193 protein-coding genes, 3 tRNA genes and 1 pseudogene (2 of these 197 cut by a window edge) are annotated in these 229,167 nt (G+C 72.5%); 90 read left to right on the forward strand and 107 right to left on the reverse strand.

Annotated elements, in window-relative coordinates; translation table 11 throughout:
- From ACSU6M_RS14085 to ACSU6M_RS14105, 5 genes are all read right to left on the reverse strand, one after another.
- Nucleotides 1-837 carry the 5' portion of a nucleoside triphosphate pyrophosphohydrolase gene (locus tag ACSU6M_RS14085; protein WP_437070050.1) on the reverse strand. It extends 195 nt beyond the left edge of the window, so 837 of the gene's 1,032 nt are visible here — the first part of the coding sequence; it begins with the start codon at nt 835-837; its stop codon lies off the left edge, out of view.
- Between the two features lie 183 nt (nt 838-1,020).
- On the reverse strand, nt 1,021-1,668 hold the full coding sequence (locus ACSU6M_RS14090; RefSeq protein ID WP_437070051.1) for a SurA N-terminal domain-containing protein: 648 nt from the start codon (nt 1,666-1,668) through the stop codon (nt 1,021-1,023).
- Nucleotides 1,669-1,827: 159 nt separating this feature from the next.
- The gene (locus tag ACSU6M_RS14095; RefSeq protein WP_437075130.1) at nt 1,828-3,312 is read right to left on the reverse strand and encodes a protein kinase domain-containing protein; all 1,485 of its coding nucleotides are present in this window, start codon (nt 3,310-3,312) and stop codon (nt 1,828-1,830) included.
- Between the two features lie 38 nt (nt 3,313-3,350).
- On the reverse strand, nt 3,351-4,031 hold the full coding sequence (locus tag ACSU6M_RS14100; RefSeq protein ID WP_437070052.1) for a hypothetical protein: 681 nt from the start codon (nt 4,029-4,031) through the stop codon (nt 3,351-3,353).
- A gap of 293 nt (nt 4,032-4,324) precedes the next feature.
- A complete protein-coding gene (locus ACSU6M_RS14105; protein WP_437075132.1) occupies nt 4,325-6,604 on the reverse strand; it encodes an N-6 DNA methylase in 2,280 nt (759 codons plus the stop codon).
- Between the two features lie 233 nt (nt 6,605-6,837).
- Here ACSU6M_RS14105 and ACSU6M_RS14110 point away from each other — a divergent pair, with 233 nt between their 5' ends.
- Together ACSU6M_RS14110 and ACSU6M_RS14115 are read left to right on the forward strand one after the other, a co-directional pair.
- Nucleotides 6,838-7,533, forward strand: a complete 696-nt coding sequence (locus ACSU6M_RS14110; RefSeq protein WP_437070053.1) for a hypothetical protein — start codon at nt 6,838-6,840, stop codon at nt 7,531-7,533.
- Nucleotides 7,534-7,630: 97 nt separating this feature from the next.
- On the forward strand, nt 7,631-8,353 hold the full coding sequence (locus ACSU6M_RS14115; RefSeq protein WP_437070054.1) for a hypothetical protein: 723 nt from the start codon (nt 7,631-7,633) through the stop codon (nt 8,351-8,353).
- 125 nt (nt 8,354-8,478) lie between these two features.
- On the opposite strand, the gene ACSU6M_RS14120 is transcribed toward ACSU6M_RS14115, so the two are convergent.
- Nucleotides 8,479-9,222, reverse strand: coding sequence for an N-acetyltransferase (locus tag ACSU6M_RS14120; protein ID WP_437075133.1), 744 nt, complete (start codon nt 9,220-9,222; stop codon nt 8,479-8,481).
- A 122-nt stretch (nt 9,223-9,344) separates the two neighbouring features.
- The gene (locus ACSU6M_RS14125; protein ID WP_437070055.1) at nt 9,345-10,157 is read right to left on the reverse strand and encodes an HNH endonuclease family protein; all 813 of its coding nucleotides are present in this window, start codon (nt 10,155-10,157) and stop codon (nt 9,345-9,347) included.
- Nucleotides 10,158-10,232: 75 nt separating this feature from the next.
- On the opposite strand from ACSU6M_RS14125, the gene ACSU6M_RS14130 reads away from it, so the two are divergent.
- On the forward strand, nt 10,233-10,418 hold the full coding sequence (locus tag ACSU6M_RS14130; RefSeq protein ID WP_437070056.1) for an antitoxin: 186 nt from the start codon (nt 10,233-10,235) through the stop codon (nt 10,416-10,418).
- A 90-nt stretch (nt 10,419-10,508) separates the two neighbouring features.
- Here the strand turns inward: ACSU6M_RS14130 and mfd are convergent, their stop codons facing one another.
- The 3 genes from mfd to ACSU6M_RS14145 form a co-directional block, all read right to left on the reverse strand.
- Nucleotides 10,509-14,042 (reverse strand): transcription-repair coupling factor, encoded by a 3,534-nt coding sequence (mfd, locus tag ACSU6M_RS14135; protein ID WP_437070057.1) that lies wholly within the window; start codon nt 14,040-14,042, stop codon nt 10,509-10,511.
- Between the two features lie 242 nt (nt 14,043-14,284).
- On the reverse strand, nt 14,285-16,864 hold the full coding sequence (locus ACSU6M_RS14140; RefSeq protein WP_437070058.1) for an ABC transporter permease: 2,580 nt from the start codon (nt 16,862-16,864) through the stop codon (nt 14,285-14,287).
- Nucleotides 16,861-17,649: an ABC transporter ATP-binding protein gene (locus ACSU6M_RS14145; RefSeq protein ID WP_437070059.1), complete on the reverse strand. Its 789-nt coding sequence runs from the start codon at nt 17,647-17,649 to the stop codon at nt 16,861-16,863. The genes ACSU6M_RS14140 and ACSU6M_RS14145 overlap by 4 nt, the downstream gene beginning before the upstream one ends.
- A 432-nt stretch (nt 17,650-18,081) precedes the next feature.
- On the opposite strand from ACSU6M_RS14145, the gene ACSU6M_RS14150 reads away from it, so the two are divergent.
- From ACSU6M_RS14150 to ACSU6M_RS14160, 3 genes are all read left to right on the forward strand, one after another.
- The gene (locus ACSU6M_RS14150) at nt 18,082-19,602 is read left to right on the forward strand and encodes an MFS transporter (protein WP_437070060.1); all 1,521 of its coding nucleotides are present in this window, start codon (nt 18,082-18,084) and stop codon (nt 19,600-19,602) included.
- 298 nt (nt 19,603-19,900) lie between these two features.
- Nucleotides 19,901-20,359: a DUF485 domain-containing protein gene (locus ACSU6M_RS14155; protein WP_437070061.1), complete on the forward strand. Its 459-nt coding sequence runs from the start codon at nt 19,901-19,903 to the stop codon at nt 20,357-20,359.
- Complete coding sequence (locus ACSU6M_RS14160) at nt 20,356-21,963, forward strand: cation acetate symporter (protein ID WP_437070062.1); 1,608 nt, start codon at nt 20,356-20,358, stop codon at nt 21,961-21,963. The genes ACSU6M_RS14155 and ACSU6M_RS14160 overlap by 4 nt, the downstream gene beginning before the upstream one ends.
- An 80-nt stretch (nt 21,964-22,043) precedes the next feature.
- Here ACSU6M_RS14160 and ACSU6M_RS14165 read toward each other — a convergent pair whose 3' ends face one another.
- The 3 genes from ACSU6M_RS14165 to ACSU6M_RS14175 all read right to left on the reverse strand — a co-directional run bounded on the left by ACSU6M_RS14165 (nt 22,044) and on the right by ACSU6M_RS14175 (nt 26,819).
- A complete protein-coding gene (locus tag ACSU6M_RS14165; RefSeq protein WP_437070063.1) occupies nt 22,044-22,934 on the reverse strand; it encodes a cellulose-binding protein in 891 nt (296 codons plus the stop codon).
- A gap of 209 nt (nt 22,935-23,143) precedes the next feature.
- Nucleotides 23,144-25,831: an SUKH-4 family immunity protein gene (locus ACSU6M_RS14170; protein ID WP_437070064.1), complete on the reverse strand. Its 2,688-nt coding sequence runs from the start codon at nt 25,829-25,831 to the stop codon at nt 23,144-23,146.
- 7 nt (nt 25,832-25,838) lie between these two features.
- The gene (locus tag ACSU6M_RS14175; RefSeq protein WP_437070065.1) at nt 25,839-26,819 is read right to left on the reverse strand and encodes an SMI1/KNR4 family protein; all 981 of its coding nucleotides are present in this window, start codon (nt 26,817-26,819) and stop codon (nt 25,839-25,841) included.
- Nucleotides 26,820-27,127: 308 nt separating this feature from the next.
- Between ACSU6M_RS14175 and ACSU6M_RS14180 the strand changes: the two genes are divergently transcribed.
- Nucleotides 27,128-27,646, forward strand: a complete 519-nt coding sequence (locus tag ACSU6M_RS14180) for a YwqJ-related putative deaminase (protein ID WP_437070066.1) — start codon at nt 27,128-27,130, stop codon at nt 27,644-27,646.
- Nucleotides 27,647-27,668: 22 nt separating this feature from the next.
- Nucleotides 27,669-28,163, forward strand: coding sequence for an SUKH-3 domain-containing protein (locus ACSU6M_RS14185; RefSeq protein WP_437070067.1), 495 nt, complete (start codon nt 27,669-27,671; stop codon nt 28,161-28,163).
- Between the two features lie 16 nt (nt 28,164-28,179).
- Here ACSU6M_RS14185 and ACSU6M_RS14190 read toward each other — a convergent pair whose 3' ends face one another.
- On the reverse strand, nt 28,180-29,451 hold the full coding sequence (locus tag ACSU6M_RS14190) for a sensor histidine kinase (protein ID WP_437070068.1): 1,272 nt from the start codon (nt 29,449-29,451) through the stop codon (nt 28,180-28,182).
- A 166-nt stretch (nt 29,452-29,617) separates the two neighbouring features.
- Here ACSU6M_RS14190 and ACSU6M_RS14195 point away from each other — a divergent pair, with 166 nt between their 5' ends.
- From ACSU6M_RS14195 to ACSU6M_RS14230, 8 genes are all read left to right on the forward strand, one after another.
- Entirely contained in the window at nt 29,618-30,484 is an 867-nt protein-coding gene (locus tag ACSU6M_RS14195; protein WP_437070069.1) for a helix-turn-helix domain-containing protein, read from the forward strand.
- A gap of 29 nt (nt 30,485-30,513) precedes the next feature.
- Nucleotides 30,514-30,585, forward strand: a tRNA-Gln gene (locus tag ACSU6M_RS14200).
- 127 nt (nt 30,586-30,712) lie between these two features.
- Nucleotides 30,713-32,158 (forward strand): bifunctional UDP-N-acetylglucosamine diphosphorylase/glucosamine-1-phosphate N-acetyltransferase GlmU, encoded by a 1,446-nt coding sequence (gene glmU / locus ACSU6M_RS14205; RefSeq protein ID WP_437070070.1) that lies wholly within the window; start codon nt 30,713-30,715, stop codon nt 32,156-32,158.
- 133 nt (nt 32,159-32,291) lie between these two features.
- Entirely contained in the window at nt 32,292-33,272 is a 981-nt protein-coding gene (locus ACSU6M_RS14210; RefSeq protein WP_437070071.1) for a ribose-phosphate diphosphokinase, read from the forward strand.
- 219 nt (nt 33,273-33,491) lie between these two features.
- Nucleotides 33,492-34,088 carry a 50S ribosomal protein L25/general stress protein Ctc gene (locus ACSU6M_RS14215; protein WP_437070072.1) on the forward strand — a complete coding sequence of 199 codons (597 nt, stop codon included), beginning with the start codon at nt 33,492-33,494 and terminating at the stop codon, nt 34,086-34,088.
- An 85-nt stretch (nt 34,089-34,173) separates the two neighbouring features.
- Nucleotides 34,174-34,776: an aminoacyl-tRNA hydrolase gene (gene pth, locus ACSU6M_RS14220; protein WP_437070073.1), complete on the forward strand. Its 603-nt coding sequence runs from the start codon at nt 34,174-34,176 to the stop codon at nt 34,774-34,776.
- An 87-nt stretch (nt 34,777-34,863) separates the two neighbouring features.
- Complete coding sequence (locus ACSU6M_RS14225; protein WP_437070074.1) at nt 34,864-35,322, forward strand: hypothetical protein; 459 nt, start codon at nt 34,864-34,866, stop codon at nt 35,320-35,322.
- Between the two features lie 135 nt (nt 35,323-35,457).
- The gene (locus ACSU6M_RS14230) at nt 35,458-36,150 is read left to right on the forward strand and encodes an LPXTG cell wall anchor domain-containing protein (protein ID WP_437070075.1); all 693 of its coding nucleotides are present in this window, start codon (nt 35,458-35,460) and stop codon (nt 36,148-36,150) included.
- A 61-nt stretch (nt 36,151-36,211) separates the two neighbouring features.
- Here the strand turns inward: ACSU6M_RS14230 and ppc are convergent, their stop codons facing one another.
- A complete protein-coding gene (ppc, locus tag ACSU6M_RS14235; protein ID WP_437070076.1) occupies nt 36,212-38,941 on the reverse strand; it encodes a phosphoenolpyruvate carboxylase in 2,730 nt (909 codons plus the stop codon).
- Between the two features lie 297 nt (nt 38,942-39,238).
- Between ppc and ACSU6M_RS14240 the strand changes: the two genes are divergently transcribed.
- Together ACSU6M_RS14240 and ACSU6M_RS14245 are read left to right on the forward strand one after the other, a co-directional pair.
- A complete protein-coding gene (locus tag ACSU6M_RS14240; protein WP_437070077.1) occupies nt 39,239-40,246 on the forward strand; it encodes an acyl-CoA desaturase in 1,008 nt (335 codons plus the stop codon).
- A complete protein-coding gene (locus ACSU6M_RS14245; RefSeq protein WP_437070078.1) occupies nt 40,243-40,917 on the forward strand; it encodes a TetR/AcrR family transcriptional regulator in 675 nt (224 codons plus the stop codon). The genes ACSU6M_RS14240 and ACSU6M_RS14245 overlap by 4 nt, the downstream gene beginning before the upstream one ends.
- A 191-nt stretch (nt 40,918-41,108) precedes the next feature.
- On the opposite strand, the pseudogene ACSU6M_RS14250 reads toward ACSU6M_RS14245, so the two are convergent.
- Both ACSU6M_RS14250 and ACSU6M_RS14255 read right to left on the reverse strand, forming a co-directional pair.
- A pseudogene (locus ACSU6M_RS14250) lies at nt 41,109-41,336 on the reverse strand (glyoxalase); the annotation flags it as partial.
- Nucleotides 41,336-42,136 carry a trans-aconitate 2-methyltransferase gene (locus ACSU6M_RS14255; RefSeq protein ID WP_437070079.1) on the reverse strand — a complete coding sequence of 267 codons (801 nt, stop codon included), beginning with the start codon at nt 42,134-42,136 and terminating at the stop codon, nt 41,336-41,338. The pseudogene ACSU6M_RS14250 and the gene ACSU6M_RS14255, both read right to left, overlap by 1 nt.
- 88 nt (nt 42,137-42,224) lie before the next feature.
- On the opposite strand from ACSU6M_RS14255, the gene tamR reads away from it, so the two are divergent.
- On the forward strand, nt 42,225-42,722 hold the full coding sequence (gene tamR, locus ACSU6M_RS14260) for a MarR family transcriptional regulator TamR (RefSeq protein ID WP_019753616.1): 498 nt from the start codon (nt 42,225-42,227) through the stop codon (nt 42,720-42,722).
- On the opposite strand, the gene ACSU6M_RS14265 is transcribed toward tamR, so the two are convergent.
- A complete protein-coding gene (locus tag ACSU6M_RS14265; protein WP_437070080.1) occupies nt 42,681-43,481 on the reverse strand; it encodes a LuxR C-terminal-related transcriptional regulator in 801 nt (266 codons plus the stop codon). The two genes, tamR and ACSU6M_RS14265, sit on opposite strands and share 42 nt — an antisense overlap.
- Before the next feature lie 260 nt (nt 43,482-43,741).
- On the opposite strand from ACSU6M_RS14265, the gene ACSU6M_RS14270 reads away from it, so the two are divergent.
- Complete coding sequence (locus ACSU6M_RS14270; protein ID WP_437070081.1) at nt 43,742-44,197, forward strand: GNAT family N-acetyltransferase; 456 nt, start codon at nt 43,742-43,744, stop codon at nt 44,195-44,197.
- A gap of 24 nt (nt 44,198-44,221) precedes the next feature.
- On the opposite strand, the gene galK is transcribed toward ACSU6M_RS14270, so the two are convergent.
- From galK to galT, 3 genes are read right to left on the reverse strand one after another with little or no spacing between them, the layout of a single operon-like run.
- Complete coding sequence (gene galK, locus ACSU6M_RS14275) at nt 44,222-45,373, reverse strand: galactokinase (RefSeq protein ID WP_437070082.1); 1,152 nt, start codon at nt 45,371-45,373, stop codon at nt 44,222-44,224.
- Nucleotides 45,374-46,336: a UDP-glucose 4-epimerase GalE gene (gene galE / locus ACSU6M_RS14280; RefSeq protein WP_437070083.1), complete on the reverse strand. Its 963-nt coding sequence runs from the start codon at nt 46,334-46,336 to the stop codon at nt 45,374-45,376.
- A complete protein-coding gene (gene galT / locus ACSU6M_RS14285) occupies nt 46,333-47,394 on the reverse strand; it encodes a galactose-1-phosphate uridylyltransferase (protein WP_437070084.1) in 1,062 nt (353 codons plus the stop codon). Before galT ends, galE begins: the two co-directional genes overlap by 4 nt.
- Nucleotides 47,395-47,527: 133 nt before the next feature.
- Between galT and ACSU6M_RS14290 the strand changes: the two genes are divergently transcribed.
- The gene (locus ACSU6M_RS14290) at nt 47,528-49,216 is read left to right on the forward strand and encodes a sodium:solute symporter family protein (RefSeq protein WP_437070085.1); all 1,689 of its coding nucleotides are present in this window, start codon (nt 47,528-47,530) and stop codon (nt 49,214-49,216) included.
- A 20-nt stretch (nt 49,217-49,236) separates the two neighbouring features.
- The gene (locus ACSU6M_RS14295) at nt 49,237-49,605 is read left to right on the forward strand and encodes a hypothetical protein (protein WP_437070086.1); all 369 of its coding nucleotides are present in this window, start codon (nt 49,237-49,239) and stop codon (nt 49,603-49,605) included.
- A 64-nt stretch (nt 49,606-49,669) separates the two neighbouring features.
- Here the strand turns inward: ACSU6M_RS14295 and ACSU6M_RS14300 are convergent, their stop codons facing one another.
- From ACSU6M_RS14300 to ACSU6M_RS14320, 5 genes are all read right to left on the reverse strand, one after another.
- Nucleotides 49,670-50,083 (reverse strand): hypothetical protein, encoded by a 414-nt coding sequence (locus ACSU6M_RS14300; RefSeq protein ID WP_437070087.1) that lies wholly within the window; start codon nt 50,081-50,083, stop codon nt 49,670-49,672.
- Nucleotides 50,084-50,202: 119 nt separating this feature from the next.
- Nucleotides 50,203-50,898 carry a helix-turn-helix transcriptional regulator gene (locus ACSU6M_RS14305; RefSeq protein WP_437070088.1) on the reverse strand — a complete coding sequence of 232 codons (696 nt, stop codon included), beginning with the start codon at nt 50,896-50,898 and terminating at the stop codon, nt 50,203-50,205.
- Nucleotides 50,899-51,098: 200 nt separating this feature from the next.
- On the reverse strand, nt 51,099-52,970 hold the full coding sequence (locus ACSU6M_RS14310; protein ID WP_437070089.1) for an outer membrane protein assembly factor BamB family protein: 1,872 nt from the start codon (nt 52,968-52,970) through the stop codon (nt 51,099-51,101).
- A gap of 82 nt (nt 52,971-53,052) precedes the next feature.
- On the reverse strand, nt 53,053-54,873 hold the full coding sequence (locus tag ACSU6M_RS14315) for an outer membrane protein assembly factor BamB family protein (RefSeq protein ID WP_437070090.1): 1,821 nt from the start codon (nt 54,871-54,873) through the stop codon (nt 53,053-53,055).
- 234 nt (nt 54,874-55,107) lie between these two features.
- Entirely contained in the window at nt 55,108-56,913 is a 1,806-nt protein-coding gene (locus ACSU6M_RS14320) for an ABC-F family ATP-binding cassette domain-containing protein (RefSeq protein ID WP_437070091.1), read from the reverse strand.
- Nucleotides 56,914-57,069: 156 nt separating this feature from the next.
- Between ACSU6M_RS14320 and ACSU6M_RS14325 the strand changes: the two genes are divergently transcribed.
- Nucleotides 57,070-57,666, forward strand: coding sequence for a Uma2 family endonuclease (locus ACSU6M_RS14325; RefSeq protein ID WP_437070092.1), 597 nt, complete (start codon nt 57,070-57,072; stop codon nt 57,664-57,666).
- A 5-nt stretch (nt 57,667-57,671) separates the two neighbouring features.
- Here the strand turns inward: ACSU6M_RS14325 and ACSU6M_RS14330 are convergent, their stop codons facing one another.
- From ACSU6M_RS14330 to rsmI, 5 genes are all read right to left on the reverse strand, one after another.
- Nucleotides 57,672-58,565 (reverse strand): 4-(cytidine 5'-diphospho)-2-C-methyl-D-erythritol kinase, encoded by an 894-nt coding sequence (locus ACSU6M_RS14330; RefSeq protein WP_437070093.1) that lies wholly within the window; start codon nt 58,563-58,565, stop codon nt 57,672-57,674.
- Nucleotides 58,562-59,431 (reverse strand): 16S rRNA (adenine(1518)-N(6)/adenine(1519)-N(6))-dimethyltransferase RsmA, encoded by an 870-nt coding sequence (gene rsmA, locus ACSU6M_RS14335; RefSeq protein WP_437070094.1) that lies wholly within the window; start codon nt 59,429-59,431, stop codon nt 58,562-58,564. The genes ACSU6M_RS14330 and rsmA overlap by 4 nt, the downstream gene beginning before the upstream one ends.
- 95 nt (nt 59,432-59,526) lie before the next feature.
- Complete coding sequence (locus tag ACSU6M_RS14340) at nt 59,527-60,978, reverse strand: ubiquitin-like domain-containing protein (RefSeq protein ID WP_437070095.1); 1,452 nt, start codon at nt 60,976-60,978, stop codon at nt 59,527-59,529.
- A gap of 112 nt (nt 60,979-61,090) precedes the next feature.
- On the reverse strand, nt 61,091-61,972 hold the full coding sequence (locus ACSU6M_RS14345) for a TatD family hydrolase (protein WP_437070096.1): 882 nt from the start codon (nt 61,970-61,972) through the stop codon (nt 61,091-61,093).
- Nucleotides 61,973-62,096: 124 nt separating this feature from the next.
- Nucleotides 62,097-62,945 carry a 16S rRNA (cytidine(1402)-2'-O)-methyltransferase gene (gene rsmI, locus ACSU6M_RS14350; protein WP_437070097.1) on the reverse strand — a complete coding sequence of 283 codons (849 nt, stop codon included), beginning with the start codon at nt 62,943-62,945 and terminating at the stop codon, nt 62,097-62,099.
- 86 nt (nt 62,946-63,031) lie between these two features.
- On the opposite strand from rsmI, the gene ACSU6M_RS14355 reads away from it, so the two are divergent.
- The 3 genes from ACSU6M_RS14355 (at nt 63,032) to ACSU6M_RS14365 (ending at nt 68,351) form a co-directional block, all read left to right on the forward strand.
- On the forward strand, nt 63,032-64,783 hold the full coding sequence (locus tag ACSU6M_RS14355) for a dolichyl-phosphate-mannose--protein mannosyltransferase (protein WP_437070098.1): 1,752 nt from the start codon (nt 63,032-63,034) through the stop codon (nt 64,781-64,783).
- Between the two features lie 109 nt (nt 64,784-64,892).
- Entirely contained in the window at nt 64,893-66,521 is a 1,629-nt protein-coding gene (locus tag ACSU6M_RS14360) for a penicillin-binding transpeptidase domain-containing protein (protein WP_437070099.1), read from the forward strand.
- Between the two features lie 159 nt (nt 66,522-66,680).
- On the forward strand, nt 66,681-68,351 hold the full coding sequence (locus ACSU6M_RS14365) for a penicillin-binding transpeptidase domain-containing protein (protein ID WP_437070100.1): 1,671 nt from the start codon (nt 66,681-66,683) through the stop codon (nt 68,349-68,351).
- 94 nt (nt 68,352-68,445) lie between these two features.
- Here the strand turns inward: ACSU6M_RS14365 and ACSU6M_RS14370 are convergent, their stop codons facing one another.
- Nucleotides 68,446-68,802, reverse strand: coding sequence for an SsgA family sporulation/cell division regulator (locus ACSU6M_RS14370; protein WP_437070101.1), 357 nt, complete (start codon nt 68,800-68,802; stop codon nt 68,446-68,448).
- A gap of 167 nt (nt 68,803-68,969) precedes the next feature.
- On the opposite strand from ACSU6M_RS14370, the gene ACSU6M_RS14375 reads away from it, so the two are divergent.
- From ACSU6M_RS14375 to ACSU6M_RS14400, 6 genes are all read left to right on the forward strand, one after another.
- Nucleotides 68,970-70,022, forward strand: coding sequence for an energy-coupling factor ABC transporter permease (locus ACSU6M_RS14375; RefSeq protein WP_437070102.1), 1,053 nt, complete (start codon nt 68,970-68,972; stop codon nt 70,020-70,022).
- A gap of 1 nt (nt 70,023) precedes the next feature.
- The gene (cbiQ, locus tag ACSU6M_RS14380; RefSeq protein ID WP_437070103.1) at nt 70,024-70,785 is read left to right on the forward strand and encodes a cobalt ECF transporter T component CbiQ; all 762 of its coding nucleotides are present in this window, start codon (nt 70,024-70,026) and stop codon (nt 70,783-70,785) included.
- Complete coding sequence (locus tag ACSU6M_RS14385; protein WP_437070104.1) at nt 70,773-71,534, forward strand: energy-coupling factor ABC transporter ATP-binding protein; 762 nt, start codon at nt 70,773-70,775, stop codon at nt 71,532-71,534. Before cbiQ ends, ACSU6M_RS14385 begins: the two co-directional genes overlap by 13 nt.
- Nucleotides 71,531-72,010: a MarR family winged helix-turn-helix transcriptional regulator gene (locus ACSU6M_RS14390; RefSeq protein ID WP_437070105.1), complete on the forward strand. Its 480-nt coding sequence runs from the start codon at nt 71,531-71,533 to the stop codon at nt 72,008-72,010. Before ACSU6M_RS14385 ends, ACSU6M_RS14390 begins: the two co-directional genes overlap by 4 nt.
- Before the next feature lie 120 nt (nt 72,011-72,130).
- Nucleotides 72,131-72,577 (forward strand): organic hydroperoxide resistance protein, encoded by a 447-nt coding sequence (locus tag ACSU6M_RS14395; RefSeq protein WP_437070106.1) that lies wholly within the window; start codon nt 72,131-72,133, stop codon nt 72,575-72,577.
- Nucleotides 72,578-72,674: 97 nt separating this feature from the next.
- A complete protein-coding gene (locus ACSU6M_RS14400) occupies nt 72,675-73,841 on the forward strand; it encodes a serine hydrolase domain-containing protein (protein ID WP_437075134.1) in 1,167 nt (388 codons plus the stop codon).
- Nucleotides 73,842-73,844: 3 nt separating this feature from the next.
- On the opposite strand, the gene ACSU6M_RS14405 is transcribed toward ACSU6M_RS14400, so the two are convergent.
- Nucleotides 73,845-74,120: a DUF1876 domain-containing protein gene (locus ACSU6M_RS14405; protein WP_437070107.1), complete on the reverse strand. Its 276-nt coding sequence runs from the start codon at nt 74,118-74,120 to the stop codon at nt 73,845-73,847.
- Nucleotides 74,121-74,190: 70 nt separating this feature from the next.
- Entirely contained in the window at nt 74,191-74,817 is a 627-nt protein-coding gene (locus ACSU6M_RS14410) for a TetR/AcrR family transcriptional regulator (protein ID WP_437070108.1), read from the reverse strand.
- Between the two features lie 113 nt (nt 74,818-74,930).
- On the opposite strand from ACSU6M_RS14410, the gene ACSU6M_RS14415 reads away from it, so the two are divergent.
- Nucleotides 74,931-75,512, forward strand: coding sequence for a dihydrofolate reductase family protein (locus ACSU6M_RS14415; protein ID WP_437070109.1), 582 nt, complete (start codon nt 74,931-74,933; stop codon nt 75,510-75,512).
- A gap of 1 nt (nt 75,513) precedes the next feature.
- The gene (locus ACSU6M_RS14420) at nt 75,514-75,717 is read left to right on the forward strand and encodes a DUF4287 domain-containing protein (RefSeq protein ID WP_437070110.1); all 204 of its coding nucleotides are present in this window, start codon (nt 75,514-75,516) and stop codon (nt 75,715-75,717) included.
- Nucleotides 75,718-75,784: 67 nt separating this feature from the next.
- Here the strand turns inward: ACSU6M_RS14420 and ACSU6M_RS14425 are convergent, their stop codons facing one another.
- The 4 genes from ACSU6M_RS14425 to ACSU6M_RS14440 all read right to left on the reverse strand — a co-directional run bounded on the left by ACSU6M_RS14425 (nt 75,785) and on the right by ACSU6M_RS14440 (nt 80,199).
- Nucleotides 75,785-76,630 carry an EamA family transporter gene (locus ACSU6M_RS14425; RefSeq protein ID WP_437070111.1) on the reverse strand — a complete coding sequence of 282 codons (846 nt, stop codon included), beginning with the start codon at nt 76,628-76,630 and terminating at the stop codon, nt 75,785-75,787.
- Entirely contained in the window at nt 76,627-77,130 is a 504-nt protein-coding gene (locus tag ACSU6M_RS14430; RefSeq protein WP_437070112.1) for a YbaK/EbsC family protein, read from the reverse strand. The genes ACSU6M_RS14425 and ACSU6M_RS14430 overlap by 4 nt, the downstream gene beginning before the upstream one ends.
- 126 nt (nt 77,131-77,256) lie before the next feature.
- Entirely contained in the window at nt 77,257-79,476 is a 2,220-nt protein-coding gene (locus tag ACSU6M_RS14435; protein WP_437070113.1) for an MMPL family transporter, read from the reverse strand.
- Between the two features lie 123 nt (nt 79,477-79,599).
- Complete coding sequence (locus ACSU6M_RS14440) at nt 79,600-80,199, reverse strand: TetR/AcrR family transcriptional regulator (protein WP_437070114.1); 600 nt, start codon at nt 80,197-80,199, stop codon at nt 79,600-79,602.
- Nucleotides 80,200-80,440: 241 nt separating this feature from the next.
- Between ACSU6M_RS14440 and ACSU6M_RS14445 the strand changes: the two genes are divergently transcribed.
- The gene (locus ACSU6M_RS14445) at nt 80,441-83,806 is read left to right on the forward strand and encodes a S41 family peptidase (protein WP_437070115.1); all 3,366 of its coding nucleotides are present in this window, start codon (nt 80,441-80,443) and stop codon (nt 83,804-83,806) included.
- A gap of 141 nt (nt 83,807-83,947) precedes the next feature.
- Here ACSU6M_RS14445 and ACSU6M_RS14450 read toward each other — a convergent pair whose 3' ends face one another.
- From ACSU6M_RS14450 to ACSU6M_RS14465, 4 genes are all read right to left on the reverse strand, one after another.
- Entirely contained in the window at nt 83,948-84,133 is a 186-nt protein-coding gene (locus ACSU6M_RS14450) for a hypothetical protein (RefSeq protein WP_437070116.1), read from the reverse strand.
- 87 nt (nt 84,134-84,220) lie between these two features.
- The gene (locus tag ACSU6M_RS14455; RefSeq protein ID WP_437070117.1) at nt 84,221-85,105 is read right to left on the reverse strand and encodes an SDR family oxidoreductase; all 885 of its coding nucleotides are present in this window, start codon (nt 85,103-85,105) and stop codon (nt 84,221-84,223) included.
- A complete protein-coding gene (locus ACSU6M_RS14460) occupies nt 85,102-86,091 on the reverse strand; it encodes an alpha/beta fold hydrolase (RefSeq protein ID WP_437070118.1) in 990 nt (329 codons plus the stop codon). Before ACSU6M_RS14460 ends, ACSU6M_RS14455 begins: the two co-directional genes overlap by 4 nt.
- Nucleotides 86,088-87,632, reverse strand: a complete 1,545-nt coding sequence (locus tag ACSU6M_RS14465; RefSeq protein WP_437070119.1) for a flavin-containing monooxygenase — start codon at nt 87,630-87,632, stop codon at nt 86,088-86,090. The genes ACSU6M_RS14460 and ACSU6M_RS14465 overlap by 4 nt, the downstream gene beginning before the upstream one ends.
- A 158-nt stretch (nt 87,633-87,790) precedes the next feature.
- On the opposite strand from ACSU6M_RS14465, the gene ACSU6M_RS14470 reads away from it, so the two are divergent.
- On the forward strand, nt 87,791-88,435 hold the full coding sequence (locus ACSU6M_RS14470) for a MerR family transcriptional regulator (RefSeq protein WP_437075135.1): 645 nt from the start codon (nt 87,791-87,793) through the stop codon (nt 88,433-88,435).
- On the opposite strand, the gene ACSU6M_RS14475 is transcribed toward ACSU6M_RS14470, so the two are convergent.
- Together ACSU6M_RS14475 and ACSU6M_RS14480 are read right to left on the reverse strand one after the other, a co-directional pair.
- On the reverse strand, nt 88,422-90,095 hold the full coding sequence (locus ACSU6M_RS14475) for a hypothetical protein (RefSeq protein ID WP_437070120.1): 1,674 nt from the start codon (nt 90,093-90,095) through the stop codon (nt 88,422-88,424). The two genes, ACSU6M_RS14470 and ACSU6M_RS14475, sit on opposite strands and share 14 nt — an antisense overlap.
- A gap of 214 nt (nt 90,096-90,309) precedes the next feature.
- Complete coding sequence (locus ACSU6M_RS14480) at nt 90,310-91,113, reverse strand: exodeoxyribonuclease III (RefSeq protein WP_437070121.1); 804 nt, start codon at nt 91,111-91,113, stop codon at nt 90,310-90,312.
- Between the two features lie 81 nt (nt 91,114-91,194).
- Between ACSU6M_RS14480 and ACSU6M_RS14485 the strand changes: the two genes are divergently transcribed.
- Nucleotides 91,195-91,671, forward strand: coding sequence for a GNAT family N-acetyltransferase (locus ACSU6M_RS14485; RefSeq protein ID WP_437070122.1), 477 nt, complete (start codon nt 91,195-91,197; stop codon nt 91,669-91,671).
- A 272-nt stretch (nt 91,672-91,943) separates the two neighbouring features.
- Here the strand turns inward: ACSU6M_RS14485 and ACSU6M_RS14490 are convergent.
- The 7 genes from ACSU6M_RS14490 to galU all read right to left on the reverse strand — a co-directional run bounded on the left by ACSU6M_RS14490 (nt 91,944) and on the right by galU (nt 97,349).
- A tRNA-Ala gene (locus tag ACSU6M_RS14490) sits at nt 91,944-92,017 on the reverse strand.
- Between the two features lie 52 nt (nt 92,018-92,069).
- Entirely contained in the window at nt 92,070-93,260 is a 1,191-nt protein-coding gene (gene sepX / locus ACSU6M_RS14495) for a divisome protein SepX/GlpR (RefSeq protein ID WP_437070123.1), read from the reverse strand.
- A 120-nt stretch (nt 93,261-93,380) separates the two neighbouring features.
- Entirely contained in the window at nt 93,381-93,989 is a 609-nt protein-coding gene (locus tag ACSU6M_RS14500; protein WP_437070124.1) for a GNAT family N-acetyltransferase, read from the reverse strand.
- Between the two features lie 26 nt (nt 93,990-94,015).
- Entirely contained in the window at nt 94,016-94,558 is a 543-nt protein-coding gene (locus ACSU6M_RS14505) for a MogA/MoaB family molybdenum cofactor biosynthesis protein (RefSeq protein ID WP_437070125.1), read from the reverse strand.
- Nucleotides 94,555-95,034 carry a cyclic pyranopterin monophosphate synthase MoaC gene (moaC, locus tag ACSU6M_RS14510; RefSeq protein WP_437070126.1) on the reverse strand — a complete coding sequence of 160 codons (480 nt, stop codon included), beginning with the start codon at nt 95,032-95,034 and terminating at the stop codon, nt 94,555-94,557. Before moaC ends, ACSU6M_RS14505 begins: the two co-directional genes overlap by 4 nt.
- An 85-nt stretch (nt 95,035-95,119) precedes the next feature.
- Nucleotides 95,120-96,442: a molybdotransferase-like divisome protein Glp gene (gene glp, locus ACSU6M_RS14515; protein ID WP_437070127.1), complete on the reverse strand. Its 1,323-nt coding sequence runs from the start codon at nt 96,440-96,442 to the stop codon at nt 95,120-95,122.
- A gap of 4 nt (nt 96,443-96,446) precedes the next feature.
- Complete coding sequence (gene galU / locus ACSU6M_RS14520; protein ID WP_437070128.1) at nt 96,447-97,349, reverse strand: UTP--glucose-1-phosphate uridylyltransferase GalU; 903 nt, start codon at nt 97,347-97,349, stop codon at nt 96,447-96,449.
- A gap of 61 nt (nt 97,350-97,410) precedes the next feature.
- Here galU and ACSU6M_RS14525 point away from each other — a divergent pair, with 61 nt between their 5' ends.
- The gene (locus tag ACSU6M_RS14525) at nt 97,411-98,067 is read left to right on the forward strand and encodes a 5-formyltetrahydrofolate cyclo-ligase (RefSeq protein WP_437070129.1); all 657 of its coding nucleotides are present in this window, start codon (nt 97,411-97,413) and stop codon (nt 98,065-98,067) included.
- Nucleotides 98,068-98,144: 77 nt separating this feature from the next.
- On the opposite strand, the gene ACSU6M_RS14530 is transcribed toward ACSU6M_RS14525, so the two are convergent.
- Nucleotides 98,145-100,940, reverse strand: a complete 2,796-nt coding sequence (locus ACSU6M_RS14530) for a penicillin acylase family protein (RefSeq protein WP_437070130.1) — start codon at nt 100,938-100,940, stop codon at nt 98,145-98,147.
- Nucleotides 100,941-101,202: 262 nt separating this feature from the next.
- On the opposite strand from ACSU6M_RS14530, the gene ACSU6M_RS14535 reads away from it, so the two are divergent.
- From ACSU6M_RS14535 to ACSU6M_RS14560, 6 genes are all read left to right on the forward strand, one after another.
- Nucleotides 101,203-102,711, forward strand: a complete 1,509-nt coding sequence (locus tag ACSU6M_RS14535) for a potassium/proton antiporter (protein WP_437075137.1) — start codon at nt 101,203-101,205, stop codon at nt 102,709-102,711.
- A gap of 446 nt (nt 102,712-103,157) precedes the next feature.
- A complete protein-coding gene (locus ACSU6M_RS14540; protein ID WP_437070131.1) occupies nt 103,158-104,450 on the forward strand; it encodes an MFS transporter in 1,293 nt (430 codons plus the stop codon).
- A gap of 67 nt (nt 104,451-104,517) precedes the next feature.
- Nucleotides 104,518-104,823 carry an FmdB family zinc ribbon protein gene (locus ACSU6M_RS14545; protein ID WP_437070132.1) on the forward strand — a complete coding sequence of 102 codons (306 nt, stop codon included), beginning with the start codon at nt 104,518-104,520 and terminating at the stop codon, nt 104,821-104,823.
- A 101-nt stretch (nt 104,824-104,924) separates the two neighbouring features.
- The gene (locus ACSU6M_RS14550) at nt 104,925-105,758 is read left to right on the forward strand and encodes an S-methyl-5'-thioadenosine phosphorylase (RefSeq protein ID WP_437070133.1); all 834 of its coding nucleotides are present in this window, start codon (nt 104,925-104,927) and stop codon (nt 105,756-105,758) included.
- 220 nt (nt 105,759-105,978) lie between these two features.
- Entirely contained in the window at nt 105,979-106,629 is a 651-nt protein-coding gene (locus ACSU6M_RS14555; protein ID WP_437070134.1) for a hypothetical protein, read from the forward strand.
- A 135-nt stretch (nt 106,630-106,764) separates the two neighbouring features.
- Nucleotides 106,765-107,253, forward strand: coding sequence for an MscL family protein (locus ACSU6M_RS14560; RefSeq protein WP_437070135.1), 489 nt, complete (start codon nt 106,765-106,767; stop codon nt 107,251-107,253).
- Nucleotides 107,254-107,308: 55 nt separating this feature from the next.
- On the opposite strand, the gene ACSU6M_RS14565 is transcribed toward ACSU6M_RS14560, so the two are convergent.
- The gene (locus ACSU6M_RS14565) at nt 107,309-107,485 is read right to left on the reverse strand and encodes a hypothetical protein (RefSeq protein WP_437070136.1); all 177 of its coding nucleotides are present in this window, start codon (nt 107,483-107,485) and stop codon (nt 107,309-107,311) included.
- A 131-nt stretch (nt 107,486-107,616) separates the two neighbouring features.
- On the opposite strand from ACSU6M_RS14565, the gene ACSU6M_RS14570 reads away from it, so the two are divergent.
- The 4 genes from ACSU6M_RS14570 to ACSU6M_RS14585 all read left to right on the forward strand — a co-directional run bounded on the left by ACSU6M_RS14570 (nt 107,617) and on the right by ACSU6M_RS14585 (nt 112,271).
- Nucleotides 107,617-108,855, forward strand: coding sequence for a low temperature requirement protein A (locus ACSU6M_RS14570; protein WP_437070137.1), 1,239 nt, complete (start codon nt 107,617-107,619; stop codon nt 108,853-108,855).
- Nucleotides 108,856-108,925: 70 nt separating this feature from the next.
- Nucleotides 108,926-109,954: a P1 family peptidase gene (locus ACSU6M_RS14575; RefSeq protein ID WP_437070138.1), complete on the forward strand. Its 1,029-nt coding sequence runs from the start codon at nt 108,926-108,928 to the stop codon at nt 109,952-109,954.
- Between the two features lie 170 nt (nt 109,955-110,124).
- Nucleotides 110,125-111,339 (forward strand): L,D-transpeptidase, encoded by a 1,215-nt coding sequence (locus ACSU6M_RS14580; RefSeq protein WP_437070139.1) that lies wholly within the window; start codon nt 110,125-110,127, stop codon nt 111,337-111,339.
- Between the two features lie 188 nt (nt 111,340-111,527).
- Nucleotides 111,528-112,271 carry a DUF6227 family protein gene (locus ACSU6M_RS14585; protein WP_437070140.1) on the forward strand — a complete coding sequence of 248 codons (744 nt, stop codon included), beginning with the start codon at nt 111,528-111,530 and terminating at the stop codon, nt 112,269-112,271.
- A 312-nt stretch (nt 112,272-112,583) separates the two neighbouring features.
- On the opposite strand, the gene ACSU6M_RS14590 is transcribed toward ACSU6M_RS14585, so the two are convergent.
- The 5 genes from ACSU6M_RS14590 to ACSU6M_RS14610 all read right to left on the reverse strand — a co-directional run bounded on the left by ACSU6M_RS14590 (nt 112,584) and on the right by ACSU6M_RS14610 (nt 118,856).
- Entirely contained in the window at nt 112,584-112,841 is a 258-nt protein-coding gene (locus ACSU6M_RS14590) for a hypothetical protein (RefSeq protein ID WP_437070141.1), read from the reverse strand.
- A gap of 132 nt (nt 112,842-112,973) precedes the next feature.
- A complete protein-coding gene (locus tag ACSU6M_RS14595; protein ID WP_437070142.1) occupies nt 112,974-115,079 on the reverse strand; it encodes a PTS fructose transporter subunit IIABC in 2,106 nt (701 codons plus the stop codon).
- Between the two features lie 175 nt (nt 115,080-115,254).
- Nucleotides 115,255-116,202, reverse strand: a complete 948-nt coding sequence (pfkB, locus tag ACSU6M_RS14600) for a 1-phosphofructokinase (protein WP_437070143.1) — start codon at nt 116,200-116,202, stop codon at nt 115,255-115,257.
- Entirely contained in the window at nt 116,199-116,960 is a 762-nt protein-coding gene (locus ACSU6M_RS14605; protein ID WP_437070144.1) for a DeoR/GlpR family DNA-binding transcription regulator, read from the reverse strand. The genes pfkB and ACSU6M_RS14605 overlap by 4 nt, the downstream gene beginning before the upstream one ends.
- Nucleotides 116,961-117,317: 357 nt before the next feature.
- Nucleotides 117,318-118,856 (reverse strand): MFS transporter, encoded by a 1,539-nt coding sequence (locus tag ACSU6M_RS14610; RefSeq protein WP_437070145.1) that lies wholly within the window; start codon nt 118,854-118,856, stop codon nt 117,318-117,320.
- Between the two features lie 63 nt (nt 118,857-118,919).
- Between ACSU6M_RS14610 and ACSU6M_RS14615 the strand changes: the two genes are divergently transcribed.
- A complete protein-coding gene (locus ACSU6M_RS14615) occupies nt 118,920-119,882 on the forward strand; it encodes a helix-turn-helix transcriptional regulator (RefSeq protein ID WP_437070146.1) in 963 nt (320 codons plus the stop codon).
- A gap of 98 nt (nt 119,883-119,980) precedes the next feature.
- On the opposite strand, the gene ACSU6M_RS14620 is transcribed toward ACSU6M_RS14615, so the two are convergent.
- On the reverse strand, nt 119,981-120,703 hold the full coding sequence (locus ACSU6M_RS14620) for a TetR/AcrR family transcriptional regulator (protein WP_437070147.1): 723 nt from the start codon (nt 120,701-120,703) through the stop codon (nt 119,981-119,983).
- A 680-nt stretch (nt 120,704-121,383) separates the two neighbouring features.
- Nucleotides 121,384-122,379 (reverse strand): sigma-70 family RNA polymerase sigma factor, encoded by a 996-nt coding sequence (locus ACSU6M_RS14625; RefSeq protein ID WP_437070148.1) that lies wholly within the window; start codon nt 122,377-122,379, stop codon nt 121,384-121,386.
- Nucleotides 122,380-122,549: 170 nt separating this feature from the next.
- On the opposite strand from ACSU6M_RS14625, the gene ACSU6M_RS14630 reads away from it, so the two are divergent.
- The gene (locus ACSU6M_RS14630) at nt 122,550-123,068 is read left to right on the forward strand and encodes an N-acetyltransferase family protein (protein WP_437070149.1); all 519 of its coding nucleotides are present in this window, start codon (nt 122,550-122,552) and stop codon (nt 123,066-123,068) included.
- A gap of 130 nt (nt 123,069-123,198) precedes the next feature.
- Here ACSU6M_RS14630 and ACSU6M_RS14635 read toward each other — a convergent pair whose 3' ends face one another.
- Nucleotides 123,199-123,990: a dioxygenase family protein gene (locus ACSU6M_RS14635; RefSeq protein ID WP_437070150.1), complete on the reverse strand. Its 792-nt coding sequence runs from the start codon at nt 123,988-123,990 to the stop codon at nt 123,199-123,201.
- 108 nt (nt 123,991-124,098) lie between these two features.
- Between ACSU6M_RS14635 and ACSU6M_RS14640 the strand changes: the two genes are divergently transcribed.
- On the forward strand, nt 124,099-124,623 hold the full coding sequence (locus tag ACSU6M_RS14640; protein ID WP_437070151.1) for a MarR family winged helix-turn-helix transcriptional regulator: 525 nt from the start codon (nt 124,099-124,101) through the stop codon (nt 124,621-124,623).
- 126 nt (nt 124,624-124,749) lie between these two features.
- Here ACSU6M_RS14640 and ACSU6M_RS14645 read toward each other — a convergent pair whose 3' ends face one another.
- Entirely contained in the window at nt 124,750-126,297 is a 1,548-nt protein-coding gene (locus ACSU6M_RS14645) for an MFS transporter (RefSeq protein WP_437070152.1), read from the reverse strand.
- Between the two features lie 338 nt (nt 126,298-126,635).
- A complete protein-coding gene (locus tag ACSU6M_RS14650) occupies nt 126,636-127,244 on the reverse strand; it encodes a TetR/AcrR family transcriptional regulator (RefSeq protein WP_437075139.1) in 609 nt (202 codons plus the stop codon).
- 321 nt (nt 127,245-127,565) lie between these two features.
- Here ACSU6M_RS14650 and ACSU6M_RS14655 point away from each other — a divergent pair, with 321 nt between their 5' ends.
- Entirely contained in the window at nt 127,566-128,855 is a 1,290-nt protein-coding gene (locus ACSU6M_RS14655) for a M6 family metalloprotease domain-containing protein (protein WP_437070153.1), read from the forward strand.
- 195 nt (nt 128,856-129,050) lie between these two features.
- Here the strand turns inward: ACSU6M_RS14655 and ACSU6M_RS14660 are convergent, their stop codons facing one another.
- Nucleotides 129,051-129,728 carry a 4'-phosphopantetheinyl transferase family protein gene (locus tag ACSU6M_RS14660; RefSeq protein WP_437075140.1) on the reverse strand — a complete coding sequence of 226 codons (678 nt, stop codon included), beginning with the start codon at nt 129,726-129,728 and terminating at the stop codon, nt 129,051-129,053.
- 146 nt (nt 129,729-129,874) lie between these two features.
- Between ACSU6M_RS14660 and ACSU6M_RS14665 the strand changes: the two genes are divergently transcribed.
- Nucleotides 129,875-129,947: transfer RNA gene (locus ACSU6M_RS14665), tRNA-Arg, on the forward strand.
- 913 nt (nt 129,948-130,860) lie between these two features.
- Here ACSU6M_RS14665 and ACSU6M_RS14670 read toward each other — a convergent pair.
- The gene (locus ACSU6M_RS14670) at nt 130,861-131,292 is read right to left on the reverse strand and encodes a hypothetical protein (RefSeq protein ID WP_437070154.1); all 432 of its coding nucleotides are present in this window, start codon (nt 131,290-131,292) and stop codon (nt 130,861-130,863) included.
- A 740-nt stretch (nt 131,293-132,032) separates the two neighbouring features.
- Here ACSU6M_RS14670 and ACSU6M_RS14675 point away from each other — a divergent pair.
- A complete protein-coding gene (locus tag ACSU6M_RS14675) occupies nt 132,033-138,113 on the forward strand; it encodes a DNRLRE domain-containing protein (RefSeq protein WP_437075142.1) in 6,081 nt (2,026 codons plus the stop codon).
- Between the two features lie 82 nt (nt 138,114-138,195).
- Complete coding sequence (locus ACSU6M_RS14680; protein ID WP_437070155.1) at nt 138,196-138,588, forward strand: hypothetical protein; 393 nt, start codon at nt 138,196-138,198, stop codon at nt 138,586-138,588.
- Nucleotides 138,589-138,597: 9 nt separating this feature from the next.
- Here ACSU6M_RS14680 and ACSU6M_RS14685 read toward each other — a convergent pair whose 3' ends face one another.
- A complete protein-coding gene (locus ACSU6M_RS14685) occupies nt 138,598-140,241 on the reverse strand; it encodes an FG-GAP repeat domain-containing protein (RefSeq protein ID WP_437070156.1) in 1,644 nt (547 codons plus the stop codon).
- The gene (locus ACSU6M_RS14690; protein ID WP_437070157.1) at nt 140,238-141,839 is read right to left on the reverse strand and encodes an alkaline phosphatase D family protein; all 1,602 of its coding nucleotides are present in this window, start codon (nt 141,837-141,839) and stop codon (nt 140,238-140,240) included. Before ACSU6M_RS14690 ends, ACSU6M_RS14685 begins: the two co-directional genes overlap by 4 nt.
- An 83-nt stretch (nt 141,840-141,922) precedes the next feature.
- Between ACSU6M_RS14690 and ACSU6M_RS14695 the strand changes: the two genes are divergently transcribed.
- Nucleotides 141,923-142,636, forward strand: a complete 714-nt coding sequence (locus tag ACSU6M_RS14695) for a DUF4232 domain-containing protein (protein ID WP_437070158.1) — start codon at nt 141,923-141,925, stop codon at nt 142,634-142,636.
- Nucleotides 142,637-142,684: 48 nt separating this feature from the next.
- Here the strand turns inward: ACSU6M_RS14695 and ACSU6M_RS14700 are convergent, their stop codons facing one another.
- Entirely contained in the window at nt 142,685-143,839 is a 1,155-nt protein-coding gene (locus tag ACSU6M_RS14700; protein ID WP_437070159.1) for an SGNH/GDSL hydrolase family protein, read from the reverse strand.
- Nucleotides 143,840-143,977: 138 nt separating this feature from the next.
- On the opposite strand from ACSU6M_RS14700, the gene ACSU6M_RS14705 reads away from it, so the two are divergent.
- Nucleotides 143,978-144,406 (forward strand): MarR family winged helix-turn-helix transcriptional regulator, encoded by a 429-nt coding sequence (locus tag ACSU6M_RS14705; RefSeq protein ID WP_437075144.1) that lies wholly within the window; start codon nt 143,978-143,980, stop codon nt 144,404-144,406.
- On the opposite strand, the gene ACSU6M_RS14710 is transcribed toward ACSU6M_RS14705, so the two are convergent.
- A complete protein-coding gene (locus tag ACSU6M_RS14710) occupies nt 144,403-145,536 on the reverse strand; it encodes an NAD(P)/FAD-dependent oxidoreductase (protein WP_437070160.1) in 1,134 nt (377 codons plus the stop codon). The genes ACSU6M_RS14705 and ACSU6M_RS14710 overlap by 4 nt on opposite strands.
- Nucleotides 145,537-145,599: 63 nt before the next feature.
- Complete coding sequence (locus ACSU6M_RS14715) at nt 145,600-146,799, reverse strand: MFS transporter (protein ID WP_437070161.1); 1,200 nt, start codon at nt 146,797-146,799, stop codon at nt 145,600-145,602.
- A gap of 83 nt (nt 146,800-146,882) precedes the next feature.
- On the opposite strand from ACSU6M_RS14715, the gene ACSU6M_RS14720 reads away from it, so the two are divergent.
- From ACSU6M_RS14720 to ACSU6M_RS14730, 3 genes are all read left to right on the forward strand, one after another.
- Entirely contained in the window at nt 146,883-147,854 is a 972-nt protein-coding gene (locus ACSU6M_RS14720; RefSeq protein WP_437075146.1) for an ArsR/SmtB family transcription factor, read from the forward strand.
- 558 nt (nt 147,855-148,412) lie between these two features.
- Nucleotides 148,413-148,919, forward strand: coding sequence for a glutathione peroxidase (locus tag ACSU6M_RS14725; RefSeq protein WP_437070162.1), 507 nt, complete (start codon nt 148,413-148,415; stop codon nt 148,917-148,919).
- A 92-nt stretch (nt 148,920-149,011) separates the two neighbouring features.
- Nucleotides 149,012-149,860 carry a MerR family transcriptional regulator gene (locus ACSU6M_RS14730; RefSeq protein WP_437070163.1) on the forward strand — a complete coding sequence of 283 codons (849 nt, stop codon included), beginning with the start codon at nt 149,012-149,014 and terminating at the stop codon, nt 149,858-149,860.
- A gap of 151 nt (nt 149,861-150,011) precedes the next feature.
- On the opposite strand, the gene ACSU6M_RS14735 is transcribed toward ACSU6M_RS14730, so the two are convergent.
- The 3 genes from ACSU6M_RS14735 to ACSU6M_RS14745 form a co-directional block, all read right to left on the reverse strand.
- A complete protein-coding gene (locus ACSU6M_RS14735; protein ID WP_437070164.1) occupies nt 150,012-150,203 on the reverse strand; it encodes a DUF397 domain-containing protein in 192 nt (63 codons plus the stop codon).
- A 201-nt stretch (nt 150,204-150,404) separates the two neighbouring features.
- Nucleotides 150,405-151,262: a helix-turn-helix domain-containing protein gene (locus tag ACSU6M_RS14740; RefSeq protein ID WP_437070165.1), complete on the reverse strand. Its 858-nt coding sequence runs from the start codon at nt 151,260-151,262 to the stop codon at nt 150,405-150,407.
- A gap of 285 nt (nt 151,263-151,547) precedes the next feature.
- Nucleotides 151,548-152,300 carry a GOLPH3/VPS74 family protein gene (locus ACSU6M_RS14745; protein WP_437070166.1) on the reverse strand — a complete coding sequence of 251 codons (753 nt, stop codon included), beginning with the start codon at nt 152,298-152,300 and terminating at the stop codon, nt 151,548-151,550.
- 239 nt (nt 152,301-152,539) lie between these two features.
- Here ACSU6M_RS14745 and ACSU6M_RS14750 point away from each other — a divergent pair, with 239 nt between their 5' ends.
- Nucleotides 152,540-154,783 carry a D-alanyl-D-alanine carboxypeptidase gene (locus tag ACSU6M_RS14750; protein ID WP_437070167.1) on the forward strand — a complete coding sequence of 748 codons (2,244 nt, stop codon included), beginning with the start codon at nt 152,540-152,542 and terminating at the stop codon, nt 154,781-154,783.
- Nucleotides 154,784-154,955: 172 nt separating this feature from the next.
- Nucleotides 154,956-156,779, forward strand: a complete 1,824-nt coding sequence (locus tag ACSU6M_RS14755; RefSeq protein WP_437070168.1) for an MFS transporter — start codon at nt 154,956-154,958, stop codon at nt 156,777-156,779.
- Between the two features lie 4 nt (nt 156,780-156,783).
- Here ACSU6M_RS14755 and ACSU6M_RS14760 read toward each other — a convergent pair whose 3' ends face one another.
- The gene (locus ACSU6M_RS14760; RefSeq protein WP_437070169.1) at nt 156,784-157,602 is read right to left on the reverse strand and encodes a hypothetical protein; all 819 of its coding nucleotides are present in this window, start codon (nt 157,600-157,602) and stop codon (nt 156,784-156,786) included.
- 76 nt (nt 157,603-157,678) lie between these two features.
- Between ACSU6M_RS14760 and ACSU6M_RS14765 the strand changes: the two genes are divergently transcribed.
- The 4 genes from ACSU6M_RS14765 (at nt 157,679) to ACSU6M_RS14780 (ending at nt 160,934) form a co-directional block, all read left to right on the forward strand.
- Nucleotides 157,679-158,464: an SDR family oxidoreductase gene (locus ACSU6M_RS14765; RefSeq protein WP_437070170.1), complete on the forward strand. Its 786-nt coding sequence runs from the start codon at nt 157,679-157,681 to the stop codon at nt 158,462-158,464.
- A gap of 126 nt (nt 158,465-158,590) precedes the next feature.
- Nucleotides 158,591-160,150, forward strand: coding sequence for a sodium:solute symporter family protein (locus tag ACSU6M_RS14770; RefSeq protein ID WP_437070171.1), 1,560 nt, complete (start codon nt 158,591-158,593; stop codon nt 160,148-160,150).
- Nucleotides 160,151-160,248: 98 nt separating this feature from the next.
- Nucleotides 160,249-160,644 carry a hypothetical protein gene (locus ACSU6M_RS14775; protein ID WP_437070172.1) on the forward strand — a complete coding sequence of 132 codons (396 nt, stop codon included), beginning with the start codon at nt 160,249-160,251 and terminating at the stop codon, nt 160,642-160,644.
- Nucleotides 160,645-160,754: 110 nt separating this feature from the next.
- Complete coding sequence (locus tag ACSU6M_RS14780) at nt 160,755-160,934, forward strand: hypothetical protein (RefSeq protein WP_437070173.1); 180 nt, start codon at nt 160,755-160,757, stop codon at nt 160,932-160,934.
- A 9-nt stretch (nt 160,935-160,943) separates the two neighbouring features.
- On the opposite strand, the gene ACSU6M_RS14785 is transcribed toward ACSU6M_RS14780, so the two are convergent.
- Nucleotides 160,944-162,056 carry an ADP-ribosylglycohydrolase family protein gene (locus ACSU6M_RS14785; RefSeq protein ID WP_437070174.1) on the reverse strand — a complete coding sequence of 371 codons (1,113 nt, stop codon included), beginning with the start codon at nt 162,054-162,056 and terminating at the stop codon, nt 160,944-160,946.
- Nucleotides 162,057-162,228: 172 nt separating this feature from the next.
- Here ACSU6M_RS14785 and ACSU6M_RS14790 point away from each other — a divergent pair, with 172 nt between their 5' ends.
- Entirely contained in the window at nt 162,229-162,750 is a 522-nt protein-coding gene (locus ACSU6M_RS14790) for a DUF2165 domain-containing protein (RefSeq protein ID WP_437070175.1), read from the forward strand.
- On the opposite strand, the gene ACSU6M_RS14795 is transcribed toward ACSU6M_RS14790, so the two are convergent.
- From ACSU6M_RS14795 to ACSU6M_RS14835, 9 genes are all read right to left on the reverse strand, one after another.
- Nucleotides 162,743-163,306, reverse strand: a complete 564-nt coding sequence (locus ACSU6M_RS14795) for a hypothetical protein (protein ID WP_437070176.1) — start codon at nt 163,304-163,306, stop codon at nt 162,743-162,745. The genes ACSU6M_RS14790 and ACSU6M_RS14795 overlap by 8 nt on opposite strands.
- A 121-nt stretch (nt 163,307-163,427) precedes the next feature.
- Nucleotides 163,428-166,013: a bifunctional FO biosynthesis protein CofGH gene (locus ACSU6M_RS14800; RefSeq protein ID WP_437070177.1), complete on the reverse strand. Its 2,586-nt coding sequence runs from the start codon at nt 166,011-166,013 to the stop codon at nt 163,428-163,430.
- 167 nt (nt 166,014-166,180) lie between these two features.
- On the reverse strand, nt 166,181-167,026 hold the full coding sequence (locus ACSU6M_RS14805; RefSeq protein ID WP_437070178.1) for an LLM class F420-dependent oxidoreductase: 846 nt from the start codon (nt 167,024-167,026) through the stop codon (nt 166,181-166,183).
- Nucleotides 167,027-167,095: 69 nt separating this feature from the next.
- Entirely contained in the window at nt 167,096-168,547 is a 1,452-nt protein-coding gene (locus tag ACSU6M_RS14810) for an aldehyde dehydrogenase family protein (protein WP_437070179.1), read from the reverse strand.
- Nucleotides 168,548-168,593: 46 nt separating this feature from the next.
- Nucleotides 168,594-170,315, reverse strand: a complete 1,722-nt coding sequence (locus ACSU6M_RS14815) for an N-acyl-D-amino-acid deacylase family protein (protein WP_437070180.1) — start codon at nt 170,313-170,315, stop codon at nt 168,594-168,596.
- 96 nt (nt 170,316-170,411) lie between these two features.
- Nucleotides 170,412-171,530 (reverse strand): LLM class flavin-dependent oxidoreductase, encoded by a 1,119-nt coding sequence (locus ACSU6M_RS14820; RefSeq protein WP_437070181.1) that lies wholly within the window; start codon nt 171,528-171,530, stop codon nt 170,412-170,414.
- Nucleotides 171,531-171,625: 95 nt separating this feature from the next.
- Entirely contained in the window at nt 171,626-172,396 is a 771-nt protein-coding gene (locus ACSU6M_RS14825; RefSeq protein ID WP_437070182.1) for an SDR family NAD(P)-dependent oxidoreductase, read from the reverse strand.
- 10 nt (nt 172,397-172,406) lie between these two features.
- Complete coding sequence (locus ACSU6M_RS14830; protein WP_437070183.1) at nt 172,407-173,321, reverse strand: LLM class F420-dependent oxidoreductase; 915 nt, start codon at nt 173,319-173,321, stop codon at nt 172,407-172,409.
- Entirely contained in the window at nt 173,318-174,544 is a 1,227-nt protein-coding gene (locus ACSU6M_RS14835; protein ID WP_437070184.1) for an amidohydrolase family protein, read from the reverse strand. The genes ACSU6M_RS14830 and ACSU6M_RS14835 overlap by 4 nt, the downstream gene beginning before the upstream one ends.
- 260 nt (nt 174,545-174,804) lie before the next feature.
- Here ACSU6M_RS14835 and ACSU6M_RS14840 point away from each other — a divergent pair, with 260 nt between their 5' ends.
- From ACSU6M_RS14840 to ACSU6M_RS14850, 3 genes are all read left to right on the forward strand, one after another.
- Nucleotides 174,805-177,753, forward strand: coding sequence for a BTAD domain-containing putative transcriptional regulator (locus ACSU6M_RS14840; RefSeq protein ID WP_437070185.1), 2,949 nt, complete (start codon nt 174,805-174,807; stop codon nt 177,751-177,753).
- A gap of 217 nt (nt 177,754-177,970) precedes the next feature.
- The gene (locus ACSU6M_RS14845) at nt 177,971-178,162 is read left to right on the forward strand and encodes a hypothetical protein (RefSeq protein ID WP_437070186.1); all 192 of its coding nucleotides are present in this window, start codon (nt 177,971-177,973) and stop codon (nt 178,160-178,162) included.
- A 276-nt stretch (nt 178,163-178,438) separates the two neighbouring features.
- On the forward strand, nt 178,439-179,392 hold the full coding sequence (locus ACSU6M_RS14850; RefSeq protein WP_437070187.1) for a hypothetical protein: 954 nt from the start codon (nt 178,439-178,441) through the stop codon (nt 179,390-179,392).
- Nucleotides 179,393-179,451: 59 nt separating this feature from the next.
- On the opposite strand, the gene ACSU6M_RS14855 is transcribed toward ACSU6M_RS14850, so the two are convergent.
- A complete protein-coding gene (locus ACSU6M_RS14855; RefSeq protein ID WP_437070188.1) occupies nt 179,452-181,086 on the reverse strand; it encodes a FadD3 family acyl-CoA ligase in 1,635 nt (544 codons plus the stop codon).
- A gap of 91 nt (nt 181,087-181,177) precedes the next feature.
- Here ACSU6M_RS14855 and ACSU6M_RS14860 point away from each other — a divergent pair, with 91 nt between their 5' ends.
- The 3 genes from ACSU6M_RS14860 to ACSU6M_RS14870 are packed head-to-tail and all read left to right on the forward strand — an operon-like array spanning nt 181,178 to nt 183,536.
- Nucleotides 181,178-182,332, forward strand: a complete 1,155-nt coding sequence (locus ACSU6M_RS14860) for a lipid-transfer protein (RefSeq protein WP_437070189.1) — start codon at nt 181,178-181,180, stop codon at nt 182,330-182,332.
- Nucleotides 182,333-182,349: 17 nt separating this feature from the next.
- Complete coding sequence (locus ACSU6M_RS14865) at nt 182,350-182,757, forward strand: Zn-ribbon domain-containing OB-fold protein (RefSeq protein ID WP_437070190.1); 408 nt, start codon at nt 182,350-182,352, stop codon at nt 182,755-182,757.
- Nucleotides 182,754-183,536: an enoyl-CoA hydratase/isomerase family protein gene (locus ACSU6M_RS14870; RefSeq protein ID WP_437070191.1), complete on the forward strand. Its 783-nt coding sequence runs from the start codon at nt 182,754-182,756 to the stop codon at nt 183,534-183,536. Before ACSU6M_RS14865 ends, ACSU6M_RS14870 begins: the two co-directional genes overlap by 4 nt.
- Before the next feature lie 161 nt (nt 183,537-183,697).
- On the opposite strand, the gene ACSU6M_RS14875 is transcribed toward ACSU6M_RS14870, so the two are convergent.
- The gene (locus tag ACSU6M_RS14875) at nt 183,698-186,082 is read right to left on the reverse strand and encodes an outer membrane protein assembly factor BamB family protein (protein WP_437070192.1); all 2,385 of its coding nucleotides are present in this window, start codon (nt 186,080-186,082) and stop codon (nt 183,698-183,700) included.
- A gap of 178 nt (nt 186,083-186,260) precedes the next feature.
- Nucleotides 186,261-186,983 (reverse strand): VOC family protein, encoded by a 723-nt coding sequence (locus ACSU6M_RS14880; RefSeq protein WP_437070193.1) that lies wholly within the window; start codon nt 186,981-186,983, stop codon nt 186,261-186,263.
- A 134-nt stretch (nt 186,984-187,117) separates the two neighbouring features.
- Here ACSU6M_RS14880 and ACSU6M_RS14885 point away from each other — a divergent pair, with 134 nt between their 5' ends.
- Nucleotides 187,118-187,753 (forward strand): TetR family transcriptional regulator, encoded by a 636-nt coding sequence (locus tag ACSU6M_RS14885; RefSeq protein ID WP_437075148.1) that lies wholly within the window; start codon nt 187,118-187,120, stop codon nt 187,751-187,753.
- 99 nt (nt 187,754-187,852) lie between these two features.
- On the opposite strand, the gene ACSU6M_RS14890 is transcribed toward ACSU6M_RS14885, so the two are convergent.
- Nucleotides 187,853-188,305: an Lrp/AsnC family transcriptional regulator gene (locus ACSU6M_RS14890; protein WP_437070194.1), complete on the reverse strand. Its 453-nt coding sequence runs from the start codon at nt 188,303-188,305 to the stop codon at nt 187,853-187,855.
- A gap of 82 nt (nt 188,306-188,387) precedes the next feature.
- On the opposite strand from ACSU6M_RS14890, the gene ACSU6M_RS14895 reads away from it, so the two are divergent.
- Nucleotides 188,388-189,005, forward strand: a complete 618-nt coding sequence (locus ACSU6M_RS14895; RefSeq protein WP_437070195.1) for a LysE family translocator — start codon at nt 188,388-188,390, stop codon at nt 189,003-189,005.
- Between the two features lie 16 nt (nt 189,006-189,021).
- Here the strand turns inward: ACSU6M_RS14895 and ACSU6M_RS14900 are convergent, their stop codons facing one another.
- Nucleotides 189,022-189,504, reverse strand: a complete 483-nt coding sequence (locus tag ACSU6M_RS14900) for a nitroreductase family deazaflavin-dependent oxidoreductase (protein ID WP_437070196.1) — start codon at nt 189,502-189,504, stop codon at nt 189,022-189,024.
- Entirely contained in the window at nt 189,501-190,850 is a 1,350-nt protein-coding gene (locus tag ACSU6M_RS14905; protein ID WP_437070197.1) for an acyl-CoA dehydrogenase family protein, read from the reverse strand. Before ACSU6M_RS14905 ends, ACSU6M_RS14900 begins: the two co-directional genes overlap by 4 nt.
- Nucleotides 190,851-190,960: 110 nt before the next feature.
- Here ACSU6M_RS14905 and ACSU6M_RS14910 point away from each other — a divergent pair, with 110 nt between their 5' ends.
- Together ACSU6M_RS14910 and ACSU6M_RS14915 are read left to right on the forward strand one after the other, a co-directional pair.
- Nucleotides 190,961-192,127, forward strand: a complete 1,167-nt coding sequence (locus ACSU6M_RS14910) for a thiolase C-terminal domain-containing protein (protein WP_437070198.1) — start codon at nt 190,961-190,963, stop codon at nt 192,125-192,127.
- A 120-nt stretch (nt 192,128-192,247) separates the two neighbouring features.
- Nucleotides 192,248-192,919, forward strand: coding sequence for a pyridoxine/pyridoxamine 5'-phosphate oxidase (locus ACSU6M_RS14915; protein WP_437070199.1), 672 nt, complete (start codon nt 192,248-192,250; stop codon nt 192,917-192,919).
- 3 nt (nt 192,920-192,922) lie between these two features.
- On the opposite strand, the gene ACSU6M_RS14920 is transcribed toward ACSU6M_RS14915, so the two are convergent.
- Genes ACSU6M_RS14920 through ACSU6M_RS14930 form a run of 3 tightly spaced genes read right to left on the reverse strand, consistent with a single transcriptional unit; the run spans nt 192,923 to nt 194,927 of the window.
- Nucleotides 192,923-193,936 carry a GNAT family N-acetyltransferase gene (locus ACSU6M_RS14920; protein WP_437070200.1) on the reverse strand — a complete coding sequence of 338 codons (1,014 nt, stop codon included), beginning with the start codon at nt 193,934-193,936 and terminating at the stop codon, nt 192,923-192,925.
- A complete protein-coding gene (locus ACSU6M_RS14925) occupies nt 193,933-194,532 on the reverse strand; it encodes a GNAT family N-acetyltransferase (RefSeq protein WP_437070201.1) in 600 nt (199 codons plus the stop codon). Before ACSU6M_RS14925 ends, ACSU6M_RS14920 begins: the two co-directional genes overlap by 4 nt.
- Nucleotides 194,533-194,540: 8 nt before the next feature.
- Nucleotides 194,541-194,927 carry a Zn-ribbon domain-containing OB-fold protein gene (locus tag ACSU6M_RS14930; protein ID WP_437075150.1) on the reverse strand — a complete coding sequence of 129 codons (387 nt, stop codon included), beginning with the start codon at nt 194,925-194,927 and terminating at the stop codon, nt 194,541-194,543.
- A gap of 822 nt (nt 194,928-195,749) precedes the next feature.
- Between ACSU6M_RS14930 and ACSU6M_RS14935 the strand changes: the two genes are divergently transcribed.
- The 4 genes from ACSU6M_RS14935 to ACSU6M_RS14950 all read left to right on the forward strand — a co-directional run bounded on the left by ACSU6M_RS14935 (nt 195,750) and on the right by ACSU6M_RS14950 (nt 200,877).
- Nucleotides 195,750-196,919, forward strand: coding sequence for a flavin-containing monooxygenase (locus tag ACSU6M_RS14935; RefSeq protein WP_437075152.1), 1,170 nt, complete (start codon nt 195,750-195,752; stop codon nt 196,917-196,919).
- 156 nt (nt 196,920-197,075) lie between these two features.
- Complete coding sequence (locus ACSU6M_RS14940; RefSeq protein WP_437070202.1) at nt 197,076-199,298, forward strand: acetate--CoA ligase family protein; 2,223 nt, start codon at nt 197,076-197,078, stop codon at nt 199,296-199,298.
- A gap of 67 nt (nt 199,299-199,365) precedes the next feature.
- Nucleotides 199,366-200,145 carry an enoyl-CoA hydratase/isomerase family protein gene (locus tag ACSU6M_RS14945; RefSeq protein ID WP_437070203.1) on the forward strand — a complete coding sequence of 260 codons (780 nt, stop codon included), beginning with the start codon at nt 199,366-199,368 and terminating at the stop codon, nt 200,143-200,145.
- Nucleotides 200,146-200,226: 81 nt separating this feature from the next.
- Nucleotides 200,227-200,877 carry a flavin reductase family protein gene (locus tag ACSU6M_RS14950; RefSeq protein WP_437070204.1) on the forward strand — a complete coding sequence of 217 codons (651 nt, stop codon included), beginning with the start codon at nt 200,227-200,229 and terminating at the stop codon, nt 200,875-200,877.
- Nucleotides 200,878-200,906: 29 nt separating this feature from the next.
- Here ACSU6M_RS14950 and ACSU6M_RS14955 read toward each other — a convergent pair whose 3' ends face one another.
- Nucleotides 200,907-202,250, reverse strand: a complete 1,344-nt coding sequence (locus ACSU6M_RS14955; RefSeq protein WP_437070205.1) for an MFS transporter — start codon at nt 202,248-202,250, stop codon at nt 200,907-200,909.
- 38 nt (nt 202,251-202,288) lie between these two features.
- Between ACSU6M_RS14955 and ACSU6M_RS14960 the strand changes: the two genes are divergently transcribed.
- Nucleotides 202,289-203,392 carry a GlxA family transcriptional regulator gene (locus tag ACSU6M_RS14960; RefSeq protein WP_437070206.1) on the forward strand — a complete coding sequence of 368 codons (1,104 nt, stop codon included), beginning with the start codon at nt 202,289-202,291 and terminating at the stop codon, nt 203,390-203,392.
- 58 nt (nt 203,393-203,450) lie between these two features.
- On the opposite strand, the gene ACSU6M_RS14965 is transcribed toward ACSU6M_RS14960, so the two are convergent.
- The 3 genes from ACSU6M_RS14965 to ACSU6M_RS14975 all read right to left on the reverse strand — a co-directional run bounded on the left by ACSU6M_RS14965 (nt 203,451) and on the right by ACSU6M_RS14975 (nt 206,822).
- Nucleotides 203,451-204,500 (reverse strand): alcohol dehydrogenase catalytic domain-containing protein, encoded by a 1,050-nt coding sequence (locus ACSU6M_RS14965; RefSeq protein WP_437070207.1) that lies wholly within the window; start codon nt 204,498-204,500, stop codon nt 203,451-203,453.
- Nucleotides 204,475-205,662 carry an acyl-CoA dehydrogenase family protein gene (locus tag ACSU6M_RS14970; protein ID WP_437070208.1) on the reverse strand — a complete coding sequence of 396 codons (1,188 nt, stop codon included), beginning with the start codon at nt 205,660-205,662 and terminating at the stop codon, nt 204,475-204,477. The genes ACSU6M_RS14965 and ACSU6M_RS14970 overlap by 26 nt, the downstream gene beginning before the upstream one ends.
- Before the next feature lie 293 nt (nt 205,663-205,955).
- Entirely contained in the window at nt 205,956-206,822 is an 867-nt protein-coding gene (locus ACSU6M_RS14975; RefSeq protein WP_437070209.1) for an SDR family oxidoreductase, read from the reverse strand.
- An 85-nt stretch (nt 206,823-206,907) separates the two neighbouring features.
- On the opposite strand from ACSU6M_RS14975, the gene ACSU6M_RS14980 reads away from it, so the two are divergent.
- Nucleotides 206,908-207,834 (forward strand): cyclase family protein, encoded by a 927-nt coding sequence (locus ACSU6M_RS14980; protein ID WP_437070210.1) that lies wholly within the window; start codon nt 206,908-206,910, stop codon nt 207,832-207,834.
- A 407-nt stretch (nt 207,835-208,241) separates the two neighbouring features.
- Here the strand turns inward: ACSU6M_RS14980 and ACSU6M_RS14985 are convergent, their stop codons facing one another.
- From ACSU6M_RS14985 to ACSU6M_RS15000, 4 genes are all read right to left on the reverse strand, one after another.
- Nucleotides 208,242-208,700 carry an ATP-binding protein gene (locus tag ACSU6M_RS14985; protein ID WP_437075154.1) on the reverse strand — a complete coding sequence of 153 codons (459 nt, stop codon included), beginning with the start codon at nt 208,698-208,700 and terminating at the stop codon, nt 208,242-208,244.
- Between the two features lie 509 nt (nt 208,701-209,209).
- Complete coding sequence (locus ACSU6M_RS14990) at nt 209,210-210,085, reverse strand: acyl-CoA dehydrogenase family protein (protein ID WP_437070211.1); 876 nt, start codon at nt 210,083-210,085, stop codon at nt 209,210-209,212.
- 5 nt (nt 210,086-210,090) lie between these two features.
- Nucleotides 210,091-211,227, reverse strand: coding sequence for an acyl-CoA dehydrogenase family protein (locus ACSU6M_RS14995; RefSeq protein ID WP_437070212.1), 1,137 nt, complete (start codon nt 211,225-211,227; stop codon nt 210,091-210,093).
- Nucleotides 211,227-212,423, reverse strand: a complete 1,197-nt coding sequence (locus tag ACSU6M_RS15000) for an amidohydrolase family protein (protein WP_437070213.1) — start codon at nt 212,421-212,423, stop codon at nt 211,227-211,229. Before ACSU6M_RS15000 ends, ACSU6M_RS14995 begins: the two co-directional genes overlap by 1 nt.
- A gap of 88 nt (nt 212,424-212,511) precedes the next feature.
- On the opposite strand from ACSU6M_RS15000, the gene ACSU6M_RS15005 reads away from it, so the two are divergent.
- The gene (locus tag ACSU6M_RS15005) at nt 212,512-214,014 is read left to right on the forward strand and encodes a class I adenylate-forming enzyme family protein (protein WP_437070214.1); all 1,503 of its coding nucleotides are present in this window, start codon (nt 212,512-212,514) and stop codon (nt 214,012-214,014) included.
- Nucleotides 214,015-214,027: 13 nt separating this feature from the next.
- Here the strand turns inward: ACSU6M_RS15005 and ACSU6M_RS15010 are convergent, their stop codons facing one another.
- The gene (locus ACSU6M_RS15010) at nt 214,028-214,540 is read right to left on the reverse strand and encodes an EF-hand domain-containing protein (RefSeq protein ID WP_437070215.1); all 513 of its coding nucleotides are present in this window, start codon (nt 214,538-214,540) and stop codon (nt 214,028-214,030) included.
- A 142-nt stretch (nt 214,541-214,682) separates the two neighbouring features.
- Complete coding sequence (locus ACSU6M_RS15015) at nt 214,683-215,063, reverse strand: STAS domain-containing protein (RefSeq protein WP_437070216.1); 381 nt, start codon at nt 215,061-215,063, stop codon at nt 214,683-214,685.
- A 369-nt stretch (nt 215,064-215,432) separates the two neighbouring features.
- On the opposite strand from ACSU6M_RS15015, the gene ACSU6M_RS15020 reads away from it, so the two are divergent.
- Nucleotides 215,433-216,014: a sigma-70 family RNA polymerase sigma factor gene (locus tag ACSU6M_RS15020; protein ID WP_437070217.1), complete on the forward strand. Its 582-nt coding sequence runs from the start codon at nt 215,433-215,435 to the stop codon at nt 216,012-216,014.
- 44 nt (nt 216,015-216,058) lie between these two features.
- Nucleotides 216,059-217,555 carry a zf-HC2 domain-containing protein gene (locus ACSU6M_RS15025; RefSeq protein ID WP_437075156.1) on the forward strand — a complete coding sequence of 499 codons (1,497 nt, stop codon included), beginning with the start codon at nt 216,059-216,061 and terminating at the stop codon, nt 217,553-217,555.
- 166 nt (nt 217,556-217,721) lie between these two features.
- On the opposite strand, the gene purU is transcribed toward ACSU6M_RS15025, so the two are convergent.
- Both purU and ACSU6M_RS15035 read right to left on the reverse strand, forming a co-directional pair.
- A complete protein-coding gene (gene purU / locus ACSU6M_RS15030; RefSeq protein WP_437070218.1) occupies nt 217,722-218,603 on the reverse strand; it encodes a formyltetrahydrofolate deformylase in 882 nt (293 codons plus the stop codon).
- Nucleotides 218,604-218,649: 46 nt separating this feature from the next.
- Nucleotides 218,650-219,150, reverse strand: a complete 501-nt coding sequence (locus ACSU6M_RS15035; protein WP_437070219.1) for an SCO4402 family protein — start codon at nt 219,148-219,150, stop codon at nt 218,650-218,652.
- A 118-nt stretch (nt 219,151-219,268) separates the two neighbouring features.
- Between ACSU6M_RS15035 and ACSU6M_RS15040 the strand changes: the two genes are divergently transcribed.
- The gene (locus tag ACSU6M_RS15040; RefSeq protein ID WP_437070220.1) at nt 219,269-220,573 is read left to right on the forward strand and encodes an ABC transporter substrate-binding protein; all 1,305 of its coding nucleotides are present in this window, start codon (nt 219,269-219,271) and stop codon (nt 220,571-220,573) included.
- Between the two features lie 37 nt (nt 220,574-220,610).
- On the opposite strand, the gene ACSU6M_RS15045 is transcribed toward ACSU6M_RS15040, so the two are convergent.
- The gene (locus tag ACSU6M_RS15045; RefSeq protein ID WP_437070221.1) at nt 220,611-222,569 is read right to left on the reverse strand and encodes a hypothetical protein; all 1,959 of its coding nucleotides are present in this window, start codon (nt 222,567-222,569) and stop codon (nt 220,611-220,613) included.
- 119 nt (nt 222,570-222,688) lie between these two features.
- Nucleotides 222,689-224,074, reverse strand: a complete 1,386-nt coding sequence (locus ACSU6M_RS15050) for a transcriptional regulator (protein ID WP_437070222.1) — start codon at nt 224,072-224,074, stop codon at nt 222,689-222,691.
- A gap of 309 nt (nt 224,075-224,383) precedes the next feature.
- Here ACSU6M_RS15050 and ACSU6M_RS15055 point away from each other — a divergent pair, with 309 nt between their 5' ends.
- The 3 genes from ACSU6M_RS15055 to ACSU6M_RS15065 all read left to right on the forward strand — a co-directional run.
- The gene (locus tag ACSU6M_RS15055; protein WP_437070223.1) at nt 224,384-225,037 is read left to right on the forward strand and encodes a bifunctional DNA primase/polymerase; all 654 of its coding nucleotides are present in this window, start codon (nt 224,384-224,386) and stop codon (nt 225,035-225,037) included.
- Between the two features lie 345 nt (nt 225,038-225,382).
- Nucleotides 225,383-226,198, forward strand: coding sequence for a hypothetical protein (locus ACSU6M_RS15060; RefSeq protein WP_437070224.1), 816 nt, complete (start codon nt 225,383-225,385; stop codon nt 226,196-226,198).
- 3 nt (nt 226,199-226,201) lie between these two features.
- On the forward strand, nt 226,202-229,167 hold the 5' portion of the coding sequence (locus tag ACSU6M_RS15065; RefSeq protein WP_437070225.1) for a CHAT domain-containing protein. 1,432 nt of this gene lie beyond the right edge of the window; 2,966 of the gene's 4,398 nt are visible here — the first part of the coding sequence; it begins with the start codon at nt 226,202-226,204; its stop codon lies beyond the right edge, outside the window.

Below are 229,167 nucleotides of genomic sequence, written 5' to 3' on the forward strand. Positions count from 1 at the left end.
GCGGGCGCGGGAGGCGAGTTTGGCCGCGAGGGCGAGGCCGGGCTGGTGCAGGGGGATGCCTTCGGTGACGGAGGAGCGGCGCTTCTCCTCGGCCTTGGTGCGCAGCCAGTGCGCCTTGACGTCCTCGGGGGTGGTGGCGGTCTCGTCGCCGAAGACGTGCGGGTGGCGGTGGATGAGCTTGGCCACGATGCCGCCGGCGACGTCGTCGATGGAGAACGGCTCGTCGGGGTGCTCCTCGGCGATGCGGGCGTGGAACACGACCTGGAGCAGGACGTCGCCGAGCTCCTCGCGCAGTTCCTCGCGGTGGCCCTCCTCGATCGCCTCGACGAGCTCGTACGCCTCCTCGATGCCGTACTTCGCCAGGCCCTCGTGCGTCTGCCGGGAGGACCACGGGCACTCGGCGCGGATGCGGTCCATGACCTGCACGAGGTCGAGCAGCCGGGCGCCGGGGAGGTCGTAGGAGGCGGGCAGCAGCTCCAGCTCCGGCATCCGCACCCTGCCGGAACCGGCGAGGCGCGCCAGACCGTCCGTGAGGGCGGGGTCGCCCTCGCCGGTGGCCACGACGACCACGGTGTGGCCGCCCGCGCAGGCGTCGACCAGCTCCTCGGCGCTCGGGGCGGCCTCGGCCACGGTGATCCCCGCCTCGCGCAGATACGGAAGCTGGGGGTGGGCGCCGTCCGCGCACAGGACACGGTCGGCGGTGCGCAGTGCCTGCCACGCGGGCCAGGACAGCAGGCCGGGGGCGACCCGGTGGCTGGTGGTGAGCAGGACGATGCGGCCGGGGGTGTCGGTGGGCTCGGGGAGGTCCGGGGCGGATGCGTGGCTGGTTGCGTTCACGATCCGAACGTAACGCAAGCCGCGGACACGGCGGCGTGAGTTGTCCACAGGCCGAGTCCGATCATCACATCATCGACCCGCCCTGCTCCGACCGGCGCGGGGCCTCCCCGACCGGACCTTGCGTCGACCGGTGCGGACCCTCCCGGCCGGTCCGCCCCCGACCAGGTGGCCCCCGCCGTACCGTTACGCCGGCCGCTGCTCCGCCGGAGCCGTCACATCCCGCACCCACGGTGTCCTGGCGTCCACGCGGCCGACCTTCTCCGCGTCCCAGGTGCCGTAGCGCGGGTTGAGGTCGATGTCGAGCTGCTTGGACGCCTTGGACAGGGCCTGCCAGAAGGCGGGCTGGCTGGTGTCGGTGCCGAGCTTGGCGGCGAGCTTCTGGGCCTCCAGTTGCAGGCGCAGGTTCTCGTCGAGGCGCTCGGGGGCCACGGCGTACTGCTGGAGCCAGGCCGTCTGGAGCGCCTTGGCGCCGCCCGCCTGCCGCTCCAGGCCGGCCCGCATCTCCTGGACCTCCTTGCGGCTGACGGTGACACCGGCGTCCTCGGCGGCGCGATGCAGCACGCGGTCGAGGACCATGCCGTGCAGGGTGTCGCGGGTGAGGCTGCCGGTCTTGGCGATGGTCTGGGCGTACTGCGCCTCGTCCGCCACCGCCGCGCGCTGGGCGTCACGTACCTCCTCGACCCGGTTCTCGAGCTGGGAGACGGTGATCCGCTGGCCGCCGACGACGGCTGCCGCACCGGGGTGCGCATCGTTTCCGCAGGCGGTGAGGAGAGGGGCCGCGGCGGCGATCGCGGCGGTGAGGACGAGCGCGGTGCGACGGCGGCGGTGCAAGGAAACCTCCCGAGGAGATTGTGCGACGGTGCACAAGGTCTTGCGGTGATCGATGGTAGGCAGCGGCGCAGCTCTGGCCAACCCATTCGACCAACGATTCACCAGGACTTCGGGCACCGGCGCGCGCTCGCCCGCCGCGTCTCGGTCCTCAGGCGCGGTTCAGCCCCGTACCTGCCCCAGCCACTGCAGGGTGCGGCCGATGTCGGCGGCGAGCGGGTGGCCGGGCCCGCGCAGGCGCTCGACGTCGTGCAGAAGGCGTACGAGCGTGTCGTGGGCGGCCGCCCGGTCGCCGAGGGCCAGCAGCAGGTGGCCGATGCGGCGGCGCACGTCGTGGGCGAGCTCGGGGTCGGCGAAGACGTACCGGTTCTCGTAGTACGGCAGCAGCTCCCGGTACGCGGCGAGCGCGGCCGCGGGTTCGCCGAGCTGTTCCAGGCACTGCGCGGCGTCGTAGCGGTAGCGCAGGGACTGCGGGTCGGCCTGGCCGGCCTCGGCGGCCCGTTCGTCGGCGAGGCGGCGCAGTTCGGGCAGCGCGCGCCGGTACTGGCCGTCGTCCATGAGCGTGGCGGCGTACTGCTTGCGCAGGGTGCGGACGACCGGGGAGTGCTCGCCGTGCTGTTCGGCGGCGGCGGGCAGGATCGCGCCGAGGATGTCGACGGCCTGGGTGATGCGGCCCTCGCCGAGCAACTGCTTGACCTGGTCGACCGCGCGCGCGACATCGGGTTTCTCGTCGACGGGCGTCACGGGCGCGGGCTGCGGGGCGGGGGTGCGCGCCCGGTCCGGCCAGGGGGCGTGGGGGCGCAGGAAGGGGCGCGTGGGGTCCAGGGGCGCCCCGGTGGGGGTGCCGCGCGCGGGCAGGAGCGGCGCGAGCTCCTCGTAGACCTCCTGCGCGGAGGCGGGACGGTGCTGGGGGTCCTTGGCGAGCAGGCGCAGCACCAGGTCCTCCAGGGCCTGCGGCACCTCCGGGCGCAGCCGGCGCACCGGCAGCGGGGGCTCGTACAGGTGCCGGTGCAGCACGCCGAGCGCGGTGGAGCCCGCGAACGGGACGTCGCCGCTGAGCAGTTCGTGCAATAGCACCCCGAGCGCGTACAGGTCGGTATACGGGCCGACCGCGCCGCCCATCGCCTGCTCGGGGGCCATGTAGGCGGGCGAGCCGATGGGCGAGCCGGTGTGGGTCAGCCGGGTGGTGTCGCTGTCCATGACGGAGGCGACGCCGAGGTCGAGGACGGTGACCGTGCCGTCCTGCTTGACCATCACATTGCGCGGCTTGAGGTCGCGGTGGACGATCGGCACGGCGTGCACGGCGCTCAGCACGGCGCACAGCTGCGCGGCGACCGCCACCGCCCACTGCCACGGGTAGGGGTCGTGCTCGGCCAGATGGTCGGACAGGTCGGCCCCGTCGACGTACTGCATGACGAGGAACAGCTCCTCGCCCTCGCTCCCGGCGTCGTGCACGGTGACCAGACCGGGGTGGTCGACCTGTGCCGTCACCCGGCACTCGCGTACGAAGCGGCGGCGCAGCTCGTCGGCCTCCTGGCCGGCCACCTTGTCGGGGCGCAGCAGCTTCACCGCCACGCGCCGGTCGAGCCGCTGGTCGTAGGCCGTCCACACCTGGCCCATGCCGCCCTGGCCGATGAGCGTGGCCAGCTGGTAGCGCCCGGCGACGACACGCCCTGCCGTCACGGTCACCTGCCGCCCTCGCGGCCGCCGTCATGGCTGTCGTGCTGCCGCAGGTAGTTGCTGAGCTCGTCGAGTTCGGCGCGCACCTGGTCGATACGGGCCGGTCCGGGGCGCTGGGGCGGCGGGGTGTGCGCCGGGGGCACGGTGGCGGCGGGGCCCGGTATGGGGGGCGGGGTGTGCGGGGGCGGGGTCTGCGGGGTGGAGGTGTGCGGGGCGCCGGGGGTGTTCGGGTTCAGGGGCGGGTGGTGGACGGTGGTGGCCGCCCCGCCGGCCGCCCCTGGGGCGTACGCGCCGGGCGCGGGCGGATATCCGTACGCCGGCCGGGGCGCGTACGCGCCGTAGCGCATCTGGTGGAAGTGGCGCACGTCCGCGGCGAGGTAGTACGCGATGACGACCACCAGCGTGCCCAGCAGCAGGGCGAGTCCGGTCCAGCCGCCGGCGGTGTGGATCTCCTCGCCCGGTTCGGTGCCCAGCAGCACCACCGCCAGCACGTCGACGGCCAGCACGGCCACGAACAGGCCCCAGTCGAGGGACTTGCGCGTGACGATCGCCAGCCGCAGCAGCATCGACCAGGTGAGGAAGCCGAGGCTGAGGATCGAGATCACCACGAACAGCACGCGCAGGAAGACCAGCCACCCGGTCGGGGGCGGCTGCTTCACCGGCTGCGTGTAGCCGTGGCCATGCATGACTGCTCCTGATGCCTGTGCCCGCGGTGGGGCGTACGGGAACCGGCCGGCGTCGGGCAACGCCGGTCGGCCGATTGTCGCTTCGAGCGTATAGGCCGACTACGACAGCGGGTCCAGGGTTGTACCGAACCGTTGTCGTGCTGATCACGTCGTACGGCGTCGAAGGCGGCGCAGGTGGCACAGGTGGCCGACGGGCGCTCGTCCCGGCTCACGCCCCGCGCCCCGCGCCGCGCACCCCCTCCCTACGGCCTCGCACGCCCCTCGCCCGCCCCTCTGGCCGCCTCGCCCGCTCCTCAGTCCGGGGTGACCGTCCCGTCCGTCAGGCCGTCGTACATCCCGCGCACGAGCTGGTCCCCGAGTCGGCCGGCCAGCCTCAGTGCCCGCTCGAACTCGTCCAGGGCGCGGAAACGGGCGCCGTAGCGCCGCTGTTCGTCGAGCGCGAGCCGGGGCAGTTGCAGGCGCCGCACGTCGAGGCGGGTGGCGGTGGAGGCGTAGCTGCTGGCCTGGCGGTTGTTGGCGGTGCCGCGCAGGAACCCGGCGAGGAACCAGGGGTCGAGCGCGGCGGGGTCGGGGCGCAGGAGGACGAGGTTGCGCCCCAGGGCGGCGCCTGCGGTCGCGTCGTCGATGACGCGCGCCACCGCGCCGCCCCCGAGCACCGGCACGACGACGTCACCGGGCTCCGTCAGCACGGCCTCCTCGTCGCTCTCGGGAAGAGAGCCGGAGGGAGCCGTTCCGGCCAGCACGTCATGGTCGGTGAGCACCCGCACGCGCGCGTGGCCGCCGTTTCCGCCGGTGCGCATCACCAGGGCGCCGCCGCGCGCAAGTTCACCGACGGTGGTCATCGGCCAGCGCGCGGTCTGGGGGGCACCGGCCGGGGCGGGGGCGAGGTCGGCCGTCAGGCGCAGGGTCTCGCCGAGGCGGTCGCGTACGGCCGTGAGCTGTTCGGCGCCGTCGGCCGCCGCCGCGGGCGGGAGATGGCGGGCGGGGGCCAGGTCGACGTCGTCGTCGAGGAGTTCGATGACGGGCACGGCACGGGCCAGGCCCGGCTGTTCCTCGACGGTGCCGTCGCGGTCGAAGGCGCGCCAGGCGTCGAGCACCGCCTCCTGCACGGCACGCCAGTCGGGCCCGCCGCGCCCCTCTCCGGCGAACTGCCCGGCGTCCGCGAGCAGCACCTCCGGCTGGGCGGGCGGGTGTCCGGGCCGGCGCAGCAGCCACAGGTGCAGGGGGATGTTGTAGGGCGGCGCGGCGCCGACGGGCAGGGCGACGACCGCGCGCAGCGCCCCGCGGCGCAGCAGGTCGGCCCGGATGCGGCGGCCGGAGCGCCGGGAGGCCGCGGCGGGCGGCATCAGCAGCACGGCCGTGCCGCCCTCGCGCAGCCGGGCGAGGGCGTGCTGGACCCAGGCGAGCTCGGACTCGTTGCGGGCGGGGAAGCCGTACTCCCAGCGCGGGTCGTAGGCGAGTTCGTCATGGCCCCAGTTGCGCTCGTTGAACGGCGGGTGGCACAGGACGGCGTCGGCGCGCAGCGCGGGATGCGCGTCGGCGCGCAGGGTGTCGCCGTAGGCGCCGTGCACGGCGGCGCGGGTGTGCAGGGCGAGGCGGAGCGCGGTGAGCGCGGCCAGTTCGGGGGCGCTGTCCTGGGCGTACAGCTCCTGATCGGGGCGGGCGTCGACGGCGCGCAGCAGGGCGCCGGTGCCGCAGGCGGGGTCGAGGACGGTGCGGGCGGGGCCGGCGAGTTCGGCCATGAGGTGGGCGAGTTCGGCGGGCGTGAGGGTGTACTGGCGCGGGTTGGCGTCGAGGTGGCGGCCGAGCAGGAACTCGAAGGTCTGCCGGGCGCCGAGCTCCGTCGCGAGTTCGGCGGCGCCGCGCAGCAGGGGGGCGGAGGGGAGGATCTCCGGGCCGGTGGGGAGGTGAACGGCACCGGCGGTGTTCACAGGCCGGCGTGTGTGCACAGCGGGGGGCTGGGTGCCGCCGGGTGCGGTGTGAACGCGTGATGCGGGGCTCTGGGTGGGCGGGGTGTTCACAGAGGCGGCGCCTCGCGCCCCCGGCACGGCTGGAACACCGGTGCCGCTGTTCACAGACCCCGGCGAAGAGGCCGCCGTGTTCACAGTCCGCGGTCCCTTCCCACCCGACCGGGCGGTCGCCGCCGTACCGCTGTTGACGCCGCCGCCCGGCCCTCCGTCCCCGAAGCGCGTCACCAGCACCTGCCGCAGCGCCTCCGGCAGCATCGCGGCCAGCCGTTCGTCGGAGCCCGCGCTCACCTCCAGCCACACCGTCGGCCGGTCGTGGATGAGCAGCAGGACGCATCCGGCGTGGGCGAGCGCCGCGACCGGACCCTCGGGGTGGCCGGCGAGCTGCTGCCAGACCCGTTCGCGCAGGGGTACTTCGGCGAGTTTGCCCTGGCGGCGCAGCCATGCCTCGACCTCGGCGAGCGCGAAGGAGGGGCTGGTCTCGGTGCCGCCGACGGGCTTGGGGAAGTCGGCGTGGCGGCGGCGCCAGTTGCTCACGGCCGCGCGGCCGACGCCGGCGAGCCGGGCGATCCCCGCGGCCGTCACCTCTGTCGCGTTGTCCTGCACTGGCATGCGCTCCCCTCAACCCCTGCCCTCGTCCCCGTGTGGCGTCGAGCATACCGAGGCAGACAAGATCTCCCGATTCACGGACCGTTCGCAAGGTTCGGGCGTTCACGCCCGTGTACTCGCCCACCCCTGTGAACCGTGTTGACTCGGTTCACAGTGCATGCTCTTATTGACCCAGCGAACAGCGACTGCCCCACTCGGGGAGGCAGTCACCGCTAGGGGAGGGGACAGTCATGGGCATGAAGGGGAAGATCGCGCTGGGGGCGGTCGTGGGTTTCGCCGTCATCGCCGCCGTGTCGGCGAATGCCGGTGACGACGGGGGCAGCGGTTCCACCGGCAGCGGCAAGGACTCCTCGGCGTCCGCCGAGCACAAGCCGGGCGACCGGAAGGGCACCGGTGAGGCCGCCGGCCAGGAGCCCGCCGAGAAGGAAGCCACCGTCGGAGGCAGCGGCGAGTACCAGGTCGGCAGCGACATCAGGCCCGGCACCTACCGCAGCACCGGCAACAGCGACGGTCTGTGCTACTGGGAGCGCGCCAAGGACGCCTCCGGCGAGGTGGACTCGCTGCTGGCCAACGACAACGTGACCGGCACCGCCTATGTCACCCTCAAGCCCACCGACAAGCTCTTCACCTCCAGCGACTGCGCCGACTGGGAGGCCGTCGACCCGAAGGCCGAGGGCGGCACCCCGGCGGCCGAGATGGCAGGCGACGGCGGCATGTTCAAGGTGGGCGTCGACATCGCGCCCGGTACCTACAGGTCCACCGGCAACGCGGACGACATGTGCTACTGGGAGCGGACCAAGGACGCCGAGCACTCCATGGACTCGATCATCGCCAACAACAACGTCTCCGGCACCGCGGTCGTGACCATCAGCGCCTCGGACGCCTACTTCAAGACGTCCGGCTGCAAGGACTGGAAGAAGTCCTGACCCGCCCCGCGGGGGCCGTCACGCCCGCCCCCGCCCCCTCCCCCCACTCACCACCGGCATCACCGCACAGAAGCAAGAACACCCCCTAGGAGCCCCCATGCGCCGCACCACTCTCGCCGCTGTCTGCATCGCCGTGACGACGGCCGTCTTCTTCACCGGCTGCGCCGACAGCGACGACGACGGCCCCTTCGCCGGTCAGTCCGGCGACGAGATCATCGACACCGCCTTCGCGGCGACCACGGCCGCCCCGTCGGTGCGGGTGAAGGGCGACATGCAGGACGAGACCGCCGGCGGCATGCTGCGCATCGACCTCGCCATGGACCAGAAGGGCGACTGTGTCGGCACCATCGGCGCGGACGGCGGCAAGACGGACCTGATCAAGGTGGGCAAGAACGTCTACATGCGCTACGACGAGGCGTTCCTGCGCGCCCAGATGAAGGGCGAGCCCAAGGCGGACGTCGAGGCGGCGGTGGACATGCTCGCCGGGAAGTGGACGATGTCGGGTGAGGAGTCGGACGCCTCGGACATCGCCGACCTCTGCTCCCTCGACCAGCTCCTGGGCGAGGAGACGGAGGGCACCTCGGACGCCACCCGCGGCAAGACCACCACGATCGACGGCACTCCGGCACTGGCCCTGGTGGAGAAGGACGGCAAGGACACCACCACGATGTACGTCGCCACCAAGGGCAAGCCGTACGTGCTGCGGCTGACCGCCGAGCACGCCGAGGACCCGGGCACCCTCACCTTCAGCGACTACGGCAAGCCGGTCGGCGCGAAGAAGCCCGCGGGCGAGATCCTGGACCTCGACGACCTCGGCTGAGACCCGACGCCGGCGGCCACCGACAGGCACCGACAGGCACGGACAGACGGACAGGCACGGACAGGCACCGACAGGCACCGACAGGCACCGACAGGCACCGACGAGGGTCGGCAGGCCCCGGCGACTCAGAAGACCCGCCGCATCCACACGTTCGGCTCGACGTACACCGCCTGCCCGTGCTCCAGCGAGCACCGCACCGGCACCAGCGCGCCGGGCACCTCCACCTCGCCCTCGGTGTCGAAGGGCAGGCCGGTCCAGCGGCGCCACTGCTCCAGTGAGGCCGCCACGGCCATCGACGCGGGCGCCACCGACTCCACGGTGGCGCCCGCTCGGGCGTGCACCCGCATCCAGGGGTCGTGCGGCAGACCGTCGGGGCGCACCCGGTGCGCGTACTCCCGCATCGGCGTACGCGGTTCGAGGTGCTTGGCGTTGGGGCGTACGGGGGCGACGACCTGCCGGTGGCCGAGCGCACGGGCGTTGTCGTGCATCGCGGTGAGCATCCGGCCGGACAGTCCGGTGCCCTGGGCCTGCGGGGCGACGGTGACGGCGATGGCGCTGACGGTGTCGCAGGCGACGCCGCGGCGCAGGTCGGAGAAGGCCCAGGTGAGCACCTGGTCCCAGCCACGCGCGGGCAGTTCCCCGCGGCCCTCGGCGTCCAGGGCGAACGGCACGCTGAAGGCGTGGGCGACGACCTCGCCCCGCTCGTCCTGCGCGACCAGGACGTACCGCGGGAACTCCGTGGGGATCCGGCCGTACAGCGCGTTCCCCACGAGGTCCTGCGTCACGAACTCCGGCCAGGTGTCCGCCATGTCGAAGAGCGGTTCCAGCAGGTCCGGGCGGTCGGCGAGAGTCGACACCTTCACGTCCATGCGCTCACGGTAGGCGGACGGCCCCGACGCCATGAAACGATTTTCCGCAGCCCGCCGGCAGCCCACCGGCAGGTCGTCGGCCGCGCACCGGCCGCGCGCCGGCCGCCCGCCCTGCCGGACCGTCAGCCTCCGCACTGCTTCAGCATCATCTCCTTGTCGGGTGCCGTGACCGGCAGCCCGTACTTGACGGCGACCTGGGCGAACCGCACCGCGTAGGCGCATCTGATGCCCTTGGCGGGCGGCAGCCAGGACGCCGGGCCGGAGTCGCGCTTGGCCGAGTTGGCCCGCCCCTCGACCGGCAGCAGATTGAGCACGTCGTTGGCGAACCGCTCGCGCTTGCTCTCCGGCCAGCGCGAGGAACCCATCTGCCAGCTGTACGACAGCGGCACCACGTGGTCTATCTGCACCTGCGCGGCCCGCTGTTTGCGCCACTCGATGACCGTCGCGGTGTACGGGTCGTGCAGCGTCATGGCGACGACCACACAGTCGGACCCGGCCCGCAAGCGCAGGTTCCGGCCGTCGCGGCGCAGAAGGTCGTTGCGGGTGTCGCAGCCGTTCCTGGCGAGCGGCACGCCGTCGGCCGTGTCCATCCAGGCGTATCCGAACGCGTCCCGGTCGTATCCCGTGCGCGGGCCCCGCCCCTTGGTCGGCAGTCCCTCGATGAGCTCGCGGGCCGCGGCCCGGTCCCTCTCGCCGTTCACGGGACCGAGCCCCGGTCCCGTACCGTCCGGATTCCTGAGCGGGCTGACGGCCCGTCCGTCCGAGGCGGCCGGCCCGGATCCCGTGGCGGAGTCGCTCCCGCCGAGCCCGTCGCATCCCGAGACCAGCAGCACGGCGGCTGACAGTACGGTCGCCGCGCGGAAGAAGCGCACGCTTCCTGCCCTCCCCTTCGTTGTCGCCGACGCCCACGGTATCCGCGCAGAGGTCCAGACCATAGCCGTCCAAAGTTGCACATACCTCGCAACACGGGCGTATCGTCGGTACTGAGTCACCTCCGGAAGGAGCTCTGGATGGGCATCTTCGACAGGTTCAAGAGCCACGCGTCCGGCGAAAAGGGCAAGAAAATGTCGGACGCGGCGGAACAGAAGATCAACGAGAAGACGGGCAACAAGTACGAGAGCCAGGTCGACCAGGCCCAGCGGCAGGCAGAGCGCAGGCTGGGCATGGACCAGGACAACCCGCCCGGCCAGCAGTAGAACCGGAGAGCGAACCGTCTGAGATGACAGACCGTCCGCGGCTCAGTGCCGCGGACGGTCTTCTCCAGGACCGGACGCCCGGCAGAGGCCCTACGACCCCAACACCGAAGCCAGGAACTCCCCGACCCACCCCAGCAGGTCCCGCCCGACCAACGGCTTCCCCCCGACCTTCGCCGTCTTGGGCCGCGGCACCAGCACCTGATGCACCGCCGGCTTGATGACGGACCCCGGGTACAGCCGCTTGAGCCGCAGCTCCTGCGACTCGCGCAACTCCACCGGGGCGAAGCGGATGTTGGTGCCCTGGAGGACGATCTCCCCGACGCCGCACGCCCGCGCGAGCATCCGCAGGCCCGCCACCAGCAGCAGGTTCTCCACCGGCTCGGGCAACTTGCCGTAGCGGTCGAGGAGTTCCTCGCGGACGGCCTTGATGTCCTCCTCGGAGTTGGCGGAGGCGATGGCCCGGTATGCCTGGAGGCGCAGCCGCTCGCCGGGCGCGTAGTCGTGGGGGACGTGCGCGTCGACCGGCAGCTCGATCTTGACCTCCAGCGGCGGCTCCTCCTCGATCTCCCCGGTCTCCAGCTGCCGCCGGTAGTCCGCGACGGCCTCGCCGACCATCCGTACGTACAGGTCGAAGCCGACGCCCGCGATGTGGCCGGACTGCTCGCCGCCGAGCAGGTTTCCGGCGCCTCGGATCTCCAGGTCCTTCATCGCGACGTACATGCCCGCGCCCATCTCGGTGTGCTGGGCGATGGTCGCCAGCCGCTCGTGCGCGGTCTCCGTCAGCGGCTTCTCCGGCGGGTACAGGAAGTACGCGTACCCGCGCTCGCGGCCCCGGCCGACGCGGCCGCGCAGCTGGTGCAGCTGGGAGAGGCCGAAGGTGTCGCCGCGCTCCACGATGAGGGTGTTCGCGTTGGAGATGTCGATGCCGGACTCGACGATCGTCGTGGAGACGAGCACGTCGAACTTCTTCTCCCAGAAGTCGACGACGACCTGCTCCAGCGCCGCCTCCGACATCTGCCCGTGCGCGGTGGCGATCCGCGCCTCGGGGACGATCTCACGCAGCCGCGCCGCCGCGCGGTCGATGGATTCCACCCGGTTGTGGATGTAGAAGACCTGGCCCTCGCGCAGCAGTTCGCGGCGGATCGCGGCGCCGATCTGCTTCTCCTCGTACGGCCCGACGAAGGTCAGCACCGGGTGGCGCTCCTCCGGCGGGGTGGTGATCGTCGACATCTCGCGGATGCCGGTGACCGCCATCTCCAGGGTGCGCGGGATCGGCGTGGCGGACATGGTCAGCACGTCCACGTTCGCCCGCAGCTTCTTCAGCTGCTCCTTGTGCTCGACGCCGAAGCGCTGCTCCTCGTCGACGATGACCAGGCCGAGGTCCTTGAACTTGGTCTCGGAGGAGAACAGCCGGTGGGTGCCGATGACGACGTCCACCGAGCCCTCCTTCAGCCCCTCCAGGACCGCCTTGGCCTCGGTGTCCGTCTGGAAGCGGGACAGGGCCTTCACGGTCACCGGGAACTGCGCGTACCGCTCGCTGAAGGTGCCGAAGTGCTGCTGCACCAGCAGGGTCGTCGGGACGAGGACCGCGACCTGCTTGCCGTCCTGGACGGCCTTGAAGGCGGCCCGCACCGCGATCTCGGTCTTGCCGTAGCCGACGTCGCCGCAGATCAGGCGGTCCATGGGGACCGACTTCTCCATGTCCTCCTTGACCTCGGCGATGGTGGTGAGCTGGTCGGGCGTCTCGGCGTAGGGGAAGGCGTCCTCCAGCTCGCGCTGCCAGGGGGTGTCCGCGCCGAAGGCGTGGCCGGGGGCGGCCATGCGCGCGCTGTACAGCTTGATCAGGTCGGCCGCGATCTCCTTGACGGCCTTCTTGGCGCGCGCCTTGGTCTTGGTCCAGTCGGCGCCGCCGAGCCGGTGCAGGGTGGGTGCCTCGCCGCCGACGTACTTGGTGATCTGCTCCAGCTGGTCGGTGGGGATGTAGAGGCGGTCGCCGGGCTGGCCGCGCTTGGCGGGGGCGTACTCGACGACCAGGTACTCGCGGGTGGCGCCCTGGACGGTGCGCTGGACCATCTCGATGTAGCGGCCGACGCCGTGCTGCTCGTGGACGATGTAGTCGCCCTGCTCCAGGGTGAGCGGGTCGATGGTCTTGCGGCGCCGCGCGGGCATGCGGGCGCCGTCGCGGCCGGCGGCCCTCTGCCCGGACAGGTCGGTCTCGGTGAGGACGGCGATCTTCAGCTCGGGGTGGACGAACCCGTGGTCGATCGATCCGCAGGCCACGTGCACGACGTTCGGGGAGATCTCCCCCAGGTCCGCCTCCAGCCGGGCGGCGACGCCCTCGCCGCCGAGCACCTCGACGGTGCGGGCGGCCGGGCCGTGGCCCTCGGTGACGAAGACGGTCCGCCAGCCGTCGGCGAGCCAGCCCTTGGTGTCGGCGAGCGCCTTGGCGGTGTCGCCGCGGTAGGTCTCGGGGGCGTGCATGCCGACCTTGAGGGTGTCGGCCTCCAGTTCGAGATCCGCGGCGAACGGCGACACCGACCACCACATCATCTCCAGCTCGCGCGCGCGGTCCCGGACGTCCGCGATGGACCACAGGGAGGCCGCGCCGACGTCGATCGGCGCCTCCCCTCCCCCCGCGGTGGCCGCCCAGGACGCCTGCAGGAACTCCTGGGAGGTGGCGACGAGGTCCGCGGCACGTGTGCGCACCCGCTCGGGATCGCACACGACGGCCATGGCGCCCTTGGGCAGGACGTCCAGCAGCAGCTCCATGTCGTCGACGAGGACCGGCGCGAGGGACTCCATGCCCTCCACCGCGATGCCCTCGGCGATCTTGCCGAGCAGTTCGCCCAGCTCGGGATGCTGTTCGGCGAGGGCACGCGCGCGGGCGCGCACGTCGTCGGTCAGCAGCAGCTCACGGCAGGGCGGCGCCCACAGGCCGTGCTCGGCGACCTCCAGGGAGCGCTGGTCGGCAACCTTGAAGTAGCGGATCTCCTCGACGTCGTCGCCCCAGAACTCGATGCGCAGGGGGTGTTCCTCGGTGGGCGGGAACACATCGAGGATGCCGCCGCGTACGGCGAACTCGCCGCGCTTCTCGACCAGCTCCACACGCGCGTAGGCGGCGGCCGCAAGGGCCTCGACGACCTCGTTCAGGTCGGCGCTCTGCCCGGTGCGCAAGGACACCGGCTCCAGGTCGCCCAGGCCCTTGACCTGCGGCTGGAGCACGGACCGTACGGGGGCGACGACGACGGAGACGGGGCCGGTCTCGGGGTCGTCGGGGCGGGGGTGGGCGAGGCGGCGCAGGACGGCCAGGCGGCGGCCGACGGTGTCGCTGCGGGGGCTGAGCCGCTCGTGCGGCAGGGTCTCCCAGGAGGGGTACTCCACGACGGTGTCGGGCGGCAGCAGGGAGCGCAGGGCCGCGGCGAGGTCCTCGGCCTCCCGTCCGGTCGCGGTGACCGCGAGGACCGTACGGCCGCTGTCGCGGGCCAGGGCCGCCACCGCGAAGGGGCGGGTGGCCGGGGGGCCGACGAGGTCGACGTGCATGCGGTTGCCGTCCGCGGCCGCCGTGATCGCTTCCGCGAGGGCGGTGTCCTTGACGACGGCGTCGAGCAGACCGTGCAGGCTCATGGAGGGGGCTTTCCGTCCAGGGGTGGTCCAGGGGGCGACGCGAAGCATCCGGGTGGGCAACGCGAAGGGCCCGACACGCGGTGCGGGCCGGGGTTTCCCAGAGTACGTCCACGCACGGACGATCACCCGGCGGAATCGGACGGGCCGCCCCCGGGGACGCGCGAGGGCCCGGCCCCGGAGTCGTTCGGACTCCGGGGCCGGGCCGTTCCCCGCAACCCCCGTGTGCGGTGCCCGGTCGCCCGCTAGTCGGTGGCGATGGCGTTCAGGACGTTCATCCGTCCCGCCCGGAAGGCCGGGATCAGCGCCGCGAACAGGCCCACGAAGGCCGATCCGACGAACACCCCGGTGATCGTCGGCCACGGGATCTCCAGGACCTTCAGGCCCTCCAGGGCGAGCAGCTGCTGCGCGGTCGCGCCCCAGCCCATCCCCAGCCCGAGGCCGAGCAGGGCGCCGAAGAGGGCGATGACCACCGACTCCATGCGGATCATGCGGCGCAGCTGGCGCCGCGACAGTCCGATGGCCCGCATCAGGCCGATCTCCCGGGTCCGCTCGACCACGGACAGGGCGAGGGTGTTGACCACACCGAGGACGGCGACGACGATCGCCAGCGCCAGCAGGCCGTAGATCATGTTCAGCAGCTGGCCGACCTGGTCCTTCAGGGCTTCCTTGTAGTCGGTCTGGTCGCGGACCTTGTACTGCGGGAAGTCCTGCATGGTGGTCTTCAGCGCCTGGTAGGCGGCCGCCTCCTGGCCGTCCTTCGCCGTGGCGAAGACCAGCTTGTCCAGCGGCATGTCCTTGGCCGGCACATACCTGGCCAGCGTGGCGACGGACAGGTACATCGCGCCCTGGTCGATGACGGCCTCGCTGCTGGTGATCGCGCGGACCGTGAGCTCGGCGGTGCGGCCGCCGGGCATCGTGACGGCGATCTGGGAGCCGAGGCGGATGCCGTGCTCCTCGGCGAACTCCTCGTGGACGGACATCGAGTCGGGCCGGTAGGCGTCGGCGAGCTCGCCCTGGACGGTCTCCTGGCGCACGTCCTTGACGTACGTCGGGTCGGCGGCCGTGAGCGCGGTGTCCTTGACCGTCCTGCCGTCGGGTGTGCGCAGGTCGGCCTCGAACCACTTGTACTCGGTGACGCGCTGCAGTCCCGGCGTGTCCTTGACCGCCTGGACCGCGTGCGGGGTGATCGGGTCGCCCTTGTCGTTCTGGACGATGAAGTCGGTGCCGACGCTCTTGTCGAGCTCCTCGGTCGCCGAGGCCACCATCGAGGAGCCCACCACCGACAGACACGCCACCAGCGCGAGCCCGATCATCAGCGCGGCGCCCGTGGCGCCGGTGCGGCGCGGGTTGCGCAGCGCGTTGCGCTCGGCCATCCGCCCGACCGGCCCGAACATCCGCAGCAGCACGGCGCTGAGGACCCGTACGACACCGCCGGCCAGCAGCGGGCCGATCACCACGAACCCGATCAGGGTCCCCACCACGCCCGCGCCCAGCCACAGCGAGCCGTCCTTGGCCGCATCGGCGGTGCCCGCGAGGTACAGGGCGTAGCCGCCGCCCCCGGTCAGCAGCAGGCCCAGCAGGGCCCGTACGGCACCCGCCTTGGCGTCGGCGGGGGTGCCGGCGTCGCGCAGGGCGGCCATGGGGGAGATCTTCCCGGCCCGGCGGGCGGGCAGATAGGCGGCCAGGACGGTGACGACGACGCCGAGGAACAGGCCGAGCGCCGGGGTGGTCCAGGCGATCGTCAGGTCGTCGGTGGACAGCTTCATGCCCATCTGGCCCATGAGCTTCATCAGCCCGATGGCGAGCCCCACGCCCGCCGCGGCGCCGAGCACCGAGCCGACGACGCCGAGCAGCAGCGCCTCGACGAGCACGGACCGGTTGACCTGCTTGCGGCTGGAGCCGATGGCCCGCATCAGGCCGATCTCACGGGTGCGCTGGGCGACCAGCATGGAGAAGGTGTTGATGATCAGGAAGACGCCGACCAGGAACGCGATCCCGGCGAAGCCGAGCATGGCGTACTTGATGACGTTCATGAACTCGCCGATGTCCTCGGCGTTCTCGTCGGCGACCTCCTTGGCGGTCTGCACCTGGTAGCCGCCGTCGAGGGCCGCGCCGACGTTCCGCTTGAGCTGCGCGTCGGTGACACCGGAGGCGGCGGTGACGTTGACGCCGGTGTAGACGCCGCTCTCGCCGACCAGCGCCTGCTGGGCGGTGCGGGTGTCGAGGTAGAACAGCGCGGCGCCGGGGTTGGTGACGGTGAACTCGACGATGCCGGAGATCTTCGCCCGGTGGGTGCCGACGGCGGTGATGACGCCGAGCTCGTCGCCGATCTTCAGGTCGTGCTTGTCGGCGGTGTCGGCGTCGACCATGACCTGGTCGGGGCCACGGGGCGCGGCACCGGAGTCGATCTTCATGGTGCGCGCCTCGTTGGCGTTCCAGTTGCCGACGATCGTCGGGCCGCCGCCGGTGGGGCCGAGGTCGTCCTTGTCGGCGTCGATGACGGTCACCGAGGTGGAGAAGACGCTGCCCTCGGCCGACTTCACGCCGTCGACGGAGCGCACCTCGTCCACGACGGAGGCCGGCAGCACCGGCGGCTTGCCGGTGTCGGAGGTGGTCTCACCGGTGCTCGACGCCTCCTTGGGGGTGACGGTGACGTCGGAGGAGGTGGCCTGGAACAGCTTGTCGAACGTGGTGTTCATGGTGTCGGTGAACACCAGGGTGCCGCACACGAACGCCACCGACAGCAGCACCGCCACCGCCGAGAGCGCCATGCGGCCCTTGTGCGCGAAGAAGTTGCGCATCGAGGTCCTGAGCACGGTCATGACGTGCGCCCCCGGGCGTCGAAGTCCTTCATGCGGTCCAGCACCTGGTCGGCCGTCGGGTGGTGCATCTCGTCGACGATCCGCCCGTCGGCGAGGTAGAGCACGCGGTCGGCGTAGGAGGCGGCGACGGGGTCGTGGGTGACCATGACGATGGTCTGGCCGAGCTCGTCGACCGAGCGGCGCAGGAAGCCGAGGACCTCGGCGCCGGCGCGCGAGTCGAGGTTTCCGGTCGGCTCGTCACCGAAGATGATCTCGGGCCGGGCGGCGAGCGCGCGGGCCACGGCGACGCGCTGCTGCTGGCCGCCGGACAGCTGCGTGGGACGGTGCTTGAGCCGCCCGGCGAGCCCGACGGTCTCCACCACCCGCTCCAGCCAGGCCCGGTCCGGTTTGCGGCCAGCGATGTCCATGGGCAGCGTGATGTTCTCCAGCGCGTTCAGGGTGGGCAGCAGGTTGAACGCCTGGAAGATGAACCCGATCCGGTCCCGGCGCAGCTGGGTGAGCTTCTTGTCCTTCAGGCCGGTGATCTCGGTGTCGTCCAGGTAGATCTGACCGCTCGTCACGGTGTCGAGGCCGGCCAGGCAGTGCATCAGGGTGGACTTGCCGGACCCCGAGGGGCCCATGATCGCGGTGAACTGGCCGCGGGCGATGTCCACGTCGACATGGTCGAGCGCGACGACACGGGTCTCCCCGGACCCGTACGCCTTGACGACCTGCCGCGCCCGCGCGGCAACGGCCGTACGCCCTCCAGCGCTCTGGTGCCCGGGAATGGTCACAGCCGATGTCACGGTATGTCTCCTCAGTCGGTGAGCGGTAGATCGTCCGGTGCCCCGCGTCGAGCGGTCCGGGATGCCGGTGAAGCGGTACGCCGTCGAGTCTGGCCCCCGAGAGGGGTCCGGCGCCCTGGGGCCGGACCCCCTCTTCTGCGGGGGAAAACCCCACCCCCCGAGGTGCGGTGAACCGCCCCCGTCGGCGTAGAGCCAGGCTAGGGACGGGGCCCGGTCCGCCTCGTCCTCCGGCGGTACGAACCCTCCCCGAGACGAAGTACGGAGGTACCCCTAGGGGAGTCCACCGGCAGGTGGACCCCGGCTCGGGGTCGCCTCCGCCCTGCGGCCCACCCAGGCTGCACCCTCCCGCCGCGTGAGGCTCAAGTGGGAAGCTGTCCGGCAGCAGATGGGTGCAAGGGCCAACGAACGCTCGGGAACCGGGAGGACACACACGTGGGCAGCATCAGACCCGCGCCGCAGGACACCACGGCACAGCAGGCCGCGCCGCAGCGGCGAGGAGCCGTCGTCGCCGCGCTGATGCTGGCGATGGCGCTGGCCGCCCTGGACTCCACGATCGTCTCCACGGCCGTCCCGCAGATCGTCGGCGACCTCGGTGGCTTCTCCGTCTTCTCCTGGCTGTTCTCCGGCTATCTGCTCGCCGTGACCGTCAGCCTGCCGGTGTACGGCAAGCTCTCCGACACCTTCGGCCGCAAACCCGTCCTCGTCGCCGGCGCCGCGCTGTTCCTGCTCGGCTCGCTGCTGTGCGCGCTGGCCTGGAACATGGGCGCGCTCATCGCCTTCCGCATCGTGCAGGGCCTGGGCGGCGGGGCGCTCCAGGGCACCGTGCAGACGCTCGCCGCCGACCTCTACCCGCTGGAGGAACGCCCGAAGATCCAATCCAAGCTGTCCACCGTGTGGGCGCTGTCGGCGGTGGCCGGACCCGCGGTCGGCGGGGTGCTCGCCGGGTACGCCGACTGGCGCTGGATCTTCCTGGTCAACCTGCCCGTCGGCGGCCTCGCCCTGTGGCTGATCGTCCGTCATCTGCACGAGCCGCAGCGCACGAGGGCGGCACGCGCGCGCGTGGACTGGGCCGGCGCGCTCGCCGTGTTCGCCTGCGGCGGAGTGCTGCTGACCGCGCTGGTGCAGGGCGGGGTGGCCTGGCCGTGGCTGTCGGCGCCCTCGCTCGGCCTGTTCGGCCTCGGGCTCGCGCTGGTCGCGGTGACGGTGGCCGTGGAGCGCCGGGCCGCCGAACCGATCATCCCCGGCTGGGTGTGGCGGCGGCGCACCATCGCCGCGGTGAACCTCGCCCTCGGCGCGCTGGGCGTGCTGATGGTGGCGCCCACGGTGTTCCTGCCGACGTACGCCCAGGCCGTGCTCGGCCTCGGACCGGTCGCCGCCGGGTTCGTGCTGTGCGTGTGGACGCTGAGCTGGCCGGTCGCCGCCGCGCACAGCCAGCACCTGTACCGGCGCATCGGCTTCCGCGACACCGCGCTGTGCGGCATCGGCACGGCCGCGCTGCTCCTGTGCGCCTTCCCCTTCCTGCCCTACCCCGGCCATGCCTGGCAGCCGACCCTGCTGATGCTGCTGCTCGGCGCCGCGCTCGGCTTCTTCCAGCTGCCGCTCATCGTCGGCGTGCAGTCCACGGTCGGCTGGTCGGAGCGCGGCACCACCACCGCCTCGGTGCTGTTCTGCCGGCAGACCGGACAGACCGCGGGCGCCGCCGTCTTCGGTGCCGTCGCCAACGGTGTCCTCGCCACCCGCCTCGGCGGCGCCGGCGACCTCGACTCCCTCACCCGCGCCCTGGACGGCGGCACCGTCCCCGAGGGCACCCGCCGGGCCGTCGCCGACGCCGTGCACGCCGTCTACTTCGGCGCGGCCGGCGCGGCGGCACTGGCGTTCCTGGTGCTGCTGTGCGTGGCACCGCGGAGGTTCGCGGTGCTGGGCGCGGACGAGGCGGCTCCGGCCGGGCGGTGACCGCGGAGCGCGGATCCACCGGGCCGGGCGGTGAGGTCGAAGCGCGGATCCACCGGGCCGGGCGGTGACCTCGAAGCGCGGATACACCGGGCCGGACGCCGCCCCGAAGCCCGAGCGGCACCCCGAAAAGTCGGAGTTAACGCGGGTAACACCGCAGGTCAGCAAGGCAACCGGTTACCGACCACTCGGTTTGTCGAAAACCGCACGGATCAAGTTCCCGGCGAGTAACGTGCGTGGCCCGCCACCCCTCTCCCTGCGGTCCGCCGCCCCGGACCCGAGCCGCGCAAGGAGCACCGGGATGTCCCACGACCCGTTCGCCCCCCACCCCCGCCCCGCCCCACCCCCCGCCGGCCCCAAACCACCCGCCTCCGCCACCTACCCCACCTACCCCTGGCAGCCCGCCGCGCCCGCCGGCCCCCCGGCCCCGCCGCCCACCCCCGTGCACGCCCCGCTCGGCCACCACAGCGACCTGCGGATCCTGCGCAGCGCCTACCGCTGGCAGCGCCGCACCGCCACCCTCACCGCCCTCGGCTACTTCGTCCTCTTCCTGATCCTGTCCGCCTTCGCCCCCGGCTTCATGACCCGCCCCGGCGCCGGCGGCCTGCCCGTCGGACTGCTCCTCGCCCTCGTCCAACTCCCCGTCACCTGGCTGGCGATCACCCTGTACGAGTACACCGCCCGCCGCTACGTCGACCCCATCGCCGACCGCATCCGCGCCCAGGCCCGCCTCGACGCCCGACGGGGGGCCGGCCGATGAGCGGCTTCAGCGACGACGCCCAGACCCTGTCCCTGCTCGCCTTCACCGCCGTCGCCACCGTCACCCTGCTGCTGTGCGTGATGACCGGCCCCGACCGCGACGACCTCGACGAGTTCTACACCGGCTACACCTCCCTGTCCCCCATGCGCAACGGCCTCGCGATCGCCGGTGACTACATCTCCGCCGCGACCGTCCTCGGCACCGGTGGCGTCATCGCCCTCTACGGCTACGACGGCATCGTCCTCGCCCTGAGCACCGCCCTGTCGCTGATGCTGCTGATGTTCCTGCTGGCCGAACCCCTGCGCAACGCGGGCCGCTTCACCATGGGCGACGCCTTCGCCCGCCGTATGCCCGGCCGCTCCGTACGCATCACCGCGTCCCTGGTCACGCTGGCCGCCCTGCTGCCGCTGATGCTGGTGCAGCTCGCCGGCACCGGACAACTCCTCGCCTTCCTCCTCGGCTTCTCCGGCGAGTCCGTCCGCACCGGCTGCATCATCGGCGTCGGCGCGCTGATGATCTCCTACGCGGCGATCGGCGGCATGAAGGGCACCGCCCTGATCCAGATCCTGAAGATGGTCATGCTGCTCGGCTCCGGAGCCGTGGTCGCCGCACTCGTACTGAACCGCTTCGACTGGGACCCGGCGGCCCTCTTCGGCACGGCCGCCGCACAGAGCGGCGCGGGCGACGCCTTCCTCAGCTCCGGCCTGGAGTTCGCCCACGGACCCCACCCCGAACTCGACATGATCAGCGGACAGTTGGCGGTCGTCCTCGGCGGCGCCTGCCTGCCCCACGTCACCATGCGCATGTACACCGCCTCCAGCGCCCGCCAGGTACGCCGCTCGATGTCCTGGGCGGTGTCCACCGTCGTCCTGTTCGTCCTGGTCATCACCGTCGTCGGCGTCGGCGCGACCGCCCTGCTCGGACGCGCCGCGATCGTCCAGGCCGACCCGCAGGGCAACTCCGCCTACCTCCTGGGCTCACGGGCCGCGTTCGGCGCCGACCTGTCCACGGCGGAGACCTTCCTGTTCACCACCGTCACCACCGCGGTCTTCCTGACGCTGCTCGCCTCCGTCGCCGGGATGATCCTCGCCTGCGCCAACTCCCTCGCCCACGACGTCTTCGCCACCCGGCTGCGCGAGATGTCCGGCCGCCACGAGATGGCCCTCGCCCGCGTGTCCGCTCTCGCGGTGGGCGCCCCGGCCATCCTGCTGGCCACGCTGGTCCAGCACCGCAGCCTCCAGCCGCTGGTCACGTTCTCCTTCTGCGTCGGCGCGTCCGCGCTGGCCCCCGCCCTCGTCTACAGCCTCTTCTGGCGCCGCTACACCCGAACCGGCCTGCTGTGCACCCTCATCGGCGGCACGCTGTCCGTCCTGGTCCTGATCCCCGGCACGAACCTGGTCTCCGGCTCCCCCGACTCCGCCTTCCCCGAGGCCGACTTCAACTTCTTCCCGTTCACCACGACCGGGCTCGTCACCATTCCCCTCGGCTTCCTCCTCGGCTGGCTCGGCACGGTGGCCTCCGGCCGGGGGAAGGCGGCCCAGCAGCGGCGGCAGTACGAGGCGGTGGAGGCGTGGATCCTGGCGGGAGCCGTCAGGAAGGGGTGAGGGGCGCGGGGAACTGCGCGAGCAACCCACGACCACCCCCAGCCCGACGACGGCACCACCACCCCCGAACCCGCCGAACCTCACTCCGCCGGCATACGACCACCCGTCAGCGCGGCGAGACTGCTGCGCACATGGTCCATATGGGCCTGCACGTCGTCCCACCGCTCCCCATGCTCACGCAGCACCCGTTCCGTCTCCCGAGCGATACGCTCCTCCCGCACCCGCGCCTCGGCGACAAGCTCCGCCGCACGCGCGTGGGCCTCCTCCAGCCGCCGCCGAGCCGACTCCTCGGCCTCGGCGAAAGCCTGCTCGGCCTCGCACAGCCCCGCCTCCGCACGGGCGACGAGCTGGGCGTGCCGCGCGTCCAGGGCGGCCGCGCGGGACGCGTAGCCACGCTCCGCGGCCGTCCACCGCTCGGTGTGCTCCCGGTGCTGGTCGGCCAGCACGGCGGCGGTGCGGTGCCGCATCTCCCGCAGGGCGGCCAGCGCCTGCGCGCGGCCCTCCTTCACCTCACGCCGGGTGGAGACCCGGATCTCGTCCGCCTCGGCGCGCGCGGCGAGCAGCCGCTGCCGGGCGCGTTCCTCCGCGTCCGCGCGCAGCGCCTCCGCCTCCTCCTCGGCCTCCTGGCGCACGACCAGGGCGTGCGCCTCGGCCCGCGCGACCTCTTCGCGCGCCTCGCGCCGCGCCCGGTCGCGGACGGCCGCCGCCTCCTCCAGCCCGAGCCGGAAGATCGTCCGCGCACGTTCCCCCAGAGAGTCGTACGTCTGCGGCGCGAGCCCCGCGACGGTCTCCCGCAACCGCCCGGCCTCGGCCTCCATCTCCTTGGCCAGCACGGTCAGCCGCGCCGCCCGCTCCCAGGCCGCGTCACGGTCCCGGCACAGCGCGGCCGTGAACCTCTCCACCTGGTCAGGGCGGTAGCCACGTCCCCGGACGGCCACGAAACCATGCGGCGACACCGGTGCGCTGCTCATCCTGGAACCCCTCTCCGCCGACCTGCGCCGTCTTTACGATGTCGCGCACATCTTGACGGCTAGGGAGGAAAGGTTCATAACGCGACACTCCGCGCACAGGTTACGCAGGCAGCGGAAAGGGGCCGCGACCGGCCGTCCAGCGACCGAACGCGACCCCTCCCACGACCGACTGACGCGGACTCAGCGACGCGGGGCTCGGTGACCCGGCGTCACAGCAGCCCGTCCCACATCTGCTCCAGCAGCACCGACCACCAGCTCTCCGGCGAACCCAGCGCCGCCGGGTCCAGCGAGGCCAGCTGCGCCTGGAAGTCGACGGTCCAGCGGCCCGCCTGCTCCTGGTTCAGACCGAAGCGCAGACGCCACATCCGGCCCAGCAGCGCCAGACAGCGCGCGAACTCCGGCAGCCCGGTGTTCACGAACTGCGGCGGCACCGGCGCCCCGCCGGGCCCCGCCTCCACCGGCACCGCGACGATGTTCGCCGTGCCGTACTGCACACAGATCGCCTTGCCGAAGTCCGTACCCATCACCAGGTACGACCCGGCGTCCGCCGCAGGCTGCACCCCGCGCTCGGCCGCCAGCTCCGCCAGCGTCGGCACCGGCCGCCCCGGCTGGGCCTGCGCCCAGAAGAACGGCCCCATGTCCACCGGCAGACCGGCCACCATCAGCGTGTGCGCCACCACCGGCGGCACACCCTGCCGGGACACCGCCGCCTGCTCGAACCGGAACACCCCCGGCCCGAACGCCGCCGCCAGCTCCTGACCCACCGCCTCCGGCGGCACCGGAGGCACCGGCTGCACCGGCGGCAGCGGCGCCCGCACCGGCGCCGGACGCGCCGGACCGTCCGCCACCTGGTGCAACTCGCCCTGATGCGCCAGCAGCTGCCGCATGCCCTGCTGCCGGCTGGCGTGATCCGTGCCGTACGGGGCGATCGACGTGATCCGCGCCTGCGGCCACTGCTCCCGGATCATCCGCGCGCAGTACGCACCCGGCAGCTCGCACGACTCCAGCTCCGTGTGCAGTTCCAGCACCTGGTCCGGGGGCACGTTCATCGCCCGCAGCTCGTGGAAGATCTGCCACTCCGGGTGCGGGGTGCCCGGCGCCGAACGCCGGATCAGCTGCTGCTCCGAGCCGTCCTGCGCGCGGTAGCGCAGCACGGCCTGGTAGCCCGGACCGACCGTGGGCAGGCCGGCGGGCGGCTGCTGCGGAAAGCCGTACGCCGGCGGGGGCGTACCCGGCACACCGGGGGCACCCGGAGGCTGCGGGGCGCCCGCAACTCCCGGCGCGCCAGGGGCCTGTGGCGGAGGCGGAGGCGCACCCGGACCGCCCACGGGCGGCGCGGCCAGCATCGTCTCCGCGTGATGCACCCCGCCCGGCGGCGTGCTGCCCGGCGGCCTGGGGGCACCGGGCGGCTGCGGCGCACCCGGAACACCCGGAGCGCCGGGGGGCTGCGGGGCACCCGGAGGCTGCGGCGCACCCGGCATGCCCGGAGCGCGCGGAGGCTGCGGCGCGCCGCCACCCGTACCGCCGACCTGGCTCGGATCGGCCAGCATCGTCGCCGCGTGATGCACCCCGCCGGGAGGCGTACCGCCCGGCGCGCCCGGCGGGTTGGGAGCAGCCGGAGCGCCCGGAGCACCCGGAGGCTGCGGACCGTCGGGGCCCAGCGCCGACACGAGCTGCGTGGGCACATAGCCGCTCCCACCCGGCGCACCCGCGCCCGGAGGAGGCGTACTGCCCTGCGGCGCACCCGGAACACCCGGAACACCCGGCGGCGGAGGCGGCGTCGCCCCACCCCGCGCCCGACGCGGCGGCGGCGTGGCCTTGCTGGTCGCGGCGTCGGCGATGTCCCCGGCGTTCGCCGCGAGCGGCCGCTCCGACGCACCGGCGGACGGCTGCCCGCCACCCGCACCGGCGGCACCACCCGGCGCACCAGGGACACCCGGCGCACCCGGCGCACCCGGCGGCGGCGTACCCGGCACCGACGGCGGCGTACCCGGCATCCCCGGCACCCCCGACGGCGGCGTACCCGGCACCGGAGGAGGCGTACTGCCCTGCGGCGCACCCGCCACAGGCGCGCCCGACGCGTCCGGGACCTCAAGCGCCGGCGCGATCGCCGTCGGCGGAAGCTGGCTGCCGCCCGACATCAGCGCCGTCTTGGCCTCCGGCGCCACCGGCGGCGGCGTGTCCGCACCGGCAGCGCTCAACGGCGGCGCGAACACGGTCTCCGGCAGCGGCACGGAACGGTCCTCACCGGCGTCGGCCCCATTGGTGTCCGTACCCGCCCAAGGCGTCGCCCCCGGCGGAGGCCCGCCCAAGGACCCGCCCGGCACCGGCGCACCCGGCCCCGACGCACCCGACCCCGACGCACCCGCGCCGCCCACCGGAACACCCGCCTGCGTCTGCGGCAACGGCACCCCGGCCTGCGTCTCCGGCAGCGCCCCGCTCCCACCGGACACCCCGGCGCCGGCAGCACCCCCACCGGCATCCGCATCGGCCCCGGCCCCGGCGTCCCGCCGGTCCGGCACCCCCATCCGGTCCGCCGCCTCCTGCAACCACTCCGGCGGCGTCAGCAGGAACGACGTCTGATTCAGATCGACCCGTGCCGGAGCCGGCGGCGGCACATCCGCCGGAGCCTCCGCACTCCCGCCGTACTCCTCCTCGTACCGGCGGATCACCTCACCCACCGGCAGCGCAGGCCACAACGTCGCCTCACCGCTGTCCCGCGCGATCACCAGCCGCTGGGCACCACCGTCCGAACGCGGCCCGTCCGCACGGTCCTCCGCCCACACCACGAACCCGAGGCCGAACTCCCGCACCCGCACCTCACGATGCTGATACGCCGGCACATCCCCGTTGATCCACTCCTCGGCGCGCTCCTGCGCCTGCGCAAACGTCACCATCGCGAACTCACTCCCCTGCCGCGACGGCCCGCGCGAACCCGCCGTCCACCATCAGATTCGCCACCGTCTCCAACTCCGGCGGAGAACCCGCCAGTCGGGACAGGAACACATCGAAGTCCTCACCACACGGCAGCAGAAGCCGCTCCACCCGCTCGGCCGGCGACCACGACGGATCCACATCCCGCGCATCGTCGTACGCGCAGAACCACACCGAACCGACCCGCTCGCCCTTCACCTTCACCGCCAGCAGACCGCCCTGCACAAAGGCGACACCCAGATAGTCCTTGGTCAGATGGTCCCGCAGACACTTGTTCACATAGACCAGGTCATTGACCGCCGCCTCGTCCCGCACCGTGAAGAACGGCTGGTCCACCAGCAGCCCCAACTCCGCGTCCAGCGCCGTCCCCACCGGCGCACAGCCGCCCGCCGCCTTCAAGAACGCACGGTAGGCACCCGGCAACCGGTACCCCAGGTCCTCCTCGACACCCTGCACCTGCGCCTCGGTCACCGCGACACCCGACTTCGGCAGCCCGAAGTGCGCCGGCCGCGTCTCCTGCAACGGCCGCGTACCCCGCTTGCCCTGGTCCACCGCCGCCGTCGCCACACCACCGTGATGCCGCAACAACGCCTTCACCTCGACCGGAACCAGCTCCAGACGCCGCGTGCCCGCCACGTGATGCCACGTCCAGCCATGCGGAGTCGCCACCGCCGGCACCGTGTCCCACAACTCATGACCCGAAGCGGACAAAGCGGCATTCGCCGACACATAGTCCGTCAGCCGCAGCTCATCGACACCGAAACCCTCCGGCGGATCAGCGATCTCCGCCACCGCACGCGCATACGGAGAGAAATCGGGATAACCCCGCTCATCCACCCGCACCCCAGCAGGATGACGAGCCGCACGCACCGGATCCGGGAAATGCACGACCTGCCCGGCATAGGCCGCGTTCGGCGGCGCGGCTGACTGCCCGAGCCGACCTGTCGTCATGGCGGTTGCCCCCTGCGGCACTCTGTACGACCCGTAGTCGCCGGCCCAACGCCGACCCTGCCCACCACGGCCCGTATCCGACTTGTCTCCGACACGCTGACCGCTGTCACCAACGCATCGACCGCACTGTCGCGGTGCCGACAGCCTATGCGGTACACCTCCACCGGTCACCGGCGCTCCACTTCCGTGACCAGCAGTCACCCCACCGTGACAGCCCGCCCAAACCCGGGCGTGTCGCACCGGCCCAGCTTCCGCACCCGCCACGGGATTTGGCAGTCTGTCTCCTTCGGGGGGATGCTCGGGAGGGGATGACGATCATGAACGCGACGCAGACGGGACCACACACAGCCACCAACGGCGACCCCCGCATCGGGTGGAGCAGCACCGACACCACCCCCACCCCCACCCTCCGCCAACGCCGCGACGGCATACTCCCCACCGTCGCCGCCGCCCTCTCCGTACGCGGCGCCACCCTCACCGGCACCGCCGCCCGCGGCGACACCCCACCCCCACTCCACCCCCTCGTCCAGGACTTCCTCGACACCCTCCCCAGCGACCGACGCGACCGCTTCACCGGCCGCTGCGCCGAGACCATCCTCATCTCCCGCCACCTCATGGCCGCCGACGCCGCCCGCAGCAAACGCGCCGCCCGCAAACCCATGACCAACGGCGAAGCCCGCAAAGCCCTCAAAGCCGCCAAACTCACCGCCCGCCGCATCCGCGAGGACGGCGACCCCCTCCACGGCACCTTCGCCACCCCCTGCCGCGCCTGCACCGCCCTCAGCGCCCACTTCGGCGTCCGCATCATCGACCCCACCACCGACTGAGCCCAGGACCCACCCCACACCCATGCACGCCGACCGCGCCTCCACCACGCGCTTCTCCGTCCCCGTCGACGCCGCCCTGCGCACCGCCGGCTGGCAACCCGGACGCTGGGACATCAAACAGGCCGAAACCTGGGCCGACACCCTGCGCGGCCACACCTCACCCGCCGGCCACCGCCACGCCGTCTTCCCCGCCGCCGTCGAAGCCTGGGCCGAATTCGGCGGACTCCACATCACCCCCACCGGCCCCGGCCGCCAGATCGCCCCCGCCACCCTCCACCTCGACCCCCTCCACGGCCTCCACCTCGCCCGCACCCTCGGCGACCTCGGCCGCGCCCTCGACACCGACGTCAGCCCCCTCGGCGCCGAACCCGACACCCAGGCCCTCCTTGCCATCGACACCGAAGGCCGCGTCTACGCCCTCGACCACACCGGCGACTGGTACCTCGGCCCCGACATCGACCACGCCCTCACCGCACTCGTCACCGGCATCCAGCCCGCACGCCTCACCGCCGGCTGACCACCAGCACCACGCCCTACGACGCCGGAATCACCGCCGACACCCGGAAACCCCCCGCATCCGTCGGCCCCGACACGAACACCCCGCCCAGCGCCAGCACCCGCTCCCGCATCCCCACCAGACCGTTCCCCCCGGACGGCAGACCCGGCGACGACACCTGAGGCGGCGGCTCGTTCTCCACCTGCATCGCGATCTCCGACACCCGATGCGCCAGCCGCACATACGTCTTCGCACCCGCCGCATGCTTGTGCACGTTCGTCAACGCCTCCTGCACCACGCGATACGCCGTCTGCTCGATCTCCGGCGCATACGCGCACACCTCACCCTCCACCGACAGCGCCACCACCATCCCCGCGGCCGCCGACTGCCCGATCAGCTCCTCCAGATCCTCCAGACACGGCCCCTCGGCCTGCTCCTCCACCGCACCCCCCACCGCGGCGGACGACACCACCTCACGCGGCGGCCGCGCATCCCCACCACTGCGCAGCACCCCCAGCATCTCCCGCAACTCCGTCAGCGCCTGCCGCCCCATGTCCCCCACGAGAGCCGCGTTCCTGACAGCCTTCTCCGGATCCTTCCGAGCCACAGCCTGCAGCGCGGCGGCATGCACCACCATCAAACTCACCCGATGCGCGACCACGTCATGCATCTCACGAGCGATCCGCGTCCGCTCCTCGTTCCGCGCCCACTCCGCCCGCTCCTCCGCGCGCTCGGCGAGCAGCTGCAACTCCCGCTCCAGACTGTCCGCCCGCTCCCGCAAGCTCTCCATCAGCCGACGCCGGGCACCGACGTACATCCCCAGCAGCAACGCCGGCGCGGTCATCCCCACCGCCATCGTCGCCGCGAAGAACGGCGCGAACCACTCCCCCAGGTCCGCGTCCTCGTCCGCCATCTCCCGCGCCTGCACGAACGTCACCACGAACATGCCGAGCAACGACATCCCCGCCAGCGAGGCGATGATCCGCCGGGGCAGCTCGGAGGCGGCGAGGGTATAGAGCCCCACGACACCCAGCAGATACCCCATCCGCGCGGGCGCCACCGCGATCGCCACGAGCACGACGGCGATCGGCCACCGCCGCCGCACCAGCAGCACCGACCCGGCGAGCACGCCGAACAGCACCCCCGCCGCCTCCGGAAGCCCCGCCTCCTGTGCGAACGGAACCCCTAACGTCCCGCACTCCAGGGCAGAGGCGAGCGCCAGCCCGCCGTCCAGCACGGCACTGCGCCATCTGGTCCACCACCACGGCCCCGTCCCGGCCGTGGCCTGCTCTTCCCCCGTCGCGGTCATGCCTCCAGCCTACGGGCGGGCACCCCGGCTTTTCCGGCGAGTTTCGAGTACTGGCCTACACCACACGCCGTAATCGAATCACTGCGAAACCGACTGGTATCCCTCGAACTGATGAATCACTCCCGTTCGACACCGGAACCTTCCATTCCGGCCGGACGGTATGCGTATGGCACATACCAGCGGCATGAACGGCAAGTACGCGGACTTCGAGAGACTGCGGGAGGAGGCGGTGGCCCTGCGGCGCCGCGGCTACAGCCTTCGGCAGATCCGCGATGAGCTTCAGGTCCGCAACAAGGAGACGCTCCAGCGTCTCGTGGAGGGCGAACCGCCCCCAGAGTGGACGAAGCGACCGAACGCGAAGGACGACCTCCGAGCAAGGGCCCGGGAGCTACGGCAACAGGGCTGGACCTACAACCAGATCCAGGCCGAGCTGGGCTGCTCGAAGAGTTCGGTTTCACTGTGGGTGCGGGACCTGCCTCACCCAGAACCCAAGTGCACGCCCGCGGAGCGGCAGGCGCGGATGAACGCGGGGTTGGCCCGGCTGCGTGCATCGCAGGACCGCGAGCGGGAAGAAACGAAGCGGGCGGCAGCCACCGAGATCGGTGCACTCTCCGATCGCGAGCTGTTCCTGCTGGGCGTCGGCCTCTACTGGGCCGAGGGCAGCAAGGACAAGCCTCACGCGCGCCGAGAGGCCGTGGAGTTCGTCAACAGCGACCCATCCATGATCACGGTATTCCTCGCCTGGCTGGACCTCCTCGGCGTCAGCCGTGATCGCCTGCACTGCCGCGTCATGATCCACGAGTCCGCGGACGTCGACGCCGCCGAGCACTACTGGGCCGACCTCATGGGCCTGGATCGGGCAAGGCTCGGCAAAACGACGCTCAAGAAGCACAATCCGACGACCGTACGCAAGAACACTGGCGACGCATATCGCGGGTGCTTGGGCATCAAAGTGCGGCAAGCAGCCGATCTGTACCGTCGCATCGAAGGCTGGTGGTGCGGCATAGTAGGTGCCGCGACCTCAGCGGACTAGCAGTATGTCCGTTTTGGTCGACTATGCCATCCCCTGTGGTGTAATCGGCAACACGGGTCACTTTGGATGATTTGTTCCAGGTTCGAGTCCTGGCAGGGGAGCTCACAGCACACAAGACCTAAGTTCGGGCCCTGACCCCCCAGTCAGGGCCCGCACTCATATCCCCCCACCCCCACCCCGGTATCCTGCGGATGTCCACCCCTCCCCCAAACAGCCGAAGGGCATCCCGTGAGCGCCATTCGCCCGGCAGCCGTCGTCGTACTCGCAGCGGGTGAGGGCACCCGTATGAAGTCGGCCACACCCAAGGTCCTGCACGAGATCTGCGGTCGCAGCCTCGTGGGACACGTCCTGGCCGCCGCCGGTGAGCTGGAGCCCGAGAACCTGGTCGTCGTGGTCGGGCACGCCCGCGAGAAGGTCACCGCGCATCTCAACGAGGTCGCCCCGGCCGTTCGGACCGCCGTGCAGGCGGAGCAGAACGGCACCGGGCACGCCGTGCGCATGGGCCTGGAGGAGCTCGGCGGTGTCGTCGACGGGACCGTCATCGTGGTCTGCGGGGACACCCCCCTCCTCACCGGCGCCACCCTGCGCGCCCTCGCCGAGACCCACACCACCGACGGCAACGCCGTCACCGTGCTGACCGCCGAGGTGCCGGACGCGACCGGCTACGGCCGGATCGTGCGGGACGACAGCGGTGCGGTCACCGCGATCGTCGAGCACAAGGACGCCGACGAGGCGATCCGTGCGATCCGGGAGATCAACTCGGGTGTGTTCGCGTTCGACGGGCGGCTGCTCGCCGAGGCGCTGAAGCAGGTCCGTACGGACAACAGCCAGGGCGAGGAGTACCTGACGGACGTGCTCGGCATCCTCCGCGAGGCCGGGCACCGCGTCGGCGCCTCCGTGGCCGCCGATCACCGTGAGATCGCCGGGATCAACAACCGTGTGCAGCTCGCCGAGGCCCGCCGGATCCTGAACGACCGGCTGCTCACCCAGGCCATGCTCGCCGGTGTGACCGTCGTCGACCCGGCGTCCACCTGGGTCGACGTCACCGTCACTTTCGAGCAGGACGTGACCGTGCATCCGGGCACGCAGCTCCAGGGCGCCACGCACCTCGCCGAGGGCGCGGAGGTGGGTCCGAACAGCCGCCTCCTCGACACCCAGGTGGGTGCCGGGGCCCGTGTGGACAACACGGTGTCCAACCAGGCCGTCGTGGGGCCGAACGCGTCCGTCGGGCCGTACGCGTATCTGCGTCCGGGGACGCGGCTGGGCGCGAAGGGCAAGATCGGCACGTACGTCGAGACGAAGAACGCCTCCATCGGGGAGGGGACGAAGATCCCGCATCTCTCCTATGTGGGTGACGCGACGATCGGTGAGTACTCCAACATCGGTGCGGCGAGCGTGTTCGTGAACTACGACGGGCAGGACAAGCATCACACGACGGTCGGCTCGCACTGCCGTACCGGTTCGGACAACATGTTTGTGGCTCCTGTCACGATCGGGGACGGTGCCTATACGGCTGCCGGCTCTGTGATCACCAAGGATGTGCCTCCCGGCTCGCTGGCCGTGGCCCGTGGTCAGCAGCGGAATATCGAGGGTTGGGTGGCTCGTAAGCGTCCGGGCAGCGCGGCGGCGAAGGCGGCGGAGGCGGCCTCTTCGCGGCCGGACAGCGAAGGCTGACCGGAAACGGGTGCGTCAAAGACGGCGTACCGTGATAAGTGCACACCCGCACCCCACCAGCTGAGACGGCCTCTCACGCCCCGTGGCAGGTCTGCTCGACACCCAGCTGCGACACCTCTGAGGAGACAGTGCTGTGACCGGGATCAAGACGACCGGCGAGAAGAAGATGATGTTCTTCTCCGGCCGCGCCCACCCCGAGCTTGCCGAGGAGGTCGCCCAGCAGCTGGGTGTCGGGGTCGTCCCGACCAAGGCTTTCGACTTCGCCAACGGTGAGATCTATGTCCGTTACCAGGAGTCCGCGCGTGGTGCCGACTGCTTCCTGATCCAGAGCCACACGGCTCCGATCAACAAGTGGATCATGGAGCAGTTGATCATGATCGACGCGCTGAAGCGTGCGTCGGCCCGCTCCATCACGGTCATCGTGCCGTTCTACGGTTACGCGCGGCAGGACAAGAAGCACCGTGGTCGTGAACCGATCTCGGCGCGTCTGATCGCGGATCTGATGAAGACGTCCGGTGCGGACCGGATCCTGACGGTGGATCTGCACACGGACCAGATCCAGGGCTTCTTCGACGGTCCGGTGGATCATCTGTTCGCGCTTCCGCTGCTGGCGGACTACGTGGGCAAGAAGGTGGACCGGGAGAAGCTGACGGTGGTGTCTCCGGACGCCGGCCGGGTGCGGGTGGCGGACCGCTGGTGCGACCGTCTGGGTGCGCCGCTGGCGATCGTGCACAAGCGGCGTGACAAGGACGTGGCGAACCAGGTGACGGTCCACGAGGTGGTCGGTGAGGTCAAGGGCCGGGTGTGTGTCCTGGTCGACGACATGATCGACACCGGTGGCACGATCTGTGCGGCGGCCGATGCGCTGTTCGCGCACGGTGCCGAGGATGTGATCGTCACGGCCACGCACGGTGTGCTGTCGGGTCCGGCGGCCGACCGGCTGAAGAACTCTCGGGTGAGTGAGTTCGTGTTCACGAACACGCTGCCGACGCCGGGTGAGCTGGCGCGTGATCTGGACAAGCTGACGGTGCTGTCGATCGCGCCGACGATCGCGAGTGCGGTGCGTGAGGTGTTCGAGGACGGTTCGGTGACGAGCCTGTTCGACGAGCAGTAGGACGCGGTCAGGGCGGGCGGTACGGGCGCAGGAAGGGTTCTGCAGCCCGTCGCCTTGATCCTTTTGGGTGCGGCCTCCCCCTCCGAGTAGACTGCTGAAGTTGCTCGGCGAGGGAGGCCGCACTGCTGTGTGGCTGTCCGTTATCGACGCGCTCTTCGTAGCAGGCCGTTCGTGGCCGGGTGACCACGTCCGTTTCCTACGTATCTACGAGGAGTGAACATGTCCGAGGTGAAGCTCACCGCCGAGACGCGCACCGAGTTCGGCAAGGGTGCCGCCCGTCGTATCCGCCGCGAGAACAAGGTTCCCGGTGTTCTGTACGGTCACGGTTCGGACCCGCTGCACCTGACGCTGCCGGGTCACGACCTGCTGCTGGCGCTGCGTACGCCGAACGTCCTGATCTCCCTGGACATCGACGGCAAGTCCCAGGAGCTGGCGATCCCGAAGGCTGTGCAGCGTGACCCGCTGAAGGGCTTCCTGGAGCACGTCGACCTGCTGCTGGTCAAGCGTGGCGAGAAGGTCACGGTCGAGATTCCGGTGGTGGCCGAGGGCGAGCTGGCGCCGGGTGGCAACCTGCTGGAGCACGTGCTGAACGCGCTTCCGGTCGAGGCCGAGGCCACGCACATCCCGGAGCAGGTGACGGTGTCGGTGGAGGGTCTGGAGGCCGGTGCCTCGATCCACGCCAAGGACATCGCGCTGCCGAGCGGTGTGACGCTGGCCGTGGACGAGGACGCTGTGGTTCTGCAGGTCCTGGCCGCGCAGGCGGAGGAGGCCCCGGAGGGTGAGGCCGCCGAGGGCGAAGAGGCCGCCGAGGCCTGAGCCTGAGCTCTGTCATCGTCGTCAGCCGCCGCTTCCTTCGGGGAGTGGCGGCTGGCGTGTGTCGTAGGGCCTGTGACGAGGAGACATGGACGTGACGACCGACCCGAGTGCCCCGTGGCTGATCGCCGGGCTGGGCAATCCCGGACCGGAGTACGCGATGAACCGGCACAACGTGGGGTTCATGGTGGTGGATCTGCTGGCGGAGCGGATCGGGGGGAGGTTCAAGCGGGCGGGGAAGGCTCAGGCGCAGGTCGTGGAGGGGCGGATCGGGCCGCCGGGGCCGTTGAACCGGCGGGTGGTGCTGGTGAAGCCGATGTCGTATATGAATCTGTCCGGTGGTCCGGTGAATGCGCTGCGGGACTTCTACAAGGTGCCGGTGGGTCATGTGGTGGCGGTTCATGACGAGCTGGACATCGACTATGGGACGCTGCGGTTGAAGCTGGGGGGCGGGGACAACGGGCACAACGGTCTGAAGTCGATGACGAAGGCGTTCGGTGCGGATTATCACCGGGTGCGGTTCGGGATCGGGCGGCCTCCGGGGCGGATGCCGGTGGCGGATTTCGTGCTCAGGGATTTCTCGTCGGCGGAGCGCAAGGAGTTGGACTACTTCGTGGACCGGGCGGCGGACGCGGTGGAGTGTCTGGTGATCGAGGGGTTGGAGCGGGCGCAGAGCACCTACAACTCGTGAGGGTTGTGGGGAGTGAGGTCGTGCATCTCCTGACATCTCTCCCAGCGCGGTTGACTGGCCGTGCAGGCATGGCCAAGGATCGCGGCCATGCCTTCCGCCGTTTCCGTCGCCCGCGTCGTCTCCATGGGGGTGGTCGCGGTGCTGATCCTGATCGCGGGTGTGTGGGCGTCCTGGGGGACGGCCCAGTACGTGATGCTGACCAAGGGCCGTGAGCGGGGCACGGTCGAGGTGACGGAGTGCGGTGAGCGGTCGTGTTCGGGGCCGTATACGCCGTTGTCGCCGGGGTCGGTGGCGCGGGCGAGTGTCGCCGTGGAGGATCCGGTGGCGGTGGAGCGGGGCCGTACGTACACGGTGGTGGTGAAGCCGGGTGAGGAGCGCGCGGTGCGGTCGGGTCCGGCGGGGGTGCTGTACGCGTGGGTGCCGCTGGGTGGCGCGCTGCTGCTGGCGTCGGTGATCGTGGCGGGCGGTCTGAGGCGGACGCGGGCGGCGTGGGTGCTGGCGGGGTCGGGTTTCGCGTTGGTGACGGCGGCGTTCGTGACGCTGTGACGGGTTTCGCCGTTCTCCACATGTGTGGAGACTTGGAGCGTTGTCTCTTTGTGATTGACCTGGTCAGAGGCTGGGTTGGAGGCTGAGCCGCCCCCTCCACATTTTCTCGTTCGTTTCTCGCAGAGGGACTGCCCCATGCCTGTCCTCCCCCGCGTCGGTGCCGTGTGCGCCGTCGCCGCGGCCGCGTTGCTCGCGGCCCCTTCCGCTCATGCCGCCAACGGTGACAACGGCACTGTGAAGATTCATGACGCCTCGACCGGCGAGGAGCTGATGAGGAACGAGCCGCATGTGTGCTCGTTCTATCTGGACGGTTTCCAGTTCGACGGTGTCCAGGAGGTCTCCTGGCGCATCGAGGCGATCGCGCCGAGCCCGAACAAGGGCGAGACGGTGTCGTCGGGCACGCTGACCCTGGACGCGGAGGGTCATGGCCGTTCGCAGGACATGACGCTGCCGGACGGTCACTACAAGCTGTACTGGAACTTCGACGGTGAGAACGGGTCGGCCAAGCACAAGGTCTTCTGGACCGAGTGCGAGGCGGACGAGGAGAGCGGTCCGTCGGCGTCGCCGGCGCCGTCGGAGTCGGAGTCGGTGAGCGCGTCGGAGTCCCCGGTGGGCTCGGAGGAGTCGTCCGCCGGTGGGTCGGCCGGCCGGGGTGAGGGTGCTCCGCAGGCGTCCTCGGTTCCGTCGGCGCAGGCGGACACCTCCGGTGACCTGGCGGAGACCGGGAACGGGGCTCCGGTGGGGCTGCTGTCGGGTGTCGCGGCGGTGTTCGTGGCCGTGGGTGGCGCTCTGCTGTTCCTGCGTCGTCGCAAGGCCGGCCAGAGCTGACGTAGGGCATGGGGAAGGGCGGCACCCTTGGGGGTGCCGCCCTTTGCCGTGTCCGGTGGTGTCAGCCGGTGTTGCGCAGGCCGGCCGCCACGCCGTTGACGGTCAGCAGCAGGGCGCGGGAGAGCAGCGGGTCGGGCTGCTCGCCGGCCGCGGCGGCGTCGCGCTGGCGCTTGAGGAGGGCGACCTGGAGGTAGGAGATGGGGTCGAGGTAGGCGTCGCGGATGGCGAAGGTCTGCTTCAGGACGGGCTGGGCGTCCAGCAGTTCGTCCTCGCCGGTGACCTTCAGGACCTCGCGGACGGTGAGTTCGTGTTCGGCGCGGATGGTGTCGAAGATGTGCTTGAGGTCGTCGGGGACGAGGGTGTCGACGTAGTGGCCGGCGATCCGCAGGTCGGTCTTGGCGAGGGTCATCTCGACGTTGGAGATGAAGTTACGGAAGAAGTGCCACTGGCCGTACATCTCTTCCAGGACGGTGTCGAGGCCGGCTTCGCGCAGGGCCTTGAGGCCGGAGCCGACGCCGAACCAGCCGGGGACGATCTGCCGGGACTGGGTCCAGCCGAACACCCAGGGGATGGCGCGCAGTCCGTCGAGGGAGACGCCTGAGCCGGGGCGGCGGGCGGGCCGGGAGCCCAGGTGGAGGTCGGCGAGCTGGTCGACGGGCGTGGAGGCGAGGAAGTACGTCGGCAGGTCGGGGTCCTCGACGAGGCGGCGGTAGGCGGCGTGGGCGGCGTCGGAGACGACGTCCATGGCGGCGTCCCAGCGGGCGAGGGCCTCGTCGGACTGGCGGGGGGCGGTGTGCAGGGCGGATGCCTGGAGGGTCGCCGCCACGGTCAGTTCGAGGTTCTCCCTGGCGAGGGAGGGGATGAGGTACTTGTCGGAGATGACCTCGCCCTGTTCGGTGACCTTGATCTCGCCTTCGAGGGTGCCCCAGGGCTGGGCGAGGATCGCGTCGTGGGAGGGGCCGCCGCCGCGGCCGACGGTGCCGCCGCGGCCGTGGAAGAGGCGCAGGCGCACTCCGTAGCGGTGGGCGACGTCGCGCAGGCGGCGCTGGGCGCGGTGGATCTCCCACTGGCTGGTGGTGATGCCGCCGAACTTGGAGGAGTCGCTGTAGCCGAGCATGACCTCCTGGACGTCGCCGCGCAGTGCCACCAGGCGCCGGTAGGACGGGTCGGAGAGCATGTCTTCGAGGATGGTGTCGGCGGCCTTGAGCTCGTCGGTGGTCTCCAGGAGCGGCACGATGCCGATCTTGGCCCAGCCGGCGTGCAGGTCGATGAGGCCGGCCTCGCGGGCGAGGACGGTAGCGGCGAAGACGTCGTCGGCGCCCTGGCACATGGAGATGATGTACGACTCGATGACCTCGGGTCCGAAGACCTCCAGGGCCCGCTTGATCGTCTGGAAGACGCCGAGGGTCTTCTCGCCGGCGGCGTCGACGGGGGCCGGGCTGGGGGCCAGTGGTCTGCGTGAGCGCAGTTCCTTGGCCAGCAGCTTGGTGCGGTAGTCGCGGGGCATGTCCGCGTAGCGCCAGGATTCCTCGCCGAGCCGGTCGAAGAGCTGGCCGAGGGCGTGGTGGTGGGCGTCGGCGTGTTCGCGGACGTCCATGGTGGCGAGCTGGAGGCCGAAGGCGGCCAGGGTGCGGATGGTGCGGTTCATGCGGCCGTCGGCGAAGAGGCCGCCGCGGTGCTCGCGCAGCGAGGTCTGGATGAGGGTGAGGTCCTTGAGCAGCTCGCTGGTGCCGAGGTAGTCGCGGCCGGGCTCGTGGGGGGTGCCCTTGGCGAGGCGCTGCTTGGTGTTCTCCAGCTTCTGCCGGATGCAGGTGGCCTTGAGGCGGTAGGGCTCCTCGGCGTTGAGGCGCTTGTAGCGGGGGCTGATCTCGGGGAGGTTGTCGAGGTCGGCCTGGAGGGAGGCGAGGAGTTCCTCGGTGGCGCCGGAGTAGCGGATGGAGTTCGACAGGAAGCCGCGCAGTTCGTCGATCATCTCCAGGGCGTCGTTGATGCCGTGTTCGTGCTGGAGGATGAGGACGTCCCAGGTGACCTGGGGGGTGACGTTGGGGTTGCCGTCGCGGTCGCCGCCGATCCAGGTGCCGAAGGTGAGGGGGCGGGTGCCTTCGGGGAGCTGGACGCCGACGCGTTCGAGTTCGGCGGTGAGGTCCTCCAGGACGTCGCCGACGGCGCCTGCGTGGAGTTCGTCGAGGTAGTAGATGGCGTTGCGGGCCTCGTCGGTGGGTTCGGGGCGGGCGACGCGCAGTTCGTCGGTCTGCCAGACGAGGTCGATGTTCTCGGCCAGTCGGGTGTCGTGGCGGCGCCGGTCGGAGTCGAGGACGGGCTCGTCCAGGAGCGCGGCGATGCGCCGGAGCTTGTTGAGGACGGACCGGCGTGCGGCCTCGGTGGGGTGGGCGGTGAAGACGGGGCGGACGTTGAGGTGCTCGACCGTCTGGCGCAGGTGCTCGGGGTCGGCGTCCTTGAGGCGGTCGGCGGTGCGCGAGAGCAGGCCGCCCTCGGCGGCGCGCCGGGCGCGCAGTTCTCGGCCTCGGTGGACCTGTTCGGTGACGTTGGCCAGGTGGAAGTAGGTGGAGAAGGCGCGTACGAGCTTGGCGGCGGTCTCCAGTTCGGTGCCGCGCAGCAGCTCGGCGGCGGCCTCGCCGTCCTCACGGGTGAGGCGGCGTACCTTCTCGACCAGTTCGAGGAGCTCGGGGCCCTCCTGGCGGACGAGTGTCTCGCCGAGGAGATCGCCCAGTCGGCGGATGTCGGCGCGCAGCTCGGTGCTGGTCGTGGTCTGGTCGTCGGCACTGCTCACAGGTGCGGCTCCTTGCAGTGTTGAAGCTCGTCTGGGAGGGAACCCGGGTGACCGGCGCGCGGCGGGTGCCGCATACGGGCGGTGCGTCCGGGAAGACATTCAGAGCGGACCGCGCTGTCCGACCGGTTCCAAGGATAGGTGTCGATGCGGACGCGCAGACTCTCGGGCTCTTGCCGCGGGGTCGGGCACTGCCATACTTACGTCACCGTAGGTTACGGGACCGTAGGGAAGGTGCCTGCTCGTCCCGCCGCCGTCCGGTATCCGCTCTCATCACTCTCGACCCCACAGGGGACGCCCATGACCATGAGCTCCGATGTGATCGAAGACGCCCCGAAGGCATCTGACTCCCAGGCTGCCTCCGCCACGCTCGGCGGGGAGCAGAAGCGTTCGATCGAGCAGGTCACGCTGCTGCTGTTCATCATCGTGCCGTTCCTGGCGCTGCTGGCCGCGGTGCCGCTGGCCTGGGGGTGGGGGGTGAGCTGGCTGGATCTGGGTCTGCTGGTCTTCTTCTACTACCTCGGCTGTCACGGCATCACGATCGGTTTCCACCGTCATTTCACCCATGGTTCCTTCAAGGCGAAGCGGCCGTTGAAGATCGCTCTGGCGATCGCGGGGTCGATGGCGGTGGAGGGGCCGCTGGTGCGGTGGGTGGCCGACCATCGCAAGCACCACAAGTTCTCGGACGCGGAGGGGGACCCGCATTCGCCGTGGAAGTACGGCGAGACGGTGCCGGCTCTGCTGAAGGGGCTGTGGTGGGCGCATATCGGCTGGATGTTCGACGAGGAGCAGACGTCGCAGGAGAAGTACGCGCCGGATCTGATCAAGGACCCTGCGTTGCGGGCGATCTCGCGTCAGTTCGTGCTGTGGACGGCTGTGTCGCTGGCGCTGCCGGCGCTGATCGGCGGTCTGGTGACGATGTCCTGGTGGGGGGCGTTCACCGGGTTCTTCTGGGGTTCGCTGGTGCGGGTCGCGCTGCTGCACCACGTCACCTGGTCGATCAATTCGATCTGTCACGCGGTGGGCAAGCGGCCGTTCAAGTCGCGGGACCGTTCGGGCAATGTGTGGTGGCTGGCGGTCCTGTCGTGCGGTGAGTCCTGGCACAACCTGCATCACGCGGACCCGACGTCGGCGCGGCACGGTGTGGAGCGGGGCCAGCTGGATTCGTCGGCTCGTCTGATCCGCTGGTTCGAGCAGCTGGGGTGGGCGTACGACGTGCGCTGGCCGTCACGCTCGCGTATCGATTCGCGCCGTAACAGCGAGGAGGGCGGCTCCCGGCGGCGGAAGGACACCGCCGAGGCGGCATGATTGACGCCGTGGCGAGCGACTCCAGCACATCCAGCAACGACAAGCCGCGGCGGACGCGCCGTACCCGTATGACCGGTGCGGAGCGCCGCCAGCAGCTGCTGGAGATCGGGCGCACCCTGTTCGCGGCGAAGGGGTTCGAGGGCACGTCGGTGGAGGAGATCGCGGCGAAGGCCGGGGTCTCCAAGCCGGTGGTGTACGAGCACTTCGGCGGCAAGGAGGGGTTGTACGCGGTCGTCGTGGACCGCGAGATGCGGCGCCTGCTGGACATGGTCACGGGCTCTCTGACCGCGGGCCATCCGCGGGAACTCCTGGAACAGGCGGCCTTCGCTCTCCTGGACTACATCGAGGAGTACACGGACGGCTTCCGCATCCTGGTCCGTGACTCCCCCATCCCCCAGTCGACGGGTTCCTTCGCCTCCCTGATCTCCGACATCGCCACCCAGGTGGAGGACATCCTCGGCAAGGAGTTCAAGTCCCGCGGCTTCGACCCGAAGCTGGCCCCGCTGTACGCGCAGGCCCTGGTCGGCATGGTCGCCCTGACGGGCCAGTGGTGGCTGGAGGTCCGCCGCCCGAAGAAGGCGGAGGTGGCGGCGCATCTGGTGAATCTGGCGTGGCACGGGCTGGACGGCTTGGAGCCGAAGCCGCGGTTGATAGGTCACCGGAAGAGCTGAACCGACGGATCTCAGCGGTTGTCCGGTGACAGGCCGGGGGTGACAGGCCGGGGTCATGACGAAGATCCCGGTCGACGTGGCGCGCACACAGCTCGACGAGCTGGTCCGCCGCGCCGCAGACGGACGCGAGGCCATCGCCCTCATCGAAGGCGAGGTCACCGCGCTGCTTGTGTCCCCCCAGGTTCTGGAGGACCTCGAAGACGCACACCGGGGTGGGCCTTCTTCGACGGGCGGAAGTCCTGCTCGATGCCCAGGTGGAGCTGGACCGGTCCGGCCTGGAACCAGCAGCCGCCGTTCGCGGCGAGGGCGGGTGGCTTGGGGATCTCGGTCATGCCGAGGGCGTCCACGTAGTACGCCCGTAGCCGGTCCTCGGAGCCCGGCGGGGCCGCGAGCTGGATGTGGTCGACGGCGACGATCATCACGCCTCCTTGCGGGCCACCACGAAGACGCGGCGGAACGGGAACGGGGTGCCGTGGGGGGTTGCGGGGTACGCCTCTCGCAGGGCCGCGCGGTAGTCGCGCAGGAAGGTGTCACGGGCCTGCGGGGTGTCCGCGAGGGCCGTCAGGATCGGGCGCAGGCCCGTGCCCTTCACCCAGTCGAGGACCGGGTCCTCGCCGTGCAGTACGTGGACGTACGTCGTCTCCCACGCGTCCACCGCGCAGCCCAGGGACGTCAGGCGCTCCAGGTAGGCCGCCGGGGTCAGCACCGCGTCCTCGTGGCGGAGCGTGTCCGCGACCCCGTGGCGGTCGGCGAGGGCGCGCATCAGGCGGTGGCTGGGGGCGTCGAAGTTGCCGGGGACCTGGAAGGCGAGGGTGCCCCCGCCCTTCAGGCCCTTCAGCCACTCGGCGAACCTCTCCGCGTGGCCCGGCACCCATTGCAGGGTCGCGTTGCTGATGACCAGGTCGTACGGCTCGGAGGGCGCCCAGGTGCGGACGTCCGCGTACGTGAAGTCCAGGTGGCCGCCGGCCCTTGTCGGGCCCTCGTGTTCGACGTGGGCCCGGTCCAGCATCTCGGCGGAGTTGTCGTAGCCGGTGATGTGCGCGGTGGGCCAGCGTGCGGCGAGGAGGGCGGTGACGTTGCCGGGGCCGCAGCCGAGGTCGGCGATGCGGGGGCGGCCGGAGGGGAGGTCCGGGACGCGGGCCAGGAGGTCGGCGAAGGGGCGGGCGCGGTGGTCGGCGTGGCGGAGGTACTGGGCGGGGTCCCAGGTCGGTGTGGTCATGGGGTCCAGGTTCCCGCCGAGATATCTTGACGTCAAGAGGCTTCACCTCAAGAGACTTAACGTCGACACAACCACTACACTGATCGTCATGGAGGACGAGGTCGATCGGCTGGTCGCAGCGTGGCGCCGGGAGCGTCCGGACCTCGACGTGGAACCGCTCGAGGTGCTCAGCCGGGTGAGCAGACTGGCCCGGCACCTGGACCGGGCACGCCGGCTGGCGTTCTCGGAGCACAGCCTGGAGCCCTGGGAGTTCGACGTGCTCACCGCGCTGCGGCGCGCGGGCACCCCGTACCAGCTCTCGCCGGGACAGCTGCTGACCCAGACCCTGGTCACCTCCGGCACGATGACCAACCGTATCGACCGGCTGGCCAAGAAGGGCCTCGTCGAACGCCTCCCGGACCCCAGCGACCGCCGCGGTGTGCTGGTGCGGCTCACCGACGAGGGCCGTGACCGCGCCGACCAGGCACTGGCCGGTCTGCTGGACCAGGAGCGCGCGATCCTCGCCGAGCTCTCCCGCGCCCAGCGCGGCGAACTGGCCGCCCTGCTACGCCAGCTGACCGCCCCGTTCGACAACATCCCCGGTTAGGTCGGCCGGTCCGACGCCCGCCCGGCGCGCCAGCGCGACCGCGGCCAGCGTGGAGTGCACGCCCAGCTTGCCGAGGACGTTCTGCATATGGGTGCGCACGGTGTGCGGGCTGAGATAGAGGCGCTCGGCGACCGCCTTGCGGCCGAGCCCGGCCACCATGCAGCGCAGCACCTCCCGCTCGCGCGGGGTGAGCGACTCCACCAGCCGCTCGCTCTCCGTGCGGTGTCTGCGGGCCGCCGTCAGCTCGCGCAGCACCCCCGTCAGCAGGGCCGGCGGCAGATGCGTCTCGTCGCGCAGCACTCCGCGGATCACGGTCAGCAGCCGGGACAGCGAGCAGTCCTTGGCGACCCAGCCGCACGCCCCGGCCTGCAGGGCGAGCGCCGCGCGCCGTGGGTCGTCCTTCTCGGCGAGGACGACGGTGCGCACACCGGGATGGGCCGCGCGCACCCCGCCGACCAGCGAGATCCCGTCGACGGCGGCCTCGCCCTCGGCGCGGGACCCGGCGGACTGCACGGGCACCGCGGCCCGCACCCCGAGCGCGCCGCTCCCCGCGCCGAGCGTGCCGCCGCCCAGGTCGGCGTCGACGAGCGCCACGTCGTAGCGCCGTCCCTCGGCGGCCGCCCGCTCCAGGCAGCGCAGTGCGGCGGGGCCGCTGCCGGCCGCGGAGACCTCGACATCGGGCTCGGCGGCCAGTGCGGCGGCGAGCGACTCGGCGAAGATGCGGTGGTCGTCGACGACCAGGACTCGGATGCGTACCACGAAACCCCCTTCCCCGAGCTCCGTGCGGGAGCAGGGGATACCCCAAGGCCGGGAGGACTACGTCAGGCGCGGGCACGGCGCCGGAGCGTGTACTGCCGCGCGGCCGCCGCCGTGCGGTAACTGCTACCCCCACTTCGGGCGTCGTACCCGACTTCTCTCGCCCCCTGATGCGCACCGGCCCCCACCGGTGCTTTTCCTCAGAGTACGGACGGGGACGGGGATCGGAAGGTTATTTGCAGAACTGCCCGTCGGACGCGTTTATGGTGTGCCGCATGTTTCGTATCGAGGCGGAAGTCGACAAGGCCCGGCGTGATCTGCTCGGTTCGCGCCTGCGTGACACCAACACGGCGGCCTCGCCGATCCTGCGCGCGCTGCGCGGTACTCCGCAGGAGCGCGAGAACCCGCTGCATCTGTGGGCGTCGGACGCGGCGGGCGAGCTGGCGGGCGGCCTCGTCGGGCACACCTGGACGACCTGGCTGCATGTGGCGCTGCTGTGGGTGGACGAGCGCTATCGCGGTACGGGGCTGGGGAGCCGGCTGCTGGGGGAGGCGGAGCGCGTGGCCCGCGAGGAGCGCGGCTGCCGGGCGGCCCGGTTGGAGACGTGGGACTTCCAGGCGCCGGAGTTCTATAAGAAGCAGGGGTATGAGGTGGTGTGCGTGATCCCCGACTATCCGCCGGGGATCACGGAGTTCACCTTGACCAAGCGGCTCGGCTGAGCCGTCGTACGCCGGACCGGCGGCCTACGCGATCCGGCGCGCTCCCGGCGACGGCACCGCCTCGAACACCCGCGGCGCGGTGAACCCGGCCGCGGTGAACGCCTCTTGGACGGCCTTGCCGATGGTGTCGACGTCGGCGGCCTCGGCCAGCACGATCGCCGAGCCGCCGAAGCCGCCGCCGGTCATCCGGGCGCCGAGCGCGCCGGCGGCCAGCGCGGTGTCGACGACGAGGTCCAGTTCCGGGCAGGAGACGCGGAAGTCGTCGCGCAGCGAGGCGTGTCCCTCGGTGAGGACGGGGCCGATGGCGCGGGTGTCGCCCGACTCCAGCAGCGCCACGACGCGTTCGACGCGCGCGTCCTCGGTGACGACATGGCGCACCAGGCGGCGCACCTCCTCGTCGTCCAGCCGGGCGAGGGCCGCGTCCAGGTCGTCGTGGGCGATGTCGCGCAGGGCGTCCACGCCGAGCAGGGCGGCGCCCTTCTCGCAGCCGGCGCGGCGCTTGCCGTACTCGCCCTCGTTGTGGGCGTGCTGGACGCGGGTGTCGACGACCAGCAGGCGCATGCCCTCGGCGGCCGGGTCGAAGGGGATCTGCTTCTGCGCGAGGTCCCGGGTGTCGAGGAACAGGGCGTGGCCGTCCTGGCAGCAGGCGGACGCGGTCTGGTCCATGATGCCGGTGGGCGCGCCGACGTAGACGTTCTCGGCGCGCTGGCACAGCCGGGCCAGCTGCCAGCGCTTGAGCCCCAGTTCGTGCAGGTCGTTCAGTGCGAGCGCGATCACGACCTCCAGGGCCGCCGACGAGGACAGGCCCGCGCCGGCCGGGACGGTGGAGGTGAGGTGGATGTCGGCGCCGGTGACCGGGTGCCCGGCCTCGCGCAGCGCCCAGACCACGCCCGCCGGGTAGGCCGTCCACTCCTTGTCCGTCTGCGGGGCGAGGTCGTCCACCCGCAGTTCCACGACTGCCCCGTCGATGTCGGCCGAGTGCAGCCGCAGGACGCCGTCGGTGCGCCGGGAGACGGCGGCCAGGGCGGTGTGCGGCAGCGCGAAGGGCATCACGAAGCCGTCATTGTAGTCGGTGTGTTCGCCGATCAGGTTGACCCGGCCGGGTGCCGACCAGACTCCCTCGGGCTCGGCTCCGTACAGCGCGGTGAAGCCTTCCCGGACCTCAACTGCCCCCACTTACTGCTCCCTTGTGATGTGCTGTGCGAACTGCCAGGCGTCGGCGACGATACCCGCGAGATCCGCGCGGGTCGGCTGCCAGCCGAGGCGCTCGCGGGCGGTGTCGGCGGAGGCGACCAGGACCGCCGGGTCGCCGCCCCGGCGGGGGGCCACGACCTCGGGGATCGGGTGGCCGGTGACCTGGCGGACGGTCTCGATGACCTCGCGGACGGAGAAGCCGTTGCCGTTGCCGAGGTTGCAGATCAGGTGCTCGCCGGGGGTGGCGGCCGTCAGGGCGAGCAGGTGGGCCTCGGCGAGGTCGGCGACGTGGATGTAGTCGCGGACGCAGGTGCCGTCCGGGGTGGGGTAGTCGTCGCCGTAGACGGAGATGGCGTCGCGGTGGCCCTGGGCGACCTGGAGGACCAGCGGGATGAGGTGGGACTCGGGGTCGTGGCGCTCGCCGCAGGTCCCGTAGGCGCCGGCGACGTTGAAGTAGCGCAGGGAGACCGCGCCCAGGCCGTGGGCGGCGGCCTCGCCGGTGATCATGTGGTCGACGGCGAGCTTGGAGGCGCCGTAGGGGTTGGTGGGCCTCGTCGGGGCGGTCTCGACGATGGGGATCTGCTCGGGTTCGCCGTAGGTGGCGGCGGTGGAGGAGAAGACGAGCTTGTTCACGCCCGCCTCGCGCATCGCGGTGAGCAGCGCCATGGTGCCGCCGACGTTGTTGTCCCAGTACTTCTCGGGCCGCACCACCGACTCGCCGACCTGCGAGAACGCGGCGAAGTGCAGGACGGCGTCGAAGGAGGCGTCGAGCCACTTGGCGGCGTCGCGGATGTCGCCCTCGACGAAGGCGGCGCCCGCGGGGACGCCCTCGCGGAAGCCGGTGGAGAGGTTGTCGAGGACGACGACCTCGTGGCCGGCCTCCAGCAGATGCTGGGCGACCACGCTGCCGACGTATCCCGCGCCGCCCGTCACCAGGTACTTCATGAACTCGCTACCTCTCGCAGTCGTGTCGCCGCGGCCTCCGGCCGGATGTCGTTGATGAACACGTTCATGCCGGACTCCGAACCCGCGAGGAACTTCAGCTTGCCGGAAGTCCTGCGGACGGTGAAAAGCTCCAGGTGGAGGGCGAAGTCGTCGCGCTGGACGCCGTCGAACTCCTCCAGCGCGCCGAACGGCGCCTGGTGCCAGGCGGCGATGTACGGCGTCGGGGGCTCCTCGGTGCCGAAGATCCGGTCGAACCGCCTCAACAGTTCCAGATACACCTGGGGGAACTCTGTGCGCGCGGCCTCGTCCAGCGCCAGCAGGTCCGGCACCCGGCGCCTGGGGTACAGGTGGACCTCGTAGGGCCAGTGCGCGGCGTACGGGACGAAGGCGACCCAGTGTTCACCCTCCAGGACGACCCGCTCACCGGCGAGTTCGCTCTCCAGGACGGCGTCGAAGAGGTTCTCGCCGCCGGTGGCGTCCTTGTGTGCGGCCAGCTGGCGCAGCATCGCCGCGGTGCGGGGCGTGGTGAAGGGGTAGGCGTAGATCTGCCCGTGGGGATGCTGAAGCGTCACGCCGATCTCGGCGCCGCGGTTCTCGAAGCAGAACACCTGCTCGACGGAGGGCAGATGAGACAGCTCCGACGTGCGGTCGGTCCAGGCGTCCAGGACGAGCCGTGCCTGCTCCTCGGTGAGGTCGGCGAAGGACGCGGTGTGCTCGGAGGTGAAGCAGACCACCTCGCAGCGGCCGGAGTCGCCGGCGAGCGAGGGGAAGCGGTTCTCGAAGACGACGACGTCGTAGGAGGTGTCCGGGATCTCGCTGAGCCGCTCGCCCTGCGACGGGCACAGCGGGCACTCGTCGGCCGGGGGGTGGTAGGTGCGGCCCTGCCGGTGGGAGGCGATGGCCACCGTGTCGCCGAGCAGCGGGTCGCGGCGTACCTCCGATGTGGTGACCGTGGGCTCCAGCGGGCGCCGGTCGACCGCGTCGCGCACCGCGTCGTCCCGCAGGTCGTAGTAGATGAGCTCACGACCGTCGGCCAAGCGGGTCGAGGTCTTCTTCACCGCGACTCTCCATCCGTGCAGCAAGCAACGCTTCAAACAGAACCGAACACATCAAAGCACAAATCCCCACGCCAGTCACCATCACCAATCAACAGAGAACACCACGCCAGCCTCCAAGCAAGGTGAGGTCCGGATGCCCCTTCCCCCCCACACCACCCCTCTGGCGGCCGGACTGCGGCTCCCCACCAACTGGCTCGACTACACGATCCTGGCGATCTACTTCGTCGTCGTGCTGGGCATCGGCTTCGCGGCCCGCCGCTCGGTGAGGACCAGCCTCGACTTCTTCCTCTCGGGCCGCTCCCTGCCCGCCTGGATCACCGGCCTCGCGTTCATCTCGGCCAACCTGGCCGCCACCGAGATCCTCGGCATGGCCGCCAACAGCGCCCAATACGGCGTCTACACCACCCACTGGTACTGGATCGGCGCCATCCCGGCGATGGTCTTCCTGGGCCTGGTGATGATGCCGTTCTACTACTCCAGCAAGGTGCGCTCGGTCCCCGAGATGCTGCTGCTGCGCTTCGACAAATGGGCGCATCTGCTGAGCTCGGCCCTGTTCGCCTTCGCCGCGATCCTGATCTCCGGCGTGAACCTGTACGCGCTGGCGATCGTCGTGGAGGCGCTGCTGGGCTGGCCGCAGTGGGTGGCGATCGTGGTGGCCGGCGCGTTCGTGCTGGCGTACATCACCCTGGGCGGTCTGTCGTCCGCGATCTACAACGAGGTGCTGCAGTTCTTCGTGATCCTCGCCGCCCTGGTCCCGATCGTCGTCCTCGGTCTGAAGAAGGCCGGCGGCTGGGACGGCCTGACCGACACCCTCACCAGGAGCCACGGCGCCGACTTCACCACCGCCTGGGGCGGCACCGGCATCGGCAGCGACAATCCGCTGGGCGCCAACTGGCTGACGATCGTGCTGGGTCTCGGCTTCGTGCTGTCCTTCGGCTACTGGACGACGAACTTCGCCGAGGTGCAGCGCGCCCTGTCCGCGAAGAACCTCAGCGCGGCCCAGCGCACCCCGTTGATCGCGGCCTTCCCGAAGATCTTCATCGTCTTCCTGGTGATGATCCCCGGCCTCGCGGCGGCGGCCCTGGTCCCCGGCTTCGGCACCGCCGAGTCGGGCTACCAGTACAACGACGCCATCCCCTATCTGATGGAACAGCTGCTGCCCAACGGCGTCCTGGGCATCGCGGTGACGGGCCTGCTGGCCGCGTTCATGGCGGGCATGGCGGCCAATGTGTCGTCCTTCAACACCGTCTTCACCAACGACATCTGGGCCCGGTACGTGGTCCGGGGCCGCGAGGACGGCTACTACGTGCGCTTCGGCCGCCTGATCACGGTGATCGGCGTGTGCGCCTCGATCGGGACGGCGTTCCTGGCCTCGTCCTTCTCCAACATCATGAGCTACCTCCAGACGCTGTTCTCCTTCTTCAACGTGCCGATGTTCGTCGTCTTCATCGTCGGCATGTTCTGGAAGCGCGCCTCGGCGGTCTCGGGCTTCTGGGGGCTGCTCGCCGGCACCGTGGCCGCGATGGTCAACTACTTCTGGATCTACAAGCAGGGCATCGTCGACATCCCCTCCGACCAGGGCGCCAACTTCGTCTCCGCGATCGTCGGCTTCCTGGCGGGCGCGGTCGTGATGGTCGCCGTGTCGCTGTTCACCCAGCCGAAGCCCGCGGCGGAACTCCAGGGCCTGGTCTACGGCACCCGATCCCCCGGCATGGCGGAGCCGCCCGCCCCCGGTGACGGGGCCTGGTACCGCAGGCCCGCCCTGCTGGGCTGGGGCGCGATCGTCCTGGCGGCCGCCTGCTACATCCCGTTCTCGTTCTGACGCGGGAGGATGGAGAGACCATGACCGAGCACCACGGGCACCCCGGACCCGAGCACCACGGGCGCTCAGGACCCGAGCACCACGGATACTCCGAGGAGGACGTCCAGCGGGAAGTCACCGAGCTGGAGGCGCAGTCCGCCACCGCGGCCCGCATCTTCGACCTGCGCCGCATCATCGGCGGACTGTTCGTCGTCTACGGCGTGATCGTCACGATCGCCGGCATCTCCCCCTCCGACGCCGACCTCGACAAGGCCGAGGGCGTCCACATCAACCTGTGGACCGGCCTGGGCATGCTGCTGCTGGGGCTGTTCTTCCTGGTGTGGCTGAAGCTGCGGCCCGCGGCACCGCCGCCGGCCGTGCCCCCCGGCGAGGAGCGGCGGCCGGAGTGAGACGGGCGCGGGGCCGGGGTCATGGAACGACCCCGGCCCCGCGCGGCGCTACCCCGCTCGGGGATCAGTAGTAGGGGTTGCTCTCCCACGACGAGGTGTCGCAGGACATCGGGGTGTCGCCCTCGTAGGTGCACACCTGGATGCGCATCGCCCAGATGCCGTCCGAGTCGTCCAGCGAGGTCGTCCAGTTCAGCGTCGCCCCGTAGCCCTCGTAGTTGTAGCGCCAGGCGTAGCTGGTGACGTTGCGCAGCGGGTCCATGGACTGGGCCCGGATCCGGACGTGGTGCCCGTCGGCCTTGGTGTCCTGCACGGCCAGCTGGATGTCGTACGCGCTGGTCCTGCTCTTGAAGCTGAAGTCGCCCCAGCCACGGGCGCCGGTGGCCTCGGCGTACACGTCGGACGCGGACGCGGGCGACGCGGCGAAGGCGAGCGCGGCCACGGCGGCGGCGCCCACGGTGAGTGCGCGGCGGAGTTTCACGGATCCCCCAGTGATCACTAGCGCTGATCTTGCCGCACGGATCGTAGCCGTCGAAGATCATCCGGCCCAGCGTTGGCATGAGCACGTGATCAACATGTGATCATGCTCGGCCCCGGCCGTCAGCCGCCCTCCGGCCGGGCCTCCTGCGCCGCCGGCCCGGCACGGTCCAGCAGCCCCGTCCGGGCCGCCAGCGCCGCGGCCTCCAGGCGGGAGCCGACGCCCAGCTTCATCAGCACCCGCTGGACGTGGGTGCGGGCGGTGGAAGGGGCGATGCCCATGCCGGCCGCGATCCTGCGGGTGTCCTCGCCGTCCGCGACCCGGACCAGCACCTCCACCTCACGCGGCGTCAGCAGCTCCAGCAGCCGCTGCCCCTCGTCGTCGGGCTGGGCCGCCGGATTGAGCAGCTCACCGAACGCCCCCTGCAGCAGCTGCGGGGCGACCGCCGCCTCCCCCTGCCGCGCCTTCATGATCGCCCGCTCGACCCCCTCGATGCGCTCGTCGTGCCGTACGTACCCCGAGGCCCCGGCGGCGAAGGCCGCCGCGATCCCGCGCGGGCTCGGCACCGGCCCGAGCACCAGGACCGCCACCTGAGGCCGCTCCCGCTTGATCTTCAGGACGGGATCGAACACCCCCGGCTCGGCCGGTGTCGCCGTCCCCCACAGGCACACCTCCGGCGCCCGCGCGATCACCAGCTCCGCCGCACCCGCGGCCGGCGCCGCCGCGGCCAGCACCCGGTGCCCCCGCAGCTTCAGCGCCGAGGCCAGCGCCTCGGCCAGCAGACGGTGGTCGTCGACCACCATGAGCCGCACTCCCATCGAGAACCCCCCAGTTCCCCCCAGTGGATGCCCCGGAAGCTACACGCTTGTTCGACGTCCCGCCCCCCTACCGGCGAGAAGTGCCCCGGATCGTGGACATCCCCTCATTCGACGGTGACGCGCGACCACGCGCAAGACCCCGCCCCCGCGCGAGGCGGGGACGGGGTCCTGACGGCGGCCGGGGCGCTCCCCGGTCCGGCTCAGCTCGCGCCGAAGGCCACGAACAGGTAGTCGGTCTCGCCGCCGATCGCACCCAGCGTGCTGGCGTAGACGTCCGACATGAACAGACGGCCCTGGCCGTAGAGGATCTCGGCGTGGTTCGGCAGGAAGCTCGCCTCCACGTCACGGACCTGCTCGTCGGCCGGGTTCTCCAGCAACTTCGTCTCCTTGAAGGAGCCGCCGTCGATGCTCACGACCTGACCGCCGCGGTCGTAGGGGGGCTGCTTGTACGCGATCAGGTTCGGGCCGTCCATGCGCAGCGGCCACACCCGGTAGTCCTTGCCGGCGTCCGCGCGCTGCCCGGTCTCCTTGCCGGTCGCCAGGTCGAACGCGACGATCCCGTTGGTGTAGTCCTGCTCCGCGGTCGGCAGGTACAGCCGGTCGTTGCCGACGACCACACCCGCGCAGTCCTCGACCTTGGAGATCGTCTCACAGTCGCCCTCGTACTTGTCGTCCGGCGCCGAGATACGGGTGCGCAGCTTGCCGGTCTTGTTGTCGATGGAGAAGAAGTCCAGGATCTGCGGGGCGTCGCTGGACAGGTCGCCGACCTCGGCGGCCACCACCAGCGGGTCGGTGGAGACGATGCCCGCGTACTCGATGCCGCTGTCCATCTTGTACTCGGAGATCACCTTCCCGGACTTCGGGTCGATGGTCTGCACATGCAGGATGCGGTTGCCGTACGGGCCGCACTTGCGCAGCGCGACGAGCTTGGGGCCGCCGCCGTAACCGGCGTCGTAGCAGGTGTCGGATGCCTTCGGGGCCCACAGCTCCTTGCCGCTCTCCAGGTCGAAGGCGCCGCCTCCGCTGGTGCCGCCGACGGCGACCGTGGAACCGCTGATCGTGATGTTGTCGAGGTTGATGTCCTCGTCACCGAGCTTGACGCTGTGCTGCCACAGCTCGGTGCCGGCCGCCAGGTCGATGGCCACGACCTGGGTGCAGCCCTCGGAGGAGCTGGGGGCGGGCATCCGCGGCTGGGTGAGCACGGCCGCCTTGTTGCCGTCGCCGACGAACTTGGCGGCACCGCACACCGGGCCGTCCAGCTTGACCGTCCACTTCTCGGTGCCCTTGGCGAGGTCGTAGCCGACGACCTCGGCGACACCGCTCTTGGCGTACACCGTGTCGGTCAGCCAGGAGCCCTGGACGTCCACCGTCTCGTCCTTGCGGACCTTGGGCATCGGGACCTGGAAGAGGACCTCGGCGGCCGGGTTCGACGGGACCTTCTCGGTGGCCTTGGCCGGGGCCTCGCCGCCACCGCCGTTCTCGTCGTCGCCGCCGGTGCCACCGGTGCCGCCGGTGGTGCCGGCCTCGTTCTTCTTGCCGCCGCCGTCGTCGGTGGAGTTGGCGTACCAGATGCCGCCGCCGATGATCAGCGCCATCGCGACGACCGCGGAGACGATGATCGCCAGCTGGGCGTTGATCTTGCGCCCGCCGGTGGAGCCGCCCGCCTGGGGTGCCATCGGGACCGTGGCCTGCGGGTAGCCGTAACCGGGCTGCTGGCCGTACGGGTTCGGCTGGCCGCCGTAGGGGTTCGGCTGCTGGCCCGGATAGCCGTAACCCGGCTGGGGCCCCGGCGGGGTGGGAGCGGTCTGCGGATAGCCGTAGCCGGGCTGGGGCCCCGGCGGGGTCGGCGGCTGGGGCGTGCCGTAGCCCAGCTGCTGGGCCGGGGGCGGCGGGGTCGCCGGGGCGCCGTAGCCCGGCTGCTGAGCCGGGGGCGGCGGGGTCGCCGGGGCGCCGCCCGGCGCGGGGGGCGCGGCCGGCGGCGGGGTCTGCGGCGGCTGCGGAGCGCCGAAACCGGGCTGCTGCGGCGGCTGGTCCTGCGGGGGCTGGCCGGGCGGCGGGGGCGGGGTGCTCATGGTGTGGGTACCTCGGTGGGACGGAGCGGAAGCGGGTGGGGGGCGGGCGGCCGGGCGGGCGGTGCCGCCCGGCCGGGCCGGATCACTTGCCGTAGACGAGCATCAGCTTCTCCGGGGACTCGTCGTTGCCGGTCAGCCGGGTCGTCGACAGGTACAGGCGTCCGCCGGTCCACTCCAGGTCGCGCGAGAAGAAGCTGTTCTCGATGGCGGCGACGCCCGACGGGTTCTGCAGCAGCTTCACCGGCTTGTGCGCCTTGCCCGCGACCGGGATCGACACGACCTGGCCGCCCGCGTCGTACGAGGGCTCCACATAGGCGACGACCTTGCCGCCGGTCACCTTCAGCGGCAGGATCGTCTGGTCCGTGGGGGACTTCACCCGCCACTTCTCCTTGCCGGTGGCCAGGCTGATCGCCAGGATCTCGTTCGCCTGGCCGGTCGCCTCGGTCGGCAGGTAGAGCATGTCCCCGCCGACGGCGACACCCTGACACCCGGTCAGGTCACGCTGGAGGATGGCCCAGCCGCACTCGGAGAACCCGATGGATTCCTTGGTGGAGACCTGGGAGCGGATCTTGCCCTTGGACGTGAACGTGGCGATGTTCCACGTGTCCTTGTCCTCGTTCTGGCTGTAGACCACCAGCGGGTTCACCGACAGGGTCCGGCTGATGCGGTAGCCCTTGTCGTACTTGAACGTCCACTTGACCTTGCCGGTCCTCGGGTCGAGCTCCTGGATCTCCTCGTGCTCCTTGGCACCGCCGAGGTCGCACGACGCCACCTGGATCAGCCGGCTGCCGCCCGCGAAACCGCTCGGGTAGCAGGAGTCGCCGTACTTCTTCTTCTCGAAGATCTGCTTGCCGGTCTTGACGTTGTACGCCACACCGGACTGCGAGCGGCCCACCATCAGCGTGTCGCCGGCCATGGACAGCTCGATGCTGATCGCGCTGTCGAACAGGGCGCCGTCCTCGACCTCGCCGCTCCAGCCCTTCTCGCCGGTGCGCAGGTCGACCAGCTGGAGCTGGTTGCACTTGGCGCGGTCGCTGGCACCGCTCATGTACGCCACGACGATCTTGTCGTCGGCCGTCTTCTGCGGGGTCGCCGCGCAGATCTTCTGCGGGAACTCGATCGGGTCCCAGGCGGGCGCGCCGCCGTCCACCTCGTAGGCGAAGAGCTGCTTGTACGCGGCCTTCACCGCCGTCTTCTCGGTGATCCACATGCCGTTGGCGTCGGCGCCGGAACCGGGCGCGTCGGGCGCCTCCTTGTACCAGAGCACCTTGGCCTCGCCGGGCTTGCGGCCCTCGTTGAGGTCGACGGTCTCCTCGCCGCCGTCGCCGCGGCCGTCACCGGGGTTGACCGGGGTGTCGGTGGCGGTCGGCTTGGGGTCGTCGCTCTTGTGGGCGACGGGCTTCTTCGGCTTGCCCTTGTCGTCGTCGCCGCTGGTGACCGCGAACACCGTGCCGCCGACGACCAGCAGGGCCGCCACCGCCGCGCCGATGATCACGGCGGGCTTGCCCTTGAAGGGGTTGCGCGAGCCGCCGCCGGACGGCGGGGGCACCGGGGCGCCGGGGTACTGGGGCTGCTGCGGGTAGCCGTAGCCGGGCTGCGGGGCGTACGGGCCGGGCTGGGGCGGCTGACCGTACGGACCGGGCTGCTGGGGCTGGCCGTACGGACCGGGCTGCTGCGGCTGGCCGTAGGGGCCGGGCTGCTGGCCGTACGGACCCGGCTGGGCGTAGGGGCCGGGCTGCTGCGGGTAGCCGTAACCGGGCTGGGGCCCCGGCGGGGTGGGCGGCGTCTGGGGTGCGCCCTGCGGTGGCGTCTGAGGTGCGCCGAAGCCCCCGGCCTGCGGCGGCTGGTCCTGCGGTGCGCCGTAACCACCGGGCTGCGGCGGCTGGTCGGGCGGCTGAGTCATCAGCGTCTTCCCCCTCGTTCACTGATTTTTAGCCACGCCCCTGAGCTACGTGATGGACCCAGAGCCGTTCGGTCTAGACGGTTCTCAGACGGCCCTTTCTATCACTGACCTCCGACAGTCAAGGGGCCCGGCTCCTCCCCTGTTCCCAAGGGAGGACCGGGCCGTGATGCGGCCGTTACGCGCCTTCACGCCCCCTTCACGCGCCCTGCGCGCCTCGGGTGCGGAAGCCGGCGCCTAGGCGTCCTCGGCCAGTTCCAGCCAGCGCAGCTCCAGTTCCTCGCGCTCGCCGGCCAAGGCACGCAGCTCGGCGTCGAGTTCGGCGACCTTGGCGAAGTCGGTGGCGTTCTCGGCGATCCGGGCGTGCAGCTTGGTCTCCTTCTCGGAGATCTTGTCCAGCTGCCGCTCGATCTTCTGGAGTTCCTTCTTGGCGGCGCGCTGGTCGGCGGCGCTCTTCTCGGGGGCCGGCCGGGGCGCGGCCACCGGGGCGTTCGCGGCGGCGGCCTCCTCCATGCGCTTGCGGCGCTCCAGGTACTCGTCGATGCCGCGCGGCAGCATCCGCAGGGTGGAGTCGCCGAGGAGGGCGTACACCTTGTCGGTGGTGCGCTCGATGAAGAACCGGTCGTGGGAGATGACGATCATCGAGCCGGGCCAGCCGTCGAGGACGTCCTCCAGCTGGGTGAGGGTCTCGATGTCGAGGTCGTTGGTGGGCTCGTCCAGGAACAGGACGTTGGGCTCGTCCATCAGCAGCCGCAGCAGCTGGAGCCGGCGCCGCTCGCCGCCGGAGAGGTCACCGACGGGCGTCCACTGCTTCTCCTTGTTGAAGCCGAACGTCTCGCACAGCTGACCGGCGGTCATCTCGCGGCCCTTGCCGAGGTCGACGCGCTCGCGCACCCGCTGCACGGCCTCCAGCACCCGCCAGGTGGGGTCGAGTTCGGCGACCTCCTGGGAGAGGTAGGCCAGCTTGACCGTCTTGCCGACCGTGATCCGGCCGCCCGCGGGCTGCGCCTCGCCCTCGGTGCGCGCCGCCTCGGCCATCGCCCGCAGGAGGGAGGTCTTGCCGGCGCCGTTGACACCGACCAGGCCGATGCGGTCGCCCGGGCCGAGATGCCAGGTGACGTGCTTGAGCAGCACCTTGGGCCCGGCCTGGACGGTGATGTCCTCCAGGTCGAACACCGTCCTGCCGAGCCGCGAGGAGGCGAACTTCATCAGCTCGCTGCTGTCGCGCGGCGGCGGTACGTCCTTGATGAGCTCGTTGGCGGCCTCGACCCGGAAGCGGGGCTTGGAGGTGCGGGCGGGGGCGCCGCGGCGCAGCCAGGCCAGCTCCTTGCGGACCAGGTTCTGCCGCTTGGTCTCCTCGGTGGCGGCGATGCGCTCGCGCTCGGCGCGGGCGAAGACGTAGTCGGAGTAGCCGCCCTCGTACTCGTAGACGTCACCGCGCTGCACGTCCCACATGCGGGTGCAGACCTGGTCCAGGAACCAGCGGTCGTGGGTGACGCACACCAGTGCCGAGCGGCGCTCCTTGAGGTGCTGGGCGAGCCAGGCGATGCCCTCGACGTCGAGGTGGTTGGTGGGCTCGTCGAGCACGATCAGGTCGTGGTCCTCGATGAGCAGCTTGGCCAGGGCGATCCGGCGCCGCTCGCCACCGGACAGCGGTCCGATGACGGTGTCCAGGCCCTTGGGGAAGCCGGGCAGGTCGAGGCCGCCGAACAGTCCGGTCAGCACGTCCCGGATCTTGGCGTTGCCCGCCCACTCGTGGTCGGCCAGGTCCCGGATGACCTCGTGCCGGACGGTCGCCTCGGGGTCGAGGGAGTCGTGCTGGGTGAGCACGCCCATCCTGAGTCCGCCGGAGTGCGTGACCCGTCCTGAGTCCGCCTCCTCCAGCTTGGCCAGCATCCGGATCAGCGTCGTCTTGCCGTCGCCGTTGCGGCCCACCACACCGATCCGGTCGCCCTCGGACACGCCCAGGGAGATCCCGTCCAGGAGGGCACGGGTGCCGTACACCTTGCTGACGTTCTCGACATTGACCAGATTGACGGCCATTTCACTCCTGCCCGGGGGATGGATCAGCCTTCAAGCGTAGGCCCTCCGGGGGTGGGGGCGGGGCGCGAGGGTGTGGTCACTCTTCGTGATGACGTGATCGGGACCCGGCCGCTACCGTGGAGGGCAGGCGCCAGGATGCCGTCCATGGGAGGAACCATGACTGCCGAGCCCGTAGAGCACAGCGTCCAGTGGCCGGTGCCGCCGGAGGGCGGCTACACCGTGGACGACCTGTTCACGCTGCCTGATCTCCCGCCGCACACCGAGCTGATCGACGGGAGCCTCGTTTTCGTGAGTCCGCAGCGCCGCTTCCACTTCCTTGCCATCGACCTGCTGGTCAACGGCCTTCTGAGCTCCGTCCCCCCGAAGCTCAGTGTCGAACGGGAGATGACGGTCGTACTGGATCGGCGCAACGGCCCGGAACCGGACATCTCCGTGGTCCGTGCCGAAGCCATCACCGGTCTGCGCCAGACCCACTTCGAAGCAGCCGACGTCCTGCTCGCCGTCGAGGTAGTCTCACCGGACTCAGAAGCCCGCGACCGCAACAGCAAGCCGCACAAGTACGCCGCCGCAGGCATCCCCCATTTCTGGCTGGTCGAGATGGCAGGCCAGGACGACCACCCTGCGATCCAGGTGTACGAGCTCGGCGAGGCCACCGGCACGTACGCGCTGACCGGCATCTACCACGACCGCCTCACGGTCAGCGTGCCCTACGACATCGACATCGACCTGACTGCGATCAACAGGCGGCCCTGAACCCCTCACACCACCGTCGCCCCCACAGCCGCCCCCTGAGCCACCCGAGCCGCCCGGCACGTGCCCGAAGCCCTCAGCGCCTCCGCCACCTTCTCCGCCGCCTCGGCCGACTCGCACAGGAACGCCGTGGTCGGACCGGACCCCGAGACCAGCGCCCCCAGGGCTCCCGCCGCCGTGCCCGCGTCCAGCGTGTCGGCCAGCGACGGGCGCAGGGAGAGCGCGGCCGGCTGAAGGTCGTTGACCAGGCTCGCGGCGAGAGCGTGGACGTCGCCCTTCGCGAGGGCGTCCAGCAGCTCCGGGGACGCGACCGGCTCCGGGACCTCCGTGCCCTCCGTCAGCCGGTCGAACTCCCGGAACACCGCCGGCGTCGAGAGACCTCCGTCGGCCAGCGCGAACACCCAGTAGAACGTGCCGCCGACCTCCAGCGCCGTCAGCTTCTCACCCCGCCCGGTGCCCAGCGCCGCCCCGCCGACCAGGCTGAACGGCACATCGCTGCCGAGCTCGGCGCAGATCTCCAGCAGCTCCTCGCGGGTCGCCCCCGTGCCCCACAGCGCGTCGCAGGCCAGCAGCGCGCCCGCGCCGTCGGCGCTGCCGCCCGCCATGCCGCCGGCGACGGGGATGTCCTTGGCGATGTGGATATGGACGTCAGGGGTGCGGCCGTAGCGGCGGGCCAGCTCGATCGCCGCGCGGGCGGCGAGGTTGGAGTGGTCCAGGGGGACCTGGTCGGCGTCGGGGCCCTCGCAGGTGATGCGCAGTTCCTCGGCCGGGGTCGCGGTGATCTCGTCGTACAGGCCGACCGCCAGGAAGACGTTCGCCAGGTCGTGGAACCCGTCCGGGCGGGCGGCGCCCACCGCGAGCTGGACGTTGACCTTGGCCGGGACACGGACGGTGACGGTCACTGGCCGGCCTCCTTGTGCTCGGCGATGCGGGCGAACTCCTCGACGGTCAGCGACTCGCCGCGCGCCTGGGGCGAGATTCCGGCCGCGACCAGGGCGGCCTCGGCGGCGGCCGCGGAACCGGCCCAGCCGGCGAGCGCGGCGCGCAGCGTCTTGCGGCGCTGGGCGAACGCCGCGTCGACGACGGCGAAGACCTCCCGCTTGGACGCCGTGGTCTTCAGCGGCTCGGTGCGGCGGGTGAGGGCGACCAGGCCGCTGTCGACGTTCGGCGCGGGCCAGAAGACGTTGCGGCCGATGGCGCCGGCCCGCTTCACCTCGGCGTACCAGTTGGCCTTCACGGACGGCACGCCGTACACCTTCGAACCGGGCGCCGCGGCGAGCCGGTCGGCGACTTCCGCCTGGACCATCACCAGGGTGCGCTCGATGGTGGGGAAGGTGTCGAGCATGTGCAGCAGCACCGGCACGGCCACGTTGTACGGCAGGTTCGCGACCAGAGCGGTGGGCGGCGGGCCGGGCAGCTCGGTGACGTGCATCGCGTCGGAGTGGACCAGCGCGAAGCGGTCGGCGCGCTCCGGCATCCGCGCCCGGATCGTGGCGGGCAGCGCGGAGGCGAGGACGTCGTCGATCTCGACGGCCGTGACCCGGTCGGCCACCTCCAGCAGGGCCAGGGTGAGCGAGCCGAGCCCCGGTCCGACCTCCACGACCACGTCGTCGGGGCGGACCTGCGCGGTCCGCACGATGCGGCGGACCGTGTTGGCGTCGATCACGAAGTTCTGGCCGCGCTGCTTGGTGGGGCGCACGCCGAGTGCTGCCGCGAGTTCACGGACGTCGGCGGGCCCGAGAAGGGCGTCGGGGGTGGGGCTGCTCACGGCACAAGGGTACGGGGGCGGACCGGCAGCCCCTCACGGCTCACCGGTGCGAGGCGTTGGCGCGGCGGCGGGCCCGGATCCCTCTCCCGTACGGCTCAGCCGTGCAGGCGTGCGCCGCAGTGCGGCCACGGGCTCGCGCCCCGGCGCACATACAGCTTCTTCGCTCGGAAGGTCTGTTCGGCCGCGGGCGCGTCCTGCGGGCGGCCGCTGCCGCCGAGGCTCTGCCAGGTCCGGGTGTCGAACTGGTAGAGGCCGCCGTACGTGCCCGACGGGTCGACCGCGTTCGGGCGCCCGCCCGACTCGCAGGCGGCGAGGCCCTGCCAGTTCAGGTGGTCGGCGCCCTGCACGGACGTCGGCATCGGCTTGGTGCCGACCTTGACCACCTGGCTGACCGGTTCGCGCACCAGCTCGGTCCGCACCAGGCGCGGCTTCTGCCGGACGCCGTTGACGGTGCGCAGGTGGTAGGTGACCCGGCGCAGACCGGGCTGGCCGGCGCGTTCGACGACCTCCGTGCCCTTGAACAGCGTCGGGTCCTCGGTGCGCTCCACCTCGAACGGGATCTGCTCCTCGCGCACCTCCCGGGTGCCGGTGATGCGCAGCACGGTGACCGTCTGCCCGTCCCTGGGGAAGCTGTCCTGCGGGACGGAGGTGGTGTCCTGGCCGCGCAGGGTGATGCCGGCCTGTTCGACGGCCTCGCGCACGGTCGCCGCGTTGGTGCGGATGGTGCGGGCGCGGCCGTCGGCCATGATCGTCACCGAGCGTTCGGTGCGGACGTCGAGCGTCAGGCCCTCGCGTCCGATCCGCCGGGAGCGCGCGGCGGACAGGTACGCGCCCTCCGCGCGCACGCCCCACTGCTCCAGCGCCTCCTCGACCGTGCGGGCCGTCGTCCACACCTCGCGCCGGTGCCCGTCGAGGGTGAGCCGGATGGGGCGCCCGTAGTGGACCTCGACCTCGTCGCCGCTGGTCAGTTCGGTGCCGGGGGCGGGCGCCACCACGTCGTGCGCCCCCACCTCGACCCCCTCCTGGGCCAGCAGTTCGGTCACGTCGTCGGCGAAGGTGTGCAGGGTGCGGGACCTGCCGTCGACGTTCAGCTCCACGGCCTTGTCCTTGGCGACGAAGGCGGTGGTGCCGCCGGCGAGGAAGGCGACGACCAGCGCCTGGGGCAGCAGGCGGCGCACGGAGCCGTCGGCACGCGCGACGCCGTCCGGGCGCGGGTCGGCCTTCGCTCGGCGCCGGCGCGCGGCCCTGCGGCCGGGGGCGGCGGGGACCTCGTGCGCGGGGGCGGGGATGTGGACGAGCGTGGGGGGCGGTTCGGCACCGTACGAGCCACCGGCGTACGAGCCGACGGGGTACGCGGCGCCGTCGTACGGATCGTCGGACCAGGGTGCCTGCGGCCGCCGCGTCTCGTAGGCCGGGGCGTAGGTGTCCGGGTAGGCGCCCGCGTACACCTCGCCGTAGCCCAGCGTCTCGGCGCTGTGCGGGTCGAACGGCTCGTACTCGGGGGCGGGCGCGTACCGCTCGTCGCGCAGGTACTGCGAATCGCTCACGCCGACACGCTCCAGGGGGTCCAGAGGGGTCCCGATCGGGCCCCCAGAACCTAGCGGAGCGGCCGTCACTCTCCAAAGCGACGCGGCTACGGTCGGTCGCGACCGTTATGCGTCAGTAGCCGAAGGCTCGTGCCGTGTTCGCCCCGAGCGCGGTGGCCAGCACGTCCTCGTCGATGCCGCGGACCGCGGCCATGGCGCGCACCGTGACCGGAACGAGATACGGGGCGTTGGGCCGTCCGCGGTACGGCGCCGGGGTGAGGAAGGGCGCGTCGGTCTCGACGAGCAGCAGCTCCAGCGGGGCCACGGCGACGGCGTCGCGCAGGTTCTGGGCGTTCTTGAAGGTGACGTTGCCGGCGAAGGACATGAAGTAGCCGGCGCGGGCGCAGATCTCGGCCATCTCGGCGTCGCCGGAGTAGCAGTGGAAGACGGTGCGCTCGGGCGCGCCCTCCTCCTTCAGCACGCGCAGGACGTCGGCGTGGGCGTCGCGGTCGTGGATGACCAGGGCCTTGCCGTGCCGTTTGGCGATCTCGATGTGGGCGCGGAAGGAGCGCTCCTGGGCGGCCTTGCCCTCCTCGCCGGTGCGGAAGTAGTCCAGGCCGGTCTCGCCGACGCCCTTGACGTGGGGCAGCGCGGCCAGCCGGTCGATCTCGGCGAGCGCCTCGTCGAGCGCGCCGTCGCCGCCGGGTTCGCGGGCGCCCTGCCGGGACCAGCCGTCGGGGTCGCCGTGCACGATGCGGGGCGCCTCGTTGGGGTGCAGGGCGACGGCCGCGTGGACGGCGTCGTGGGCCGCGGCGGTCTCGGCGGCCCAGCGGGAGCCGGCCACGTCACAGCCGACCTGCACGACCGTCGTCACGCCGACGGACGCCGCCTTCGCCAGGGCCTCCTCGACCGTCCCGGACTGCATGTCGAGGTGCGTGTGCGAATCGGCCACCGGCACCGCCAGCGGCACGGGCAAGGGCGGCGCGGCGTTCTTGTCGGCGGCGTTCGAAGGCATGTCCCGATCCTACGGAAGCGTCCGGCCCCGCCGGCCGACAGACCCCGCCCCCTTCACGCCCCCGCGCCCTTCGCCCTTCACGCCCCCGCGTTCTTCGCCGTCACGCTCCCGCGTCCTTCGACCTTCACGCCCCCGCGTTCTTCGCCGCCACCACCGCGTCGAACACCTCCCGCTTGGGCAGCCCCGCCTCCGCGGCCACCGCGGCGATGGCCTCCTTGCGCCGCTCCCCCGCCTCCTCGCGCACCCGCACCCGGCGCACCAGCTCGGCCGCGTCCAGGACCTCCGGCCCGCGTTCGGGCGCCCCCTCCACCACGACGGTGATCTCGCCGCGCACGCCCTCGGCCGCCCACGCGGCGAGCTCGGCCAGCGGGCCGCGCCTGACCTCCTCGTAGGTCTTGGTCAGCTCGCGGCAGACGGCGGCCCGCCGCTGCGCGCCGAAGACCTCGGCCATCGCGGCGAGGGTGTCGTCGAGGCGGTGGGGTGCCTCGAAGTAGACGAGGGTGCGGCGCTCCTCGGCGACCTCGCGCAGCCGGGTGAGCCGCTCGCCGGCCTTGCGCGGCAGGAAGCCCTCGAAGCAGAAGCGGTCGACGGGCAGCCCGGACAGGGCGAGCGCGGTGAGCACGGCGGACGGTCCGGGCACGGCGGTGACCTTGACGTCCCGCTCCACGGCGGCGGCGACCAGCCGGTAGCCGGGGTCGGACACGGACGGCATCCCGGCGTCGGTGACCAGCAGCACACGGGCGCCGCCGACGAGTTCCTCGACCAGTTCGGGCGTGCGGGCGGACTCGTTGCCCTCGAAGTACGACACCACGCGGCCCTTGGGCGTCACGCCCAGCGCCTGGGTCAGCCGGCGCAGCCGCCGGGTGTCCTCGGCGGCGACGACATCGGCGCCGGCCAGTTCCTCGGCCAGCCGCGGCGGCGCGTCCGCGATGTCGCCGATGGGGGTGCCCGCCAAAACAAGGGTTCCAGTCACGCCCCCATCCTCCCAAAGCGAACGCCCGCCCGACGCAAGCTCCGCATGCGCGGGACTCACACAGCCCTGTTCCCTACCATGGCGCGGTGACCAGTACCGCGTCCTCCGCGTCCTCGACGGATCACCGCCCCGAGCGGGCCCCGCACGACCGTGAGCCGTCGTGGCAGCAGCGGCTGCGCCGGTTCGGTTACCGGGCGCGGCCCGAAAGCGACGTCCGGGACCGGCTGGTGCCGCCGTACGTCGAGCCCTCGCCGAGGCTGTGGACGGCGCTCGGCGTCCCGCCCACCCTGGCGGCGCGGATCGTGCGCCTGTCCGGGTGGGGCGGGCCGCTGCTGGTGACGGTGCTGGCGGGCGTGCTGCGGTTCTGGAACCTGGGCAGCCCGAAGGCGGTGATATTCGACGAGACGTACTACGCCAAGGACGCCTGGGCGCTCGTCCACCGCGGATTCGAGGTCAACTGGGACAAGAACGCCAACGACCTGATCCTGTCCTCGGGCGGGAACGTGCCGATCCCGACGGACGCGGCGTACGTCGTGCATCCGCCGGTCGGCAAGTACGTCATCGGGCTCGGCGAGCTGATCTTCGGCATGGACCCGTTCGGCTGGCGGTTCATGACGGCCCTGCTCGGCACGCTGTCGGTGCTGATGGTGTGCCGGATCGGGCGGCGGCTGTTCCGTTCGACGTTCCTCGGGTGCCTGGCGGGCGCGCTGCTGGCGGTGGACGGTCTGCACTTCGTGATGAGCCGCACCGCGCTGCTGGACGGCGTGCTGATGTTCTTCGTGCTCGCGGCCTTCTGCTGCCTGGTCGTCGACCGCGACAAGGCGCGCGAACGGCTCGCCGCCGCGCTGCCCGCCGACGCCGACGGGCGGGTGCGGCCCGACGCGCGGGTCGCGGACACGCTCCGGCTGGGCCTGCGCCCGTGGCGGTGGACGGCGGGCGTGCTGCTGGGCCTGGCCATCGGCACCAAGTGGAACGGCCTGTACGTCCTGGCCGCGTTCGGCGTCATGACGGTGCTGTGGGACATCGGCTCGCGCAAGGTCGCGGGTGCCCGGCACCCGTACGCGGCGGTCGCCAAGTACGACCTGGGCTTCGCGTTCCTCGCGACCGTCCCGGTCGCCGTGTTCACCTACGTCCTGTCCTGGACCGGCTGGATCCTGTCGCCCTCCGACGGCAGCGGCGGCTACTACCGCAACTGGGCGGCCACCGCGGGCAAGGACAGCGACTGGTCGTGGCTGTTCCCGGACTGGTGGCGCAGCCTGTGGCACTACGAGAACCAGGTGTACGACTTCCATGTCGGCCTGGACTCGCCGCACACGTACGAGTCCAACCCGTGGAGCTGGATCGTGCTGGGCCGCCCGGTGTCGTACTTCTACGAGTCCCCGGCGCCCGGAAAGGACGGCTGCCCGGCGGACGCGGGCGAGAAGTGCGCGCGCGAGGTGCTGGCGCTGGGCACACCGGTGCTGTGGTGGCTGGGCGCCTTCGCGCTGCTGTACGTGCTGTGGCGCTGGTTCTTCCGCCGCGACTGGCGCGCGGGCGCCATCGCCTGCGGGATCGTGGCGGGCTATCTGCCCTGGTTCTTCTACCAGGAGCGCACCATCTTCCTCTTCTACGCCGTCGTCTTCGTGCCCTTCCTGTGCCTGGCGGTGGCGATGCTCGTCGGCGCGCTGGTCGGGCCGCCCGGCTCGAGCGACACCCGCCGCGTGGCCGGCGCGACGGGCGCGGGCGTCCTCGTGCTGCTGGTCGCCTGGAACTTCATCTACTTCTGGCCTCTCTACACCGGCACCGCCATCCCCATCGACGACTGGCGCTCGCGGATGTGGCTGGACACCTGGGTGTAGCGGCCCGGTATCCGTTCGGCCAACAAACTCGGGCGCCGGTCACGGCTGTCGGTGCCGCCCCTTACAGTGCACGGGAAGCGGAAACGGGGGACACGGGAGGGATCGGGCGATGCGCAAGGGGGTCAAGGGGGCCGTCATCGGCACGGTGTTCACCGTGATGGTGGGCGGCGCCGGCTACGGCGCCTACAACTTCGTGTCCGCGCTGAGCGGTGACGGTGACTCAGGGCCCGGCGCCACGACGTCCGAGAAGAGCGGGCCGCCGAGCGAGGACGAGGTCGCCGAGACGACGAAGGCGTTCTTCGAGGCGTGGGAGCAGGGCCGGGGGGCGCGGGCCGCGTCGTTCACCAACAACGCGGCGGCGGCCGAGCCGGTCCTGACGTCGTTCGGCGGCAGCGCGCATCTGACGGACGTACAGATCACTGCGGGCACCCCGCAGGGCACCAGGGTGCCGTTCTCGGTGAAGGCAACGGTGTCGTACAAGGGCAGGACCAAGCCGCTGGCGTACGACAGCGCGCTGAAGGTCGTGCGGGGCATCACCACCGGGCGCGCGCTGGTCGACTGGCAGCCGACGGTCGTGCACCCGGAGCTGGGCGAGGGCGACACCCTGGTCACCGAGGAGTCCGCCAGCCCGCCGATCGAGGCGGTCGCCCGTGACGGCAGTGTGCTCACGAAGGACCGGTACCCGTCCCTGGGCCCGGTCCTGGACGAGCTGCGCAAGCGCTACGGCCATGAGGCGGGCGGCACCCGCGGGGTGGAGCTGTCGATCCGGCACACCAAGAGCGGCGCCGCCGACACCTCCCTGCTGACGATCACCGAGGGCAGGGCGGGCCGGCTGCCGACGACGATCAGCCCGCGCGCGCAGGCGGCCGCCGAGAAGGCGGTGACGGCGTACAAGGAGTCGTCGGTGGTCGCGCTCAAGCCGAGCACCGGGGAGATCCTCGCCGTCGCCAACAACCGCGCCGACGGCTGGAACGCGGCCTTCGAGGGCGCGCTGGCGCCCGGCTCCACCATGAAGATCGTGAGCGCGGCGCTCCTCATCGACCAGGGCCTGACCACGGCGGACGGCCCGGCGCCCTGTCCCGCGCAGGCGGTCTCGGACAGCGCCACCTTCCACAACCTCAAGGGGCTCGCGCCGAACGAGTCCGCCACGCTCGCCGACAGCTTCGCCCGCTCCTGCAACACCGCGTTCGTGAAGTTCGCCGACGAGATCCAGGACGACTCCCTGACCCGTGAGGCGCAGGAGAAGTTCGGGCTGGGCCGCGACGACTGGAAGGCGGGCGTCACCACCTTCGACGGCAGCGTCCCCGTGTCCGAGGGCCCGGACACCGCCGCCGCGCTGCTCGGGCAGGGCAAGGTGCAGATGAGCCCGCTGAACATGGCGTCGGTCACGGCGACCGCCGTCACCGGCACGTTCCGGCAGCCGGTGATCGTGCCGCAGAGCCTGGACGGCCGTCAGCTCGCCCAGGCCCAGGGCCTTCGCCCGGGTACGGTGGACCAGCTGCGCGCCATGATGAACCGCACCGCGACCAGCGGTACCGCGGCCGAGGCGATGCGCTCGGTGCCCGGCGGCATCGGCGCCAAGACCGGTTCGGCCGAGGTCGACGGGCAGGCCACGTCCAACAGCTGGTTCACCGGCTTCCGCGACGACATGGCGGCCGCGGCGATGGCCCAGCAGGGCGGCCACGGCAGCGACGCGGCCGGACCGATCGTGGCGCAGGTGCTGAAGGCGGGCGGCTGAGGCCGGACACCCGGCGGGAACCGCGCGGCGGGTGGCGGACGTCACCCGCTCAGGCGGGGACCGCAGCACCGCACCGTCGTTGGGGACGGTGAGGACAACGAGACCAAGGGACACGAGGGCGACGGGGACCTTCGGAGCTTCGCGGAGGAACGGACAGCAGTGGGCAAGAGAAGGCGCGTCGAGCAGCGGCGGAGCACCAGGCCGGCCGTCATCGGATCGGTGGTCGTCGCGGTGGCCGGCGGGCTCGGCATCGGCGGGTACGCCCTGTACGGCGGCGGTGCCGCGGCCGACGACAGCGCGGTCACGTCCGCCGACGCGCGCAGCGAGGTGAGGACCGGTCCGCTGTCGGAGACCGAGGTCACCTCCGCCGCCCGGCGCTTCCTCACCGCCTGGCAGCAGGGCAGGGTGAGCGAGGCCGCGGCCGCCACCACCGACGCCACGGCCGCCCGCGCCCTGCTCACCGGGTTCGCCAAGGACGCCCGCGTCAAGGACGTGACCCTCACCCCCGGCGTCCGCCAGGGCGACAAGGTGCCGTTCACCGTCAAGGGCACCGTCTCCCACGGCACTATCGCCAAGCCGCTGACCTACACGGGTGCGCTGAGCGTCGTACGCGGTCCGGGCGACGGCGAACCGCTGGTCCGGTGGGCGTCCTCGGTCGTGCACCCCGAGCTGCGGGACGGCGACCGGCTGGTCACCGGCGAGGCGGGCACCCCGCCGGTCAAGGCGCTGGACCGCGAGGGCGGTGAGCTGACCGTGAAGAGGTTCCCGTCGCTGGCGCCGGTGCTGGACGGGCTGCGCGAGAAGTACGGCGAGACGGCCGGCGGGACCGCGGGCGTCGAGCTGCGGGTGGTGCGCGGCAAGGAGTCCCAGAAGGCGGAGCTGTCCGACAGGACGCTGCTGGAGCTGAGCGAGGGCACGCCCGGCACGGTGCGGACCACCCTCGATCCGGCGCTGCAGGCCGCGGCCGAGAAGCAGGTCGCCGCCCGCAAGCGTGCCTCGGTGGTGCTGCTGCGCCCCTCCACGGGTGAGATCCTCGCCGTCGCCAACTCCTCGCCCGGCTTCAACGTGGCCTTCCAGGGCTCCCTCGCGCCGGGTTCGACGATGAAGGTCGTCACCGCCTCGATGCTGTTCGAGCGCAGGCTGGCGGCGGCGGACAAGGAGCACCCCTGCCCGAAGTACTTCACGTACGGCGGGTGGAAGTTCCACAACGACGACAAGTTCGAGATCAAGAACGGCACCTTCAAGGCGTCCTTCGCCCGCTCCTGCAACACCGCCTTCATCAGCCAGGCGCCGAAGCTGGACGACGCCGATCTGACGAAGCAGGCGCAGGAGGTGTTCGGGCTGGGCCTGAACAACTGGGCGGTGGGCGTGCCCACCTTCGACGGCGCGGTGCCGGTGCAGTCGCAGGCGCAGATGGCGGCCTCGCTGATCGGGCAGGGCGGGGTGCGGATGAACCCGCTCAACATGGCGTCGGTCTCGGCGACCGTCCAGTCGGGCACCTTCCGCCAGCCCTATCTGGTCTCCCCCGAGGTGGACGGCCGCACCCTGGCCACCGCCTCGCGCAAGCTGTCGGCGGGCACGCTGGCGCAGCTGCGGGACGTGATGGCGTACACCGCGGCCTACGGCACGGCGGCCGAGGCGATGGCGGGGGTCACCGGCGACGTCGGCGCGAAGACGGGGTCGGCGGAGGTCGACGGGCAGAAGAAGCCCAACGGCTGGTTCACGGCGTACCGCGGCGACCTCGCGGGCGCGGGCGTGGTGCAGGCGGCGGGCCACGGCGGCTCGACGGCGGGCCCGATCGTGGCGGCGCTGCTGAAGGCGGGCGGCTGAGCGACCCCGGCGGCTGCCGGGCACCCTCGGCGGGCTCCTCGGCGGGCGCCTCGGCGGGCTCCGGGCCACCCCCGGCGGCCGCCCCGGCCTGCCCTCAGTGGGCGACGGGCTGCGCGCTGGCCGCGTAGGTGCGGCGCAGGAAGCGCATCAGCGTCTTGGACTCGAACTGCACCACCGAGACGCCGTGCGCGGAGTGGAACTCGACCACGGCCTGCACCCGCCCGCACGGCCACACGCGCACGTCCCCGGTACCGGCGGGGGCGCGCAGGCCCTGTTCGAGGAGGGAGCGAGGGAAGGTCCACTCGCGGGTGCCGGGCAGCCGCATGCGTACGGAGCGGGGGTCGGCGTCGGGGTCGTACCGCAGGATGACGGGGACCGCGCCGCTGTCCTGAACCGTGACGTCGGTGTCCGTGACGATATGGGCTCGTGCGTACTGCTCGATCACAGACATCGGCAGTCCCCTTACGCTCGGTGACCAAGGCGAAAGACACGCTTCCGCTTCTCTCCCAATGTCCCACATTTCCCGGATCATGCCGCTCGGGCGGGCGCGTCTCACATGCCGATTGGCGCCCTTTGCGCTCTTGCAAGCCGTTCGCATTAAGCCACTATCATCGAACGGTGCATGTGCCTGACGGATTCATCAACGCGCCCACCTCGATAGCCACCGGTGTCGTCGCCGCCGGCGCCGTCGCCGTGAGCCTGCGCGGCGCGCGCCGCGAACTCGACGAGCGCACCGCGCCGCTGGCCGGTCTGGTGGCCGCGTTCATCTTCGCGGTGCAGATGCTCAACTTCCCCGTGGCCGCCGGAACCAGCGGCCACCTCCTCGGCGGAGCCCTGGCCGCGATCCTCGTCGGCCCCTACACAGGGGTGCTGTGCGTGTCGGTCGTCCTGCTGATGCAGGGCGTGCTGTTCGCCGACGGCGGTCTGACCGCGCTCGGGGTGAACATCACCGACATGGCGGTCGTGACGACCGTCGTCGCCTACGCGGTCTTCCGCGCCCTGGTGAAGCTCCTGCCGCGCACCCGCCGCTCGGTGACCGCCGCCACCTTCGTCGCCGCGCTGCTGTCGGTGCCGGTCTCGGCGCTCGCCTTCACCGCGCTGTACGCGATCGGCGGCACCACCGACGTCTCCCTCGGCAAGGTGGCCGCCGCGATGGTCGGCGTGCACTTCCTGATCGGCATCGGCGAGGCCGCGATCACCGCGCTGACCGTCGGCGCCGTCATCGCCGTACGCCCCGACCTGGTGTACGGCGCCCGTGACCTGCGGCAGCCGCTGAAGCTGCGGGTGAACGGCGAGCTGGTCGACGCGCCCGCCGCCGAGCCGGCCCCGGTGGCGGCCCGCTCCACCCGCAGGGTGTGGGCGGCCGGCCTGGTCGCCTCGCTGGTGCTGGCCGGGTTCGTCAGCTTCTACGCCTCCGCCGACCCCGACGGTCTGGAGAAGGTCGCCGCCGACCACGGCATCGACAAGAAGGCCGAGGAGCACGACATCGCGGACTCCCCGCTCGCCGACTACGGCGTGAAGGACGTCGACGACGCCCGCCTGTCCGGGGGGCTGGCGGGCGTCATCGGCGTCGGTGTCACGGTCGTCGCGGGCACCGGCGTGTTCTGGGCGGTGCGCAGGCGGCGGGCGCCCGAGTCCGAGGCGTCCTCGCCGTCCTCGGTGAGCGTCTGACATGGGTGCGGGGCACGCGCACCGGCTGTACCGGCACGGGCACTCGCCCGTGCACGCGCTGCCGCCGCACACCAAGCTGGTCGCCGTGTTCGCGTTCGTGGTGGTCGTGGTGTCCACCCCGCGCGAGGCGATGTGGGCCTTCGGGCTCTACGCGGTGCTGCTGGCCTGCGTCGCCGCGTTCGCGCGGGTGCCCGCGGGCTTCCTGCTCAAGCGGCTGCTGATCGAGGTGCCGTTCGTGGCGTTCGCGGTGCTGCTGCCGTTCGTGGCGGAGGGCGAGCGCACCGAGGTGCTGGGCATGTCGCTGAGCGTCAGCGGACTGTGGGGCGCCTGGAACGTGCTGGCCAAGGGCACCCTGGGTGTGGCCGCGTCGGTGCTGCTGGCCTCCACCACCGAGCTGCGCGAGCTGCTGCTGGGCCTCCAGCGCCTCAGGCTGCCGCCGCTGCTGGTGCAGATCGCCTCCTTCATGCTCCGCTACGGCGACCTGATCACCGACGAGATGCGGCGCATGCGCATCGCCCGCGAGTCCCGCGGCTTCGAGGCGAGCGGCGTCAGGCACTGGGGTGTCCTCGCGAAGTCGGCGGGCGCGCTGTTCATCCGCTCCTACGAGCGCGGTGAGCGCGTCCACCTGGCCATGATCAGCCGCGGGTACGCCGGTGCCATGCCGGTCATCGACGAGGTGACCGCCTCCCGGGCGCAGTGGACGCACGCCCTCGCCCTTCCGTTCACCGCCCTCGTCGTCTGCGTGTTGGGATGGACCCTGTGAGCACCGCTTCCCTGGAGGTCTCCGGCCTCGCCTTCGCCTACCCCGACGGCCATCAGGCCCTGTTCGGCGTGGACTTCTCGATCGCCCGCGGCGAGCGGGTCGCGCTGCTCGGCCCGAACGGCGCCGGCAAGACCACCCTCGTGCTGCACCTCAACGGCATCCTGAGCGGCGGCACGGGCACGGTCACCGTCGCCGGGCTGCCGGTCGGCAAGCAGCACATGGCCGAGATCCGGCGCAAGGTCGGGATCGTCTTCCAGGACCCCGACGACCAGCTGTTCATGCCGACGGTCCGCGAGGACGTGGCCTTCGGGCCCGCCGCCGCCGGACTCAAGGGCGCCGAGCTGGAGGCGCGGGTGGACCGGGCGCTGGAGCAGGTCGGCATGGCCGCCTTCAAGGACCGCCCGCCGCACCACCTCTCCTTCGGCCAGCGCCGCCGCGTCGCCGTCGCCACCGTGCTCGCGATGGAGCCGGAGATCCTCGTCCTCGACGAGCCGTCCTCCAACCTCGACCCCGCCTCCCGCCGCGAACTCGCCGACATCCTGCGCTCGTTGGACGTCACGGTGCTGATGGTCACCCACGACCTGCCCTACGCCCTGGAGCTGTGCCCGCGCTCGCTCATCCTCAGCGAGGGCGTGATCGCCGCCGACGGGCCCACCGGCGCCCTGCTCTCCGACGACGCGCTGATGCGCGCCCACCGCCTGGAGCTGCCCTTCGGCTTCGACCCGCGGTCCGTGACAATGGGCGCGTGACAGGTCAGGACGAGGACACCACCGCGGCCCCCGCGGGCTCGCTGCTGCTGGACGAGCAGCTGTGCTTCGCGCTGTACGCGGCCCAGCGCGCGGTGACGGCCGCCTACCGGCCGCTCCTCGACGAGCTCGGCCTCACCTACCCGCAGTACCTCGTCCTGCTGGTCCTCTGGGAGCGCGGCGAGACGACGGTCAAGGACCTCGCCGCCGCCCTGCGCCTCGACTACGGCACGATCTCGCCGCTGCTCAAGCGCCTGGAGGCGGCCGGCCTGGTACGCCGGGAGCGCGCGGCCCACGACGAGCGCTCCGTCCTGGTCGCCTGCACCGGGCGGGCGGAGGAACTGCGCGAGCGCGCGGCGCGCGTCCCCGCCGCCCTGCTCGGGGCGACGGGGCTCGACGGCACGGAGGTCGCCCGGCTGCGCGAGGAGCTGCACAGGCTCGCCCGGCGCGCGGACGAGGCGGCGCAGCGCGCCCGCTGACCCCGCTCCCGTGTTACCGGCGGTCGCCCCACCCTGTGCGCACCCCCGAACCTACTCGCCGGTACCTTGTGCACGATGTAGTTGCACACACCTGTGTCATGCCAGGGGGAGGACCGAGCCGTGATCGAGGAAGCCGCCGTCGACACCCGCCCGAAGAAGATCGTGTACGTCGCCGAGGCGACCGCGCACGGTGGCCGGGACGGGTATGTCACCAGCCAGGACGGGCAGCTGGACCTCAAGGTCGCGATGCCCCCGGAGCTCGGCGGCGACGGCAACGGCACCAACCCCGAGCAGCTGTTCGCGGCCGGCTACAGCTCCTGCTTCCACAACGCCCTGGTGCTGGTCGGCCGCCGGGCGGGCCTGGACCTGACCGGTTCCACGGTCGCCGCGAAGGTCGGCATCGGCCCCAACGCCCACCAGGGCTACGGCCTCGCGGTCGCCCTCAGCGTCTCGCTGCCGGTCCTCGACCAGGAGGTCGCCGGGCGGCTGGTGGACGCCGCCCATGAGGTCTGCCCGTACTCCAACGCCACCCGCGGCAACATCGACGTCACGATCCTGCTCGGCTGACCCTCCCGACCGAGGAATCGCAGGCGGCCGCCTATGGTTGCACCCTGTGTCGCAGGCAGCCGGACAGGCGGGGCGGAAGGGACGTACGGACGTGGACGTGAAGGTGCACGGCACGGTGGCCGAGGGCTTCGAGCCGGTCAGGGAGGCGTTCCTGCGCAACTTCCAGCAGCTCGGCGACCGGGGCGCGGCCGTCGCCGTGTACCGGGACGGACAGCGGGTGGTCGACCTGTGGGGCGGCGTCCGGGACGTCGACGGCACCGAGCCCTGGGAGCGCGGTACCGCGCAGATCGTGCGCTCGGCGACCAAGGGCGTCGCCGCCGCCGTCCTGCTGCTGCTGCATCAGCGCGGCGAGCTGGACCTGGACGCGCCGGTGGGCGCGTACTGGCCGGAGTTCAAGGCGCACGGCAAGGAGCGGCTGCTCGTGCGGCATGTGCTCGACCACCGGGCCGGGGTGCCCGTGCTGGACACTCCGCTCACCCCCGAGGAGTCCCTGGACCCGGCGCGCGGGCCGCAGGCGGTCGCCGCGCAGGCGCCCGTCTGGGAGCCGGGCACCGATCACGGCTACCACGCGCTGACGTACGGCTGGCTGGTGGACGAGCTGACCCGGCGGGTGACGGGGCGCCGGGCCGGTGAGTGGATCGCGGCGGAGATCGCCGCGCCGCTGGGCCTGGACCTGTGGCTCGGACTCCCCGAGGCGCAGGCGGGGCGGGTCGGCCGGTCCGGGCGCGTGGAGGGGCCCGAGCCCGTCGGCGGGCTGCGCACCCGCCCGAAGCGGTCGGTCACCGAGGCGTACGCCGACCCCGGCTCCCTGACCCGCCGGGCGTTCGCGGCGATCAGCCCGTTCCCCGACCAGAACGAGCCCGCCCACCGCGCGGCGGCCCTGCCCGCCACCAACGGCATCGCGACGGCCGACGCACTGGCCCGCTTCTACGCGGCGCTGATCGGGCCGGTCGACGGCGTCCGCCTGTTCACCCCCGAGACGGCCGCCCTGGCCCGCGCCGAGCAGTCGGCGGGCCCGGACCGCGTGCTGGTCGTCGGCACCCGCTTCGGCCTCGGCTACATGCTGCACGGCAGCGCGTCCCCGCTGCTGTCCCCCGACTCCTTCGGCCACCCCGGCCGCGGCGGCGCCCTCGGCTTCGCCGACCCCGCCTCCGGCATCGCCTTCGGCTATGTCACCAACGGCTTCCGGCAGAGCGTGACGGCGGACCCGAGGGCGCAGGCGCTGGTGAGGGCCGTACGGACGGCCCTCGCCGGCACGGCGTAGACCTCACATGTGGATCGGGTGGGACGTGCGCCCCGACGCCTGGTCGATCTCGTCGTGCGCCTTGCCGAGGAGCTTCCTCGCGATCTCGTCCAGCGCGCGGGCGCCGGCGATCTCCTCCCCGACACGGGGCTGATTGGAGTCGGTGTGGTGCCTGCTGGCGCGGCCGTGGCCCCGTACCTCGGTCCCGTCCGGCAGGCGCACCATCGCCGCGGCCCTGGTGTGCTGGTCGTCCTCCTGGAACTCCAGCTCGACATGCCATCCGACAGCGGTGTGCATCATGACGATCACCTCCGGAACATCTGCTTCCAGGGTGCCCCCGGCGACGCGGCCCCGCACCCACTGAGCCGCGTCAGATCCCGCGCTCGACCATGTCGATGACGTGTTCGCCGGCCTCGCGGGCCTGTTCCGGCAGCAGTCCGCGCAACGGGCCGTCGATCATCAGCACGGCGATGCCGTGGACCGCGGACCAGGCGAGGAACTCGGCGCCGGGCCGCCGCTCCGCGGGCAGCAGTCCGTGCTCGACCAGCCCGTCCAGCGCCTCGCCGAGGAGTTCGAAGGGGGTACGGCCGCTCGCGCCCGCGGCGGTGTCGTCGGCGGCGTGGGTCATGTCGCCGGGGACGTGGAAGGCGGTGCGGAACAGGCCGGGTTCCTCGCGGGCGAAGCGCAGATAGCCGGTGCCGACGGCACGGAAGCGGGCGCGAGCCGCGGCCGCCTCGTCCGAAGCGGCCGGCAGGGCGGCCTGCTCGGCCTCCATCGTGCGGGCGACCTCGGCCATGGCCGCCTGGGAGACGGCGTGCAGCAGGGCCGCACGGTCGGCGAAGTGCCGGTAGGCGGCATTGGGCACGACCCCCGCCTGCCGGGTGGCGGCCCGCAGCACGACCGCCTCGGGGCCGCCCTCGCGGGCCAGTGCGAGACCGGCCTGGATCAGGGCGTTGCGCAGATCGCCGTGCCGGTAGGTGTCACGCTTGGAAGACATGTGGACAGCATCCACTTTCATCGCCTAGGCTGCTGCAAGATCGCTCGGGGGGTGCGGATCGCCACACCCTCCGAATGTGGACATCGTACACAAGGGTTCTGGGGTCATCCGACATGGGTAAGATCACACACTTCGTCCACCAGTCGCTGGACGGCTTCATCGAGGGACCGAACGGCGAGTTCGACTGGCCCCACATGGCCGGCGAGACGTCCGCGTACGCACAGGCCCTCACCGCCGAGGCCGATGTCTTCCTCTACGGCCGCAAGGTCTGGGAGCTGATGTCGGGCTACTGGCCGCGCGCCGAGGAGTTCACCACCGACGCGCACGACCTGGCCTTCGCGCCGGTGTGGCGCGAGGCGTCGAAGATCGTCGTCTCCACCACCCTGAAGGAGGCCGGCTGGAACACCCGCGTGATCGGCGAGAACGTGGTGGAGGAGCTGACGGCACTGAAGGACGGCGGCGCCCGGCTGGTCCTCTTCGGCGGCTCGGAGCTCGCCTCCTTCCTCACCGAGCACCGGCTGATCGACGAGTACCAGGTCTTCGTCCACCCGGTCGTGCTCGGCGGCGGCCGGCCGGTCTTCCGCACCCCGCTGCCGCGCCTCGCGCTCGACCTGGTCGAGTCGAGGACCTTCGACGACAAGGTGGTCCTGCTGCGCCACCGCCTCGACCGGGCCGGCGGGAAGGGCGCGCACTGAGATGAGCACCCCTGTGAAGGGCCCCGCGAGCTACTTCCCGTCCATCGAGAAGAAGTACGGCCGCCCCGTCGCCGAATGGATCGAGCTGATCCGTGCCTCCCCGCTGACCCGGCACAGGGAGCTGGTCGCCTGGCTCAAGAGCGAGCACGGCCTGGGGCACGGCCACGCCGACGCCCTGGTCGCCCACTCCCTCCGGGACGCATAGCGAGACCGGTCGGGCGGCGGATTCGGCAGGGCCGGCGAGGCGGCGCCGCGGGCGCGGGGCCGGACGCTCACCCCGAGTGCAGCATCAGCCCGATGCCGGCCACCAGCAGCCCCGCCGCCCAGATCCGCGGCGCGCCGAACCGCTCCTTGAACACGACGGCGCCGATCGCCGCGCCCACCAGGATCGAGGACTCCCTGAGCGCCGCGACGGGCGCCATCTCGGCGCGGGTCTGCGCCCACAGCACCAGCCCGTACGCCGCCACGGACAGCACCGCGCCCAGCAGCCCGACCCCGGCGACCGGCCGCAGCACGGCGAGCGTCCCGCCCCGCCAGCGCCACAGCGCGTACGCGGGCAGGGCGAGCCCCTCGGCGATCATCAGCCAGGCGGTGTACCCGAGGGCGGACCCGGAGGCCCGTACGCCCAGACCGTCCACCACGGTGTACGCGGCTATGGCCATGCCGGTCGCCAGCGCGGCCCCGATCGCCGCCCAGTCCGGCCGCCGCCCGCGCAGCCCCCACAGCGCCACACCGGTCAGCCCCGCACAGGACAGCGCGATGCCGGCCGCGGCCCAGCCGTCGGGGATCTCGTGGGCGAACAGGGCGGCCAGCACGGTGACGACCAGCGGGGCGCTGCCGCGCGCGATGGGGTACGCCTGCCCGAAGTCGCCGAGCCGGAAGGAGCGCATGAGCAGCAGGTAGTAGCCGAGGTGGAGGACGGCGGAGACGGCGAGATACGGCCACGCCCCGGCCGCCGGGAAGGCCGCGAACGGCGCGAGGACGAGCCCGATCACCACCCCGCCGCCCGAGATGAGGGTGAACCCGACCAGCTTGTCGGTGATCTTGTGGGCGATGGCGTTCCACCCGGCGTGCGTGACCGCGGCCAGCAGCACCGCCGAGGCGACCAGCGGCGTCACTCGGCGAGCTCGCGCACGTCCACCACCGTCGCGCCCGCGTGGGCGACCAGGGCGTCGGGGGCGATCGGGAAGACGGCGTGCGGATCCCCGGCCGCCGCCCACACCTCCTCGTGCGCCAGCAGCCCCCGGTCGGCCAGCACCCGTGTGCGCGTACGGTGCCCGAACGGCGGCACCCCGCCGATGGCGTACCCGGTGGTCTCCCGTACGACGTTCGCGTCGGCCCGTGTCACCTTCGCCGCCCCGAGCTCGCGGCGCACCAGCTCCACGTCGACGCGCGAGGCCCCGTCCATCAGCACCAGGACCGGCACCCCGTCCGCCGCGAAGATCAGCGACTTGCAGATCTGGCTCAGCTCGCACCCGATCGCCGCGGCGGCCTCCCCGGCGGTCCTGGTCGCGTCCGGGAACCGCCGGACGCGGTCGAGCAGGCCGTCGAGGCCGGCGTCGGACAGGGCTTCGGCGAAACGGGGATGGGCTCCTGACCCCTCAGTGGTCGTCGTCATGCAGGGCACGGTAGCGATGGTTGCAGGGGCCACGCGACCGGTTATGCCCCCGGAACGGCAGAGCCGGTGAGGCCCCCGTCCCCACGGGGTCCTCACCGGCCGGCCGAGCCGCGTCGGGGCGGTACGTCAGGCGCGTACCAGCTCCTTCTCCGCGTCGGGGTCCACGTCCCTGCCGCCGTCGGCCGTGCGCAGGCCCTCGCCCTCGACGTCGACGTTGGGCAGGACGCGGTCGAGCCACTTCGGCAGCCACCAGGCCCGCTTGCCCAGCAGCGCCAGGACGGCCGGGACGATGGCCATGCGGACGATGAAGGCGTCGAAGAAGACGGCGACGGCGAGGCCGAAGCCGATCATCTTGACCATCGACTCGCTGGAGCCGATGAAGCCCGCGAACACCGCCATCATGATCACCGCGGCCGCGGTGACGACCCGGGCGCCGTGCTTGAAGCCGGTCACCACGGCCTGGCCGGGCGTCTCCCCGTGCACGTACGCCTCACGCATCCGCGTCACCAGGAAGACCTCGTAGTCCATCGCCAGGCCGAAGACCACACCGACCATGAAGATCGGCATCATCGACATGACCGGGCCGGTCTCCTCCACGCCCATCAGGCCGGCCAGCCAGCCCCACTGGAAGACCGCGACCACGGCACCGAGCGCGGCCATGACCGACAGCAGGAAGCCGAGGGCCGCCTTCAGCGGGACCAGGATCGAGCGGAAGACCACGATCAGCAGCAGGAAGGCGAGGCCGACCACCAGGATCAGATACGGGACCAGGGCGTCGTTGAGCTTCTGCGAGACGTCGATGTTCATCGCCGTGGCGCCCGTGACCAGGACCTCGGCGCCGGTGTCCGAGGTGACGCCCGCGCCGGTGTCGCGGATCGCGTGGACCAGGTCCTCCGTCGTCACCGAGGACGGCTTGGCGTCGGGGATCACCGTGATGGTGGCGGTGTCGCCGGCCTTGTTGGGCGCGGCCGGGGTGACCGTCACGACGTTGTCCAGGGCCTTGATGCGCTCACCGGTCTCGGCGAACGCGGCCTCGGCGTCCTTGCTGTCCTTGGCGTCGACGACCACCATCAGGGGGCCGTTGAAGCCGGGGCCGAAGCCCTCGGTGAGCAGGTCGTAGGCGCGGCGCTGGGTGGTGGAGGTGGGCTGGGAGCCGTCGTCGGGCAGGCCCAGCTCCAGGGAGGCGGCCGGGATCGCGGCCGCGCCCAGGCCGACGATGCCCACGAGGAGCACCGCCAGCGGACGGCGGACCACGAAGCTCGCCCAGCGGGTGCCCATGTTGGGGCCGGCCGGCTTCTTCGCCGCGCGGCCGCCGCCGAGCAGCTTGGACTTCTCGCCGGTCGGGCGCACCTTGCGGCCCGCGTAGCCCAGCAGCGCCGGGATGAGGGTCAGCGCGATGAGAACCGCGATGGCCACCGTGCCCGCCGCGGCCACACCCATCTTCGTCAGCATCGGGATGTTGACGACCGCGAGGCCGACCAGGGCGATGACGACCGTGAGACCGGCGAAGACCACCGCGGAGCCCGCCGTGCCCACGGCCCGGCCCGCCGCCTCCTCGCGCTCGCGGCCCTCGGCCAGCTCGGCGCGGTAGCGGGAGACGATGAACAGCGCGTAGTCGATGCCGACCGCCAGACCGATCATCGTGGCCAGCGTGGAGGTGGTGGAGCCCAGGTCCAGGACCTTGGCGAGGGCGGTGATGGTGGAGACGCCGATGCCGACGCCGATGATCGCGGTGAGCAGCGGCAGACCGGCGGCGAGCAGCGAGCCGAAGGTGATGACCAGGACGACCGCGGCGACGGCGATACCGATGATCTCGCTGCTGCCGGTGTGCGGGGTGGCCTGGAGGGCGTCACCGCCGACCTCGACGGTCAGCCCCGCCCCGCGGGCCCGCTCGGCGGCGTCCTCCAGCGCGTCGCGGGTGGCGTCCTTCAGCTCCATGCCGGAGACGTCGTACTTGACCTGCGCGTAGGCGACCGCGCCGGACTTGCTGACGGCGCCCGCCTGGTACGGGTCGGCGACGGAGGCGACCTCGGCGCCGGACGACAGCTCCTCGACGGTCTTCTCGACGGTCGCCTTGTTCTCGGCGTCCGTCATCTTCTCCCCGGCGGGCGCCTTGAAGACGACGCGGGCGGTGGCCCCGTCGGCGCTCATGCCGGGGAAGCGCTCCTCCAGCAGGTCGAAGGCCCTCTGCGCCTCGGTGCCTGGGATGGAGAACGAGGTGGTGCCGGGGGCGGGCGCGCTGGCCGCGCCGACTCCGGCGAGGGTCAGCAGCGCCACCCATATCAGGGCGACGAAGTGCCGTCGCCGGAAGGCGAGGCGGCCCAGTTTGTAGAGGAACGTGGCCACGGGGCGTACTCCCGGTCAGGTCGTGGGTTGTACAGGGCAGGGTTGACCGTCCCCGCGGGGAGGCAGGGGCGGTCGGCCCGACGACGTGAGCGGTGACGTCAGGTACCGGTGAGGGGATTGGGGTCAGACTGCTCGGACGCCGAGGGCGGGGAGGACCACGGCATCCATGTACGAGATGAGGAACGCCCGGGTGGGCGGCCGGTCGTCCAGCAGGGTGCGGGTGACGAACCCGCCGACCATCATGTGGAGCAGGAAGTCCAGCGCCGGGCAGTCGGGGCGGACCTCGCCCCGGTCGACCGCGCGCTGCAGCACCCGCCGGAACTCGGCCATCTCCGGTTCGATCAGCTGCTCCTGGAACGCCTGACGCAGGTCGGGGTTCTGGTGGACCGCCATGGCGATGCCCCGCATCAGCGCGGAGTTCCGCTCCATCGTGCAGTCGTCCTCCAGCGCCACGAGGGCGTGCAGGTCGCCGCGGAGCGAGCCGGTGTCGATCATGCCGATCTTCTCCGGCTTGCCGTGCCGGAGGGCCTTGACGACCAGCTCGGCCTTGCCGCCCCACTGGCGGTAGAGCGTGGCCTTGCTGGACCGGGTGCGGGCGGCCACGGCGTCCATGGTGAGGGCGTCGTAGCCGACTTCCCGGAGCAGATCGAGCACCGCCTCGTACAGCTCGGCCGCGCGCTCGGGCGTGAGCCGGCTGCGACGCTGGGTCGCGACCTCAGCCATGTCCTCACCCCTTCCGCTCCGCAGGACCCGGTGTCCTGACTCGTACACCGTCGAATATAGCGCAGAATCGCTGCGAAACGAAACGGTTTCGTACGTGCGGTGGGTCACTGAGGGACGCGGCTGGACGCGGCCACCAGGGACGCGCCGGGGCCCACCAGGGACCGCCCAGGGACGCACCGCCGCCCGGGTGCCCGGAAATTCACAAGTTGCTCCACTCCGTCCCAGGGAAAAGCATGACTGTGTGAGCTATCTGCGCCTGCCCCACATCAGCGGTGACCTGCTCTGCTTCGTGGCCGAGGACGACCTCTGGCTCGCCCCGCTGGACGAACCCGGCCGGGCCTGGCGGCTCACAGTCGACCGGACCAAGCTGGGCCACCCCCGCTTCTCCCCCGACGGCCGCCACATCGCGTACACCAGCTGGCGCAGCCTGGTCCCCGAGCTGCACCTGGTGCCGGTGGACGGCGGGCCGAGCCGTCAGCTGACGTACTGGGGGAGCGCCGACACCCGCGTGTGCGGCTGGACCCCGGACGGCACGATCCTCGCCGTCGCCTCGCACGGCGAGCCCTTCTCCTACTTCACCTGGGCCTACAAGGTCTCCCCCGACGGCGACCCCGGCCGCAAGCTCCCCTGGGGCCCGGTCTCCGACATCCAGGTCGCCGACCTCCCCGACGGACACCGGACCCTCCTGCTCACCGGCACCCCGCCGCACGAACCCGCGGCCTGGAAGCGCTACCGGGGCGGCGCCACGGGCCGCCTCTGGCTGCACGGCGAGCGGCTGCTGAAGGACATCGACGGCCATCTGGCCTGCCCCATGTTCGTCGGTGACCGGATCGCCTTCCTCTCCGACCACGAGGGCGTCGGCAACCTCTACTCCTGCGCCCACGACGGCACCGACCTGCGCCGCCACACCGACCACGACGCCTTCTACGCCCGCAGCGCCTCCACCGACGGCACCCGGGTGGTCTACCAGTGCGCGGGAGAGCTGTGGATCGTGGACGCCCTCACCCCCGACTCCGAGCCACGCCGGCTCGACGTGCGACTCAGCGGGCCGCGCGCGGGACGCCGCCCCTACCAGGTGCCGGCCGCGCAGCACGTCGACGGCATCTCGGTCGACGACACCGGCCGGGCCAGCGCGGTCGTCGTCCGCGGCAGCCTGTACTGGCTCACCCACCGCGACGGCCCGGCCCGCACCATCACCGACACGCCGGGCGTACGGGTGCGGCTGCCGGAGATGCTCGGCTCGGGCGGCCAGGTGGCCTATGTGACGGACGCCGAGGGCGAGGACGCCGTCGAGATCGCCTACCTGCCGCGCGCCACCGGCGACCGCGCACCGCGCCGCCTGGCCTCGGGCGCGCTGGGGCGGGTGCTGGAGCTGGTGTCCGACCCGGACGGGGAGCGCCTCGCCATCGCCTCGCACGACGGACGGCTGCTCCTCCTCGACGTCACGGAGGACTCCGAGGTCTCCGTGGACTCCGAGGACTCCGTGGACTCCGAGGACTCCGAGGTCTCCGAGGTCTCCAAGGTCTCCGAGGACTCCATGCACTCCACGGACTCCATGGACTCCGAAGGCCCCGATCCGGACGGGGACTCCGGCGGCCGGATCACCGAGCTGATCCACTCGGTCAACGGACCCGTGCGCGACCTCGCGTTCTCCCCCGACGGGGCGTGGCTGACCTGGTCGCACCCGGGCATCGGCCGCTCGCTGCGGCAGATCAAGATGGCCCGGATCAAGGACCGGATGATCGTCGACGTCACCGACGGCCGCTTCGAGGACGAGAACCCGGTCTTCACCCGCGACGGCCGCTATCTGGCGTTCCTGTCCTGGCGCGGCTTCGACCCGGTCTACGACGTGCACACCGGCGACCTGTCCTTCCCGCTGGGCTGCCGCCCCTACCTGGTCCCGCTGTCCTCGGCCACCCCCTCCCCGTTCGCCCTGAACCCCGAGGGCCGGCCGGCCGCGGGCGGCATGGACCCGCTGGAGGAGGAGGGCGGCGGCACGGTCACCGTCGAGATCGAGGGCCTGGCGAACCGGGTGACGCCGTTCCCGGTCACCGCCTCCAAGTACTCGGCGCTGCACCCGGTCGCGGGCGGCGGACTGGTGTGGCTGCGCTGGCCGATCTCGGGCGCCCTCGGCGAGACGTTCGCCGACCCCGACGACACCAGCGGCCGCCCCACGCTGGAACACTTCACCATCACCAAGGCCAAGCGGACCGAACTCGTCCAGCACCTCGACTGGTTCGCGGTCAGCGGCGACGGCAGCCGCATGGTCGTCGTCGACGAGGGCGACCTGCGGGCCGTACCGGCGACGGAGCCGGGCGACAGCGACTCCACCGTCTGGATCGACCTGCGCCGCATCCTGCACACCGTCGATCCGGGCGCCGAGTGGCGGCAGTCCTACGACGAGGCCGGCCGGCTGATCCGCGCCTACTTCTGGGATCCGGGCATGTGCGGCATCGACTGGGACGCCGTCCTCGACCAGTACCGTCCGCTGGTCGAACAGGTCGCCTCCCCCGACGACTTCGCCGACCTGCTGCGCGAGGTGCTCGGCGAACTCGGCACCTCGCACGCCTATGTCAGCGCCGCCCGCCGCAACGAGGGCCCGCCGCACTACCGCCGCCTCCAGGGCCTGCTCGGCGCCAACTTCGTGTGCCGGGACGGCAACTGGACGGTCAAGCGGATCCTGCCCGGCGAGTCCTCCGACTCCAAGGCCCGCTCCCCGCTGGCCGGCACCGGCATCCGCGAGGGCGCGGTCCTCACCCATGTCGACGGCCGCCCCGTCGACCCGGTCGCGGGACCCTACCCGCTGCTGGCCGGAGCGGGCGGTACGACGGTCGAGCTGACCTTCACCCCGGCCGAGGGCGAGGCCGGCCGCCCCCGCCGGGTCGCCGTCGTCCCCCTCACCGACGAGCGCCCCCTGCGCTACCAGGACTGGGTCGCCAAACGCCGCGAGGTGGTCCGCGAGCTGAGCGGCGGCAAGTGCGGCTACCTCCACATCCCGGACATGGGCGGCTCGGGCTGGGCCCAGTTCAACCGCGACCTGCGCATGGAGGTCTCCCGGCCCGCGCTCATCGTCGACGTACGCGGCAACGCGGGCGGCCACATCAGCGAACTCGTCATCGAGAAACTGACCCGCACGATCCTCGGCTGGGACCTCACCCGTGACGCCCAGCCCGTCTCCTACGCCTCCAACGCCCCGCGCGGCCCGGTCGTCGCCCTCGCCGACGAGGCCACCTCCTCCGACGGCGACATGATCACCGCCGCGTTCAAACTCCTGAAGCTCGGCCCGGTCGTCGGCCAGCGCACCTGGGGCGGCGTGGTCGGCATGACCGGCCGTCACCAACTGGGCGACGGCACGGTGATCACGGTCCCGATGAACGCCGCCTGGTTCGACGCCTACGGCTGGTCCGTGGAGAACAAGGGCGTCGCCCCCGACCTGGAGGTGCTGCGCACCCCCCTGGACTGGGCCGAGGGCCGCCACGCCCAGCTGGACGACGCGGTGCAGCTGGCCCTGCGCCTGCTGTCGGCCCACCCTCCGGCCACCCCGCCGGACCACCGCCACACCCCTGACCGCTCACGCCCGAAACTGCCGCCGCGGTCCACGCCCTGAGGTCGTGCCGCTGCCAACCCCCTGAGGGGCGTGGGGAATCTCGTGCCCCCCACCATCCGCGCCCGAGAACGACCAACAACGCAGGGTGCCCCCCGAAACGGGGGGCACCCCACGTGAATCGGCCAAGGCCGAGGGCAGCGGCTACGCGTCGTAGTCGCGGTCGAGACGGTCCTGCTCCTCCATGCGGGAGCGCTCCGTCTCCTCGTCACGCTGCTGGCCACGCTGCTGGCCGCGCTGCTGCGCCTGCCGCTTGGCCTGCTCCATCTTCTCCTTGCCCTGCTGCTGCCACTGCTCGGCCTTGTCCTGGAACTGGTCCTTCATACCCATGTGGGTTCACTCCTGTGGTGGGTGAGGGAACTGCCCCTTGCGGGGCCTCGACCAGATTCACATGGGTGGTGACGGTCCGCATGTCGATCAGTCACGCAGCGTGTTCCTGTGCTGTTCGTCGGCGTTCCCGCCCGCGCCCACCAGCCCGAGGCGCATCCCCTCCAGCCGGTCCGCGAACCGCGCCATCTCCCGCTGCCCGACCACGCCGATGATCCCCGGCAGATAACCGCGCACCCCCTGCATCCCGCGCAGCCACCACTGCCCGTAGACATGGCTGGAGCGGCGCTCGATGCCGGCGACGATCCGGTCCACCGCCGGACCCAGCGGGTAGGTCTTGTTGGACGGCCACGGCAGCCGCTGGCGCAACTCCCGCATGACGTCGTCCTGATCGGCCCCGCGCACCATGTCGGTGTCGGTCCACGACAGATACCCCACGCCCACCTTCACGCCCTTGTAGCCGACCTCGGCGCGCAGGCTGTGCGCGTACGCCTCCACGCCGGACTTGGAGGCGCAGTACGCGGTCATCATCGGCGCGGGGGTGATGGCGGCGAGGGAGGCGATCTGGAGCAGATAGCCGCGGCTCTCCATCAGCACCGGCAGGAACGCGCGGGCCGTCACCGCCGAACCGATGAGGTTGACCTCGATCACCCGCCGCCACGCCTCGGGGTCGGAGTCGACGAACGGACCGCCGCTGGCGACCCCCGCGTTGGCGACGACGATGTCGACCTTCCCGAACCGCTCCTTGACCTCGCGGGCCACGCGGGCCATGGCCTCGTGATCGGTGACGTCGGCGTACCAGTGGTCGCTGTCGCCGTGCAGCCGCGAGGAGACCTCCTTGAGGGCGTCCGGCTCCAGCCCGACCAGCGCCACGGCCGCGCCCCGTGCCGACAGCTTGCGGGCGAGCAGTTCCCCGACCCCGCGCGCCGCCCCCGTGACGACCGCGACCTGCCCCTGCAGACTGACCCTGCTCATGCGCCCTCCTTGACCTGCGTGTACGTCGTTGCGTCGGCCTGCGCACGCGCCGCGCCGCCGGACTGGGTGTCCGTCGTGCCGCCGGCCCGGCCGTACTCCGTGACGAGGGTCCGGATGCGGCCGGTGACCGCCTCCGGCGCCTCCACCGGCGTCATGTGCCCCACGCCGGCCAGTTCGGTGACCCCGACGCACTGGGGCAGCGCGGCGGCCAGCGCGCGGGCGTGCACCGCGGGGGTGAGCCGGTCGGCACTGCCGGCGATCACCGCGGTGGGTACGCGCAACTCCCGTACCCCGTGGTCGAGATCGAGGAGTTCCAGCACATGGGCCCAGGTGTACCGGACGGTGCGCGGGCAGGCGTGCACGATCCGCGCGCACGCCTCGACCATGTGCGGGGCCGAACCGGCGCCCATGGTGGCGTACTTGAGGATGCGGCGGGCGAGCGGGGTGACCGGGCCGAGCGGCGCCCGCGAGCCGAGGATGTGCCGGGTCAGCCAGGTCCGCAGCCGGCCCGCGCGCAGCGGGACGACCGTGGACTCGGCGACCAGCCGTGAACTGCCCGTGCTGCACAGCAGCACCGCCGCCGCGTGCGCCCGGAAGGCGGGCCGGGCGGAGGCCGCCATGACGGTCATGCCGCCCATGGAGTGACCGGCGATCACCGCCTTCTCGCCCGGTGCGAGTGTGGCCAGGAGGACGGCCTCCAGGTCGTCGGCGAGCGTGTCCGTGCTGCATGCCGGGCTCGCGGGGCTGCGTCCGTGGCCGCGCTGGTCGTAGGCGATCACCTTGTGGTCGGCGGCCAGGTCGCGGATCTGCGCCGCCCAGAACGCGGTCGAGCAGGTCCAGCCGTGGGCGAGAACGACGGCGGGCGCGTCCTCGGGGCCGTGCACCTCGACGTGCAGCCGGGCGCCGTCCGCGGAGACGGCGGTCAGCACGCGGGCGGGGACGGGCGGGGCGTAGGGGCCGGTGGCGACGTGGCGGAGGCGGCTCATGCGGTCACGTCCTCGGCCGGCTCGCGTACGGCCTTCAGGGCGGGCCTCCTGGCGCCGGACTCGCGCAGCACGGCGTACTCCCCGAGGTCCACGCGCCGCGTGGCACGCCGGAACTCCGTCGTCGTACCGGGCCAGATGGTGGTGTTGCGGCCGCTCGCGTCCAGGTACCAGCTGGTGCAGCCGCCGGTGTTCCACACCGTGCGCTTCATCCGGTCCTGCACCCGGCGGTTCCAGGCGCCCACGGCGCTGGGGCGGGCGTCGAGGGCGACGCGGCCGCCCAGGACGTCGAGCTGGCGCAGATAGTCGGCCATGTAGTTCAGCTGGGACTCGATCATGAGGATCATGGAGGAGTTCCCGAGGCCGGTGTTGGGGCCGATGATGGTCATCCAGTTCGGGAAGCCCGCGGCGGACGCGCCGCGCAGCGCCTCCATGCCGCCCTTCCACACCTCGGCGAGGGTCTTGCCCTCGGCGCCGACGACCCGTTCGGCGATCGGCATGTCGGTGACGTGGAAGCCGGTGCCGAAGACGATCGCGTCGACCTCGGCCTCGGTGCCGTCGGCGGCGACGACCGTGGAGCCGCGGATCTCGGCGAGGCCGCCGGCCACGACGTCCACATTGGGCCTGGCGATCGCCGGGTAGTACTCGCTGGACAGCAGGATCCGCTTGCAGCCGATGCGGTAGTCGGGGGTGAGCTTGGCCCGCAGAGCCGGGTCCTTGATGGCCCGGTGCATGTTCTGCTTGGCCAGCTTCTCGACCAGACCGAGCTCGTTCGGGTGCTTGGTGAACGCCTGGACCTGAAGCTCGCGGATGCCCCACAGCAGGCCGCGGCGCAGCTGGGTGGTGAAGGGCAGGGCGCGGTGCAGGGCGCGCTCGGCGCCGCTGATCGCCCGGTCCATGCGGGGCATGACCCACGGCGGGGTGCGCTGGAAGAGGGTGAGGCGGGCGACCTTCGGCTGGATGGCCGGGACGATCTGGATGGCGGAGGCGCCGGTGCCGATCATGGCGACGCGCTTGCCGGTGAGGTCGTAGTCGTGGTCCCAGCGGGCGGAGTGGAAGACCTTGCCGGGGAAGGTGTCCAGGCCGGGGATCTCGGGGATCTTCGGGTCGGACAGCGGTCCGGTGGCGGAGACGACGACATCGGCGGTGAGCGTGCCGGAGCTGGTCTCGATGCGCCACAGCAGCTTGTCGGCGTCCCAGGTCATCCGCTTGACCTCGGAGTCGAAGCGGAGGTGCGGGCGCAGTCCGAAGGTGTCGGTGACGTGCTCCAGGTAGGCGCGGATGTGCTCCTGTCCGGAGAAGGTGCGGGGCCAGTCGGGGTTGGGGGCGAAGGAGAAGGAGTACAGGTGCGAGGGCACGTCGCAGGCGCAGCCGGGGTAGCTGTTGTCCCGCCAGGTGCCGCCGACGCTGCTCGCCCGCTCCAGGACGACGAAGTCGGTGATCCCCTCGCGCCGCAGCCGTACGGCGGCTCCCAGTCCGCCGAACCCGGACCCGACGACCGCCACCCGCACATGCTCGTGTTCGTGATCGTGTTCGTTGGCCATCCCGAAGCCTCCGCGCATCGCTCTTGGACTCTGCCAGTGAACACTGGCGCAATGGGGAGAGTAGAGGAGGACCGTACTCATGGGTAGGGGGCGGGCCGAGGAAAGTTACCGACGGTACGACATAGGCTTCCGGTGTGGCAGAGAAGCGTGAATACCGCATGGAGGAGCTGGCCGAGCTGGCCGGCATCACGGTGCGCACCCTGCGCTTCTACCGCGAGCGCAAGCTGATCCCGCCGCCCCGCCGCGAGGGCCGCATCGCCTGGTACGACGACCACCACCTGGCCCGCCTGCGCACGATCGCCGCCCTGCTGGAGCGCGGCCACACCCTCAGCGGCATCGCCGAGCTCGCCGAGGCGTTCGACCACGGCCGCGACGTCGGCGACCTGCTGGGGCTCGGCACACCCACCGAGGAGGAGCCGGTCCGCCTCACCCCCGAGGAGCTCGCCGACCACTTCGCGGGCGAGGTCACCCCGGAGAACTTCGCCGCCGCCATGGAGCTCGGCTACCTCGGCACCGACGGCGAGGACATCGTCCACATCAGCCGCCGGCTCCTCGACGTCTCCGCCGCCCTGGTCCGCGAGGGCATCCCGCTCGCCGAGGTCCTCGCCGCCGCCTCCCGCGTGCGCGCCCACGCCGACGCCCTCGCCGACCTCTTCGCCGACCTCGTGCTGCGCCACGCCCCCGAGGAGGACCTCCAGCGCCTGCGCCCCCTGGCGCGCAGCGTCGTCGAGGCGGAGCTCTCCCTGGCGATGGACCGCAGACTGCGCAAGAGCGGCGAGACACCTCCTACTAGCGCCTCTTGAGGTTGACCTTCCCGGCCTTCTTGGTGAACAGGGCGCCGCCCACGCTCATCGAGACGAGCACGGTGTACTTCCCCGGCGGGAGGTCGCAGACGTCGATGCCCGCGGCGCCCGAGGTGAAGTAGCCGAAGTCGTAGGTGCCGAGATCGCCCCGCTGCTTGTGCGGGCGGACGGCACCGGGGTTCTTCTTCGCGGCGAGCGCGTAGGAACGCACCTCGGACCGGCCTTCGAGCACGAGGTAGTACAGGGCGTGCCCGTCGCGGTCGGCATTGCGTCCGGGCAGGAAGAAGACGCCCTCCGCGTGGAGCCTGCGCTCGCTCTCCGCCACCTTCACGGGGGAGAAGCACACGCCCGGCGAGTCCACGCCGACGATGCTCCTCTTGATCAGCCTCAGTCCGCCCTTGCCGCCCCGGAACAGCACCTCCGAGTCGCCGCACACCTGACGCCGGTCCACCGCGGCCGCCGAGATCAGCCGGGTGCGCCGGGAGATGCCCTCCTTCTCGCTGCTGACCCAGACGGAGACGTCATAGGTGCCCTGCGGGAGGTCGGCGAAGGTCAGTCCCCCCTGCGAGGCGAACCCGCCCTTCTCGTACGCGCAGAAGTACTCGTCGAAGTAGTCCCGGTAGAGCCTGATCTCGGGGGTCGTCTCCAGCGGATACGTCCACGTCCTGCCGTCCTTCTCCAGGACCAGGGTCTTGGTCTCGTCCACCGGTCCCTCGGCCCCCACGCCCGGCAGGAACGCCCGGCCCTTCAGCTGCAGACCGCCGTCCGTGAACACGGCACGGGTGAGCACGGCGAGGGCGGTGTCGGAGCCGCGCAGTTCGGCCAGGTACCGGGCCGCCTCCTGCGGGTCCTCCGGCTCGGAGCCGATGGTGACCTCGCCCCAGCGGGGCGCGACACCCTCCGTCATCGCGTAGACGATGCTCAGGATCGACGGCAGCGCCTGCCGGACCACCTCGTCGTGCCGCCGCACGGTCGGCGAGTCCACGAACAGGAAGTTGAAGTTCTCGTACGCCCGCAGCGCCGGCAGATAGTGCACGACCTCCTGCTCGTACTGGTAGTCGCCGGGCGAGGAGACCACGTAGATGTTCCGCTTGAGGTCGTTGTCCTTCGCCAGGACGTCCTTCATCACCTCGTCCATCACGGCCACGTTCTCGTCGGGCTGCCCCTCGCCGAGCACGGCATCGCCGAGCTGGCCGTGGCCCTTGGAGTAACTGCCGAGGAAATACTGCGGAGTCGACGCGATGATGTTCTTGTAGTCGTACTTCAGGCCGTAGTAGAGCGCGGCGCTCCCGCCCTTGGAGGCGCCCAGCAGCGTCACCTGGTCACGGGTCACGCGCAGCCGGCGCATGAAGTCCTGGATGAGCGCCTGGATGGAGTCCGAGACGCTGAAGTCCATGTTCCGGGCCACGTAGTAGGACGCGGCGCCGTCGAAGTGGTCGCGGATCCTGAGGACATGGCACTTGACGCTGTCCAGCGCCCCGCCGAAGCCGTACTTGCTGCCCACGGACGAGAACACCACCAGCAGATGCCGGTGGTCCCCCTGCGCCGCCCGGAACTGGTACTCCACCGGCCACTTCCCGTGCGTCTCCACGCTCTCCTGGTACACGCGGGTCATCTGCACGGCGTAGTTGGGCGACAGCGGGGGCGGGGGGTTCGTCATGGGGGGTAGCACTCTCTGGCCGGGGCTCGAAGGGCTGCTCCGGACGGAGTATACGGAGTGGACACCTGGAGTTCGGACGGAAGTGGAATACGGTCCACCGGGCACGATCATGGCCGACCGCGGCCTGTCGACAGCCTGTGCGCGACCTGTCCACGGCCTGTCGGCAGCCTGTGCGCGCCCTGTCCGCCGCCCGCCCGCGGTCGGCCCGCGGCCCTCAGCGGTCGTACACCGCCGTCACCGGCGCGTGGTCGCTCCACCGCTCGGCGTGGGTCGCGGCCCGCTCCACGTACGCCTTCACACAGCGCTCCGCCAGCCCCGGCGTCGCGACCTGGAGGTCGATGCGCCAGCCGCTGTCGTTGTCGAACGCCCGCCCGCGGTACGACCACCAGCTGTACGGCCCCTCCACCTGCGGGTGCAGGGCCCGTACGACATCCACGTACCCGCCGTCCGCCGCGTCGAGGACCCGGCCCAGCCACTCCCGCTCCTCCGGCAGGAAGCCGGAGTTCTTGGTGTTGCCGCGCCAGTTCTTCAGGTCGGCGGGCTGGTGGGCGATGTTCCAGTCGCCGCAGACCAGCACCTCGCGCCCCGCGGCGGCGGCCCGCTCGCGCAGCTCCTTGAGGTAGGCGAGGAACTCCCCCATGAAGCGGATCTTCTCGTCCTGCCGCTCGGTGCCCACCTCACCGGAGGGCAGATAGAGGGAGGCGACCGTCACACCCGGCAGATCGGCCTCCACATAGCGGCCGCTGCCGTCGAACTCGGCGGAGCCGAAGCCGATCCGCACCGCGTCGGGCTCGCGGCGGGTGTAGAGGGAGACGCCGGCCCGGCCCTTGGCGGCGGCGGGCGCGTGCACCACGTGCCACCCCTCGGGCGTGCGCACCTGCTCGGGCAGCTGCTGGGGCTCGGCCCGCACCTCCTGGAGGCACAGCACATCGGCGGAGGTACCGGCCAGCCACTCCACGAAGCCCTTCTTCGCGGCGGCGCGCAGCCCGTTCACATTCACAGAGGTCACAGTGAGCACTCGCGCACGATACCGGCACACTGGACCGGGTCCAGAATTCGATTGATGAGAACCCTGTCATACGTACGTACGATGGCCGGCATGCAGATCCGCCGCGTCCCCTTCGACCACCCCGACGCCGTGAAGCTCAACGACGAGGTCCAGGCCGAGTACCACGAGCGCTACGGCGACGGCGGCGACGCCACCGTCCTCGCCCCCGCCGACTTCGAGCCGCCGCGCGGCCTCTTCCTCGTCGCCTACGACGCGTCGGACCGCCCCGTGGCCACCGGCGGCTGGCGCAGCCAGGACGAGAACGACGAGGGCAACCAGGACGGCGACGCGGAGCTCAAGCGCATGTACGTCGTCCCCGACATGCGCGGCCGCGGCCTCGCCCGGCGGATCCTGGCGGCCCTGGAGGACGACGCCCGCGCGGCCGGCCGCGTCCGCATGGTCCTGGAGACCGGGAACAAGCAGCCGGAGGCCATCGCCCTGTACACGGCCACCGGCTACGAGCCCTGCGTGAAGTTCGGCTACTACCGCTTCTACGAGGACAGCCTCTGCTACGCCAAGCCTCTGTGACCCGCCCCCTGTGACTCAGCGGCTCAGGCCGCCTGGTGCAGGGCCTGTTGGCCGGGCCGCTCCTCAACCGCGACGCGGCCCCGGCCCTGCGCGCCTTCGGCCTCCGCGCCCCGGAAGCCGACCGCGGCCGTGTGAGCGGCGTCTCACACCGAGTCAGGTCCCCGCACCGGCACAGCGGCACGCCCCCGGAAACACGAAGATCCCGCCCGATCGAAGTGATCGGACGGGATCTCGTCAACCGCCTACGAGCTGGCTCGTGAACGGTGCTGCGGTGGACCTGAGGGGATTTGAACCCCTGGCCCCCTCGATGCGAACGAGGTGCGCTACCGGACTGCGCCACAGGCCCTTGCAACGAGTGAAACTTTAGCACCCCGATCGGTGTGCTCGGAAATCCGTTGTCACTCGTTGGCGGCCCGCGGCCGGCCGCCGTCCTCGTACTGGTCGAACAGCGGCGTACGCCCCCGCTCCCGCGAGCGCCGGGCGGAGGCCGCACGCCGTGCGTCGGTGCGCCCCTCGCCCTCGGCGGGCAGGTCGTCGCCGTGCCCGGCCTCGGGGTCCGCGGCGGCCGCGGGGTCCCCCGCGGGTTCCTGGTCGCGGGGGGCGGCGCCGGAGCGCGCCGAGCTCCAGGCGTCGGCCGCCCCGAGGTCCACACCGGCCGTGGCGCGCGGCGCGACCGGCGCGGTCACATAGGTCGGCAGCGGCACGGGCACCGGCTCCCAGCTCTCGCCGGGGCCCGGTCTGCGCTGGCGCTCCCGCTGCTGGTCGACCCACTCCGCGTGGTCCGTCTGTTCCACCAGGGCCCGCCGGTCCGCCGCGAGCGCCGACAGTCCGGGGTCCTCCTGCGGTTCGACCGCTTCGTCGGGCTCCTCGGTGTCGTCGGCCGCCACGTCCGCCGCGGCGGCGGCGCCCCGGCGCGGCTCGCGCCGTACCCGCTCGTGCAGATGCTGGGCCGCGACCTCGGCGCGACGCCGGTCCATCTGGAGGGCGAAGCGGCGCCGCTCCTGGGACCGCAGATAGGCGATGTACGCGCTCAGCAGCACCGCGGGCACGGCCGGCGCCCAGAGGAAGGCCAGCCCGCCGACGGCGGCGACGATGGCGCCCAGCGTGAAGGCGAGGAACAGCATCACCGTGGTGCGGCGGCGGCGCGCGAGCACCTTCGAGCGCTGGGCCCGCGCCGCGGCGGCACTGGCGGCGGCGCTCGCGGCGGGTTCCCGCCGGGCGCTCGGCACCGGCCCGCGCGCCGGTGCGACCGGGCGCTCGCGTGGAGACGGCTCGTCGCGTTCGGCGACCGGCGCCTGGGCCGCCGGCTGCGGGCGGGCCGGGGGCACGGCGAAGGCCCGGACGTCCACCGAGTCGGTGACCGCGTCCGGGTCGTGCAGGCCGGGCTCCTCCGGGTCGGCGGAGCGCGCAAGGTCCTTGGCGTACCGGCGCTCCATGCCCGCTCGTCCGGACAGCAACCGGATGGCAGTGCTGAAGCGTTCCGTCGGACGGGCCTCGTTCAGCTCGTCCTGCCTACGGAGCCACATCGGCACCAAGTAGGCGGCCCAGGCCCCGACGATGACTGCGTAGATGAGGCCGCTGCTGCTCACGCCTCACACGGTAGAGGGGTTTGCGTGAGGCCATCCGCCAATTGGGCCGGTGTGTCGCACGATCTGGCTGATATTTCGAAACTTTTTTATGAGGATGCGATCGAGTTTTCGAACAGACATTCAATTCTGGGGGCTGCGCGGGATTCCCCGGGAGCGTGCCCGCCGCCAGCGGTTCATCAAACCGTCGGGTACTTCCTCGGCGGTCAGCGCGAAGACGAGGTGGTCGCGCCAGGCGCCGTCGATGTGGAGATAACGGGGCCGCAGCCCCTCCTCGCGGAATCCGAGTTTCTCCACGACCCGGCGGCTGGGCGCGTTCTCGGGGCGAATGCAGACCTCGATGCGGTGCAGTCCGACGGTGCGGAAACAGTGGTCCACGACGAGCGCGACCGCGGTCGGCATCACCCCGCGCCCGGCCACCGCCTCGTCCACCCAGTACCCGATGTGCCCCGAGCACATCGAGCCCCAGGTGATCCCGGCGACCGTCAGCTGCCCGACCAGCCGCCCCTCGTACTCGATCACGAACGGCAGCATCCGGCCCGCGTTCGCCTCCGACCGCAGATGGCGGACCATCTGCCGGTAGGTGGGCCGGTGGGTGACGGGGCCGCCGGGGGCGGGCGGCGGGATGGTGGCCTCCCAGGGGCGCAGCCAGTCGCGGTTGCGCCGGTTCACCTCGCGCCAGGCCCGCTGGTCGCGCAGCTTTATCGGCCGGAGGACGATGTCTCCGTCCACCAGCTCGACCGGCCAGGGCGCCCCGCTCAGCTCGCACCCCCACTGCCGGGGGCGGGTCTCGGGTGGTCCCCGCCGCGGATCTGGTCGACGGCGTGCTTCAGCAGCGGCTCCAGGACGGCCAGGCCGTCCTTCACCCCGCCGGTGGAGCCCGGCAGATTGACGATGAGCGTGGTCCCCGCGACCCCGGCCAGCCCCCGGGACAGCACCGCGGTCGGCACCTTGTCCCGGCCGTACGCGCGGATGGCCTCGGCGATGCCCGGCACCTCGTGGTCGAGCACCGCGCGGGTCGCCTCGGGGGTGCGGTCGGTGGGCGAGACGCCGGTCCCGCCGGTGGTGACGATCACGTCGTAGCCGGCGTCGACACCGGCCTTCAGCGCGGCTTGCACGGGGTCGCCGTCGGGCACGACCTGGGGGCCGTCCACGGCGAACCCGAACCGCTCCAGGCCGTCCTTCACCAGCGGGCCGCCCTTGTCCTCGTAGACCCCGGCCGCGGCCCGGTTGGAGGCGGTGACGACCAGCGCGGCGTAGGGCGTGACCAGTGCGCCGCCGAGCTCGGCCCCGGCGCTCATGCCCGGCTCCAGTCGCCCGACTTGCCGCCCGTCTTCTCCTCCACCCGTACGTCCGTGATGACCGCTCCCTTGTCGACCGCCTTGACCATGTCGATCACGGTGAGCGCGGCGACGGAGACCGCGGTGAGGGCCTCCATCTCGACGCCCGTGCGGTCCGTCGTCTTCACCGTGGCGGTGATCTCCACGGCGTCGTCCGCGACCGACAGGTCCAGTTTCACACCGGAGACCGCCAAGGGGTGGCACAGCGGGATCAGGTCCGGGGTGCGCTTGGCGCCCATGATGCCCGCGATCCGGGCGGTGGCCAGGGCGTCTCCCTTGGGCACGCCCTCGCCGCGCAGCAGTTCCACCACCTTCGGCGAGACGAGGACGCGGCCGCTGGCGCGGGCGGTCCGCGCGGTCACGTCCTTGCCGGAGACATCGACCATGCGGGCGGCGCCCGCCTCGTCGATGTGCGTGAGTCGGTCCTGCGTGCTCATGGTGTACGGCGCTCCCGGTCCGGGCCCGTCGCGGTGCGGCGCACGGGCCTGCTGTGCGCGACACGGTACCGCCAACCCGGGCCGGTCAGCCGAGCAGGACCACGTCGACCTCGGTGCCCGGCTCGACGCCCGTCATGTCCTCGGGGACCACGATCAGCGCGTTCGCCTGGGCGAGGGCCGCGATCAGGTGGGATCCGGCGCCGCCGACCGGGGTCACCCGGCCGTCGGCGTACGCCCCGCGCAGGAACTGTCTGCGCCCCTTCGGCGAGGTCAGCGTCCGCTCGGCCGTGAGGGTGGCCGTGGTGCGCGGCCGGTGGACGTCGTCGAGGCCCATCAGGGTGCGGATCGCCGGGCGCACGAACAGCTCGAAGGAGACGTACGAGGACACCGGGTTGCCCGGCAGGGCCAGCAGCGGGGTGTGGTCGGGGCCGATGGAGCCGAAGCCCTGGGGCTTGCCGGGCTGCATGGCGAGCTTGCGGAACTCGATGCCGCTGCCGGCCTCGTCCTCGTCGCCGACGTGCGACAGGGCCTCCTTGACGACGTCGTACGCCCCGACGCTCACGCCGCCCGTGGTGACCATGAGGTCGGCGCGCACCAGCTGGTCCTCGATGGTCGTGCGCAGGGTCTCGGCGTCGTCGGCGACGGCGCCCACGCGGTAGGCGATGGCGCCGGCGTCGCGGGCGGCGGCGGTGAGGGCGAAGCTGTTGGAGTCGTAGATCTGGCCGCTGCCCAGGTCCTCGCCGGGCTGGACGAGTTCGCTGCCGGTGGAGAGCACGACCACGCGCGGGCGCGGGCGCACCCGGACCGTGCCGCGGCCGATGGCGGCGAGCAGCGCGATCTGCGGCGGGCCGAGGACGGTGCCCGCTTCCAGGGCGCGGTCGCCGGCCTTCACGTCGCTGCCCTTGGCGCGCACATGCGCGCGTGCCTCGGCGGGCCGGTAGACCTGGACCTGCCCGCCGGCGCCCTCGGGGGCGAGGCTGCGGGCGCGCATCCCGGCCGCGGGGCCCTCGCCGAAGCCGCCGTCGGTCCACTCGACCGGGACGACCGTCTCGGCGCCGGGCGGCAGCGGGGCGCCGGTCATGATGCGGGCGGCCTGGCCGGGGCCGACGTGCAGCAGGTCCGCCTGGCCCGCCGCGACGTCCCCGACGACCTCCAGGACGGCCGGGAACTCCTCGCTCGCGCCCGCGACATCGGCGACCCGTACCGCGTACCCGTCCATGGAGCTGTTGTCGAACGGCGGCAGCGAGACCGGCACCGTGACGTCGTCGACCAGGACGCAGCCCTGGGCGTCCAGCAGTTGCAGCTCGATGGGCTCCAGGGGGCGAACGGTCGCGAGGATGTCCTCCAGGTGTTCGTCCACCGACCACAGGTGGTCCTGGCCGGCGGTACGGGGCGCGGCGGTGCTCAAAGTGCTACATCTCCTCGGTGACGTAACGGCGGAGCCAGGACCGGAAGTCCGGTCCCAGGTCTTCACGTTCGCACGCGAGTCTGACAATGGCACGCAGATAGTCGCCGCGGTCGCCGGTGTCATAGCGGCGGCCCTTGAAGACGACGCCGTGCACCGGGCCGCCGACCTTCTCGTCCTCGGTGAGCTGCTGGAGGGCGTCGGTCAGCTGGATCTCGCCGCCGCGACCGGGCTCGGTCTTGCGCAGTATGTCGAAGATGTGCGCGTCCAGGACATAGCGGCCGATGATCGCGTAGTTGGAGGGCGCCTCCGCCACGTCGGGCTTCTCGACCAGGCCGGTGACCTTGACGACGTCGCCGTCGCCGGTCGGTTCCACGGCCGCGCAGCCGTAGAGGTGGATCTGCTCGGGCGCGACCTCCATAAGGGCGACGACGCTGCCGCCGTGCAGCTCCTGGACCTCGATCATGCGTCGGAGCAGGGGGTCGCGGGGGTCGATCAGGTCGTCGCCCAGCAGCACCGCGAACGGCTCGTCGCCGACGTGCGGGGCGGCGCACAGGACGGCGTGACCCAGTCCCCTGGGGTCGCCCTGGCGGACGTAGTGCATGGTCGCCAGGTCGCTGGACTCCTGCACCTTGGCCAGTCGCTCGGCGTCGCCCTTCTTCTCCAGGGCGGACTCCAGCTCGTAGTTGCGGTCGAAGTGGTCCTCAAGGGGACGCTTGTTGCGTCCGGTGACCATGAGGACGTCGTCGAGGCCGGCTGCCACGGCCTCCTCGACCACGTACTGGATCGCCGGCTTGTCCACGACCGGCAGCATCTCCTTGGGAGTGGCCTTGGTGGCCGGCAGGAACCGGGTGCCGAGGCCGGCTGCGGGGATGACAGCCTTGGTGATCCTGGGGTGCGACTGAGTCATGGCCGCAACCTTATCCGGTGCCTTTGAGAGGAATCTGTGGCTCCGGTTAATTGGCTCACATATGAGCGCATTCGGACCGGAACGGGAGAAACCTGTGGGACAGTTCGGACGTCCCGACGACCCTGACAAGCGAACCTTGCGCCGAGAACTCCTCTCGGTGAGGAACGGATTGACGGCAGATGTCGTACGGGACTCGGCCGCCGCCCTCGCCGAGCGGGCACTCGACCTGCCCGAGCTGGCGCGTGCGCGCACCGTGGCGGCTTACGTCTCCGTGGGCGCCGAACCGGGCACCCTCGCGCTGCTGGACGCGCTGCGCGCGCGGGGCGTGCGCGTCCTGCTGCCCGCGCTGCTGCCGGACAACGACCTCGACTGGGGCGCGTACGAGGGCGAGGGCTCCCTCGCGCGCGTGCAACACGGCGGGAAGATGGCGCTGTTGGAGCCGTCCGGCGAGCGCCTCGGCCCGGACGCCGTCACCGCCGCGGACGTCGTGCTGCTGCCCGGACTGGCGGTGGACGCGCGCGGGATGCGCCTGGGGCGCGGCGGCGGCTCCTACGACCGGGTGCTGGCGCGGCTGGAGCGGGCGGGGGCGCGGCCCGCGCTGGTGGTGCTGCTGTACGACACGGAGGTCGTCGAGCGCGTCCCGGAGGAGGCGCACGATCAGCCGGTGCACGCCGTGGTGACCCCGTCGGGGGTGCGCCGCTTCCGCAGCGGGGTGTGATCCACCTCTCGTCGGCCGGTGGAAACGCGAACGGCCCTTCACGCGCGCGTGGAGGGCCGTCCGGCGTCGTCAGCGGCTCACGGCTTGAGGACCAGGGTGTCGCTGGTGCGCTCGTCGACCGCCTTCTCGGTGAACGCCCACGGCAGCAGCTCGCCCTTGGCCCACTTGCCCGTCTGGTCCGTGTAGTGGTCGTTGTAGGCGTGCCCGGAGGCGCCGGTGAGGTTGATCCAGCGGGACTTGTCCAGGTCGGCGAGGTTGACCACCATGCGCATCGACGGCACCCAGACGACGGCGTAGCCGCCGGCGGCGTTCCAGCCGGTCGCGTTGACCGTGCCCTCGCCGCCGCCGATCCGCCAGGGGCCGCGGTTGAGCATGTACTGCAGGAAGCCGGGACCCTCGGTGCCCAGCGTCTGGTTCTTCAGGAACAGGCGGTGCAGCCGGCCCCAGCTCCAGGTGTCGATGTCCTTGCCGAGCTTGGCGGTCAGCTCCCAGCGGGCGTCGACCATGGCGCGCTCGAAGAGCTCGTCGCGGTTGTCGGCGCCGTCGCGCGTGCCCACCTCGGGCGTGGACCACCAGGCGCTGTCCTTGTCGTTCATCAGGGTGCGCACGACCTCGAACCAGCGGTCGCCGCCGTCGGGCTGCGCCTGGTCGGCGTCGCGCTGGCCGCACTCGCGGACCTTGCGGTCCTCGTCGGCCGGACCGGTGGTGTCGGTCGGCTCCACCCACAGGCACTGGCCCTTGACGCGCAGCTCCTTGGGCAGCTTGTTGCCGAAGGCGAGCTTGAGGATGTTGCGCCAGGTGGAGTTGAAGTAGGCGGCGGCCGCGGAGTCGGCGTCCTGGGTGTAGTCCCAGCCCTCCAGGAGCTTCTGGGCCTCGCGCACGTCCGGGTCGTCGATGTCGATCTTCAGCAGGTGCGGCACCAGCAGCTTGGCGATCTCGCTGCTGTTGTCGAGCTGCATCTGCCGCATGTCGTCGGTGGAGATCTTGCCGCCGCCCTTGATCTTCGACTCGATCAGGTCGTTGATGCGCTGGCTGCGGTTGCCGTAGCCCCAGTCCGCGGTGAGCGTGTAGGGGTAGTCGTCCTGGTCGACGACGGCCTGGTTGGCGGTGACGATGTAGCCGCGCTCGGGGTCGAACTCGTAGGGCAGCTCGTCCTGGTCGACGAAGCCGGTCCAGCGGTAGTCGGAGTCCCAGCCGGGCGCGGGGACGGAGCCGTCGTGGCCCTCCGCGCGCGTGGGGATCTTCCCGGGCAGCGTGTAGCCGATGTGGTTCTTGGTGTCGGCGTAGATCAGGTTCTGCGAGGGCACGTCGAACAGCGCGGCCGCGGCCCGGAAGTCCTCCCAGCCGGCCGCCCGGTCCATCGCGAACACGGCGTCCATGGAGGTGCCGGGGTCCAGCGCGGTCCAGCGCAGGGCGATGCCGTAGCCGTCGCCGCGGTCGGGGGCGGCGGTGTCGACGGTGGCCTTGCGGCCGACCTTGACGAGCTCGTCGTCGCGGTCGGACAGCAGGGGCCCGTTGTCGGTCTCGCGCACGACGATGGTCTTGGCGTCGCCGCCGGCGACCTTGATGGTCTCCTCGCGCGTCTTGAACGGCTTGACCTTGCCGTCGAGCAGATAGCCGTCGCCGGTGAGCTTCTCCAGGTAGAGGTCGGTGACGTCCACGCCGGAGTTGGTCATGCCCCAGGCGATGTCCTTGTTGTGGCCGATGATCACGCCGGGCAGGCCCGCGAAGGTGTAGCCGCTGACGTCGTACTGGCACTTCTCGGAGACCGCGCGGCAGTGCAGGCCCATCTGGTACCAGACGGAGGGCAGCGAGGCCGACAGGTGCGGGTCGTTGGCCAGCAGCGGCTGACCGGTGATGGTGTGGCGGCCGGCGACCACCCAGGAGTTGGAGCCGATGCCGTTGCCGTTCACGCCGACGGCCTCGGGGAGGTCCTCCAGGACCCGGTACAGGCCCGAGAGCTGGGCCTGCAGGGCCGCGCCGTCCTCGGTGCCCGCGGCGGCGCCCTCCAGGCCCGTGGAGCCGTCGAAGCCGCCCTCGCCGGACGTGCCGGGGTCGGTGCCGGAGCCGTCGTCCTCGCCGCCGTCCTGGCCGAACGTCCCGCTGGTCTCGTCGTAGCCGCCCTCCTGGACGATCGCCTTGTTGCGGTCGTACGGGTAGCGCGGGTACAGGTCGGCGATCTGCTTGGGGCCGAGACGGCTGGTCATCAGGGCGCGGTCGATCTCGTCCTGCATGTTGCCGCGCAGGTCCCAGGCCATCGCCTTCAGCCAGGCGACGGAGTCGACCGGGGTCCACTTCTCGGGCTTGTAGTCGTGGGAGAACCCGAGGGCTGCGTACTCCAGGGAGATGTCCTTGCCGTCCTTGCCCTCAAGGTAGGCGTTGACTCCCTTGGCGTACGCCTGGAGGTACTTCTTCGTGGAGTCCGACAGCTTGCTGTCGTACTCCTTCTGTGCCACCCGGTGCCAGCCCAGGGTGCGCAGGAACTCGTCGTTGTCGATCTGGCTCTTGCCGAACATCTCCGACAGGCGGCCGGAGGTCATGTGCCGGCGCACGTCCATCTCGTAGAACCGGTCCTGCGCCTGGACGAAGCCCTGGGCCATGAACAGGTCCTCGTCGGAGGACGCGTAGATCTGCGGGATGCCGTTGCCGTCACGTTTGACGTCGACCGGCCCGGAGAGGCCGTCCAGGGTGATCGAGCCCTTGGTCTGCGGGAAGGAGGCGCGCACGGTACTGACGGACCAGTAACCCCCGTAGCCGACGCCGCCGACGAGGGCCAGCACCAGCACGAGCACGAACAGTCGGGCTTTGCGCCCCTTCTTCCTGCCGGACTTGCCGGGCTTCTGACCCGTTGAGGCGGTGGTGTTGGGGGGCATCGCTGTCCTTGCTGTCCTAACGCGAGCGGCAGGTCGGGCTGTGACTATGAAAGAGCGCTGGAGCAACCATAGGCGCAGGGCCCGACGCCCCTTGACGCGGAGTCGGGAACCAGCGCGGACGGACGTTCGATCTTGCCTGCTCGAACGTCAAGAAAGCGTCAAGAGTTAGGTAAGGTAACGAAGTAGTTGGCGTGAAGGGAACGCGAAGAACCCCAGGAACGAAGACAGCAAAGAGAACGAAGACGTACGAAGGGGACAGCCACTGACAGTCCACGACCTGAACCAGCTCCTGCTCGTCTGCTCGGTCGTCCTGCTCGTCGCGGTCGCCGCGGTCCGGATCTCCTCGCGCAGCGGGCTCCCCAGCCTGCTCGTGTACCTGGGCATCGGCGTCCTCATGGGCCAGGACGGCATCGGCGACATCCACTTCGACAACGCCGAACTCACCCAGGTCATCGGATACGCGGCCCTGGTCGTGATCCTGGCCGAGGGCGGTCTCGGCACGAAGTGGAAAGAGATCAGGCCGGCCCTGCCGGCCGCGAGCGCGCTGGCACTGGGCGGGGTCGCGGTGAGCGTCGGCGTCACCGCCTCGGCCGCTCACTACCTGGTCGGGCTGGAATGGCGCCAGGCGCTCATCATCGGCGCGGTCGTCTCCTCGACCGACGCCGCGGCCGTCTTCTCCGTCCTGCGCAGAATTCCGCTCCCCGCGCGCGTGACGGGCACCCTGGAGGCCGAGTCCGGCTTCAACGACGCCCCCGTGGTCATCCTGGTCGTCGCCTTCTCCACCGCGGGCCCGGTCGAGCACTGGTACGTCCTGATCGGCAAGATAGCGCTGGAGCTGGCCATCGGCGCCGCCATCGGCCTCGCGGTGGGCTGGCTGGGCTCCTGGGGGCTGCGGCACGTCGCGCTGCCCGCCTCCGGCCTCTACCCGATCGCCGTCGTGGCGATCGCCGTGACCGCCTATGCCGCCGGCGCCCTCGCCCACGGCAGCGGCTTCCTCGCCGTCTACCTCGCCGCCATGGTGATGGGCAACGCGCGCCTGCCGCACTGGCCCGCCACCCGCGGCTTCGCCGAAGGGCTCGGCTGGATCGCGCAGATCGGCATGTTCGTCCTGCTCGGCCTGCTGGTCACCCCGCACGAGCTCGTCGACGACTTCTGGCCCGCCCTCGTCATCGGGCTGGTCCTCACCATGGTGGCGCGGCCCCTGAGCGTCGTGCTGTGCCTGGTGCCCTTCCGGGTGCCCTGGGCCGAGCAGACGCTGATGTCCTGGGCCGGGCTGCGCGGCGCCGTCCCCATCATCCTGGCGACCATCCCGATGGTGAACGACGTCGAGGGCAGCCGCCGCATCTTCAACATCGTCTTCGTCCTGGTCGTCGTCTACACCCTCATCCAGGGCCCCACCCTGCCCTGGCTGGCCCGCACCCTGCGCCTCGGCGACGGGTCCGGGGCCGCCGACCTCGGCATCGAGTCCGCGCCCCTGGAGCGGCTGCGCGGCCATCTGCTGTCCGTGGCCATCCCGGAGGGCTCCAAGATGCACGGCGTCGAGGTCAGCGAGCTGCGGCTGCCCGCGGGGGCCGCGGTCACGCTCGTCGTGCGCGACGAGGAATCGTTCGTGCCGCTGCCCTCCACCGTGCTGCGGCGCGGGGACGAACTGCTCGTCGTCGCCACCGACCCCGTGCGCGACGCCGCCGAGCGCCGGCTGCGGGCCGTGGGCCAGGGCGGCAAGCTGGCGGGGTGGCTCGGCACGGGGGGCGGGGACTCGGGCGGACGCTGAGGGGGCGGGCCCGACGGGGCCGCCCGCGGGGCCGCGGGGGCGCGGGGGCGGGCGGACGCTGAGGGGGGCGGCCTGGGCGCGGGGGCGGCCGGACGCTGAGGCGGGCGGCCTGGGCGCGGGGGCGGCCTTCACCGTCACGCAAGGTTGACCCCTTGGGCGCCCCGTCCCGTTAAGCGCGGATTTCCCACTGTTCACACCGCCGGCAATCCCAGGCCATGGCCCGGATGGTGCTCGTTTTCACAAGCGCAACGCGCGTAGATTCTTGTACTATCAAGGCGGACCCTGATCGAACCAACTCTGCCTGACGCAGAGCTGGCGCGACCGTATGGCGGCCGTGACGCCCACCGGGCGACGGTATCTACCGCAGTTCCGCGCAAGAGGACAGCTCTCGGCGCCGCCCCCCACCCCATGGGGCCGCGCTACCAGGCGGCAGAAAGGCACGGGCCGTGGCGTCCACGGTCACCACCGAGCCGTCGAAGAACTCGTCGGCCTCTCCCCGCCCTGGCTACGGGCAACTGCTGCGCACCCGCGGCGCCTGGACGTTCCTGCTGCCCGGCTTCGCGGCGCGCCAGCCCTTCGCGATGCTCACCATCTCGATCGTGCTGCTGGTGCAGCACACCACCGGCTCCTACGGTGCCGCGGGCGCCGCCGCGGCCGTCACCGGCGTCTCCATGGCGCTGTTCGCGCCGTACAGCGGCAGGCTCGCCGACCGCTTCGGCCAGCGCGCCGTACTGGTCCCCGGCGTGCTGGTGCACACGGTGTCCGGCCTCACCCTCACCGCGCTCGCGCTGACCCACGCGCCTCTGTGGGCCCTGTTCGTCGCGGCCGTGCCCACCGGCGCCTCGGTCCCCCAGGTCGGCCCGATGGTGCGGGCCCGCTGGGGCGTGAAGCTCCAGGGCTCGCCCCTGATGAACACCGCCGCGGCCTTCGAGTCCGTCACGGACGAGTTCACCTTCGTCGTCGGCCCGCTGCTGGCGACCGCCCTGTGCACGGCCGTGGACCCGGCCGCGGGCCTGATCACCGAGGCGGCGCTGACCCTGCTCGGCGGTCTGCTGTTCGCCGCGCAGAAGAGCACCCAACCGCGGGTCTCCGGCGCCGGGCACGCGCGCGTGAAGCACGCCTCGGCGCTGAGCGTCCCGGGGGTGCGCGTCCTGATCGTCGCCTTCCTCGGCATCGGCTCGGTCTTCGGCGGCATGCAGGTGTCGCTGGCCGCGTTCACCGAGTCGATCGGCGAGCCCGGCCTGAACGGCGTGCTCTACGGAACCTTCGCCGCCGGCAACATGCTCTCCGGCATCGCCTGCGGTGCCATCGCCTGGAAGATCGCCCCGCACCACCGCCTGGTCGTCGGCTACGCGGCGCTCGCCCTGGTCGCCTCCGGCCTGTGGGCCGCGCACTCGGTGCTGCTGCTCGCGGGGCTCGGCCTGCTGGTCGGCATGTGCATCGCGCCCGCGCTGATCACCGGCTACACGCTGGTCGACGGGCTCGTCCCGGCGGGCGCCCGCACCGAGGCGTTCACCTGGCTGACCGGCGCCGTGGCGCTGGGCCAGGCGGCCGCCGTCACCATCGCCGGCCAGCTTGAGGACCGGCTGTGGGGCGGGGCCGGGTTCCTCGTCCCGATGGGTGGCACCCTGCTCGCCCTGGCGACCGTTCTGGCCCTGCGTTCGCGCCTGGTGGCGCGGCCCGCCGGGCGCACGGTGGCGCGTGGCGTGGGTCACCGCGTGCCGGTGACGGTGGACTGATCCTCAGGAATACGTCACTATGGACCGTCGTTAGCACTCATTGAGTGAGAGTGCCAGGAGGAAGACAGTGCCGACCTACCAGTACCAGTGCACCGAGTGCGGCGAGGGCCTCGAGGCGGTGCAGAAGTTCACCGACGACGCCCTGACCGAGTGCCCCAGCTGCCAGGGCCGCCTCAAGAAGGTGTTCTCGGCCGTGGGCATCGTCTTCAAGGGCTCCGGCTTCTACCGCAACGACAGCCGCGGCTCCTCGTCGAGCAGCTCGCCGGCCTCGTCGAAGTCGACGTCGTCCTCCTCCGCCTCTTCCACGTCGTCCTCGGACTCCACGTCCTCGTCCTCGGGTTCGACCAGCTCGGCCGGCACCTCCGCCGCCTGAGACCCCTGCTCGCGGGACCCTGCCGTCGTACGACGGCAGGGTCTTCGGCGTTTGCGGTGCCGGGCGCCCGCGGCCCGCCCGCGGCGGCTACCGTGCTGGTCATGGGAAACGCAGACATCGGTGTAATCGGCGGCTCCGGCTTCTACTCGTTCCTGGACGACGTGACCGAGATCCAGGTGGACACGCCCTACGGGCCGCCCAGCGACTCCCTCTTCCTCGGAGAGATCGCGGGCCGGCGCGTCGCGTTCCTGCCCCGCCACGGCCGCGGCCATCATCTGCCGCCGCACCGGATCAACTACCGGGCCAACCTGTGGGCGCTGCGCTCGGTCGGCGCGCGCCAGATCCTCGGGCCGTGCGCGGTCGGCGGACTGCGCCCCGAGTTCGGGCCGGGCACGCTGCTGGTGCCGGATCAGCTGGTGGACCGTACGAAGTCCCGTGCGGGGACGTACTTCGACGGAATGCCCCTGCCGGACGGCACCGTTCCGAACGTGGTGCACGTGTCCCTCGCCGACCCCTACTGCCCCACCGGGCGGGCGGCCGCGCTGAAGGCCGCGCGCGGCCGGGACTGGGAGGCGGTGGACGGCGGCACCCTGGTCGTGGTCGAGGGGCCCCGGTTCTCGACGCGTGCCGAATCGTTGTGGCACCAGGCGCAGGGCTGGTCGGTGGTCGGCATGACGGGCCACCCGGAGGCCGCCCTCGCCCGTGAGCTGGAGCTCTGCTACACCTCGCTGACCCTGGTCACCGACCTGGACGCGGGCGCGGAGACCGGCGAGGGCGTCTCGCACGACGAGGTGCTGCGGGTCTTCGCGGAGAACGTGGACCGGCTGCGGGGGGTGCTCTTCGACGCGGTCGCGGCGCTGCCGGGGACGGAGGAGCGGGACTGTCTGTGCACGACGGCGCTCGGGGGGATGGATCCGGGGTTCGCGTTGCCGTAGGTAGGGGTGGGGGCTCGGGTTCGCGCTGCCGTACGTAGGGATGGGGGCTCGGGGTTTGCGTTGCTGTCCGGGGGACCGGGCGTCGGCGGTGGGGGCGGAGGGTCTCGTTCGGGTGAGGGGGTTTTCCACAACCGGCTGGTAGCCCACGGGCTCCGGCAGGGATCGGCTCAGGAGCCCATCGTGGGCTGCACATCGATTCCCGTCGCAGGTGGTGGTTCCCGTGTCCGCGTCTCCTCCCTCCTCGCCTTCCTCGCCCTCCTCTCCCTCCTCGCCCTCTTCTCCTTCCTTCCCCGGCTTCCCTGAGCCTCCTGGCCTCCCTCCCCTCTCGTCCGCGCATCCGCCCGGCAGTGACGCCCCCGCCCCGTGCGAGGTGCCGCACTTCGCCCCTGTGCGGGTGCGCGGCGCGCGGTATCGGCTGCGCCGGCTGGTACGGCATCGCGGGCGGGCCCTGGCGGCGGGGCTCGCGGTGACGGCGGCCGCGCTCGTGGCGGCCGGGCCCCGGGCGGGAGCCGACGCCGACCGAGCGGAGCGGCCCCGCGGTCATCCGGTGACGTCGCCGGCACCGGACCGGGCGCCGCAGCGCCGGGCGGTCCGGATGGTGACCGCGCCCGTGCGCATCGCCGACGGCGCCACGGTGCGGCTGCTGCGCCCCGGCGACCGGGTCGACGTCATCGCCGCACAGGAGACCGCCCTGGGTGGGGAGGCCCGTGTGGTGGCCCGCGGGGCGCTGGTCAGGAGGGTGCCCGAACTCGACGCGGAGACGGAGGGGGCCGAGAGCGGCGCCCTGGTGGTCCTGTCGGTGCCGCGCGACACCGCCGCCCGGCTGGCCGGGGCGAGCACCACGGCACGGCTGGCGGTGACGTTGTGGTGAACGTCCTGCGCTGTCTCCGTGACACCCTGTCAAGTCGCTCGATCGAGCTACGGAATTGGACAGGACGGCCTCACCCTGACGTAGGTTGCGGAGCGGCTTGTTCCACAACCTGTGCGTGCGAGGAGAGGCTCCGCGGTGAGCGACAAGAAGGATCCGGGCGTCTGGGAGGGCTTCAAGGCCTTCCTGACGCGCGGCAATGTCATCGATCTGGCAGTTGCGGTGGTCATCGGCGCCGCCTTCACCAACATCGTCAACTCGGTGGTGAAGGGCGTCATCAACCCGCTCGTCGGAGCGATCGGCACCAAGAACCTCGACAGCTACAGCTCCTGTCTCAAGGGGCCGTGCACGGTGGGCGAGGACGGGACGGTCACGAGCGGCGTGATGATCCTGTGGGGCTCGGTCCTCGGGGCGACGCTCAGCTTCCTGATCACCGCGGCGGTCGTCTACTTCCTGATGGTGCTGCCGATGGCGAAGTACCTGGCGCGGGTGGAGGCCCAGAGGAAGGCCAGGGAGGGCACCCACGAGGTCATCGAGGTGACCGAGCTGGAGGTCCTGAAGGACATCCGCGACGCGCTGGTCGCCCAGCGCGGCGCCGGTCCCGGCGTCGGTCCGGGCGAGCGCTAGCGGCGACGGTCACGGCGGCTCCGCGGGCCTTCGTCCGCGGGGCCGCCCGCCGTGTTCACAGGTGGTGGGGCGGCTTCTCGTCGAGGAAGCGCCTGAGGTCGTCGGCACTGTCGCCGGACGGCCGCTCGCCCCATCCACGGTCCGTGTCGTCCGAGGACTGCTGGGACAACGGATCGTCGAAGATCAGCGCGGGCTTCGGCTCGCGCGGCTCGGGGGCGGATGCGGTAGTCATGCCTCCAGCGTACGGGTCCGGCGCCGGCACCCACGGCGACCGCGTCGCGTCCCCTCGGCGCCACGGCCCCCTTCTCCCCCTCGGGGACGCCTCCGCAGGAGTTTCCCGCCGGTATCTGCTGTGCTGGGGGCATGACATCCAGCTCGACTCCGCCCGCGGGCCCGTCAGGACCACCGGATGCCGGACGGCCGCTGCGCAGGCTGGTGGCCCGCGGCCGGGGCGAGACCCACCGGGCCGCGTCGCCGCTCGAACTCTTCTTCGACCTGTGCTTCGTGGTGGCCATCGCCCAGGCGGGGATCCAGCTGGTGCACGCCCTCGCCGAGAACCACGTCGGCGAGGGGATCACGAACTACGCGATGGTCTTCTTCGCCATCTGGTGGGCGTGGATGAACTTCACGTGGTTCGCCTCGGCGTACGACAACGACGATGTGCTGTACCGGGTGGTCACCCTGGTGCAGATCGCCGGAGTGCTGGTGCTCGCCGCGGGAGTCTCACGGGCGTTCGAGGACCATGACTTCCTGGCCGTGTGGCTCGGTTACGCGATCATGCGGCTGGCCATGGCCGCGCAGTGGCTGCGGGCCGCGCGAGCGGCCCGGGGCGTCGAGCGCAGCGTCACGTTGCGGTACGCGGGCGGGATCCTGCTCTGCCAGGTCGGCTGGCTGGGGCTGCTGGTGCTGCCGGAAGGGGGCCGGCCCTGGGTCTTCCTGGTGATGGCGGTCGCCGAGCTGTGTGTGCCGGTGCTCGCGGAGAAGGACGGGCAGACGGCCTGGCACCCTCACCACATCGCCGAGCGGTACGGGCTGTTCACGATCATCGTGCTGGGCGAGACGATCGCCGCGGCGACGGTCGCCGTGAAGACGGGCGTGGAGGAGAACGACGCGCTCGCCGACCTGCTCCCGATCGCCACGGGTGGTCTGCTGATCGTGTTCTCCGCCTGGTGGATCTACTTCGTGGTGCCCATCCACGGGCATCTGCGCTCCAACCGCCAGGCGTTCCTCTGGGGCTACGGCCACTATCTGGTCTTCGCCTCGGCCGCGGCGATCGGGGCCGGTCTGGAGGTGGCCGTCGAGCAGACGGTCGGCAAGGCGCACATCTCCACGCTGGCCGCGTCCGCCGCGGTGACCCTGCCCACCGCGCTGTATCTGCTCACGCTGTGGGCCCTGCACTCCCGGCACTTCAAGGTGGGCATCGCCCAGCAGGCCGTCCTGCCGGTCACGGCGCTGGTCGTCATCTGCTGCACCTTCCTGGGCGAGTGGGCGGTCCTGGCCGCGGGCGTCGTGTCGGCGCTGGCGGTCGTGACCGGTACGACGCTGACGGCGCGCATGGTGGCGAGGGAGCGCGAGGCGAAGGCGACCGCGCCGGTGGTCTGACACCCGCCGCCGGATGACCGGTGCCCCGGTCGCGCCCCGGTCGCGCCTCGGACGGGCAAGACTGGTCCCCATGACAGTCGACGCTCTGACGGACGTCGCCGGCCTGCGCGTCGGGCATGCCACGCGCACCGGCGACGGATGGCTCACCGGGACCACGGTCGTCCTCGCCCCGGAGGGCGGTGCGGTCGCCGCCGTGGACGTGCGGGGCGGCGGTCCCGGCACCAAGGAGACCGACGCCCTGGATCCGCGCAACGTGGTCCAGCGGATCGAGGCCGTCGTGCTCACCGGCGGGAGCGCGTACGGGCTCGACGCGGCGTCCGGGGTGATGGCCTGGCTGGAGGAACGGGGGCGGGGGGTGTCCGTCGGGCCCGAGCCGACGCATGTGGTGCCGGTCGTGCCCGCCGCCTGCGTCTTCGACCTGGGGCGCGGTGGCGACTTCCGGGCCCGGCCCGACGCCGCCACCGGGCGGGCCGCGGTCGAGGCGGCGGCGGCGAGCGAGCTCGGCGCGCCGGTGGCCGAGGGGTGCGTGGGCGCGGGCATGGGGGCGGCGGTGGGGCCGCTCAAGGGGGGGATCGGCACGGCGAGCACGGTGCTGGCCTCCGGGATCACCGTGGCCGCGCTGGTGGTGGCCAACGCGGCGGGCTCGGCGATGGATCCCGAGACGGGGGTGCTGTATGGGGAGTTGTTCGAGGGGCGGCTGCGGCGGCCGGAGGCGCGGGTGCACGCCGCCGCCTGCCGGCGCCTGGCCGAGACCGCCGCGAGAAGCGCGCCGCCGCCGCTGAACACCACCCTCGGGGTGGTCGCCACCGACGCGGTTCTGTCACGGGCGCAGGCGCAGAAGCTGGCCGGTACGGCGCACGACGGCATCGCGCGCGCCGTGCGGCCGGTGCATCTGCTCAACGACGGCGACACGGTGTTCGCGCTGGCGACCGGGGCCCGCCCGCTGGACGCCGACCGCCCGCTCGCCCTGAACGACATCCTGGCCGCCGGCGCGGACATGGTGACGCGCGCCCTGGTGCGTGCCGTGCGCGCCGCCGAGTCGGTGGACGGACCGGGCGGGGCGTGGCCGTCGTATGAGGAGTTGTACGGGGGCAGGTGAGCCCAGGGGCGTCCCGAGCGCCCCAACCGCCCTCGTTCCACGGGCGATTGTCCCGGTTCTGTCACGTGATCGTACGCAAGGCCATGACAGGGGAACCCGGTCGCGGCCGTCCGCCTCTTTCTCCACGCATCGCAGCGGACCACGTACATCACACGAACTTGGGGGAGCCCGTGACAACGCCGGACATAGCCTCGCGGCGCAAGGTGGCGGCCTGTGCCGCCCTGATGGTCGGCGCCCTCACCCTGACGGCCTGCGGCGGCGACGCGAGCGCCGAGGACGACAAGAAGGGCGGGGGCCGCACCGTGAGCCCGGTGCCGCGGATCGCCATCTCGGCGAAGGACGGCTCCACGGGCGCGTCGATCAACACGACCGGCGTGAAGGTCAGCGACGGCAGGCTGACCGGCGTGACGATGACCGAGGCGGAGTCCGGCGAGGCGGTGCCGGGGGCGCTGTCGGCGGACGGGACGACCTGGAAGCCGAAGGAGCAGCTGGAGCGCGGTACGGCGTACCGGATCTCGGCGACGGCGAAGAACGACAAGGGCCGCACGGCGAAGGCGGACGCGAAGTTCACGACGGTCTCGGAGGAGAACAGCTTCATCGGGACGTATCGGCCCGACGGCGGCACCACCGTGGGCGTGGGGATGCCGGTGTCGTTCACCTTCGACAAGGAGATCAGCGACAAGAAGGCGGTCCAGTCGCACATCACGGTGACCTCGGACAGCGGGCAGAAGGTGGTCGGGCACTGGTTCGGCTCCCAGCGGCTCGACTTCCGGCCGCAGGAGTACTGGAAGGCCGGCTCGAAGGTCACGATGAAGATCGACCTGGACGGCGTCGAGGGCGCGAACGGCGTCTACGGCGTGCAGAAGAAGACGGTCACCTTCACCATCGGCCGTTCCCAGGTCTCCACGGTCGACGCGGCCACGCAGACGATGACCGTCGTGCGGGACGGCACCACGGTCAGGACGATCCCGATCTCGGCCGGCAGCGCCCAGACGCCCACCTACAACGGGCAGATGGTGATCTCCGGCAAGTGGGAGCAGATGCGGATGGACGGCTCGACCGTCGGCTTCGCCGGGCAGTACGACATCCCGGACGTGCCGCACGCGATGCAGCTGACCCAGTCCGGGACCTTCGTCCACGGCAACTACTGGTACGACAAGGGCAACCCGCCGTTCGGCCGGCAGGGCACGAGCCACGGCTGTGTGGGACTCCAGGACACGCAGGGGGCGCAGGGGGACACGACGGGCAAGTGGTTCTACGACAACTCGCTCGTCGGTGACGTGGTGGTCGTGAAGAACTCCCCCGACAAGTCCGTGGCGCCGGACAACGGGCTCAACGGCTGGAACATGGCGTGGAGCGACTGGGTCGCGGGCAGCGCGGTCTGACGGGTGTCGACGGCGGCCAAATCGACACCGACCAGCGGATTTTGACGAGAGGTCGGGCCGTGCGGGAACTTCTTCGGCGGCCCGGCCGTTTTCCCCGCGTACGTTTTCTCGGTTCCCGGACATGATGTCCGACCGAGGGGCTACGGTATGCACCCACAAGGTGACATGCAGCGACGCCGGGAGAAACCTTGAGCGTTCCGTACGAGACCGCAGCGTACGAACCCCACGAGTCGCCGGAGTCTCCGGAGGAGCACCTCGCGCGACTGCTCGGCCGTGCCCTGAACTCCTTCGAGCTGCCCGACGACGTGATACAGCGCCTGGACGCCGCGCTGGCGCACGACAGTTCGCTGCACTCCGCGCACCACAGCGCGGGCCGGCACCGGGAGACGTACCGGCACACCTGGCTGCTGGCCGACGGCTCCGCGCTCACCCTGTGGGAGCTGGTGCACAACACCGCGTCGGGCGGGGTGCACCACGAGGTGTACATCGACGAGGAGGAGCTGCGCGAGGCCACCGACCGCCTGCCCCTGCCGCCGGAGACACCGGACTTCGAGCTGCCGGTGCTCGCCCCGCTGCCCTCCGTGCCGGGACCGCGGCACGCGTATGTGCCCGACGACTCGGCGGACCACGCGCGCCGGCTGCTGCGCCGGGCGGAGAACCCGGACCGTCCGGGGGCAGAGACGGCGGCGCTGCTGGCCACGGCGTTCGCGCACCAGATCACGCAGGCGTTCGGGCGGCCGTGCCGGGCGGGCCGGATCGGGCTGGGGTTCTCGCTCTACGAGCACGCGTTCCTGCTGCGTGACGGCCGGGAGGTGTCCCTGTGGGAGGTCGAGCACACGGCGACGCCCGACGGGCGGCACATGTGCGAGGTGTACACGAGCGAGGACGCGGCCCGGGAGGCGATGGAGCGGCGGGCGGCACAGGTCTCCTGACCGCGCACCGACGGCCCGGCCGGGGCCGGCCGGGTCAGTGGCCGTCGGCCCGGCCTGCCGGTCGGTGACCGTCGACCTGGCCTGGCGGATCAGCGGCCGTAAGTCCGACCTGCCCAAACATCGGCCGTCGGGCCGGCCTGCCGGGTCAATGACCGTCGACCTGGCCTACCGGGTGAGCGGCCGTCGGTCCGGCCTGCCGGTCGGTGACCGTCGACCCGGCCTGCCGGGTCAGCGGCCGTAAGTCCGGCCTGCCGGAACATCGGCCGTCGGCCCGACCTACCGGAACCTCGGCCGTCGGTCCGGCCGGCCGGGTCAGTGGCCGTCGGCGAACTGCCGTACCAGGCCCGCGAAGGCGGCCCTCTCGGCGGGGGTCAGTTCGACCGACTCCAGGTCCGGGCCCGCCTGCCGCTGGCGCGGGAGCGCCGGCAGGACGGTGGGCCCCGGGTCCCGTGCGGTGTCCTCGCCTCGGCCGCGGCGCAGGACGCGGGCCAGGCCGGTCACGCAGACGGCGGCCGCCGACGCGAGGACGGCGACGCCCACCCACTGAAGGATCGAGACGTGCTCAGGCATGCGCCCCAGTACACACCACGGTCCGGGCCTTTGGGCCCGGACCGTGACGTATCTCGCAGGTGGTGCAGTTGACCTGGTTCCGCTCAGGTGCCGTGAACAACTCACAGCACCCGAAAGGGACAAGTGGCCGGTTCAGGCCACCACGGCCTGCTCGGCCTGCGGGGACCGCGCCGCCGCCCGGCCCTCCGCGGGCTCGGCTTCCGCCGCCCCGGGGGCCGGCTTGCGCAGGCTCTTCAGGACGACGACCAGGGCCGCCGTGACCGCGACGCCGGCCGCGATGGCGACCAGGTAGAGGAAGGGGTTACCGATCAGCGGGACCACGAAGATGCCGCCGTGCGGGGCGCGCAGGGTGGCGCCGAAGGCCATCGACAGGGCGCCGGTGACCGCGCCGCCCACCATGGAGGCGGGGATGACACGCAGTGGGTCGGCCGCGGCGAACGGGATCGCGCCCTCGGAGATGAAGGAGGCGCCCAGGACCCAGGCGGCCTTGCCGTTCTCGCGCTCGGCGCGGTTGAACAGCTTGCCGCGCACCGTCGTCGCCAGGGCCATGGCCAGCGGCGGGACCATACCGGCCGCCATCACCGCGGCCATGATCTTCATCGCGGAGTCACCGGGGTCGGCGACGGCGATACCGGCGGTGGCGAAGGTGTAGGCGACCTTGTTGACGGGTCCGCCGAGGTCGAAGCACATCATCAGGCCGAGGAGGGCGCCGAGGAGGACGGCGTTGGTGCCGGTGAGGCCGTTCAGCCAGTCGGTCATCCCCTTCTGCGCGGAGGCGATGGGCTTGCCGATCACGACGAACATCAGGAAACCGACGACCGCCGAGGAGATCAGCGGGATCACCACCACCGGCATGATGCCGCGCAGCGCCGCCGGGATCCGCACCCGCTGGATGGCGAGCACCACCGCACCGGCGATCAGACCCGAGGCCAGGCCGCCGAGGAAGCCGGCGTTGATGGTGAGGGAGATCGCGCCGCCGACGAAGCCGGGCACGAGGCCGGGCCGGTCGGCCATGCCGTAGGCGATGTAACCGGCGAGGACCGGGACGAGGAAGCCGAAGGCGACCGCGCCGATCTGGAAGAACAGCGCGCCCCAGCTGTCCGCCTGCGTCCACGTGAAGTGGTCCATGACGGAGGGCGCCTCGTTGATCTGATAGCCGCCGATCGCGAAGCCCAGCGCGATGAGCAGACCGCCCGCGGCGACGAACGGGACCATGTAACTGACGCCGGACATCAGCCACTTGCGCAGCCTGGTGCCGTAGCCCTCGCCGGGGGAACCGGCGCGCTCGACCGGCGTACCGGCCGTGGCGGGCGCCCCGGCGCTCACCTCACCGCGCGCGGCCTTCTCGCGCACCTCGGCGATCAGCTCGGCCGGGCGGTTGATGCCCGCCTTCACGCCGACGTCGACGGTGGGCTTGCCGGCGAAGCGGTCCTTGTCGCGTACGGGGACGTCGTGGGCGAAGATCACGCCGTCCGCGGCGGCGACGACGGCCGGGTCCAGGCGGGTGAAGCCGGCCGAGCCCTGCGTCTCGACGACGATCTCGACGCCCGCCTCGCGGCCGGCGTTCTCCAGGGACTCGGCGGCCATGTAGGTGTGGGCGATGCCGGTCGGGCAGGAGGTGACGGCGACGATCCGGAAGGGCCGGCGCCCGGCGTCGCCGGGGCCGGTGTCCGAGACGGCGGCGGGGTCCGGGGCGGAGGCGGGGGTGGCGGGTTCCGTGGCGGCGTCGGCGGAGGCCGCCACCGGCGCCGCCACGGAGTTCTCGGGAGCGGCGGGGGTCTGCGCCGCCGCCGGGGGTTCTTCGCCGCGGATGAGCGCGGCCGCGGCCCAGGGGTCGCCCACGGCCCGCAGCGCGTCGGTGAACTCGGCGTTCATCAGCTGCCGGGCCAGCGAGGACAGGATCGTCAGATGGGCGTCGTCGGCGCCGGCGGGCGCGGCGATCAGGAAGATCAGGTCGGCGGGGCCGTCGGCCGCACCGAAGTCGATGCCGGCCGCGCTGCGCCCGAAGGCGAGCGTCGGCTCGGTGACATGGGCGCTGCGGCAGTGCGGGATGCCGATGCCGCCGTCCAGGCCGGTCGGCATCTGTGCCTCGCGGGCGGCCACGTCGGCGAGGAAGCCCTCCAGGTCGGTCACCCGGCCCAGGGTCACCATGCGCTCGGCGAGGGCGCGTGCCGCCGCTTCCTTGGTGTCGGCGGACAGGTCGAGATCGACCAGGTCCGCGGTGATCATGTCGCTCATCGCGGGCTCCTTCGCACGCGTATCGCCCGTGGGGTGGGGAGGGCGGGGGTGGGGACGGGGGTGCGGTGGGGGGTCAGGGGGTGGCGGGGGTGGGGACGGCCCGCCACTGCTCGGGGGTGCTCGCTCCGCGTAGGCGGCTCGGGGTCGCCGTGGGCCGGTCGCGTACGCGCGTACGTCATGACACCGGCTCCCTCAGCTCACGGTCCACCGGCACATCCGCCGTGACCGTCACCGCGGCCGGGTCCAGATCGGCCGGCGTCGGCATCACGCTGCCGGGGAGCTGGACGGCGGCGGCGCCGTGGGCGATGGCGGAGGCGAGGGCGTCGGGGCCGGTGCCGCCGGCGATGAGGAAGCCGGCGAGGGAGGAGTCACCGGCGCCGACGTTGGAGCGGACGGTGGTGACGCGGGCGCTGCCGAACCAGGTGCCCGCGTCGTCCACCAGCAGCTGCCCGTCGGCGCCCAGGCTGGCGAGCACCGCGCGGGCGCCCCGTTCGCGCAGCTCCTCGGCCGCCTTCACCGCGTCGCCGACCGTCGCCAGCGGCCGCCCGACGGCCTCCGCGAGCTCCTCGGCGTTCGGCTTCACCACGTCGGGCCGCGCCCGCAGCGCTTCGAGCAGCGCCCGCCCCGAGGTGTCCAGCGCGATCCGCGCGCCTCCGGCGTGCGCCCGGGCGACCACATCGGCGTACCAGGACGGCGCGAGCCCGCGCGGCAGGCTCCCGCAGCACGCGATCCAGTCGGCGCCCGCCGACCGCTCCCGTACCGTCTCCAGCAGCAGTTCCTGCTCCGCCGCGGAGAGTTCGGGACCCGGCGCGTTGATCTTCGTGAGCACCCCGTCCGACTCCGCGAGGGCGATGTTCGAGCGGGTGGCCCCGGCGACCGGCACCGGCGCGACCTCGATGCCCTGCGCGTCCAGCAGATCCGCCACGAGCGCGCCCGGCGCACCCCCCAGCGGCAGCACCGCCACCGTGCGCCGCCCGGCGGCCGCGACCGCGCGCGAGACGTTCACGCCCTTGCCGCCCGGGTCCATGCGCTCACCGGTGGCGCGGATGACCTCGCCGCGCTCCAGGGCGGGGACCTCGTAGGTGCGGTCCAGGGACGGGTTGGGGGTGACGGTGAGGATCATGCGCGTACTACTTCCGTGCCGCCGCGCTCGATGGCGGCCGCGTCGTCGGGGCTCAGCCCGCTGTCGGTGATCAGCAGGTCCACGTCGCCCAGGTCGCCGAAGCGGGCGAAGTGCTCCTGGCCGTGCTTGGAGGAGTCGGCGAGCAGGACCACGCGGCGTGCGGCGGCGACCGCGGCCCGCTTGACCGCGGCCTCGGCGAGGTCGGGGGTGGTCAGCCCGTGCTCGGCGGAGAAGCCGTTGGCGGCGACGAACAGCACGTCGGCGCGGATCTCGCCGTACGCCCGCAGCGCCCAGGCGTCGACGGCGGCGCGCGTACGGTGCCGTACGCGCCCCCCGACCAGGTGGAGCTGGATGCCGGGGTGGTCGGCGAGGCGGGCGGCGATGGGCAGGCTGTGCGTGACGACGGTGAGCGATGCCTCCAGCGGGATGGCGGCGGCCAGCCGCGCGACCGTCGTACCGGCGTCGAGGACGAGGGTGCCCTCCAGGGGCAGCTCCGCGACGGCGGCCTTGGCGATGCGGTCCTTCTCGTCGGCGGCCGTGCCCTCGCGCTCGGTGAGGTCCGGCTCGAAGTCGAGGCGGCCGACCGGTATGGCGCCGCCGTGGACCCGGCGGACGAGACCGGCGCGGTCGAGGGCCTTCAGGTCCCGGCGGATCGTCTCCGCGGTCACCTGGAACTCCTCGGCGAGCGACAGGACGTCCACCCGGCCGCCGTCACGGGCGAGCCGGAGGATCTCCTGCTGTCGCTCCGGTGCGTACATGTCCGTTCGCCTCCGACCTGTGCCCGAACCTGTGGTTTCACGGCGACAGTACGCCCGGATTTCCGGAAAGTAAACAGGTTCGGGCGCAGCGCAGACACAAACGGGCATCGGGGGGGGGGGGCGTAGCTGCTGGTTGTCGTCCCAGTCGGCACCAGTCGGCACCAGTCGGCATACGAAAACGGGTGTGCGCCCCTCCCGCGATCTCGCGAGAGAGGCGCACACCCAATCGACTCCAGCGCCCGGACCGGCTCGGCGGACACGGCCCGGCTCCGGCAGGGACCGGCTCCGGCAGAGCCTGACTCCGGCACCGCTCGGCTCGGGCACGGCCCGCCCGCCGGCGTCGGTCGGCGGGTCACCTCACCGCCGGGCCCCGACCTTGACCGGCTCCTCGGCCGAAGCGTCCTCGGTCACGGTGTCCGCGGCTCCCGCGGCCTCCGCCTCCGCGTGCACCACCGGCCGCTTCGGCAGCGCCAGCATGAGCAGGAAGATCACGCCCATGACCCCGGCGACCCACTTCAGCGCGTACTGGAAGGCGTCCACGAAGGCCGACCCGATCTGCGCCGGGGCGAGCCCGTCGTCGATGACACCGAAGAAGACCACGGACACCAGACCGAGCCCGAGCGCGTTGCCCATCTGCTGAACGGTGTTGATGAGGCCGGACGCCGAACCGGCGTGCTCACGCGGCACCTCCGAGAGGATGGCGTCGGTGAGCGGGGCGAAGATGAGCCCCATCCCGGCGCCCATCACGACCAGCGGCAGCGCCATCTGCCAGGGCTCGATGCCCTGCCCGTACCGCTCCGACTCCCACAGGTACAGCAGCACTCCGGCGATCATCACCAGCGCGCCCGCCTGGAGCACCTTGCGCCCGAACCGCGGCACCAGCTTCTGCACGGAGATGCCCGCCGCCACCGACACGGCGATCGAGAACGGCACACCGGTCAGACCGGCCTTGAGCAGCCCCCAGCCCAGCCCGATCTGCATGTACAGCGTCCACACCAGGAAGAAGATGCCGAGCCCGACACCGAACACGACCTGCACGGCGATGCCCGCGGCGAAGCTCTTCACCCGGAACAGCGACAGCTCGATCAGCGGGGAGCCGTCCCGCGCGGCCTTGCGCCGCTCGTAGGCCACCAGCGCGGCCAGCACCACCAGGGACCCGGCCATCATGACGTAGCCCCACACCGGCCAGTCCAGCTCGTGGCCGCGGGTGAGCGGGTACAGCAGCATCAGCAGGCCGAGGGTGACCAGGGCGACGCCCACCAGGTCCAGCTTCAGCGCCTTCGGGGCGCGGGACTCGGTGATGAAGCGGCTGCCGAGGATCAGTCCGGCGATGCCGACGGGCAGGTTGATGAGGAAGATGGGGCGCCATTCCAGGCCGAACAGGTTCCACTCCGTCAGCAGCGCGCCAAGCAGCGGGCCGAGCACCGCGCCCATGCCCACGACCGCGCCGAACAGGCCGAACACCTTGCCGCGTTCGTGCGCCGGGAAGGTCGCGTGCACGATCGACAGCACCTGGGGCACCATCAGCGCGGCCATGCCGCCCTGGAGGATGCGCGCGGCGACCAGCACATCCGGGTCGGAGGCCAGTCCGCACAGGGCGGAGGCGACGGTGAAACCGCCGATGCCGATCAGGAACAGCCGCTTGCGGCCGTGGATGTCGCCGAGCCGTCCGCCGGTGATGAGCCCGGCGGCGAAGGCGAGGGCGTATCCCGCGGTGATCCACTGGATGTGGCTGAAGGAGGCGCCGGTGTCCTCCTGGATCGAGGGTATGGCGATGTTGACGATCGTGACGTCGACGAGATCCATGAAGGCCGCCGTCATCACGATGGCGAGCGCGAACCAGCGACGCCGGTCGGCAGGCGCCTGCGTCCCTGAGAGCTGTGCGGTGGAGGTCATGAGGAACAAGCTAGAGGCCCATTAGGTCAGATGGCGTCCTATTTATGCGGCATCCTCGGTGGCATGACGACGGACACCCCCGCACGCCTCCTGCAGCTGCTGTCCCTCCTCCAGACGCCCCGCGAGTGGCCCGGCGGGGAGCTCGCCGACCGGCTCGGCGTCTCCCGGCGCACCGTCCGGCGGGACGTCGACCGGCTGCGCGAACTGGGCTATCCCGTCCAGGCGACCAAGGGGTCGGACGGCGGCTACCGCCTGGTCGCGGGCAAGGCCATGCCGCCGCTCGTCCTCGACGACGAGGAGGCGGTGGCGATCGCGGTCGGACTGCGCGCGGGCGCCGGGCACGCCGTCGAGGGCGTGGACGAGGCGTCGGTGCGCGCGCTGGCCAAGCTGGAGCAGGTGCTGCCGTCCCGGCTGCGCCGCCGCGTGACCACCCTCCAAGCCGCGACCACCGCCCTGACCATCGGCGACGGCCCGAGCATCGCGCCCGAGACGCTCACCGCGATCGCCTCGGCGGTGGCCGGCCAGGAGCGCCTGCGGTTCGCCTACCGGGCCAAGGACGGCACGGACTCGCGCCGCCTGACCGAGCCGTACCGGCTGGTCTCGACGGGCCGCCGCTGGTACCTCGTCGCCTACGACCTCGACCGCGCCGACTGGCGCACCTTCCGCGTCGACCGCATCAGCGAGCCCTTCGCGACCGGCGCGCGGTTCGCCCCGCGCGAGCTGCCGGCGGGCAGCGCGGCGGAGTATCTGCGGCGGTCGATCGGCCGTCACCAGGAGGACTACGCGTTCACGGTCGTCTTCGCCGCCCCCGCCGAGACCGTCGCCGCCCGCCTCCCCGCCTGGATGGACGCGCCCGAGCCCCTCGACGCCGGCCACTGCCGGCTGCGCGGCACGGCCGGCGGCCCGGTGGACTGGCTGGCGCTGCGGCTGGCCATGCTGGGCTTCGACTTCACGGTACGGGAACCGGCGGAACTGGTGGAGTGCGTACGGGAGTTGGGAGCCCGCCTGACCAGGGCGGCGGGCTGACCGCCGATCCCCAACGGCAACTCCCTTGCCCGCCGAGGCCCTACGACACTCCGCCGCCCCACCGAGGCCCTACGACACTCCCCTGCCCCACCTTGGCCCTACGACACTCCGCCGCCCCACGCGAACCCCCGCAGCGCCTCCAGGTTGCGCAACGCCAGTGCCGCCGGGCCCTGTTCACCTCCGGCGGGCGCGTCCCCGGCCGCCCATGCCTCCACGGCCGTCCGCACGGCGGCGCCGGCGACGGCGGCGACGAACCGCCCGTCCGCACCCACGGCAACGTTGTCAGCACCCTGCGTGCCCGGACCCCGCTCCACCAGCACCCGAGCCAGCTCGTCCTCCGCGGACCGGCACACCTCCGCCCACACCTTGCGCAGGGCCGGGCTGGAGTCGGCGAGACGGATGAGGGTGCGCACCCACTCCCAGGAGGCCGCGGAGATGCCGTGGCCGGGCAGCAGGGTCTGCCGGACGGCGTGCTCCAGGGCCTGGCCCACGCCGAGTCCCGCGGGGGCCTCGCGCACCGCCTCCGCCCAGCGCTGGGCGCCCGCCGCGTAGAGGGGGGCGATGGCCTCCTCCTTGGTCGCGAAGTAGCGGTAGAAGGTGCGCGGGGCGATACCGGCGGCCTGCGCGATGTCCTCGGCCCGCGTCGCCTTCAGGCCACGTCCCACGAAGAGTCCGGCGGCCGCACGGGCGATGTCCATACGGGTCTCGGCCTTGCGCCGCTCGGTCAGCGAGACGGGCGAGGCCGTCCCGGCGGACGAGGCGGTCGTGGCCGGCGAGGCGGCCGAGCCAGGCCGGTTCTGTCCGGGAGTGGTGCTGCTCATGTCGGCAGGCTATGCCGATGTGGCACAATCTGCCATCCGGCGGGCCACCCCGGGGTTCAGGTCCGGGGTGCCCCGCCACTTCAGCGTCCCCACACCCGGCTCCCACGCCCACGTCAGGGGTTCCACCCGCAGCACAGCACCGCACGGCCCCCGCGCACAGCACTGGCCCCGCACCCGCGCACAGCCCCGGCCCGCCCGCCGCACAGGGCCAGCCGCACCCGCCCGCCCCGCGAGCACGACCGATACGCCCCGCACCCGCGCCCAGGACCGGCACGGTCCGCCCTGTCGCAGAGGACCGGCACGGTCCCCCCCTGTCGCACAGGACAGGCACGGTCTCTCTCCCCCCCGCGCTCAGGACCCGGCCCGGTCCGCCCCCGCGCACAAAAGGAGCCGGGTTCCGGCGCTCAGGGGGGAGAGGCGCCGAAACCCGGCTCGGGAAAGTCCCGGCACCGGGGGGAGTGCGTCGGGACGTGGCTCCGGATGGTCGCGCAGCGGTCGGCGAGGGCGGCGAAACGGTCCTGCAGGGGCGGCGCCCCCACGAGAGGGTTCCCGCTGCCGCGAACTCCCGCGCCATGAAGGGTTGTTCCCGCACCCCCACCGGTTGAAGCGATGGAACACGGCCATGTTTGCGCGGCCTTTCGCCACCCGGCGTACGCCCCCGAAGGGGCGTAAGGTCCGGGTCAGGCGGCCGCGTCGAAGCCGGTCTGGCGGGCCAGCTTCTTCAGTTCCAGCAGCGCGTGCTTCTCGATCTGCCGGATCCGCTCACGGGTCAGTCCGTGCTCCTTGCCGACCTCGGTCAGGGTGCGCTCCCGGCCGTCCTCGATGCCGTACCGCATCTTGATGATGGAGGCCGTGCGCTGGTCAAGGCGGCCGATCAGGTCGTCCAGCTCCTCGCTGCGCAGCAGCGTCAGCACCGACTGCTCCGGCGACACCGCGGAGGTGTCCTCCAGGAGGTCGCCGAACTGGGTCTCGCCCTCGTCGTCCACGGACATGTTCAGCGAGACCGGGTCGCGGGCCCAGTCCAGGACGTCGACGACACGCTCCGGGGTGGTGCCGAGCTCGGCGGCGATCTCCGCGGGCTCCGGCTCCCGGCCCTGGTCGCGGTTGAACTCGCGCTGCACGCGCCGGATCCGGCCCAGCTCCTCCACCAGGTGGACGGGCAGCCGGATGGTGCGGGACTGGTCCGCTATGGAGCGGGTGATGGCCTGACGGATCCACCAGGTGGCGTACGTGGAGAACTTGAAGCCCTTGCGGTAGTCGAACTTCTCCACCGCGCGCACCAGACCGGCGTTGCCCTCCTGGATCAGGTCGAGCAGGGGCAGGCCGCTGCGCGGATAGCGGCGGGCGACGGCGACGACCAGGCGCAGGTTGGAGCGGATGAAGACGTCCTTGGCCCGCTCCCCCTCGGCGACCAGCGCCTCCAGTTCCTCACGGGTGGCGTCCGCCTTGGACTCCTCGTACCCGTCGAGGACCTGCTGCGCGAAGACACCCGCCTCGATCGTCTGGGACAGCTCGACCTCCTTGGCGGCGTCGAGCAGCGGTGTACGCGCGATCTCGTCGAGGTACATGCCGACCAGGTCGCGGTCGGCGATCTCGCCGCCATGGGCGCGAACACTGCTTGCCGCGTCGGTCTCGCCACTGGCGGACGTACGACGGGCGACGGCACGGGTTGCCATGCGTGCTCCCTTGCGATGTGGGTCAGCGGGTGGTCCTGGACGCGTTGGCCACTCTGGTCGGGTGCCCTGCATCCGATGGAAACAACGACTGGAATCAGGACAGAATTCCCAACCCGTCCCTCTATTTTTCTGATCATGCAGTACCCTGTGCGGCCACAGAGGGGGTCGTGATGCCGTCGGAGCCGACAGAGGTGCAGGTCAGACCGGGAGTCGAGGCAGACCTCCAGGCCCTCACCAACATCTACAACCACTACGTCCGTGAGACGGCCGTCACCTTCGACACCCGCGTCCTCACGGCCGAGGAGCGCCGCCCGTGGCTGCTCTCCCACCCTGAAGACGGCCCGTACCGGCTGAAGGTTGCCCAGGACACGAGGTCGGGGGCGGTCCTCGGATACGCGACCTCCAGCCCGCTGCGCGCCAAGCCGGCCTACTCGACCTCGGTGGAGGTCTCCGTCTACCTCGCCCCGCACGCGGGCCGCCGCGGCATCGGCACCCTGCTCTACAAGGCCCTGTTCGAGGCGCTCGCGGACGAGGACCTGCACCGCGCGTACGCGGGCATCGCCCAGCCCAACGAGGGCTCGGTGCGGCTGCACGAGCGCTTCGGCTTCCGGCACGTGGGGACGTATCGGGAGGTGGGCCGCAAGTTCGGGCGGTACTGGGACGTGGCCTGGTACGAGAAGGAGCTGTGACCCGCGGCCTGGGACGAGCAGGAGCTCCGGGCCTGCGCGCCCCGCGCTCCCCTCCCCGACACCGGCACCGGCACCGGCATCGCCACCGGCCCCCGCCGAAGCCCGGCGCTAGCCGAACCGAAGCCCGGCGCTAGCCGAACTGCACCGACCGCTTGGCCAGCCCCATCCAGAACCCGTCGATCACCGACTTCTGTTCCCCGAGCTCACCGGCCGCGTCCGCGGCGCCCATGGTCACGAACAGGGGCGCGAAGTGCTCGGTGCGCGGGTGGGCGAGGCGCCCGGCCGGCGACTTGGCGGTGAAGTCGAGCAGCGCGTCCACGTCCCCCGCCTCCAGCGCCCGCCGCCCCCAGTCGTCGAACTCGGCCGACCAGCCGGGCACCCCGGCCCCCGCGTGCCGCAGTGCGGCGAGGTTGTGGGTGAAGAACCCGGAGCCGACGATCAGGACGCCCTCGTCGCGCAGCGGCGCGAGCCTGCGGCCGATCTCCATCAGGCGCACGGGGTCGAGGGTGGGCATGGAGATCTGCAGGACGGGGATGTCGGCGGCCGGGAACATCTCGACGAGCGGCACATAGGCGCCGTGGTCGAGGCCCCGGTCGGGGATGTCCTGCACGGGCGTGCCGGGGGCGCGCAGCAGCTTGCGCACGGACTCGGCGAGGGCGGGGGCGCCCGGTGCGTCGTAGCGGACCCGGTAGTAGTGCTCGGGGAAGCCCCAGAAGTCGTACACCAGCGGGACGGTCTCGACCGCGCCGAGCGCCAGCGGGGCCTCCTCCCAGTGCGCGGAGACGATCAGGATCGCCTTCGGGCGGGGCAGGCGGGCGGACCAGGCGGCGAGCTGTCCGGGCCAGACGGGGTCGTCGGCGAGCGGTGGGGCGCCGTGGGAGAGGTACAGGGCGGGCATGCGCTCCTGAGTGGCGGCGGACATGGCGGCGGCTCCCTCCGGACAAGCAACTTGAAACTTAAAGCTTCCTCTCCTCCGAGACTACGGCAAAGCTTGTTTAAGTTTCAAGGACTACGCCCGTACAGTGGACGTATGAACACGGCACCCGCATCGGCACACCCCGCGCCCTCCGGCGAGCCGCAGTGGCTCACCGCCGAGGAGCAGCGCGTGTGGCGCTTCTACCTCCATGCCACCACCCTCCTCGAGGACCACCTCGACCGCCAGCTCCAGCGGGACGCGGGCATGCCGCACATCTACTACGGCCTGCTGGTGAAGCTGGCCGAGGCCCCGCGGCGACGGCTGCGCATGACCGAGCTGGCCATGGACGCGAAGATCACCCGCTCCCGCCTCTCGCACGCGGTCGCCCGCCTGGAGAAGAACGGCTGGGTGCGCCGCGAGGACTGCCCCTCCGACAAGCGCGGCCAGTTCGCGGTGCTCACCGAGGAGGGCTACGAGGTGCTGCGCCGCACCGCGCCCGGCCATGTCGCCGCCGTACGCCAGGCGCTGTTCGACCGGCTGACGCCGGAACAGCAGAAGTCCCTCGGCGAGATCATGGAGATCGTCGCCGAGGGACTTCAGCCCTCCGACGCGGGAGCGGACCTGCCCTGGCTGCGCTAGCGCCGCCGTCAGGATCGGCGCCGGGTGGCCGCAGCCGGGGCAGGTCCGGGGAGTCGTACGGACGAGGCGTCCCCTTCCTCGTCCGTACGCACGGGCCTTGCGGGGGTACTTCCGCCGGGCCGGTGGTCAGTGCGCGACGACCGGAACCCGGATCTCGTCCTGCGCGCCGTCACCGGAGGCGACCGGGCCGCCGCCCGGCCGGCCCGCGTTGATGAAGGTCATCGCGATGAGCGCAGCGGCGACCAGGATGCCGACGGCGAACCAGATGGCGCTGGTGTAGCCGTGCACCATGCCCTCCAGCTGGACCAGCTGCTGCTGCGGCCGGCCGGCGGCGGAGCGGATGTGGTCCTCGATGTACGAGGTGGTCGCGGACGCGGCGATCGTGTTCAGCAGCGCGGTACCGATGGCGCCGCCCACCTGCTGCGAGGTGTTGACCATCGCGGAGGCGACACCGGAGTCCCGCGGTTCGACACCCTGGGTGGCCAGCGCCATGCCCGGCATGAACGCCGTACCCATGCCGAGGCCCAGCAGCACCATCGACGGCAGCAGCAGCGAGGTGTACGACGACCCGATCTCCAGCTGCGTCAGCAGCAGCATGCCGACCGCGGCGACCAGGAAGCCCGGGCCCATCAGCATGCGCGGGGGGACCCGCATCATCAGACGGGTGCCGAGCTGGGTGGAGCCGACGATCATGCCCACGATCATGGGCAGGAAGGCGAAGCCCGTCTTGACCGGCGAGTAGCCCTTCACGATCTGCAGGTAGTAGGTCAGGAAGAGGAACAGGCCGAACATCGCGATGATCGCCAGACCCAGGGACAGGTAGACACCGCCCCGGTTGCGCTCGGTCACCACGCGCAGCGGCAGCAGCGGGGCCTTGACCTTCGCCTCGACCAGCACGAACGCCAGCAGCAGCACACCGGCGGCGACGAACATGCCCACGGTCAGGCTGTCGCCCCAGCCCTCGGCCTCGGCGCGGGTGAAGCCGTAGACCAGCGCGACCAGACCCGCGGTCGACAGGATGACGCCGGGGATGTCCAGCGGGGAGCGGTTGCGGCCGCCCTCCGGCTCACGGATGACGAGCCAGGCACCGACGGCCGCGGCCACGGCGAAGGGGATGTTCACGAAGAACGTCCAGCGCCAGTCCAGGTACTCGGTGAGGAAACCGCCGAGGATCAGACCGACGGCACCGCCACCACCGGCGATGGCACCGTAGATGCCGAACGCCTTGGCGCGCTCCTTGCCGTCGGTGAACATCACCGCGAGCAGCGACAGCGCGGCGGGCGCGAGCAGCGCGCCGAAGACACCCTGCAGGGCGCGGGCGCCGAACATCATCGCCTCGTTGGTGGCCGCACCGCCGAGCGCGGAGGCCGCGGCGAAGCCGACGAGACCTATCAGGAAGGCGCGCTTGCGGCCCCACAGGTCGGCGATCCGGCCGCCGAAGAGCAGCAGACCGCCGAAGGCGAGGGCGTACGCCGTGACGACCCACTGCCGGTTGCCGTCGGAGATCCCGAGGTCCTGCTGGGCGGAGGGCAGCGCGATGTTCACGATGGTCGCGTCCAGGACGACCATCAGCTGCGCCAGCGCGATGAAGACGAGGGCCTTCCAGCGACCCGGGTCGGGCGCGAAGGAGGCCGGGGCCGCGGAGGGTGCGGCCTTGGACGGTGTTTCAGGCATGGAGGTACCCCGTTCGGTACTACGCGACGGACTGTCGTGCGGAAATATCGGGACTTGTTCGGCAGAAGGGCGTACGGGACCACGACCCGGCGGCGGCTTGCCGCGGGCTGGGTGTGGGCGTCGGATCGGATGTCGGTGTGCGGCCGGCTGTTTCGCCGGGTGGGAAGACCGCGCGGGCTGCCGAACCGTCAGCCGGTCAGCGGGTCAGACGGTCAGCCGGTGAGCCGGTGAGCCGGTCACGCGGCCTAGGGTCTGGCGGTCTGGCGATCTGGAATCTGACGGTCAAGCGGTATGGCGGTATGGCGGTCGGTCTGGCGGTCGGTCCGGCGGTGTGGCGGTCAAGCGGTCTGGCGCAGGTCCTCCATGGTCAGTGCCTTCCCCGGCAGGACGGAGCGGGCGGGTGCCCGCAGCCCGTCGAGGAAGAGCTGCAGATGACGGTGGACGAAACGGTCCACGTCGAGGCAGAGCGTGCCGGCCGGGGGCCGGCTGAGCTGGGCCACCGCGACCATCAGGTCGCCGAAGCCCACGTCGGGGCGGAGCTGGCCGGCCGCCTTGGCGCGGTCCATGAGCTCCGCGATGAGCTGCTCGCAGCGCAGCCGCGATGCCTCCAGGTCCGGGTGGTTGTGGTCGAACGTGCTCTGGACCATGGGGCACAGCGCACTGATCCGCTCGTCGGCGGCGGTGTGCACGAAGCGCTCCAGGGCCTCGAAGGCGTCGCCGGTCTCGGCGAGCGCTTCCTCGGCCGCCGCGACCGTACGGTCCATGACGGAGCAGACGACCTCGCGTACGAGAGCGTCGCGGTCCGGGAAGTTCCGGTACACGGTGGCGTTTCCGACGCCGGCCCGGCGGGCGATCTCGTCGAGGGGCACGTCGGGACCGAACTCGGTGAACAGCTCGCGGGCGGCGGTGACGATCCGCTCCCGGTTGCGCAGGGCGTCGGCCCGCATGCGCGTCGCCGGACGCGGTGCCGAGGTGGCGGTCAGCTGCACGGCGTACTCCTCACGGGTCGAGTTCGGGCGGTGGGCCTCGGATGTGCGGCGGGCGATCCGGGGAGCGGGTCCCCGTTTCGCCGTACGTCTGGTCAAACGGGGAAGGGGTCCCCGCTTATTTCCCGACTTCCCGAAGACTTCACGTGACCTGCCTCACATCCCGGCGGGGGCCGGTCGCACGATCGGCTCCTCCAGCGCGCGCTCGCGCGACACCCGGCACAGGGTGATCGCAAGGGTGCAGCCGGTGACCGGCGGCTGCCTGGACCGAAGGGCCCCTGCATGCAGCAGCCGCAGCCGATCAGCCGCCGCATACGCCCGCGCCGGGCGGCCGCCCTCGCGTCCGTCACGGCACTGACCCTCGCGGTCAGCACATCGGCGGGCACCGCCCGGCTGACGCACAGCGGCACGGCGTCCGGCCCCGGCCCCGCGGCCCTCTCCCGCTCCTCCGCGCTGGGCCCCTGCATGATCAACGGCGGTCCCGAGGTCCAGATGTCCGAGGGCATCCCCACCCCCACCGGCTACTCCCCGTCCACCGGCACCGTCCGCGCGCTGACCCTGATGGTCGACTTCGCCGACGCCCCCGGCGAGGGATCCGCCCTCGACCGCTACCGGGAGTTCTTCCCGCAGACCCAGAAGTGGTTCCGCACCGCCAGCTACGGCCGCCTCGACTACCGCCCCGAGACACCGATCCCGGGCTGGCTGCGCATGCCGAAGCGTTTCTCGGAGTACGGCATAGAGCGCGGCGCCCCCTTCGACCCCGGCTACCGCCGGCTGGTCCAGGACATCGTGGCCGCCGCCGACACGAAGGTCGACTTCCGCTCGTACGACCTCCTGAACGTCCTGGTCACCCCGAACGCGGGCCCCTCGGCCCTGGACACGGTCCTGTCGGTGACGTTCGCCGGCAACCCCGACGCCCCCGTCGCCGACGGCGTCCCGGTGTCCAACGCCTCCTTCGTCTACTCCCGCCAGGACGACGGCTCCGGCTCCTACGACCGCACCGGCTACCGGGTGCTCCCGCACGAGAACGGCCATGTCTTCGGCCTGCCCGACCTCTACACCGCCGAGGGCGGGGGCGCGGTCGGCCACTGGGACATCATGAGCGAGGACTGGGGGGCCAACAACGACTTCCTCGGCTGGCACAAGTGGAAGCTGGGCTGGCTGGACCCGGCCCAGGTCTCCTGCGCGGCGGCCCGAGGCGTCACGGAACACGACCTGACGCCCCTCTCCCGCCCCGGCGGCCCCAAACTCCTCTTCGTCCCCCTCGACCGCCGCACCGGCTACGCCGTCGAACTGCGCACCCGCGGCGGCAACGACGAGGCCGTCTGCCGCCCCGGCATCCTCATCTACAAGGTCTCCGCCCACATCGACACCGGCCAGGGCCCCATCCGCGTCTACGACTCCCGCCGGGACAGCGGCGGCTGCACCCGCAGCCCCAACGTCCACGCCGAACTCTCCGACGCCCCCTTCACCCCCGGCGAAACCTTCAAGGACCCCCACCGCAAGGTGACGATCACGGTGGCGGGGGCGGATCTGGAGGGGGGGTATCGGGTGCGGGTCACGCGCGGGTGAGGGGGTGGGGGTGGGGGTGGGGGTGGGGGGCGGGAAGGGGGGCCGCCGTGGGGCAGGCACGGGGCGGGCTGCCGTGAACCAGGGACGATGACGGCACCGGCGGCGACGACGATGATCGGCATCGGCGGCGACGACGATCGGCACCGGCCTGGCGAGCCAGCCCGGCCAGGAGAGGCAACGCCGGCGGGCGACCACTCAGCGCCCGGACGTGACCAGCACCGCGGTGGCCACATGCCCCCCACCGCCGGCCTCACCCCGGACCGCCCAGCGCCCGTCGAACCGACCGATCCGCTCCCCCGCAACGACGGGCCCGGGGACCCGCAGCGTCCCGGTGAAGGTGCCGCGCTCGGGATCGGGCAGCACGACGCACTCCTCGAAGTCGAGCCACTTCCCGGTCAGCGGGAACCATGCCTTGTAGACGCTCTCCTTGGCACTGAAGATCAGCCGGTCCCAGGCCACGTCCGGACGCCGCCGCCCGAGCGCGAGGACGGCCTCGTGCTCCTCGGGCAGCAGCACGGCACCCCCGACCCCCTCCGGCAGCGGGGCGTTCTCCTCGGCGTCGACCCCGATCGCCACGACATGACCACGCCGCGCCACGGCGGCGGCCCGATACCCCTCACAGTGCGTCATGCTCCCGACGACCCCCTCGGGCCACAACGGCTCCCGCCTGGGCCCCAGAAGAATCGGCCCCGCCCCCACCCCGAGCCGCGCCAACGCCGCCCGCGCACACACCCGCACGGTCCCGAACTCCCGCCGCCGCTTGTCCACGGCGTTGACGACGAGCGCGGCCTCCTCGGGAAACAGCTCCACGTCGGCCGGATCCCGGAACATCTCCTCGACCTCGACCCCCCGCGGCAGCACCCCACCCAGCAGCCTCACACCGAACACCCCCTCCTCCACCGACACCCGCAGTCTCCCAGCCCCCCGACACACCCCCACCCCTCCCCCTGATCAACCCCCACCCCCCACCCCCAGCCCACCCGCTACACTGACCGCGGCGACGCATTCGCCACAAGCACGCCTTCGTAGCTCAGGGGATAGAGCACCGCTCTCCTAAAGCGGGTGTCGCAGGTTCGAATCCTGCCGGGGGCACAGAGAAACACCTGGTCAGAGGCCCTTCCGTCCATCAGACGGGAGGGCCTTCGTATACGCAGTACACATAGGGCACACACGGGCAGCGGTGGGGGAGCTGTGCGAGGTACGAGAAGTTGCGACGCTGATCACGGACGGCGTCCTTGGCTGGCCCGATCAGCTGAGGTGCGCACGTCTCTCTCCGAGGAGAAAACGTATGCGCCCAGCCGCGCACGTGCCGGTTCTTCTGCTTCTTCTGCTCATATCGGCGTGCACTGACCAGGACACCGAGGGCAGTGCCCACCCCACCCGCACCGAGTCCCCGGCAACCCGAGTTCCCTCCGCTTCCGCTTCCGGGAAAAGTCCCCAGGACTCTCTCGCCCTCCCCCGGCGGCCCAGCTTCCTCGTTCCTGTCACTCAGGGAAGTCGCAGCGAAGACCTGCCGGCGTTCACGTCAACCGAGGCTGTCTACAGCATTCATGCTCGGTGCACGGGAAAGGGCAGCGTGAGTATCCACTATGGGCCTCATGACGAAGATCCGAGCAAGGTCAAATGCGGCGCCCCGGTGACCGTCGGTCGCGTCTACACCGTTCGCGGGGAGCGGCAGAACCTCTCCATACAGGCTGACGGGTCCGACATCCAGTGGGCTGTAGCCGTAGTGGCCGGGACACACGCCATGTGACCCACAAGTCGACTGTGGTTCCGCCCACGGGAGGAACTTGGCCCTGGCGGTCACCGGAAGGCTCCGGGCTCAAGAGGCGACGAAGTGGTAGTGCCGTTTGCCGGTCCGGCGCTCGGGCGGCGCGACCGCTTCGCGTCACCGCACCAGTTCCGGATGAGCCACGCCGGCCGCGCCTACAGCGTCGTACTCGACGACCAGGACGCGACCAAGCGCGTCTCCGCCCTCGGCGTCCGCGCCGACAGGCGAGCTCTCCTACGCGGGATCGTCCGTCGATGACGGCGACTTGTCGGAGGGCCGGTCCGTGAAGACCACGACATGCCAGGCGCCGTCCTCCCGCGCGACCGTCACCGTCTCCCGCACGTCCTTCCCGTGGTCGTCCCGCGCTGTCAGCGCGGCCGAGCCGACGTCCGGACCGAAGTCGTGGTCGATTTCCAGGTCGGCGATCCTCAGACCGCGACCGCCCCTCTCCGCGAGGATGCGGCGAGCCTCACGCTGCGCCGCCTGGTCCTCCGGAACGCCTCCGACCCGCATCAGGGCGGTGGCGTCACGGGAGTTGAGGGCGTCGACGTAGGACTCGACCGCTCGGCGGGGCCCGTCGTCGTCCGGTGGCTCCGCCTCGTTCGATCCGCACCCGGACGCGACCACCATGGCGATCGCGACGGCAAGCAGTCGTCTGCGCTGCACTTTCCCTCCCAGGACGGCGATGGAACGGTTCGCGAGGCCGGTCATCTCTCACGCCGACCGAAGAGCGACGGATCAGACACTCATCACGTGACGCCATCCTCCAGGACAGCCACCGTCTCAGCAGCCTCGTGCGGCCTTCCGCTCGGCCTCCCGAACCTTCCCCTGGCCGTCCCCGCCCCGCCTCTCCCCGCCTCGCCCCCGACCTGATTTGCCATCAGGAAAGCTTCCACTTCCGGCCCGCTCGGACGCCCGCCCACACCGCAGGCACCGCAAGCATTCCCCGTCGGCCCCACCGCGGCCGCAGTCGCCAGCCCTCGCCCCTGAGGCCACTTCAGGGCAATCCGCCCCTCCCTCGCGGGGCAAAACGGATAGGCAAGATCATCCCCCGACATGCCCACCCCACATCCCGCGAGAAGGTATCACCCGCGCGCCCGCCCGCGTGAGCCGGGGCGGGGGATGGGGCGCGATGCCGGCCGACTCAGGCACGGGATTCCGTATTTGCATCACGAAACGATGTAGATCTTCATCGGAAGGGCCTGCGGGGCCGGTGACTTGCCCTATTTGGACCGTTGATGATCTTTTCGGTCCCTGTACGTTCACGCACGCGCTGCACAAGTAGTGCTCATGTGTGAAGAAGAGACCGAGGAATCATGTCGATTCACAGACCCGCGCCCGAGGAGCGCGGGCAACTGTGGTCCGGGGGGAGTCTCCGCTACATAGCGGGCAGCCTCGTCCTGGCCTTGACCGTCACCCTGCTCGACGGTGCCGCGGCCGCCGCCACGCCGCTGCCGCAGGCGCCGGCCGCGCCGAAGAAGCAAGCCGTCACCCAGGCGGCCGACATCCCGTCGGCCCGTATCGCCGCACGTCTGTCGGGGAAGCGGGTCGAGGCCCTGTCGGAGCGTACGGAGACCTCCACGACCTGGGCGAACAAGGACGGTTCGCTCACGACCGAGCTGACCGCCGGTCCGGTGAGGTTCCGGGACGACACGGTCGCCGGGGGCTGGCGTGCCGTGGACCTGGACCTGGTCAGCCGCTCCGACGGAGCGGTCGCGCCCCTGGCCCACCCCCGCGGCCTGAAGCTGGCCGGCAGGACGGGTACGCCGGCGGCCTCGCTCAGGGCGGCGCAGGCGGCCAAGGCGGTCGACCTGGTCACCCTGGGCGAGGGCGACGAGCAGATCACGCTGCAGTGGAAGGGCGGGCTGCCCGCGCCGCGGCTGGACGGCACGCGCGCGGAGTACGTGAACGCCGTACCGGGCGCGGACGTGGTGGTCGAGGCGACGCGTACCGGCTTCGAGCAGTTCGTGGAGATCAAGCGGAAGCCGGCCGCCGGGGCGTACTCGTACACCCTGCCGCTCAGGACCAAGGGCCTGAAGGTGCGCCAGCAGGCCGACGGCAGCGTGCTGTTCACGGACAAGAAGTCCAAGAGGCAGGCGGTCATGCCGGCCCCGGTGATGTGGGACGCCTCGGTCGACAAGGTCTCCGGTGAGCACACCAACCGGGCGAAGGTCGCCATGAAGGTCGTCCGGGCCAAGGGTGGCGTGGACCTGGTCATCACCCCGGACGCGGAGTTCCTGGCCGACCCGGCCACGAAGTACCCGGTGACGGTGGACCCCTCCACCTCGTCGCTGTCGAACACCTTCGACACCTATGTGCAGCAGGGCGAGACCGTCGACTGGTCCGCCGACACCGAGCTGGACCTGGGCAACCCGGGGACCAAGAACGCCGACGGCACGTACCGCACGGCCCGGTCGTTCATCTCCTGGAACACCACGCCGATCTCGGACGCGCTGGTGACGGACGCGAAGCTGTCCCTGTGGAACTTCCACTCCGGCAACACCGACTGTGTCGCCTACCCCTGGGAGGTCTGGTCCACGGGCGCCGCCTCCACGTCCTCGCGGTGGACCGCGCAGCCGACGTGGACGGCGAAGAAGGCCACCTCCACCGAGACCAGGGGCAACACCGCGTGCACCACGGCCCCGGACGGCTGGATCAACGCCAATGTGACCACCCTCGTGCAGGAGTGGGCCTCGGCGAAGGCGACCAGGGGCCACATGGGCCTGCGGGCCAGCAGCGAGACGATCACGGCGCAGTGGAAGCGGGTGAACTCCGCGAACGCCGCGGCCAACCCGCCCAAGCTGACGGTGACCTACAACTACCGGCCGCGCACCGGCACCAAGCAGGAGGCCGGCCCGCCGTACTTCTCCTACAGCGGCGCCTACGTGGTGAACACGGTGACGCCGACGCTGCGGGACACCTTCGTCGACGCCAACGGTGACAAGGTCAACGGCACCTTCCAGATCTACGACAACGTCACCAACACGCAGGTCGGCGAGGTCCTCGTCTCCCCGTACGTCCCCTCCGGCCAGGTCGCCTCGGTGAAGGTTCCCGCCGGTGTGCTGACCAACGGCAAGACGTACAAGTTCCGTACCTCCCCCTACGACGGCACCCACTACAACCTGGGCTGGTCGGCGTGGAAGACGTTCACGGTGGACACCACGGCGCCGTCCGCGCCGACCGCCGTCACGTCCACGGACTACCCGTCGAACGCCTGGGTGAAGGGCGCGGGCCAGCCCGGCGTCTTCAACGTCACCCCCAACGGCACGGACCACAACTGGCTGGAGTGGTCGCTGGACGGCGTGACCTGGACCAAGGTCGCGACCGGCGGCTCCACCGCCGCCAAGGCCATCACCGTCACCCCGCCCAAGGACGGCACCCACACCCTGCAGGTGCGGCAGGTCGACAAGGCGGACAACAAGTCCGAGGCCGTGGAGTACGACTTCCACGCGGGCCCGGGCGGTTTCGTCCAGCCCGCCGACGGTGAGCGCACCGCCCGCCGCCTGCCGCTGGTCGCCGAGGCCGACGCCACCAAGTACGACGCGGTGGCCTTCTCCTGGCGGCGCTCCGAGGCCGATGCCTGGGTGAGGATTCCCGCCGGTGACGTCACCAAGGACGGGCAGGCGCTGACGGCGTGGCCCGTCGCGCTGACCGGCGGCAAGAACCCGACGCTCATCTGGAACGCCACCGACACGGTCGATCCCGACGGCAGTGTCGAGATCAAGGCCGACTTCACCGGTCCGGCCGGCGCGTCCGGCAGCTCGGACCCGCTGACGGTCGTGGTCGACCGCAACGCCGACAACGCGGCGGCCGAGGCCGTGGGCCCCGGCTCGCTGAACCTGCTGACCGGCGACTACTCCCTGTCCGAGACGGACGTCTCCCACTTCGGTCTCGCCGTGGAGCGCTCCGCCTCCTCCCGCACGCCCAGCGCGACGCAGGAGGGCCAGGTGCCCATCTTCGGCAAGGAGTGGGTCAGCGGGACGACGGCGGAGATCAGCGCCTCCGACTACAGCCATGTCCGGATGATCTCCGACACCGCGGTCGACGTGGTGACCTCGGACGACACGGCGATCCACTTCACCGCGACGACCGACAGGACCGGCTGGATCCCCGAGCCGGGTTCGGAGTCGCTGACGCTCAAGGGCAGCACCAGCGGCACCTTCACCCTCTCCGACACCGAGGGCGCCGTCACGGAGTTCACCAAGCCCGCCGGCGCGACGACCTGGCAGGTCAGCAGCAGCAGGAACAACGGTCAGACGGAGTCGACCACCAGCGTCGAGTCCACGACCGTCACCGTGAACGGCAAGGAACTCGCCCGGCCCGAGAAGGTCTACGCGCCGACCTCGGCCACCACGGTCGCGGCCTGCAAGGCGGCTCCCTCCACCAAGGGCTGCCGGGTGCTGGAGTACGTGTACGCCACGTCGACCACCGCCACCGACAGCGTCTTCGGTGACTTCGCGGGGCAGGTGAAGGAGATCCGCCTGTGGTCGACCGACACCGGCGCCGCCTCGGCCACCCCGAAGACGGTGCAGAGCTACGCCTACGACGCCTCCGGGCGCCTGCGGCAGACCTGGGACACCCAGATCTCGCCGGCCCTGAAGACCGAGTACGACTACGACACCGCCGGACGGGTCACGAAGGTGACGCCGCCCGGTGAGCTGCCGTGGACCTTCACCTACGGCAAGGCCGGTTCGAGCAGTGCCGCCGGTGAGGGCATGCTGCTGAAGGTGTCGCGGCCCGCGCTGCAGCAGGGAACCGCCTCGACCGTCTCGGGCGAGGCCGTCACCTCGGTCGTGTACGACGTACCCCTCAGCGGTACCGCTGCCCCGTACCAGATGGGCGCCGCCGATGTGAGGGCGTGGGGTCAGACGGACGGCCCCGCCGACGCGACCGCGGTCTTCCCGGCCGACTCGGTCCCCGCGTCCCACGCCGGTGCGTCGCTCACCGCGGGTGACTACCGGCGGGCCACGGTCCACTACCTGGACACGTCCGGCCGCACCGTCAACAAGGCGGTTCCCGGCGGGCACATCACCACCACCGAGCACGACCGGTTCGGCAACACGGTCCGTGAACTGACCGCCGGCAACCGCGCGCTGGCGATCGGCACCTCGGCCGCGCACATCGCCGCCCGCAACGACCTCGGCATCGGGGGCCTGCCCACCGCGGAGCGGGCGGAGCTGCTGTCCACGCGGACGGTGTTCGACGCCAAGGGCACGCGGGAGCTGGAGGAGTTCGGTCCCCTCAGGCGGATCGACCTGACGGCGGATCTGATGTCGGGCACCACCACGCTCGTCGCCGCGGGCACCTCGGTCACCGCGCGCTCCTGGACCGTCAACGCGTACGACCAGGGACGTCCGACCGACGGCAGTGCCGTGATCAAGGACCAGATCACCAAGGTCACGACCGGAGCGGAAGTCCGCGAGCACCCGGGTGTGCACGGGGAGACGCGCGTCGTCCAGACGGTCTACGACTGGGCGAAGGGCCTTCCGACCCAGAAGATCGAGGACCCGGCGGGGCTGGCGCTCACCGAGACCACCGAGTACGACGCCCAGGGCCGGGAGACCAAGGTCATCCAGCCCGGTGGGAGCGGCACCGACGCCACCACCCGGGTGACCACGTACTGGTCGGCGTCCGGCACGGGTCCGTGTGCGGGCCGTCCCGAGTGGGCCGACCTGGTCTGCTCCACCGGTCCGGCGGGAGCGATCACCGGCGGCGGCACCAACCCGTCCCAGCTGCCGGCCAAGACGATCGAGTACAACTGGTGGGGTCTGGCGGCCAGGACCACGGAGACGGCCAACGGCTCGACCCGTGTCACCACGGTCGGCAGCGATGCCGCGGGCCGGGTCACCTCGGTGAAGATCACGGGCGGGGTCGGTCAGACCGCCCCCGAGACCACCGCCGAGTACGACGCTCAGACCGGCCGTGAGATCAAGACCGTCTCGCCCACGGGCGGGACTCTCACCACCGTGTTCGACAAGCTCGGCCGTCCCATCTCGTACACGGATGCCGACGGCGGTGTGACGACCACGGAGTACGACCTGCTCGGCAGGCCGGTCAAGAGCAGCAACAACGTCCCGTCCACGGTGACGTACAGCTACGACCACACGGCGGAGCCGCGGGGTCTGGTCACCAAGCAGGTCGACTCCGTCGCCGGCACGTTCACCGCGTCCTACGACGCCGACGGTGCCGTCGTGAGCGAGACGCTGCCGGGCGGCTACACGCTGGAGCAGTCCATCGACCCGGCCGGCACGCCGATCGACCGCACGTACACGCGCACCAGCGACAACGTGATCGTGCAGTCGGACACCACCACCCGGTCCATCCACGGCCAGGTGACCTCGGACGCGCAGATCTCCGACCAGGTCTACCGCTACGACGCCGTCGGCCGGCTGACGTCGGTCGAGGACACCGCGGAGACCGTGTGCACCAAGCGCACGTACGTCTTCGACAAGCGGTCCAACCGGACGTCCCGCACGTCGGCGACCGGCTCCCCGGGCATGGACTGCCCGACCACGGGAGGCAGCACCACCGGGTACACGTACGACAGCGCCGACCGGCAGGTCGGCACCGGCTACGCGTACGACGCGTTCGGCCGCACCACCGCCCAGCCGGGCGGGGTGAGTCTCGAGTACTACAACAACGACCGGATCTACCGGGAGACGGCCGGCAGCCAGCGGCAGACCTGGAAGGTCGACGCCTCCCAGCGCATCCGCTCCTGGACGGTCGAGACGAACAGCGGCGGCACGTGGACGCAGACCCAGTCGAAGGTCAACCACTACGACTGCGGCTGTGACAAGCCGAGCTGGACGCTGGAGGACGCCGGCACCGGAGCGGTGACGCGATACGTGCAGTCGCTGGGCGGCAGCCTCGCGGCCACCACGGGCAAGACCAGTGGCACTGTGCTCCAGCTCAGTGACATCCACGGCGACGTGGCGGTCCAGCTTCCGCTCGACACCAGCAAGGCGCCCGTCGTGCAGGACACCGACGAGTACGGCAACGTACGGGCCAGCAGTGTCCCGGCACGGTACGGGTGGCTCGGTGCGGAACAGCGCTCGGGTGAGACGCTGTCCGGGCTCACACTGATGGGCGCCCGGCTGTACGACTCGTCCACGGGACGCTTCCTGCAGCTGGACCCCGTGGCGGGCGGCGGCGCGAACGCCTACGGCTACCCGGTCGACCCGATCACCATGTACGACCTCAACGGCAAGTGGTGGTGGTCGAACAACACGGTCTGGCAGATCTGGAAGTGCGCGTACGCGATCTTCGATGTCGTCATCGGATTCACCGCGGCGGGATGGGCACTGAAGATCAGGAAGGCCGTCAAGGTGATCCGCAAGGCCGGTCTCAAGCGGACCTACCGGATCCTGAAGTCCCTGAGGAACAAGCCCCGGCGCAACTGGAAGCGCGTCGCCGGCCTGATCGGTGGAGCCATAGCCAGCTTCATGGGTATCTCCTCCGTCCAAGAGGACTGCGGAGCACTCCTGTAGCACCGTGAAATCCGTCGCTCCGGGAGGGCTCGCCCGAGTCCTCCCGGAGCGGCACCCCCACCCCACACCCCCAGGACCCCCCATGCCCGTCGCCTTCTGGCAAGCCGCCGCCGTCATCTCCCTCGCCCTCGCGACACTCACCCTGGCCGCGTACGGCGTCACCAGATTCCGCGCCCGCCGCGACCCGGCCCGGCGCCGGCTGCTCCGCCTCGAACTCCCCCTCCCCGTCGCCCTCGCCGCCCTGGCCGGCGTCCTGATCGGCGCCCTCGCGACGGGACGCCACCCTCACGCGGACCTCGACGAACTGAAGACCCTGATGATCCCGGTCATGTTCGGCATGGCCTGCCGCGGACTCATCAGGAACCACCTCAGGGACACCACCGCCACCCGCCCCGCCACCACCTACGCACCGGCCGTCACGACGCTGCTCATCGGCCTGCTCGTGGCCGCGGGAACCACCTACTTCGGCTCCTGACCGCAGGCGTCACAGGAGGTCGGTCCAGGAGGACCAGCCGGTCGGGGCCTTGGTGACGCGGGGTTTGAGGGTGCCGGTGCCTGTGCCGGCGTGGAGGTGGAGGGCGCCCGTGGAGGTGGTGGTCATCAGGTCCGCCTTGCCGTCGCCGTCGGCGTCGCCCGGGGAGAAGAGCTTGGCGTACTGCTGCCAGCCGGTGCCCAGCTTGACGCGGGCGGCGAACGGGGCGGACGCCGAGCCGGTGCCGGTCAGGCGCCACAGGACGCCGGCCGTGTCGCGGGCGAGGATGTCGGGGCGGCCGTCGCCGGTGAAGTCGCCGCCCGCGACGAGGGCGTTGTAGGCACCCCAGCCGGTGGCCACTTGGACGCGGGGGACGACCGACATGCCGGAACCCGTGCCCGCGTTCAGGTAGACCGTGCCGGTCGAGGTCACGGACAGCAGGTCGCCCTTGCCGTCGCCGGTCAGGTCGCCGGGACCCAGGATGCGGCGGTACGACGGGGAGCCGCCGGCGATCTCGGGGTCCGTCAGCGCGTAGTACGCGGGGTTCGTCAGGCGGCCCGTGCTCACCGAGTGGACCACGAGGTCCGACAGGCCGTTGTCGCGCAGCGCCGAGGCGTGGGCGAGGCGGGTGGTGGACGGGGGCCAGGCCGCCGAGCCGACGGCGAGCCTGCTGGTCAGCGTGCCGGTGCCCGTCACCTCGTAGGTGTAGAGCGAGCCGGACGACGTACGGGCCATGATCCCGTACTTGCCGAAGTGCGGGTTGTTGCCCGCGCCCGCGAACTGCGTGACCTTGCCCCAGCCGGTGCCGCGCGCGGAGCGGGTGCCGAAGGAGCCCCTGCCGTCGCCGGGGCGCAGCCACAGGGCGCCGGTGAAGTCCCTGGCCAGCAGGTCGGTGGTGCCGTTGCCGTCCCAGTCCCCGCCGCCGATGATCTGGTTGTACGAGGCCCAGTCCGCCCCCGGCACCGCCACCCGGCCGCCCAGCGAGCCGCCGCCCTTGCCCGGATAGCGGTAGAGCACACCGGCCGGGGTGCGGGCGAGCACGTCCCCGTTGCCGTCGCCGTCGAGGTCTCCGGCGCCGATCAGCTGGTCGAACTGCTGCCAGCCGGTGCCGATCCGCACCCGGCCGGCGAAGGCTCCCTTGCCGTCGCCGGCGTAGAGGTAGAGCGTCCCGGACGGGGTGCGGGCCAGCAGGTCGGCCCTGCCGTCGCGGTCGAGGTCGCCCGGTGCGGCGACCTTGTTGTAGATCTGCCAGCCCGTGGCCACCGTGCGGTACGAGCCGAGGCCGCCCGGCACGCGGGCGTGGACGCCGGGGTGCAGGCGCAGGACGCCGGAGGCGCTGAGGGTCAGCACGTCCTGGACGCCGTCGGAGTCCAGGTCGCCGGGGGTCAGGACGTCCTTGACCCTGGACACGTCCGTGTCGAGGACCATCGTCTCGGTCACGCCGGTGTCGATGTGCAACTGGCCCGCCACATTGCGGTGGACGAGGTCGGAGGTGCCGTCCCCGTCGAAGTCGGCCCGTGCGGGGGTGACCGCCTCCGCGTCCCCCGGCAGCGCCACGAAGGCGCCCGAGGCGAGCAGTGCCGAGGCCGCGGCCAGCACGGACGCCCGCAGCAGGCCCCGCCGGCGGGTTCCCGGCACCGTCCCTCCGCGGCTCATGCGCTCACCCCGACCTGCCGCACGCCGGGCACGCCGTCGTCCACGCGGAACGTCGCCGCCGTGGTCGTCGTGCCGCTCCGGGTCACCACCGTGGAGACCGTGCGCAGCCGCGCGTCGATGCCGCTCGGCGTGATGTCGAGGAGGAGATAGCCGCGGCGGGCGTCGATCATCTTCCAGTGCGGGTTGTCGGCCAGTTTCGGCGCCCACTCGGCGGCGAACGCCTGGAGGTCCTCGTCGCCGCCGCTGGAGATGGACGTACCGACGAACTCCGCCCCCACGACCGCCGAGGCCGGGTCGGCGTAGTCCAGCTTGAGGTCGCTGACGATGGTGCGGTGCCGGTCGCCGGAGAGGACCACGGGGTTGCGCAGGGTGCGGAACTCGGCGAGCAGGGCGGCGCGTTCCTTCTGGTAGCCGTCCCAGGCGTCGTAGGACCACGCCTTGCCCTCGCCGGCCAGGAAGTCGGTCTCGGCCATCATCACCTGGGAGGCGACGAGGTTCCAGCGCGCGCCGGACTGCTTCATGCTGTCCAGCAGCCAGGTGCGCTGGGTGTCGCCCATGATGACGCGGCCGCTCTCCAGGGCGCCCGCCGCGGTGGCCGCCTGGTCGTCGCGGTATTGGCGGGTGTCGAGGACGTGGAGGCGGGCCAGGGCGCCGAAGTCGAGGGCGCGGTACATATGGGCGTCCGGGCCGGTGGGCTTCTGGGCGGTGCGGATCGGCATGTGCTCGTAGAACGCCTGGAAGGCCGCCGCCCTGCGGGCCAGGAACTTGTCCGGGGGCCAGGCGACCGGGTCGCCGGCCTTGTCGCCGGCCCAGTCGTTCTCCACCTCGTGGTCGTCGAACACGGCCACGAGGGGGGCGGTGGCGCGCATCGCCTGGAGGTCGGGGTCGGTGGCGTACTGCTCGTGGCGGGCCCGGTACTGGGCGAGGGTGACGGGTGCTCCGGTGCCCTCGTGGCGGCGGACGCGGGAGGAGTAGGCGGAGCTCTCGTAGATGTAGTCGCCGACGAACAGCACCAGGTCCGGCAGCTGCTCGCGCATGTCCCGGTACGCGGTGAAGTAGCCGTGCTGCCAGTTCTGGCAGGAGGCGAGGGCGATCCGCAGCCGCTCGGGGGTGGTGCCGGCGGCGGGGGCGGTGCGGGTGCGGCCGGTGCGGGAGGTGCGGCCGAGGGCCTTGAACCGGTACCAGTAGTCGGTGGCCGGGGTCAGGCCGGTGACGTCGACGTGGACGCTGTGGCCGAGGGCGCTGCTCGCGGTCGCCGTACCGCTCCTGACGATCTTCGCAAAGCCGCTGTCCGCGGCCAGTTCCCAGGTCACGGGGACCGTCGGCGGCAGGATGCCGGAGGTGCCCTGCTGGGCGGGGGTCAGCCGGGTCCACAGGAGGATCGCGGTGGGCAGCGGGTCGCCGGAGGCGACGCCCAGCTTGAACACCGTGCCGCTCACCGTGACACCGGGCCCCGGCGAGGCCGCGGGGCCGCCGGCAGAGGCCGAGGCCGGCAGGAGCTGCCCGGCGGCCGCCGCCCCGGCCGCGCCCAGGGTGACCGCTCCCGCGCCCAGGAGGCGTCTGCGGCGCAGGCCGCGGTTGCCGTCGCTCGCGTTCACAGACGTGCGTGCCTTTCGGAGAGGCGGTGCCCTCGGCGGCGCCGATGCACTGATCGGCGGGATCTTCTCATACCCTCGTATTTATGCACCGACCGTTGATCGCCGTGTCCGCGGCCCTGCTCCTGGCGGGGGCGGCGGGCTGCTCGTCGTCCTCGGACGACACGAGCGACGGCCGGGCGCACGGGCCGACCGCCGGGTCCCCGGTGCCGTCGGGGTCCGCGGTGGCTCCGGGCTCCGCACGGGCGACGGCCGAGGGCGGGTCCCGGCCCGCGGCTGACGGCATCCCCGGCCGCTCCCCGGGCGCCGCGGCGGGCGAGGTACCGGCCACGGACGGTCCCCGCCCCTCCTCCGCTCCCCCCGGCGTCCTCTACGGCGCCGACCGGCTCCCCGCCCCCGCCGCCGACCGCTGCCGCACGCAGAGCCTGACGGCCGTGGTCCGCGGCACCGGCCAGGGCCGCGCCTCGGTCGTGCTCACCAACACGGGCGACGCCTCCTGCACGGTCCGCGGCTTCCCCTCCCTCCTCTTCCTCGGGGAGAGCGGCCCCACCGAGCTCCCGGTCGACTGGACCGGCTCCCCCGCCGACGCCCCGAAGCTGACCCTCGCCCCCGGCGCCTCCGCCACCGCCGAGCTCACCTTCACCAGCCTCGGCGAGTGCGCGCCGGTCACCGCCCTGGACGTCGTCCCGCCCGGCGAGTCCCGGCCGCTGCGCCCCGCGTTCACCACGGCCGACGGCAAGAAGGCACAGGTACGCATCTGCGACACCGGGGTGCGTGTGACGCCCTTCGCCGAGAGCTGACGGCCGGGCGCCCCTCGGAGGGGCCGGCCCGGACGCCTCCCGTGTCCGTCAGAGCCTCAGCCGCGCGAGGTCCACCGCCTCGGCCATCGCCAGCGTGCCCGCGTCGCTCAGGTGCAGATGGTCCCCGCTGTCGTAGGCGGGCAGGATCCGCTCGGGGTCGGCCGGGTCCTGGACGGCGGCGGCCACGTCGGTGACGGCGTCGAACACGTCGGTGGTACGGATCCAGTCGTTGACCTTGCGGCGGACCGCGCGGCCCTCCTCGGAGTCGTAGCCCTCGTAGACGGTCCCGGCGTAGGGGCCGATGGTGTGGGCGATGACGGTGAGGCCGGCCTCGTGGAGGATGCGGGCCAGTTCGGTGTAGCCGTCGATCAGCTCCCCGGCGGTGGGTCGCGGGGCGGGGCGGGCGGGGTCGATGGCGCCGGGGCTGCCGAGGTCGTTGAGGCCGAAGTTGAGCAGGACATGGGTGACGCCGGGGACGTCGAGGACGTCCCGCCGGACGCGGGTGAGGCCCGCCTCGCCGACCTCGTCGGTGAGCAGCCGGTTGCCGGAGATGCCCTGGTTGACCACCCAGCCGCGCCCCAGACGGCGGTTGAGCTGGTCGGGGAAGCGGGCGTTGGCGCCGGGCGTGGTGCCCGCGCCCTCCATCCAGGAGTCGCCGAACGCCACGGCGATCGCGGTGCCCTCGGGGGCGAGGACGTCGACGCCGGAGACGAAGTACCGGGACAGCTCCAGCGTTTCGGCGCCCTCCAGGGCGGCGTCCGCCGTGGCGTCACCGGCGACCGCGTACCCGGTCTCGGAGGCGACCACGGAGAAGGTGGCGAGCCCCGTGTCGTAGGGCAGATGCAGGCTGAGCGCGAACTGCTCCCCCGCCGTCACCGCACCCGGCACCGGGTCGCTCACCGCCTCCTCGCCCGGCGCCAGCACCCGCTCGGTCCGGCCGTCGAAGGTGAGCGCGACCGAGGTGGCGGGGTCGACGCGGTGGCCCTCGGTCCGGCGGGCCCAGCGGGCGGCGCCGACGGTCAGCGGCCGTCTGCCGAATCTGTTGCTCAGCCGTATGCGCACGGCCTCCCCGCCGCCGTCGAGCCGCACGATCTGGCGCACGGTCTGCCCGGCGAAGCTCCGGGAGGGGAAGAGCCGGTAGTCCTCGTACGGGCTGACCAGAGCGGAACGGAAACCTGCCACCCACTGCGATGTCGTCGTCATGTTCCGCCTCAACAGCGGAGGTTGGGATCTTGTTTCCGCCCCCCGGTGTCCGTCCCGGTCGGCGGTTGGCCGGGGGCCGCCGTGGCGCGGGCCGGTCGCCGTTAACCTTCCTGTATGGCAAAGGCCGATGGCGAGCGGATGAGCGTGGTGACCGCGTTGGTGCGGTCCTCTTACCTGGTGAACGCCGTGTACGCCGATGCGAGCCACGCGTACGGGCTGACCCCGCAGCAGGGCAAGCTGCTCTGCGTGCTGATGCCCCAGCCGTACGGGATGCGCGAGCTCGGCGAGATGCTGGGCCTGGCGAAGTCGAGCCTGACCGGGCTGGTGGACCGCACGGCACAGCGCGGGCTGGTGCGCCGGGAGGCGGATCCGCGCGACGGGCGGGCGGTGCGGGTGGCGCTGACCGAGGACGGCGCCCGGCTGGCGGAGGAGTTCTACGAGGAGACCTGCCGGCGCATCGACGAGCTGCCCTCCACGCTGAACGCGCAGGAGCGCGACCGGCTGGCCGCGCTCCTGGCCCGCGTGGTGGAGGACAACAAGGTGCCCGAGGTGTTCCTCGACTCCTAGTCCGCCGCCGTGCCGAACATGTCGCGGTACATGCCGGTGAACAGGTCGGCCCCCTTGTACTGCGCCACCACCTGCGCCGGGACCACGGCCGCGGTGGCCGGGTCCTCCTCGGACGGGAACTGCCCGACCCCGCCCTCGGGCCCCAGCGGCAGCAGCACGGACGGCACGGGTGAGGGCGTGTACGTGGCCTCGGGCCGCTCACCGCGCAGCTGGGCGGAGATGTTCGCGGCCGCCACCCGCGCGTGCTGCATGGCGTAACCGGCCATCTTGGCCTCGGCCACGTCGGTGATGTCGCCGATCGCGTAGACGTGCTCGTAGCCCCGCACGGCGAGGGTCTCCGTGACCTGGACCTGCCCCTTGCCGGTACGGGTGGTCAGGGCGCCGTCGGCCAGGTAGTCGCCGTTCGTGCGCACGCCGTGGGCCCGGAACCAGATGTCGGCGGTGATCTCGCCGCCGTCGGTGGTGGCGACGGTGAGGGTCTTGGCGCGGCCGGCCTCCACCGGCCACTCCTCGGCCAGACCGGTGCCCAGCCGCAGCTCGACGCCGGCCTCGGCCAGCTGGCGGTGCAGATCCTCGCGCAGGCTCTGCTCGAAGCCGGGCAGCAGCGCGGGCGCGGGGTCGAGGACCGTCACCCGCTTGTCCGGCCAGACGTGCTTGATCTCTCCGGCGAGCTCCAGGCCGACCGGTCCGGCACCGCTGATCAGGACCCGCTCGGCGCCGGCCAGTTCCTCATGGGTCTCGCGCAGCCGCCCCAGTGCCTCGGCCGTGTCGTCGCTGTCGGCCTTGGCGGGGAAGGGGTAGCGCGAACCGGTGGCCAGCACCAGGTAGTCGGCGTCGATCCGGGTGCCGTCGGCCAGGGTCACGCCCTGCGGGTCCACCGAGGTGACGCGCTGGCGCACCACCCGGCCGCGCTCCAGCAGCCGGTCGTAGGAGTAGAAGACGTTGTGCGCCCAGTCGGGCCTGACCAGGGCCCGCAGGGAGGCGGCCGCGTGCTCGAAGGCGTCCTTGGGCTCGATCAGGACGACGTCGGCCTCGGCGTCGAGGGCCTTGGCGGCGGTGGCGCCGCCGTAGCCGCCGCCGATGACGACGACGGTGCGGCGGGCGGATGTGGCGGAAGGCGTGGATGCCATGACGGTTCAGCTCCCCCAGTGGATGGATGCCGGCACGGACGGATGCGCGGGCATCAGTTCGCACTACGAACCATATTCGTTCGTAGTGCGAACTTCAATGGGGTGTCCGGAGATACGGCCGAGACGGAACAGCGCCAGCGTGACCGCCGCCGACGCGGCCGCCGTCACCGCCATCGCCGTGCCGGGTGAGGTCAGTTGCGCCACGGCGCCCGCCAGAGCCGCGGCGACGCCCTGCGCCGCGAGCATCCCGGCCGAGTGCAACCCGAGGGCATGGCCCGCCAGCCGGTCCGGGGTGAGGGACATCAGCCGCTCCTGCTGGATCAGACTCGCGCCGAACCCGGCCGAGGCGACGCCCGCGGCGAACGCCGCCCACGGCACCCCCGGCCGCAGCACGAACACCAGATACGGCACGGCCAGCAACAGCAGCAGCGGCGTGGCGAGCCGGGCCCGTACCGCCGACGGCACCAGCCGGCCCACCGCCACATCGCCGGCGAACATGCCCAGCGCCGCGGACGCGAACAGCGCTCCGGCCGCGTCCGGCGCGTAGGAGACGAACAGCGACTCGCAGCCGACGACCAGGCCGTTGGGCAGCCACAGCCCCAGATAGACCAGGCGGCGCGGGCGCGAGGACCACAGCAGCGCGTTCGTCCGCCAGGTCGCCCGCGCCGACATGCGGCCCGCGGACCGCGGCGGACGGGCGGTGAGACCGATCCGGACGCCGACTCCCGACACGGCGTGGAGCAGCGCGGCGAGCAGCAGACAGGCGCGCGGCGACAGCACCGCCAGCAGGGCGCCGCCGGTCGCGTAACCGGCGATCTGCGTCAGTCCGCCGAGCATGTTGAACACCGAACGCCCCAGCAGATAGCCGTCCTTGGTGAGGATCTCGTTCAGCAGCCCCCAGCGCACTCCCCCGCCCACCGACGCCACCAGGCCCTGCACGGCCACGACCGCGAAGACCGCCGCGAGCGGCAGTCCGGGCAGCGCGAGCACCGCCGTCCCGGCCGCGAAGGCCAGACCGATGCCGGTCAGCGCCCTCCTCGGCGGCAGCCGGTCCGCGCCCGACAGCAGCACGGTCGCGCCGAGCACCTGCGCCAGCTGCTGGCCGAACATGCTCACCGCCGACAGCAGCGGTGAGCCGGTGGCCCGGTACACGAGGGTGCCGAGCGCCAGGGAGCCGATCGTCTGGGCCGCGGTGTGGGCGGCGGAGGCCAGGAAGAAGGGGGTGAACTCCGGTGTGCGGAACAGCTCTCGGTAACGGCGCATGACCGGGAGTCTCGGAGGGGCCCGGGGGCGGTGGTTATTGTTTCGCGGTCGTGCGAAACGTCGTGGGCGGCGGGGTGGCGGTCATGGGCTGGTGGCAGGTCGACGCGGACACGCTCGCCGGGAGCCGGTTCGTGCTCTCGCCGCTCGCCGAGACCTTCGCGAGTCTGAAGCTGCTGCACGCGGGGGTGCCCGCGCATCCGGGCGAGCGGGAGTGGCTGCGCCGCCATCTGCCGGGCTACCGCGCGCGTCTCGCGGCCGACCCGGTCACCGCGCTGCTGGTGCGCTGCGGGCTCGGCCGGGAATGGATCGCCGACTTCCTCACGCCCGCCCCGAGGGGCGGCGAGCCCTTCGGGACGGAGGTCGCGCGCGTGGCCGCGGCCCGCCCCGAGGACGCCCGCGCCCATCTGCGCGTCTCCCTCGCCGGGCCGCTGCCGGCCGCGCTGGAGCGGGACGACCTGCCCGAACGGGCCGCCACGCTGCTCCAGTACGTGTGGACCGAGGCCGTACGTCCCGACTGGGAGCGGCGCCGGCGCGTCCTGGAGGCCGATGTCGTCGCCCGGCTCGCCCAGGTCAGCCGGGGCGGCTGGGCCGCGGTACTGGACGCGCTGCGGCCGGGGACACGGTGGCTCGGGGACAGCCGGCTCCAGGTCAACGCGCAGGAGTATCCGCCGCGGGAGATCTCCGGTGCGGAGCTGGTCTTCGTGCCGGTGACCGCGCGGGCGGGGTGGGTGTCGTGGGAGGAGCGGGAGCGGTACGCGGTGGTCTACCCGGCCGTCGGGGTCCTCGCCGGTTCCGGCACGGGCGCCGTGCCCGCCGGGCTGGGGCGGCTGCTGGGGCCGTCGCGGGCGGCTGTGCTGCTGTTACTGGCCTCGCCCCTGAGCACGAGTGCGCTGGTCGCTGTGACGGGGCAGGGGCTCGGATCCGTGGGGCGGCATCTGCGGGTGCTGCTGGACGCGGGGCTGGTGGAGCGCAGGCGGGCGGGCCGGGCGGTCCTGTACTCGCGCACGGCGGCGGGCGATGCGCTGGCGGAGGCCGGGACCGCTCGGGGGTGGTGAGGGCTGTGCGCGGGGCGCGTGCGGGGGGCGTGCCTGCGGGGGTGCCGCGGGGTGGGCGCGGCGGGAGGCCGCGGGTGGGCCCGGTGGGAGGCCGCGGGGTGAGCCCGGCAGGGAGCCGCGGGTGAGCCCGGCGGGAGGCCGCGGGTGAGTCCGGCAGGGAGCCGCGGGGTGAGCCCGGCAGGGAGGCCGCGGGTGAGTCCGGCAAGGAGCCGCGGGGTGAGCCCGGCAGGGAGGCCGCGGGATACGCCCGGCAGGGAACCGCGGGATACGCCCGGCAGGGAACCGCGGGATACGCCCGGCAGGGAACCGCGGGATACGCCCGGCAGGGAACCGCGGGATACGCCCGGCAGGGAACCGCGGGATACGCCCGGCAGGGAACCGCGGGATACGCCCGGCAGGGAACCGCGGGATACGCCCGGCAGGGAACCGCGGGATACGCCCGGCAGGGAGCCGTGGGGTGAGCCCGGCAGGGAGCCGCGGGGTGAGCCCGGCGGGAGGCCGCTGGGTGGGCTGACGCCCCCTGAGGGGCGTCTCTCCTCCCGGCGTAGCATCCGGGTCATGACTTCTTCCCTCAACGGCACCTCTCCCCTCGGCGTCGAGATAGACGCCCTCACCGGTGGGTCCGCGGACCTCTCCTCCTACCTCGGCAAGGTCGTCCTCGTCGTCAACGTGGCCTCCAGGTGCGGGCTCACCCCGCAGTACTCCGGGCTGGAGAAGCTGCACGAGCGGTACGCCGGGCAGGGGTTCACGGTGCTCGGGGTGCCGTGCAACCAGTTCCTCGGGCAGGAGCCGGGGTCGGCGGAGGAGATCGCGGAGTTCTGCTCGGCGACCTACGGGGTGACGTTCCCGATGACCGAGAAGGTCGAGGTGAACGGGGAGGGCCGGCACCCGCTGTACGAGCGGCTGGTCGGCTTCGCGGACGCGGAGGGGCACAGCGGGGACATCCGCTGGAACTTCGAGAAGTTCCTGATCGGGCGGGACGGCGAAGTCGTCGCCCGGTTCTCGCCGCAGACCGAGCCGGAGGCGGCGGAGCTGGTCGCGGCGGTGGAGAAGGCCCTGGGCTGACGCCCCCTTGACCTTGCCCCTGGGGCAGGGCGGAGCGTCCTGGTCGCCGGGCGGAACAGGCCGCCCGGTGACGGAGGACGAGGCTCGCCGGTATGGACGACGATCTGCTGACCATCGGCGCGTTCGCCGCGCGCACCCGGCTGTCGGTCAAGGCACTGCGGCTGTACGACCGGTTGGGGCTGCTCGCCCCGGCCCATGTCGACGCCGTGACGGGCTACCGCTACTACCGGGCCGCCCAGGTCGAGCGGGCCAGGACGGTGGCGCTGCTGCGGCAGCTGGACATGCCGCTCGCCCGGATCGCCGAGGTGGCCGACGCGGACGGCGACCGGGGCGCCGAGCTGCTCGCCGCGTACTGGGCGGACGTGGAGGCGCGTCTCGCGGCGCAGCGGACGCTGGCCGAGTACCTCCGTGGACGGCTTTCGGGGAGGAGCTCCGAGATGCAGGAGAAGTTCACGGTCGAGACGGTCGAGGTGCCCGCGCAGGCGGTGCTCACCGAGTCCCGGCATGTGCTGGAGAGGGAACTGCCCACCTGGATCCCGGCGTCGCTGGGCCGGCTGGAGGAGGGTGCCGCGGCGTGCGGGGGCGTGGCGGGCGCGCCGTTCGTCGTGTACCACTCCGAGGTGTCGACGGAGAGCGACGGGCCCGCGGAGTCCTGTGTGCCGGTCGCCGACGAGGCGGCGGCACGGGCCTGGGCGGCGGCGCAGGGCCGGGCGCACGGGACCGAGGTCCGGGTCGAGCCCGCCCGGCGGCTGGCCTTCACCCGCGTCACCAAGGCGCAGGTGGCCTACCCGCAGCTGATGGCCGCCTACGAGGCGGTGGAGGCGTGGATCGCGCGGGAGGGGCTGTCGTACGACGGTCCGTGCCGTGAGATCTACTTCGCCGACTGGGACGCGGCGGGCCCCGACGACCCGGTGTGCGACGTGGCGTTCCCCGTCCGCTGAGACCGCGGCCCGGCGCCGTGCGGAGCGGGTCCGCGCGGCGCCGGGCACAAGCCGAGCCCCCTCGGCAAGGACGGCGAGCTGGTCGAGAGGGCTCTTCAGATGCTGCTTGTCGCGTCGGGTCGGCATCGGGAGGATCAGGAAGACCCTCCCCTCACGCCTTCACCGACGTCACGAACGCCTGCCACGCGTCGGTGGGGAAGGCGAGGGTGGGGCCGTCGGTGACCTTGGAGTCACGCACGGCCAGCGCGGACGGGACCGGGGACTTGACCTCGACGCACGCGCCGTTGCCCTGCGAGTAGGACGACTTGACCCACGTGTCCGTCGCACCCTGCTTGATTGCCATTTTCACTCCGGTAGCCAGTTGCCGAGTTGCTGGATTCGCGCCAACCTCCGTGCTCGATTGGCGTGATCGACGCTACTCGCCAACTCCTCCGTCCGGAGCAAGCATTCACCCGACCGGATGACATATTCCAGAGGGACTTTTCTTCCGGACGTGCGCCGGTGTACGGTCCGGCCTTTCATGTCGGGAAGCCGGGGAAAGGGCTCAGCTCGCGTAGTCCTTGGCGACCTCGGCGATGAACTCCCGCGTCTGCTCGACGTTCAGCGCCTGCGCCCTCAGGTGCTCGTACATCACGCTGTACTTGGACACGTCCTGCGCCTTCTCCAGGTACAGGTCGCTGGTCACGCCCTCGATGTACACCACCGTCGAGTCGGCGGCGTCGGGGAACTCCAGGATCGCGTACTGGCCGCTCACGCCGGGGTGGGCGCCCATGGAGAACGGGATCACCTGCACGGTCACATGCGGCAGCTGGACCATCTCCAGCAGATGCTCCAACTGCTCGATCATCACCTGCTTGTTGCCGACCTCGCGGCGCAGCGCCGCCTCGTCGACCACCGCCCACAGCCGCAGCGGGTTCTCCGCCGCGGAAATACGTTCCTGCCTGCGCATGCGCACCTGGACGCGGCGCTCGATGTCGGCCGGCGCGGCCTCGGGCAGCGCGCCCGCGATGAGCGCCTCGGCGTAACCGCGGGTCTGCAGCAGGCCGGGGACGACCTGCGGGTCGTACACCCGAAGGCTCGCCGCGTCGGTCTCCAGTCCGATGTAGACGCTGTACGGGACATCGCCGAACGCGTGCCACCAGCCCTGCTGGCGCGAGTCCTTGGCCATCTGCATCAGGGAGTCGACCACGCGCTGGTCCTCCACCTCGTAGACCCCGCACAGATCGCGGACGTCGCGCTGGCTGATACTGCGCCGCCCGTTCTCCAGGCGGCTGATCTTCGACTGCGACACCAGCAGCCGCTCGGCCACCTCTTCCGCCGTCATGCCCTTGAGCTCACGGAGTCTGCGCAGCTCCTGGCCCAACCGGCGCCGCCTTACGGTGGGATTGACATTGGACGCCACGGAACGTGCACCTCCGGCTGCTGCCTGTTGCTTAACACTTTGCGTATCTGCTGTTGAGCAGACTGCCACCAAGGTGCTTACTACCGCTGGGAAACGGGGGATATGCGCCAGGTGCACGTCAGTGAACGCCGGGCGACCGCATCCGGACACGGCCGAGCGGGGTGGTACGACCGTGCGGTCCTACCACCCCGCTCGGACAGCGGCTCCCGTGACCGGGTCGGGGGGTCGTGCGGCGGTGCGAGGTTCTGCCGGGGTCGTACGGGTCCGCTGCCGTGGCAGCGCGGCTCAGTGCGCCACGGCACGCGCCATGGAACTGCGGTGGGGCTGCGCCGGAACCCCTCGGGCGGGTTCCGTCGCGGTCCTGGCTCCGGCGGCCTGGCGGCCGGCCTGGGCCGGGCTGCGGCGCGGCTGTGCCGCCACGCCGTTCTGGACGTCCATGACGGCGTGCGCCACGAGGCCGCCCATCGGGTCGTGCCGGATCAGATCCCGCAACCGGGAGCGCGAGGACCGTCCCTCGTTGCCCGGGTACAGGTGCTTGCCGAGGCCGACCGCGTGCGCCAGTGCGGCGAGCGCCGCGGTCCGCGGGTCCGGCGGTACACCGGTGCGGATCGCGGAATCCAGCCGTGCCCTGATCTCACGGCTGATGGCGTTGTCCGTCGCCTGGTAGCGAGTCGTCGGCAGCACTCCGCACATCTGGCCCTCCACGGCATGCACCATGCCGCATCGCTCCAGATGCGAGAGGTAGGTCTGGCGGAGCCCGAGACGCGGCCCGCCGATCCAGTGGACCGCCCGTACGGGAGCGCCGCGCCTTCGCAGCAACTCCAACGCGCAGTCCAGAGTCGGATCTCCAGTCGGCCGTGGTACCACCACGGCGATACGATCCCCGTCTGGGGCTATCCGTCCGGCCAGCGCGAGCTCCACTAGCTGCGCTCCGGCCAGACCGAGGTCGAGCGACTGCGGCTGTGCAGTGGTACCCGTGGCCGGGTCCAGTGCCAGCAGCAGAAGCTCCTCCGGAAGTGTTCTGCGGCTCCTGCCCATCCATGCCTCCCCGCGTGGATGAATGACAGGGTGACCCCTCTCACATTGGTCTGTCGAGGGTGCGTGACCTGTTTGTGAGGGAACCGGCAGGTATGTCGTTCTCGTCTACCGCGTTGGTCGGGGCCGCACACAGGACACTGGTACATGGTTCGGACAGCGGTGTGGACACAGGTCCGGCCGGCGGTTCACGGTTCGTTCCGGACGCACGGAGTGCGTGCGGCAGCACGGAGGAGGCATCGGTGGCGGGCGAGTCCCCCGACAGGTCGAAGCAGCGCGAGTCGTCGGCAGAACCGACGTCGGGGAGCGCGAATCCGGTTCCCGAGGCCCGGAAGGAGGCGGACGACCCACGGCTCGCCGTGGCCCGCGCCTCCGCCAAGGCTCCCGCCTCCGACACGGCCACGAAGATCCTCTCGGTCCCGACGACCGACGCCCCCACCGACACGGACCCCGACACCGAGGACGACGCCCGCCTGCGCGCCGCGGTCGCCGCGTGGGTGACGGACGCCGACGAGAAGCCGGAGATGGCCGCGGCCGAGGCGGAGGAGGCCGTGGCCGAGGCGGAGAGGGCCGAGGCAGAGGAGGCTTCCGAGGCTGCCGAGGAGCCGTCCGACGAGGCCACCGAGCCGAAGGACGAGGACGAGGACGAGGCGGAGACCGACGCCGAGGAAGCCGCCGAGGGCGAAGCCGAGGCCGAGGAGGCCCCCGAGCCTGAGGACGCCGACGGCGAGGCACCCGAAGGCGAAACCGAGGCCGAGCAGGCCCCCGAGCCCGAGGCCGCCGACGGCAAGGCCCCCGAAGGCGAGGCCGCCGACGGCAAGGCATCCGAAGGCGAAGCCGAGGCCGAGCAGGAGGCCCCCGAGCCCGAGGCCGCCGACGGCGAGGAGGACCCGCAGGGGCCACCCGCACCCGACGACGAGACCCGCACGGGCGGTGCGGGTGGGAACGACGACCCGGCCGAAGGCGAAGCCGAGGCCGAGCAGAAGCCCCTCACGCCGGAGGCCACCGGCGTCGACCAGCCGACCGCCGTCTTCAAGGCCGTACGCCCCCGGCGCGACGTCGACCAGCCGACCACCATGCTGAAGCTGGGCGACACCGCCCCCAAGCCCGACCCCGAGCGCACCAGCAAGTTCGTCGCCCTCAAGCCCGCCGACCCGCCCCCGCCCGCGCAGCAGGAGCGCACCACCCAGCAGCCGCTCCCGCCCAAGCCCCCGCTGGACCTGCTGGCCGAGCTGACGAACACCCCGCCGCCCCCGCAGACCCCCCTGCGCACGGCGGCCCGGCGCATCAAGATCTGGACCCCGCTGGTGCTGCTCCTGGCGATCGTGTTTGCGGTCGTACAGTCGCTGCGCCCGCTGCCGGCCCCCGAGCTGACCCTCACCGCGAAGGACAGTCACTCCTTCGCCGGCGATCTCCAGGGCCTGCCCTGGCCGCAGGAGGGCCAGGCCGCGATGGACGTCCAGGGCATCGGCACCTTCGGCTCCTCCGGCGAGCAGAAGCCCGTCCCGATCGCCAGCGTGGCCAAGGTCATGACGGCGTACCTCATCCTGCGCGACCACCCGCTCAAGAGCGGTGAGCAGGGCCCGAAGATCAAGATCGACCAGGCCGCCGAGGAGCAGTCCCACGCGGAGGGGGAGTCGACCGTGCAGGTGACGGCCGGCGACGAGATCACCCAGCGCGAGGCCCTGCAGGCGATCCTCATCGCCTCCGCCAACAACGTCGCCCGGCTGACCGCCCGCTGGGACGCCGGCACGGAGAAGGCGTTCGTGGCGAAGATGAACGCCGCCGCCGAGGACCTCGGCATGACGAACACGACGTACACCGACCCCTCGGGCCTGAACGACACCACCGTCTCCACCGCCGTGGACCAGGTGAAGCTGGCCAAGGAGGCGATGAAGTACCCGGTCTTCCGCGAGGTCTCGGCGATGATGGAGTACTACGACTACAAGGGCAAGAAGTGGCCCAACTGGAACCAGCTGGTCGGCAAGAACGACGTCGTCGGCATCAAGACCGGCACCACCACCTCCGCCCGCGGCAACCTGGTCTTCGCCGCGAAGAAGGAGGTCGGCGGTGAGACCCACACCATCGTCGGCGCGGTCCTGCGCCAGCCCGAGGGCGGCTACGACAACACGATCCTGCAGGGCGCCCTGTCCGCCGGCGACAAGCTGATCCGGGCCGCGCAGGACCGCCTGGAGTCGGTGACGATCCTGAAGAAGGGCGAGGTCGTCGGGTACGTCGACGACGGGCTCGGCGGGCGGACGCCCGTCGTCGTCACGGAGGACGTCACCGCGGTCGGCTGGCCCGGCCTGGAGGTGGAGCTGAACTTCGCCTCCGACGACCTGCCGCACTCGGCGAAGGCGGGCACGAAGGTCGGCACGCTCACCGTCGGCGACGGCGGCACGGCCGGCGCGGTGAAGGTGCCCGTCGCCCTGCAGAGCGACCTGGTCGAACCGGGCTGGACGGACAAGCTGACGCGTATCTCCTGACCGGCACCACCGCACCGGCCCGTAGACGGCACCCGCACCGGGTGCCGTCGGCGGGCCGCGTGCTAGCGTCACGAAACGGGACAAGGCCGCCGGTCGTTCGGACACGGCCGTGAAGAGCGCGGAAACGCGACGCGGCCGACAGCAGAAGACGGGACACGGGGAGTGCCAACAGGTGGCCACTGCGGAGCCGACACGCGCCGACGACACCGGTCCGGGCCCGGACACCGGCCCGCGAATACCGTTGTCCGCGCCTGAGCCGCCCACCCGTCACCACCGGGCGGTGGAGGCCGCCCGCGCGGTCTTCCTGCGCCACCCGGTCCTCGGGTTCACGGCCCTCTCCGGGGTCCTGCACATCGTCTGGTTCTTCACGTTCGCGAACAGTGGCGGCGATCTCGCGGCCCAGGACGCGTGGGCCGAGTTCGTCGGCCGGCACCCGGACTCGGCGTACAACCTCGCCTGGTACGGCGGTATGCACCCGGTCTCGTACAGCGTGGTCTCGCCGTATCTGATGTCGGTTCTCGGCGTCCGTACGACGATGATGATCGCCGGGACCCTGTCGGCGGGCCTGCTGACGTTGGTGCTGATGCGCAGCCGGGTCGTGCGTAATCCGCTGTGGGTCTCCCTCGCCGGGGTGTTCGCCTTCCTGTGCAACGCGGTCTCGGGCCGGGTGACCTTCGGGCTGGGCATGATGTTCGCGCTGGGCGCGACCGCCGTGGTGTTCTGCTGGCCGTACAAGTGGCGCTACAAGCGGTGGGCGAAGGCGCTGTGCGCGGCCCCGCTGGCGGCGCTGGCGACCATGTCCTCGCCGGTCGCGGGGCTGTTCGTGGGCCTGGTCGCGGTGGCGCTGTTCCTGCAGAAGCGGCTGCCGGGCGCGTGGGCGCTGGGGCTGGGGCCGACCGTGGTGGTGGCGGTGTCGGCGTGGGCGTTCCCGTTCTCCGGCACCCAGCCGATGTCGTTCGCCTCGGCCCTGCTGCCGCTGCTGTTCGCGGGCATCTGCTTCGCGGTGGTGCCGCGCGCGTGGACGACCGTGCGGCTCACCTCCGCGGTGTACGGGCTCGCGGTGCTGCTGGTGTGGCTGATCAGCTCGCAGATCGGCTCCAACATCACCCGGCTGGCGATGCTGTTCGCGGGGGTGACGCTGGCGGCCGCGCTGCCGTTCGCGGTGCCGCGCTCGCGCAAGTGGTACGCGATCGTGGTGGCGTTCGTCGGGTTCACCGTCTGGATCGGCTACAAGTCGGTCGACGACGTCGTCCACACCACCCCGGCCGCCTCCTGGGCGCGCGAGCTGGCGCCCCTGGTCAACGAGCTGCAGAAGGTCGGCGCCGACAAGGGCCGGGTGGAGGTCGTGCCCGCCCGCTCGCACCGTGAGGCGTCCGCGCTGGCCCCGAACGTGAACCTGGCCCGCGGCTGGAACCGCCAGGCCGACATGGAGCGCAACCCGCTCTTCTACGACGACACCCTGAACTCGGCGAACTACCACGAGTGGCTGGGCCGCTGGGCGGTGCAGTACGTGGTGCTGCCCAAGGGCGAGCTGGACGGCACCGGCGCCGAGCGGGAGCGGGAGCTGATCCAGCGCGGGCTGCCGTATCTGCGGCAGGTGTGGGGCGACGCCAACTGGCAGCTGTTCGAGGTGACGGACGCCACCCCGCTCGCGGACCCGCCGGCCAGGGTCGAGCGGGCCGAGCAGGGCGAGATCACCCTGACGGTGTCCGAGCCGGGCCGGATGCTCATCCGCGTGCCCTACTCGCCCTGGCTGACGCTGGTCGACGCCGACGGCAAGAGCGTGGAGCGGCCCCGCGAGACGGAGGCGTCCAAGAACCGTCCCGACGGCGAGCCGAAGACGTACGAGAACCTCAACGGCTGTCTGATCGACACCGAGGAGGACGAGCTCGGCGTGAAGTGGACCGAGCTGCTGGCGCCCCGCGCGGGCACCTACCGCCTCGCCTCGCCCTACCAGCTGCCGCGCGGCACGCCCTGCCCGGAGGAGCTGCGCTGAGCGCTCAGCGCAGCCGGTCGACGTAGGTGTCGGTGCCGGGGACCGTCGGGACGAACGGGGCGACCAGCTCCACCCGGCCCGCCCCGGTGCCGAGGTCCGCGAAGTGTTCCGCCCAGCACGCGCGCGGGTCGGCCTCCAGGAACCACAGCAGGGTCAGCCGGGTGTCGACGCCCTCGACCTGTTTCACGTACGACATCCTCTCCAGCGGCAGCGGGGTCGGCCGGAAGACGGTGACCATGGCGGCGGGCGAGCCGGCGAGCCGCCGCGGCAGGTCCCGGACGGTCAGCCGGTGCAGCAGTTCGGCGCGTTCCTCGGCCGAGTCCGCGTCGACGACCTCCAGCACCAGCCCCTGGTAGGGGTGGTCGAGGGCGTGGATGTCGCGCGGTCCTGCGGCGCCGTCCCGGTAGACGGTCGCCTCGTGGTCCTGGAACGCGGTGAAGACATGGGTCCGCTCGCGGTGGACGCGGGCGTCGCGGTTGAGGCGCTGGTTGATCGCCACGGTCCAGCGCATGTGGTCGTCGTAGCGGCCCTCGGTGATCCAGTACGTGGAGAGGTAGCACCCGGTGGTGACCGGCTGGGCGACGGCCGAGGTCTCCGGGTACCGGAGCAGTTGCAGATCGCGGGTCGCCACCCAGCGGCGGCCGGCGAACATCCACGGCATGGCCATCGCGCCCGCGTAGTAGTGGTCGTCCTCGTACCAGCGGTTGTAGGCGTACTCGTGGCCGGGGTGCGGCTCGACCATGGTGATCAGGGCGTGTCCGGGGCGGACGGCGTAGGGGCCGGCGGAGGCCAGTTCGGCGTAGAGGTCGCTGCGGGTGTCCATCGTGGTTCCCCTTTCCTGCGGTCCGCCCTACTCTGACGGACCGTCAGATGACGCGCCAGAGCCGGGGAGGGTGCTCATGTCACTGCTCGCGGGCAGGACCGTCGTCGTGTCGGGCGTCGGGACGGGGCTGGGGCACCGGGTCGCGGCGGCGGTGGTGCGGGACGGGGGGAACGCGGTGCTGGGGGCGCGCACCGAGGCCGGCCTCGCGGCCTGTGCGGCCGAGGTCGATCCGGGCGGGGCGCGCACGGCGTACCGGGCGACGGACATCACCGACGAGGGGCGGTGCGAGGCGCTGGCCGAGCTGGCGCGGGAGCGGTTCGGGCGGATCGACGGGGTGGTCCATGTCGCCGCGTGGGACGGGTACTTCGGCGGTCTGGCGGACGCGGACTTCACGGCCTGGCAGAAGGTGCTCGACGTCAATCTGCTGGGGACGCTGCGGATGACGCGGGCCTGTCTGCCGCTGCTGCGGGAGCGGGGCGGGTCGGTGGTGTTCATCGGGACGCAGTCGGCGGTGGCGGCGCCCTCGCAGGTGCGGCAGGCGGCGTACGCGGCGTCGAAGGGGGCGCTGACCAGTGCGATGTACTCGCTGGCGCGCGAGTTGGGGCCGGACCGGATCCGGGTCAACACCGTGCTGCCGGGCTGGATGTGGGGGCCGCCGGTGCAGGCGTACGTGCGGTTCGCGGCGCGCACGGAAGGGGTGGCGGAGGCGGAGGTGCTGAGCCGGCTGACCGGGCGGATGGCGCTGCCCGAGCTGGCCACGGACGGGGATGTGGCGGACGTGGTCGCGTTCCTGCTCTCGGACAGGGCGAGGGCGGTCACCGGGCAGTCGCTGCTGGTCAACGCGGGGGAGCTGATGCGCTGAGTTCACATGTATGAACCAAGGCCATCATGACGAATACTTTTACCTCCCTTTGACCTTACGCTGCCTTGTCGTGCTCACGCACGACCGCCCACGATGAGCGCCGGGCTGAACCCTGGGAGGGCGCACATGAACGGTCTCGACTGGGCCGTGCTCATCGGCTATTTCGGCGTGATGGTGGCGATCGGCGTCTGGTCGCACAAGCGCGTGGACAACGTCAGCGACTTCTTCACCGCCGGCGGCAAGATGCCCTGGTGGCTGTCCGGCATCTCGCACCACATGTCGGGCTACAGCGCGGTGATGTTCACCGGTTACGCCGGGATCGCCTACACCTACGGGGTCACGTCCTTCGTGACCTGGTCCTTCCCGATCGCCCTCGGCATCGCCATCGGCTCGAAGCTGTTCGCCCCGCGCATCAACCGGCTGCGCTCACGGCTCCATGTGGCCTCTCCCCTGGAGTATCTGAAGAACCGCTACGACCTCAAGACCCAGCAGGCGCTGGCCTGGTCGGGCATGCTGCTGAAGATCGTGGACGTGGGCGCGAAGTGGGCGGCGATCGCGACGCTGCTGTCGGTGTTCACGGGCGTCAGCCTGAACCAGGGCATCCTCATCACCGGCACCATCACCGCCGTCTACTGCACGATCGGCGGTCTGTGGGCGGACGCGCTCACGGAGCTGGGCCAGTTCGTGATCCAGTTCCTCGCCGGGATCGCGATGTTCGTCGCGGTCGTCGTGGAGCTGAACGACAAGGGCATCGGCTTCCTCGGCGCCTGGGACGAGCCGGAACTGCAAGGGCACGGGGAGCCGCTGGTCGGGCCGTACGGCACGGTCTTCCTGCTCGCCTTCCTCTTCATCAAGCTGTTCGAGTACAACGGCGGCATGCTCAACCAGGCCCAGCGCTACATGGCCACGCCCAACGCCCACGAGGCCGAGCGCTCGGCGCGGCTGTCGGCGGTGCTGTGGCTGGTCTGGCCGCTGGTGCTGTTCTTCCCCATGTGGATGTCCCCGCTGCTGGTCGAGTCCCAGAAGGCGGACGGCTCGGACTCCTACGGCCTCATGACGGAACAACTGCTCCCGCACGGCCTGCTGGGCCTGGTCATCGTCGGCTTCTTCTCCCACACCATGGCCATGTGCTCCTCCGACGCCAACGCCATCGCCGCGGTGTTCACCCGCGACTGCGCGCCGGTGGTCTGGCGGCGGGCGCGGGCCTGGAGCGAGGGGCAGGGCCTGCGGGTCGCCCGTATCACCACCGTCGTCTTCCTGGGCCTGTCCATGGCGGCGGCGACCCAGGTCAACTCCCCCACCTTCGGCGACATCATCACGGTCGTCATCAAGTGGGTCGCCGGACTGATGGGCCCCATGGCCATCCCCATGATGCTCGGCCTCCTCCGCCCCTTCCGCCGCTCCGGCCCCACCGCGGCCCTCACCAGCTGGGCGACCGGCCTCTTCGCCTTCTGGCTGGTCAACTACCCCATCCACTGGAACGTCGACGGCGGCGTGCCCCTGCAGTACCAGGTCTCGATCCCCCTCGCGGTCTCCCTGGTCCTGTACATCCTGATCGGCTTCCTGAAGCCCGAGGACACCCCCGAGCGACTGGCCCTCATCGAACGCATCAACACGGACGACGACAGCACGTCAGCCACGCTCCCCGAGCCCCACGAGGCGGCAGCCACCCCCGTGAAGGACTAGACGCCCCGTCGCGGTGGAGGGCGGTTGAGGTGGTGCACCCCACCTCAACCGCCCTCACCTGTTCTCAGAATTTCTCACACCGAGATAGTGTGAGGGCCATGAGCAAGAACATCGCGGTGGATGACGCGACCTTCGACCAGATCACCCTCCTCGCCCGCGCCTGGGAGGTCTCGCCCGGGGACGCCGTGCGTCGGCTGATCGAGCACTTCCAGCGACCGGGCGCCGCCGCACCGGCCGCTGCCGGGGGCGGTGGCCAGCGCGTGGCGGTGCACGCCCTCTACGGCGGTGTCCGCATCGAGGGCGAGTACGACCCCGCCACCCGGACCCTCACCGTCACCGAGGGCCCGGCGATCGGCCACTACCGCTCCCCCAGCGGTGCGGCCAGCGCCGTGCTCCAGGCCCTCAACCCCAAGGTCAAGCCCAACCGCAACGGCTGGAGCTTCTGGACGATCACCGAGAACGGCAGGCTCCTGCAGACGCTGCGCCACCCGTGAACCCCTGCCTCAAAGATGCAGACTTGCTCCTCAACTTGAGAACGAGTACTCTCGTGAGTCCAGCAGGCGGTGGTCGGCACACCACCGCCCCTCACGGAAGGGAGCCGTCCTTGCCCCATGACCCCCTACTCACCCAGCGAGCCGCCCTGGTGCTCCTGCTGGCCGCACTCACCGGCATCGGAGCGGGGGTGCTCACCGCCTGGCAGGGCCACGGCGCGGCGGCGGCCGTCGGTGCCGGTCTCGCCGCGTTCGGGCCCGGTGTCGTGTTCTTCCACCTCGTCATCGCCTGACCGGTGGGCCTACCGCGGATAGCGGGTCAGCCAGGCCGGTGATGATGCTGTGGGGCCGTGCAGGGCTGGGCCCTGGGTCATTTCCATGGCGAAGTCGTCGGAGAGTTCCAGGATGGTGGGGCGGCCCTCCAGTTCGGCCAGCCAGGCCGGGGGGAGGGCCGTTTCGCCGTGGAGGGCTCCGAGGAGGGCGCCGGTGAGGCAGGCGGTGGGGGCGGAGGGGCCGCTGTGGTTGACGGCGAGGCGCAGGCCGTGGCGGACGTCCTCGGCCACGAGGGCGCAGTAGACGGCGGCGGCGAGGACTGCCTCGCCGGAGCCGTCCCCGGCCAGTGCCGCCACGCGGGAGGGGGCCGGGATGCCCTGGCGTACCGTGCCGAGGGCCCGCTGGAGGGCCTCGGTCACCGGCTCGTGGCCGGGGCGGGCGGCGAGCAGGCCCATCGCGCGCTGCACGGCCCCGTCGAGGCCGTCACCGCGGGCCAGTGCGTGCACGATCACGGCGTATCCGCCCGCCGCGAGCCCCGCGACGGGGTGGCCGTGGGTCTGGCTGGCGCATTCGAGGGCGAGCTGGACGACCAGTTGCGGCTCCCAGCCGACCAGCAGCCCGAAGGGCGCCGAGCGGGCCGCCGGTTCGGGCCCGCGGGCGTCGGGGTTCTTGGGCGCCTCCAGGGTGCCCATCGTGGTGTCGCCGAGCCCGAGGAGCAGCGGCCGGGTCGGGCCGCGGCGGGCGTACAGCCACTCCTCGCGGGCCAGCCAGCCGTCGTCCTTGCGCCGCTCGTCCGGCCCCCAGTCCCGCTGGGTGGCCGCCCAGCGCAGATACGCCCGGTGCAGATCGGTCGGCGGATGCCAGGCGCCGGTGTCCCGGCGCACCTGGGCGCGTATCAGCCCGTCGACGGTGAACAGCCCCAGCTGCGTGAGATGGGTGACGGCCCCGCGCCGCCCGTACGCCGGCAGCAGATCGGTGACCCCGTCCGGCCCGTGCGCCTCCAGGATCCCGTCCAGGTCCAGCCCGTCCACCGGCGTACCCAGCGCGTCCCCGACCGCGGCCCCCAGCAGCGTCCCCCGCACCCTGCTCCGGAAGTCCTGCTGCTCCGCCCGCCCCCACACGGACCCGGCCGTCCCACTCACCAGAACCTCCCGGGGCACCGTCCATACGTACGACAGCTCAGCACTGTAATCGACCCTGAACGGCCGTCTCAGGGGACGAACCGGCCGAGAAGGTGCCGGTTCCGGTCCGCCCGGCGCGGCTCGGCCGATGCGGACCGGGCGGTGTGGATCGGAGCGGTCCGCGGAGGGGAAGATGACGGCCATGTCCACCAACTCATCCCCCCACGCGCGTGTACTCCCCCTGGCCGCAGGGCTGTTGACGGGTGTCGTCGCGCTCTACGTCAGTCTCGTCGCGCTGGGCAACATCACCGATTTCGACACCAATCAGCAGTTCGTCCGGCATGTGCTGGCCATGGACACGACGTTCAAGGACGAGGACCTGATGTGGAGGGCCGTGACGAGCACGGCGCTCCAGGACGCCGCGTATGTGGCCATCATCGTCTGGGAGACGGTCGCGGCGCTCGTCCTCCTCTACGGCACGTGGCTGTGGGGGCGGCGGCGGCAGGAGCTCGCGCGGCGGGTGTCGACGTACGGGCTGCTGATGATGATGCTGCTGTTCGGGGCCGGGTTCATCGGGATCGGCGGCGAGTGGTTCGCGATGTGGCAGTCGGAGGACTGGAACGGGCTGGACGCGGCCACGCGGGTGTTCCTGATGAGCGGCGTGGTCCTCGTCCTCGTCCAGCTGACCGGCCGGGACGGCGAGTCCGCTAGCTGACCACCCGCACGGTCGTCCCCGTCGTCGCGAACGCCCAGAGCGCGTCGCCCGCGTCCTTGCCCGTGCGGATGCCGCCGGTGCGGCGGCCCTGGGCGGGCGGCGGGGAGGAGCCGTCGAGGGCGTTGGAGAAGGCGATGTCGATGCCGTCCTTGTTGGCGAAGAACACCACGTGCTCGATGGGCACCCCGTCGGAGCCGGTGGTGGTCTCGGTGCGGGTGCCGATCCGGTAGGTGCCGGGGTCGGGGGCGACCGTCCCCGGCCAGACCGTGAAGGAGCGGCGGGTCGCGTCGCTCGCGTCGACCAGCCAGACCCGCTGCTCGCCGAGGGAGTACACGATCCGGCGACCCGTGCCGGAGCCCTTCGGCACGGCGGGCGGGGCGGTCTCGGTGACCTTCGGCTTCGGCTCGGCGCTCACGGGCGCCGAGACACTGGGCCGGGCCGCCGTAGGCTCGGGGTGCGGTCCCTGGTCGGCCCGCACGGCGAGGACGGCGACCACGGCGACCGCGCCCGCGGTCAGTCCGGTGACCCAGGCCCACGAGGGCAGTCGGGCAGACACGGGGCGCCTCTCCTCAGTCGCTCAGTCGCTCCGCCGGCTCAGGCAGTTCAGGCAGCTCACCGAGGCCGCCGGCGTTCGCATCATCGTACTGCCCGGCGGCCACCCGCCAGGCTCCGCCCGCTCAGTCCAGCACCGGCAGCAGCTGCGGCAGATGGCCGTCGGAGGCGGCCGCCGCCTCCTGCCGCTCCCGCGGTACCTCGCCGTAGAGCGTGGTGCGCGGGCGGGCCGGACGCCCGGCCGCCTCGGCGATCGCCAGCAGGTCCCGCACCGACTTGTAGGAGCCGTAGGAGGAGCCCGCCATCCGGGAGATCGTCTCCTCCATCAGCGTGCCGCCGAGGTCGTTCGCCCCCGAGCGCAGCATCTCCGCCGCGCCCTCGGCGCCCAGCTTCACCCAGCTCGTCTGGATGTTGGGGATGTACGGGTGCAGAAGCAGGCGGGCCATCGCGGTCACCGCCCGGTTGTCCCGCATCGTCGGGCCCGGCCGCGCGATGCCCGCCAGATACACCGGCGCGTTGGTGTGGATGAACGGCAGCGTGACGAACTCGGTGAAGCCGCCCGTGCGTTGCTGGATCTCCGCCAGGGTGCGGAAGTGGCCCAGCCAGTGCCGGGGCTGGTCGACATGGCCGTACATCATCGTGGACGACGAGCGGATGCCCAGCTCGTGCGCCGTGGTGACCACCTCGATCCAGGTGGCCGTGGGCAGCTTGCCCTTGGTCAGCACCCAGCGCACCTCGTCGTCGAGGATCTCCGCCGCCGTGCCCGGAATGGAGTCGAGGCCCGCCTCCTTGGCGGCCGTCAGCCACTCCCTGATCGACATGCCGGTGCGGGTCGCCCCGTTCACCACCTCCATGGGCGAGAAGGCGTGCACATGCATGCCGGGCACACGGGACTTCACCGCCCGCGCGATGTCGAAGTACGCCGTCCCCGGCAGGTCGGGGTGGATGCCGCCCTGCATGCAGACCTCCACCGCGCCCACCTCCCACGCCTGCTGGGCGCGGTCGGCGACCTGCTCCAGGGACAGCGTGTAGGCGTCGGCGTCCGTTCTGCGCTGGGCGAAGGCGCAGAACCGGCAGCCGGTGTAGCAGACGTTGGTGAAGTTGATGTTCCGGGTGACGATGTACGTCACCTCGTCCCCGACCGCCGACTTCCGTACGTCGTCGGCGACTTGGCACAGCGCGTCCAGGGCGGGCCCGTCCGCGTGCAGCAGCGCCAGCGCCTCGGCGTCCGTCAGCTTCGTCGGATCGCCGGCCGCGACCCGCAGTGCCTGACGTACATCGGTGTCGATGCGCTCGGGGGCCATGCCGGGGGCGGCGGCCTCGCGCAGGGCGCCCCAGTCGCCGTACACCTCGTCGAAGTCGTCCCGGCGGTCGCTCGTGCGGCCCTCGGTGTCGATGGTGGCGTGCAGGTCGGTGCGGCCGGAGGGCACGAAGACCTCCTCCGGCTCCTGCCAGGGCAGCCCCTCGGGCAGCGCCCCGGCGCGCGCCAGGCCCGTCTCCGGGTCGGCGAGGGCGGCCACGTGGGGGCGCAGCCGCGGGTCGAGCCAGGGCTCGCCGCGCCGCACGAACTCCGGGTACACACAGAGGCGTTCGCGCAGCTCGAAACCGGCGGCCGCCGACCGTGCGGCCAGTTCCTCGATCTGCGGCCAGGGGCGCTCGGGGTTGACGTGGTCGATGGTCAGCGGGGACACCCCGCCCCAGTCGTCGATGCCGGCCGCGATCAGCCGCTCGTACTCGCCCTCGACCAGGTTCGGCGGCGCCTGGAGGCAGGCGGAGGGGCCGAGGATGTGCCGGGCGACGGCCACCGTGGCGACCAGTTCGTCCAGTTCCGCGTCGGGCATGCCGCGCATCGCCGTGTCGGGCTTGGCGCGGAAGTTCTGGATGATCAGCTCCTGGATGCCGTGGTAGGCCCTGGACACCTTCCGCAGCGCGAATAGGGACTCGGCGCGCTCCTCGTACGTCTCCCCGATGCCGATCAGGATGCCGGAGGTGAAGGGCACCGAGGAGCGGCCCGCATCCTGAAGCACCCGCAGCCGCACGGCGGGTTCCTTGTCCGGGGAGCCGTGGTGGGGGCCGCCGGGCTCGGACCAGAGCCGGGTCGCGGTCGTCTCCAGCATCATGCCCATCGACGGCGCGACGGGCTTCAGGCGCTGGAAGTCCGTCCAGCTCATCACGCCCGGGTTGAGGTGGGGCAGCAGTCCCGTCTCCTCCAGGATGCGGATGGAGATGGCCCGGACGTAGGCGATGGTGTCGTCGTAGCCGTGCGCGTCCAGCCACTCGCGCGCCTGCGGCCAGCGGTCCTCCGGCTTGTCGCCGAGGGTGATGAGGGCTTCCTTGCAGCCGAGGGCGGCGCCCTTGCGGGCGATGTCCAGCACCTCGTCCGGCGACATGAACATCCCGTGCCCGGCGCGGCGCAGCTTTCCGGGGACGGTGACGAACGTGCAGTAGTGGCACTTGTCGCGGCACAGCCGGGTCAGGGGTATGAAGACGCTCTTGGAGTACGTGATGACGCCGGGGCGCCCGGCCTGGGCGAGACCGGCGTCCCGCACCCGGCCCGCCGACGCGACGAGGTCGTCCAGTGCCTCGCCGCGTGCCTGGAGCAGCACGGCCGCCTCGGTGACGTCCAGGGCGACGCCGTCGCGGGCGCGTTTGAGCGCGCGTCGCAGGGAGTTCTCGGTCGGGCCGGTTCCGGGGGCCGCGGAAGTCGTCATCCTTCGAGCATACGGAGGGGCTCCGCCGGTTCAGCGAGGTCGGGGGCGCCCTGGGAGCCGGGGCGCGTCGCCGGGTGCGGGTCCGTCGCGGTGGTCGCGCCCACGCGGCGGAGCCGCCTAGGGGTGACGGCCTCGCGCCCCCGGGGCCGGCCGGCGGCCACCCGCGCTCACAGGTACGCCATGCACGCGTCCAGTGCGCGCAGCGCCTCGGCCTCACCCGCCGGCGGCAGTTGCACCACCACCTCCTCGATGCCGAGGTCGGCGTAGTGCGCGAGCTTGCCGGGGTTCGGGCGGACGGCGTACGGGACGACGTGGAGGGCGTCCGGGGCACGGCCCGCGTCGGCCCAGCGGGCGCGCAGCTCGGGCAGGGACGTGGACAGGCCGCGTCCGCCGAGGGGCAGCCAGCCGTCGGCGTACTCGCAGATGTGGCCGAAGAGCTTCGGTCCGGCCGCGCCGCCGACCAGCGTGCGGGGCCCGGTCACCGGACCGCGCGGCTTCTGTGCCGGCTTGGGGTGCGCGAAGCTCGCCCGCACACTGCCGAACTCGCCCTCGTAGGCGGTGGGTTCCTCCGTCCACAGGGCCTGCATCAGCCGCATCCGGTCGCGGACCAGCTCGCGCCGGGCCCACCACTTCACCCCGTGGTCGGCGGCCTCCTCCACGTTCCAGCCGAAGCCGACGCCGAGGGTGAGGCGGCCGCCGGAGAGGTGGTCCACGGTCGCGATCTGCTTGGCCAGGCCGATCGGGTCGTGCTGGGCGACCAGGGTGATGCCGGTGCCGAGGCCGAGCCGCTCGGTCACGGCCGCCGCCTGGCCGAGGGCGACGAAGGGGTCGAGGGTGCGGCCGTACTCGCGGGGCAGCTCGCCGCCGGCCGGGTACGGGGTGGTCCGCTCCACGGGGATGTGGGTGTGCTCGGGCAGATACAGCCCGGCGAAGCCCCGCTGCTCCAGCTCGCGGGCGAGCCGGACCGGGGTGATCGTCTCGTCGGTGAGGAAGATCGTCACGGCGATGCGCATTCCTCATCTGTACCGCCGCAGCCCCGACCTGTCCATACCGACCAGTCGGCATAACCTGCTGCGGGGTCCTCACCCCGGCCACACCACCGCCTGCACCTCGCTGTAGGCGTGCAGGGCGTACGAGCCGCAGTCGCGGCCGACCCCGCTGGCCCGGAACCCCCCGAAGGGCGCCTCCATGTTCCGGCCGACCGTGTTCACCCCGACCCCGCCCGCGCGCAGCCGGCGTGCCACGCGGAAGGCGCGGGCGGCGTCGCCGGACCAGACGTAGTCGATCAGGCCGTAGTCGCAGTCGTCGGCGAGGGCGATGCCTTCCTCCTCGTCGTCGAAGGGGATCACGACGACCACGGGGCCGAAGATCTCCTCGCGGGCGACCCGCATGTCGTTGGTGCAGTCCGCGAGGAGGGTGGGGGCGACATAGAACCCCTTCTCGTACGGCGGCCGTTCGCCGCCCGCCACGACCACCGCGCCTTCCTTGCGCCCGAGTTCGATGTACGCCTCGACCCGCTCCCGGTGCGCCGCGGAGATCACCGGGCCGACGACGGTGTCCGGCTCGCGCGGGTCACCGACCCTCAAGCGGCGCGCATAGGCGGCCAGTTGCTCGACCAGGCGGCCGTACACCACCCGCTGGGCCAGCACCCGGGTCGGCGCGGTGCAGATCTGCCCGCTGTAGAAGGAGAAGGTCGTGCCGATGCCGGTCACGGCGGAGGCGAGGTCGGCGTCGTCGAGGACCAGGGCCGCGCCCTTGCCGCCGAGCTCCATCAGCTGCCGTTTCATGTCCCGGCCGCACACCGCGGCGATGCGCCGCCCGACGGCCGTGGAGCCGGTGAAGCTGACCATGTCGGTGTCCGGCGAGCCGACGGCCGCCTCGCCGACGGCCGTCGACCGCCCGGAGACCACGTTGACGACACCGGGCGGGACGCCCGCGGCCTCCAGCGCCTCCGCCATGCGGTAGACGGAGAGGGGGTCCTGCGGGGCGGGCTTCACGACGACCGTGTTGCCCATGGCGAGCGCGGGGGCGACCTTTCCGGCCGTGTTGGCCCAGGGGTTGTTGTACGAGGTGACGCAGGTGACGACGCCGACGGGCCGGCGTATCGCCAGCGCCCCCAGCACAGCCGCCGGCCCCATCGGGCCCGCCTCGTTGATCTGCGGAGGGATCGCCCACTCGGCGGGCTCCGGGCGCGCGTACCGGCGGAAGCGGGCCGCGGCGACCCCCACCTGCATCCCGCGGGCCGTGGCGGTGGTCGCGCCGGTCTCGGCCTGGGCGAGGGCGGCGTACGCCCCGGCCCGCTCGCGGATGATCGCCGCGGCCCGCCCGAGCATGGCGCACCGCTCCTCCGCCGGCGTCCGCGACCACGCCCCGAACGCCTCGCGGGCCGCGGCGCACGCCGCGTACACCTGCTCCGCCGATGCCTCGGGGGCCAGGCCGACCGTGTCCTCGGTCGCCGGGTCGAGGACGTCGTAGTAGCCGCCGTCCGGCTCCACCCAGGCGCCGCCGACGAACAGCCGCTGCCGCCCGCTCACTTCGCCACCCCCGCCCCGGCCGGGACCCGCCGCTCGCCCCGGGCGCTCACCGGGTCGCCACCGTCCTCGTGTCCCGGCCCGACCGCAGCACCCGCCCCGGCACCGCACCGGTCACCGTGTCGTCGCGGATCGTCTCGACGCCGTTGACCCAGACGGCCCGGACGCCGAGCGCGCGCGAGTCCAGGCGGGGGCTGTCGCCCGGCAGGTCGTGCACCAGGGTGGCCGGGCCCGCGTCGATGCGTTCCGGGTCGAACAGGACGAGGTCGGCGTGGAAGCCCTCCCGGATCCGGCCGCGCTCGCGCAGCCCGAACAGCCGGGCGGGCTCGTCGGTGAGCATGCGCACCGCCTCCTCCAGTCCGGCCAGCTGCCGCCCGCGCAGACAGTCGCCGAGGAACCGGGTGGTGTACGGCGCCCCGCACATGCGGTCCAGATGCGCGCCCGCGTCGGATCCGCCGAGCAGCACGTCCTCGTGCCGCCAGGTCTCGGCGCGCAGGGCCCAGGAGGCGGGGTCGTTGTCGGTGGGCATGGGCCACAGGACCGTCCGCAGATCGTCGGCGGCGCAGATCTCGACCAGGCAGGCGAAGGGGTCCTGGCCGCGTTCGGCGGCGATGTCCCGTACGACCCGGCCGGTCAGCCCGGCGTTGCGCTCGCTGTAGGTGTCGCCGATGACGTACCGCCCGAAGTCGGTCAGCCGCCGGAAGACACCGGCCGCCTCCGAACGGGCCTGCCGCAGCATCTCCTCCCGTACGGCCGGATCGCTCAGCCGCCGGACGCGCTCGGGGACGGGCAGGCCGAGCACTTCTCCCCATCCGGGGATCAGGTTCAGCGCGCAGAACGTGCCGAGCGACATGTTCATCGGGGTGAGGATGGGCATGGTCAGCGCCACGACCCGCCCGCCCGCCTTGCGGGCCCGCTCGCTCGCCAGCAGCTGGCGCGGTACGCGGTCGGGGGCGGCGGCGTCGACGGTGAGCACGTTCCAGTTGAGCGGCCGTCCCGCGGCCGCGCTCATCTCCGCGAGCAGGTCGATCTCGGTGTCGCTGAAGCGGTCCAGGCATCCGGCCACGATGGCCTCGATCTGCGTGCCCTCGTGCTCGCCGACCGCACGGGACAGGGCGAGCAGTTCCTCGGGGCCGGCGTGCCGGGAGGCGACCGGCCGCCCGTCCCCGTCGGAGTGCGTGGCCGACTGGGTCGTGGACAGCCCCCAGGCCCCCGCGTCCATGGCGTCGCGCAGCAGCCGCACCATGGCGTCCAGCTGCTCGCGGCCGGGCTGCCCGCCGATCGCCTCCGCCCCCATCACGTACCGCCGGATCGCGCAGTGCCCCACCATGAACCCGGCGTTGACGGCGATCCGGCCGTCGAGGGCGTCCAGGTAGTCGCCGAAGGAGTGCCAGTTCCACGGCGCCCCCTCCTCCAGGGCGACCAGCGACATCCCCTCCACCTTCGCCATCATCCGCCGGGTGTAGTCGGCGTCCTGGGGGCGGAGCGGCGCCAGGGTGAAACCGCAGTTCCCGGCGGCCACCGTGGTCACCCCGTGGTTGAGGGAGGGCGTGGCGTACGGGTCCCAGAACAGCTGGGCGTCGTAGTGGGTGTGCGGGTCGACGAACCCGGGCGCGAGGACGAGCCCGGAGGCGTCCTCGCGGGTGCGGGCGCCTTCGGCGACTTTGCCGACGGCGGCGATGCGGCCGTCGCGGATGCCGACGTCGGCGGTGAAGGCGGGGGCGCCGGTCCCGTCGACGACGGTGGCACCGGAAATGACGTGATCGAACATGAACGTTGCCTCCTTGACGCCGGCGAGGGGACGTACCTGAAGGGGCGCGGGGAACTGCGCGAGAAGCCACGACGCACCCGCACCCCGGCGGCAAGCTCAAGCCCCGCGGCGGAACCGCGATGTCCGATGAACCGGATCCGTGTCGATCCGAGGAATCACGTGCTCCCCGATCAGCCGGATCGTCTGCAGCGTCTCCTCCTTCGGCACCCCCACCGGCAGCCCGAAGCACAGCTGGTCCGCCCCGGCCTGCTCCCACCGCTTGCACTGCCGCAGCACCTCGTCGGGATCCCCGCAGATCAGCAGCTCCTCCTCGATCAGCACCTCCACGAACTCCGGCGTGTAGGGGGGCAGGGTCTCCGGCCAGACGGGGAACCCCTCCGGCCGGGGGAAGGTGTCGTGGTACCGGAAGACGAGCGAGGGCAGATAGTGCAGCCCCCCGTTGACCGCGATCTCGATCGCCTCGGCGTGCGTGGGCGCGCAGATCGCCGTCGTCGTCACCATCACGTTGTCGTTGACGAAGTCCCCCACCGGCGCCGCGTCCACGATCGCCGTCTTGTACTGCTCCAGCACCCACTCCATGTCGGACACCTTCTGGATGCTGAAGCCCAGCACCCCGAGCCCCTTGCGGGCGGCCATGGCGTACGACGGCGGCGACCCGGCGGCGTACCACATCGCCGGGTGGGAGGCCCCGTACGGCTTGGGCAGCACCTTGCGCGGCGGCAGCGACCAGTGCTTGCCCTGGAAGCCGGCGTACTCGTCCTGGAGCCACATCTTGGGGAACTCGGCGATCGTCTCCTCCCAGATCTCCTTGGTGTGGTTCATGTCGGTGATGCCGGGCAGGAAGCCGAGGATCTCGTGCGATCCGGCGCCGCGTCCGCTGCCGAACTCGAAGCGGCCCTCGGAGAGGTGGTCGAGCATGGCGACCTTCTCGGCGACCTTCACCGGGTGGTTGACCTGGGCGAGCGGGTTGAAGATGCCCGAGCCCAGGTGGATGCGCTCGGTGGCGTGGGCGAGGTAGCCGAGGAAGACGTCGTTGGCGGAGAGGTGGGAGTACTCCTCCAGGAAGTGGTGCTCGGAGGCCCAGGCGTACTTGAACCCGGACCGGTCCGCCTGGATGACGTATTCGGTCTCCTCCATCAGCGCCTTGTGCTCGGCGAGCGGGTCGGTCTCGGCGCGCTTGCCGACGTATCCCTGTACAAAGATCCCGAATTCCACGGAGGTTCACCGTCCCGGGGTCGCTGCGTTCTGACGGATCGTCAGATTGAGGACTCTGGCACCGCCCGTCCGGATGGTCAAGAGCTGACGGCTCGTCAGATAATGCTGACCCCGGCCAGCCAGCCGCCGTCGATCACGAACGGCTGCCCGGTGATGTACGAGGAGTCCTCCGAGGTCAGGAACAGCGCCAGCCGCGCCACCTCCTCCGGCCGGCCGACCCGGCCGAGCGGCACCAGCCTGCGGTACAGCTCGTCCAGGGCACGGGCCGTCTCCTCCGGGTCGGCGTCCGGGTCCAGCCGGGAGGGGTTGGACATCGGGGTGTCGACGGCGCCCGGGCAGATGGCGTTCACCCGGATCCGCCGCCGCGCCAGCTCCAGCGCGGCCACCCGCGTCAGCCCGAGCACGGCGTGCTTGGTGGCCGCGTACGCGCCGACCGCGGCCATGCCGGTGAGGCCGGTGTAGGAGGCGGTGTTGACGATGGTCCCGCCCTCGCTCAGCCGCGGGCCGACGGTCTTCACGCCGAGGAAGCAGCCGACCTGGTTGACCCGTACGACCTCCATGAACTCCTCCAGCGGGGTGTCCACAAGGGCGTTGAAGCGCAGGACCCCCGCGTTGTTGACCAGCCCGTCGACCCGGCCGTACGCCCCCTCGACGGCGGCGACCGCCTCGCGCCACCCGCTCTCCGACCCCACGTCCAGATGGAGGTACCGGGCCCCGATCTCCTTGGCGAGCGCCTCCCCCTGCTCGTCCAGCACGTCCGTCACGACGACCTCGGCGCCCTCCTCCCGGAACAGCCGCGCCTCCTGCTCGCCCTGCCCGCGTGCCGCGCCGGTGACGATCACGACCCGGCCGTCCAGTTTGCCCATCGGTCCTCCTCTACAGCAGCGGCGCCACCTCGGCGCCGAACGCGGCGATCTGGTCGGTGAGTTCGGTGCGGCTGCGGCTGCGCAGGCGCACCTGGAGGTGGTCCACGCCCATCGCCCGGTAGGCGCGCAGGGACTCGGCCAGGGCGTCCGGCGGCCCGGTGAGGGTGCGGCGCCCGGTCTCCCAGGCGGGCCGGCCGACGTACAGCGGCTCGGCGATGGCACCGAAGGCGAAGGGTCCGTCCAGGCCCGCCTTCTCGCGGAGCGTCCTGACGCGGGTGATCTTCTCGGCCAGCCGCTCCCGCGGGTCGCCCTGCGGCAGCCAGCCGTCCCCCTGGAGCGCGGCGCGGCGCAGGGCGGGCGCGGAGGAGCCGCCGACCCACAGGGGTACGTGCTCCTGGGCGGGCCGGGGCCGCTGGCCGAGGTCCTGGAAGTCGTAGAACTCGCCGTGGTGCTCGGGGAACTCCTCCGGCCCGAGGGACCGTCTCAGGGCCTCGACCGCCTCGTCGAGCACGGCCCCGCGCCGCTCGAAGCCGACGCCCAGCGCCTCGAACTCCTCGCGCACGTGCCCCGCCCCGACGCCGAGGATCAGACGGCCCTGGGAGAGCCGGTCGAGGGTGGCGTACTGCTTGGCGGTGAGCAGGGGGTGGCGCAGGGCGACGACGGCCACATGGGACAGCAGCCGGGTGCGGGTGGTGTGGGCCGCCAGGAAGGCGAGGGTGGCGACGGGGTCGTACCAGACCGTGCTCATCGCGGCCGCGAGGCGGCGCGGGATCGCGACATGGTCGCAGCAGGCGATGTACGCGAACCCGGCCCGGTCGGCGGCCCTGGCCGTCTCCGCCAGGTCCTCGGGTCCGGCGGTGGTCTCCCAGGGCTCGGCGTAGAGGGTGCTCTGCGACTGGACGGGGAGCTGGATGCCGTACCTCACGGCCGCCAGAGCCCCTCGGGGGTGAGCTGCAGCAGCTCGATGGCGTTGCCGCGGACGATCTTCTCGACGGTCTCCGGGTCCAGGTGCCCCATCTGGGCCTCACCGACCTCGCGGGACTTGGGCCAGGTCGAGTCGGAGTGCGGGTAGTCGGTCTCGTAGAGGACGTTGCCCACGCCGATCGCGTCCAGGTTGCGCAGGCCGAAGGCGTCGTCGAAGAAGCAGCCGTGGACATGGCCGGCGAAGGTCTCCGAGGGCGGGCGGGTGACCTTGTCGGCGACCCCGCCCCAGCCGCGGTTCTCCTCCCAGACGACGTCGGCGCGCTCGAGGATGTAGGGGATCCAGCCGATCTGCCCTTCCGCGTACATGACCCGGAGGTTCGGGAAGCGCTCGAACTTGCCGCTCATCAGCCAGTCGACCATCGAGAAGCAGCAGTTGGCGAAGGTGATGGTGGAGCCGACGGCGGGCGGGGCGTCGGCGGAGGTGGAGGGCATGCGGCTGGAGGAGCCGATGTGCATGGCGACGACGGTGCCGGTCTCGTCGCAGGCGGCGAGGAAGGGGTCCCAGTCGTCGGTGTGCACGGAGGGCAGTCCGAGGTGCGGGGGGATCTCGGAGAAGGCGACGGCACGGACGCCGCGGGCGGCGTTGCGGCGGACCTCGGCGGCCGCCAGCTCGGCGTCCCAGAGGGGGATGAGGGTGAGCGGGACGAGCCGCCCCTGCGCCTCGGGGCCGCACCACTCCTCCACCATCCAGTCGTTGTAGGCGCGCACGCACAGAAGGGCGAGGTCCCTGTCCCGCGCCTCGGTGAAGGTCTGCCCGCAGAAGCGGGGGAAGGTGGGGAAGCAGAGGGCGGACTGGACGTGGTTGAGGTCCATGTCGGCGAGGCGGGCGGGGACGTCGTAGGAGCCCGGCCGCATCTGCTCGTAGGTGATGACCTCCAGCCGTATCTCGTCCCTGTCGTAGCCGACGGCGGTGTCGAGCCGGGTGAGGGGGCGGTGGAGATCCTCGTAGACCCACCAGTCGCCGAGGGGACCGGATTCTCCGGGTTCGCCCATGACGGGCCTGAAACGCCCTCCGAGGAAGGTCATCTCCTTCAGCGGGGCGCGGACGATCCGGGGCCCGGTGTCCAGGTACTTCCTCGGCAGCCGCTCCCGCCAGACGTCCGGCGGTTCGACGGTGTGGTCGTCGACGGAGATGATGCGCGGAAAGTCGGGGTTGGTGTCCATGTCCGCCACCGTAGCGCCGATCTGACGGACCGTCAGCTGGCCGGGCACGGGCGGTGGATGTGAGGGCCTTGTGGACTCCCGCGAGTCGCCCTGTGATCGGCGTCTCGCACGGCTGACGCATCCGCCGTGAACAAGGCAAACTGACGGAGTTGTTCGGGATGTCTGAGACCTGTCCGGCGGATCGGGCCGGCAGTCGGTGACCGCGCCTGTCCCGTGCGACGCTGGCATGATCCGCCGGGCAGGCCCTAGGGGGGACGTCGATGGACGGGGTACCGCGAGTTCCGGAGCAGCGCCGCGGGAGCTCGGATGAGTCCGCGCCGCTGCGCTTCGCCGTGCTCGGACCCGTACGCGCCTGGCGCGGGGAGCAGCCGCTGCCGACCGGGTCCCCGCAGCAGCGCGCCCTGCTCGCCGCGCTGCTGCTGCGCGAGGGCCGTACGGCGACCGCCGCGGAGCTGATCGACGCCCTGTGGGGCGAGGAACCGCCGTCCCAGGCCCTGGCGGCGGTACGGACGTACGCGTCCCGGCTGCGCAAGGCGCTGGGCGCGGGGGTGCTGGTCAGCGAGTCGGGCGGGTACGCGATCCGGGGCCTGGACTCCCCGGCCGCGGCGGTCCTGGACGTGGTCGCCGCCCAGGATCTGGCGACCGAGGCGGAGAAGGCCCGCCACTCCGGGGACCTCGGCGAGGCGCGGGCCCTGCTCGGGCGCGCCCTGGCCCTGTGGGACGGCGAACCGCTGGCCGGGGTCCCCGGCCCGTACGCCGAGGCCCAGCGGGTCCGCCTGGAGGAGTGGCGGCTCGGGCTGCTGGAGTCGCGCCTGGACATGGACCTGGAGCAGGGCTGCCACGCGGAGTCGGTCTCCGAGCTCACGGCGCTCACGGCGGCCCACCCCCTGCGGGAGCGGCTGCGCGAGCTGCTGATGCTGGCCCTGTACCGGAGCGGGCGCCAGGCGGAGGCGCTCGCCGTCTACGCGGACACGCGGCGCCTGCTCGCCGACGAGCTCGGCGTCGATCCCGGCCCTGGCCTGCGGGAGCTCCAGGACCGCATCCTGCGGGCGGACCCGGGTCTTGCGGAGCCCGCGCCGTCCGTGGAGCCGGCGGCCGTCCCGGTCCGCCCCGCCCAGCTGCCGGCGACGGTGCCGGACTTCACCGGCCGCGCGTCCTTCGTGCAGGAGCTGAGCGAGGTGCTGTCCTCGGCGGAGGGCCGGGTGATGGCGGTGTCGGCGCTGGCGGGCATCGGGGGCGTGGGCAAGACGACGCTGGCGGTCCACGTCGCCCATCAGGCGCGCTCGGCCTTCCCGGACGGCCAGCTGTACGTGGACCTCCAGGGAGCCGGCCCGCGGGCGGCCGAGCCGGAGACGGTCCTGGGCGCCTTCCTCCGGGCCCTCGGCACCGCGGATTCGGCGATCCCGGACTCCCTGGAGGAACGGGCCGCGCTGTACCGGTCGGTGCTGGACGGGCGGCGCGTGCTGGTGCTGCTGGACAACGCGCGGGACGCCGCCCAGGTGCGGCCCCTGCTGCCCGGCACGGACGGGTGCGCGGCGCTGGTGACGTCACGGGTGCGGATGGTGGACCTGGCGGGTGCGCATCTCGTCGACCTCGACGTGATGTCCCCGGAGGAGGCGCTGGCGCTCTTCACCAAGATCGTGGGCGAGGAGCGGGTCGCCTCGGAACGGGACGCGGCGCTGGACGTCGTCGCCGCCTGCGGGTTCCTGCCGCTGGCCATCCGCATCGCCGCGTCCCGCCTCGCGGCGCGGCGCACCTGGACCGTCTCCGTACTCGCCGCCAAGCTCGCGGACGAGCGGCGCCGGCTGGACGAGTTGCAGGCCGGCGACCTCGCGGTCAAGGCCACCTTCGAGCTGGGCTACGGCGCCCTGGAACCGGCCCAGGCCCGCGCCTTCCGCCTCCTGGGCCTGGCCGACGGCCCCGACATCTCCCTCGCCGCCGCGGCCGCCGTGCTGGACCTGGGGCCGGACGACACCGAGGACCTGCTGGAGTCCCTGGTCGACACGTCCCTGCTGGAGTCGGCGGCCCCTGGGCGGTACCGGTTCCACGACCTGGTGCGGCTCTATGCACGGGCTTGCGCGGAGAGGGATGAGGGGGAGGGGGAGCGGGGGGCGGCTCAGGACAGGCTGTTGGACTTCTACCTGGCCACAACGGCCCAGGTGTACGCGATCGAGCATCCCAAGGACCGACTGGTCGACGACCTGGAGCCGACGCGACACCCAGGGCTCCACTTCAGCGACGGGGCAGCCGCCCTGGACTGGTTGTACACGGAGGCCGGGCCGCTGCTGGCCTGTGTCAGGCAGGCAGCGGGGACGGCGAGACTGCGACGCGCTGTCGATCTCCTCTGGGCCGCCAAGGACTTGACCGAATCCGGAGCCAACTCGCACCAGTACGAGATGACGGCGAGAGCCACATGCGAGGCCACCCTGGCATCTGGTGACGGACGGGCAGAGGGCAGAGCACGGACGGTTCTCAGCGATGTGCTGCTGGTCTCCGGCCGCATCCAGCAAGCCGAGAACGAAGCGCGGGTGGCCATGGGGCTCGCGGAGAGTGCGCGGGATGCCACAGCCGTCAGTTGGGTGGCCAACAACCGGGGCCTCATCTGCCTGCATCAGGGCCGGTTCGACGACGGCAAGGTCTTCTTCGATCAGGCGCTCGACGGTCTGAGGGCGGTGGGGAACCTGCCCTTCGAGGCCACCGCTCTGGGGAATCTCTCACGCGCGTACCTGGGCATGGGTGACACGGACAAGGCCGTCGAGATCGCGCGGCGCGGCCTCGCTGCGCACAGCGAGATCGGGCGTTCGGTGCGCCTGGCCAACAGTCATTTCGCGCTGGGTGTCGCCTTGTCCCAGGCCGACCGTCACGTCGAGGCACTCGCCGAGTTCTCTGACGCCCTGCACATCTTCAACGAACACCGGCAACGGCTCTGGGAAGGGGTGACCCACTTCAGGATCGCCCAAGTCCACCTCGCCGCCAACCGTCCCACCCAGGCGGCCCAGCACGCCGAACAGGCGCTCACCCTGGGGTGCATCGGCGGCGACCGGATGCGAGGGAACGTTCTGACCTGTCTGGGCCAGGCGCTGCGCCAGCTGGGGCAGGCAGACCGGGCCAGGGCTTGCTGGCGTGAGGCGCTCAACCTCTACGAACAGAGCGGCGCACCGGAAGCCGACGCCGTACGCCCGCTTCTGGACCACACGTCCACGAGGTGACCGGCGCGCTGCACCGTCAGATCGTCACGGCGTTCAGCGTTCGTTTATCTCCGTCCGGCACAGTCTTGGGCAGTCAGACCGTCGCGTCGGGGGGCAGGCGGTTCGACCAGGAGCCCGGCCAGTTAGTGTGCGGCTCCGAACGCCCGTCCGGCAGCCCTCGGGGGAGCTTCCGGACGGGCGTTCCTCACTAGCCATCACAGCAGAGGAACTAAGGCCCATGAGCGACCAGCACAAGGACGCGACTCTCTCTCCGCAGAACAACGCGATGCCCACGCCGCCTTCGACGGACGAGACGATCACCACCCTCAACAACGCCATGCCCAGCGAGCCGACGGCCACCGACGAGGCGATCACTCACCTCAACAACGCCATGCCGGCTCCGCCCGCCCTGGACCTGGACGGCAAGTAGGTCCGGGACCATCCGTCCCGAACGGGGGATCGGCCGCGGCGGCGCGGAGGGGAGCCGCCGCGGCCGAGGTACGTCAAGGGGTCGGCTCAAGTCGATCTTCGGCGGGAAGTATGCGATCTTCTCGAACGCCCGTCCGTCTGGCGCCAGCTTCACCCGCGTTCGGAAGTCCCCTCCCCTTCGGGAGCCTCCTCGCGTCCCCTAAGGCCCAGCCCTGATCCGACCCCGGTTGTCCACAGGCGCCCTGGCCCTGTCGGTGCCCTGGCGGACAGTGGGGGCATGGAGCGCGTGGAGCTGGGGGTGCTCGCGGAAGGGGGCGTGCTGCTCACCTCGCGGGCGTTGGAGGCCGGGTGGCCTCGGCGGTCGCTCGTTCGGCGGCTCGCGTCGGAGGGGTGGACGCGGATCCGGGCCGGAGCGTGGGCGGAGCCGGGAAGGGACATCGGGCTGGACGAACGGCTGAGGGCTGCCCAGCTCCTGTTTCCGCAGCTCGTGGTGAGCCACGGGTCGGCGGCCCGCCTGTGGGGCATCGAAACGCTCGACGGTCGGGCGTCCGCGGGGCCCCTGGAGTTCACGGACGTGAGCCTGCGCGCCTGCAGCCGCCTTACCGACGTACGGGTGCACCGCATCCCCCTCGCGGATGTGGAGGTCGTCGAGCTGGCGGGGCTGCGCGTCACGGAGGTCCCCCGTACCCTCGCCGACCTGCTGCGCGCCGGCCCCAGGGACAACGCGGTCGTCGCCGCCGAGTCGGCGCTCGGCTACCGGCGCATCAACGGGCTCCGGCGGGCACCGCTCACCTCGCCGGCCGCCCTCGCCGTTGCGTTGGAAGCACCGCGCCTCGGTGCCACCAGAGCCCGGAAGTGGCTGAGGCTCGTCGATCGCCGGTCCGGCTCACCGGCGGAGACGGTGGCCCGACTGCGCATGCACGACGCGGGTCTCCACCCCGAGACCCAGGTGGAACTGAAGACGCCGGACGGCCGACGCCGGTACCTGGACTTCCTCTTCCGCGCAGCGGGGCTGGCCGTCGAGATCGAGGGCTACGCCTTCCACGGCACCCGCGAGGCCCACCGCCGAGACGTGGCCCGCTTCAACGAACTTCACCGGTGCGCGGAGGTCCGTGCCCTGCTCCGCTACACCGCCGAGGACGTCTTCCACCGCCCCACCCTGATGATCAAGGAGATCCGCGAGGTCCTCTCCACCACAGCCGCCCCAGGCCGGGCACCTACAGGGCGGTGAAAGGAGGAACGGGGCCAACTGAGGGGCCTTCAGGGCCGTTCAGCGGTCGATGGAATGGCTCAGATCCTCCATCGCTCTTTGTCTGCTTGGTGGGTGCGTGTGCGTAGGGTTTCCTTTGTTACCTTGCCGGTTGCATTGCGCGGTAGGTCGCTCACGAATTCCACTTGCCTCGGCACCTTGAAGTTGGCCATCTCGCGGCGGGACCAGGTGATCAGGGCCTCCGCCGTGAGGGTGGAGCCGGGGCGGGGGATGACGTATGCCTTGCCCACCTCGCCCAGGCGGGGGTCCGGGATGCCGATGACGGCGGCGTCCAGCACCTCGGGGTGGAGGCGGAGGAGGCGTTCGATCTCGGCCGGGTAGGCGTTGAAGCCGCCGACGATGAACATGTCCTTCAGGCGGTCGGTGATGCGGAGGTCGCCGGTCGGGGACAGGATGCCGATGTCGCCGGTGCGGAGCCAGCCGTCGTCGGTCAGGGCCTCGGCGGTCGCCGCGGGGTCGTCGTGGTAGCCGCGCATGACGTTGTAGCCGCGGACCAGGACCTCGCCCGGGGTGCCGGGCGGGAGGGTGTCGCCCTCGGGGTTCACCACCCGTATCTCCACGCCGGGGATCGGGCGGCCGGAGGTCGAGGCGATCACCTCCGGGGGGTCGTCGCGGCGGCACATCGTCACCACTCCGGTGGCCTCGGAGAGGCCGTAGGCCGTGAGGATCGTCTCCACCTTCAGCTCCGAGCGGAGGCGTTCCACCAGGCGGAGGGGGATCACCGCCGCGCCCGTCACCACCAGGCGGAGGGACGAGAGGTCCCACTCCCGCCTCGCCGGGTGGTCCAGGAGGGACTGGAGGAGGGTGGGCGGGCCGGGGAGGACCGTGACCCGCTCCGCCGCCACGTTCGCCAGTACCGTGTCCACCCCGGACACCGGCTGGGGGATCATCGTGGCGCCCCGCATGAGGCACGCCAGGACGCCCGCCTTGTAGCCGAAGGTGTGGAAGAAGGGGTTGACGATGAGGTAGCGGTCGCCGTGGCGCAAACCCGCCAGGTCGGACCAGGTGTCGTACGCCCTCAGGCTCTGCCCGTGGGTGATCACCACGCCCTTCGGGCGGCCCGTCGTGCCCGATGTGAAGATCAGGTCCGAGGGGGCCTCGGCCGTCACGGACGCCGCCCGTGCCCTCACCTCCTCCCCGCCCACCCCCTCCCCCGCCGCCATGAAGTCCTTCCACGTCATGAAGCCGGGCGGGGCGTCCTCCGACAGCACCACCGCCGCCGACAGGGCGGACAGGCCCGGCAGCGGGTGCCCCGCGTCCCGCCCCTCCCCCGCCGCCCTCCGCAGCGAGGCCACGTACGACGTGCCGAGGAAGGTGCCCGTCACGAAGAGCAGCCGCGCCCCGCTGCGGCGCAGGACGTCCGCCGCCTCCGCCCCCTTGAAGCGGGTGTTGAGGGGGACCAGGACCGCCCCCGACGACACCGCGCCCAGCGCGGCCACGATCCAGTCGAGGGAGTTCGGGGCCCAGAGCGCCACCCGGTCGCCCGTGCGCACCCCGTGCGCGATGCACGCCGCCGCGGCGCGCTCCACGCGGGCGCCCAGTTCGCCGTAGGTCACGCGGACGCGGCCGCCGGAGTCGACCACCGCCTCCACGTCCGTGTACCGCTCGGCCGCCGAGCGCACCAGCCCGGGTACGGTCCGCCACTCGTCCCTCACGACAACCGGCCTCCCCTGCGCGGCAGTTGCTGACAGTTCGTCAGGCTACCGCTAATCTGACGACCCGTCAGCAGGGACCGAGGGGGCACGCATGGCCGGGATCAAGGACGCCACCGCCGTCGTCGGCATCGGCCAGACGCCCTTCGCCCGTCACCTCCCCGAGGACGAGCGGACCCTCGCCTGCCGGGCCGTTCTCGCCGCGCTCGACGACGCCGGGATCGCGCCCGGCGAGGTGGACGCGGTCGCCTCGTACACGATGGAGGAGACCGACGAGGTGGAGCTGGCGAAGGCCGTGGGGTTCGGGGATCTGACGTACTTCGGCCGGGTCCCGTACGGCGGGGGCGGCTCCTGCGCCACCGTCGCGCATCTCGCCGCCGCCATCGCCTGCGGGCAGGCGACCGTGGGGGTGGCGTGGCGGTCGCGGAAGCGGGGCAGCGGGCCGCGGCCCTGGACGGACACCGCCCGCCAGCTGCCCACGCCCGCCCAGTGGACCCGGCCCTTCGGGCTGCTGCGGCCCGTCGACGAGATCGCCGTGCTGGCGCGGCGCCATATGCACGAGTACGGCACCACCCGCGATCATCTGTTCAACGTCGCCCTCGCCTGCCGCAACCGCGCCAACCAGAACCCGGCCGCCGTGATGTACGAGCGGCCCCTGACCCGCGAGATGTACATGTCCTCGCGGTGGATCAGCGAGCCGCTGTGCCTCTTCGACAACTGCCTGGAGACGGACGGGGCGTCGGCGTGCGTGGTCACCGGCCGCGCACGCGCCCGCGACTGCCGCCGCCCGCCCGTCTACGTCCACTCCGCCGCCCAGGGGCTGCCCGCCCAGCACCACGGCATGGTCAACTACTGGACCGACGACCCGCTCGCCGGCCCCTCCTGGACCGCCGCCCGGCACATGTGGAAGCACGCCGACTTCACCCCGCAGGACGTGGACGTGGCGCAGATCTACGACGCGTTCACGCCGCTGGTCCCCCTCTCCCTGGAGGGCTACGGGTTCTGCGGGCGGGGCGAGGGGGGCGCGTTCACCGAGGGCGGGGCGCTGGAGATCGGCGGGCGGCTGCCGCTCAACACCGGCGGGGGCGGGCTGAGCGAGGCGTACCTCCACGGCTTCAACCTCATCACCGAGGGCGTCAGGCAGCTCCGCGGCACCAGCACCGCCCAGGTCCCCGGCGCCGCCACCTGCCTCGTCACGGCCGGCGAGTGCGTCCCCACCTCCGCCCTGCTGCTCACCAACAGGAGTTGACCGACAGGAGCCGACCGATGCTCAGTCCCGTCACCGACGCCGACGGCGCCCCCTTCTGGCGGTACGCCGCCCGGGGCGAGCTGCGGGTCCAGACGTGCGCCGAGTGCGCCCGGCCCCGCTTTCCGCCCCGGCCCTGCTGCCCGTACTGCCGGTCCTTCGCGAGCGAGTGGCGGCTCAGCGGCGGGCAGGGGCGGATCTGGTCGTACGCCGTCCCGCATCCGCCGCTGCTGCCCGAGTACGCGGCCCACGCGCCCTACACCGTGGCCGTCGTGGAGCTGGCGGACGTGCCGGGGATCCGGCTGGTGGGGAATGTGGTCGCCGCGGCGGGGGCGGCCCTCGACTCCGTCGATCCCGCGGACCTCCGGATCGGGGCGCGGGTGCGGGTCGTCTTCTCCGGCGGGCTGCCGCAGTGGGTGCTCGCGTGACGCCCCCGGCCGTGCGGCTGGACGCCGACCGGGACGCCGGGGTCGCCGTGGTCACCCTGGACCGGCCCGAGCGGCTCAATGCCATCGATCTGGGCATGGTCGACGAACTCGGGCGTGTGTGGCAGGAGTTGCGGTTCGACGACGGTGTGCGGGCCGTCGTGCTCACCGGGGGCGGAGGGCGGGCGTTCTGCTCCGGGATCGACCGGGACGTCGTGGTGCCGCAGCCGGGGTCGCCGTACATGCAGGACGATCCGCTGCTGCGGGTGGGGCCGAAGGCGTGCGGGCTGTGGAAGCCGGTGGTGGCGGCCGTGGAGGGGATGGCGTGCGGCGGGGCGTTCTATCTGCTCGGGGAGTGCGAGTTCCTTGTGGCGGGGGCGGGGGCCTCCTTCTTCGATCCGCACACCTCGTACGGGATGGTCAGCGCGTACGAGTCGCTGCTGATGGCGCAGTTGATGCCGTACGGCGAGGTGGCGCGGATGGCGTTGATGGGGGTGCGGGAGCGGATCGGGGCCGAGCGGGCGCATGCCGTGGGGCTCGTGTCGCAGGTCACGGAGGACGGTGGGGCGCTGGAGGCCGCTCTCGGCTGTGCGCGCACCATCGCCGGTTTTCCCGCCGAGGCGGTGCAGGGGACCGTGCGGGCGCTGTGGGCGGCGCGGGAGGGGGCGCTGGCGCGGGGCTTCGCGCTGGCGCCGCATCTGATCGCGCTGGGGAATCTGGCACCACAGGAGCAGGACGGGCTGTTCCGGGGGCGGCGGACGGGTGGGTACCGCACGCGCTGACGCCTGTGTGGCGGCCCCGGCCCACCGGGCGTAGCGTCTGCGGTGTGAGCGGTGGCCGGGCCCTGTGAGCAGGCCCGATCCCCTCCCTCACAGCGACGGCCGCCGTCCGGCCCCCCTTCCGTGCCCCGGTACGACGGCCGTCCCGCGGGAGCGGCGGGGGCTCAGGCCGTACGGGCCGTCCCCGTGCCCTTCTCCGCGTCCAGCGCGTACACGCAGCGGTCCTTGCTGCACGCGTAGACGATGCCGTCCCGGACCACCGGGGAGCCGGTGATCTCGCCGCCCGTGGCGAGCTTCCAGCGCAGCCGGCCGTCGTCGGCCTTCAGGGTGTAGAGCAGGTGGTCGGTGGAGCCGAAGTGGATGCGGCCCTCGGCGACCGAGGGGGCTCCGACGATGTCGCCGCCCGCCTGGAAACGCCACTTGGGGGTGCCGGTGACGGCGTCCAGGGTGTAGAGGCCGTTGCCGCTGCCCACGTGGACGTGTCCGGCGGCGACCAGGACCGGCTCGATGGAGGCGCGGCTCTCGGTGGCGATGCGCCAGCGGTCGCGGCCGTCGGTGGCGTCGAGGGCGTAGACGGTGCCGAGGTAGTCGGCGAGGTAGACGCCGCCGCCGGTGACGGCGGGGCCGGGGGCGTAGGCGGGCGGGCTGAGGAAGACGGCGGGGGCCTCGAAGTGCCACTTGACGTGCCCGGCGGCGATGTCGATGGCGAGCACGCGGGTGCCGGCGCAGACGTAGACGTAGCCGTCGGGGGCGGGGGTGAGGCGCACGGGGACGCCGCCGCAGGAGGCCGCGTCGCCGATGGGGTACGACCAGCGCTCGTCGCCGGTGCGGGCGTCGAGGGCGCGCAGGCGGGCGTCCTGCCAGACGTAGACGGTGCCGTCGTGGATCGTGGGGCCGGCCTCGGGGGACTCGAAGTCGGTCTGGGCGCCGGTGATCTCCCACAGCTTCTGGCCGCCGGCCGCCTCCCATGCCTGCACGCCGCCGCCACGGGTTCCGGTGACGACGGTGCCGCGGTCGGCCTTGAGCGAGTACACCCAGGCGTCGGTCTGCAGGCGCCACAGGTCGGTGCCCTCGCGGGCGTCCAGGGCGAACAGGGTGGGGCCGTCGGAGGCGTGGATACGGCCGTCGGCGACCGCCATGGACCAGGCGACGTCGCGGGTCTTGAAGCGGCGGCGGCCGGTGGCGACGTCGAGGGCGTGCACCTCGAAGGAGGTGACGTAGACCAGGTCGTCGGCGACGGCCGGGGTGCCCCAGACGTCGTTGGACATGCGGAAGCGCCACGGACGCCAGGAGCCGGGCGTCTCGGGGGCCGCCGGGGCGGGGGGCTGGGCCGGGGCCGGTGCGGTGCCGTTGACGCCGGGGCGCGGCTTGGACCAGGCGGCGACCAGGCCGGCCTCGGGCGGCGGCGCCTTGACGGCGGCGGCGCGGGCGTCGGCGACGCGCGGGCCGGGGCCGATGGGCACGGCGGCGCCGGCCAGGCGGACCGGGCCGGTGTCGGGGGCGCCGGGGCCCACGGGGGCGCCGACCGGGGCGTTCGCCGGGGCGGGCGGGTGCGGGGGCGGCGGCGGCACCTGGTAGCCCTGCGGGCCGGACTGACCGGGGTGGCGTGCGCCCGTGCCGCGGCCGCCGGACGGGGCGGGCTTGGGTGCGAGGCGGCCGCCGCGGCGGGTCTCGATGAGGGCGACGGCCTTCTCGGGCAGCCAGGCGGAGGCGGTGCCGCTGTCGTCGGAGCCGGAGCCGAACAGATGCGGGGCGAGCTGGGCCTGGAGGTCGGCGGGGGTGGGCCGGGCCGAGGCGTCCATCTGCATACAGGACTCGATCAGCGGCCGCAGCTCCTCGGGCAGGCCCTCCAGGTCGGGGCCTTCTCTGAGCAGCATGAAGACGGTCTCGACCGGGTTGGCGCCGTGGAAGGGCGGATGACCGGTCGCCGCGAAGACGAGGGTCGAGCCGAGCGAGAAGACATCGCTGGCGCCGGTGACGCTGCGGGAGTCCTTGGCCTGCTCGGGGGACATGTAGGCGGGGGTGCCGACGGCCACATTGGTCATCGTCAAACGCGTGTTCGACACGCCCGACGCGATACCGAAGTCGATCACCCGCGGCCCGTCCTCGACGACGAGGACGTTGGAGGGCTTGAGGTCGCGGTGGACGAGCCCGGCGCCGTGGATGGACTGCAGGGCCTCGGCGACGCCCGCCGCGAGCCAGCGCACGGCCTGGGCCGGGAGCGGCCCGCACTCGTTCACTATCTCCTCGAGCGAGGGCGCGGGCACATAAGCGGTGGCCAGCCAGGGCACGGCCGCCCGCGGATCGGCGTCGACCACGGCCGCCGTGTAGAAGCCGGAGACCGCGCGGGCCGCCTCCACCTCGCGCGTGAAGCGGACGCGGAACAGCTGGTCCTCGGCGAGCTCGGTCCGGACCGTCTTGATCGCCACGCGCCGGCCGGACGCCGAGCGCGCGAGATAGACCAGCCCCATGCCGCCGGCCCCCAGCCGTCCCAGCACCTCGAACGGCCCGATCCGCCGCGGATCGTGCTGTGTCAGCTGATCCACCACTTGCCTGCCACCTCCCCGTACGGGCCCCGTCACCCCACATGTGTACGCGACCCCGTGCAGCGTCTCACCACCGCACCGCCATGGCGGCACGCACCCCGATTCTTCCTGTCCCGGCCACTGGTTGCGAACCCGGTGAGAATTGGGATGTCAGCTGACAAACAGGGGCGAAACACCCAGGTCAGCGCTCCAGTACGGCGAACGAGGCCCCCTGGTCGTCGGTGACCACCCCCACCGTGCCGTACGACGTGGTGAACGGCCCCGCCTGCACCCGCCCGCCGAGCCGCCCCACCTCCCCGAGGGCCGCCGCGCAGTCCTCCACGCGGAAGTGGACCAGGAAGTGCGGCGGCATCTCGGCCGGGAAGACGTCGGTGACCGGCGCCCGCCCGAAGTCGGGCTCGGCGTCCGGGCCGAACAGGGCGTCGTGGAAGAGGCCGCCGTAGAAGAGGTTGGCGGCGGCGGTGTCGCGGGCGTACAGCTCGGCCCAGACGAAGGTGCCGGGCTCGTGCCGTACGCCGAAACCGGCGTGGCCGCCGGGCTCCCACAGCCCGAAGACGGCGCCCTCGGGATCGGCCGCCAGGGCGACGGTGCCCAGCTCCCCGAACGGCATCGGCGCCGCGACCACCTGCCCGCCCGCCTCCCGGATCCGCCGGGCCAGCACCTCGGCGGCCGGGGTGGCGAAGTACACCGTCCAGACGGTGGGCATCCGCCCGTCCGTCTTGTGCGCCAGCGCGGCCACCGCCTCGCCGTCCTTCAGGGCCCGCACCGAGCCGCCGTACCACTCCTCGAAGGTCCACCCGAAGAGCTCACCGTAGAACCGCTTCCCCGCCGCCAGATCCGGAAGCTGGGCGTCCACCCAGCAGGGGACGCCCTCCGTGACCCGCGATGCCCTGTTTTCGGCCATACAAGAAAAGTAACGGCGGCTCACGCAGCGCGCAGACCAGGCACACCAGGCCCCGATCCCCCGTGCACCCCATTTGCAGTCGGCCGAATCGCGCTCCCATCACCCCTCGGTAAGCTGACGGCATGACAGGACAAGTGCGTACCGTCGACGGCCGCGTTGCCGGTCGGCGCGGGCAGGCGACGCGGCAGAAGCTGCTGGACTGCCTCAGCGAGATGCTCAGCTCCTCTCCGTACCGGGACGTCAAGGTCATCGATGTCGCCCGGAAAGCGGGCACTTCGCCCGCGACCTTCTACCAGTACTTCCCGGACGTCGAGGGCGCCGTCCTGGAGATCGCCGACCAAATGGCCGCCGAGGGCGCCGGGTTGACCGAACTGCTCGAAGGCCGCAGCTGGGTCGGGAAGGCCGGCTGGCAGGCCGCGCAGGAACTCGTGGACGGCTTCCTGGAGTTCTGGCGCAAGAACGACGCCATCCTGCGCGTGGTCGACCTCGGGGCGGCCGAGGGCGACAAACGCTTCTACAAGCTCCGCATGAAGATCCTGAACTCGGTGAACAACTCCCTGGCGGACGCTGTCACCGAACTCCAGTCCAAGGGCAAGGTCGACAAGGACGTCAACCCGGCCGCGATCGCCGGCTCCCTCGTCGCCATGCTCGCCGCCGTGGCCTCCCACCAGAAGGGCTTCACGTCCTGGGGCGTCAAGCAGGCCGAACTGAAGCCGAATCTCGCCCTGTTGGTCTATCTGGGCGTGACGGGCAAGAAGCCCACGAAGTAGAAGAGCACCTTTTCTGTCCCCACGTCTTGTCAAGCGCCCCGCAAGGGGCGCGGGGAACCGCACGACCAGCCGGCGCCTGCCCGCGGACGGCGACGAGCCTCAGGCGGGCAGGGGCCTGTCCCGCACCACGTGCTTCATCACCAGCGTGGACGTCAGCCGCTGCACCCCCGGCAGCGTGGCCAGCCGCTCGTCGTACAGCCGCTGGAACGCGGCGAGGTCGGCGGTGGCCACCCGCAGCAGATAGTCCGGGTCCCCGAACAGCCGTTGCGCCTCCAGCACATGCTCCACCTCGCTGACCGCCCGCTCGAACTCCACGACCGTCTCCCGGTCCTCCTGCCGCATCGAGACGAAGACGAGCGCCTCGAAGGTCAGCCCCACGGCCGCCGGGTCCACCACCGCGCGATACCCGCTGATCGCCCCCGACCGCTCCAGCTCCCGCAGCCGCCGGTGGCACGGCGACACACTCAGCCGCACCCGCCCGGCCAGCTCGGTCACGGTCAGCCGCCCGTCCTGCTGGAGCTCGGCAAGGATTTTCCGGTCCACGTCATCCATGAGGGAGATCTTCCCTCATCGTGCGAGACGGCGAGCAAACTTCAGGAACACTTTCGGGCTGATCGCGCATAGCGTTTCCGGCATGGAGACGGGAGCCCTGATTTCTTTCCTCGCGATCGACCTGCTGCTGGTGTGCGTGCCGGGCGCCGACTGGGCGTACGCGATCGCCGCCGGTCTGCGCGGCCGGTCGGTGGCCGCCGCGGTCAGCGGCCTGGTCGCGGGGTACGCGCTGCACACCGCGCTGGCGGCGGCCGGCCTCGCGGTGCTGGTGGCGGGCTCCCCCGTGCTGCTCACCGCGCTCACCGTGGCCGGCGCCTGCTATCTGGTCTGGCTCGGCTGGGGGGTACTGCGCCGTCCGGGTGTACCCGGCGCCGACGAGGAGGCGGTGCGCGGCGGCAGCGCGGGCGTCTTCCTGCGCGGGGCCACGATCAGCGGTCTCAACCCCAAGGGCCTGCTGCTCTACCTCTCGGTGCTGCCGCAGTTCCTCACCACCGACGGCCACCATCTGCCCGTACCGGTGCAGACCGCCACCCTCGGCCTGCTGCACATGGCCTGCTGCGCCGCCGTCTACCTCACCGTCGGTGCCGCGGCCCGCGCGGTGCTGCGCGCCCGCCCGGCCGCCGCCCGCGCGGTCACCCGCACCTCGGGGGCGGCGATGCTGGGGATCGGGGCGTTCCTGCTGGTCCAGCACGCGCTATGAGATCCGCCGGGTGACGCTATGAGGTCCGCCGGGTGATCCGGAACAGCCGGATCTGCCGGTCCACCCGCGCCTGGTAGGTGGCATACGGCGGCCAGAACGCCACCACCGCCTGCCAGGCCGCCGCCCGCTCCTCCCCCGTCAGCAGCCGGGCCGCGACCGGGATGTCCCGCCCCTTCCAGCTGATCTCGGCGTCGGGGTGGGCCAGCAGGTTGGCGCTCCAGGCGGGGTGACCGGGGCGGCCGAAGTTGGAGCCGACCAGCAGCCAGGCGCGGCCCTCGTCCTCCGGCACACAGGCCAGCGGGGTGCGCCGGGGCAGCCCGCTTCGGGCACCCGTGGAGGTCAGCACCAGGCCGGGCAGCATCCGGGTGCTGAGCAGCACCTTTCCCCTGGTCAGCCGGTGCACGGCACGGTCGAGGGCGGGGATGACGTGGGGGGCGGTGCGGGCGAAGGCACGGGTGGCGGACAGCTTCTGCACCCACCGCAGCGCGACGCCGCTCATACGGTCACCTCCGCACGGGCTCCGGCGAACAGCCCGGCCTCCGCCGCGGCCCGGGCCCGCAGCAGGTGCACCGGCCCGAACAGCAGCTCGTCGCCCGCGGCCCGCTTGACGTACAGGTGGGCGTCGTGCTCCCAGGTGAAACCGAGGCCGCCGTGCAGCTGGACCGCCTCGGCCGCGGCCCGGCGCAGCGCCTGGAGGGCCTGGGCGAGAGCGAGCGCGCCGACGTGGTCGCGGGGGTGGGCGGGGGCGTCCGCAGGGGCGCGGCGGGGGGTGGCGGGGGTGCCCGCCGGGGTGCCGTGGGTGGACGCGGGGGCACGGGCGGGGTCGCCGTGGGCAGGCGCGGGGGCGCCCGCAGGGCCTCCGTGGGCGGCCGCGAAGGCCCCCACAGGGGCGGCTCGGCCCGCTGCCCAGGCCGCGTAGTACGCCGCCGAGCGCGCCGCCTCCACCTCGACATGGACGTCGGCCAGCCGGTGCTGGAGGGCCTGGAAGGTGCCGATCGGGCGCCCGAACTGCTCGCGTCGCCCTACGTGTTCGACGGTCAGCTCCAGCGCCCGCGCGGCGGCCCCGACGGCCTCGCAGGCCAGGTACGCGGCGGCCGCCTCCCCGATACCGGCCAGCACCCCGCACACATCCGCCTCGGTGTCCTCGCCCAGCAACTCGGCCTCCACGTCCCGTAGTTGCAGACGCGCGCGGGGCCGGGTCGCGTCCAGTGCCGTCTGCCGTACGCGGGTCAGGCCCGCCGCCTCACCGGGGACGAGGAAGAGCAGGGTGCGGGAGCGGGCGTAGCCGCCGGTGTGCGCCGGGACGAGCAGCAGGGAGGCGGTGTGTCCGTCGAGGACCTGGGCGGCCTCCCCGTACAGCCGCCATCCGCCCTGCGCCCGGCGCGCCTGTACGCCTCCCGCGCGGCCGCCGCCCGCCCAGGGACCGCGGTTGTCGCCGGTGAGCCCGAGGGCGGTGGCGAGGGCGGGGCCGGGGGCGGCGAGGGTCGCGGTGAGGGTGCCGGCGGCGAGGGGCGGGAGCAGCCTCGCGCGCTGGCCGCCGTCGCCGAGGGCGAGCAGTGCGGGGGCGGCGAGGACGGAGGTGGCGAGCAGGGGGGTGGGGGTGAGCGCGCGGCCGGTCTCCTCGGCGGCGAGGGCGAGTTCCGTCGCCGTACAGCCGACGCCTCCGCAGGACTCGGGGAGGGCGAGGCCGGCGAGGCCCAGCTCCTCGGCGAGGGCGGCCCAGAGGCCGCCGTCGTGGCCGGCGGGCGTGTCGACGGCCTCGCGCACCGGGCGGGAGCGGCCGCGGAGCAGGTTCCGCAGGGTGCGGCGGACGGCGTCCTGCTCGGGGGTGAAGGCGGCGTCCATGAGCGACCTCCGATCTGACGAGCCGTCATATTAGGGCGGGGAGGGTGGGATGCGAAGGGGTCGGACGACGTCTCGACCGGGGCGACGGATCTGACGTACCGTCAGATCTCATGGGTCATCCCGAAACGGCGATCGTAGGTGTCGCCCTCTCCTCCTGCGGCCGGGTGGACGACGCCACCCCGTACGCCCTGCACGCCCAGGCGGCCCGCCGGGCGCTGGCCGACTCCGGGCTGGACCGCTCGCTGGTCGACGGGTTCGCGTCGGCCGGGACGGGCCTGCTCGCCCCGGTCGAGGTGGCCGACCATCTGGGCCTGCGCCCCACCTGGGTCGACTCCACCTCGGTGGGCGGGGCGACCTGGGAGGTGATGGCGGCCCACGCGGCCGACGCCATCGCGGCGGGCCACGCCCGTGCCGTCCTGCTCGTCTACGGCTCCACCGCCCGCGCCGACGTCCGCGCGGGCCGCCGTACGGGAGACCTGTCCTTCGGCACGCGCGGTCCCGCGCAGTTCGAGACGCCGTACGGCATCACGCTCATCGCCAAGTACGCCATGGCCGCCCGCCGCCACATGATCGAATACGGCACGACGATCGAGCAGCTCGCCGAGGTGGCCGTCCAGGCCCGTGCCAACGCCGCGCTCAACCCCGAGGCGCTGCACCGCACCCCGCTGACGGTCGACGACGTGCTGTCCGCGCCGGCGGTCGCCGACCCCTTCACCAAGCTCCACTGCTGTCTGCGCTCCGACGGCGGTGCGGCCGTGCTGCTGGCCTCGCGCGCGTACGTCCGCGACTGCCGGACCCGGCCGGTGTGGATCCTCGGCACCGGCGAGCACGTCTCCCACTCGGCGCTCGGCTCCTGGCCCGACTTCACCGTGTCCCCGGCGGCGGTCAGCGGACGGCTCGCCTTCCAGCGGGCGGGCGTGCGGCCGGCCGACATCGACCTCGCCGAGATCTACGACGCCTTCACCTACATGACGTTGGTGACGCTGGAGGACCTCGGCTTCTGCGCCAAGGGCGAGGGCGGCGACTTCGTGGGCGGGGGGCGGCTGAGGGTGGAGGGCGGGGCACTGCCGGTGAACACCGACGGGGGCGGCCTGTCCGCCCAGCACCCCGGAATGCGGGGGCTCTTCCTGCTGGTGGAGGCGGTCCGGCAGCTGCGCGGGGAGGCGCGGGGGCGGCAGGTGCGGCGCGCGGACGGATCACTGCCCGAGCTGGCGGTGGCTTCGGGGACCGGGGGGTGGTTCTGCTCTTCGGGGACGGTGGTGCTGGGGCGGGGGTGAACGGGGGCTTGAGGGGGCATGCGTCGGGGGTGCCTTGAGGCGTGGCCGCGAGGGTGCGGGTGCCGAGGGTGTTGTCCGAGGCGGCCGAGGGTGCCCGCGAGTGCCGTGGATACTCGGGGCATGGCTACGGATCTGCATGAACTCCTGCGGTCACTGCGGGTGTGGGACCCCGAGGTCACCTCGCTGCCGCCCTTCCACCCGGCCGAGGCGCCCGCCGAACCGCTCGGCCTCTTCGCCCGGTGGTTCGCCCAGGCGGTGGCGGCCGGGCAGACCGAGCCGCACACCATGAGCCTCGCCACGGCGGACGAGGCGGGCCTGGCCGACGTACGGACCGTGATGCTGCACGGCGCCGACGCCGACGGCTGGGCCTTCGCCAGCCACTCCCACAGCCGCAAGGGCGCCCACCTGACCGCCCGCCCGTACGCCGCGCTGGGCTTCTACTGGCCGGTGCTCGGGCGCCAGGTGCGGGTACGGGGCCCGGTGACCGCCGCGCCGTCCGCCGAGGGACAGGCGGATCTGCACGCCCGCTCCACCGGGGCGCTCGCCGCCGCGCTCACCGGCCGCCAGAGCGAGATCCTGGGCTCGGCCAACGAACTGGCGCGCGCCTCCGAGGCCGCCTGGGAACGCGCCCGGCGCGAGCCCGACGCACCGGTGCCGTCCTGGACGCTGTACCGGCTCCGGCCCGACGAGGTCGAGTTCTTCCAGGGCGACGAACACCGGCGCCACGTCCGCCTCCGCTACCGGCGCGAGGGCGAGGGCGAGGGGTGGGCGAGGGAACTGCTGTGGCCGTAGGGGTCATGTCGGTGTCTGCGGCTGTGGCTGTGGCAGTGGCTGTGGCTGTGGCTGTGGCTGTGGGGCGTTGTGGGCCGTGAGGTCGCCGGCCGTGAAGTCGTATGCCGTGAAGTCCGCCACCGGGCGGTACCCGATCCGCTGGTACAGCGCGTTGCTCGTCGCGTTGGCCAGGTCCGTGAAGAGCAGCACCTCGGCCGCGCCCGCGACCCGTGCCGCCCGGCTGACCTCGGCGGTCACGGCCCCGGCGTAGCCGCGTCGGCGCAGTGGGGGCGGGGTGTAGACGGGGGCGACCCGGATCTGCCCGGCGACCTCGGGGGTGACCCCCGCCATGGCGGCCGGCTCGCCCTCGGGCGTCTCCCAGAAGGTGACCCCGCCACGGGCGACACGGTGGTCCGCCCAGGCGTACGGGTCCTGTCCGGCGATGCCGCCCACGGACGCGGTGAACTCCCGGTACCAGCGGGCCAGCAGGTCCCGGTCGGCGCCGGTCGCCACCCTGGGGCGGCCCCGCGGTGCCGGGTCGGGGGCGGTGAGGTCGCCCAGGCGGTACAGGCGTTCGCGTCGGCCGAGGGCCACGGCGGCCCCGGTGCGGTGCCGCCACGCCTCGGCGAAGGCGGTGGCGGTCGCGTGCTCGGCGGTGACGCCGGGGAGGGGGCGGGGCGGTCCGGCGGGGGGTGCAGCGGGGGACGCCGTGGGGTGGTCGGCGAGGTGCTGAGCGAGGTGCCGGGCCAGGGTGTCGGCCTCGTCTGGCGTGAGTGCGGTGAGGTAGAGGCGGTGCGGGGGCGTGCGGAAGAGGGCCGCCCGTACCTCTCCCGCGCGGTGCAGCGTGCCGAACAGCGGCGGTTCGGTGCCGTAGACCTGCGGGCCGCGGGTGCGCAGGGAGTGGGTGACGGTCAGCGGGACGGTGTGGGCGGCCGGGCGGGAGCGCAGGAAGGGCCCGGCCAGGTCGAGGAAGGTGTCGAGGTCGGCGGTGAACTGCCAGCCGCCGTCCGCGGTGTGCTGCCAGCCGTCGCGGGTCATGGCGTCGTCTCGGGGTCGGTGGCGAGGCGGGCGTGCAGGTGGACGTCCCGGAAGCTGTTGCGGCCGTCGTCCTTCCACATCGCGCCGCGCAGGGTTCCCTCGTACGGGAATCCGCAGCGCTCGGCGATACGGCAGGAGACGTCGTGGCCGGTCGCGTGGCCCAGTTCGAGGCGGTGCAGTCCGAGGTCGGTCAGGGCCCAGTGCGCGGCGAGCCGCAGGGCGCGGGCGGCGACGCCGTGGCCGCGGGCCTCGGGCAGCACCCAGTAGCCGACCCGGGCGGACCGCATGACGTGGTCGATCAGGTTGACGCCGATCTGGCCGAGCGTCGTACCGCTCGCCGCGTCCACCACCTTGAAGGTGACGTCGGTGCCGTCCGCCGACCGCTCCGCCTTCGACCGCAGCGAGTCCCGCGCGTCGGCCAGGTCCTCCACCGGCCTCAGCGGGGTGTTCCAGCGCCGGAACTCCGGGTCGGTCAGTCCGCGCAGCCACGCCTCCACGTCGGCCGGGGCGTCGGCGTCCCACGGCAGCAGGCGCAGGCCGTGGCCGGACAGCTCGGAGACGGGACTGGTGAGAGAACGTTCCTGTATCGGCGTCATCCCCCCATTCAATCGAGCCGGCGCCCGCTCCCACCAAGCGGTTTGAACACCGGCGTGCCCTGTCTGAAGTCCACCTCCAGCTCGGCCCCCGCCCGCAGCGCGTCCGGCACGCACCCCACGATCTCCGTCGCCATCCGCGGCCCCTCGGCCAGCTCGACCACCGCCACGACGTACGGCGTGCGCTCCCTGAACCCCGGCAGGTCGTTCCGGTGCACGACCGACCACGTGTACAGCGTGGCCCGCCCGCTCGCCTCCTCCCACTCCACGTCCTCGCTCCAGCAGTGCGGGCAGAACTCCCGTGGGTGGTGATGCGCCCGGCCACAGCCGTGGCAGCGGCGCACGAGGAGCCGCTTCCGTGCGGCGGCCTGCCAGTAGGGGCGGGTGAAGGGGTCGATGTCGGGGGCTGCGACGGGGGCGGGGGCGGAATCGGGGGCGGGGCCGGGGGCAGGTGCGGGGTCCGGCGGGACCGGGGCGGAGGAAGGGGGTGTCGCGGGCACGCCGGTCAAGCCAACCACCCCGGCGCGCTGTCCACCGACCACGTCTGCCAGGGCATCAGCCCGATCCGCAGCACCGCCAACCGCTCCGCCCCACCGAGCCGGACCGCGTCCATGGCCCCTCCCCTCCGCACCCCACGAGACCTGACGGTACGTCAGATGATGAGGGACGGGAAGGCGAGCGGCACACGGAGCCGCACAACCGTGGACGGCAGAGCGGGCGCCTGTGCGAGATCCCCACACCACCACCCCACCCGTGACCAATCCGCAACCAATTCCGGTCTTGACCGAGACCCATCAAGCCGGTGCGTGATTACGCTCGCGGACATGTCCGACTCCACAGCGTCCGCACACCCCGAGGCGCCGAACCCCACGACGGCGAAGACCACGGCACCGAACAGCGCGGAAGCGAACCCGGCGGAGGCGAACCCCGCGGCGAACCCGACGGACGCGACCCCCGCGGCGAACCCGGCGGAAGCGAACCCCGCGGCGTACCCCACGAAGGCGAACCCCACCCCCGTAGACCCCGCCGCAGCGAACCCCATCACAGCGACCCCGGCGGAAGCGAACCCCGCGGAGGCGAACCCCGCCACCACGACCCCCACCGCAGCGAACCCCGCGGCGAGCCCGGCCGAAGCGACCCCCGCGGAAGCGAACCCCACCCCCGTGGACCCCGCCGCCGCGACCCCCACCGAAGCGGACCCCGCCCCCGCACCCCCCGCGATCCCCCACACCGCCGAGCGCCCCGTCTACGTCGTCGGCGGCGGCCCCGGCGGGCTGGCCGCCGCGTACGCGCTGCGGGCCCGCGGTATCCGCGCGGTCGTGCTGGAGAAGTCGGACGGCGTCGGCGCGTCCTGGCGGCGTCACTACGACCGGCTGCGCCTGCACACCACCCGCCGTCTGTCGGCCCTGCCCGGCCTGCCGATGCCGCGCCGGTTCGGGCGCTGGGTGTCGCGGGACGACGTCGTGCGCTACCTGGAGAAGTACGCCGAGCACCACCGGCTGGAGATCGTGACCGGCGTCGAGGTCTCCCGCATCGAACGCTCCCCCGACGGCACCGGATGGCTGCTGCACGCCACCGGCGGCCGGCGCCTCACCGGCGCCGCCGTGGTCGTCGCCACCGGCCACAACCACACCCCGCGCATCCCGGACTGGCCGGGCCGCGACACCTACCCCGGCGACTTCCTGCACGCCTGCCGCTACCGCAACGCCGAGCCCTACGCCGGCCGCGACGTCCTCGTCGTCGGCGTCGGCAACACCGGCGCCGAGATCGCCGTCGACCTCGCCGAGGGCGGCGCCCGACGCGTACGGCTCGCGGTGCGCACCGCCCCGCACATCGTGCGCCGCTCCACGGCCGGCTGGGCCGCCCAGTACACCGGCGTCCTGGTGCGCCGCCTCCCGGTCCGGCTCGTGGACGCGCTGGCGAGACCGCTGGCCCGGGTGAGCGTGCCCGACCTCTCCGCGCACGGCCTGCCGCGCCCCGGCACGGGGCTGTACAGCAGGGTCACCGAGGGGGCGATCCCGGTCCAGGACGTCGGCCTGGTCGACGCCGTCCGCCGGGGGCGGGTCGAGGTCGTGGCCGCCGTCGACGCGTTCGAGGACGGCGAGGTCGTCCTCGCCGACGGCAGCCGCGTCTCACCGGACACCGTCATCGCCGCGACCGGCTACACCCGCGCCCTGGAGGGCCTCGTCGGCCATCTCGGCGTGCTCGACCGACGCGGCAGGCCCGTGGTCCACGGCGCCCGCACGCCCTCGGGCGCCCCCGGCCTCTACTTCACCGGCTTCACCAACCCCATCAGCGGCATGTTCCGCGAACTCGCCATCGACGCCCGGAAGATCGCCAAGTCCATCGCCTCCCACGCCGGCCCCGAGGTCTCCCGCCTGCCCGGATGAGCCCAGGTGATCGTTGCCACGGGGAGAGGGGTCCCCTCCTTGCGAGCTTCCCAAGCTTTGCCTGCACGGACGGTTCCTGACGTTGTGTCAATTCAGTAATCTGACAGAGCGTCAGTTACTGGAGCTGTCTCGAACTGTCACGACAGGAGCGGGCGGATGCTTGGATCGACCCACGGCACCCTCACCACCGACTCCCGCCGGGCCCGGGTCATCGCCTGCGGTGAGCCCCGCCCCGGGCCGGCCGTCCACGGCCGCCCGGCCGACGACCTCGACGTCAGCGGGCGCCCGCTGCACGCCGACGTCCCCGATCTGGACCGCCTCTTCCGCCCCGAGTCCGTCGCCGTGATCGGCGCCTCGGACGCCGAGGGGCGCCCGAACACCGGCGTCACCCGGCAACTGCTGTCCTGGGCCCAGCGGAGGGACGCCCGGCTGCACCCGGTCCACCCCACGCGCTCCCATATCTTCGGCATCCCCTGCTTCCCTTCGGTCGCCGACCTGCCCGAGCAGGTCGATGTGGCCGTCCTGCTGGTGGCCGACCCCCTTCCCGTGGTCGAGGAACTCGCCGAGGCCAAGGCGAGGTTCGCGGTCGTCTTCGCCTCCGGCTACGCGGAGACCGGTGCGCCGGGCGCGGCCGCGCAGGCCCGGCTGGCCGCCGCCGTCGGCCGGTCCGGCATGCGGCTGCTCGGACCGAACACCAACCTCAACGCCTTCGAGCGGTTCCGCGAGGACCTGGACGGCCCGGCGATCGCCCTCGTCACCCAGTCCGGGCACCAGGGCCGGCCGGTCTTCGCCCTCCAGGAGCTGGGCATACGGCTCTCCCACTGGGCGCCGACCGGCAACGAGGCCGATCTGGAGAGCGCCGACTTCATCTCCTGGTTCGCCGAGCGGCCCGAGGTGGGTGCCATCGCCGCCTACCTGGAGGGCCTGAAGGACGGGCGCGCCTTCCTGCTCGCCGCCGACCGGGCCGCCCGGCGCGGGGTGCCGGTGGTCGCGGTGAAGGTGGGCCGCACCGAGACCGGCGCCCGCACGGCCGCCTCACACACCGGCAAGCTGACCGGCGCGGACGACGTGGTGGACGCGGCGATGCGGCAGTTCGGCGTGATCCGGGTCGACGGCCTCGACGAACTCCAGGACACGGCGGCCCTGCTCGCGCGCGCCCGGCCTCCGCGCGCCGACGGGGTCGCCGTCTATGCGATCTCGGGCGGCACGGGCGCGCACGTGGCCGACCTCGCGACCGGCCTCGGACTGCGGCTGCCGATGCTCTCGGCCGCCAGGCAGGCCGAGCTGCACCGGTGGATACCGGAGTATCTGAGCGTGGCCAACCCGGTGGACAGCGGTGGGCATCCGGTGGGCGACGAGCGCGGCCGGAAGATCATCGATGCCCTGCTGGACGACCCCGAGGTGGGCGTTCTGATCTGCCCGGTCACCGGCCCCTTCCCGCCGCTGAGCGACCGGCTCGTGCGCGATCTCGTGGACGCGGCCGAGCGGACGGACAAGCTGGTGTGTGTGGTGTGGGGGTCGCCGGTGGGCACCGAGCCCGCCTACCGCGAGGTGCTGCTCGGCTCCTCGCGGGTCGCCACCTTCCGCACGGTCGGCAACTGCCTGTCCGCCGTGCGCGCCTACCTCGGTCACCACCGGTTCGTCCGCGCGTACCGCTCCCCCTTCGAGGAGGCCCCGCGCTCGCCGTCGCCCGCCTACCGCAAGGTGCGCGACCTCTTCCAGGACGGCGGCCGGTTGAGCGAGCACGCGGCGAAGCAGCTGCTGCGGGCGTACGGGATCAGGGTGCCGCGCGAGCAGCTGGTCACCAGCGCCGCGGCCGCCGTCAGGGCGGCGGGGCTGGTGGGCTACCCGGTGGTGATGAAGGCGTCCGGCGCGCGGATCGCGCACAAGAGCGAGCTGGGTCTGGTGAAGGTCGGGCTGACCTCGGCCGCCCAGGTCCGCGACACCTACCGGGAGCTCACCGACATCGCCCGCTGCGAGGGCGTCGAGCTGGACGGTGTGCTGGTCTGCCAGATGGTCGAGAACGGCGTGGAGATGGTGGTCGGTGTCTCGCACGACGCGCTGTTCGGGCCGACGGTGACGGTCGGGCTGGGCGGCGTGCTGGTGGAGGTGCTGCGGGACACGGCCGTACGCGTGCCGCCCTTCGGTGAGGAACAGGCCCGCACCATGCTCGCCGAGCTGCGCGGGCGGGCCCTGCTGGACGGGGTGCGGGGGCGACCCCCGGCCGACGTGGACGCCCTGGTCGAGGTGATCCTGCGGGTGCAGCGCATGGCTCTGGAGCTGGGCGACCACCTCGCCGAGCTGGACGTCAATCCGCTGATGGTGCTGCCCCGCGGGCATGGCGCGGTGGCGCTGGACGCGCTGGCGGTGTGCCGCTGAGATGAGCATGCCTCATACCCCCCAAGAGCCCCAAGAGCCCCGAGAACCGGAGAAATCCGCTGGGTCATTGGTAGCGCACCCCACTGACAACGGGGTCTCCCACCTCACCCTCAACCGCCCCGAAACCCTCAACGCCATCACCCCTGAGCTGCGCGAACACCTGATCCGGGAGCTGGCGGACGCCTCCGCCGACCCGGCCGTGCGGGCGGTCGTGGTCACCGGCGCCGGCCGCGGGTTCTGCTCGGGCGCGGACCTGCGGGCCGCCCCGGCGTCCGGCGAGCGCGTCCCCGGCGATGTGGCCCGCACGCTGCGGCTGGGCGCCCAGCGGCTGATCGCGGCCGTCCTCGACTGCGAGAAGCCGGTGATCGCCGCCGTGAACGGGGTCGCCGCCGGCCTCGGCGCCCATCTGGCCCTCGCCTGCGATCTGGTGCTGGCCGCCGAATCGGCGCGGTTCGTCGAGGTGTTCGTCCGGCGCGGGCTGGTCCCGGACGCGGGCGGCGCCTATCTCCTGCCACGCCTGGTCGGACCGCGGCGGGCGAAGGAGCTGATGTTCTTCGGCGACGCGCTGACCGCGGCCGACGCCGAACGCCTGGGCCTGGTCAACCGGGTGGTGCCGGACGCCGACCTGGCGGCGACGGCCGAGGAGTGGGCCACCCGGCTCGCCGCGGGCCCCACCCGTGCACTGGCCCTGACCAAGGCGCTCGTCAACGCCTCCCTCGACTCCGACCGCGCGACCGCCTTCGCCGCCGAGGCCGCCGCGCAGGAGATCAACATGACGACCTCGGACGCCCGCGAGGGACTGGCGGGTTTCCTGGGACGCAGGCCGCCGGACTTCACCGGCCGCTGACGAACGGCTCACCGGGCGCCGGGGGCGCGGGCCCTCCCGCCCCTTCCTATCTGACGTACCGTCAGTTTCAATGGGAGCGTGATGGGAACCGCAGGAATGGCCGCCGCCGCACTCCGCCACCTCCGGTCGGGCGGTGCCGCGCACCGGCCCGTGGAGGCGCTGTCCCGGCCCGTGGAGGCGCTGCCCCGGCCCGTGGAGGCGCTGCCCCGGCCCGAGCTGCGCTGTGTGGGCGCCGACGAGCGCGCCCCCGTCGACCCGGGCGAGTTCCGGCGGGTGCTGGGGAACTTCGCGACCGGCGTGGCCGTTGTCACGGCACCGGCCGCACCCGGCGAGACCTCCCCCGCGGGCTTCGCCTGCCAGTCCTTCTCCTCGCTGTCCCTCGACCCGCCCCTGGTCGTCTTCATGGTCGGCCGTACGTCGACGACCTGGCCGCGCATCGCCCGCGCGGGCGTGTTCTGCGTCAATGTGCTGAGCGCCGGCCAGGGCGAACTGTGCCGTGCCTTCGCGGTGCCGGGCGGCGACAAGTTCGCGGGCGTGGCCCACGACGCCGCCCCGGCCTCCGGCGCGCCCCGGCTCGCGGGCGTGGTGGCGTGGGCCGACTGCACGATCCACGCCGTCCACACCGGCGGCGACCACCTCATCGTCGTGGGCCGGGTGGACGCCCTCGGCACGGGCGAGGAGACGGGCCCGCTCCTCTTCCACCGGGGGCGGTTCACACGGCTGCGGGACTGAAACCGCCCCGGACCGCGGCCGCCCCGCCCTCAGGCCACCGCCGGTGCCGCCACCGGCCTGCGCCGGATCACCAGCACCATCAGCGTCGCCGCCGCGCACAGCGCGCCCGAGGCGACCCAGACGACGTCGTACGACCCGAAGGCGTCGCGGGCGGCGCCCCCGAGGAAGGCGACGAGCGCCGCGCCGACCTGGTGCGAGGCGAGCACCCAGCCGAAGACGATCGCGCTGTCCTCGCCGTAGTGCTCGCGGCACAGGGCGAGGGTCGGCGGGACGGTGGCAACCCAGTCCAGGCCGTAGAAGACGATGAAGAACACCATCGGCAGATGCACGTTCGGCGCGAGCAGCAGCGGCAGGAACAGCAGGGAGATGCCGCGCAGGGCGTAGTAGACGGCGAGCAGCCGGCGGGCCTCGAAGCGGTCGGTGAGCCAGCCGGAGGCCACCGTGCCGATGACGTCGAACACGCCGATGACGGCGAGCAGTGAGGCCGCGGTGGTGACCGGCATGCGGTGGTCGTGGGCGGCGGGCACGAAGTGGGTCTGGATCAGGCCGTTGGTGGAGGCGCCGCAGATCGCGAAGGAGCCGGCGAGCAGCCAGAACGGGCCGGTGCGCACCGCCCGGAGCAGCACGCCGACCGCGCGTCGCGCGGCGCCCGGCACGGGGGCGGGGTTGGGTACGAACTCCTGCGCGCCGTAGGGCCGCAGCCCCACGTCGGCGGGGTGGTCGCGCAGCAGCAGCCACACGAAGGGGACGACGGCGAGGGCGGCGAGGGCGACCGTGACGGCGGCCGGGCGCCAGTCGTGGTGGTCCACGATCCAGGCCAGCAGCGGCAGGAAGATCAGCTGCCCGGAGGCGGAGGCGGCGGTGAGGATGCCGGTGACCAGGCCGCGCCGCTCGGTGAACCAGCGGTTGGTGACGGTCGCCGCGAAGGCCAGCGCCATGGAGCCGGAGCCGAGTCCGACCAGCAGTCCCCAGCACAGCAGCAGCTGCCAGGGTGCCGTCATCCACACCGTGAGGCCGGAGCCGAGCGCGATCACGGTCAGCGCGACGGCGACCACGCGGCGGATGCCGAAGCGGTCCATCAGCGCGGCGGCGAACGGGGCGGTCAGCCCGTAGAGCGCCAGATTGACGGAGACGGCGGCGCCGATCGTGCCGCGCGACCAGCCGAACTCCTCGTGCAGCGGGTCGATGAAGAGTCCGGGCACGGTGCGGAAGGCGGCGGCGCCGATGATCGTGACGAAGGTGACGGCGGCGACGAACCACGCGCGGTGGATGCGCGGGCGCCTTCGGGCGGACGTGGGTTCCTCGGTTGCTTCTGCTGCGGTCTCGGTTGTCTGGGTCACGACACCCAGCCTCGTGCGCGCGCCCGCGCGCATCGAGTGGCCCGAGGGACAGCATTCGCTAGGATCGGGCCATGAGTCTTGACCGGGACACGAGCATCGACGGCGGACCGGGGCTCGCCGGGGGCGCGAAGCCCGCCGCCGGCCCGAGCCGTCCCCCGGCGGTCGCCGGCGCGGAGCCCGAGTTCCGCCCGCACCGCGTCGCGGTCCTCGCCCTCGACGGTCTGCTGCCCTTCGAACTGGGCATCCCGCACCGCATCTTCGGCCGCCCGCGGGACGCCCGGCGGCGCCCGCTGTACGAGGTGATCACCTGCTCGGTGCGGCCGCCGGGCCCCGTCGAGACGGACGCCGACTTCGCGATCCACGTCGAGCACGGCCCGGAGGTCCTGGCGACCGCCGACACCGTGATCGTCCCGGCCTCCTACGAGCTCGGCCCCGTCTACGAGCAGGGCGTGCTGACCGAGGAGCTGTCCGCCGCCCTCGCCCGCATCCGGCCCGGCACCCGGCTGGCCTCCATCTGCACCGGCGTCTATGTGCTGGCCGCCACCGGTCGTCTCGACGGCCGGCCCGCGACCACGCACTGGGCCGACGCCGAGCACTTCCGGCGGGTCTTCCCGCGGGTCCGGCTGGATCCGGACGTGCTGTTCATCGACGACGGCGATGTGCTGACCTCCGCCGGGGTCGCGGCCGGCATCGACCTGTGCCTGCACATGGTGCGGCGCGACCACGGCACGGCCGTCGCCAACGAGGTGGCCCGCCGTACGGTCGTACCGCCGCACCGCGACGGCGGGCAGGCGCAGTACATCCAGCGGCCGGTGCCCGACCCGCAGCAGGCGACCACGACGACGGCCCGCGCCTGGGCCCTCGGGCGGCTGCACGAGCCGATCCAGCTGCGGGACATGGCCGCACAGGAGTCGATGTCAGTACGGACCTTCACGCGCCGCTTCCGCGAGGAGGTCGGCATCAGCCCGGGCCAGTGGCTCACCCAGCAGCGCGTCGAGCGGGCCCGGCATCTGCTGGAGTCCACCGATCTGTCGGTCGACCAGGTCGCACGCGACGCCGGTTTCGGCACGGCCCAGTCCATGCGCCAGCACCTCCAGTCGGCCCTCGGCGTCACCCCGACCGCGTACCGCCGCACCTTCCGGGTGACCGGCGGCCGCGCGAGCGCCGGGCGCTGAGGGGCACAGGGCGGGAGCGGTCCCGAAGCGGAGGCCCGTCGTCACCGCGATCCGGCCTTCAGAACGTCAGCACCGCCCGCGCCACCCGCCCCGCGCGCGCGTCCTGCGCCGCCTTCTCGAAGTCCTCCACCGGATAGGTGCGGGTGACGAGCTCGTCCAGCATCAGCCGCCCGCCCCGGTAGAGGTCGGCGTAGCGGGCGATGTCCCGCTGCGGCCGGGAGGAGCCGTAGCGGCAGCCGAGGACGGACTTGTCGAGGAAGAGGGACGCGACGGGGAAGGACGCCTCGGTGCCCGCGGGCGGCACCCCCAGCAGCACCGCCTGTCCGTGCCGGTCCAGCAGGTCCACGGCCCGGCGGATCAGTTCCGCGCGGCCGACGCACTCGAAGACGTGGTCCGCGCCGGCGGGCAGGACGCCGGCCACCTCCTCGGCGGAGGTGAAGAAGTCGGTCGCCCCGAACCGCCGGGCGAGCCCGGCCTTGTCCGGGTCGGTGTCGACGGCCACGATCCGGGCCGCCCCGGCGAGCCGGGCGCCTTGCAGGACGTTGAGGCCGACGCCGCCCGCGCCGATGACGACGACCCGGTCCCCGGCCTCCACGCGCGCCCGGTTCAGCACGGCCCCGACCCCGGTGAGCACGGCGCAGCCGATGAGCGCGGCGGACGGCATGGGGATGTCCGCGGGCAGCCGGACCGCCTGCACGGCCTTGACGACGGTCCGCTCGGCGAACGCCGAGTTCGCGGCGAACTGGTACAACGCCTCTCCCGCGCGCGTGAAGGGCCGCCCCGGACGTCCGATGGCCCGCCGGCACATCGTCGGCCGCCCCCGGTCGCACTGGGCGCAGGCTCCGCAGGTGGCGAGCGTGGACAGGGCCACGGGGTCGCCGGGCGCGACATGGGTGACGCCCTCGCCGACCCGTTCCACCACGCCCGCGCCCTCGTGCCCGAGCACCACGGGCACCGGGAACGGGATCGTGCCGTCGATCACCGACAGGTCGCTGTGGCACAGCCCGGCCGCCGACACGGCCACCAGCACCTCGCCGGGCCCTGGATCCCGTACCGCCAGATCGTCCACGACCCGCGCCCGCTCACCGTCGAAGACCACTGCGCGCATCCCGGCCACGTCCCTCTCCCCTCGGTTCCCTGGGCAGGCCGAGCACCCGCTCGGCGATGATCGTGCGCTGGATCTGGTCCGAGCCGCCGTAGATCGTGTCGGCGCGGGAGAACAGGAACAGGTGCTGATCGCCGTCGAGTTCGTACGGTGCCGAGGGCGACCACGGTTCGGGTCCGGCCGCCGCGGACGTGCCCCGCACCAGGACGGCGAGCTCCCCCAGCCGCTGGTGCCAGCCGCCCCACAGCAGCTTCGCCACGCTCGGCGCGCCCGCCCCGGCGCCCGTACCGCCGAGCGTGCGCAGGGCGTGCCAGCGCATGACACGCAGGTCGGCCCACTGCCGCACGAGCCGTTCGCGGACGACGGGATCCTCGGCGGCGCCCGTCTCGACGGCCGTGCGCACCACCCGTGCCAGCTCCTGGGCGAACCCGATCTGCTGGGCGAGCGTGGACACGCCCCGTTCGAAGCCGAGCAGGCTCATCGCCACCCGCCATCCGGCGCCCTCGCCGCCGACGACGTGCTCCGCGCGCGCGTGGGCGCCGTCGAAGAACACCTCGTTGAAGTCGCTGGTCCCGGTGGCCTGCCGGATGGGCCGCACCTCGATGCGTCCGGGCTGGTCCATGGGCACCAGCAGCAGGCTCAGCCCGTGATGGCGCCGGGAGTCCGGGTCGGTCCGGGCGAGCACGAAGCACCAGTCCGCCTCGTGGGCGAGGGACGTCCAGATCTTCTGCCCGCTGATCCGGTACGTGCCGTCCCCCGCCCGCATGGCCCGCGTCCGCACCCCGGCCAGGTCGGACCCCGCCTCCGGCTCGCTGTACCCCTGGCACCACAGCTCGTCCCCGGCGGCGACGGGCGGCAGGAACCGCGCCTTCTGCTCCGGTGTGCCGTGTGCGATCAGCGTCGGCGCCAGCAGCTTCTCCCCGATGTGCCCGGAGCGCGGCGGCGCCCCCGACCGCGCGTACTCCTCGGCCCACACCACCTGCTGCGTGAGCGTGCAGGTCCGGTTTCCGAACCCGCCCTCCTCCCACCCGATCCCGATCCACCCGGCTTTGCCGAGAACCCGCTCCCAAACCCGCCGCTGCGTCCCGGCTTCGACATGCGCGGCAAGCCAGTCCCGAGCCTCGGCACGGAACACCTCGTCCTCCAACGCGAATCCGAAGTCCATGAACGCCTCCTCATGACGCCGGTGACCGCCGCGCCCTCCAGGGCGCGGGGAACTGCGCGACCGGCGACGGACGACCCGACGACCCGCGGCCGCGCTCCACTGAGCCCTCCGGGCTCCTAGGTCGTGTCCGCAAAGTCCCGTCGTCCGCCCGGAGGGCGGGCCCCGCGGCGTCTGGTGCGTGCTCTCGGCGTGCCGGGTGGAAGCCCTCGTACTGGACGTACTTGGGCTTTCTCCCGGTGCGGCGAGAGCGCGTGCCAGGCGTCGCGGGGCAGGCTGGACTTTGCGGACACGGCCTAGGCGTTCGGCCGCTCCAGCAACGGCATCGGATCCACCCCCACGGACCCCGGCAGCACCTGCGCGATCCGCTCCGGGGTCCAGGAACCCTCGGCGTACACGGAACGCAGCTCACGGGGCTGAGCCCACACCGCGATCTTCGGCCCGGCGACGGTGTACACCTGCCCGGTGATCTCCCGCGCCCGCTCCGACAGCAGATAGACCACCAGCGCGGCCACGTCCTGCGGCTCCCCGATCTCCGGGAGCGCGACCGGCACCTTCGCCGACATCCTCGTACGCGCCACCGGTGCCACCGCGTTCGCGGTCACCCCGTACTTGTGCAGCCCCAGCGCGGCGCTCCGCACGAGCGAGATGACACCGCCCTTGGCCGCGCTGTAGTTGGCCTGGGAGACGGACCCCTGGTGGTTGCCGCTGGTGAACCCGATCAAGGTGCCGGACCGCTGGGCGCGCATGACGGCGGAGGCCGCGCGGAACACCGTGAACGTGCCCTTGAGATGGGTGGCGACGACCGGGTCCCACTCCTCCTCGGTCATGTTGAACAGCATCCGCTCGCGCAGGATCCCGGCGACGCACACCACCGCGTCGAGCCGCCCGTACGACGACAGCGCCGCCTCGACGACCCGCCGGCCGCCCGCCATGGTGGAGATGTCGTCGGCCACCGCGACGGCCTCCCCGCCGGCCGCCTCGATCTCCTTGACGACGGCGTCGGCGACCTCGCTGGTCGGTGAGGCGCCGTCGACGGCGACGCCGTAGTCGTTGACGACGACCCGTGCCCCCTCGGCGGCGGCCGCCAGGGCGACCGCGCGTCCGATGCCCCGTCCGGCGCCGGTCACGGCCACGGCCTTGCCGCTCAAGAAGTTCCCCATGCCCGGCCCCTTCCCGCAGTTTCTGACGGTCCGTTAGATTTTATGGCGCGACGGACGGGTCAGGACAAGCCCCTTGGAGGCACGGATGGCACTGCCGGCCGAGTTCCACGAGATCGCGGGGCGTGTGAACAACTGGGGCCGCTGGGGGGCCGACGACGAGATCGGCACCCTGAACCTGATCACCGACGAGGTGGTGCGCGAGGCCGCGGCCGGTGTGCGCTCGGGCCGCCGGGTCCCGCTGGCGCTGCCGTTGCGGCAGGACGGGGTGCAGACCGGCGCGATACCGGGGCGGGTCGATCCGCTGCACGCGATGGTGCAGGTCAACCAGGAGCTGTTCGGCCCGGGAACGGTGGCGTGCAGCGACGACGTGGTCACGATGGGGCTCCAGGCGGGCACGCACTGGGACGCGCTCAGCCATGTCTCGCACTCGGGCCGGCTCTACAACGGCCGCCCGTGCGCCACCGTCACCGCGCACGCCGGTGCCGGGTTCGCCGGGATCGACAAGGCGCGGCACGTCGTCTCGCGCGGGGTGCTGCTGGACGTGGCCCGCGCGCGGGGCGTGGACCGGCTCGACGGCGGGCACGCGGTCACGCCGGAGGACCTGGAGGCCGCCGAGGAGTTCGCGGGCACGCGCGTGCGTGCCGGTGATGTGGTGCTGGTGCGCACCGGGCAGATGCGGGTGCTGCTGGCCGGGGACCGGCACGCGTACGCGTATCCGTCGCCGGGGCTGTCGGTGCGCACCCCGGAGTGGTTCCACGCGCGCGATGTGGCGGCGGTCGCGAACGACACCCTGACGTTCGAGATCTTCCCGCCCGAGATCGAGGACCTGTGGCTGCCGGTGCACGCCCTGCATCTGGTGGAGATGGGCATGCTCCAGGGCCAGAACTGGAATCTGGAGGAGTTGTCCACAGCCTGTGGAGAAGAGGGTCGCTCCACCTTCCTGCTGTCGGCGATGCCCGAGCCGTTCACCGGCGCGACGGGAACCCCCGTGGCCCCGGTGGCCGTTCTCTGAACCGGGGGGCCACCCCACCCCCTAGGGGATCCCCCTCCCCAACCCCCGGCCGACGGCGCGCAACTGCCCGCCCCGAGCACGGCATCGCGCGCCGCCGACCGCTTCGGCGCGCCCCTCCCCCACCCCGGATCACCCCGTCCGGGAACCGGCGCCGAATGACGACCCACACTCGCCGAGGGCTCCCGTCACCGAAACCCTCGTCGTCCCCTCGCGGCGAATCGCTGACCACAAGCGTGATCAAACGGACACGAGTCGTCAACACCTCTACGGAGAATTATTACTTACGCCCTATTTGCGACCGGAGCGCACGGGAGCACGTCCGGGCGCATCCCGACGCGCCGCCGGCGAGCGGACGGCCGCCGCTGCCACCGTGCCCCCGCCCCTTGCCGCGATGCCGCCGCGGGCGCTCACACGGCCTGGTAGGTCAGCCCCTCGTACGCCGTCGCGCTCCCGCCGTAGGCGACGGTCGCCGCGCGCGGCTCGGAACAGCGGTCCAGCTCGCACCAGATGCGCTTGCCCGCTCCGTCGGGGGTCCAGCCCCAGCGGTCGGCGAGCCCGTCGACGAGCGCGAGCCCGCGCCCGCCGGTCGCGTCACCGTCGGCACAGCGCGGCACCGGGGCGCGGTCGCTGGAGTCGGCGACCTCCAGCCGCACCGGGGCCGGACCGGCGACGAGCGGCAGTGCCAGGCGCAGGACGGCCGGACGGCCGGTGTGCACCACGGCGTTGGTGACCAGTTCGGAGACCAGCAGGACGAGCGTCTCGGCGAGCGGCTCGTCGACCTCCACCCCCGCCCCGGCGAGCCGCGCGCGGGCCCACCTCCGGGCTCGCCCCACCTCCGCGGGGTCGGGCCGCACCTCCAGCTGCACTTGAAGCACCTGCACCGCTCACACCATCCGAACCGGCGGACACAAAGGCTCGCGCCTCACGAGGGCCACGATCGTAGCCATTTTCTGCATGACCAGAACAACGGCCAGAGCAAGGGTCACGGAACGTGAATTCCTTGCAGAACAGCTTGGTTGACGCTCTGTCATCCCAACAAGCGCTTCGGGCATATTCCAGCGCGAAGGAGTACGTGTGCGGCATACTGTGCGACGCTCGCCGCGAGGAGTCGAACAGGCGGTGGTTTCTCGCACTCCCGCCCCGCGAGCAGCGGCGCGCATCGCCGGGTCCGGGGCCGCCCCAGGGGTGACTCCGGCATGGCTCGTCGTCGGAACCACTCGCATCCCACACAAGGTACCGGAGCGGCCTACCGACTCCGGGACGTGACGAGTCACGCCTAGGACACAACCCGATATCAACGCTCCGTGATTCCGGTACGCCACGTTCCGCGACATCCCGCCCCTCCGCCGAACCGTTTCCGCAGGCCGGTGCCGCGTCACCCCGCCCCGGCCGCCAGCGCGCCCGCGAGCAGTTCCTCACCCTCCGCGCCCCCGCCCGCGCGATGCGTCCTCAGCCAGGCGCGCTTGAGATGCAGATGCACCTCGCACTCCCAGGTGAAGCCCATGCCCCCGTGCACCTGGAGGCAGTCGCGTGCACCGCGCACGGCCGCCTCGTCGGCCAGCAGCCGGGCCGCCGTGATGTCGGCCGGGTCGGCGGTCACCGCGGCCGCGTACACGGCCGCACGGGCCGTCTCCAGCCGCACCAGCAGCTCGGCGCACAGGTGCTGCACCGCCTGGAACGACCCGATGGGCCTGCCGAACTGCTCACGCGTCCGGGCGTGTTGCACGGCCAGCTCACAGGTGCGCACGGCCGACCCCAGCTGCTCGGCGGCGGTCAGCAGCACGGCGACCGGATCCGCCCGCGCGCCGGGCCCGGGAACGCGGTGCAGCGGCGTCAGCGGATCGACCGACCGCAGGGCCACGGCGTCCCGTGCGTCCCCCCGTACGACGTCCGCCTCGGTCAGCCACTCCACCAGCTGCCCGTCGACGGCCGCGACGACCACCTCGCCGTCCGCAGCGCCGGGCACCACCCCGGCCGCGCGGTGCGTGGCGACCAGCGGCCCCGGCAGCAGGGCCCGCCCGGCCTCCTCGAACGCCAGCACCGCCTCGGGCAGCCCCAGCCCGACCCCGCCGTCGGCCTCCGGCAGCCGCAGCGCGAAGAACCCCGCGGTCCCCAACTCCCGCCACAGCTCCCGGTCGAGACCGCCGCGCGCGACGGCCGCCCGCAGCGCCTGCGGGCCGAACCTGCGCCGCAGCAGCTCCCGCATGCCCTCCCGCAAGGCCCGCTGATCGGCCGTGAGTCGAAAGCGCACCCGCCTCACCTCCCCTTCGGCAGCCCGAGGATCCGCTCGGCCACGATGGTGCGCTGGATCTCCGAGGTACCGGCCGCGATGGTGTACGACAGCGACGACAGCCGGTCGAGCACCCAGGGCCGGTCCAGGTCCAGGCTCCCGACGCCCAGCACCTGCGCGGCCGCGTCGTAGAGCTCCTGACGCGCCTGCGCATAGCTCAGTTTGAAAACCGAACCCGCCACTCCCGGCACGCCGCCCCCGGTGGCCTCCGCCTCGCCGGCGTTCCACTGGGTGAGCCGCCACAGCGCCCGGAAGCGGGCGTCGAGCCGTCCCAGCCGGCGCCGCAGCGCGGGATCGTCCCAGCGGCCGGTGCGGCGCGCCTCGCGCGCGAGGTCGCCGAGGACCCGCCGGCAGGCGACCACCTCACCGGCGAAGGCCGTGCCGCGCTCGAAGGACAGGGTCACCATGGTCACGCGCCAGCCGTCGTTCTCCTCCCCGACCCGGTTGCCGACGGGCACCCGCACCTCGTCCAGGAACACCTCGGCGAACTCCTCGGACCCGGCGAGCGTGCGCAGCGGCCGTACGGTCACGCCGGGGGCGTCCATCGGCAGGGCGAGCCAGGTGATGCCGCGGTGCCGGGGCGCGGCCGGGTCGGTGCGCACCAACAGCTCGCACCAGTCGGCGACTTCGGCGTGCGAGGTCCAGATCTTCGAGCCGCTCACCACATAGTGGTCGCCGTCGCGCCACGCGCGCGTGCGCAGTGCGGCGAGGTCGGAGCCCGCGCCGGGCTCGCTGAAGCCCTGGCACCACACCTCCTCGCCGCGCAGGATGGGCGGCAGCCACCGCTCGCGCTGCTCCGCGGTGCCCTCGGCGGCGATGGTCGGCCCGGCGTGCAGCAGCCCGACGAAGCAGGCCCCCACATAGGGCGCCCCCGCCCGCTCGGTCTCCTCCAGGAAGATCAGCCGGACGCCCGGCGATCCGCCCCAGTGCACGTCCGCGTATCCCGCGTCGTACAGCATCCGCTGCCAGCCGAGGTCGTAGGCCCGGCGCCCCGGCCAGTCGTCCGGCGCCGGCTTCGGCGGCAGGGTCGGCAGCACCTCGGCGAGCCAGGCGCGCAGCCGTGCCCGGAAGTCCTCCTCCTCGGGCGTGTACGCGAGGTCCACTACCGGTCCAGGTCCAGTCCGAGCATGCGGATGGCGTTGCCCCGCATCAGCTTGTACACGGTCTCGTCGTCGAGGCCCTCGACATGGTCGAGGGCGACCTCTTTGGTGTGCGGGAAGGTGGAGTCGACGTGCGGGTAGTCGGTCTCGAAGGTGGCGTTGTCCCGGCCCACCGCGTCGAGTGACGCCACTCCGTGTTTGTCGCGGAAGAAGCAGCAGTAGATCTGCCGGTAGTAGTAGGTCGACGGGGGCTCCGGGACCAGATCGCGCACACCGCCCCACGCGCGGTGCTCCTCCCAGACGTCGTCGGCGCGCTCCAGGGCGTACGGCACCCAGCCCATCTGGCCCTCCGAGTAGGCGAGTCGCAGCCGCGGGAAGCGGACGAGCACGCCGCTGAAGAGGAAGTCCATCATCGAGGCCATGGCGTTGTTGAAGGACAGTGACGCCTGGACGGCGGGCGGTGCGTCGGGGGACGCGGCCGGCATCTGCGAGCTGGACCCGATGTGCATGTTGACGACCGTGCCGGTCTCCTCGCACACCGCGAAGAAGGGGTCCCAGTAACCGCAGTGGATGGAGGGCAGCCCGAGGTGGGTGGGGATCTCGGAGAAGGTCACCGCCCGCACCCCGCGCGCGGCGTTGCGCCGGATCTCGGCGACGGCGAGGTGCACGTCCCACAGCGGGATCAGGCACAGCGGGATGAGCCGGCCGCCGCTGTCGCCGCACCACTCCTCGACCATCCAGTCGTTGTAGGCGCGCACGCAGGCCAGGGCGACCTCCTTGTCGTGGGCCTCGGCGAAGGTCTGTCCGCAGAAGCGGGGGAAGGTCGGGAAGCAGAGGGACGCCTCCACATGGTTGAGGTCCATGTCGGCGAGGCGCGCCCGGGGGTCCCAGCAGCCGCGCCGCATCTCCGCGCGCGTGATGCCCTCCAGGGTCATCTCGTCGCGGTCGAAGCCGACGGCGGCGATGTTGCGCTTGTACGGGAACTTCAGGTCCTCGTAGATCCACCAGTCGGTGGGCTGGCCCTCGGGGTCCATCGTGATCTGGTACTTGCCGCCGATGTAGGCGAGTTCGCCGATGCCGGCGGTCAGCGGCTGGGGTCCGCGGTCGCGGTATCGGGCCGGCAGCCAGGTCTCGAAGAGGTGCGCGGGCTCGATGACATGGTCGTCGACGCTGATGATCCGGGGCAGTTCCGTCGTCATGGGTCCCCTCCGCCGGACGAGTACGTATCTGATGGTTCGTCAGATAGCATGTCAGCTGACGAGCCGTCAGCCAAGGAGGGGGCCAGACGTGAACGACACCCCGCACTCCCTGAGTTCCGCCCGCACCCTGTGGGACCTGCTCGACCGCCGCGCCCGCCGCACCCCCGAGCGCCCCGTCCTCCTCCAGGGCGCGAGCACCCTCTCCTTCGGCGCGCTGCGCGCGCGTGCCGAGCGCACGGCGGCCGGCCTGTACGGCATGGGCGTGCGCCCCGGCACGGTCGTCGCCTGGCAGCTGCCCACGCGCGCGGAGACGGTGATCCTCTCCCTCGCCCTGGCCCGCCTGGGCGCCGTGCAGTCACCGCTCATCCCCTTCCACCGCGACCGCGAGGTGGGCTTCGCCCTGCGCGAGTCCCGCGCGGAGTTCTTCGCCGTGCCGGGCGTCTGGCGTGGCTTCGACCACACCGAGATGGCCCGGCGGCTCGGCGCCAAGGGGGTCTTCACGGCGTACGAGGGACTCCCGGACGGCGACCCGGCCGTCCTGCCGCCCCCGCCCGCCGAGGGCACCTCGGTGCGCTGGATCTACTGGACCTCCGGGACGACCTCCGCGCCCAAGGGCGTGCTGCACACCGACCGTTCGCTGATCGCGGGCGGCTCCTGCCTCGCCCGCGCCCTGCGGCCGCTGCCGGGCGACGTGGGCTCCATCGCCTTTCCGTACGCCCATATCGGCGGCCCCGACTACCTGGTGATGCTGCTGCTCCACGGCTTCCCGGCGGTGCTGTTCGAGCAGTTCGCGATGCCGGACGCGCTGCAGGAGTACCGCAGGCACGGGGTGACGATCGCGGGCGGGTCGACGGCGTTCTACGCGATGTTCCTCGCCGAGCAGCGCAGACGCCCCGGCACCCCGCTGCTTCCGTCCCTGCGGCTGCTCGCGGGCGGCGGGGCGCCCAAGCCGCCGGAGCTGTTCCACGCGGTGCGCCGCGAGATGGGCGTCACACTGGTCCACGGGTACGGCATGACCGAGGTGCCGATGATCACCATGGGCGACCCGGACGACACCGCCGAGAACCTCGCGACGACCGAGGGACGGCCGCCCGCCGGCATGGAGATACGGATCGTGGACGGCGAGGTGCGGCTGCGCGGGGAGGCGGTGTGCCGGGGCTACCTGGACCCGGCGCAGACCGCGGAGGCGTTCGACGAGGAGGGCTTCCTGCGCACCGGCGACCTCGGGCGGCTGACCGCCGGCGGCCATCTGGTGCTCACCGGGCGGCTGAAGGACGTCATCATCCGCAAGGGCGAGAACATCTCCGCCAAGGAGATCGAGGACCTGCTGGCCGCGCATCCGGCCGTCGGGGACGTGGCCGTGATCGGGCTGCCGGACGCCGAACGCGGGGAGCGGGTGTGCGCAGTGGTGGAACGCGCGCCCGGCGCCCCGGAGCCGACGCTGGACGCCGTCACGGCGTATCTGCGCGCGGAAGGGCTGTCCGTGCACAAGCTGCCGGAGCGGCTGGAGGTGGTGGACGCCCTTCCGCGCGGCGAGACGCTGCGCAAGGTCCTCAAGTACAAGCTGCGCGAACGCTACTCGGGTGCCTGAACCCTGCCGCGGCTCACTCGGGCACGGTGAAGTAGCGCGCGAAGGCGGGCACCAGCTCTGCCTCGCCCACCTTGCCGTCGCCGTCCGTGTCCAGTGAGGCGGCGGCGGCCCGCGCCACGTCCTCGCCCACACCGAGCAGCGTGAGCACGCGCGCGGTGTCGTCGACCGTGGCCGCGCCGTCGCCGTCGGTGTCCGCGACGTCCAGGGCGGCGTGCAGGAAGGGGCGGGCGATCTCGGCGAACCGTTCGGGGTTGTCGCGCAGCCGCTTGACCGCGCCGTTCACGAACTCCTCACGGCTGATGCGCTGGTCGCCGTCGCGGTCCGCTATCCCCGCCATGCCCTGCCAGAACGCCTCCGCGCCCGCGTACAGCGCCTGCCCCTTGTCGGAGCGGGCCGGTGTGCCGAACTCGTCGAGCAGCGCCTTGGCCGCGCCGCTGAAGTCCTCGCGGTCGATGTAGCCGTTGCCGTTCTGGTCGAAGCCGGCGAACCGGGCCGCGATCCTGCGCTCGTACTCGCTGCTGACCATGTCTTCTCGGGCCGCCTCACATCACGTCGGGGTGTTTCCGGCACGGAGCGTACGACGCCGCGCGGCCCGGCGGAGCGGGAAAGCGTCGCTTGTGCCAAGACCGGGGGAATTCCGGGACAACCATGTGGCACACGGCGTGTCGTCAGGCCGACAGCGGGCTGTCCTCCGGGGCGACCGCCGAGGCGAGGTCGGGGTGGACGTCGAACAGGCGGCGCACGCCCAGCGCGCCGATGACGCGGTTGACGTGGGAGCCCTCCGGCGCGCCCTCGGCGGGCAGGATCAGCCGCAGCCGGCCCTGGCAGGAGCGCAGCAGACGGCGGGTGGCGATCAGGACGCCGACGCCGCTGGAGTCGCAGAAGAAGACCTCGGAGAGGTCCACGACGAGGCTGTGCCGGCCGTCGGCCACCATGTCGTGCACCCGCTGGCGCAGCACCGGCGAGGTCACCAGGTCCAGCTCGCCCGTCACCCGGAGCACGGACCAGTCCCCGCGCTCGTCATCGGTCACATTGAACGTCACCACCATGCCCTTCGCTCGCCGGAACGCCCCGGAACCACCGGGAAACGGAAGCAGTTACTACGCTTCCTTGCAGCGCGGCTGCCCAGCGGCCGTTCCCTGAAACGCGGCGCGGGAAACGAAAACCGATCAGAAGAGGCTTGTTTCAATCGCCTTCGATCCTGTTCGATCGAGTCAGCGACAGGACTGATCATGCAGGGGACGGGTAGGCGCGACAGAAGGCACGAGGTGCACGAAACGTCCACTATCACTCGGGGTTCGCCGCGGGGCGCACATTGCCACAAAGGGGCGTGCGTTGTCAGACGTGCCGACTACATTCGAGAACGCGGTGGACGCACGCTTGTCACGGACCGGACGCGAGCACGGGGAGGGGGCCCTATGGCGAAGAAGGACGCACCGCCCCGCTGGGACCGCAAGATGCAGCAGCGCCTCGCCCGCGGAGAGGCGGCGGCCCTCGGCGAGTTCTACGACCGCTTCGCCTCCCTCGTGCACGGCCTCGCCCACACCGTCCTCGGCGACGAGCGCGCCGCCGACTCCCTCACGCGGGAGGTCTTCGCGCACGTCTGGGAACACCCCGACTCCTACGACCCCAGGCAGGGCCCGCTGCGCTCCTGGGTCGCCACGCTGACCCACCGCCTGGCCGTGCAGCGGCTGCGCGCCACCGAGACCGCCGCGCTGGAGCGGGGCGCGCCGGGAACCCCCGAGGAGCTGGAGCGCAAGGTCCGCCACGCCTCCGTCGCCGCCCGCGCCGACTACATCGTCCAGTCCATGCCCGCACCCCTGCGCGCCGCCCTGGAGCTGGCCTACTTCCAGCGCCGCGACTACCGCCAGGCCGCCGCCGACCTCGGGGTCACCGAGGACGAGGCCCGCCGCCGGCTCCGCCTCGGCCTCCAGCTCCTGTCCACCGCCCACGACGCCGGCTCCCCCGGTGCGCCACCGGGGTACGGAGGTGCGGCGTGAGCGAGCCGAACCCGTTGCGGTCCCACGGCGGCCAGGACGGCACCGTGACGTCGTACGAGGACTTCGGGGCGCACGTGCACCGGGGCCTCGCCGGCGGCGCGGGCGCGCCCGGCGATCCGGTCGGGCCCGGCGGCGCGGGCGGCGCAGGCGGGTCCGGTCGTCCGGGGGCGCCCGGCGGTTCCTCGGGCGGGCCGGACGGGCCGAGTGGGCCGGGTCGGCCCGGCGGGTCCGCCGGTGCGGGAGGGTCCGGCGGACCGGGTACGCCCGGCGGGGTCGGTGGGCCGGGTGGACCGGGGCTTCCCGGTGGGCCCGGCGGCCCGGACGGGGCCGATGACGGTTCCGAACACGGCAGGTCGCCTCGGATACCGCTGCCGAGAGCGTCCGTGGAGGACAGTGGGATGCCGCTGCCGGATCCGCCGGAGGCGGTGCCGCTGGTGCTGGAGCACCCGGTGCTGAAGGCGCTGCTCGGCGCGTGGGCGCTGGCCGCCTGTTCGCCGGAGGAGACGGCGGCGGTGGAGGAGCACCTCGGTACGTGCGGCGCGTGCGCCGAGGAGGCGCGGCGGCTGCGCGAGGCGGTCGGCCTGCTCCAGCGGCCCGAGTCCCTCGACCTGGACCCGGGCCTGCGCACCCGTGTGCTGTCGGCCTGCCTGGAGCGGCGCCCGCCGCGCATCCCGGTCCCCGCCTGGGCCACGGCCTACGACGCCGAGACCGCGCGACTGGACGCCCTGCTGCAGGACTTCGGGGACTCCGAGTGGCACGCGCCGGTGCGGCTCAGGTGGTTCGAGGGACGGGAGAGCGCGCGCCGCCGTACGACCGTCGCCGGGGTCATCGCGCACCTGATGGCCGTCGACGGTCTGGTGGCCCTCGCGCTGGGCCTGCCCGACCCGCTGGGCGACGCCGCCGAGCCGGGCGGCCCGGCCGAGCGCACCGAGGCGTACTGGCGTGCCGCGCACTTCCCGCCCACCCGCACGGTGCGGGCGCCCTGGCGGGAGCAGAGCCACGCCCTCGTGCGGACCGTGTCCTTCACGGGCAGCACCTCCGGCGGCCTCGCCGTGCCCTACGGCGGCTTCGAGCTGCCGCTGCGCGACGCGATGATCGACCGCGCCTTCGAGTGCTGGGTGCACGCGGGGGACATCGCGGAGGCGGTGGACTACCCGTACGAGCCGCCCTCCGGCCGGCATCTGCACGGCATGATCGACCTCGCCGTGAGATCCCTGCCGGGTGCCCTCGCGGCCCGGCGCCGGGCGGGGCTCGCCGCGCCGCCTCCCGAGCGGCACCTGGTGGCGGCCGGTGAGCCCGGCCGGACGCTCCGCCTGGAGATCGAGGGCACGGGCGGGGGTGAGTGGCTGATCCCCCTGGACTCACCGGGAGCGGTGGGCTCCGCGGCGCACGAGGTGGCTCATGTCGCCCTGGACGACGTCGAGTTCTGCCGGCTGGCCGCGGGCCATGTGCCGCCGGAGGAGGCGGCCGCGGGGCAGGTGGGCGACCGTCAGGCGATCAGAGAGGTGCTGTACGCGGCGGCTTCGTTGAGCAGGATGTAGGGGATGGTTGCCGTTTCGTCGGCGGCTGCGGGTCGTTCGGGGTTTCTCGGGCAGTTCCCCGCGCCCCTGGACCACGTCCACCGGACCCGCCTCAAGGGGCGCGGGGAACTGCGCGAGCAGCCCCACACCACCCGCGGTCGCCCGAACCGACAGCCCTCGACGGCGCCTAGGCGAAGACGACCGTCCGCCGCCCGTTGAGCAGAATCCTCCGCTCGGCGTGCCACTTCACGGCCCGCGCCAGCGCCTGGCACTCCACATCGCGCCCGATGGCGACCAGCTGGTCCGGCGTGACGTCGTGGGACACGCGCTCGACCTCCTGCTCGATGATCGGCCCCTCGTCGAGGTCGGCGGTGACGTAGTGCGCGGTCGCACCGATCAGCTTCACACCCCGCGCATGCGCCTGGTGATACGGCTTCGCGCCCTTGAAGCTCGGCAGGAACGAGTGGTGGATGTTGATGATCCGCCCGCTGAGCTGCTTGCACAGGTCGTCGGAGAGGACCTGCATGTACCGGGCGAGGACGACCAGCTCGACCCCCTCCTCCCGGACGATGTCCAGCAGCCGGGCCTCCGCCTCGGCCTTGGTGTCCTTGGTCACCGGGATGTGGTGGAAGGGGATGTCATACGACCCCACCAGCTCGGCGAAATCGGTGTGATTGGACACCACCGCCGCGATCTCCACCGGCAGCGCCCCGATCCGCGCGCGGAAGAGCAGGTCGTTCAGACAGTGCCCGAACTTGCTGACCATCAGCAGGACCCGCATCTTCTCGTCGGCCCGGTTGATCTGCCAGTCCATGTGGAAGGAGTCACCGATCGCCGCGAAGCTGGCCCGCAGCTTCTCCACCGTCACCGGCGGCTCCGCCGAGAAGTGGACGCGCATGAAGAACAGACCCGTGTCGTGGTCGCCGAACTGCTGACTGTCCTCGATGTTGCATCCGGTCATGAACAGGTAGCTCGACACGGCGTGCACGATGCCCTGCTTGTCGGGGCAGGAGAGGGTGAGGACGTACTGCTCGGCCGGGGCCGCGGTGCGGGTGGGCTGCTCGTTCATGCAGAAAAGGGTCCCATACCCGGCGCGGCGGACGGCAATCGTCCCGCTAGGCGGACCGGGTCAGGATCCGCAGCACCTCCAGCGTGCGCGGCGGCACGTCCGGGTCCTCGCCGTCGCTCGCCGCCATCCGCACATGCGCGTCGCGCGCGGCACGCACGGCCTCGGGCCAGTCGGGGTGCTCCAGATACGTGGCGACGGGCGCGTCCGGGCCGATCTGGTGCATGATCCGCAGCACCCGCAGCACGGCGGAGTCCACGAGCGCGGCCTCCTGCGAGTCGCGGAAGATCGTCCCGACGTACTTCTCGGCGGACCAGTTGTCCAGCCAGGTGTCCTCCACCAGCCGGTACACGGCGTCGGTGACGTCCCCGTAGCCGTCGACGCCGGCCAGCCAGACGTCGCGCTGGAAGACCGGGTCGGAGAGCATGTGCAGCGCGGAGCGCACGTTGCTGCGCCAGCGCCACCACGGCATGTCGTTCAGCGGCATGCCGCCCATGGTGGAGGAGCGACGGCCGCGACGGGAAGTGTTCTCCGAACCTTGCACGGTCATCGATCGTACGTTCTACGTCTCACCTGCCGGAACGGCCCCCCGCAATTCACCCCGATGTCACCCGCTGTTGCCCGGAGGCCACTCCAGGGTTAGGGATGTGACGGAATCGTGCGGAGGCATGACCGGCAGGCTACGTGTCCGCAGCACCTTCCTCCCCACCCTCACCAGGCCCGTCCGAGCAGGCGTCCGCGGCGCGGCCGTCCTGGTGGCGGGCGCGTCGCTCGCCGTCGGATGCGGGATCATCCCCGGCGTCACGGGGGGCGACGGGGATGACCGCATCACCGTCATGACCTGGGCTCCCGAGAACACCAATCTGACCAACAAACCCGGAATGCCCGCGTTCGCCCGGGCCTACGCGCGCTGGGTCAACTCCCACGGCGGCATCGGCGGCCGCGAACTGCACGTCGTGACGTGCAACGAGCGCAACGACAGCGTCGCCGCCGCGAAGTGCGCCCGGCAGGCGGTGAAGGAGAACGCCGTCGCCGTCGTCGGCTCCTACAGCCAGCACGCCAACTCTTTCTTCCCCATCCTGGAGAGCGCCGGCATCCCCTACATCGGCGGATACGGCCTCACCGACGACGAGTTCACCTCGCCGCTGTCCTATCCCGTCAACGGCGGCCAGCCCGCCCTGCTCGCGGCGCTCGGCCAGGAGCTGGCGGACCGGTGCGGACCCGTCACCCTGGTACGGCCCGACAGCATCGCCGGCGACGAGCTCCCCGTCATGATCAACGCCGGTCTCAAGGCCCGCGGCCACTCCGCCGCCGACGACGTACGCGCGCCGGAGGACGCCACCGAGTTCTCCGGGCAGACCACGCGGGCGCTGGAGGAGGCGACGGCGGACCCGGAGCGCAAGGGCTGTGTGGTGCCCGCCCTCGGCGACCGCACCGGCACCTTCATGGACTCCTTCCGGCGCACCCGCGAGGAGTACCCCGAGGTGCGCACCGGCACCGTCCTCGGCAGCGTCGACCAGACCGCCATCGACGCCTCGGGCGGCAAGTCGGGCCCCTACGAGGGCTCGTACGTCGCCGGCTGGTACCCGGTGGAGACCGACCCGCGCTGGGACCGCATGAAGAACGTGATCCGGCAGCAGGCGTTCACCGACACCCGGATCGACCCGGCGGACGCCGGGGTGCAGACCACCTGGATCGCCTTCACCGTGCTCAAGGCCGTCCTGGAGAAGATCGGCGACGGCGAGGCGAGCGCCGACACCGTACGGCGCACCCTGGACGACGGCATGCGGATCGACACCGGCGGACTCACCCCGACCCTGCGCTGGCGGTTCCAGGACCGGCTCGCCTCGGTCGGCTTCCCCCGCCTGATCAACACCGATGTGACCCTCCAGGTGGTCCGGGAGGGCCGGTTGGTCGCCGCCCGCGAGGGCTTCGTCGACATGACCAAGGCGCTTCAGGGCGCGGACGTGTGACCCGCGGCCGGCCCGTGGCCCGCGCCCCGCGCGCGGGTCACAGCTGGGTCGGCTGCCGCTCGGTCAGGGTGTACTTGCGGGCGATGGGGTTCCACAGCCCGGCGGCCTTGTTCTTCTCCGTGGTGGCGATGCCGCTCTCCTTGTGGCCGGCCTGCGCCGGACCGGTGATCTTGGCCTGGCCGCCCTTGCAGAACTTCTTCCGGTTGCCCGCCACCTGGTCCGCCCACGCGGCGTAGTGGTTGTCGGCCGCCGCGGACGCCTTCCAGGCGTTGGTCAGGGCCGTGGTCAGCTCGCCGTTGGCGGGCAGCTGGTCCACGGTGAGGCCCTGGAGCCGGGTCACCAGGCCGTTGCGCTGCGCGGCCGCGTCCCGCAGGTCCTTGGCCGCCTGGCCGAGGTTCTTGCACGACTTGACGTTCCCGACCGCGTTGATCACCGACTGGCGGCTGCTGCCGCTGTCCGCGAGCAGCTTGTCCAGCTCCACGGCCTGCGCCTTCGCCGGGTCCTCGCTCGGCGAGGGCGAGGCGGACGGGGTGGACTCCGCCTCGGTCGCGGGCGTCGAGGCGGCGACGTTCTTGGCGTCGTCCTCGTCACCGCCGCCGCTGCCCATCAGCGCGCCCGCGCCGATGCCGAGCACGGCGATGCCGACGCCGACGGCCGCGATCAGCGGCACCCGCGAGCCGGTGCGTCCGCCGCGCCCGCCGTCGTCGTGACCCCCGCGCCGGCCGCCGTCGCCGGGGTGGGCGCCGCCGTGGGCGGGGCCGCCGGGGTGGCCGTACGCGGGCTGCGGGGCGTAGCCGCCGCCCTGCGGTGCCTGCATGCGCGGCATCTGCTGGGTCGCCCCGGCCGCGCCGTCGCCCGGCTCGTCGCGGAACAGGCCCGCGAACTCGGCGGGCGGCTGCCGGTCGCCGCCGGCGGACACCGGCGGGATGTACTGGGTGGCCTCGGCGTCGGGCCCGCCCGGCGCCCCCGCGGACCCGTGCGCGGCCGCCGGGCCGGGGTTCGGGGTGCGGCCGAGGAAGGCCGTCCGCTCCGCGGGCGCCTCGGGCCGCGGACCGCCGTGGGCGCCTGCGGGCCCTGCGGCCGGGGGATAGCCGTACGAGCCCTGCGGCGCCCCGGCGGGCGGGTAGCCGTACGAGCCCTGCGGCGATCCGGCGGGCGGGTAGCCGTACGCGGCGCCGGGATGGCCGGCCGCGGGCATCTCGGGCGGCAGGGCGCCCGGGTTCGCGGGCGGCCGGTACGGCGTGGCGCCGCCGCGCGCGTCGGGCGCGGGGCCACCGGCGTTCACCGGCGGCAGGTACTGGGTCGCGTTGTCCTGCGCGGCGGGCGCCGCAGCCGCCGGGTTCACGGGCGGCAGGTACTGGGTGGCGCTGTCCTGCGCGGCGGGCGCGGGCGCCACCGGCGGTATGTAACGGGTGGCCTCGTCCGCGGCGGGCGGCATCGGCGCACCGCCGTACGTCCCGGAACCGCCGTGCGCACCGGGGCCGCCCTGACCGCCCTGGCCGCCGTACGCGCCCTGGCCGCCGTAAGCCCCTTGGCCGCCCTGTGTCCCCTGGCCGCCGTAAGCCCCCTGGCCCCCCTGCGGCGCGGCGGCACCGGCCGGGCCCTGAGCGCCGTAGCCCTCGTGGCCGCCGCTGCCGTTCTGGGTGCCGTACGCGCCCTGGCCGCCGTTCGTGCCGTACGCGCCCTGGCCGCCGTAGCCGCTCTGGGCGCCGTACTGCTGGGTGCCCTGGGGGTTCTCCGGGGGCAGGGGGCCCGCGGACGGGGCCGACGGGCCGGGGGTGCCGTTCCACTGCTGGTCCGGCGGGGTGGGCCAGGACTGGCCGGGCGCCTGGCCGTTCTGTGTCTCGGGCCCCCACGGCGTGCCCCATGCCTGGCCGCCGGGCGGCGCGGCGGCCGGACCGCCCGGCAGCAGCGGCGCACCGCCGTCGGAGGGCAGCACGACACCCTCGCGTGCCTGCCGCGCCGAGGGCTCCTCGCCCTGTCCACTCTGCGTCACCGGGACTCCTACTATCGGGGGACCGTCGGAATCGTCGGCTCACGCTACCGGGTCCCCGGAGCCACGTGCCACGCAGCTCAGAGTGCGATCTCCCTTCCTGTGACGTCGGTTACACGCTCTCAGGCCGCCTGCTGCAGATCCAGCCGCGCCCCGAACTCCCGTACCACCGCCTCGTCCCGGTACGGCTCCAGCCGCTGCTGGAAGTCCTCCAGGTACTCGGCGCCGCGGTTGGAGCGCAGGGTCTCCAGGATCTCCACGGCCTTCAGCCCCGTGCTGCATGCCTGTTCGATCTCGCGCTGCTGCACCTGCGCGGTGGCCAGCAGCACATAGCCGATGGCCCGGCGGCGGGCGCGGGACTCCGGATGCCCGGCCAGGGACTGCTCGGCGCAGCGGGCCGCCGCCTCGGCCTGTCCCAGGTCGCGGTGGCAGTGCGCCAACTCGTCGGCGAGATATGCCTCGTCGAAGTGCGCGATCCACGCCGGGTCGTCCCCCGACCCCGGAACTGTGCGCTCCATCGCCGAGATCGCCCGCCCGCTCGCCGTCTGCGCGGCCCGTGCGTCGCCGAGCAGGGCGTGCCCGCGCGCCTCCGCCGCGAGGAACATCGCCTCCGCGCGCGGGGTGACCACGCCCCGCGCCCCCTCCTGCGCCGCCCGCGCCAACTGGGCGATCTCGCGCGGGTTTCCGAGCTGCGCGGCGAGATGGCTCATGGACGCGGCCAGCACATAGCCGCCGTAGCCGCGGTCGCCCGCGGCCTGGGCCAGGCGCAGCGCCTGGATGTAGTAGCGCTGGGCGAGGCCCGGTTGCCCGGTGTCGACGGCCATGTAGCCCGCGAGTTCGGTGAGCCGCGCGACGGCCGCGAACAGCTCCCGGCCCACCGCCTCCCGGTACGAGCCCGCCAGCAGGCCGGAGACGACGCTGTTGAGGTAGTGCACGACGACCGGGCGCACATGCCCGCTGCCGTACTGGTGGTCCAGGTCGACCAGCGCCTGGGTCATGGCCCGCACCGCGGCCACGTCCGAGAGGCCGACCCGCGGCCCCGCCGAGCGCGCCACCTGCGCGTCCGGCGAGGAGATCAGCCAGTCGCGGCTCGGCTCGACCAGCGCGGAGGCGGCGACGGAGGAGCCGGACAGGAAGTCCCGCCGCCCCACGTCGCTGCGCCACAGCTCACACACCTGCTCGATGGCCCCCAGTACCGTCGGCGAGAACTGGAGACCCACGCCCGAGGCGAGGTTCTTGCCGTTGGCCATGCCGATCTCGTCGATCGTGACCGTCCGGCCGAGTTTGCGTCCGAGGGCCTCGGCGATGATCGCCGGGGCGCGCCCGCGCGGCTGCTGTCCGCGCAGCCAGCGGGCCACGGACGTCTTGTCGTAGCGCAGGTCGAGTCCGTGCTCGGCCCCGCACATGTTGACCCGGCGGGCCAGCCCGGCGTTCGAGCAGCCCGCTTCCTGGATGAGCGCCTGCAACCGTTCGTTCGGCTGCCGCGCGACGAGAGGCCTTGCGGCCATGCTGATGACCCCCTGTGGCTGCGGTGCCTGCCCGTGCACCGGGTTGACGTGTCCTGCGGAACCAGGAGATTCCGGCCGTGAAGATCAATGCCCCGCGGACATACCGCACATGCGAGGCATGCCAGAATTGCCGGGGTGTCCACTGGCGTGAAGGTGCAAGCCGCCGCAGGGTGCCTACCCCTTCCGCGCCGCCGATCCTCCCGCGCGCCCCCGCCTGTGCAACCGTGCGCCCCGGACGCGGAATCGATGCTCCTCCGCCGCGCGCGAGCACGCCCGTAACCCGAGGTGGGCGCGGAAGTTGTGTTCAGCGTGGAAGAGACGATCCCGGGGACCGAAACCGCGCAGATTCCGCAGCAACGCGGGGAATCACTGCTGGAGACAGCCGTACGTTATGCCGAGGAACGCCATTGGGACGTGTTCCCCGGCACCTGGCTGGAAGCCGTCGACGGGGTGCAGCGCTGCTCCTGCGAGGACCCCGCGTGCGGGGCGCCGGGGGCGCACCCGGCGCGCGAGGACTGGGCGACGCAGGCCACGGGCAGCGCGACCGTCGCGCGCCGGATGTGGCAGAAGCAGCCGAACGCGTCGATCCTGCTGCCGACGGGGCGCACCTTCGACGCGATCTGCGTGCCGGAGACGGCCGGGTTCCTGGCGCTGGCGCGGATGGAGCGGATGGAGCTGACGCTGGGGCCGGTGACGCTGACGCCGGACCGGCGGATGCAGTTCTTCGTGCTGCCGGGGGCCGCGGTGAAGGTGCCGGATCTGGTGCGCAAGCTGGGGTGGTCGCCCTCTTCGCTGGATCTGGTGGCGCTGGGCGAGGGGGCGTATGTGGCGGCGCCTCCCACGCGGTTCGGGTCCCGTGGGGCTGTGCAGTGGGCGTGCCGGCCCACGCCGGCGAACCGGTGGCTGCCGGACGCGGAGGAGCTGATCTCGCCGCTCGCCTATGCGTGCGGGCGGGATCGGTAGCGCCGGTTCGTCAGCGCCGGTTCGTCCGCCGGGCTTCTGTCCCTCCAGCGGCTGCGGGCTCGTCGTGGCCACTCGCGCCCAGCGCCCCCACCGGCCTGGCCCGGCCGCTGCCGGCCGGGCATCGCCTGCGGTGGCTGCTGCCGCCGGGCACGGCCTACGGGGCCGTTCCCGCCCCGCTCGGCCTGCGGCTCGCCGCCCCGCGCACCGCACGCCGGCTGCCGGAGATCCTCGCCGCGGTCGGCAAGGGCTGAAAGCGTACGCATCAACTCGGGTCGTCCGGAGTCCCGTTGGGTACACCGGTCGTACGCGGGGGCGTGCGGGCCGACAGCAACCAGGGGGGCGGGCGTGGTGAAGTGGTTCGGACGGCAGGGCGGTTCCGGACGGCGCGAGGGGGCGCCTGCGGCAGGTGCCGGGGGAGGTGTCCCCGGTGGCGAGGAGCCGCTGGACCTCGCCGACCGGCTGCGGCTGGAGTACGGCCGCAGCGGTGACCCCGCCCTGCTGCGGCGGGCCGCGCAGGCCGCCGAGGAGGCCGTACGGCGGTACCCGGCGGACGACGCGCGGCACGCCTCCGCGCTGTCGGCGCTGTGCATGCTGAGCAGGCTGCGCTGGGAGCGCGAGCGGGACGCGACGCTGCTGGAGCGGTCGCTGGAGTACGGGCGGCGGGCGGTGGACGCCTCGCCGCCCGGTGACCCGGAGCTCCCCCGGCACATGTCGTCCCTGGCCACCTCGCTCCAGGAGGTCTTCGACCGCCAGGGCCGGGCCCAGGACATCGACGAGGCGATCACCCTGTACCGCTCCTGCCTCGACCTCCTCCCCCGCGCCCACCCCGAGCGCGCGGGCATCGCGTCGAACCTCGCCAACTCCCTGCTGCGCCGCGCCCAGCGGTTCCCCGACCCCGCCGTCCTGGACGAGGCCGTACGGCACGCCCGCGCGGCCCTGGCCGACACCCCGCCCGGCGACCCGATGCACGCGGTCCGGCTGGTCAACCTCGGTGGCGTCCTGTTCGCGCTGGCCCGGACCGGGCAGGTCGGACACCTCATCGAGGCGCACGAGATGTACGAGCGGGGCCTGCGCGAACTGCCCCCCGGCCATCCGGCGCGCGGCCAGGTGCAGGCAACGGTGCAGCAGCTGCGGCAGCTCCGGCAGCGGTTCGGGTTCTGAGCGGTGCGCGAACTGCTGCTCACGGTCCGGGACTTCGCCGGCACCGAGCGCTGGAGCTGGGAACTGACCGGACCGGACGGGCGGATCCTGGCCCGGCACGACGTACGCCTGGACCCCTTCCGGCCGGAGTACGAGGCGTTCTGGGACCTCGCCGGGCATGTGCGCCGGCATGCCCCGCCGGACCAGCGGGTGGCGCGCGAGCGGGAGATCGTGCGGGAGGTCGGGGCGTGGATCGGCACGGAGGTCCTCGGCCCCGTGGCTCCCGCGCTGCTCGCGTCGGCACCCGCCGTGGTCCGGGTCGTGGTCCCGCAGGAGGTGCCCGACGCCCGCCGGCTGCTGTTCGTACCCCTGGAACTGGCCCACGCACGGGGACGGCCGCTGGCGCTCCAGGACGTGACGCTGGTGATGCGGACGGACGCGGCGGACGGCCGGGCCGGGGCGCGGTGGGCGCGGGAGAGTCAGGAGCGGCCGGTGCGGGTGCTGGCGCTGTTCAGCCTGCCGCAGGGCAGCCGGGCGCTGAATCTGCGGCGCGAACGCATCGCGCTGACCAGCCTGTTCTCCGGTACGGGACGCGCGGTGGAGGTGCGGGCGCTCCAGTACGGGGTGAGCCGCCAGCGGCTGCGGTCGGTGCTGGCCGAGCCCGGCGGCTGGGACATCGTCCACGTCTCCGGGCACGGCACGCCCGGCGAGCTGCTTCTGGAGACCGACGCCGGCCGGCCGGACCGGGTCACGGCCGGGGCACTCGCCGAGCTGCTGTCCGCCGCCCGCCGCGTCGGGCTCGTCACCCTGTCGTCCTGCTGGTCCGCGGCACTGACGGCGGGGGAGCAGCGGAGGGTGCTGGGGGTGCCGGTGGCCGACGCCGGGGAGGCGGGGGCGCCGGATGGCGTGGCGCCCGATGTCGGCGTTCTCGCCGGGGAGTTGGTGGGGCGGCTGGGATGTGCGGTGCTGGCGATGCGGTATCCGGTGGCCGACAGGTTCGCCGTGGCCCTCGCGGAGGGCCTGTACCGGCGGCTCGTCGGCGAAGGGCTGCCGCTGCCGCGCGCCCTCGCCGGTGCGCTGACCGAGGCGGCCGCGCAGGGCGGGCCCGAACTGTCGGCGGCCACGCCCGCGTTGTTCGGGGAGCGGGCGGCGACCCTGCGGGTGCGGGCGGCGAGGGCGGACGACCGGGGCGGGGACAGGGACACCGGCACCGCCCGCGAGGACACCGGCACCGTGCACGAGGCCACCGGCACCGCCCGCGCGGACACCGGTACCGATCCCGTCGCCGCCGGCCCCGGCCTCCTCCCGCCCCTCCCCCGCCGCTTCGTCGGCCGTGTCGGCGTCATGGCGCGGGTCAGCGCGCTGCTCGCGCCCGGCAGCGGCAGGTGCGGGGCGGTGCTGGTGGGCATGCCGGGGGCGGGGAAGACGGCGTGCGCGCGGGAGACGGTCGAGACGCACCGGCACGCCTTCGAGAAGGTGGTGTGGTTCAAGGTGCCGGAGCTGCGCGAGGCGGACGCGGACACGCACGCCCAGGGGGCGCCGTCGGACCTGGCGCTCGCCCTGCGCGAAGCGGGGGTGCCCTGTCCGCAGCCGCTCGACGACGAGGAGAGCGCGGCGGCGTTCGCGGCCGCCGTCGCCGAGGGCCTGGCGCGGCACCGGCTGTTGCTGGTCGTCGATCACGTGGACGCGCTGCTCACGGCGGACGGCACCTGGCGCGATCCGCTCTGGGCGCGGCTGACGGCCGCCCTGTCGGGACACTCCGGGCCCGGCCGGGCGCTGCTCACCTGCCGGACCCGGCCGCCCGGCGCCGGACCCCTGCTGCCCTCCGTGCCGGTGGACCTGCTGAGCGCGGACGAGGCGGTGCTGCTGGCCCGCGAGCTGCCCCGGCTGGCCGCGCTGGCCGAGGGCCGGGGGGCCGGACTGGCGCCCCATGCCGCCCGCGCGTACGCCACCGCCGTACTGGAGGTGACGCGGGGCCATCCCCGGCTGCTGGAGCTGGCCGACGCGCAGGCGGCCGATCCGGGGCGGCTCACGGCGCTGCTGGGGACGGCGGGGCGGGCCTGGTCCGAGGGCGGCGGGCTGCCCGAGGGGTTCTTCACCGGCGCCGGGGGCGAGGCGGACGGCGACGACTGTCTGCGGGTGCTCGGCGCGTGGGCCGAGGGCATCGTCGGGCGGCTCCCGCCCGCGCACGCCGACCTGTTCCGGTTCCTGTGCTGCCTGGAGGAGGCCGACCGGGTGGGCCCGTGCGTCGAGCACAACTGGCCGGACCTCCGCGAGCGCGTCGGCCACCCGGCGGAGCCCCTGGCCACCGGCCTCGCCGCCCTGGCCGAGCGGGGCCTGCTCGGCCCGCGTCCCACCGCCGGAGGCATGGCGTACGACATCCAGGCGGCCGTCGCCGCACAGGGCCGCGCGCAGGCCGGACCGCGGCTGCGCAGGCTGGTCGACGAGCGGATGGCCGGGTACTGGACGCGGGTGTTCCAGATGGCCTGGCAGCGCGAGGGCACCGACGCGCAGGGGGCGTCGGCGGCGGGACCGCTGCTGGCGCGGGCGGGGCTGTCGGCGGCGCCGTACCTGATCCGGATCGGGCTGGCGCAGGGCGCGGAGGCGCTGTTGCAGGCGGTGGTGCGGCGCGACGGGTCACGGCCGACGGTGGCGAGGGTGATGCCGGTGCTGCACCGGATCGCCGCGCTGGCCGCGTCCGGCGACGGCACGGCACCGCCGACGGCCGCGCTGCTGGAGGTGCTGTCGGCGACCGACCCGGCGGCGGCCGAGCGGATGACCCGAGCCGCGCTGGAGCGGGAGCTGCGGCGCGGAGACCCGGCGGGGGTGTCGGCGGCGGCCGGACAGCTCGCCGGGCTGTGTCTGCGCGCCGGGCGGCTGCGCGAGGCGCTGGAGCTCATCGACACCGAGATCGCCTGCGCCCGCGCGGCCGGGCTCACCGGGTGGGCGGGGCTGCTCGGCGAGGTGCACCGGCTGCATGTGCTCTCGGA

The organism is Streptomyces sp. enrichment culture (assembly GCF_964272895.1).
GTDB lineage: Bacteria > Actinomycetota > Actinomycetes > Streptomycetales > Streptomycetaceae > Streptomyces.

Excerpts from the sequence above, each read along its gene's own strand:
- ACSU6M_RS14100 (WP_437070052.1), bottom strand. The coding sequence starts at position 4,031 with ATGCATGGCCACGGCTACACGCAGCCGGTGAAGCAGCCGCCCCCGACC.
- ACSU6M_RS14110 (WP_437070053.1), top strand. The coding sequence starts at position 6,838 with ATGGGCATGAAGGGGAAGATCGCGCTGGGGGCGGTCGTGGGTTTCGCC.
- ACSU6M_RS14115 (WP_437070054.1), top strand. The coding sequence starts at position 7,631 with ATGCGCCGCACCACTCTCGCCGCTGTCTGCATCGCCGTGACGACGGCC.
- ACSU6M_RS14120 (WP_437075133.1), bottom strand. The coding sequence starts at position 9,222 with ATGGACGTGAAGGTGTCGACTCTCGCCGACCGCCCGGACCTGCTGGAA.
- ACSU6M_RS14125 (WP_437070055.1), bottom strand. The coding sequence starts at position 10,157 with ATGGTCTGGACCTCTGCGCGGATACCGTGGGCGTCGGCGACAACGAAG.
- ACSU6M_RS14130 (WP_437070056.1), top strand. The coding sequence starts at position 10,233 with ATGGGCATCTTCGACAGGTTCAAGAGCCACGCGTCCGGCGAAAAGGGC.
- mfd (WP_437070057.1), bottom strand. The coding sequence starts at position 14,042 with ATGAGCCTGCACGGTCTGCTCGACGCCGTCGTCAAGGACACCGCCCTC.
- ACSU6M_RS14140 (WP_437070058.1), bottom strand. The coding sequence starts at position 16,864 with ATGACCGTGCTCAGGACCTCGATGCGCAACTTCTTCGCGCACAAGGGC.
- ACSU6M_RS14155 (WP_437070061.1), top strand. The coding sequence starts at position 19,901 with ATGTCCCACGACCCGTTCGCCCCCCACCCCCGCCCCGCCCCACCCCCC.
- ACSU6M_RS14160 (WP_437070062.1), top strand. The coding sequence starts at position 20,356 with ATGAGCGGCTTCAGCGACGACGCCCAGACCCTGTCCCTGCTCGCCTTC.
- ACSU6M_RS14165 (WP_437070063.1), bottom strand. The coding sequence starts at position 22,934 with ATGAGCAGCGCACCGGTGTCGCCGCATGGTTTCGTGGCCGTCCGGGGA.
- ACSU6M_RS14170 (WP_437070064.1), bottom strand. The coding sequence starts at position 25,831 with ATGGTGACGTTTGCGCAGGCGCAGGAGCGCGCCGAGGAGTGGATCAAC.
- ACSU6M_RS14175 (WP_437070065.1), bottom strand. The coding sequence starts at position 26,819 with ATGACGACAGGTCGGCTCGGGCAGTCAGCCGCGCCGCCGAACGCGGCC.
- ACSU6M_RS14180 (WP_437070066.1), top strand. The coding sequence starts at position 27,128 with ATGACGATCATGAACGCGACGCAGACGGGACCACACACAGCCACCAAC.
- ACSU6M_RS14185 (WP_437070067.1), top strand. The coding sequence starts at position 27,669 with ATGCACGCCGACCGCGCCTCCACCACGCGCTTCTCCGTCCCCGTCGAC.
- ACSU6M_RS14190 (WP_437070068.1), bottom strand. The coding sequence starts at position 29,451 with ATGACCGCGACGGGGGAAGAGCAGGCCACGGCCGGGACGGGGCCGTGG.
- ACSU6M_RS14195 (WP_437070069.1), top strand. The coding sequence starts at position 29,618 with ATGGCACATACCAGCGGCATGAACGGCAAGTACGCGGACTTCGAGAGA.
- ACSU6M_RS14215 (WP_437070072.1), top strand. The coding sequence starts at position 33,492 with ATGTCCGAGGTGAAGCTCACCGCCGAGACGCGCACCGAGTTCGGCAAG.
- pth (WP_437070073.1), top strand. The coding sequence starts at position 34,174 with ATGGACGTGACGACCGACCCGAGTGCCCCGTGGCTGATCGCCGGGCTG.
- ACSU6M_RS14225 (WP_437070074.1), top strand. The coding sequence starts at position 34,864 with ATGCCTTCCGCCGTTTCCGTCGCCCGCGTCGTCTCCATGGGGGTGGTC.
- ACSU6M_RS14230 (WP_437070075.1), top strand. The coding sequence starts at position 35,458 with ATGCCTGTCCTCCCCCGCGTCGGTGCCGTGTGCGCCGTCGCCGCGGCC.
- ACSU6M_RS14240 (WP_437070077.1), top strand. The coding sequence starts at position 39,239 with ATGACCATGAGCTCCGATGTGATCGAAGACGCCCCGAAGGCATCTGAC.
- ACSU6M_RS14245 (WP_437070078.1), top strand. The coding sequence starts at position 40,243 with ATGATTGACGCCGTGGCGAGCGACTCCAGCACATCCAGCAACGACAAG.
- ACSU6M_RS14255 (WP_437070079.1), bottom strand. The coding sequence starts at position 42,136 with ATGACCACACCGACCTGGGACCCCGCCCAGTACCTCCGCCACGCCGAC.
- tamR (WP_019753616.1), top strand. The coding sequence starts at position 42,225 with ATGGAGGACGAGGTCGATCGGCTGGTCGCAGCGTGGCGCCGGGAGCGT.
- ACSU6M_RS14270 (WP_437070081.1), top strand. The coding sequence starts at position 43,742 with ATGGTGTGCCGCATGTTTCGTATCGAGGCGGAAGTCGACAAGGCCCGG.
- galE (WP_437070083.1), bottom strand. The coding sequence starts at position 46,336 with ATGAAGTACCTGGTGACGGGCGGCGCGGGATACGTCGGCAGCGTGGTC.
- ACSU6M_RS14290 (WP_437070085.1), top strand. The coding sequence starts at position 47,528 with ATGCCCCTTCCCCCCCACACCACCCCTCTGGCGGCCGGACTGCGGCTC.
- ACSU6M_RS14295 (WP_437070086.1), top strand. The coding sequence starts at position 49,237 with ATGACCGAGCACCACGGGCACCCCGGACCCGAGCACCACGGGCGCTCA.
- ACSU6M_RS14305 (WP_437070088.1), bottom strand. The coding sequence starts at position 50,898 with ATGGGAGTGCGGCTCATGGTGGTCGACGACCACCGTCTGCTGGCCGAG.
- ACSU6M_RS14310 (WP_437070089.1), bottom strand. The coding sequence starts at position 52,970 with ATGAGCACCCCGCCCCCGCCGCCCGGCCAGCCCCCGCAGGACCAGCCG.
- ACSU6M_RS14315 (WP_437070090.1), bottom strand. The coding sequence starts at position 54,873 with ATGACTCAGCCGCCCGACCAGCCGCCGCAGCCCGGTGGTTACGGCGCA.
- ACSU6M_RS14320 (WP_437070091.1), bottom strand. The coding sequence starts at position 56,913 with ATGGCCGTCAATCTGGTCAATGTCGAGAACGTCAGCAAGGTGTACGGC.
- ACSU6M_RS14325 (WP_437070092.1), top strand. The coding sequence starts at position 57,070 with ATGACTGCCGAGCCCGTAGAGCACAGCGTCCAGTGGCCGGTGCCGCCG.
- ACSU6M_RS14345 (WP_437070096.1), bottom strand. The coding sequence starts at position 61,972 with ATGCCTTCGAACGCCGCCGACAAGAACGCCGCGCCGCCCTTGCCCGTG.
- ACSU6M_RS14360 (WP_437070099.1), top strand. The coding sequence starts at position 64,893 with ATGCGCAAGGGGGTCAAGGGGGCCGTCATCGGCACGGTGTTCACCGTG.
- ACSU6M_RS14370 (WP_437070101.1), bottom strand. The coding sequence starts at position 68,802 with ATGTCTGTGATCGAGCAGTACGCACGAGCCCATATCGTCACGGACACC.
- cbiQ (WP_437070103.1), top strand. The coding sequence starts at position 70,024 with ATGGGTGCGGGGCACGCGCACCGGCTGTACCGGCACGGGCACTCGCCC.
- ACSU6M_RS14385 (WP_437070104.1), top strand. The coding sequence starts at position 70,773 with ATGGACCCTGTGAGCACCGCTTCCCTGGAGGTCTCCGGCCTCGCCTTC.
- ACSU6M_RS14405 (WP_437070107.1), bottom strand. The coding sequence starts at position 74,120 with ATGATGCACACCGCTGTCGGATGGCATGTCGAGCTGGAGTTCCAGGAG.
- ACSU6M_RS14410 (WP_437070108.1), bottom strand. The coding sequence starts at position 74,817 with ATGTCTTCCAAGCGTGACACCTACCGGCACGGCGATCTGCGCAACGCC.
- ACSU6M_RS14415 (WP_437070109.1), top strand. The coding sequence starts at position 74,931 with ATGGGTAAGATCACACACTTCGTCCACCAGTCGCTGGACGGCTTCATC.
- ACSU6M_RS14420 (WP_437070110.1), top strand. The coding sequence starts at position 75,514 with ATGAGCACCCCTGTGAAGGGCCCCGCGAGCTACTTCCCGTCCATCGAG.
- ACSU6M_RS14430 (WP_437070112.1), bottom strand. The coding sequence starts at position 77,130 with ATGACGACGACCACTGAGGGGTCAGGAGCCCATCCCCGTTTCGCCGAA.
- ACSU6M_RS14440 (WP_437070114.1), bottom strand. The coding sequence starts at position 80,199 with ATGGCTGAGGTCGCGACCCAGCGTCGCAGCCGGCTCACGCCCGAGCGC.
- ACSU6M_RS14450 (WP_437070116.1), bottom strand. The coding sequence starts at position 84,133 with ATGGGTATGAAGGACCAGTTCCAGGACAAGGCCGAGCAGTGGCAGCAG.
- ACSU6M_RS14455 (WP_437070117.1), bottom strand. The coding sequence starts at position 85,105 with ATGAGCAGGGTCAGTCTGCAGGGGCAGGTCGCGGTCGTCACGGGGGCG.
- ACSU6M_RS14460 (WP_437070118.1), bottom strand. The coding sequence starts at position 86,091 with ATGAGCCGCCTCCGCCACGTCGCCACCGGCCCCTACGCCCCGCCCGTC.
- ACSU6M_RS14465 (WP_437070119.1), bottom strand. The coding sequence starts at position 87,632 with ATGGCCAACGAACACGATCACGAACACGAGCATGTGCGGGTGGCGGTC.
- ACSU6M_RS14470 (WP_437075135.1), top strand. The coding sequence starts at position 87,791 with ATGGAGGAGCTGGCCGAGCTGGCCGGCATCACGGTGCGCACCCTGCGC.
- ACSU6M_RS14475 (WP_437070120.1), bottom strand. The coding sequence starts at position 90,095 with ATGACGAACCCCCCGCCCCCGCTGTCGCCCAACTACGCCGTGCAGATG.
- ACSU6M_RS14485 (WP_437070122.1), top strand. The coding sequence starts at position 91,195 with ATGCAGATCCGCCGCGTCCCCTTCGACCACCCCGACGCCGTGAAGCTC.
- ACSU6M_RS14505 (WP_437070125.1), bottom strand. The coding sequence starts at position 94,558 with ATGAGCGCCGGGGCCGAGCTCGGCGGCGCACTGGTCACGCCCTACGCC.
- moaC (WP_437070126.1), bottom strand. The coding sequence starts at position 95,034 with ATGAGCACGCAGGACCGACTCACGCACATCGACGAGGCGGGCGCCGCC.
- galU (WP_437070128.1), bottom strand. The coding sequence starts at position 97,349 with ATGACTCAGTCGCACCCCAGGATCACCAAGGCTGTCATCCCCGCAGCC.
- ACSU6M_RS14525 (WP_437070129.1), top strand. The coding sequence starts at position 97,411 with ATGAGCGCATTCGGACCGGAACGGGAGAAACCTGTGGGACAGTTCGGA.
- ACSU6M_RS14530 (WP_437070130.1), bottom strand. The coding sequence starts at position 100,940 with ATGCCCCCCAACACCACCGCCTCAACGGGTCAGAAGCCCGGCAAGTCC.
- ACSU6M_RS14550 (WP_437070133.1), top strand. The coding sequence starts at position 104,925 with ATGGGAAACGCAGACATCGGTGTAATCGGCGGCTCCGGCTTCTACTCG.
- ACSU6M_RS14565 (WP_437070136.1), bottom strand. The coding sequence starts at position 107,485 with ATGACTACCGCATCCGCCCCCGAGCCGCGCGAGCCGAAGCCCGCGCTG.
- ACSU6M_RS14570 (WP_437070137.1), top strand. The coding sequence starts at position 107,617 with ATGACATCCAGCTCGACTCCGCCCGCGGGCCCGTCAGGACCACCGGAT.
- ACSU6M_RS14575 (WP_437070138.1), top strand. The coding sequence starts at position 108,926 with ATGACAGTCGACGCTCTGACGGACGTCGCCGGCCTGCGCGTCGGGCAT.
- ACSU6M_RS14590 (WP_437070141.1), bottom strand. The coding sequence starts at position 112,841 with ATGCCTGAGCACGTCTCGATCCTTCAGTGGGTGGGCGTCGCCGTCCTC.
- ACSU6M_RS14595 (WP_437070142.1), bottom strand. The coding sequence starts at position 115,079 with ATGAGCGACATGATCACCGCGGACCTGGTCGATCTCGACCTGTCCGCC.
- pfkB (WP_437070143.1), bottom strand. The coding sequence starts at position 116,202 with ATGATCCTCACCGTCACCCCCAACCCGTCCCTGGACCGCACCTACGAG.
- ACSU6M_RS14605 (WP_437070144.1), bottom strand. The coding sequence starts at position 116,960 with ATGTACGCACCGGAGCGACAGCAGGAGATCCTCCGGCTCGCCCGTGAC.
- ACSU6M_RS14610 (WP_437070145.1), bottom strand. The coding sequence starts at position 118,856 with ATGACCTCCACCGCACAGCTCTCAGGGACGCAGGCGCCTGCCGACCGG.
- ACSU6M_RS14615 (WP_437070146.1), top strand. The coding sequence starts at position 118,920 with ATGACGACGGACACCCCCGCACGCCTCCTGCAGCTGCTGTCCCTCCTC.
- ACSU6M_RS14620 (WP_437070147.1), bottom strand. The coding sequence starts at position 120,703 with ATGAGCAGCACCACTCCCGGACAGAACCGGCCTGGCTCGGCCGCCTCG.
- ACSU6M_RS14625 (WP_437070148.1), bottom strand. The coding sequence starts at position 122,379 with ATGGCAACCCGTGCCGTCGCCCGTCGTACGTCCGCCAGTGGCGAGACC.
- ACSU6M_RS14630 (WP_437070149.1), top strand. The coding sequence starts at position 122,550 with ATGCCGTCGGAGCCGACAGAGGTGCAGGTCAGACCGGGAGTCGAGGCA.
- ACSU6M_RS14635 (WP_437070150.1), bottom strand. The coding sequence starts at position 123,990 with ATGTCCGCCGCCACTCAGGAGCGCATGCCCGCCCTGTACCTCTCCCAC.
- ACSU6M_RS14640 (WP_437070151.1), top strand. The coding sequence starts at position 124,099 with ATGAACACGGCACCCGCATCGGCACACCCCGCGCCCTCCGGCGAGCCG.
- ACSU6M_RS14645 (WP_437070152.1), bottom strand. The coding sequence starts at position 126,297 with ATGCCTGAAACACCGTCCAAGGCCGCACCCTCCGCGGCCCCGGCCTCC.
- ACSU6M_RS14650 (WP_437075139.1), bottom strand. The coding sequence starts at position 127,244 with ATGCGGGCCGACGCCCTGCGCAACCGGGAGCGGATCGTCACCGCCGCC.
- ACSU6M_RS14655 (WP_437070153.1), top strand. The coding sequence starts at position 127,566 with ATGCAGCAGCCGCAGCCGATCAGCCGCCGCATACGCCCGCGCCGGGCG.
- ACSU6M_RS14680 (WP_437070155.1), top strand. The coding sequence starts at position 138,196 with ATGCCCGTCGCCTTCTGGCAAGCCGCCGCCGTCATCTCCCTCGCCCTC.
- ACSU6M_RS14685 (WP_437070156.1), bottom strand. The coding sequence starts at position 140,241 with ATGAGCCGCGGAGGGACGGTGCCGGGAACCCGCCGGCGGGGCCTGCTG.
- ACSU6M_RS14695 (WP_437070158.1), top strand. The coding sequence starts at position 141,923 with ATGCACCGACCGTTGATCGCCGTGTCCGCGGCCCTGCTCCTGGCGGGG.
- ACSU6M_RS14700 (WP_437070159.1), bottom strand. The coding sequence starts at position 143,839 with ATGACGACGACATCGCAGTGGGTGGCAGGTTTCCGTTCCGCTCTGGTC.
- ACSU6M_RS14705 (WP_437075144.1), top strand. The coding sequence starts at position 143,978 with ATGAGCGTGGTGACCGCGTTGGTGCGGTCCTCTTACCTGGTGAACGCC.
- ACSU6M_RS14710 (WP_437070160.1), bottom strand. The coding sequence starts at position 145,536 with ATGGCATCCACGCCTTCCGCCACATCCGCCCGCCGCACCGTCGTCGTC.
- ACSU6M_RS14715 (WP_437070161.1), bottom strand. The coding sequence starts at position 146,799 with ATGCGCCGTTACCGAGAGCTGTTCCGCACACCGGAGTTCACCCCCTTC.
- ACSU6M_RS14720 (WP_437075146.1), top strand. The coding sequence starts at position 146,883 with ATGGGCTGGTGGCAGGTCGACGCGGACACGCTCGCCGGGAGCCGGTTC.
- ACSU6M_RS14725 (WP_437070162.1), top strand. The coding sequence starts at position 148,413 with ATGACTTCTTCCCTCAACGGCACCTCTCCCCTCGGCGTCGAGATAGAC.
- ACSU6M_RS14730 (WP_437070163.1), top strand. The coding sequence starts at position 149,012 with ATGGACGACGATCTGCTGACCATCGGCGCGTTCGCCGCGCGCACCCGG.
- ACSU6M_RS14735 (WP_437070164.1), bottom strand. The coding sequence starts at position 150,203 with ATGGCAATCAAGCAGGGTGCGACGGACACGTGGGTCAAGTCGTCCTAC.
- ACSU6M_RS14745 (WP_437070166.1), bottom strand. The coding sequence starts at position 152,300 with ATGGGCAGGAGCCGCAGAACACTTCCGGAGGAGCTTCTGCTGCTGGCA.
- ACSU6M_RS14760 (WP_437070169.1), bottom strand. The coding sequence starts at position 157,602 with ATGGACACCCGCAGCGACCTCTACGCCGAACTGGCCTCCGCCGGCCCC.
- ACSU6M_RS14765 (WP_437070170.1), top strand. The coding sequence starts at position 157,679 with ATGTCACTGCTCGCGGGCAGGACCGTCGTCGTGTCGGGCGTCGGGACG.
- ACSU6M_RS14770 (WP_437070171.1), top strand. The coding sequence starts at position 158,591 with ATGAACGGTCTCGACTGGGCCGTGCTCATCGGCTATTTCGGCGTGATG.
- ACSU6M_RS14775 (WP_437070172.1), top strand. The coding sequence starts at position 160,249 with ATGAGCAAGAACATCGCGGTGGATGACGCGACCTTCGACCAGATCACC.
- ACSU6M_RS14790 (WP_437070175.1), top strand. The coding sequence starts at position 162,229 with ATGACGGCCATGTCCACCAACTCATCCCCCCACGCGCGTGTACTCCCC.
- ACSU6M_RS14800 (WP_437070177.1), bottom strand. The coding sequence starts at position 166,013 with ATGACGACTTCCGCGGCCCCCGGAACCGGCCCGACCGAGAACTCCCTG.
- ACSU6M_RS14805 (WP_437070178.1), bottom strand. The coding sequence starts at position 167,026 with ATGCGCATCGCCGTGACGATCTTCCTCACCGACGAGACGATCACCCCG.
- ACSU6M_RS14815 (WP_437070180.1), bottom strand. The coding sequence starts at position 170,315 with ATGTTCGATCACGTCATTTCCGGTGCCACCGTCGTCGACGGGACCGGC.
- ACSU6M_RS14825 (WP_437070182.1), bottom strand. The coding sequence starts at position 172,396 with ATGGGCAAACTGGACGGCCGGGTCGTGATCGTCACCGGCGCGGCACGC.
- ACSU6M_RS14835 (WP_437070184.1), bottom strand. The coding sequence starts at position 174,544 with ATGGACACCAACCCCGACTTTCCGCGCATCATCTCCGTCGACGACCAC.
- ACSU6M_RS14840 (WP_437070185.1), top strand. The coding sequence starts at position 174,805 with ATGGACGGGGTACCGCGAGTTCCGGAGCAGCGCCGCGGGAGCTCGGAT.
- ACSU6M_RS14845 (WP_437070186.1), top strand. The coding sequence starts at position 177,971 with ATGAGCGACCAGCACAAGGACGCGACTCTCTCTCCGCAGAACAACGCG.
- ACSU6M_RS14850 (WP_437070187.1), top strand. The coding sequence starts at position 178,439 with ATGGAGCGCGTGGAGCTGGGGGTGCTCGCGGAAGGGGGCGTGCTGCTC.
- ACSU6M_RS14860 (WP_437070189.1), top strand. The coding sequence starts at position 181,178 with ATGGCCGGGATCAAGGACGCCACCGCCGTCGTCGGCATCGGCCAGACG.
- ACSU6M_RS14865 (WP_437070190.1), top strand. The coding sequence starts at position 182,350 with ATGCTCAGTCCCGTCACCGACGCCGACGGCGCCCCCTTCTGGCGGTAC.
- ACSU6M_RS14880 (WP_437070193.1), bottom strand. The coding sequence starts at position 186,983 with ATGGCCGAAAACAGGGCATCGCGGGTCACGGAGGGCGTCCCCTGCTGG.
- ACSU6M_RS14890 (WP_437070194.1), bottom strand. The coding sequence starts at position 188,305 with ATGGATGACGTGGACCGGAAAATCCTTGCCGAGCTCCAGCAGGACGGG.
- ACSU6M_RS14895 (WP_437070195.1), top strand. The coding sequence starts at position 188,388 with ATGGAGACGGGAGCCCTGATTTCTTTCCTCGCGATCGACCTGCTGCTG.
- ACSU6M_RS14900 (WP_437070196.1), bottom strand. The coding sequence starts at position 189,504 with ATGAGCGGCGTCGCGCTGCGGTGGGTGCAGAAGCTGTCCGCCACCCGT.
- ACSU6M_RS14905 (WP_437070197.1), bottom strand. The coding sequence starts at position 190,850 with ATGGACGCCGCCTTCACCCCCGAGCAGGACGCCGTCCGCCGCACCCTG.
- ACSU6M_RS14910 (WP_437070198.1), top strand. The coding sequence starts at position 190,961 with ATGGGTCATCCCGAAACGGCGATCGTAGGTGTCGCCCTCTCCTCCTGC.
- ACSU6M_RS14915 (WP_437070199.1), top strand. The coding sequence starts at position 192,248 with ATGGCTACGGATCTGCATGAACTCCTGCGGTCACTGCGGGTGTGGGAC.
- ACSU6M_RS14920 (WP_437070200.1), bottom strand. The coding sequence starts at position 193,936 with ATGACCCGCGACGGCTGGCAGCACACCGCGGACGGCGGCTGGCAGTTC.
- ACSU6M_RS14925 (WP_437070201.1), bottom strand. The coding sequence starts at position 194,532 with ATGACGCCGATACAGGAACGTTCTCTCACCAGTCCCGTCTCCGAGCTG.
- ACSU6M_RS14940 (WP_437070202.1), top strand. The coding sequence starts at position 197,076 with ATGCTTGGATCGACCCACGGCACCCTCACCACCGACTCCCGCCGGGCC.
- ACSU6M_RS14950 (WP_437070204.1), top strand. The coding sequence starts at position 200,227 with ATGGGAACCGCAGGAATGGCCGCCGCCGCACTCCGCCACCTCCGGTCG.
- ACSU6M_RS14955 (WP_437070205.1), bottom strand. The coding sequence starts at position 202,250 with ATGCGCGCGGGCGCGCGCACGAGGCTGGGTGTCGTGACCCAGACAACC.
- ACSU6M_RS14960 (WP_437070206.1), top strand. The coding sequence starts at position 202,289 with ATGAGTCTTGACCGGGACACGAGCATCGACGGCGGACCGGGGCTCGCC.
- ACSU6M_RS14965 (WP_437070207.1), bottom strand. The coding sequence starts at position 204,500 with ATGCGCGCAGTGGTCTTCGACGGTGAGCGGGCGCGGGTCGTGGACGAT.
- ACSU6M_RS14970 (WP_437070208.1), bottom strand. The coding sequence starts at position 205,662 with ATGGACTTCGGATTCGCGTTGGAGGACGAGGTGTTCCGTGCCGAGGCT.
- ACSU6M_RS14975 (WP_437070209.1), bottom strand. The coding sequence starts at position 206,822 with ATGGGGAACTTCTTGAGCGGCAAGGCCGTGGCCGTGACCGGCGCCGGA.
- ACSU6M_RS14980 (WP_437070210.1), top strand. The coding sequence starts at position 206,908 with ATGGCACTGCCGGCCGAGTTCCACGAGATCGCGGGGCGTGTGAACAAC.
- ACSU6M_RS15000 (WP_437070213.1), bottom strand. The coding sequence starts at position 212,423 with ATGACGACGGAACTGCCCCGGATCATCAGCGTCGACGACCATGTCATC.
- ACSU6M_RS15010 (WP_437070215.1), bottom strand. The coding sequence starts at position 214,540 with ATGGTCAGCAGCGAGTACGAGCGCAGGATCGCGGCCCGGTTCGCCGGC.
- ACSU6M_RS15015 (WP_437070216.1), bottom strand. The coding sequence starts at position 215,063 with ATGGTGGTGACGTTCAATGTGACCGATGACGAGCGCGGGGACTGGTCC.
- ACSU6M_RS15020 (WP_437070217.1), top strand. The coding sequence starts at position 215,433 with ATGGCGAAGAAGGACGCACCGCCCCGCTGGGACCGCAAGATGCAGCAG.
- purU (WP_437070218.1), bottom strand. The coding sequence starts at position 218,603 with ATGAACGAGCAGCCCACCCGCACCGCGGCCCCGGCCGAGCAGTACGTC.
- ACSU6M_RS15035 (WP_437070219.1), bottom strand. The coding sequence starts at position 219,150 with ATGACCGTGCAAGGTTCGGAGAACACTTCCCGTCGCGGCCGTCGCTCC.
- ACSU6M_RS15040 (WP_437070220.1), top strand. The coding sequence starts at position 219,269 with ATGACCGGCAGGCTACGTGTCCGCAGCACCTTCCTCCCCACCCTCACC.
- ACSU6M_RS15050 (WP_437070222.1), bottom strand. The coding sequence starts at position 224,074 with ATGGCCGCAAGGCCTCTCGTCGCGCGGCAGCCGAACGAACGGTTGCAG.